The organism is Streptomyces sp. NPDC037288 (assembly GCF_055603265.1).
Genome location: NZ_JBVJVY010000003.1, coordinates 130233 through 298048 on the forward strand (window position 1 = coordinate 130233; position 167816 = coordinate 298048).

At 71.9% G+C, this 167816-nt stretch carries 148 protein-coding genes, 5 tRNA genes, 1 other RNA gene and 2 pseudogenes; 62 read left to right on the top strand and 94 right to left on the bottom strand.

Annotated features, from left to right (window positions below; all coding sequences use genetic code 11):
- Positions 1-150: 150 nt before the first annotated feature.
- The 3 genes from ACZ7GZ_RS04700 to ACZ7GZ_RS04710 all read left to right on the top strand — a co-directional run bounded on the left by ACZ7GZ_RS04700 (position 151) and on the right by ACZ7GZ_RS04710 (position 3472).
- Positions 151-1044, top strand: a complete 894-nt coding sequence (locus ACZ7GZ_RS04700; protein ID WP_471021239.1) for a carbohydrate ABC transporter permease — start codon at positions 151-153, stop codon at positions 1042-1044.
- Positions 1041-1925, top strand: coding sequence for a carbohydrate ABC transporter permease (locus ACZ7GZ_RS04705; RefSeq protein WP_471020940.1), 885 nt, complete (start codon positions 1041-1043; stop codon positions 1923-1925). The genes ACZ7GZ_RS04700 and ACZ7GZ_RS04705 overlap by 4 nt, the downstream gene beginning before the upstream one ends.
- A gap of 116 nt (positions 1926-2041) precedes the next feature.
- Positions 2042-3472, top strand: coding sequence for a GH1 family beta-glucosidase (locus ACZ7GZ_RS04710; protein WP_471020941.1), 1431 nt, complete (start codon positions 2042-2044; stop codon positions 3470-3472).
- Between the two features lie 72 nt (positions 3473-3544).
- On the opposite strand, the gene ACZ7GZ_RS04715 is transcribed toward ACZ7GZ_RS04710, so the two are convergent.
- From ACZ7GZ_RS04715 to ACZ7GZ_RS04735, 5 genes are all read right to left on the bottom strand, one after another.
- Complete coding sequence (locus ACZ7GZ_RS04715; protein WP_471020942.1) at positions 3545-7699, bottom strand: trypsin-like peptidase domain-containing protein; 4155 nt, start codon at positions 7697-7699, stop codon at positions 3545-3547.
- Positions 7683-7994 (bottom strand): trypco2 family protein, encoded by a 312-nt coding sequence (locus ACZ7GZ_RS04720; protein WP_471020944.1) that lies wholly within the window; start codon positions 7992-7994, stop codon positions 7683-7685. The genes ACZ7GZ_RS04715 and ACZ7GZ_RS04720 overlap by 17 nt, the downstream gene beginning before the upstream one ends.
- Before the next feature lie 90 nt (positions 7995-8084).
- Positions 8085-9575: a glycoside hydrolase family 18 protein gene (locus ACZ7GZ_RS04725; protein WP_471020945.1), complete on the bottom strand. Its 1491-nt coding sequence runs from the start codon at positions 9573-9575 to the stop codon at positions 8085-8087.
- Between the two features lie 132 nt (positions 9576-9707).
- On the bottom strand, positions 9708-11090 hold the full coding sequence (locus ACZ7GZ_RS04730; protein WP_471020946.1) for a sensor histidine kinase: 1383 nt from the start codon (positions 11088-11090) through the stop codon (positions 9708-9710).
- Positions 11087-11806, bottom strand: coding sequence for a response regulator transcription factor (locus tag ACZ7GZ_RS04735; protein WP_471020948.1), 720 nt, complete (start codon positions 11804-11806; stop codon positions 11087-11089). Before ACZ7GZ_RS04735 ends, ACZ7GZ_RS04730 begins: the two co-directional genes overlap by 4 nt.
- Positions 11807-11905: 99 nt before the next feature.
- On the opposite strand from ACZ7GZ_RS04735, the gene ACZ7GZ_RS04740 reads away from it, so the two are divergent.
- Positions 11906-12406: a hypothetical protein gene (locus tag ACZ7GZ_RS04740; RefSeq protein ID WP_471020949.1), complete on the top strand. Its 501-nt coding sequence runs from the start codon at positions 11906-11908 to the stop codon at positions 12404-12406.
- A gap of 4 nt (positions 12407-12410) precedes the next feature.
- On the opposite strand, the gene ACZ7GZ_RS04745 is transcribed toward ACZ7GZ_RS04740, so the two are convergent.
- Both ACZ7GZ_RS04745 and ACZ7GZ_RS04750 read right to left on the bottom strand, forming a co-directional pair.
- Positions 12411-13298 carry a spermidine synthase gene (locus ACZ7GZ_RS04745; RefSeq protein WP_471020950.1) on the bottom strand — a complete coding sequence of 296 codons (888 nt, stop codon included), beginning with the start codon at positions 13296-13298 and terminating at the stop codon, positions 12411-12413.
- 34 nt (positions 13299-13332) lie between these two features.
- Positions 13333-13761: a hypothetical protein gene (locus ACZ7GZ_RS04750; RefSeq protein ID WP_471021241.1), complete on the bottom strand. Its 429-nt coding sequence runs from the start codon at positions 13759-13761 to the stop codon at positions 13333-13335.
- 252 nt (positions 13762-14013) lie between these two features.
- On the opposite strand from ACZ7GZ_RS04750, the gene ACZ7GZ_RS04755 reads away from it, so the two are divergent.
- Positions 14014-15483 (top strand): hypothetical protein, encoded by a 1470-nt coding sequence (locus ACZ7GZ_RS04755; protein ID WP_471020952.1) that lies wholly within the window; start codon positions 14014-14016, stop codon positions 15481-15483.
- 125 nt (positions 15484-15608) lie between these two features.
- Here ACZ7GZ_RS04755 and ACZ7GZ_RS04760 read toward each other — a convergent pair whose 3' ends face one another.
- Entirely contained in the window at positions 15609-16205 is a 597-nt protein-coding gene (locus tag ACZ7GZ_RS04760) for a histidine phosphatase family protein (protein WP_471020954.1), read from the bottom strand.
- 216 nt (positions 16206-16421) lie between these two features.
- Here ACZ7GZ_RS04760 and ACZ7GZ_RS04765 point away from each other — a divergent pair, with 216 nt between their 5' ends.
- The 7 genes from ACZ7GZ_RS04765 (at position 16422) to ACZ7GZ_RS04795 (ending at position 22702) form a co-directional block, all read left to right on the top strand.
- On the top strand, positions 16422-17375 hold the full coding sequence (locus tag ACZ7GZ_RS04765) for a phosphatase PAP2 family protein (protein ID WP_471020957.1): 954 nt from the start codon (positions 16422-16424) through the stop codon (positions 17373-17375).
- On the top strand, positions 17308-18465 hold the full coding sequence (locus ACZ7GZ_RS04770; RefSeq protein ID WP_471021242.1) for a hypothetical protein: 1158 nt from the start codon (positions 17308-17310) through the stop codon (positions 18463-18465). The genes ACZ7GZ_RS04765 and ACZ7GZ_RS04770 overlap by 68 nt, the downstream gene beginning before the upstream one ends.
- Positions 18456-20045 carry a hypothetical protein gene (locus ACZ7GZ_RS04775; protein WP_471020959.1) on the top strand — a complete coding sequence of 530 codons (1590 nt, stop codon included), beginning with the start codon at positions 18456-18458 and terminating at the stop codon, positions 20043-20045. Before ACZ7GZ_RS04770 ends, ACZ7GZ_RS04775 begins: the two co-directional genes overlap by 10 nt.
- A complete protein-coding gene (locus ACZ7GZ_RS04780) occupies positions 20042-21379 on the top strand; it encodes an AAA domain-containing protein (RefSeq protein ID WP_471020961.1) in 1338 nt (445 codons plus the stop codon). The genes ACZ7GZ_RS04775 and ACZ7GZ_RS04780 overlap by 4 nt, the downstream gene beginning before the upstream one ends.
- A 175-nt stretch (positions 21380-21554) precedes the next feature.
- Entirely contained in the window at positions 21555-21923 is a 369-nt protein-coding gene (locus ACZ7GZ_RS04785; RefSeq protein WP_471020963.1) for a hypothetical protein, read from the top strand.
- 145 nt (positions 21924-22068) lie between these two features.
- Positions 22069-22638, top strand: a complete 570-nt coding sequence (locus tag ACZ7GZ_RS04790; RefSeq protein ID WP_471020964.1) for a bifunctional DNA primase/polymerase — start codon at positions 22069-22071, stop codon at positions 22636-22638.
- Positions 22629-22702, top strand: a tRNA-Lys gene (locus ACZ7GZ_RS04795). The genes ACZ7GZ_RS04790 and ACZ7GZ_RS04795 overlap by 10 nt, the downstream gene beginning before the upstream one ends.
- 74 nt (positions 22703-22776) lie before the next feature.
- Here ACZ7GZ_RS04795 and ACZ7GZ_RS04800 read toward each other — a convergent pair.
- Complete coding sequence (locus ACZ7GZ_RS04800) at positions 22777-24036, bottom strand: M6 family metalloprotease domain-containing protein (protein ID WP_471020966.1); 1260 nt, start codon at positions 24034-24036, stop codon at positions 22777-22779.
- A gap of 321 nt (positions 24037-24357) precedes the next feature.
- On the opposite strand from ACZ7GZ_RS04800, the gene ACZ7GZ_RS04805 reads away from it, so the two are divergent.
- Positions 24358-26157: a putative bifunctional diguanylate cyclase/phosphodiesterase gene (locus ACZ7GZ_RS04805; protein WP_471020968.1), complete on the top strand. Its 1800-nt coding sequence runs from the start codon at positions 24358-24360 to the stop codon at positions 26155-26157.
- A 16-nt stretch (positions 26158-26173) separates the two neighbouring features.
- Here ACZ7GZ_RS04805 and ACZ7GZ_RS04810 read toward each other — a convergent pair whose 3' ends face one another.
- The 3 genes from ACZ7GZ_RS04810 to ACZ7GZ_RS04820 all read right to left on the bottom strand — a co-directional run bounded on the left by ACZ7GZ_RS04810 (position 26174) and on the right by ACZ7GZ_RS04820 (position 28871).
- Complete coding sequence (locus tag ACZ7GZ_RS04810) at positions 26174-27262, bottom strand: LLM class flavin-dependent oxidoreductase (protein ID WP_471020970.1); 1089 nt, start codon at positions 27260-27262, stop codon at positions 26174-26176.
- 86 nt (positions 27263-27348) lie between these two features.
- Positions 27349-28083 carry a maleate cis-trans isomerase family protein gene (locus ACZ7GZ_RS04815; RefSeq protein ID WP_471020972.1) on the bottom strand — a complete coding sequence of 245 codons (735 nt, stop codon included), beginning with the start codon at positions 28081-28083 and terminating at the stop codon, positions 27349-27351.
- Entirely contained in the window at positions 28080-28871 is a 792-nt protein-coding gene (locus ACZ7GZ_RS04820; protein ID WP_471021244.1) for a maleate cis-trans isomerase family protein, read from the bottom strand. The genes ACZ7GZ_RS04815 and ACZ7GZ_RS04820 overlap by 4 nt, the downstream gene beginning before the upstream one ends.
- Positions 28872-29022: 151 nt before the next feature.
- On the opposite strand from ACZ7GZ_RS04820, the gene ACZ7GZ_RS04825 reads away from it, so the two are divergent.
- Positions 29023-29973, top strand: coding sequence for a D-2-hydroxyacid dehydrogenase (locus ACZ7GZ_RS04825; RefSeq protein ID WP_471020974.1), 951 nt, complete (start codon positions 29023-29025; stop codon positions 29971-29973).
- A gap of 15 nt (positions 29974-29988) precedes the next feature.
- A complete protein-coding gene (locus ACZ7GZ_RS04830; RefSeq protein WP_471020977.1) occupies positions 29989-31395 on the top strand; it encodes an amidase in 1407 nt (468 codons plus the stop codon).
- On the opposite strand, the gene ACZ7GZ_RS04835 is transcribed toward ACZ7GZ_RS04830, so the two are convergent.
- Both ACZ7GZ_RS04835 and ACZ7GZ_RS04840 read right to left on the bottom strand, forming a co-directional pair.
- The gene (locus ACZ7GZ_RS04835) at positions 31392-32714 is read right to left on the bottom strand and encodes a hypothetical protein (protein WP_471020979.1); all 1323 of its coding nucleotides are present in this window, start codon (positions 32712-32714) and stop codon (positions 31392-31394) included. The two genes, ACZ7GZ_RS04830 and ACZ7GZ_RS04835, sit on opposite strands and share 4 nt — an antisense overlap.
- A 100-nt stretch (positions 32715-32814) precedes the next feature.
- Complete coding sequence (locus ACZ7GZ_RS04840) at positions 32815-33309, bottom strand: DUF3830 family protein (protein WP_471020981.1); 495 nt, start codon at positions 33307-33309, stop codon at positions 32815-32817.
- A 46-nt stretch (positions 33310-33355) separates the two neighbouring features.
- Here ACZ7GZ_RS04840 and ehuB point away from each other — a divergent pair, with 46 nt between their 5' ends.
- The 6 genes from ehuB to ACZ7GZ_RS04870 all read left to right on the top strand — a co-directional run bounded on the left by ehuB (position 33356) and on the right by ACZ7GZ_RS04870 (position 37575).
- Positions 33356-34273, top strand: coding sequence for an ectoine/hydroxyectoine ABC transporter substrate-binding protein EhuB (gene ehuB, locus ACZ7GZ_RS04845; RefSeq protein WP_471020983.1), 918 nt, complete (start codon positions 33356-33358; stop codon positions 34271-34273).
- Entirely contained in the window at positions 34270-35013 is a 744-nt protein-coding gene (ehuC, locus tag ACZ7GZ_RS04850) for an ectoine/hydroxyectoine ABC transporter permease subunit EhuC (RefSeq protein ID WP_471020985.1), read from the top strand. Before ehuB ends, ehuC begins: the two co-directional genes overlap by 4 nt.
- Entirely contained in the window at positions 35010-35660 is a 651-nt protein-coding gene (gene ehuD, locus ACZ7GZ_RS04855) for an ectoine/hydroxyectoine ABC transporter permease subunit EhuD (RefSeq protein ID WP_471020987.1), read from the top strand. Before ehuC ends, ehuD begins: the two co-directional genes overlap by 4 nt.
- A complete protein-coding gene (ehuA, locus tag ACZ7GZ_RS04860) occupies positions 35650-36432 on the top strand; it encodes an ectoine/hydroxyectoine ABC transporter ATP-binding protein EhuA (RefSeq protein WP_471020990.1) in 783 nt (260 codons plus the stop codon). Before ehuD ends, ehuA begins: the two co-directional genes overlap by 11 nt.
- 211 nt (positions 36433-36643) lie before the next feature.
- A complete protein-coding gene (locus ACZ7GZ_RS04865) occupies positions 36644-37402 on the top strand; it encodes an IclR family transcriptional regulator (protein ID WP_471020992.1) in 759 nt (252 codons plus the stop codon).
- A 99-nt stretch (positions 37403-37501) separates the two neighbouring features.
- A tRNA-Lys gene (locus ACZ7GZ_RS04870) sits at positions 37502-37575 on the top strand.
- Here the strand turns inward: ACZ7GZ_RS04870 and ACZ7GZ_RS04875 are convergent.
- The 5 genes from ACZ7GZ_RS04875 to ACZ7GZ_RS04895 all read right to left on the bottom strand — a co-directional run bounded on the left by ACZ7GZ_RS04875 (position 37541) and on the right by ACZ7GZ_RS04895 (position 42834).
- A complete protein-coding gene (locus ACZ7GZ_RS04875; RefSeq protein WP_471020993.1) occupies positions 37541-39208 on the bottom strand; it encodes an AMP-binding protein in 1668 nt (555 codons plus the stop codon). The genes ACZ7GZ_RS04870 and ACZ7GZ_RS04875 overlap by 35 nt on opposite strands.
- Before the next feature lie 39 nt (positions 39209-39247).
- Positions 39248-39712, bottom strand: a complete 465-nt coding sequence (locus ACZ7GZ_RS04880) for a DUF3592 domain-containing protein (protein WP_471020996.1) — start codon at positions 39710-39712, stop codon at positions 39248-39250.
- Positions 39713-39832: 120 nt separating this feature from the next.
- Entirely contained in the window at positions 39833-40438 is a 606-nt protein-coding gene (locus ACZ7GZ_RS04885; RefSeq protein ID WP_471020997.1) for a lytic polysaccharide monooxygenase auxiliary activity family 9 protein, read from the bottom strand.
- A gap of 126 nt (positions 40439-40564) precedes the next feature.
- A complete protein-coding gene (locus tag ACZ7GZ_RS04890; protein WP_471020998.1) occupies positions 40565-41707 on the bottom strand; it encodes an SPFH domain-containing protein in 1143 nt (380 codons plus the stop codon).
- Positions 41708-41769: 62 nt separating this feature from the next.
- Positions 41770-42834, bottom strand: a complete 1065-nt coding sequence (locus ACZ7GZ_RS04895; protein ID WP_471020999.1) for a peptidoglycan-binding protein — start codon at positions 42832-42834, stop codon at positions 41770-41772.
- 185 nt (positions 42835-43019) lie between these two features.
- On the opposite strand from ACZ7GZ_RS04895, the gene ACZ7GZ_RS04900 reads away from it, so the two are divergent.
- The 4 genes from ACZ7GZ_RS04900 to glxA all read left to right on the top strand — a co-directional run bounded on the left by ACZ7GZ_RS04900 (position 43020) and on the right by glxA (position 48149).
- Positions 43020-43093, top strand: a tRNA-Lys gene (locus tag ACZ7GZ_RS04900).
- A 70-nt stretch (positions 43094-43163) separates the two neighbouring features.
- On the top strand, positions 43164-43913 hold the full coding sequence (locus ACZ7GZ_RS04905; protein WP_471021000.1) for a FadR/GntR family transcriptional regulator: 750 nt from the start codon (positions 43164-43166) through the stop codon (positions 43911-43913).
- A gap of 313 nt (positions 43914-44226) precedes the next feature.
- Positions 44227-46215: a glycosyltransferase family 2 protein gene (locus tag ACZ7GZ_RS04910; RefSeq protein ID WP_471021002.1), complete on the top strand. Its 1989-nt coding sequence runs from the start codon at positions 44227-44229 to the stop codon at positions 46213-46215.
- Positions 46212-48149, top strand: coding sequence for a radical copper oxidase GlxA (gene glxA / locus ACZ7GZ_RS04915; RefSeq protein ID WP_471021003.1), 1938 nt, complete (start codon positions 46212-46214; stop codon positions 48147-48149). The genes ACZ7GZ_RS04910 and glxA overlap by 4 nt, the downstream gene beginning before the upstream one ends.
- Here the strand turns inward: glxA and ACZ7GZ_RS04920 are convergent, their stop codons facing one another.
- The 11 genes from ACZ7GZ_RS04920 to ACZ7GZ_RS04970 form a co-directional block, all read right to left on the bottom strand.
- Positions 48150-49172 carry a glycoside hydrolase family 6 protein gene (locus ACZ7GZ_RS04920; protein WP_471021006.1) on the bottom strand — a complete coding sequence of 341 codons (1023 nt, stop codon included), beginning with the start codon at positions 49170-49172 and terminating at the stop codon, positions 48150-48152.
- A gap of 97 nt (positions 49173-49269) precedes the next feature.
- Positions 49270-49938, bottom strand: coding sequence for a class F sortase (locus ACZ7GZ_RS04925; protein WP_471021007.1), 669 nt, complete (start codon positions 49936-49938; stop codon positions 49270-49272).
- 8 nt (positions 49939-49946) lie between these two features.
- Entirely contained in the window at positions 49947-50495 is a 549-nt protein-coding gene (locus tag ACZ7GZ_RS04930; RefSeq protein WP_471021008.1) for a hypothetical protein, read from the bottom strand.
- Between the two features lie 105 nt (positions 50496-50600).
- Positions 50601-51380, bottom strand: a complete 780-nt coding sequence (locus ACZ7GZ_RS04935) for an HAD-IIA family hydrolase (RefSeq protein WP_471021010.1) — start codon at positions 51378-51380, stop codon at positions 50601-50603.
- Positions 51381-51638: 258 nt separating this feature from the next.
- Positions 51639-52343 (bottom strand): phosphonatase-like hydrolase, encoded by a 705-nt coding sequence (locus ACZ7GZ_RS04940; protein WP_471021012.1) that lies wholly within the window; start codon positions 52341-52343, stop codon positions 51639-51641.
- Complete coding sequence (locus ACZ7GZ_RS04945; protein ID WP_471021015.1) at positions 52340-53464, bottom strand: TIGR03364 family FAD-dependent oxidoreductase; 1125 nt, start codon at positions 53462-53464, stop codon at positions 52340-52342. The genes ACZ7GZ_RS04940 and ACZ7GZ_RS04945 overlap by 4 nt, the downstream gene beginning before the upstream one ends.
- Positions 53465-53591: 127 nt before the next feature.
- Positions 53592-54347, bottom strand: a complete 756-nt coding sequence (locus tag ACZ7GZ_RS04950) for a GntR family transcriptional regulator (protein ID WP_471021017.1) — start codon at positions 54345-54347, stop codon at positions 53592-53594.
- 55 nt (positions 54348-54402) lie between these two features.
- Positions 54403-55332 (bottom strand): hypothetical protein, encoded by a 930-nt coding sequence (locus ACZ7GZ_RS04955; protein ID WP_471021018.1) that lies wholly within the window; start codon positions 55330-55332, stop codon positions 54403-54405.
- 94 nt (positions 55333-55426) lie between these two features.
- Complete coding sequence (locus ACZ7GZ_RS04960) at positions 55427-55711, bottom strand: hypothetical protein (protein ID WP_471021020.1); 285 nt, start codon at positions 55709-55711, stop codon at positions 55427-55429.
- 25 nt (positions 55712-55736) lie between these two features.
- The gene (locus ACZ7GZ_RS04965) at positions 55737-56093 is read right to left on the bottom strand and encodes a hypothetical protein (RefSeq protein ID WP_471021022.1); all 357 of its coding nucleotides are present in this window, start codon (positions 56091-56093) and stop codon (positions 55737-55739) included.
- A 217-nt stretch (positions 56094-56310) separates the two neighbouring features.
- Entirely contained in the window at positions 56311-57501 is a 1191-nt protein-coding gene (locus tag ACZ7GZ_RS04970; RefSeq protein ID WP_471021023.1) for an ROK family transcriptional regulator, read from the bottom strand.
- Positions 57502-57549: 48 nt separating this feature from the next.
- Between ACZ7GZ_RS04970 and ACZ7GZ_RS04975 the strand changes: the two genes are divergently transcribed.
- The 3 genes from ACZ7GZ_RS04975 (at position 57550) to ACZ7GZ_RS04985 (ending at position 60111) form a co-directional block, all read left to right on the top strand.
- Positions 57550-58629, top strand: a complete 1080-nt coding sequence (locus ACZ7GZ_RS04975) for a Gfo/Idh/MocA family protein (protein ID WP_471021024.1) — start codon at positions 57550-57552, stop codon at positions 58627-58629.
- Positions 58629-59159, top strand: coding sequence for a heme-degrading domain-containing protein (locus ACZ7GZ_RS04980; RefSeq protein ID WP_471021026.1), 531 nt, complete (start codon positions 58629-58631; stop codon positions 59157-59159). The genes ACZ7GZ_RS04975 and ACZ7GZ_RS04980 overlap by 1 nt, the downstream gene beginning before the upstream one ends.
- 88 nt (positions 59160-59247) lie before the next feature.
- The gene (locus ACZ7GZ_RS04985; protein WP_471021027.1) at positions 59248-60111 is read left to right on the top strand and encodes an LLM class F420-dependent oxidoreductase; all 864 of its coding nucleotides are present in this window, start codon (positions 59248-59250) and stop codon (positions 60109-60111) included.
- Positions 60112-60214: 103 nt separating this feature from the next.
- Here the strand turns inward: ACZ7GZ_RS04985 and ACZ7GZ_RS04990 are convergent, their stop codons facing one another.
- From ACZ7GZ_RS04990 to ACZ7GZ_RS05000, 3 genes are all read right to left on the bottom strand, one after another.
- Entirely contained in the window at positions 60215-61072 is an 858-nt protein-coding gene (locus ACZ7GZ_RS04990) for a fumarylacetoacetate hydrolase family protein (protein ID WP_471021029.1), read from the bottom strand.
- Positions 61073-61199: 127 nt separating this feature from the next.
- Positions 61200-61925 carry a YidC/Oxa1 family membrane protein insertase gene (locus ACZ7GZ_RS04995; protein WP_471021030.1) on the bottom strand — a complete coding sequence of 242 codons (726 nt, stop codon included), beginning with the start codon at positions 61923-61925 and terminating at the stop codon, positions 61200-61202.
- A gap of 100 nt (positions 61926-62025) precedes the next feature.
- The gene (locus ACZ7GZ_RS05000; protein ID WP_471021031.1) at positions 62026-62337 is read right to left on the bottom strand and encodes a DUF6412 domain-containing protein; all 312 of its coding nucleotides are present in this window, start codon (positions 62335-62337) and stop codon (positions 62026-62028) included.
- A gap of 187 nt (positions 62338-62524) precedes the next feature.
- Between ACZ7GZ_RS05000 and ACZ7GZ_RS05005 the strand changes: the two genes are divergently transcribed.
- A complete protein-coding gene (locus tag ACZ7GZ_RS05005; protein ID WP_471021032.1) occupies positions 62525-63361 on the top strand; it encodes a serine hydrolase domain-containing protein in 837 nt (278 codons plus the stop codon).
- 262 nt (positions 63362-63623) lie between these two features.
- Here the strand turns inward: ACZ7GZ_RS05005 and ACZ7GZ_RS05010 are convergent, their stop codons facing one another.
- Positions 63624-64427, bottom strand: coding sequence for a class E sortase (locus tag ACZ7GZ_RS05010; RefSeq protein ID WP_471021034.1), 804 nt, complete (start codon positions 64425-64427; stop codon positions 63624-63626).
- A gap of 378 nt (positions 64428-64805) precedes the next feature.
- On the opposite strand from ACZ7GZ_RS05010, the gene ACZ7GZ_RS05015 reads away from it, so the two are divergent.
- Both ACZ7GZ_RS05015 and ACZ7GZ_RS05020 read left to right on the top strand, forming a co-directional pair.
- Positions 64806-65822 (top strand): hypothetical protein, encoded by a 1017-nt coding sequence (locus ACZ7GZ_RS05015; RefSeq protein ID WP_471021036.1) that lies wholly within the window; start codon positions 64806-64808, stop codon positions 65820-65822.
- Between the two features lie 197 nt (positions 65823-66019).
- Positions 66020-69163: a DEAD/DEAH box helicase gene (locus ACZ7GZ_RS05020; RefSeq protein ID WP_471021037.1), complete on the top strand. Its 3144-nt coding sequence runs from the start codon at positions 66020-66022 to the stop codon at positions 69161-69163.
- A 149-nt stretch (positions 69164-69312) separates the two neighbouring features.
- Here ACZ7GZ_RS05020 and ACZ7GZ_RS05025 read toward each other — a convergent pair whose 3' ends face one another.
- The 3 genes from ACZ7GZ_RS05025 to ACZ7GZ_RS05035 form a co-directional block, all read right to left on the bottom strand.
- The gene (locus ACZ7GZ_RS05025) at positions 69313-70773 is read right to left on the bottom strand and encodes an FG-GAP-like repeat-containing protein (protein WP_471021039.1); all 1461 of its coding nucleotides are present in this window, start codon (positions 70771-70773) and stop codon (positions 69313-69315) included.
- A 172-nt stretch (positions 70774-70945) separates the two neighbouring features.
- Positions 70946-71425 carry a DUF2267 domain-containing protein gene (locus ACZ7GZ_RS05030; protein WP_471021041.1) on the bottom strand — a complete coding sequence of 160 codons (480 nt, stop codon included), beginning with the start codon at positions 71423-71425 and terminating at the stop codon, positions 70946-70948.
- Positions 71426-71603: 178 nt separating this feature from the next.
- Entirely contained in the window at positions 71604-72032 is a 429-nt protein-coding gene (locus tag ACZ7GZ_RS05035; protein ID WP_471021042.1) for an Hsp20/alpha crystallin family protein, read from the bottom strand.
- 185 nt (positions 72033-72217) lie between these two features.
- Here ACZ7GZ_RS05035 and ACZ7GZ_RS05040 point away from each other — a divergent pair, with 185 nt between their 5' ends.
- A complete protein-coding gene (locus ACZ7GZ_RS05040; RefSeq protein ID WP_471021043.1) occupies positions 72218-72520 on the top strand; it encodes a hypothetical protein in 303 nt (100 codons plus the stop codon).
- Positions 72521-72571: 51 nt separating this feature from the next.
- Here the strand turns inward: ACZ7GZ_RS05040 and ACZ7GZ_RS05045 are convergent.
- Positions 72572-72844 (bottom strand): annotated as a pseudogene (locus ACZ7GZ_RS05045) (helix-turn-helix domain-containing protein); the annotation flags it as partial.
- Positions 72845-72847: 3 nt separating this feature from the next.
- Here ACZ7GZ_RS05045 and ACZ7GZ_RS05050 point away from each other — a divergent pair.
- On the top strand, positions 72848-73006 hold the full coding sequence (locus tag ACZ7GZ_RS05050) for a hypothetical protein (protein ID WP_471021258.1): 159 nt from the start codon (positions 72848-72850) through the stop codon (positions 73004-73006).
- A gap of 6 nt (positions 73007-73012) precedes the next feature.
- Here the strand turns inward: ACZ7GZ_RS05050 and ACZ7GZ_RS05055 are convergent, their stop codons facing one another.
- Both ACZ7GZ_RS05055 and ACZ7GZ_RS05060 read right to left on the bottom strand, forming a co-directional pair.
- Positions 73013-74536 (bottom strand): MFS transporter, encoded by a 1524-nt coding sequence (locus ACZ7GZ_RS05055; RefSeq protein ID WP_471021045.1) that lies wholly within the window; start codon positions 74534-74536, stop codon positions 73013-73015.
- Between the two features lie 95 nt (positions 74537-74631).
- The gene (locus ACZ7GZ_RS05060) at positions 74632-75948 is read right to left on the bottom strand and encodes a DUF445 domain-containing protein (RefSeq protein WP_471021046.1); all 1317 of its coding nucleotides are present in this window, start codon (positions 75946-75948) and stop codon (positions 74632-74634) included.
- Between the two features lie 206 nt (positions 75949-76154).
- Between ACZ7GZ_RS05060 and ACZ7GZ_RS05065 the strand changes: the two genes are divergently transcribed.
- Together ACZ7GZ_RS05065 and rdgB are read left to right on the top strand one after the other, a co-directional pair.
- The gene (locus ACZ7GZ_RS05065) at positions 76155-77489 is read left to right on the top strand and encodes an SGNH/GDSL hydrolase family protein (protein WP_471021048.1); all 1335 of its coding nucleotides are present in this window, start codon (positions 76155-76157) and stop codon (positions 77487-77489) included.
- A gap of 25 nt (positions 77490-77514) precedes the next feature.
- Entirely contained in the window at positions 77515-78117 is a 603-nt protein-coding gene (gene rdgB, locus ACZ7GZ_RS05070; protein WP_471021050.1) for an RdgB/HAM1 family non-canonical purine NTP pyrophosphatase, read from the top strand.
- Between the two features lie 51 nt (positions 78118-78168).
- Here rdgB and ACZ7GZ_RS05075 read toward each other — a convergent pair.
- Together ACZ7GZ_RS05075 and bcp are read right to left on the bottom strand one after the other, a co-directional pair.
- Positions 78169-78252, bottom strand: a tRNA-Leu gene (locus ACZ7GZ_RS05075).
- A 124-nt stretch (positions 78253-78376) separates the two neighbouring features.
- Positions 78377-78844: a thioredoxin-dependent thiol peroxidase gene (gene bcp, locus ACZ7GZ_RS05080; protein ID WP_471021052.1), complete on the bottom strand. Its 468-nt coding sequence runs from the start codon at positions 78842-78844 to the stop codon at positions 78377-78379.
- Positions 78845-78937: 93 nt separating this feature from the next.
- On the opposite strand from bcp, the gene ACZ7GZ_RS05085 reads away from it, so the two are divergent.
- The 3 genes and pseudogenes from ACZ7GZ_RS05085 to ACZ7GZ_RS05095 all read left to right on the top strand — a co-directional run.
- Positions 78938-79267, top strand: a complete 330-nt coding sequence (locus ACZ7GZ_RS05085) for a DUF3618 domain-containing protein (protein WP_471021053.1) — start codon at positions 78938-78940, stop codon at positions 79265-79267.
- Positions 79268-79310: 43 nt separating this feature from the next.
- Positions 79311-79670: a GroES family chaperonin gene (locus ACZ7GZ_RS05090; protein WP_031159553.1), complete on the top strand. Its 360-nt coding sequence runs from the start codon at positions 79311-79313 to the stop codon at positions 79668-79670.
- 59 nt (positions 79671-79729) lie between these two features.
- Positions 79730-79858, top strand: a pseudogene (locus ACZ7GZ_RS05095) (SMR family transporter); the annotation flags it as partial.
- Between the two features lie 46 nt (positions 79859-79904).
- Here the strand turns inward: ACZ7GZ_RS05095 and ACZ7GZ_RS05100 are convergent.
- Positions 79905-82778: a transglycosylase domain-containing protein gene (locus ACZ7GZ_RS05100; protein ID WP_471021245.1), complete on the bottom strand. Its 2874-nt coding sequence runs from the start codon at positions 82776-82778 to the stop codon at positions 79905-79907.
- 1169 nt (positions 82779-83947) lie between these two features.
- Here ACZ7GZ_RS05100 and ACZ7GZ_RS05105 point away from each other — a divergent pair.
- From ACZ7GZ_RS05105 to ACZ7GZ_RS05120, 4 genes are read left to right on the top strand one after another with little or no spacing between them, the layout of a single operon-like run.
- Positions 83948-84748, top strand: coding sequence for an ABC transporter permease (locus tag ACZ7GZ_RS05105; RefSeq protein ID WP_471021055.1), 801 nt, complete (start codon positions 83948-83950; stop codon positions 84746-84748).
- Between the two features lie 43 nt (positions 84749-84791).
- Positions 84792-85568: an ABC transporter permease gene (locus ACZ7GZ_RS05110; RefSeq protein WP_471021247.1), complete on the top strand. Its 777-nt coding sequence runs from the start codon at positions 84792-84794 to the stop codon at positions 85566-85568.
- 1 nt (position 85569) lies between these two features.
- Positions 85570-86532 carry an ABC transporter ATP-binding protein gene (locus ACZ7GZ_RS05115; protein ID WP_471021057.1) on the top strand — a complete coding sequence of 321 codons (963 nt, stop codon included), beginning with the start codon at positions 85570-85572 and terminating at the stop codon, positions 86530-86532.
- 9 nt (positions 86533-86541) lie between these two features.
- Positions 86542-87243, top strand: a complete 702-nt coding sequence (locus ACZ7GZ_RS05120; RefSeq protein ID WP_471021059.1) for a DUF1707 SHOCT-like domain-containing protein — start codon at positions 86542-86544, stop codon at positions 87241-87243.
- Between the two features lie 52 nt (positions 87244-87295).
- On the opposite strand, the gene ACZ7GZ_RS05125 is transcribed toward ACZ7GZ_RS05120, so the two are convergent.
- From ACZ7GZ_RS05125 to ACZ7GZ_RS05135, 3 genes are all read right to left on the bottom strand, one after another.
- Entirely contained in the window at positions 87296-87688 is a 393-nt protein-coding gene (locus tag ACZ7GZ_RS05125; RefSeq protein WP_471021061.1) for a hypothetical protein, read from the bottom strand.
- A 130-nt stretch (positions 87689-87818) separates the two neighbouring features.
- Positions 87819-88556 carry a ribonuclease PH gene (gene rph, locus ACZ7GZ_RS05130; RefSeq protein ID WP_471021064.1) on the bottom strand — a complete coding sequence of 246 codons (738 nt, stop codon included), beginning with the start codon at positions 88554-88556 and terminating at the stop codon, positions 87819-87821.
- A 77-nt stretch (positions 88557-88633) separates the two neighbouring features.
- On the bottom strand, positions 88634-88867 hold the full coding sequence (locus ACZ7GZ_RS05135; RefSeq protein ID WP_471021067.1) for a PTS sugar transporter subunit IIB: 234 nt from the start codon (positions 88865-88867) through the stop codon (positions 88634-88636).
- Between the two features lie 184 nt (positions 88868-89051).
- Between ACZ7GZ_RS05135 and ACZ7GZ_RS05140 the strand changes: the two genes are divergently transcribed.
- On the top strand, positions 89052-90371 hold the full coding sequence (locus ACZ7GZ_RS05140; protein ID WP_471021068.1) for a PTS transporter subunit EIIC: 1320 nt from the start codon (positions 89052-89054) through the stop codon (positions 90369-90371).
- 132 nt (positions 90372-90503) lie between these two features.
- A complete protein-coding gene (locus ACZ7GZ_RS05145) occupies positions 90504-91754 on the top strand; it encodes a PTS transporter subunit EIIC (protein ID WP_471021075.1) in 1251 nt (416 codons plus the stop codon).
- 77 nt (positions 91755-91831) lie between these two features.
- Here the strand turns inward: ACZ7GZ_RS05145 and ACZ7GZ_RS05150 are convergent, their stop codons facing one another.
- Entirely contained in the window at positions 91832-92584 is a 753-nt protein-coding gene (locus ACZ7GZ_RS05150; protein ID WP_471021076.1) for an MBL fold metallo-hydrolase, read from the bottom strand.
- Positions 92585-92798: 214 nt separating this feature from the next.
- Here ACZ7GZ_RS05150 and ACZ7GZ_RS05155 point away from each other — a divergent pair, with 214 nt between their 5' ends.
- On the top strand, positions 92799-93257 hold the full coding sequence (locus tag ACZ7GZ_RS05155) for a type II toxin-antitoxin system PemK/MazF family toxin (RefSeq protein ID WP_471021079.1): 459 nt from the start codon (positions 92799-92801) through the stop codon (positions 93255-93257).
- 30 nt (positions 93258-93287) lie between these two features.
- Here the strand turns inward: ACZ7GZ_RS05155 and ACZ7GZ_RS05160 are convergent, their stop codons facing one another.
- The 9 genes from ACZ7GZ_RS05160 to clpS all read right to left on the bottom strand — a co-directional run bounded on the left by ACZ7GZ_RS05160 (position 93288) and on the right by clpS (position 100959).
- Positions 93288-93743: a hypothetical protein gene (locus tag ACZ7GZ_RS05160; protein WP_471021081.1), complete on the bottom strand. Its 456-nt coding sequence runs from the start codon at positions 93741-93743 to the stop codon at positions 93288-93290.
- Between the two features lie 130 nt (positions 93744-93873).
- Entirely contained in the window at positions 93874-95940 is a 2067-nt protein-coding gene (locus tag ACZ7GZ_RS05165; protein WP_471021083.1) for a putative Ig domain-containing protein, read from the bottom strand.
- A 216-nt stretch (positions 95941-96156) separates the two neighbouring features.
- A complete protein-coding gene (locus ACZ7GZ_RS05170) occupies positions 96157-97107 on the bottom strand; it encodes a PLP-dependent cysteine synthase family protein (protein ID WP_471021085.1) in 951 nt (316 codons plus the stop codon).
- Positions 97108-97124: 17 nt separating this feature from the next.
- Positions 97125-97403, bottom strand: a complete 279-nt coding sequence (locus ACZ7GZ_RS05175) for a MoaD/ThiS family protein (protein WP_471021088.1) — start codon at positions 97401-97403, stop codon at positions 97125-97127.
- Positions 97404-97491: 88 nt separating this feature from the next.
- Complete coding sequence (locus ACZ7GZ_RS05180; protein WP_309550412.1) at positions 97492-97587, bottom strand: putative leader peptide; 96 nt, start codon at positions 97585-97587, stop codon at positions 97492-97494.
- 90 nt (positions 97588-97677) lie between these two features.
- On the bottom strand, positions 97678-98100 hold the full coding sequence (locus ACZ7GZ_RS05185) for a M67 family metallopeptidase (RefSeq protein WP_471021090.1): 423 nt from the start codon (positions 98098-98100) through the stop codon (positions 97678-97680).
- 157 nt (positions 98101-98257) lie between these two features.
- A complete protein-coding gene (locus ACZ7GZ_RS05190) occupies positions 98258-99694 on the bottom strand; it encodes an amino acid permease (RefSeq protein WP_471021092.1) in 1437 nt (478 codons plus the stop codon).
- Positions 99695-100022: 328 nt separating this feature from the next.
- Positions 100023-100628: a DUF2017 domain-containing protein gene (locus ACZ7GZ_RS05195; RefSeq protein ID WP_471021094.1), complete on the bottom strand. Its 606-nt coding sequence runs from the start codon at positions 100626-100628 to the stop codon at positions 100023-100025.
- Positions 100629-100641: 13 nt separating this feature from the next.
- Positions 100642-100959: an ATP-dependent Clp protease adapter ClpS gene (clpS, locus tag ACZ7GZ_RS05200; protein ID WP_069780588.1), complete on the bottom strand. Its 318-nt coding sequence runs from the start codon at positions 100957-100959 to the stop codon at positions 100642-100644.
- Positions 100960-101016: 57 nt separating this feature from the next.
- Here clpS and ACZ7GZ_RS05205 point away from each other — a divergent pair, with 57 nt between their 5' ends.
- Positions 101017-102363: a nicotinate phosphoribosyltransferase gene (locus ACZ7GZ_RS05205; protein WP_471021095.1), complete on the top strand. Its 1347-nt coding sequence runs from the start codon at positions 101017-101019 to the stop codon at positions 102361-102363.
- Between the two features lie 95 nt (positions 102364-102458).
- Positions 102459-103052, top strand: coding sequence for an isochorismatase family protein (locus ACZ7GZ_RS05210; RefSeq protein ID WP_471021096.1), 594 nt, complete (start codon positions 102459-102461; stop codon positions 103050-103052).
- A 3-nt stretch (positions 103053-103055) separates the two neighbouring features.
- Here the strand turns inward: ACZ7GZ_RS05210 and ACZ7GZ_RS05215 are convergent, their stop codons facing one another.
- Both ACZ7GZ_RS05215 and ACZ7GZ_RS05220 read right to left on the bottom strand, forming a co-directional pair.
- Positions 103056-103376 carry a hypothetical protein gene (locus tag ACZ7GZ_RS05215; RefSeq protein WP_363213913.1) on the bottom strand — a complete coding sequence of 107 codons (321 nt, stop codon included), beginning with the start codon at positions 103374-103376 and terminating at the stop codon, positions 103056-103058.
- 121 nt (positions 103377-103497) lie between these two features.
- Entirely contained in the window at positions 103498-105852 is a 2355-nt protein-coding gene (locus ACZ7GZ_RS05220) for an immune inhibitor A domain-containing protein (protein WP_471021099.1), read from the bottom strand.
- 343 nt (positions 105853-106195) lie between these two features.
- Here ACZ7GZ_RS05220 and ACZ7GZ_RS05225 point away from each other — a divergent pair, with 343 nt between their 5' ends.
- The gene (locus ACZ7GZ_RS05225) at positions 106196-106441 is read left to right on the top strand and encodes a hypothetical protein (RefSeq protein ID WP_471021102.1); all 246 of its coding nucleotides are present in this window, start codon (positions 106196-106198) and stop codon (positions 106439-106441) included.
- 97 nt (positions 106442-106538) lie between these two features.
- On the opposite strand, the gene ACZ7GZ_RS05230 is transcribed toward ACZ7GZ_RS05225, so the two are convergent.
- Together ACZ7GZ_RS05230 and ACZ7GZ_RS05235 are read right to left on the bottom strand one after the other, a co-directional pair.
- Positions 106539-107327 carry an RDD family protein gene (locus tag ACZ7GZ_RS05230; RefSeq protein ID WP_471021103.1) on the bottom strand — a complete coding sequence of 263 codons (789 nt, stop codon included), beginning with the start codon at positions 107325-107327 and terminating at the stop codon, positions 106539-106541.
- A gap of 86 nt (positions 107328-107413) precedes the next feature.
- On the bottom strand, positions 107414-109393 hold the full coding sequence (locus ACZ7GZ_RS05235; RefSeq protein WP_471021105.1) for an RDD family protein: 1980 nt from the start codon (positions 109391-109393) through the stop codon (positions 107414-107416).
- A gap of 245 nt (positions 109394-109638) precedes the next feature.
- Here ACZ7GZ_RS05235 and ACZ7GZ_RS05240 point away from each other — a divergent pair, with 245 nt between their 5' ends.
- Entirely contained in the window at positions 109639-110052 is a 414-nt protein-coding gene (locus ACZ7GZ_RS05240) for an SsgA family sporulation/cell division regulator (protein WP_471021108.1), read from the top strand.
- Positions 110053-110081: 29 nt separating this feature from the next.
- Here ACZ7GZ_RS05240 and ACZ7GZ_RS05245 read toward each other — a convergent pair whose 3' ends face one another.
- Positions 110082-111497 (bottom strand): FAD-binding oxidoreductase, encoded by a 1416-nt coding sequence (locus tag ACZ7GZ_RS05245; protein WP_471021110.1) that lies wholly within the window; start codon positions 111495-111497, stop codon positions 110082-110084.
- A 92-nt stretch (positions 111498-111589) separates the two neighbouring features.
- On the opposite strand from ACZ7GZ_RS05245, the gene ACZ7GZ_RS05250 reads away from it, so the two are divergent.
- A complete protein-coding gene (locus ACZ7GZ_RS05250) occupies positions 111590-113059 on the top strand; it encodes a tetratricopeptide repeat protein (RefSeq protein ID WP_471021113.1) in 1470 nt (489 codons plus the stop codon).
- Between the two features lie 24 nt (positions 113060-113083).
- Here ACZ7GZ_RS05250 and hppD read toward each other — a convergent pair whose 3' ends face one another.
- On the bottom strand, positions 113084-114229 hold the full coding sequence (gene hppD, locus ACZ7GZ_RS05255) for a 4-hydroxyphenylpyruvate dioxygenase (RefSeq protein WP_471021114.1): 1146 nt from the start codon (positions 114227-114229) through the stop codon (positions 113084-113086).
- Positions 114230-114351: 122 nt separating this feature from the next.
- On the opposite strand from hppD, the gene ACZ7GZ_RS05260 reads away from it, so the two are divergent.
- Positions 114352-114834 (top strand): Lrp/AsnC family transcriptional regulator, encoded by a 483-nt coding sequence (locus ACZ7GZ_RS05260; protein ID WP_471021249.1) that lies wholly within the window; start codon positions 114352-114354, stop codon positions 114832-114834.
- On the opposite strand, the gene ACZ7GZ_RS05265 is transcribed toward ACZ7GZ_RS05260, so the two are convergent.
- From ACZ7GZ_RS05265 to ACZ7GZ_RS05275, 3 genes are read right to left on the bottom strand one after another with little or no spacing between them, the layout of a single operon-like run.
- Positions 114831-115622: a S16 family serine protease gene (locus tag ACZ7GZ_RS05265; RefSeq protein WP_471021116.1), complete on the bottom strand. Its 792-nt coding sequence runs from the start codon at positions 115620-115622 to the stop codon at positions 114831-114833. The two genes, ACZ7GZ_RS05260 and ACZ7GZ_RS05265, sit on opposite strands and share 4 nt — an antisense overlap.
- A gap of 56 nt (positions 115623-115678) precedes the next feature.
- Positions 115679-116788: an o-succinylbenzoate synthase gene (menC, locus tag ACZ7GZ_RS05270; RefSeq protein WP_471021119.1), complete on the bottom strand. Its 1110-nt coding sequence runs from the start codon at positions 116786-116788 to the stop codon at positions 115679-115681.
- Positions 116785-117540, bottom strand: coding sequence for a chorismate synthase (locus ACZ7GZ_RS05275; RefSeq protein ID WP_471021121.1), 756 nt, complete (start codon positions 117538-117540; stop codon positions 116785-116787). Before ACZ7GZ_RS05275 ends, menC begins: the two co-directional genes overlap by 4 nt.
- A gap of 103 nt (positions 117541-117643) precedes the next feature.
- On the opposite strand from ACZ7GZ_RS05275, the gene ACZ7GZ_RS05280 reads away from it, so the two are divergent.
- Positions 117644-119206 (top strand): PucR family transcriptional regulator, encoded by a 1563-nt coding sequence (locus tag ACZ7GZ_RS05280; protein WP_471021124.1) that lies wholly within the window; start codon positions 117644-117646, stop codon positions 119204-119206.
- On the opposite strand, the gene dapE is transcribed toward ACZ7GZ_RS05280, so the two are convergent.
- From dapE to ACZ7GZ_RS05300, 4 genes are all read right to left on the bottom strand, one after another.
- Positions 119187-120242, bottom strand: a complete 1056-nt coding sequence (gene dapE / locus ACZ7GZ_RS05285) for a succinyl-diaminopimelate desuccinylase (RefSeq protein WP_471021127.1) — start codon at positions 120240-120242, stop codon at positions 119187-119189. The two genes, ACZ7GZ_RS05280 and dapE, sit on opposite strands and share 20 nt — an antisense overlap.
- Entirely contained in the window at positions 120239-121690 is a 1452-nt protein-coding gene (locus ACZ7GZ_RS05290) for an amino acid permease (protein ID WP_471021129.1), read from the bottom strand. The genes dapE and ACZ7GZ_RS05290 overlap by 4 nt, the downstream gene beginning before the upstream one ends.
- Before the next feature lie 296 nt (positions 121691-121986).
- On the bottom strand, positions 121987-122628 hold the full coding sequence (locus ACZ7GZ_RS05295) for an IclR family transcriptional regulator (protein ID WP_360096040.1): 642 nt from the start codon (positions 122626-122628) through the stop codon (positions 121987-121989).
- Positions 122629-122965: 337 nt separating this feature from the next.
- Positions 122966-124765: a DEAD/DEAH box helicase gene (locus tag ACZ7GZ_RS05300; RefSeq protein ID WP_471021132.1), complete on the bottom strand. Its 1800-nt coding sequence runs from the start codon at positions 124763-124765 to the stop codon at positions 122966-122968.
- A 335-nt stretch (positions 124766-125100) separates the two neighbouring features.
- On the opposite strand from ACZ7GZ_RS05300, the gene ACZ7GZ_RS05305 reads away from it, so the two are divergent.
- Positions 125101-125172: transfer RNA gene (locus ACZ7GZ_RS05305), tRNA-Cys, on the top strand.
- Between the two features lie 714 nt (positions 125173-125886).
- On the opposite strand, the gene ACZ7GZ_RS05310 is transcribed toward ACZ7GZ_RS05305, so the two are convergent.
- From ACZ7GZ_RS05310 to ACZ7GZ_RS05345, 8 genes are all read right to left on the bottom strand, one after another.
- Complete coding sequence (locus ACZ7GZ_RS05310; RefSeq protein WP_471021134.1) at positions 125887-127047, bottom strand: SUKH-4 family immunity protein; 1161 nt, start codon at positions 127045-127047, stop codon at positions 125887-125889.
- A 136-nt stretch (positions 127048-127183) separates the two neighbouring features.
- Positions 127184-127315: a hypothetical protein gene (locus ACZ7GZ_RS05315; RefSeq protein ID WP_450800222.1), complete on the bottom strand. Its 132-nt coding sequence runs from the start codon at positions 127313-127315 to the stop codon at positions 127184-127186.
- On the bottom strand, positions 127312-129621 hold the full coding sequence (locus tag ACZ7GZ_RS05320; protein WP_471021136.1) for a xanthine dehydrogenase family protein molybdopterin-binding subunit: 2310 nt from the start codon (positions 129619-129621) through the stop codon (positions 127312-127314). Before ACZ7GZ_RS05320 ends, ACZ7GZ_RS05315 begins: the two co-directional genes overlap by 4 nt.
- Positions 129618-131633, bottom strand: coding sequence for a (2Fe-2S)-binding protein (locus ACZ7GZ_RS05325; protein WP_471021138.1), 2016 nt, complete (start codon positions 131631-131633; stop codon positions 129618-129620). Before ACZ7GZ_RS05325 ends, ACZ7GZ_RS05320 begins: the two co-directional genes overlap by 4 nt.
- On the bottom strand, positions 131630-132523 hold the full coding sequence (locus ACZ7GZ_RS05330; protein WP_471021140.1) for an FAD binding domain-containing protein: 894 nt from the start codon (positions 132521-132523) through the stop codon (positions 131630-131632). Before ACZ7GZ_RS05330 ends, ACZ7GZ_RS05325 begins: the two co-directional genes overlap by 4 nt.
- A 257-nt stretch (positions 132524-132780) precedes the next feature.
- Entirely contained in the window at positions 132781-134403 is a 1623-nt protein-coding gene (locus ACZ7GZ_RS05335; RefSeq protein WP_471021142.1) for a beta-N-acetylhexosaminidase, read from the bottom strand.
- A 160-nt stretch (positions 134404-134563) separates the two neighbouring features.
- Positions 134564-134854, bottom strand: a complete 291-nt coding sequence (locus tag ACZ7GZ_RS05340) for a DUF3039 domain-containing protein (protein WP_225822918.1) — start codon at positions 134852-134854, stop codon at positions 134564-134566.
- A 29-nt stretch (positions 134855-134883) separates the two neighbouring features.
- Entirely contained in the window at positions 134884-135456 is a 573-nt protein-coding gene (locus ACZ7GZ_RS05345; RefSeq protein ID WP_471021145.1) for a YqgE/AlgH family protein, read from the bottom strand.
- Positions 135457-135730: 274 nt separating this feature from the next.
- On the opposite strand from ACZ7GZ_RS05345, the gene murA reads away from it, so the two are divergent.
- Complete coding sequence (murA, locus tag ACZ7GZ_RS05350; RefSeq protein WP_471021147.1) at positions 135731-137071, top strand: UDP-N-acetylglucosamine 1-carboxyvinyltransferase; 1341 nt, start codon at positions 135731-135733, stop codon at positions 137069-137071.
- Between the two features lie 189 nt (positions 137072-137260).
- Here the strand turns inward: murA and ACZ7GZ_RS05355 are convergent, their stop codons facing one another.
- The 6 genes from ACZ7GZ_RS05355 to ACZ7GZ_RS05380 all read right to left on the bottom strand — a co-directional run bounded on the left by ACZ7GZ_RS05355 (position 137261) and on the right by ACZ7GZ_RS05380 (position 144395).
- A complete protein-coding gene (locus ACZ7GZ_RS05355; protein WP_023550134.1) occupies positions 137261-137542 on the bottom strand; it encodes an HU family DNA-binding protein in 282 nt (93 codons plus the stop codon).
- 398 nt (positions 137543-137940) lie between these two features.
- Positions 137941-139356, bottom strand: a complete 1416-nt coding sequence (locus ACZ7GZ_RS05360) for an NAD-dependent malic enzyme (RefSeq protein WP_471021149.1) — start codon at positions 139354-139356, stop codon at positions 137941-137943.
- A gap of 388 nt (positions 139357-139744) precedes the next feature.
- A complete protein-coding gene (locus ACZ7GZ_RS05365) occupies positions 139745-142096 on the bottom strand; it encodes a HelD family protein (protein ID WP_471021150.1) in 2352 nt (783 codons plus the stop codon).
- A 60-nt stretch (positions 142097-142156) separates the two neighbouring features.
- Positions 142157-142939, bottom strand: a complete 783-nt coding sequence (locus ACZ7GZ_RS05370) for an anti-sigma factor family protein (protein WP_471021153.1) — start codon at positions 142937-142939, stop codon at positions 142157-142159.
- Positions 142940-142989: 50 nt separating this feature from the next.
- Positions 142990-143574: a sigma-70 family RNA polymerase sigma factor gene (locus ACZ7GZ_RS05375; RefSeq protein ID WP_030167252.1), complete on the bottom strand. Its 585-nt coding sequence runs from the start codon at positions 143572-143574 to the stop codon at positions 142990-142992.
- A gap of 218 nt (positions 143575-143792) precedes the next feature.
- Positions 143793-144395 (bottom strand): CGNR zinc finger domain-containing protein, encoded by a 603-nt coding sequence (locus tag ACZ7GZ_RS05380; protein ID WP_471021154.1) that lies wholly within the window; start codon positions 144393-144395, stop codon positions 143793-143795.
- Between the two features lie 161 nt (positions 144396-144556).
- Here ACZ7GZ_RS05380 and ACZ7GZ_RS05385 point away from each other — a divergent pair, with 161 nt between their 5' ends.
- On the top strand, positions 144557-145081 hold the full coding sequence (locus tag ACZ7GZ_RS05385; protein WP_471021156.1) for an anthrone oxygenase family protein: 525 nt from the start codon (positions 144557-144559) through the stop codon (positions 145079-145081).
- Positions 145082-145094: 13 nt separating this feature from the next.
- Positions 145095-145601, top strand: coding sequence for a GNAT family N-acetyltransferase (locus ACZ7GZ_RS05390; protein WP_471021158.1), 507 nt, complete (start codon positions 145095-145097; stop codon positions 145599-145601).
- A gap of 10 nt (positions 145602-145611) precedes the next feature.
- Here ACZ7GZ_RS05390 and ACZ7GZ_RS05395 read toward each other — a convergent pair whose 3' ends face one another.
- The 7 genes from ACZ7GZ_RS05395 to ftsE form a co-directional block, all read right to left on the bottom strand.
- Positions 145612-146772, bottom strand: a complete 1161-nt coding sequence (locus ACZ7GZ_RS05395) for a uroporphyrinogen-III synthase (protein WP_471021160.1) — start codon at positions 146770-146772, stop codon at positions 145612-145614.
- An 86-nt stretch (positions 146773-146858) separates the two neighbouring features.
- Positions 146859-148250, bottom strand: coding sequence for a nitrate/nitrite transporter (locus tag ACZ7GZ_RS05400; protein ID WP_471021162.1), 1392 nt, complete (start codon positions 148248-148250; stop codon positions 146859-146861).
- Positions 148251-148577: 327 nt separating this feature from the next.
- Positions 148578-148946, bottom strand: a transfer-messenger RNA (tmRNA) gene (gene ssrA / locus ACZ7GZ_RS05405).
- 111 nt (positions 148947-149057) lie between these two features.
- The gene (gene smpB / locus ACZ7GZ_RS05410) at positions 149058-149600 is read right to left on the bottom strand and encodes an SsrA-binding protein SmpB (protein WP_471021251.1); all 543 of its coding nucleotides are present in this window, start codon (positions 149598-149600) and stop codon (positions 149058-149060) included.
- Between the two features lie 69 nt (positions 149601-149669).
- Entirely contained in the window at positions 149670-150842 is a 1173-nt protein-coding gene (locus ACZ7GZ_RS05415; RefSeq protein WP_471021164.1) for a S41 family peptidase, read from the bottom strand.
- Positions 150843-150909: 67 nt separating this feature from the next.
- On the bottom strand, positions 150910-151830 hold the full coding sequence (ftsX, locus tag ACZ7GZ_RS05420; protein WP_471021165.1) for a permease-like cell division protein FtsX: 921 nt from the start codon (positions 151828-151830) through the stop codon (positions 150910-150912).
- Positions 151831-151864: 34 nt separating this feature from the next.
- Complete coding sequence (gene ftsE / locus ACZ7GZ_RS05425; protein WP_031159396.1) at positions 151865-152554, bottom strand: cell division ATP-binding protein FtsE; 690 nt, start codon at positions 152552-152554, stop codon at positions 151865-151867.
- A gap of 236 nt (positions 152555-152790) precedes the next feature.
- On the opposite strand from ftsE, the gene ACZ7GZ_RS05430 reads away from it, so the two are divergent.
- A complete protein-coding gene (locus tag ACZ7GZ_RS05430) occupies positions 152791-152982 on the top strand; it encodes a hypothetical protein (protein ID WP_369389574.1) in 192 nt (63 codons plus the stop codon).
- A gap of 120 nt (positions 152983-153102) precedes the next feature.
- Here the strand turns inward: ACZ7GZ_RS05430 and ACZ7GZ_RS05435 are convergent, their stop codons facing one another.
- From ACZ7GZ_RS05435 to ACZ7GZ_RS05450, 4 genes are all read right to left on the bottom strand, one after another.
- On the bottom strand, positions 153103-154056 hold the full coding sequence (locus tag ACZ7GZ_RS05435) for a hypothetical protein (protein WP_471021168.1): 954 nt from the start codon (positions 154054-154056) through the stop codon (positions 153103-153105).
- Between the two features lie 305 nt (positions 154057-154361).
- The gene (gene prfB / locus ACZ7GZ_RS05440; protein WP_471021170.1) at positions 154362-155468 is read right to left on the bottom strand and encodes a peptide chain release factor 2; all 1107 of its coding nucleotides are present in this window, start codon (positions 155466-155468) and stop codon (positions 154362-154364) included.
- 112 nt (positions 155469-155580) lie between these two features.
- Positions 155581-156804: a serine/threonine-protein kinase gene (locus tag ACZ7GZ_RS05445; RefSeq protein WP_471021172.1), complete on the bottom strand. Its 1224-nt coding sequence runs from the start codon at positions 156802-156804 to the stop codon at positions 155581-155583.
- A 111-nt stretch (positions 156805-156915) separates the two neighbouring features.
- Positions 156916-158580, bottom strand: coding sequence for a serine/threonine-protein kinase (locus ACZ7GZ_RS05450; RefSeq protein ID WP_471021173.1), 1665 nt, complete (start codon positions 158578-158580; stop codon positions 156916-156918).
- Between the two features lie 310 nt (positions 158581-158890).
- Between ACZ7GZ_RS05450 and ACZ7GZ_RS05455 the strand changes: the two genes are divergently transcribed.
- From ACZ7GZ_RS05455 to ACZ7GZ_RS05475, 5 genes are all read left to right on the top strand, one after another.
- Positions 158891-163045, top strand: coding sequence for an FtsK/SpoIIIE domain-containing protein (locus ACZ7GZ_RS05455; protein ID WP_471021174.1), 4155 nt, complete (start codon positions 158891-158893; stop codon positions 163043-163045).
- Between the two features lie 165 nt (positions 163046-163210).
- On the top strand, positions 163211-164590 hold the full coding sequence (locus tag ACZ7GZ_RS05460) for an ABC transporter substrate-binding protein (RefSeq protein WP_471021175.1): 1380 nt from the start codon (positions 163211-163213) through the stop codon (positions 164588-164590).
- Between the two features lie 7 nt (positions 164591-164597).
- A complete protein-coding gene (locus ACZ7GZ_RS05465; protein WP_471021176.1) occupies positions 164598-165944 on the top strand; it encodes a carbohydrate ABC transporter permease in 1347 nt (448 codons plus the stop codon).
- Entirely contained in the window at positions 165941-166780 is an 840-nt protein-coding gene (locus tag ACZ7GZ_RS05470) for a carbohydrate ABC transporter permease (RefSeq protein ID WP_471021177.1), read from the top strand. The genes ACZ7GZ_RS05465 and ACZ7GZ_RS05470 overlap by 4 nt, the downstream gene beginning before the upstream one ends.
- Positions 166781-166936: 156 nt before the next feature.
- Positions 166937-167816 (top strand): glycosyltransferase family 2 protein (locus ACZ7GZ_RS05475; protein ID WP_471021179.1); only part of this gene is annotated, 880 nt, incomplete at its 3' end.

A 167816-nucleotide genomic window follows, 5' to 3' on the forward strand; every position in this document is an offset into this window, starting at 1 on the left:
ACGCCCCCCCCCCCCCCCCCCCCCCCCCCCCCCCCCCCCCCCCCCCCCCCCCCCCCCCCCCCCCCCCCCCCCCCCCCCCCCCCCCCCCCCCCGGCCCGGGGCGCTCACGGTCGCGGTACGCCGGCGGGCACCGACTCATGGCGCAGCCGGCTGTACCGCTGGGACATGAAGGCGTCGCCGTACGCGTTCGTATCTCCGTTCTTCGTCCTGTTCGCGGCGTTCACGCTGGTCCCGCTGCTCTACACGGCCTGGTACTCGCTGCACCACGTGCAGCTGTCCGCGCTGGACCACCAGACCTGGGCGGGCCTGGACAACTACACGAACCTGTGGTCCTCGGACTTCTTCTGGAACGCCCTGAAGAACACCCTGACCATCGGTGTCATCTCGACCGTGCCGCAGCTGCTGGCCGCGATCGGCCTGGCCCACCTGCTGAACTACCGGCTGCGCGGCTCGACCGTCTGGCGCGTGGTGATGCTGACCCCGTACGCCACCTCGGTGGCCGCGGCGACCCTGGTGTTCACGCTGCTGTACTCGTGGGACGGCGGCATGGTCAACTGGCTCCTGCACTTCCTCGGGGTGGGCCCGGTCAACTGGCGTGAGTCCGACTGGGGTTCGCAGTTCGCGGTGTCGTCGATCGTGATCTGGCGGTGGACCGGGTACAACGCGCTGATCTATCTGGCGGCCATGCAGGCGATCCCCACCGACCTGTACGAGTCGGCCGCGATCGACGGCGCCAGCCGCTGGCAGCAGTTCCGGCATGTGACGATCCCGCAGCTGCGCCCGACGATCCTGTTCACGGTCGTCGTCTCGACCATCGGCGCGACCCAGCTGTTCGGCGAGCCGCTGCTGTTCGGCGGTGTCAGCGGGTCCAAGGGCGGCTCCGAGCACCAGTACCAGACGCTCGGCCTGTACATGTACGACCAGGGCTGGATCATCGGCAACCTCGGCAAGGCGTCCGCGATCGCCTGGTCGATGTTCCTGATCCTGCTGGTCGTCGCCGCGGTCAATCTGCTGCTCACCCGACGGCTGAGGAAGTCCCGATGACGACCACTGAACTGACGCTTCCCCGGAAGGCGGTCCGGCGCCGGGGACGGATGGGTGCGGGCAAGCAACTGCACGCGGGCCCGGTGACGTACGTCGTGCTCACCGTCTTCGCGCTGGTCTCCCTCGCCCCGCTGGTGTGGACGGCGATCGCCGCCTCCCGCACCGCCCACCGGCTGGCCGAGACCCCGCCGCCGCTGTGGTTCGGCGGCAACCTGTTCAGGAACCTTCAGACGGCCTGGGACCAGGCGGGGCTCGGGACCGCGATGTTCAACTCGGTGATCGTGGCGGGCACGATCACGGTGAGCACGGTGCTGTTCTCCACGCTGGCCGGCTTCGCCTTCGCCAAGCTGCGGTTCCGCTTCTCCGGCCTGCTGTTGCTGCTGACCATCGGTACGATGATGATCCCGCCGCAGCTCGCCGTCGTACCGCTGTACTTGTGGATGTCGGATCTCGGCTGGTCGAACCAGCTGCAGACGGTGGTCCTGCCGAGCCTGGTGACGGCGTTCGGTACGTTCTTCATGCGGCAGTACCTGGTGCAGGCGCTGCCGACGGAGCTGATCGAGGCGGCCCGGGTGGACGGTGCGAGCAGCGTGCGGATCGTCTGGCACGTGGTGTTCCCGGCGGCGCGTCCGGCCATGGCCGTACTCGGCCTGCTGACGTTCGTGTTCGCCTGGAACGACTTCCTGTGGCCGATCATCGCCCTGAACCAGCAGAACCCGACCGTGCAGGTGGCCCTGAACTCGCTCGGCACCGGCTATGTCCCGGACCAGGCGGTGATCATGGCGGGCGCGCTGCTCGGCACCCTGCCGCTGCTGATCGCGTTCGTCCTGTTCGGCAAGCAGATCGTGGGCGGGATCATGCAGGGCGCGATCAAGGGCTGACGGTCTCCCCCCGGGGGCCGGGCCACCGCCGCCCGGCCCCTCTGCGCCTCTCTCCCTCTCCCTCTCCCTCCCCCACTACGCCAGGTCTCCTACGACCCCCCAATGGGAGCGTTTCCATGCCTGAGCCCGATCCCTCCGTGACCTTTCCCTCCGCCTTCCTCTGGGGTGCCGCGACCTCGGCGTACCAGATCGAGGGGGCGGTGCGGGAGGACGGCCGCACCCCCTCGATCTGGGACACCTTCAGCCATACGCCGGGCAGGACGGCCGGCGGTGAGACCGGTGACATCGCTGTCGACCACTACCACCGCTACCGCGACGACGTGGCGCTGATGGCGGAGCTGGGCCTGACCGCGTACCGCTTCTCGGTCTCCTGGTCCCGGGTGCAGCCGACGGGCCGGGGCCCCGCGGTCCAGCGCGGCCTGGACTTCTACCGCCGCCTGGTGGACGAGCTCCTCGCCCATGGCATCAGGCCGGCGCTCACCCTCTACCACTGGGACCTGCCGCAGGAGCTGGAGGACGCGGGCGGGTGGCCGCAGCGGGACACCGCGTTCCGGTTCGCCGAGTACGCCCGGCTGGTCGGCGAGGCGCTGGGCGACCGGGTGGAGCAGTGGATCACCCTCAACGAGCCCTGGTGCAGCGCCTTTCTGGGTTACGGCTCCGGTGTGCACGCCCCGGGCCGCACCGACCCGGTGGCCTCCCTGCGCGCCGCCCACCACCTGAACCTCGCGCACGGCCTGGCGGCTTCGGCCCTGCGCTCGGTGATGCCGGCCCGCAACGAGATCGCGATCAGCCTCAACTCGTCCGTGGTACGGCCGCTTTCCCAGGACCCCGCCGACGTCGCGGCGGCCCGCAGGATCGACGACCTGGCCAACGGCGTCTTCCACGGCCCGATGCTGCACGGCGCGTACCCGTCGTCGCTTCTCGACGCGACGTCCTCGATCACCGACTGGTCGTACGTCCACGGCGGTGACACACACACGATCAACGTCCCGCTGGACGCGCTGGGCCTGAACTACTACACCCCGGCCCTGGTCTCGGCCGCGTCCGGCGCGGCCCGGGGTCCCCGGGCGGACGGCCACGGCGCCAGCGAGCACTCCCCCTGGCCGGGCGCCGACGACGTCCTCTTCCACCAGACCCCGGGCGAACGCACCGAGATGGGCTGGACGATCGACCCGACGGGCCTGTACGACCTGCTCCTGCGCTACACGCGCGAGGCGCCGGGTCTGCCCCTGTACGTGACGGAGAACGGCGCCGCCTACGACGACAAGCCCGATGCCGACGGCCGCGTGCACGACCCCGAGCGCATCGCCTACCTGCACGACCACCTCGCGGCGGTCCGCCGGGCCCTCACCGACGGCGCCGACGTCCGCGGCTACTACCTGTGGTCGCTGCTGGACAACTTCGAGTGGGCGTACGGCTACGGCAAGCGGTTCGGCGCGGTGTACGTGGACTACGGGACGCTGGAGCGCACGCCGAAGTCGAGCGCGCGGTGGTACGGGGAGGCGGCGCGGACGGGGGTGCTGCCGGGGGTGGAGCCGCGGGTCTGAGCATTCCGGAACGGGGTGTGGCAGTGCCTGGAGTGCCGCACCCCGCGCCTGCCGGGCCCGGTCCTCGGTGAGCTAGGCGTCGAGGCCGAGGTGCGCGAAGACGGCGTCCCGGACGCAGCGCAGGGCGCCGGGGTCGACCGTGGCCAGGACGGGAACGGCGTGGTGCCAGCCCTCCGGGGTGAGTGCTTCAGCGAGGAGAGACCGCGCCCGAGCGAGGTCCGGGCCGCCGGGGAGGGGGTGGAGATGCGCGGCGATGCGGCGGGCGAGCGAGGCGCGGATGCCACCGCCACCGCCGATCAGACCGCCGGGGTCGACGGGAGCGCAGGCGGCGTGACCGGCGAGGGCGGAGAGGGCGGCCGACGCGAGCTCCTCATCGCGCCCGAAGCCCTGGACTACGGCCCTGGCCTGCGCGTGGTCCCCCAACGCGGTGTGCGCGAAGGCCTCCGCGACCGCCGCCCGGAGATCCTGCACCGCTCTGCCCGCCCGCGCCAGTCGGTTGAGCCGGACCCTGGTCGTCTCCGGATCGATCGTGGCGGTCGCCAGAACGATCAGGGCCGTCTCCCCGTATTCGCCTTCCGTCGGATCGTCCACGTCGACCCCCCACAGCAGTTCCTGGACACGGGCGGCGCGCTCGGCGTCGTGGGGAGCCGTCGCGGCCAGCAGCCCGAGGAGGGCGGGCACGGATGCAGGGCGCGTGTCCCGGTGCTCCCGGAACAGGGCGTCGGCCAGGTGCTCCGCCCTGTCCGGATCGTGCGGCCACAGAGATGTCACCACGATCGCACGAGCCTGATCGGCGAAGAAGAACTCAGTCCGGCCCCTTCCGAGCTGTCGCACCAGCTTCGTGGCCCGCTCCACCGCTCCCGTGCTCGCCAGTGCCTGGACGACGGCGGTCAGCACGCCGGCCCGCACGACCTCGTCCCAGCCGCCGCCGAGCTCGGCCGTACGGGCCGCCCGCTCCGCCAGAGACGTTGCTCGAGGAGCGTCCACGTCCGCGAGGGCCACCGCCGCGGCGGCGTACGCGAAGGCGCGCATGTCGGGTGTGCGGATCGCCTCGACAAGACACTCGGCGTCGTCCGGTGAGCCCGTGGCGGCGAGTGCTCCCGCGAGCGCGGCGAGGCGCTCGTCCTGGCGGGAGGCGTCGATCCAGCTGTAGGTCTCGTCCGTCCCGCCCCTGAGCTGGTTGCCACGCTCCGCCTGGCGGAGCAGTCGCAACGCCCGGGCGGGGTCGGTGCCGGCGAAGTGGTCCGCGAGCGCGGCGAGTGCTCCGGCGACCCCGCGCCACCACCAGGTGTCCGTCCCGGTGAGCAGCAGGGTCTCCAGCTCGTCGGCGGCTCCTGCGGTGGCGAGCAGTCCGACGACCCGGGCGACGGAATCGTCCTCGTCGTGGGGGTCGTGAAGCTCCCAGAAGTCCTCGAGTTCCTCCCACGCCTGCGATACGCGCCCCTCCCGGGCCCACCCCACGGCCATCGCGGGCCCCACACTCCGCGACGGATAGGCCCACCGCAGCAACACCCCCCGGAGTTCGTCGGCCTCGGCCGTGCGACGGGTCTCGGCGAGCGCGGACACCGTGTCGTAGGCGTCTTCCTCATTGCCGGGCGCCATCAGCCCTCCTCGCCCGTGAGCTTCGAGGGCGAGCCGGATCATGCGCTCCGCCTGGGGCGGGTTCACGGTGTGCAGGATCCGTGCGGCGGCCGCGGGGACATTTCCTGACGCGTAGGCGTGCTCCTCGGCGAGGGCGGCCACCTCGTCGTACAGACGTGCGGCACGGCTCGGCTCTGCACGTGCCGTCCACGCTTCGGCGGTGGCACCCAGCGCACGGACGCGGTCGGGCAGGAACGTGATCCCTCGCGCCAGTTCCTCCGTGCGGTGCAACAGGTCGGCCGCGCACCGCGGGTCCTTGGCGGCGCGGGCGACCATGGCCAGGCCCTCGACGCCCCGCCGCTTGCTCGGCGGTCGCGACTGGCCGAGCCGGCGCAGTGCCTCACCCTCCTCCCCGGTCGCCATCAAGACGGCGGCCAGCTCCCGCAGCGCGTCGTCGACGATCCCGTCGCCGTGGGACCGCTGGTGCTCGCCCACCGTCTTCCGCGTCAGTTCCAGCGCCTCCTCGGCCAGCCCCACGGCCCGCCGGTCCCCCGCCTCGGCCAGCACGCGTGCCACCCCGGCCAGTGCGCGTGCGCTGTGGAACGGGTCGAAGACACTGCGGGCGAGCCCGATCGCATGGCGCACGCGGCCCAGGCGGGCGTAGACCGCGGGGATGTCCGGGTGCAGGGACTCGTTGCGCCGGGCGAGCAGATCCGCTACGGCTGCCAGGGCTGCGAGATTCCCCAAGTCATCAGGGGCGGTGCTGCGTACAACCTGTCGTGCCGCCTCGATCTCCGCGAGGCACGCCGCGTCGCTGCCGGTGACCTCCCGCAGCCGGTCGCGTCGGCGAGCGTCCTTGGCGAGGGCACGGCTGCGGCGTGTGTCCTGGAGCTGTGTGAGCAGACGGCCGTACGGCTGGAGCAGGTACAGCGGGGTGTCGGCGGGCCAGCCCTTGCGGGCGTAGGCCTCCGCCCAGCTGTGCAGACGCCCGGCGTAGGTGTCCAGGTCCGGCCCGAGTTCGTCCTGGGCCGCGGTGAGAAGGGTCTCGTGGGCGAAGAGATAGCCGCGGCCCGTCACGTACAGGGTCACGTCTCCGCCGCTGTCCACGCCGGTTCCGCGCTCGCGCAGGATCCGGCCGAAGGCGCTGCCGAGCCGTCCGGTCAGCTCGTGGTGCCGCGCGCCGGTCAGTTCGCGCAGGTCCTCGGCCGTGAGAGTGCCGCGTGCCGCGGCGAGCAGTCCGACCAGGTCGACCTGCAACCGGTCCCCGGACAAAGCCCGCCGCAGGTCGAGCCGGGCCCTGTACTCGGTGTGCCGTGCCTTTGCCGTCGCGGTGAGTTCGAGGACCCGGCAGTGACGCAGAGGATGGTCGTCCTTCACGTCCAGGGGGAGGTCGGGGCTCGGCCGGCCGGTCACCAGGACGCGGACGTTCGGGGGCGGTCGCCGCGGCAGCAGCGAGGCGATGCTCGGGCCGGTTCCGCCCGGTGCGAGGGACTGGTCCTCGTCGAGTCCGTCCACCACGAGGAGCAGGGTGCCGCCGTGCTGTGCGACGCGTTCGGCGGCCTTGCGCAGGAGCAGGCCGCGCAGCCCGTCGCGGGCGCCCGGCGAGAGGTGGCCGGACGGTACCTGTCCGGCGAGGGCGGCGAGCTGGTCGATGAGGGCGCCGGTGAAGGCGTCGCTGTCCGACTGGCGCGCGTTGCGCGAGGTGATGAAGAACCACACCGGGACGACTCCGCGGGGCGGGTGCAGTGCGAACCACGCGGCCAGCGCCGTCTTTCCGGACCAGGGCCGTCCCTGAAGCCGCAGATACGGTCCGGGGCCGCTGCAGAAGGCGACGAGGTCGCGAAGCTCGGGCTCCCGGTCCCGGAGTTCTTCGGGGGCGAAGTCCTCGGCGAGCTGGGTGCGGTAGGCCTCCTGGATCAGGTCGAACGTGGGGGCGGGTATCACGTCGGGGAGCGCGCCGGGGGCCAGCGCACAGCCCAATGCCTGTTCCAGTGCGGCGAGTTCCCCGTCGGCGAGTGCCTCGGCCCAGCGGTCGACCCGGAGCGCGGCGACCCGGCCGGGGCCGTCGCCGCGGTGCCGGCGGGCGACGATGCCGATGAGCCGCCCGTTGCCGAAGACGGCCGCGCCGGACATGCCTTCCCAGACGTCATGGCCGGTTTCCGAGGCGCCGGTGGGCGGCGCGGTGACGGTGAGGTCGAGGGTGCCTTCGCGCCGGTTGGAGAGCACCGCGCAGCTCGTGTGGATATGCTCCGCGTCACGGAAGCACGCACCCTTTTCGTCCGTACGGAGCTTGAAGCGCGGAAAGCCCATGGCGGTGCAGAGGAGCACCGCGTCCTGGTCGCCGACCCTGCCGAACGCGGCGGGCGCGATGTCGGTGACCGGCTCGGCCGTGAGGGCGAGTACCGCGACGTCGACGGCGTCGTTCCGGTACAGCACGTCGGCCGTGACGGTCCGCTCACCCGGCCGGTCGGCCTGGAAGCGGACACGCACGTCGTGCGCGCCGTCGACGACATGGGCGGCGGTGAGCACCCTGCCGGGTGCGAACAGATAGCCCGTGCCGCGTTTCCCCCCGGCACGGTCCGACGGCGCTGCGATGATCTCGGCGACCTGCGCCGGCCGCAGCCCCTGGTCAGCGCTCGCCCTCAACCTCGCCGCCTGCGATCAGGATCGGCCGGACCGGGCTGCCGTCCGCCGGGACGGCTTTCGGGGTCAGGGTGACCTTGATCCGCTGCGTCTGCGCCCGGGAGTACTTGCCGTTCGCGCCCGCGTCGACGACCCAGAGCCTCACCTTGGCGTCCGCGCCCGCCTCACGGGTGACGGCGACCGTGGCCTCGACCTCCACCGGTCCCAGCTCGAACCGTACGAGCTGCCCGTCCCCGTCTGCCAGGGCCGACGTCAGCTGCCCCCTCAACTCGCGGATCACGTCGGACAGTTCGATCACTGCGCCCCCCCCTCGGCCACCGGATGCCCCGATGGTACCGGGGGGCGCGGCACCCCTCCGTCGTGCCGCGCCCCGCGGGAGGGGGGTGGGTCAGTGGAAGGCGCCGAACGCCTTCGAGAAGGCGTTCTTGTCCTGGGTGATCGAGCTGCAGGTGGCGTCGGCGGTGGGCTTGGTGCCACCGGCGCACTGCTTGTCGCGGGTGGCGGACCACATCGACAGGCCGCCGAGACCCTTGGACTTGGCGAAGTTCACCAGCTGGGTGGCGTCGTCCACCTTGAAGACCTCGGAGGAGACGTCGTTGACGCCGATCATCGGGGTGACCGCGACCGTCTTCCAGGCGGCGGAGTCGGACAGGCCGAGCACGCCCTTGACCTGGGCCTGGGTGGCGGTTGCGGCCTCTTCGGCCAGGTCGCCCATGTCCCCGCTGAACGAGGGACCGTAGTCCATCGCCATGATGTTGACGGTGCCGATCTTCACGCCGTTGGACTTGGCGTCGGACAGAAGGTTCACGCCGTCCTGGGTGAGGCCCTGCGGCAGCACGGGGAGGGTGAAGGAGACGTCCAGGCCCGGGTGCCGGGCCTGGAGCTTGGCGATGGCCTGGGCGCGGCGGGTGTTGGCGGCCGTGTTCGGCAGCGCGCCGCCCTCGACGTCGAAGTCGACCTTGGTGAGCTTGAACGCGTCGACCGCCTTGCCGTACGCCGCCGCCAGCGCGTCGGCGGAGGAGCAGGTGGTGGCCAGTTCGGAGCCGGAGGCACCGCCGAAGGAGACCCGGACGTCACCGCCCTCGGCCCGCAGGGAACCGATCTGCGCGGCGACGCCGTCGCTGGTCAGGTCGGTCACTCCGCCCCACTTGGGGGTGCAGCCGCCGCCGTCGGTGACGAAGGCGAGGTTGTAGTTCTTCACGCCGGTCGCGTCGGCCGCGCCGACCAGGTCGAACGCCGGGTAGAGGGAGGTGTCGACGTACGGGGCGAAGCCGGCGGAGGCGGTGGTGCCGGATCCGGTGCCGGTGGTCGGGGAGGCGGTCGGGGCGGGGGGTGTGGTCTTGGTCGGGCCCGGGGTGGCCGTCCTGGTGGGGGTGGCCGTCCTGGTGGGCGCGGCGGTCGGAGCCGGCGAGCCGGTCCCGGTGGGGCGGCCGCTCGGCTCGGGGATGGGGCCCGCGTCCGCGGAACACTGGACGTCGTCGATACGACAGCCCGTCGGGGCACCGCTGCCGTCGACCACGAAGCCGACGGTCACCGACTTGCCGGGGGCGAGGCCCTCGGTGTCCCACGTGGCCGGCTTCACGGTGACGTGCGAACCGCTGACGCTCGACTCACCGTTCCACAGGGAGCTGAGCCTGGCGCCCGCCGGGAGATCGAACTCCAGCGTCCAGGTCTTCTCCCGCTGGCCGCTGTTGTTGGTGACGACGTACTGGGCGGTGTAGCCGGTCGACCAGTCGCTGGTCCTGGTGTACGCGGCGTTCACGCCGGCCGCGTTGGCGGTGCCGGTGAGCAGGACCGCGCCGCCACCGACGACGGCCGCGGCCACGAGACCGCCTATCGCCTTGTTCCTGCCACTGATCCTGCGCCGGTGCGTGCTCATGCGCGTGCCTGCCTTCGCTGTTCACGGGGGTGTGGTGCGGCAGCACGCTAGCGATGGGGAATCGGACAAACGGCTTGATCGGGACGGCCGTTGCAGACCTTAGGGTTCGCTTAAGGAAGGGATCGGGGACGATTAATGGTCGAGACCAGTCGGGACCGGTTTGCCTGATCGGCGTCTTCGCGCACGGCCCCGCGCCACCGGCCCCCGCCCGTCCAGCTGGAACCAGATCCGCACCTCGGTGCCGCCCAGCACCGAGGAACCGATCCGGACGTCTCCGCCGGTGGCCTCGGCGAGCCGGCGCACGATGTCGAGGCCGAGACCGGTCGAGCCGGTGTTCCCGGAGCCGCGGCCACGGGCCATCGCGGCATCCGGGTCGGGTATGCCGGGGCCCGCGTCGGAGACCAGCACGATCACCGCGTCCTCGGCGTTGTGCACGTCGACCGCGAAGGCGGTGCCCTCGGCGGTGTGCCGGAAGACATTGCCGAGCAGGGCGTCCAGGGCCGCGGCCAGGTCGGCGCGGGCCACGGGTATGCGCACCGGCCGCTCGACGCCGGCCACCCGCCACTTGCGGTCCTCGTCCTCGGCGAGCGCGGACCAGAACTCCATGCGCTCGCGCACCACTTCGGCCGCGTCGCATCCGGCGCCGGGCCCGGCCGCGACCGTCTGCGGCTTGGCTTCCCGGGCCGTACGGATGATGGTGTCGACCTCGCGCTCCAGCTGGGCGACGGCGGCCCGGGTCTGCTCGGCGGCCGGCCCCGCGCCCAGGGATGCCGTGTTGAGCCGCAGCACGGTGAGCGGGGTGCGCAGGCGGTGGGAGAGGTCGGCCGCCAGCTCCCGCTCGTTGGCGAGGAGTTGGACGACCTGGTCGGCCATGGAGTTGAACGCCACGGCGGCCAGCCGGAGTTCGGTCGGGCCGTCCTCCGGCACCCGGGCGCCCAGCCGGCCCTCGCCCAGTTCGTGCGCGCCCTCGACCAGCCGCTGGGCGGGCCGCACCATGCGCACCCCGAGCCGGTCGGCGACCGCGACCGAGCCGACGATCAGCGCGAGGCCGACGGCCGCGAGCACCGCCCAGGCCGTACCGACACCGTTGGTCACCTCGGACTCGGGGACGTAGACCTCGACGACGGCTATGGCGCCGGAGCCGAGCGCGACCGGCTGGAGCAGCGTGGAGCCGCCGGAGACGGAGGTGGTGGAGGCCCGGCCCAGTTTCCGCACCGCCTGGATGTCCCGGTCCGCGGCGCGCCGCTTGCCGAGGTCGAGCGCGGACCGGCCGTCGGTGGCGGGCAGATGCACCGCCATTCCCGAGTCGGCGCCGGCGGAGGCGACGACGCGCTCCAGTTTGTCCCGGTCGGTGGTGATGGACAGCGCGGGCGCCACTGCGGCGGCCTCCCGTTCGGCGTTGGAGAAGGCCCGGTCGCGGGCCATCTCCCTGACGACCAGGCCGAGCGGGACCGCGAAGGCGATCACGACCATCGTCGTGACCGCCAGGCAGACCTTGACCAGGGCCCACCTCATCGCACCGGCTCCCCGTCCGCAGCCGGCTCCACGGGGGGTTCGAGCTTCACGCCGACCCCCCGGAGCGTGTGCAGATAGCGGGGCCGGGCGGCCGTCTCCCCCAATTTCCGGCGCAACCAGGACAGATGTACGTCGATGGTCTGGTCGTCGCCGTAGGACTGCTGCCAGACCTCGGCGAGGAGTTCCTTGCGCGGGACGACGACACCGGGCCGCCCGGCGAGGAAGGCGAGCAGGTCGAACTCGCGGCGGGTGAGGTCGAGGCGGACCCCGTCCAGTTCGGCCTGGCGGCGCAGCGGGTCGACGGTCAGGCCGCCGACGCGGAGCACGGACGAGGGCGGGGCCTCCCCGCCGCCGGAGCGGGTCCGGCGCAGTACGGCCGCCATCCGGGCGGACAGGTGCTCGACGGAGAACGGCTTGGTCAGGTAGTCGTCCGCACCGGCATTGAGCAGCCGGACGATCTCCGTCTCGTCGTCCCGTGCGGTGGCGATGATGACGGGCACGTCGGTGATGCCGCGGAGCATCTTCAGCGCCTCGGAGCCGTCCAGGTCCGGCAGTCCGAGGTCGAGGATGACCACGTCGAAGCGGAAATGGGCGACCTCGCGCAGCGCCTCCAGTGCCGTGCCGACGCTGCGCACGGTGTGTGCGGCGTCGGCCAGGTGCCGGATGAGCGCCGAGCGTACGAACTGGTCGTCCTCGACCACGAGCACACTTGCCATGCGCCGCACCGTACGCCATGCGGACCACACCGGGCGGGCGCCTGTGGACAACTCGGAGCATGTGCGCACCGCGATCGCCCTGAGGCAGTATGGCCCGCGATGCGCAGAGGACTCGTACACGTACTGGCGTGGCTGCTCGCGACGGGAGCGGCGGCCACGCTGTCGTGGTGGGGTGTGCACACGGTGATGGAGGGGACGGCGTACGACCCGCCGCGCGCCCTGTCCGTCACGGACACCGACGCCACCGCGCGGGGCACCAAGGCCCTGCCCCCGCCGACGTACCGGCCGTCCCCGTCGAAGCGACCGCCGGCCACACCTTCGGCACCGGCCTCGGCGCCCACCCGCACGCCGGGTCACACCCCCACCGCGTCCGCGTCCGGGCGGGTCAGGTCCTACGACACCGACGGCGGCCGGGCGGTGTTCGAGTTGGGCGCGTCCAGCGCCACCCTCGTCTCGGCGACGCCGGGGACCGGCTGGTCGATGCAGGTGTGGAAGACGCAGACGTGGATCCGCGTGGAGTTCAGCAGGGGCACGGACCGGGTGTCGGTGTTCTGCACGTGGCACGACGGTCCGCCGCATGTCGAGGTCGGGACCTACTGAACCCTCACCGGAACACCGAAGGCGGCGGAGCCGGGGACGCCACGGCTGCCTCGTCCGTCACGGGAGTCGCGCCGCCCGTGAAGTCCGTCAAGGACTTGCCGCGTTCGACCCGGCCCGGGTGCGGGTCGGAGGCGGCGCGGCGGGTGAGGTCGGCGAGCGGGAGCGGGGCGTCGGAGGCGACCAGGACGGCGTTGCCGAAGCGCTTGCCGCGCAGGACGGCGGGGTCGGCGATCAGCGCGAGTTCGGCGAAGCGGGCGGCGGCGGTGGCGATCTGGCCGCGCAGATGGGCGAGCGGCGGGCCGTCGGCCAGGTTGGCGGCGTAGACCCCGGACGGCTTCAGGGTCCGGCGGACCTCGTCCAGGAACTGGGTGGAGGTGAGGTGGGCGGGGGTGCGGGCGCCGCTGAAGACGTCCGCGACGACCAGGTCCGCCCACCCGTCCGGGACCTTCGCCAGCCCCGCGCGGGCGTCCGCCGAGCGCACCCGGACCCGTGCGTTCGGATCCAACGGCAGTTCCCGGCGGACCAGTTGGACCAGGGCCGCGTCGCGTTCGACGACCTGCTGGGTGGACCGGGGGCGGGTCGCGGCGGTGTACCGGGCGAGGGTGAACGCGCCGCCGCCTAGGTGCACGGCGTGCACGGGCTTGCCGGGCGGGGCGAGAAGGTCGATGACATGGCCGAGGCGGCGCTGGTACTCGAAGGAGAGATACGCGGGGTCGTCCAGGTCGACGTGCGACTGGGGCGCGCCGTCGATCAGCAGCGTCCAGGCCCGGCGGCGGTCGGGATCGGGTACGAGCTGTGCGAGCCCGCCGTCGACCGCCTCCACGACGGCCTCGACGGCGGCCGGCCCGCGCCGCGTGCCCCGTGTCTGCCGTGTGCTCCTGGACCTGCCCATCGGACCATTTTCGCAGCCCGTCCGGGCGGGCGCCTCACCGGCAGCTGTCGGCCGCCTCGATCATCCGGGCCGCCTCCCCGAGGGCCCGGCGCAGCACCACCGGGTCGGTGGCGAGGTCGGCCTCGCCGGGCGGCAGCAGCCAGTCGGAGCCCTCGACCGGCGGCTCCGGGTTGAGCCTGAGTCCGCGCCCGTCCGTCTCCGTGCAGGTGCTGCCCGGCATGTCCCAGCAGGCCGCCGTGCCGGCCGGAACCAGGAAGCCGAGGGTGGCGCAGCCGCCGTCGTGCAGCACGGGTCCCACCGCGTCACCGGCGCCGCGCCGCAGGATGTCGACCGCCTCGAGGCCCTGCCGGGCCGGTACCGTCACCAGGTCGCAGGCCGCCGTGGCCGTCGCGGTCTGCACGGCCGACGACGGCGAGATACAAGGTTCGTTGCTCTGGCTGGTCTCCATGCCGGCCTCCACCACACAGCCCCTGTTGCGGTCCACGGGGTCCAACGCGTGAACGCGTCAACGGCTACGGCACAAGTGCGCCGCAAAGGATGGCACTTCATGGCAGATCGTGGATGAGATATCCGGTTTGTAGCCAAACACAGCGTGGCGGGTCCTTCACAGCAGGTACGTTCATGCCCGCCGGAACCAGGGCGTCACTCGGACAACTCGTCCCGAATCCGTCCCGGATCCGGCATGGTTCGACGGTTCGCACGAGAGGACCCGGCCATGGCGTCGTCAACCGAGACAGCGTCACAGCCCGAACGGCCACCCCGGCCGAACCTCGCCTTCCGGCACCTGCGCGGCAGTCGTTCACCGGCCGAGTTCGCGGCACTGGTACGCCGCGCCGCGCGCGAGATCGGTGAGCGGGTCAGCTGTGACGCGCGTTACGTCGGCAGGGTCGAGGCGGGCGAGATCCGCTGCCCGAACTACGCGTACGAACGGGTGTTCCTGCATATGTTCCCCGGCCGCACGCTCACCGACCTCGGCTTCGCGCCCCGCTCGTCCGTCCGCGGGCGCGCGGCGCGGCCGACGGCGGACACGCCCGAAGCACTCATCACCGGTGAGGGCCAGGGGGCCGGTGAGACGCCGGCGGCGTTCGAACCGTATGACACACAGGACCCGTACGGCCCGCACGAGCCGTACGCGAAAGACCATCTGAACCACGAGGAGAGCGACGTGCTGCGTCGCGCATTCATGACCGGCGGAGGCGCCACGGTGGCCGCCGCCACGCTGGGCCCGCTGGGGCTCACCACGGACGCCGCGGCCGCGGTCCGGACCGCGCGCCGGCCCGGAACTCCCGAGGCCGCCGCCCTGGAGGAGGCGGTCCGCCGTATCCGGCTACTCGACGACCGGCACGGCGCGGACGGCCTGTACCGGCGCGCGGCGGCTCCGCTGCGCGCCGCCTACGCGCTGCTGGACGCCGGCGCGACCCGGCAGACCACCGCCGACCGGCTGCACTCGGGCGCCGGTGAACTCGCCATCTCCGTGGGCTGGCTGGCGCACGACTCCGGCCGCTTCGACGACGCCCGCTCGCACTACGCGGAGGCGCTGGCCACGGCCCGGATGACCGGGGACCCGGCGCTGGAGGCACACGCCTTCTGCAACACCGCGTTCCTGGCGCGGGACGCCGGCCGGCCCCGGGAGGCGGTCCGTGCCGCGCAGGCCGCCCAGCGCGCGGCCGCTCCGCTGGGTTCGGCGCGCCTGATGTCCCTGCTCGCGCTGCGCGAAGCCGGCGGCTGGGCGGGGCTCGCCGACCGCACGGGCTGCGAACAGGCACTCGTCCGGGCCCAGACGCTCTTCGCCCGGGGCCGCTCGGACGCCGACCCGGAGTGGATGAGCTTCTACGGCGAGGCCGAACTGGAGGGCCTGGAGGCGCAGTGCTGGTCCATGCTGGGTGACTGGCGGCGCGCCTCCCGGCACGCGCGCCGGGCGGCGCATCTGCAGGATCCGCACTTCACGCGGAACATCGCCCTGTACATGGCCGAGCTGGCGGACGACCTGGCCCGCGAGGGTCGTCCCGACGAGGCGGCCGCGGCCGGGCTGCGGGTGCTGTCGCTGCTGGACCAGGTCCAGTCCTCCCGCATCCAGGGGATGCTGGCGGGGACGGCTCGGGTGCTGCTGCCTCACCGGCGGGCGTCGGGGGTGTCGGAGTTCCTGGACCGACACGCTTCCGTGCCGAGAACGGGGAGGGTCTGAGGGCCGTCGGCGGTCTGCGGTGCGTGGGGGTTGCTCGCGCAGTTCCCGCGCCCCTCACGGGGCGCCGGCGGCACCCCCTCCGGGGGAGGCACCCCGCACGCGCGGGCAGGCGGCCCCGCCCCCGCTCAGCCGGCCAGATGCCCCAGGTCGTTCCAGCTCTCGATCGCCGGCTCCCCGTAAGCCCAGCCGAGGACGGACAGCGAGGTCGGGTTCAGGCGTATCCGTGCCGCGAAGTCCAGCGGCAGGCCCAGCCACCGCGCCCCTATGGAGCGGAGGATGTGGCCGTGCGCGAAGACCAGGACGTCGCGGTCGGACGAGCGGGCCCAGGAGACCACCTCGTCCGCACGCGCGGTCACCTCGGCGAGGCTCTCGCCCTCCGGCACCCCGTCCCGCCAGATCAGCCACCCGGGGCGCACGGCCTGGATCTCGGCCGGCGTCATCCCCTCGTAGGCGCCGTAGTCCCACTCCATGAGCGTGTCCCACACGGTGGCCCGGTCCCCGAAGCCGGCCAGTTCGCACGTCTCACGCGCGCGTGCCAGCGGACTGGTGCGCACCTCCACGCCCGGCAGCCCGTCCAGCGGAGCGCGGTGCAGTCGCTCGCCGAGCAGCTTGGCTCCCCGCCGGCCCTCCTCCAGCAGCGGCACGTCGGTCCTGCCGGTGTGCTTGCCGGACAGTGACCATTCCGTCTGTCCGTGCCGGGCGAGCAGGATGCGCGGTGCCATGGGAGGCCTTTCCGGGAGGGGGACGCCACACGGACGCCGCGAGAACGACAAGAGAGGGCTTCTCCATCATCGCTCACCCCCGCTCGGGGCAACCCGGAGGGCGATCTCGACGTCTTTGTGGGCCGGAGCGCCCTCAACGGCGAGATACGGACACCGTAAGGTGGCACGGTCGCCCTCCGGGGGCGCGCCGCACTGCAGAAGGGGGAGGGCGATCGGATGCCGCAGACCGAGACACCGGGCACCGAGGTGACCCCGCGAACCCGGCTGCGCTGGTGGACCGAGCTGCCGCTGATCCTCCTGGTCTACGGCTGCTACTCGGCCGGCCGCCTCCTCGCCCGGGGTGACGTCTCCTCCGCCGTCGACCACGGCCTGGCGATCCTGCGCTTCGAGAAGGCCCTGCACCTCAACGCGGAGCACCCGCTCAACCGGCTGTTCACGCGCGAGCCCTGGCTCGGTGTGCCGGCGGACTTCTGGTACGCCTCGCTGCACTACCTGGTCACGCCGGCCCTCCTGATCTGGCTGTTCCGGGCCCACGCCGAGCACTACCGGCGGGCCCGCACCTGGCTGATGACGTCCACGTTCATCGGCCTGATCGGCTTCACGCTGCTGCCCACCTGCCCGCCCCGGCTGCTCTCCGCCGGCCACGGCTTCGTGGACACCATGGCGCACTACAGCTCGTACGGCTGGTGGGGCGGCGAGGCGAGCGCGCCGCGCGGCATGGGCGGCATGACCAACCAGTACGCGGCGATGCCGAGCCTGCACGTCGGCTGGGCGCTGTGGTGCGGGGTGATGCTGTGGCGCCACGGCCGAACCCGCCTCTCGAAGGTCCTCGCCGTCGGCTACCCGCTGGGGACCGCGCTGGTGGTCATGGGCACCGCCAACCACTACTTCCTCGACGCGGTCGCGGGTGTCGCCGTGATGGGCGCCGGCTTCCTGCTGGCGTCGCCCGTGATGCGGGCCCTGGATCTGCTCCGGTCCCGCCTGCCCCGGCTGTTCCCGCGCCGCACCCCGGTCACGGACGGCACGGGTTCCCCGATTGTCAGTGCCGGATGCCAGACTTCCGCGGGTGAGCGAATTCCACGGCAGCGCCAGGCGCGGCTCGATGCCGGGGCCGAACCGGACACCTCCTCCAGAGACGCGGGAGAACAGGCTCCGACACCGGCTCGCTGAGCTGCGCGGTCCCGACGTACCGGCCAAGGCCCTGGACGCGCGCGCCCTGGCGGCGCTCGCCGCGAACCCCGGGTGCGCCAGGCGGGCGATCCTGGACGGCGCCGGGGTGGACAAGGCGCGGCTGGCGGGCGCGCTGGGCGCGCCGTCCGCGTTCGGTCAGTCGCAGTTCGCGCTGACGCGCGGGAACGCGTTCGAGGCGAAGGTGAAGGCCGACGGCGGCGCCGAGTTGCTCCGGCTGGCGCACGCCCGCCTCGACCCGGACGCCGCGGCGCCGGAAGGGGCCGCCGTACCCGACCTGACCGCGCACGGCCCGCAGGGGCGTACGGCGCGTACGGCGCTGGCGCTGCGCGAGGCCACGCGCGCGGGCGGCTGGACGCTGCTGGACCATCCGATGCTGGCGCTGGACGTGGCCGGTTCGCTCGCCTTCCTGGAGCCCGACGCGGTCGTGGTGCACCCGGACGGCAGTTGGTCGGTGGTGGAGATCAAGTCCTTCCCCCTGCTGGACGGCTCGGCGGACCCGGCGAAGGTCGGCGCGGCGGCCCGGCAGGCGGCGGTGTACGTCCTGGCGCTGGAGGAGGTCGCCGCGCGCCTCGATCCCGTCCCGGTCGTACGGCACCGGGTCCTGCTCGTGTGTCCGAAGGACTTCTCGAACCTGCCCGCGGGCTCCGCCGTCGACGTCCGCAAGCAGCGCGCGGTCACCGCCCGTCAGCTGGCCCGGCTCACCCGGATCGAGGAGATCGCCACGGACCTGCCCGAGGGCCTGTGCTTCGCGCCCGACCGGGGCGCAGAGGAGCTCACGGCGGCCGTGGAGGCGGTCCCGGCGACGTACGCGCCCGAGTGCCTGTCCGCGTGCGAACTGGCCTTCCACTGCCGGGAACGCTCCCGCGCGGAGGGCGCCGTCACCCGTCTCGGCCGTCCCCTGCGTGCCGAACTGGGCGGTCTGACCACGGTCGAGGACGTCCTCGCGGCGGCCCGCGGCGAGACCGGCGACCCGGACGACCCCGCGGTCGCGGCGCTGCGCCGGGCGGCTGTCCTGCGCGCGGAGGCGCTGACGGACGCGGCCCACCGGGAGGTCGCCCCGTGTCCCTGATCACCACCCTCGCCCGGCTCGAGGCCGTCGCCACCGGCCGGGCCCAGCCCGCCGCGACCGTCCGGCACCGGCATCTGTCCCCGCGCCCCCTGGTGTTCGTGCCGCTCACCACCGCCGGTGAGGCCGGCGCCCCGCTCGGCGCGCTCGTCGGCACCGACCGGGACGCCCCGCGTCTGCTGGTCGTACCGCAGCCCCGCGACCGCGACCTGCGCTTCACGTTCCTCGCCGACCTGGCCGACGTCGTCCTGCCGTACGTCGACTCCTGCGCCCAGTCCGTGGAGGCGGCCGAACGCACGGAGACCGACCCGGAGACCGGCAAGCGGGTCAAGGTCGAGGTGGAGCTGTGCGCGGACGCGCCCCAGCTGATCGTGCCGAGCCGCGCGGGCCTGGACTTCGTACGGCTGCTGGGCCGCTCGATGCGGTTCCGCCGTACGGCCGAGCAGGACCCGGAGGCGCCCTACCCGGCGCCGCCCCGGGTGCCGCTGCTCGGCCGGTGGCTGACCCACTACGGCGAGCGGTCCCGGGTCCCCGGCTCCTCGCTCCTCCTGGCCCTGACCGATCTGCTGTCCCGGCACTGGGCGACCGGCCAGTCCGGTCTGGAGGACCAGCACCTGGGGGCGCTGCTCGCCTGGATCGACCCCCCGGAGGGCACCTCCGGCGCCGGGGCGGCACGCCGGGCCGAGCTGGCACGGGACGCGGCCGGCCAGCTGCTGTGCCCGCCCGCCGGTCCCGCCACCGACCCGGCGTTCGACAACAAGCTGCTGGCTCCGGCGATAGAGCGCTACGACCGCGCACGCGGGGCACTCGCCGCCGCCGAGGACGCCCTGACCGCCGACGACCGACTGGCCGCGCTGACGGCGGCCGAGCGGGAGATCCGCGACCTGGTGGCAAGCCGCACCCGGCCCACCTGGGACGCGGTGTGGCGGGGCCTGGACCTGCTGCGGGCGCTGCCGGAGGGTGCGCACGTCGAGGAGCGCTGGACCCGGGACCGCTGGTCCTTCACCGGCCACCGCGACCGGGTGCTGGCGGGCGAGCCCCCGCAGCCGCGCCGGGACGACGCGGTGACGGCGGCGAACAAGCTGGCCACGCGCGAGCGCGAGCAGGCCCGGCTGGAGGCGCAGGAGGCACTGGACGATCCGCTGGTGATGGCGGGGCGGCGGCTGGCCGGGGAGGCGTTCGCGGGCGAGGTGACCGATGTCGTGATGGCGTACAGCGAGGGCAGGCGGCCCGCCCCGCGCCCGCTGGTGACGGTCCGCACGGACGACCGGCCGCATCTCGCCGAACGCGCGAGGGTGTACCGCTCGCTGGGCGGCAAGCCGCAGTCGGCGGAGTTCGTCGGACACGACTCCGAGGACACCCTCGTGCTGCGGATCGTGGACAAGATGGGGCGCGGCAAGGAGCCCGAGCCCGGGTCCGTGCCGGAGAAGGGCGACCGGGTGTGCTTCACCCTCTTCGAGCACGAGCAGCGCGGTGGCGCGAAGCTGCCCGACCCGCAGGAGACCCCGTGGACACACGGCGGCCCGCCGGGTGAGGCCGTACCGGAGGCACCCGACACCGTGACCGCGGAGGACGTGCTGTGACGACCGTCGACTTCGATCCCGGGGCCGCCGCCGCCCGCGCCACCGACGCGATCCTCCACGACACCCTGCACGGCGGCGAGCGCGGTGTGGTCGTGGACTCCCCGCCCGGCGCGGGCAAGTCCACGCTGGTGGTCCGCGCGGCGCTGGAACTGGCCGGGGCGGGCCGCCCGTTGATGGTGGTGGCACAGACGAACGCCCAGGTGGACGATCTCGTTCTCCGGCTCGCCGAGAAGAACCCGGACCTGCCGGTCGGCCGGCTGCACAGCAGCGACACCGACGCCTATGACAAGGCGCTGGACGCTCTGCCGCAGGTGCGCACGTCCGCGAAGGCGGCCGACCTGAACGGCCTGCCGGTCGTGCTGTCCACGGCGGCGAAGTGGGCGCATGTGAAGGTCGACGAGCCATGGCGGCACGCGATCGTGGACGAGGCGTACCAGATGCGTTCGGACTCCCTGCTGGCCGTGGCGGGGCTCTTCGAGCGGGCGCTGTTCGTCGGCGACCCCGGCCAGCTGGACCCGTTCGCGATCGTCGGCAGCGAGCAGTGGGCGGGCCTGTCGTACGACCCCTCGGCGTCCGCCGTGACCACCCTCCTGGCCCACAACCCGGGCCTGCCGCAGCACCGCCTCCCGGTCTCCTGGCGCCTCCCTTCCTCCGCGGCCCCCCTGGTCTCGGACGCCTTCTACCCCTACACGCCCTTCCGCAGCGGCACCGATCACGGCGACCGCCGCCTCACCTTCGCCGTCGCCTCCGACGGCTCCGGCCCGGACCAGGTGATCGACGAGGCGGCGGAATCCGGCTGGGGCCTGCTGGAACTGCCCGCCCGGCACACGCCGCGCACGGACCCGGAGGCGGTGCATGCCGTGGCCACGGTCGTACGCCGCCTGCTGGACCGAGGCGGCGCGGCGATCTCCGAACGCTCGCCCTCCCCCACCCCCCTCACCGCCGACCGCGTCGCCGTCGGCACGGCTCACCGCGACCAGGCGGCGGCGGTCCGCACGGCCCTCGCCGAGCTGGGCGTGGCGGATGTCACCGTCGACACCGCGAACCGTCTCCAGGGCCGGGAGTACGACATCACGGTCGTCCTGCACCCGCTCTCCGGCCGCCCCGACGCCACGGCCTTCCACCTGGAGACCGGCCGCCTGTGCGTCCTGGCCTCCCGGCACCGCCACGCCTGCATCGTGGTCTGCCGCGCGGGCGTGAGCGACCTCCTGGACGACTATCCGTCCACGGAACCGGTCCAGCTGGGCACACTGGTGAAGTTTCCGGACGGCTGGGAGGCGAACCACGCGGTGCTGTCCCACCTGGCGGAACACCGCGTGACCTGGCGACCATGACCGAGCCCGGCCGCGCCGCCCCCCACCCCGGGAGGCGAACCACGCGGTGCTCTCCCACCTCGCGGAACACCGCGTGAACCGGCGGCCATGAGGGGCCCTTGCGCCCGCGCGGGACAATGGACGGTGGCCCGTCCGAAGGCGGTGCCCAGCGAACCGTACGAGGAGGAGACAAGACATGGCGGAGCCCACGCCGCGTCGTAACGAACCGCGGCTACGCCCCGCGCCTCTCATCTTCGAGCCCGCGGAGGCGGCCACCGATCCCGAGCACTTCTTCGACCTGGAGTCGATCGAGGATCCGCGGGCGCTGCTGGCCCGGGCCACGGAGCTGACCCAGGCGTTCCGCGCGGCTGCCGACCGGGCCGTGGAGTTCCAGGCCGTCGCGGCGGCCCAGCTCGCCGACCCGCGCCGGTTCGACCGGCTGACCCCGGCGGACATCGCCGCGCGCGCGGAGTGGACCGAGGACTACGCGAAGAAGATGGTCGAGTTCGGGCGGGATCTCCTGCGCGGCAACGCCGAGGGCCGGACCACCGCCGACCCGGTGTGACCCCGCGCCCGCGTCAACACGGAGCCCGCGAGTAACCCCATGTGGCATATGCCAGGGGGGCAAGATACTCCTCCCCCTCCGCCCCTGTCCCGAGTTTCGGCAACTCAGGAGAACGACCCGCTCACGCCGGGTACATCTGGGTGGCATGAGCAGCGCACCGAACGTCACCCGGGTCACCTCCGACGGAGTCGACTGGCTCGCCTCGGCGGCGACGTATCCACGCAGCACGCTCGCCCTCTGGGAGGAGAGCCCGGACGCCCCCGTCGTCCTGCCCTGCGGCACCGTCTTCGACGTGGTGAGCGCGCCGGCGATCTTCGGCCGCCGGATGCTGGACCGGCTCTGGGACGACGGCCCGGGCTCGGGGCCGGTCGCGGTGTTCCGGGGCCGTGTGCTGCTGTTCGCCGCACCGGGCACGGCCCAGCGGCTGCCCTCGCTGCTGGCGTGGGAGGAGTGGGGCTCGAACCGCACGGAGGCGGTGCCGCCGCTGCTGTGCCACGGCACCGGCGACGCGGTGACCGTCCCGGCCCCCACCGGGGACGACGGCGCCGGCACCGCCCGCTGGCTGGTCGCCCCGGACACGCGCCACCCCTGGCTGCCGGGCCCCGAGGTGGTGCTCTGGGCGGCCGTACGGGCGGCTCGCGCAGCCGTGCGGATTTCGATTTTTCCTCCCGCCGACCAGGATGCTAAGGTCTACGACGTCAGCAGGCGCCGCTAGCTCAGTTGGTTAGAGCAGCTGACTCTTAATCAGCGGGTCCGGGGTTCGAGTCCCTGGCGGCGCACGATGGCGAGTGGCGAGGCATGTCCACGGAAAGCGTGGACATGCCTCGCCATCGTCGTTTCCGGCCGGGAGAAGTCAGCCGGCGATGCGCGGTGTGATCCGTACCGTCCACGCCCCCGACGCCGTCCTCCCCTCCACCTCCACCTGTACACCCTGCCCGGGCACGGTGAAGCTTTCGCCGAGGGCGACCGGGGCGTCGGCGAGGGGCGGGTAGACCGAGTCCTCCCAGCAGCCCTCGCTGCGCGGGTGGGCGTCCACCACCTCCACCGGGCCGCCGCCGGACTCCGCTCCGCTTCTGATCCGGTACACGAGCACCCCCTGCCGGCAGCCGGCCCGGTCGTTGCCGGCCGGGCCGCGCGCCTCGAAGCCCAGGGCGCTGTCGGGCCCGGTGCGCACGATCGCCAGCTTCACCCCGTGCCCGAGTCCGAAGGCCGGGGCGCCCGCCGCGCCCTGCGCCGGGATCTCCGGGCCGGCCTCCAGCGGCTCCAGGGTCAGCCGGGTCGACCCCGCGCCGCGCACGCACACCACCTGGCGCGGATCCAGCCAGCCCAGCTTCCACTTGTGCCAGGCGAACAGGTCGGGTGAGAGCCCGAACTGGCTGCCCATCAGGTCCCAGTCGCCGACGTAGGTGTCCCAGTCGCCCTTGCCGTCGACGGGGCGGTGATAGAGGTCCGGCAGGTCGAACACGTGACCGGTCTCGTGGGCGAGGACGAGACGGTCCGGCGGGTGCTTCTCGAAGACCGTGACGACCCGGCGGATGTCCGTGCCGTCCACGTGCACGGGCGCGTCGAGGTTCACGACCTTCGTGGCGTCGGAGTCGACGCCGGGCGCGTCCGGATCCGCGACGAGGTAGACGACCCGGTAGCGGGAGAAGTCGACCTCCCGGTCGGCGACCGAGAACGCGTCGCGCAGATAGGCGGCCCGGTCCTCCACGCTCCAGTCCCGCCTTATGGCGTACGCCGTGGACGGCCGGGGCATGCGCAGCCAGTGCTTCAGCGGGTGCGGGCGGAGGGTGAACCTGCCGTAGGAGGCCTGCTCGAAGTAGCGGCTGGTGGCCGGGAAGTGGTCGGCGGTCAGCTGGGCGGGGGTGGTGCGCGGGGCGGCGTCCGGGAAGGACAGGAAGACCATCACGGCGTCGAGCACGCCGGTGGGGCGGGCGTAGTCGGGGTTCCAGGTGTCGACGCCCTCGGAGTGGTGGGCGTCGGTGCGGTGCAGGGCGCAGGGGGTGGTGGAGAAGGGCTCGGCGACCGACGGGCCGCTGAGGATCGACGTCGCGGCGAGCGCCGACAGCGTGGTGCACACGGCGGCGGTGCTGCGCAGCTTGGGCACGGACATGACCTCCGGACGCGGTTCGGCGGGACCCGCATCCAGATTGCTGTGATGTGTTGCGTTATGGCCTGTTTACCTGCACCACAAGGGTGAGTGCGCCCCCTGATGCTCCGGCGCGCTCCGGCGCCCGACACCCCGGAACACTCACGGAACGTCACAACTGGTCGAGGGCCTGAAGAACCCGTCCAGGCGCGGGCAGAAACGATCTGTCAGAACCTGTGTTCGGTCCGGGACACTGGACACCGGCTGGAAGGGCCCGGGGCCAGCCTCTATGATCGGCACACTTTCCGGCACGGACATCGATCGAGTGCACTGCGGGAGCGAGCGGTGAGCGGAACGTCCGAAGGGCCGACGCCCGCGGCAGACCTCGACCGGTCAGCCGTCACAGACAGTGACCACACCACCTACCACCGTGTCTTCGCGACGGCCCCGCTCGCCATGGCCGTCGTGGACCGCGCCGGGCTCGTCACCGGTGCGAACGCGGCCTTCGGCGAGCTGCTCGGCACCGATCCGGACACACTCACCGGGCGGGTCGCCGCCGATCTGGTGGACCTGGCCTCGGACACCCGGAGCTGGCACGCCTACCGCGAGGTGCTGCGCGGCCGGCAGGCGAAGCTGCGCTGCACCCGCCGGCTGAAACATCCCGAGGGGCACTCGGTGTGGGTGCAGGTGACCGTCGCCCCGTTGAACGGTGAGGCCGCGGTCCTGCTGTCCGTCGCCGACATCAGCGCCCGCCGCGAACTCCAGGCGCGGCTGCGGCACTTGCAGATGCACGACCCGGTGACCCGGCTGCCCAACCGCACGCTGTTCTTCGAGCGGCTTTCGGGCGCGCTGGAGGCGGAGTCGTACGAGCAGAGCGGCACCGGCCGGATCGGCCTGTGTTATCTGGACCTCGACGGCTTCAAGGCGGTCAACGACACCCTCGGCCACCGCGTCGGCGACCGGCTGCTCGCGGCCGTCGCCGAGCGCCTGACCCGGGTGGCCGACGAGGCCGGCTACGCCCGCGCCGTGACCCCGCTGGTGGCTCGCCTCGGCGGGGACGAGTTCGCCCTGCTCGTGGAGGACTCCACCGGCACCGAGCAGCTCGCCGAACTCGCCGAGGCGGCACTGAAGGCGCTGGAGGAACCCTTCGATCTGGCCGGTCAGCGGCTGTCGTTGACCGCCTCCATCGGTGTCGTCGAACGGCACGCGGCGGGGACGACGGCCACCGGCCTGATGCAGGCCGCGGATACGACGCTGTACTGGGCGAAGGCCGACGGCAAGGCCCGCTGGACCCTGTTCGACCCCGAGCGCAACGCGCACCGGATGACCCGTCAGGCCCTGTCGTCCACTCTGCGCCCCGCCATCGACCGCGGCGAATTCGCGCTCGAATACCAGCCGTTGGTCGGCATGGAGGACGGACGCCTCTCCGGGGTCGAGGCGTTGATCCGCTGGAATCATCCTCAGTTCGGCACACTGACGCCGAATCGGTTCATCGGACTGGCCGAGGAGGACGGCTCGATCGTGCAGCTCGGCCGCTGGGCGCTGAACACCGCCTGCCGCCAGGCCCGCCGCTGGCAGCTGGCCCACCCCGACGAGCCGCCCATCTTCGTCAGCGTCAACGTGGCCGTACGGCAGGTGTGGGACTCCGACCTGGTGGCCGACGTGGCGGAGGTCCTCACCGAGACCGGACTGGCCCCGCATCTGCTGCAGCTGGAGCTGACCGAGTCCGCGGTGATGGGCTCGGCCGGCCGCCCGCTGCAGGCCCTGCAGGCGCTCAGCGACATGGGCGTGCGCATCGCCATCGACGACTTCGGCACCGGCTACTCGAACCTCGCCTACCTCAGCCGGCTGCCGGTCTCGACACTGAAGCTGGACGGGTCCTTCGTGCGCGGGTTCCAGTACGAGGCCGACAAGAACCCCGCTATCACCGCCAACCCCGCCGACATGGTCATCGTCGAGGCGATGATCCAGCTGGCCCACCGGCTCGGCATCACCGTCACCGCCGAGTGCGTGGAGACCTCCGCCCAGGCCACCCGGCTGCGCCGCATCGGCTGCGACACCGGCCAGGGCTGGCTGTACTCCCGTCCGGTGCCGCCGGATCGTATCTCCGAGCTGCTGGGGGCTCAGGCCTGCACGCAGGCCTGAGCCTCGCGGGCCTCGCTCAGCGCGCCGGCAGCCCGTAGGCGTCCGCGATCAACTCGTAGGAGCGCAGGCGCAGTTCGCCGCGGTGGGCGTGGCTGACCAGCATCAGCTCGTCGGCACCCGTGCGCTTGTGCAGATCGTCCAGACCCGAGCGGACCTCGTCGGCGGTGCCGTGCACGATGTTGGCCGTCCAGGAGGTGATGAACTCCTCCTCCATCGGACTGAACCCGTGCTTCTCGGCCTCCTCCGGATCGGGGAACAGGCCCGGCCGGCCGGTGCGCAGCCGGAGCATGTTCAGGGCCACCGCCCGGGTCTGGCGGCGGGCCTCGCGCGCGTCGTCGGTGGCGAGGGCGGAGACGCCGATGAGGGCGTACGGCTCGTCGAGGACCGCGGAGGGGCGGAAGGTCTGCCGGTACAGGTCCAGGGCCGGGATGGTGTTCTGCGCCGAGAAGTGGTGCGCGAAGGCGAACGGCAGGCCCAGCATTCCGGCCAGGCGGGCGCTGAAGCCGGAGGAGCCGAGCAGCCAGACCGGCGGCCGGTGCGGGGACTGGACGCCGCCGGGGGCGCTGCCCTGGACCGGGCCGGGGATCGCGTGCACACGCCGGTACGGATGCCCGTCGGGGAAGTCGTCGTCCAGGAAGCGGGTGAGTTCCGCGAGCTGCTGCGGGAAGTCGTCGGCACCCTCGTCGAGCGTGTCGGTGCGGCGGAGCGCGGCGGCCGTGGCCCCGTCCGTGCCCGGCGCCCGGCCGAGGCCCAGGTCGATCCGCCCCGGCGCCATCGCCTCCAGCGTGCCGAACTGCTCGGCGATCACCAGTGGGGCGTGGTTGGGCAGCAGGACGCCGCCCGAGCCGAGCCGGATCCGGTCGGTGTGGGCGGCGAGGTGGGCGAGGATCACGGCGGGCGAGGAGGAGGCGACACCGGGCATGGAGTGGTGCTCGGCGACCCAGTACCGGTGGAAGCCGCGCGACTCCGTCAGCCGGGACAGCGCCACGCTGGTGCGCAGGGCGTCGGTGGCGGTACTGCCCGCGCCGACGGTCACCAGGTCCAGTACGGAGAGGGGGACGGGGGCGGTCCCGTACGTCGTGCCCCGGATCTCGTCTGCCGACACGGTGTGGGCCTCCTGTTTGTGGCGTGGCTGTCCTGGGGTGCCGTAACAGGAGGCAGTCTCCGGTTATTCCTCTTCCTGCTCGCCGGTCAACGGACCTGCACGATCGGCTCCCTCGTGAACAGCGTCCCCAGCGCCGGCGCGTTCACCCGGCGGTCGGCGAGCCGCAGCCCCTCCCACACCGTGACCTGGTTCGCCGTGAGCACCGGCTTGGACAGCGCCTTCTCCAGCAACGGCAGATGCGCGGCCGTGTGCAGGGCGGTGTCCGGGAGCAGTACCGCCTCCGCGTCCGGGACGTCCGCCGCCCGCGCCAGCGTCAGCACGTCCTCCTCGCCCCACGTGCCGACCTCCGCGGCCGTGACGATTCCGGACGACCGCATCCCGGTCACCTCCAGGCCCCCGACCCGCAGGAAGTCCGCGAACAGCGCGGCCACCTCGTCCGGATAGGTCGCCCCGACCGCGACCCGCCGCACCCCGAGCTCCCGGGCCGCGTGCACGAAGGCGAACGAGGTCGAGGACGCGGGCATCCCGGCCAGCCGGGCGAGCGTCCGTACCTGCTCCTGCGCGCCCTCCCAGCCGTGCACGAAGCCGCCGCTGGTGCAGGCCCACACCACCGTCTCGGCACCGGTCAGCCGCAGCCCCTGCATACCCGCCGCGAGCCGCTCGGCGGACCCCATCTCGCGCAGGGCCGCCACCCGGTGCGCGTCCTCGCCGATGTCGGTGTGGACCAGGTCCACCCGGATGTCGCTGCCCAGGAGCTGCTCGATGCGTGGATAGTCGTCCTCGGCGGAGTGGCCCGGGTAGAGGAATCCGAGTGCGGTCATGTCCAGCCTTCCTGCGTCTCTTCCGGCAGTACGGGGGGCCAGGCACGCGCGGCCTCGTCCAGCAGCGCCTGATAGGGCCCCACGGCTCGGGTACCCAGTCGGCGTAGCGCAGCCCACATCGTGACCTGGTTGGCGGAGAGGACCGGGATGCGCAGCTCGGCCTCCAGCTGGGGGATCACGTCGTACGTCGGCAGGTTGGTGCAGGAGATGAACAGCGCGTCGGCGGCGCCGGGGCCGACGACCGCCTGCCGCGCCATGGCGACGACGTCCCGGTACGGCACCCGCCAGATGTGCCGGGTCAGCCCCATGAAGGCACACCCGGTGACCCGCACGCCCGCCTCTGCGACGAACTCCTCCAGCGCCCGGGTCACGGACACCGTGTACGGCGTGACCAGCGCGACCCGTCGTATCCGCAGCTCGGCCAGCGCCTCCAGCAGCGCACCGGAGGTGGTCACGGAGGGGGGCGCGCCCGCCAGGCTCATCGCCGCGCGCATCGCCCGTTCCCCGGCGATCCCGCCGACGAAACTGCCGGAGGTGCAGGCGTAGGCGACGGCCTCGGGCGCGACGGCGGTCAGCGCGCGCACGGCGTCACCGAGTGTCTCGTGCTCGCTCACCAGCCGGGCCAGGTCCAGGCTCACCTCCACCGGCACGAACGGGGTCCGGGTCAGATGCAGCGACACCTCGTCCGGCACCCAGCGCCACAGCTCGCGGTCGAGGGCGAAGTCGAAGGGAGCCACCACGCCGACACCGCGCTGGGGGCGGGGGCCGCCGAGAAAGGAGACGTCCATGGCTGGCACCGGCCTCACGCTGGGAGACGAGTGGGCAACGGATCGCGAGTACGCCCGTGTTGACGAAGGTAGATTCGGGTGCGAGCGTGGTCAATCCGCGCATGTCACCCCGCATGCCACCGCATACGTCAGACGCCGGGAGCCGCCCCGTATGACGCCCCTGCCCACCGTCCTCGTCCTGGACGCCGAGCCGCCGCCCCGGCTCGGCCGGCTCACCGGCCGCGCCCGGATCGTGCACACCGACGCCGCGCACCTGGCCGAGCGGCTGCCGGCCGCGGACGTGCTCCTGGTCTGGGACTTCACCTCGCACGCGGTCCGCGAGGCCTGGCCGGGGGACGGGCCGAGGCCTGCCTGGGTGCACACGGCGAGCGCGGGCGTGGACCATCTGATGTGCCCGGAACTCGCCGCGTCCGGCACGGTGGTCACCAATGCGCGCGGGATCTTCGACCAGCCGATCGCCGAGTACGTGGCGGCCCTGGTCCTGGCGGTCGCCAAGGACCTGCCGCGCACGCTGGAGTACCAGCGGGAGCGGACCTGGCGGCACCGGGAGGGCCGGCGGGTGGCGGGCACGCGCGCGTGCGTGGTCGGCTCGGGCCCGATCGGCCGGGAGATCGTCCGCACCCTGAAGGCGCTGGGCGTGACGACGGCGCTGGTCGGGCGGGTGCCACGGACCGGCATCCACGGCCCGGCCGACCTGGACCGGCTGATCTCCCGCGCGGACTGGGTGATCGCGGCGGCGCCGCTCACCGAGGAGACGTACCGCATGTTCGACCGCCGCCGTTTCGGCGTGATGCAGCCGTCGGCGTTCTTCGTCAACGTCGGTCGGGGTGCTCTGGTGGACGAGGAGGCCCTCGCGCACGCCCTGACCCGGCGCTGGATCGCGGGCGCCGCACTGGACGTGTTCACCACCGAACCCCTGCCCGACGACAGCCCGTTGTGGACCCTGCCGGGGCTGGTCGTCTCCCCGCACATGAGCGGCGACACGGTCGGCTGGCGGGACGAACTGGGTGCGCAGTTCGTCGAGTTGTACGACCGCTGGGCGGCGGGCAGATCACTGGTGAACGTGGTCGACAAACAGCGTGGTTACGTGCCCGGTCACTGACCTCTTGGAGGGTGCATGCAGCTCACCGACCTCACCGCCGCACAGCTCATCGACGGTTACCGCAAGGGTGAGTTCAGTCCCGTGGAGGCGACCGGGCAGGCCCTGGAACGGGCGCGGCACAGCGGGCCGGAGGTGAACGCGTTCGTGCGGCTCACCGAGGAGGACGCGCTGGCACGGGCGCGGGAGTCGGAGGGGCGCTGGCGGCGCGGTGAGCCGGCCGGCCTGGTGGACGGCGTACCGGTGACGGTGAAGGACCTCCTGCTCCTGCGCGGCCACCCGACCCTGCGCGGCTCGAGGACGGTCTCCGAGCAGGGCACCTGGGACGAGGACGCCCCCTCGGTGGCACGGCTGCGGGAGCACGGCGCGGTGTTCCTGGGCAAGACGACGACCCCCGAGTTCGGCTGGAAGGGCGTGACCGACTCCCCGCTCACCGGGATCACCCGCAACCCGCACGACCACTCCCGCACGGCCGGCGGCTCCAGCGGGGGCAGCGCGGCGGCCGTGGCGCTCGGCGCGGGCCCGCTGTCGCTGGGCACGGACGGCGGCGGCAGCATCCGTATCCCGGCCGCGTTCTGCGGGATCTTCGGGCTGAAGCCGACGTACGGCCGGGTGCCGCTGTATCCGGCGAGCCCGTTCGGCACGCTGTCGCACGTGGGCCCGATGACCCGGGACGCGGCCGACGCGGCCCTGCTGCTGGACGTCATCGCCGGGGCCGACCCGCGCGACTGGTCCGGGCTGCCGCCCGCGCCGGGTCCCTTCACCGAGGCGCTGGATGGGGGCGTGCGGGGGCTGCGGGTGGCGTACTCGCCGTCGCTGGGCGGGCAGGTGGCGGTCCAGCCGGCGGTCGCTGCGGCCGTCCGGCGGGCGGTGGCGCGGCTCGCGGACCTCGGGGCGTACGTCGAGGAGGCCGATCCCGACTTCAGCGAGCCGCTGGAGGCGTTCCACGTCCTGTGGTTCAGCGGCGCGGCCCGGCTCACCGAGCGGTTCTCGCCGCGGCGCCGCCAGCTCATGGACCCGGGCCTGCGCGAGATCTGCGCGCAGGGCGCCCGGTACAGCGCGCTGGACTACCTGGCCGCGGTGGACGCCCGCATGGACCTGGGCCGCCGCATGGGCCGCTTCCACGAACGCTACGACCTGCTGGTGACGCCGACCGTGCCGGTGACGGCGTTCGAGGCGGGGGCGGAGGTGCCGGCCCGCTCCGCCTTCCGGCGCTGGACGGGCTGGACACCGTTCACCTACCCGTTCAACCTCACCCAGCAGCCCGCGGCGACCGTCCCGGTGGGCACGGACGCAGACGGCTTGCCGGTCGGCATGCAGCTCATCGCCGCCCGCCACCGGGACGACCTGGTGCTGCGGGCGGCGCACGCGCTGTACGAGGCGAAGGCGGCTTCAGCGACGCCGGTCACCGGCGTCCGGGCCTAGCCCTTGTGCCGGTAGACCACCAGGTACGGCACATTGCCCTCGTTGTGGACGAAGACACCGACCCCGGCGAAGTCGGCGATCGGTACCTCGGAGCCGCCGGGCAGTGCCTTCGGGGTACCCGTGGCCAGGGGGAGCTGGACGGGGGCCGTGGTCCCCGTCAGGCTGTCCTTGGTGAGCGAGGTGCCGTAGGCGGTGCCGTCGTCGGTGACGGAGACGAAGCTGAGGGGCTTGCTGTCGTCGGTCTCCTCGAAGCAGTACCCCTTCTTCGACTTGAGGTCGAAGGCGAGGTGCTCCGAGACGAGGTACCGGCCGTTCGGGGAGAGCGCGGGCCGGGGGTTGTCCGCCGTCGGGACGGACGGCTTGGCGCACAGCACGGACGCCTGGACCCGGCCGGTCCTGCTGTCCAGCACGGCCCACACGTTGTGGTCGCCGAAGTTCTTCTGCTCCCAGCGGGCGATGAGATACCCAGCGGTGCCGGGCCACACCTCACCGGTCGCGTGATCGGCCTCGGGGGGCGCGATCCGGTCGTCGTTCCAGGTGCCGGGTATGCCGAACGCGCCGGCCCCCTCGTTGGCCACCACCGGGTCCCGTTCCGTCAGGGCGGCGATGTCGTTGCCGATGTCGTCGGAACACGCCGGACAGGCGGGCGGCGTGAGGGAACCCGTGTCGTACGTGGTGGTGCGGCCCGTGGCCACGTCCACGGCGATCCTGCGCTTGTCCGCCACGGGCACCAGCAGGCGTTCCCCGCCGTCGGTGACGTCGTCCGCGTCGAACTCGGTCGCCGGAAGCTCGACATGGTGCGCGGGCGCGACCGCGTCGCCCGAGCCGTCGGCGGCGTAGATGTCCACGGCGTACACGTTCTTCGCCTTGGACAGGGCGTCCTCGCCCTGCTTCCCCCGGGACCAGGTCACCAGGTATTCCCTGCCGCCGGCCGTGGCGACGAACACGCGGGGCGCCTCGCCCTCGAACATGTTCTTGAACGGCTTGCCCGCCCAGCGGACCCGGCCCGTCACCGCGTCCCGCACGGTCACCCGGTAGGCGGATCCGTCGCCGGACCCCTCGGTGGTCATCGTGGCCACCGCGCCGGTCTTCGGCAGCATGACGTACGAACCGAGCTGCTTCTCCGAAAGCTGCCAGCCCCGTGAGGTGTCGTACCCGGCCGGGACGGCGAGCCTCGGCAAGGGCGCCGGTGCCGAGGCGTGCGCGGAGGGCTTCTTGTCGCCGCCGGCGGTCTTCGCCGTTCCCGATCCGCCGCCGCAGGCCGCGAGCGACCCGATGGCGATGACGGTGACGGACGCCTTGGCGAGTACCGATCTCATGCACTGCCCTTTCCCTCTGCGCGGAGGACAGCCCACGACCCGAACCGCCTCCCCCGATGGCGTGATCTTGACAAGAAGACTACCGCCGGGAGGCGCGCGCTCACGCCCGCCGGAAACCGAGCGTCTCCCCCGCCGCCCCCGTGCGCCACAGGTCGTTGCAGGCCTCGGCCATCGCCTCCAGCCCCTCCACCACCTGGCCCCACACGATCCCGGGCACCCAGCCCACGTCGCCGTTGAGCAGCAGGTTGTTGCGCTCGTAGAACAGGGCCAGGTCGACCACCGTGGTGCCGGGGCGGACCTCGCGGTCGTAGCCGTAGGCCTTGGTGCCGAGTTCGGCGCCCGCGAAGGAGAAGTAACAGAGGTCGCCGGGAATCGGGGTGACGGTCGGGTTCTCCAGTGGGGGTTCCGTGGAGGCGAACGGCGGGAAGAGGGCGTAGATCTCGTTGCGGGCGTACTTGGCGTGGTAGACGTCGCCGGACAGAGGGAGCGCATCCCATACCGCGGCGCAGGTCAGGGGCGCGCGGTCGTCCAGCAGTCGTGCCGTGCAGTGCGCGTCCCGCTTGTCGAGCGAGACGGTGACGAATCGATCGGCCATGAAACCAGAGTGCATAGCCGGAGAGCGCTTGGGTAGCCGCGCCGCCATGGCTCCACCACTTGGGAACGACGTACACACCATTCGGACGGAACACAGACACACCCGGCGGTCCGTGCTCGGCGGGCTCGCCGCCCTCGGTGCGCTGGGCGCGGCGGGCTGCACCCGGGTGGCCGAGGCATCGGGCAAGCCGGGCGGCGATCTGCTGGAGCGGCTGCGCGCGCAGGGCGTCGTGCGGCTGGGGATCGCCGGCGAGGTCCCGTTCGGGTACATCGACAAGGACGGCCATCTCACCGGTGAGGCACCCGAGCTGGCGAAGGTGATCTTCAAACGGCTCGGGGTCGGCAGGGTGCAGCCGGTGCCCACCGAGTTCGGTTCGCTGATTCCGGGGCTCAACTCGCAGCAGTTCGACGTCGTGGCCGCCGGGATGTACGTCAATCCGGAGCGCTGCCAGCAGGTGATCTTCGCCGATCCGGACTACCAGATGCTGGATTCGTTCATCGTGCGCAAGGGGAACCCGTTGGGGTTGCACTCCTACCGCGATGTCGTCGCGAAGAAGGCGAAGTTCGCCACCGGCACCGGGTACGCCGAGATCCAGTACGCGGTCGAGACCGGGTACCGGCAGGGCGACATCCTGATCGTCCCGGACCAGGTCGCCGGGCTGAACGCCGTCGAGGCGGGGCGCGTCGACGTCTTCGCCGGTACGGCGCTCACCACGCGGGAAGTGGTGCGCAAGTCGGGCAAGGCGGAGGCCACCGCGCCCTTCGCCCCGCTGGTCAAGGGCAAACCGCACGTCGACGGCGGCGCGTTCGCGTTCCGGCCGGCCGAGACGGGGCTGCGGGACGCCTTCAACGTGGAGCTGCGCAAGCTGAAGAAGAGCGGCGAACTGTTCCGGATCCTCAGGCCGTTCGGCTTCACCAGGGCCGAGCTGACCGACCTCACCGCGAAGGAGCTGTGCGGCGGATGACCTCGGGACTGTGGGAACTCGTACTCAGGGGCGTCTGGACCACGGTCCAGCTGCTGGTGTTCAGCGCGCTGCTCACCGTGGCGGTGTCCTTCGCCGTCGGCGTCGCGCGCACCCACCGGCTGTGGATCGTGCGTTTCGTCGCCGGTGTCTACACCGAGGTGTTCCGCGGTACCTCGGCACTGGTGATGATCTTCTGGGTGTACTTCGTGCTGCCGCTCGCTTTCGGCTGGCAGCTGGTGCCGATGTGGGCGGGCACGCTGGCGCTCGGCCTGACGTACGGCGCGTACGGCTCGGAGATCGTGCGCGGCGCGCTGAACGCGGTGGACCCGGCACAGAAGGAGGGCGGGGTCGCGCTCGGCTTCACGCCCTGGCAGCGGCTCAGGCTGATCGTGCTGCCGCAGGCGGTGCCGGAGATGATCCCGACCTTCTGCAACCTGCTGATCGAGCTGCTCAAGGGCACCGCGCTGGTGTCGGTCACCGGCATGGGCGATCTGACGTTCAGCGCGAACCTGGTGCGGCTGGCGTTGCAGCAGAGCGCGGAGATCTACACGTACATCCTGCTGATCTACTTCGCGATCGCCTTCGTGCTGACGCGGCTGATGCGCTCCCTGGAGAAGCGGCTGAAGGCCGGGGTCGGCAAGGATCCCGGGACCGAGCGGGCGGCGCGTGAGCTCAAGCGGGCCCAGACGACCGGAGTGGGCGCCGCGGGCGGCGTGGGTGTGGGCGGAGGTGCCGTATGAAGTGGGACTGGAACGCCGTCGGCGAGTTCATGCCGGCCTTCTGGCACGGCCTGCTGGTCACCCTGCAGGCCCTCGCGCTCGGTTCGCTGGTGTCCTTCACCCTCGGACTGGTGTGGACGCTGCTGATGCGGACGCCGGCCCGGTGGGTGCGCTGGCCGGTCGGGGTGGTCACGGAGTTCGTGCGCAACACCCCGCTACTGGTGCAGCTGTTCTTCCTGTTCTACGTGCTGCCCGAGTGGGGCCTGACCTTCTCGGCGCTGGCCACCGGTGTCGTCGCGATCGGCCTGCACTACTCGACCTACACCATGCAGGTCTACCGGGCCGGTATCGAGGCGGTCCCGGCCGGCCAGTGGGAGGCGGCGACCGCGCTGAACCTGCCCCGGCGGCGGACCTGGACCGCGGTGGTCCTGCCGCAGGCGATCCGCCGGGTGGTGCCCGCCCTCGGCAACTACGTGATCGCCATGCTCAAGGACACACCGACGCTGATGGTGATCACCGTGCCGGAGATGCTCCAGCGGGCCCGGCTCTTCTCCCAGGAGCACTTCCAGTTCACCGAGCCGATCACCGTGATCGGTGTCGCCTTCATCCTCATCTCCTACCTGGCCTCCCTTCTCCTGCGAGCCCTGGAGCGACGCCTTGTCCGTTGAGACCCGTCCGCAGCCGTCCCCGACCGACGCCCAGCCGGGCGAGCTGATCCGCCTCGCGAACATCACCAAGCGGTTCGGCGCGAACACCGTGCTCGACCACCTGGACTTCACCGTCGACCCGGGCAAGCACGTGACCCTGATCGGCCCCTCCGGATCCGGCAAGACCACGATCCTCAGACTCCTGATGACCCTGACCAAGCCGGACGAGGGCACGATCACCGTCGACGGGGAGCAGCTGTTCCCGGCGCCGGAGAAGCAGATCCGGGAGGTCCGCAAGAAGATCGGGATGGTGTTCCAGCAGTTCAACCTGTTCCCGAACATGAGCGTGCTGCGCAACATCACCGAGGCCCCGGTGCAGGTCCTCGGGATGTCCAGGGACGAGGCCGAGGAGCGGGCCCGGGAGCTGCTGGACCTGGTGGGGCTGGCCGACAAGTGCGACGCGAAGCCGACCCGGCTGTCCGGCGGGCAGCAGCAGCGGGTGGCGATCGCCCGGGCGCTGGCGATGCGGCCACGGGTGCTGCTGCTGGACGAGGTGACCTCGGCGCTCGACCCGGAGCTGGTCGCGGGCGTGCTCGATCTGCTCAGGGACATCGCCCGCAGCACGGACATCACGATGCTCTGTGTGACCCACGAGATGGGTTTCGCCCGCGACATCTCCGACCAGGTGCTGATGTTCGACGGGGGCCGGGTCATCGAGGCGGGCCCGCCGGAGAAGATCTTCACCGAACCGGAGCAGGACCGGACCCGGGAATTCCTGAGCGCGGTGCTGTGACCGCGGCGCGTCGATCCGGAAGATGCCGAGGTCCGGCCGCTGGGTCATGTCATCGGCATATGTCAGCGGATCTACGCCGCAGCTGGGAGGGGCGGGCGGGCGCGACAATCTCGCCAACCCCCTCTCCAGCCAGGGGGTTTGCCCGTTATCGTGGAAGCGATCCGCCAACCGGATCTCGCGGCCACCGACAGGCGAGCGCAGGGGGACCACCGTGGCGCTGATGCACGAGCCGACCGCCCCGTACCACTCCGCCCAGGACGCGCTGCGCGTGCTGGAGACCGTCGCCCGTCACTCCGCCGGCGTCACCGACACCGAGCTGGCCCGCCGCACCGGCCTCGGCTCCGAGCGGCTCACCGCCCTGTTGCGCATGCTGCGCCGCGAGGGCTACGTCGAGCAGATCACCGACGGGGCGTACGTCACGGGCGACACCCTGCGCCGCCTCACCTCCGCGCACGACCGCCAGCGGGCCCTGCGCGACAAGCTCCAGCACACCCTGGACCGGCTGCGCGACTCGGTCGGCGCGGCGGTCTACATGAGCCGGTACGTCGACGGCGAGGTCAAGGTCACCCAGTACGCCGCGGGGCCCACCACCCCCGCGGTCAACGAGTGGGTCGACTTCCGCTGCTCCGCCCACGCCACGGCGGTCGGCAAGAGCCTGCTGACCCAGCTGGACCACAACGCCCGCCGCGACCACCTCTCCCGGTACAAGATGGCGCGCCTCACCTCGCGCACCATCACCAACGACAGGCTGCTGCTGTCCCGCCTGGAGTCCCAGCCGCCGACGGTGCCGGTCCTGGACCTCCAGGAGTACGCGGTCGGCACGGTCTGCGCGGCGGTCCCGATCACGGCGGGTTCCTCGGTGGGCTGCCTGGCGCTGTCGCTTCCCGTGGAGCACGCCCACCGGCTGAAGCAGGCGGCTGACACGCTCAACCGCAGCGCGATACCGGTGCTGCTCTCGCTGACGATCTAGGGCCCGCTCGAGGGTGGTCACGAGCACCCCCGCGGACCAGGTAGTATTTTCTTCGTCGCCAGCCGCGGGGAGCAGGAATACGCGGTGGGCGGGAGTCATGCGCCGCTAGCTCAGTTGGTTAGAGCAGCTGACTCTTAATCAGCGGGTCCGGGGTTCGAGTCCCTGGCGGCGCACAGATGAAGGGCCCTTCGCGGAAGCGAGGGGCCCTTCGGCGTCCCCCTCCCCGAGCCTCCGGTACGACTCCTCCCCCGCCGGCCGCCACCACACCGGATCGGCACACGCGTACCCCTCCCGCCGCAGCAGTGCCCGGTGGATCTTGTTCGTCGCCGTCACCGGCATCCGCTCCACCACCCGCACGAACCGGGGCGCCATCTTCGTCCCCAGGTCGGGCTGGGCCGCCAGGAACCGCGCGAAGCCCTCCGGATCGAAGGTCCCGGCGATGGCCGCCATCACCTGGTCCCCGGTCACCGGGTCCGGCACCCCGTACACGGCGACGGCCGCCGCGCCCTCGTACCGGGCGACGATGTTCTCGATCACCGCGGCGGCCAGGTTCTCCCCGTCGACGCGGATGCGGTCATCGGTGCGCCCGGCGAAGTACAGGTATCCCGCCGCGTCCCGGTAGAAGAGGTCACCCGTCCAGTACGCCCCTCCCCGGCGCCGTTCGGCCTCCGCGGCCGGGTTGCGCCAGTAGCCCTCGAAGGGGTTGGGCCCCCGGTTCACCAGCTCCCCTATCGCCTCGGCCCCGTTGAGCAGGCGCCCGGCGGAGTCGAACACGGCAGGCGGGCACGCGCGGCCGGTGCCCGGGGCGAGGACCACCAGCCCCGGCCCGGCCGGTCCCACCGCCCCCTTCGGTGTGCCCGGCGCCCACTGGATCGCCGCACCGCCCTCGGAGGAGCCGTAGCCCTCGACCAGCCGCACCCCGAAGCGCCGCTCGAAGGCGACGGCGTCCACCGCACCGGCCTCGGTGCCGAAGCCCGTCCGCAGCGGATTGTCGCGGTCGTCCGCGCGCTCCTCGGTGGCGAGGATGTACTGGATGGCGCGCCCGACGTAGGTGAAGTAGGTCGCCCGGTAGCGGCGTACGTCGGGGAGGAACGCGGAGGCCGAGAACCGCCGCCGCAGCGCCACCCCCGCGCCGGCGGCCAGTGCGGGCGCCCAGTCGGCGATCACCGCGTTGCCGTGGAACATCGGCATGCAGATGTAGTGCACGTCGTCCGGGCGCACCCCGAACTGCCGGACCAGTGCCTGCCCGGCCGCCGCCAGCCGGCCCTGGGAGCAGAGTGCGGCCTTGGGGGCGCCGGTCGACCCGGAGGTGAAGTACAGCAGCAGCCGGTCGGCGGGTGTGGCGCGGGACGGGTCGGGTACGGCGCCGGCGTACGGGGCGAGGAGCTCGGCGTACTCCTCGCCGTACTCGTCCCCGTCCGTCACGAGGATCCGCACCCCGGGCAGTTCCAGGCCCGCCAGCAGGGGAAGGTGGGCCTGCTCGGTGACCAGCAGCGGGCACTCGGTGTGCAGGATGTCCCGGGCCAGCTCGGGGCCCCGGCGGGTGGGGTTGATCCCGGCGACGGCCGCTCCGGCGAGGGCGGCGGCACCGAGCCACAGCGGGAACTCCTCGGTGTTGTCGAGGAGCACGCCGACATGCGGTACGGCACCGGGTGGCAGCAGGTCGGCCAGCAGGGCGGCCCGCGCGGCGGCGCCGGCGGCCACCTCGTGCTGCGTCAGCAGCCGCGCCTCACACATCAGCCCCGGCCGGTGGTCCCCCCACCGGGCCGCGACCAGCTCCGCGACCGTGCGCGCCCTGGACTCCATGGGGCGCACGGTAGCTGACACGCCATCAGATGGGGATGGCTAGGGCAGGAAGTCGTCCGCCATCGAGAACACAGCGTGGGCGGCGACCATGAAGGTGACGCAGCCCCCGATGAACACGCCGAAGAACGCCACCAGGCAGCCGGATTCGGCGGCGAGCTTCCCGCGCGCCGGGGCGTGGGCCGTCGCCCGCTCGGGGCGCTCCGCCGTGTAGTGCACGGTGACGATGTCGCCCGCGATCGTCGTCCCCGGGCCGTTGGCCTCTTCGAAGCGGACGGCACGGCCCTCGCGGGTGGTGAACTCGTACACGTGGTGGAGCGTCGTGCTGACGGAGGTCTCACCGCCCCCGCTGGTCGTGGTGTACGTCCGCAGACAGCGCGCCTCGGCCGTCAGCCCGCCGTTCCAGGCCCTGCGCACCTCCCGCGACCGGCGGAGGAGCCCGACCAGGGCGAAGACCGCCCCGGCGATCATGAGGGCGGGCACGGCGTAGAAGAGCAACTCGAACATGTGGTTCCCCCGAGGGCCGGTGCGCCGTCCCCGCTCGGCCGGCGTGCGAGGAACGTACCCGCCGGTAGGGGCGGCTCGCCTCAGGGGAACCTCAGTTTCCGTGCTGTGGCAGAACGGTCCTCAGAAGGTGACGTCCGAGCAGGCGTAGAACGCGTTGCCCGTGTCGGCGATCGTCCACACCGCGAGGATGACGTGGTGCCCGCTCAGCCCGGTCGGCAGGGTGCCGCTGTGGGTGAGGGTCTGCGGCGGGCGCTGACCGTGGTACGGGACCGTCAGGAACGGGGTGAGGTTGAGGTCCGAGCGGGACAGGGGGTGGTTCTGGTTCCAGCCCTGCCTGGTGACGTAGTACGTGAAGTCCGTCGTGGCGTGCATGGCGGTGAACTGCCAGCGGAAGGTGTACGACTGACCGCCCGTCACCCTGGTCGTGGGCCAGGCTCCGCCGGACGGGGTGGTCGGCGAGCTGAGCTGGGCGAACCGGCTCAGGCCGCCGTTGCAGAGCTGGCCGTCGGCGGGCCCCGCGGCCGGGAAGCCCTTGGGGCCCTCGACGCTCTGCGGCTCGTACTGGATCTCGCCGCAGCCCGTCACGGTGCCGTTGGCGCAGAGCTTCTGCCTGCTGATGGGGAGGTCGGTGTAGCCGTGCCCGCTGGCGCCGCCGGTGGAGAGCGCGAACGCTCCGGCGGTCACCACGCCCAGCACGACCGCGGACAACCTGGTCCTGGTGTGCATACTGCCGCTCCTGGAGAACGTGGGGAGTTCGGTGAGCTGTGCAGGTAGGTCTAGACCAAGTGCCAGGTTATTGCCGGTAGTTGAATGTGTCCATACAAAAGACGTGGATACCGGCTGCGCCGCCCGCTACAACGGCTCCCCGCGGCCCGAGCAGAAGGCGACCGTCAGGTCCCGCACCAGCACCTTCCGCTCGTAGTCGTCCAGTTCCACCAGGCCCCGCACGGTCAGCCGGGTCACCGTGTCCTCCACCGAGTCCACCACCGAGCTGAGCATGCCGGCCCGCTGCCGGGCGTCCAGCGCGGCGATCCTGCGCCGGTGCATCGCGGCGGCGACCTCCGGGGCGTACTCCACCCGGATCGGCTGCACCGAGAACACCTGCACACCCACCGGCGCGGCCTCCTCCGCCACCAGCCGGGTCAGCGCGTCCCCGGCCGCCGTCACCCCGCCCCGCGTCCCGCCCGCCGGCTCCACCGGAACCCGGGCCAGCGCCGCCTCCACGCACTCGCGCAGATACTTCTCGTGGTCCTCGACGCCGAGCACGGCCCGCGCGGTGTCCCGCACCCGCCACACCACCAGCACCGCCACCCTGAGCGCCATCCCGTCGGGATCCGCCGCCGGCATCGCCTCACTGCGCCAGTGCCGCAGCCGCACATCGACCCGGCGGCGCGGCAGCAGCGGGTTGACCCAGACCAGCCCGGTGCGCCGGACCGTCCCCCGGTAGCCGCCGAACATCCCGAGGACCCAGGCCCGCCCGGACCGCCCCCGGGCCAGGCCGGCGAAGCCGAACATCGCGAGCGCCCCGGCCCCGGCGTACGCCGCCCACTGCGCCGGGCCGAGTCCCGCGCCCCCGCAGGCGGGCAGCCGCAGCGCCTCCACCACGGCCGGCGGAAGCAGCCCCGCCCACCAGGAGGTCGCCAGACACCCGGTGAAACCGCAGGCCCCGGCGAGCACCCCGGCCGCCCCCGGCAGGGCCCGCGCCGGACGCTCCACCAGCTCCGGGTCGACCTCCGGCAGCGGCCGGCGGCGCACCGGTGCCGGCCGCCCGAGGCGCGGCTGCTCGCCGGTGCCCTGCCGGCGGGCCACCACGGCGGGCTTGAGCGGGACCTTCACCGGGTTCACCGGGTCGGGGTCGTCGCGGAAGAGCAGATGGACGGGGATCTCGGTGGTCACCTCGTTCTGGATCAGCCGGGCCGGACGCCCGCCCGGCACCGGAGCGCCCTCCGGCTGCCCCTCGGACTCGGGCGGCGTGTGTGACGTGGTCGTACTCATGCGTTGCTCCAGCCTCCGCGCCAGATACGTCACGAACAGGGGGGATGGAAGGATCAGGCGGGTCACCGGCCGCTCTCGTGGCCGGGGTCCGCGTCCGCGAAGAGCCGCCGCCAGGTCTCCGGTCCCGGGTAGCCGTCCGCCGCGCCGCCGCGCCAGCCCTGAGCACGCTGGAAGGCCTCCACGGCACGCCGGTCCGCTTCGCTCCAGCGCGGACCGGGGCCGGTGGCGTAGAACCTGCCGAACCCTTTCTCCACCAGCCGGCGGCCCAGCTGCGCGACGTACGCGTTCTCCGCACCCGGACGGAAGAGGTTCCGGCCGGGGTAGCCGGGGACCCCGTGGGAGGCGGGCCGGCCCGGAACCCTCGCCTTGCCGTCGGTGCGCTGGGCGCCCGCCGCCTCCGCGGTCACGCCCTTGTAGCGGTAGGGGACGTACTTGTCGGCGTTGCTCCAGTAGGGGTAGGGGGTGGGCTGGCTGCGGGCGTGCGGGGGTGTCTGCTCGTAGACCGTGTAGGTGGTGTGCGCGGAGTCCGTCCAGCCACCGAAGATCACCACGTGGGAGCCCTTCTCGGGGTTGTCGGGGTTGTGGTACAGCAGGATGTCTCCGGGCTGCAGCTCCTCCTTGGTGATCTTCACGCCGAACTGGTCGAGGCTGCCCGTCCACTCGTTGCTCCCCAGGTTCCAGGCCATGGAGACATAGCCGGAGCAGTCCTGGCGATACCCGTCGGACCAGTAGTCCGACATGCTGTACGGCACCTGTGCGGCGACCCAGACCTTGGCGCGCTTGATGATGTCGGCCCGGGTGGTCGTGGGGATGGGGACAGCGGTGAGCTCGGCCGGCTTGCCCGCGGCGCCGTGCAGCGGGGACCTGCCGCCCTGGGGGGTCTCGGTCTCGCCGTCGGCGGGGACGTGGGGGCGCTGCCCGGCGGGCCGGCCGGGGGTGACGGCGGCGGCCGGGGTGACCGCGCCGAGGACGGCCGACGCGGCGGCCACGACGACGATTCCGCAGGCCGCCGGGCGGCCACCGGGTCGACCGGACGACGGACGGGGACTCGTCCGTCGCGCTTCGACGCAACCGGGGCAGTCGCAGTCCCTCGCGGGCTCGACTTCCTCGAACACCGGAGTGGTCATGCGATCTACCTCACATTCGGGGGTGTTTTGTCCACGCTCGTGCACGATGATCAGTTTCTCAACTGTCCATCGGACCGCCACTTTGACGGTCCGAACGATGTACACCGCCCCCGAGGTGGCCGTCCGGCCCCGACAGGTGGTCCGAGGCACCCCGAAAGGTCGGGTAGAGTTATCCGTGTCAGCAGGCGCCGCTAGCTCAGTTGGTTAGAGCAGCTGACTCTTAATCAGCGGGTCCGGGGTTCGAGTCCCTGGCGGCGCACCGACCGGAAGGCCCCTCGCGTATGCGGGGGGCTTTTCGCATGCCCCGATTGGCCGGATACCCTCTCGCCATGGCAGCCCGGGACCTTCAGGAGCGGATCAAGAAGCTGATCGTCGACCGGCGGCTGCCCTCGGGAGCCCCGCTGCCGACCGAGCCGGAGCTGATGGAGTACCTCGGCGCGAGCCGGAACTCGGTGCGCGAGGCCCTGAAGGCGCTGCAGGCGATGGGGATCGTGGAGATCCGGCACGGCTTCGGGACGTACGTCGGCTCGATGTCCTTCGCGCCCCTGATCGAGGGGCTGACCTTCCGCACCGTCGCCGGGCACTACCGGGGCGAGGACTCCCTGCTGCAGCTGCTGGAGCTGCGCGAGGCCGTGGAGACCGGGCTGGTCTCGCGGCTGGCCGGGCGACTGCCCGAGGCGGACCTCGTTGAACTGGACGCCCTCGTGGACCGTATGGAACAGGAGGCCGCGCAGGGAGCCGGCCTCGCCGAGACCGACCGCGCCTTTCACGCCACCCTCTACCGGGGACTGGACAACGTGCTGCTGAGCGAGGTGCTGGAGGCGTTCTGGGACGCCTTCCACCGGGTGCAGCGGGATCTGGTGGACGTGCCGCAGGACCCCAGGGTCACCTGCCGCCAGCACCGGGAGATCCTGGACGCGGTCCGGTCCGGCGACTCACCGCGGGCGGAGGAGGCCATAAGAGACCACTTCGGCAACATCCGTGTCCGCCTCTCCACCACCGGCGCGCCTGCGCCGCCGAAGACCACCGGCGCACCCCCGCCTCCGGACCCCCACACGCGCCACAATGAACGGGTTTGACCGGTAAACACCGTGTTTCGCGTCTTGCGATCATGCGGAGCACCGTAGAACCCTTGGATGTCCAAGCTGCCGCCGTTTGGCGGTAGTTGGGGGGAATCAAGCGGTTGCAGAACGGCGGGGAGGGGGCCCGCTCATGAATCGATGCCGAGGGGGGCATCATGCAACCGGAAGCTCGCCGTCCCATGTCTATAAGGTGAGGAAGACGTGGGGACTGCGAGCCACCACTGATCCGCGCGCGTGGGCTTAAGGGGAGCCGGCCGGGCGGAAAGAACCGACGAAACACGCGGTGACCTGCGTGTGGGGGGAATGACTCATGACGTCGACGCCGCCGGGCGCCGGACCGAGCCACGTTCACAACGACCCGTCACAGACCACACAGCTCAGGGCGGTCACACACCGGACCGGCCAGTTCCGCCGGATGAAGAAGAGCCTGCCGAGATACGACTACGAGCACTACAGCCGGCTCGCGGGCCCCCTCACCCAGCCCGACCCGACCAAGCCGTACCAGGTGCAGTACCGGTCGCTGCTCTCGCAGGAACCGCACCGCGTCCGCGCCGCGCTCATGCTGGGCGCGGCCCCCGTCCTCTCCCTGGTGCTGCTGTTCTGGCTGCTCCAGCCAGAACACTGGACCGAACGCGACTATCCCGCCCACGACTTCCTGCCGGCCCTCGACACCGTCATGCTCGTCTCGATCGGCCTGATCGAGTTCTTCCGCTGCATGAACGTGCTGTCCAACGCGCACGCCACCCTCGTCGCCCGCGACCCGATACCGGTCGTCCCCGAGACCGGCACCCGCGTCGCCTTCCTCACCTCCTTCGTGCCCGGCAAGGAGCCGCTGGAGATGGTGACGAAGACCCTGGAGGCGGCGGTGAAGCTGCGTCACCGGGGGCTGCTGCACGTGTGGTTGCTGGACGAGGGCGACGACCCGGCCGTCAAGGAGGTCTGCGCCCGGCTCGGTGTGCACCACTTCTCCCGCAAGGGCGTCGCGCAGTGGAACCGGCCCAAGGGCCCGCACCGGGCGAAGACCAAGCACGGCAACTACAACGCCTGGCTGGAGGCGCACGGCGACGACTACGACTTCTTCGCCTCCGTCGACACCGACCACGTGCCGCTGCCCAACTACCTGGAGCGGATGCTCGGTTACTTCCGCGACCCGGACGTCGGCTTCGTCATCGGCCCGCAGGTCTACGGCAACTACGACACGTTCGTCACCAAGGCAGCCGAGTCCCAGCAGTTCCTCTTCCACGCCCTGATCCAGCGCGCCGGCAACCGCTACGGCGCCCCGATGTTCGTCGGCACCTCCAACGCCGTACGGATCAAGGCGCTCAAGCAGATCGGCGGCCTGTACGACTCCATCACCGAGGACATGGCGACGGGCTTCGAGATGCACCGCGCCGAGAACCCGGCGACCGGGAGGAAGTGGAAGTCCGTCTACACCCCGGACGTGCTCGCCGTCGGCGAGGGCCCGAGCGCCTGGACCGACTTCTTCACCCAGCAGCTGCGCTGGTCCCGGGGCACGTACGAGACGATCCTCAAGCAGTACTGGAAGGGCCTGTTCACGCTGGGGCCGGGCAAGCTCTTCAACTACACGATGATGATCATCTTCTATCCGATGTCCGCCCTCAACTGGATCCTCGCCGCGCTGAGCTGCGCACTGTTCCTGGGCCTGGGCGCCTCGGGTGTGAACATCGACCCGACCGTGTGGCTGATGCTGTACGGCAACGCGTCCGCGCTGCAGATCGGCCTGTACGTCTGGAACCGGCGGCACAACGTCTCCCCGCACGAGCCGGAGGGCTCCGGTGGTGTCGCGGGCATGGTGATGTCCGCGCTGTCCGCGCCGATCTACGCGCGCTCCCTCATGGACGCCGTACTGCGCCGCAAGAGCAAGTTCGTGGTGACGCCCAAGGGCGAATCGGCGAGTCCCGACACGCTGTTCGGGACCTTCCGGATCCACTGGTTCTTCATCCTGGTCTTCGCCGGCTCCCTCGCGGCCGGCTTCGCGTTCGGGCACTCCCACCCCGCGATGATCACCTGGGCCTGCTTCGCCCTGCTGGTCACCGCCTCACCGATCTTCGCCTGGCGGTACACGCTGCGGCAGGAGAAGCGGAAGCCGAAGCCGGCGGCGGGGCCGGTCGCCGAACCGCAGGACGCGGTACCGGCGCCGTACGCGGCCAGCGCGCCGCATGTGCCACAGCAGCGGCCGACCTGGGCGACCGCCGGGCACGGCGACCGGAACCGGACCGGGGAGAACGAACAGACCATGCAGATCGCCCTTGGCGGACTTGGGGGACGTAAGGAATGAAGGACCAGGCAGGCCGCCGTCGCGCCCGTCGACTCGCGATCGGTACGGCGGTGGTACTCGCGCTGGCCGGGATGAACGGGCCGTGGGTGTACCGCTTCGGCACCGCGCAGTACCACCAGTACAAGATCAACAGACCCGAGTACAAGGCCGAGAACGGCCACTGGGACATCATCGAGTTCCCGCCGGAGTACCGCCAGGACACCATCCACGCGGCACTCCTGCACACCGGCAAGGTGCTGCTGGTCGCGGGCTCGGGCAACAACCAGGACAACTTCGACAAGAAGAAGTTCGACACCAGGATCTGGGACCCGGTCAAGGGCACGATCAAGAAGATCCCCACGCCCAACGACCTGTTCTGCACCGGCCACACCCAGCTCGCCAACGGCAACCTGCTGATCGCGGGCGGCACCAAGCGGTACGAGAAGCTCAAGGGCGACGTCACCAAGGCCGGCGGCCTGGTGATCGTCCACAACGAGAACCCGGACAAGCCGATCACGCTGCCCGCCGGCACGAAGTTCACCGGCAAGGCCAACGGCAAGACGTTCGTGTCCAAGGACCCGGTGCTCGTCCCGCGGGCGAAGAAGGTCTTCGACCCGAGGACCGGCGCGTTCCTGCGCAACGACCCCGGCCTGGGGCGGATCTACGTCGAGGCGCAGAAGAGCGGCACCCAGTACGAGACCGGCACCCAGGACAACTACCGGATCCAGGGTCTGACCGGCGTCGACGCGCGCAACACGTACGGCATCGCGCAGAAGCTCGCCCTCGACAAGAAGGACTTCCAGGGCATCCGCGACGCCTACGAGTTCGACCCGGTCGCCGAGCGGTACATCAAGGTCGACCCGATGAACGAGGCCCGCTGGTACCCGACGCTCACCACCCTGTCGGACGGCAGGATCCTCAGTGTCTCCGGCCTGGACGACATCGGTCAGCTGGTGCCGGGCAAGAACGAGATCTTCGACCCCAAGACCAGGAAGTGGACGTACACGAAGACGATCCGGCAGTTCCCGACGTATCCGGCGCTGTTCCTGATGCAGAACGGGAAGATCTTCTACTCGGGGTCGAACGCGGGGTACGGGCCGGACAACGTGGGCCGTGAGCCGGGGATCTGGGACGTGGGCACGAACAGGTTCACGAAGCTGCCCGGGCTCAGCGATCCGGACAGGATGGAGACCTCCGGGACCGTGCTGCTGCCTCCGGCGCAGAACGAGAAGTTCATGGTGATCGGGGGTGGCGGTGTCGGTGAGTCCAAGCTGTCGAGCAAGAAGACGCGGCTGATCGACCTGAAGGCCGGGAGTCCCAGGTTCGTGGACGGGCCCGAGCTGGAGAAGGGGACCCGGTATCCGCAGTCCTCGATCCTGCCCGACGACACGGTCCTGGTGTCCGGTGGCTCGGAGGACTACCGGGGGCGCAGCGACTCCGACATCCTCCAGGCGCGGCTGTACCACCCCGACAGCAACAGCTTCACGCAGGTCGCCGATCCGCTGGTGGGGCGGAACTACCACTCCGGGTCGATCCTGCTGCCGGACGGGCGGGTGATGTTCTTCGGATCCGACTCGCTGTACGGGGACAAGGCGAACACGAAGCCGGGGAAGTTCGAGCAGCGCATCGAGATCTACACGCCGCCCTATCTGTACCGGGATTCCCGGCCGTCCTTGAGCGGGGGGCCGCAGACGATCGCCCGCGGCGCTTCGGGGACGTTCACGTCGAACCACGCGGCCGGCATCAAGAAGGTGCGGCTGATCCGGCCCAGCGCCTCGACCCACGTGACCGATGTGGATCAGCGGTCGATCGCGCTGGACTTCAGGACGGCCGGGGACAAGATCACGGTGACCGTCCCCAAGAACCGCAATCTGGTGCAGTCGGGGTGGTACATGCTGTTCGTGGACGACGATCAGGGGACGCCGTCGAAGGCGCAGTGGGTGAAGGTGCCGTGATCACTTGCTGTTCTTCGCAAGGCCGAGTGCGTAACTCGCCCACCAGCCCCCCGCCTTCGGGCCCCCCTTGCACGTGCCGTCGGACTCCCCCGGGCGCTTGACCCACAGGTAGGCGTCCACCAGGGGGTCGGCCGTCTTCGTCGTCGGGGCTTCTCCCAGGGCCCGGTCCGGTGGGTTGCACCAGCGCTGGGCCGGGTCGCCGCCCGTGTAGGGGCCGTTGCCGTTGCGGCTGGTGTCGATGACGAAGTGCTTGTCGCCCACCTTGGCCGAGAGCTGCTTGCCGTAGGCGATGGAGTCCTGGGTGGAGTAGAAGTTGGAGACGTTGACGGAGAAGCCGTCGGCCCGGTCGGCGCCAGCCTGCCGGAGGGGCTGGTAGATCTGGTCGGGGCGGCCCCAGCCGGCGTTGCCCGCGTCCAGGTAGACCCTGGTGTTCTTCAGGGACTTCAGCTTGGCGATCGCGCCCCTGAGGAGGTCGAAGCGCTCCTCGTGGAACTGGGCCGGGGTGCAGCCGTCCACGAGGTGCAGGACGGCGTCGGGTTCGAGGACGACCATCGCGGAGCGGTCACCGATGCCACGGGCCACGCCGTCGATCCAGGCGCGGTAGGCGTTGCCGTCGGCGGCGCCGCCCTGGGAGTACTGGCCGCAGTCGCGGTGCGGGATGTTGTAGAGGACGAGCAGGGCCGTGCGGTCGGACCTCTGGGCGGCCTCGGTGAAGCCTCGGGCCTCCTTCTCCGGGTTCTCGGGGCCGATCCACTCCCCCACCGGCTGCTCGGCGATCTTTCTGATCTGCTCGGCCTCGGACTTCCTGCCGGACTTGGCGTAGGCGGCGAGCTGGCGGGCCGCGGTGCCGTCCGGGTTGACCCAGAACGGGTCGGCGGCCTTGGGCTGTTGGGTGATGCGGGCCGCCGGGTCCCCGTGCTCGTCCCCGCCCCCGGAGGAGCATCCGGCAAGCAGCAGTGCCGCCCCCAGCACCACCGCCGCCGACGCGCGCGCGGAAGAACGGGCCCCCCTGCTGTCGTACATACGAATCCCCCTGGCCCCCTGGGCGAACTGGTCAGGGTGCCAATCGTGGCATATCCGGCCGGTGCGAAACGAGGCCGTGTGGCGGGGCGTACGGGGGTCAGCGGGTGGTTTTGGTGAGGTACGCGGAGACCACCACGTTGGCCGTGTAGCTGTGGCCGGCGCGGTCGAAGGAGCCGCCGCAGGTGATCAGGCGCAGCTCGGCGCGGCCGGCCCGGTGGGGACCGTAGGCCTGGTCGGCGTCGAAGCCGGCGCGGGGCAGGACACGGACGTCGTCGATGGTGAACTCGGCGACCGTGCCGTCCGAGCGGACCACCCGGACCCGCTCGCCGGGCGTGAGCGTGCTGAGCCGGTAGAAGACCGCGGGCCGGGTGGCGGTGTCGACGTGTCCGACCAGGAGCGCCGCGCCCTTCGCACCCGGGGCGGTGCCGGCGCCGTACCAGCCGACCACACCGGGCTGGTCGAGGGGCGGCGGGTCGACGGCGCCCTGGGCGTCCAGGCCCCGGCTCACCACCGGTGCCTGCACCCGCAGCTGGGGGATGTCCACCCGCTGGGGTACGGCGTCCCCGAGCGGCGTGGCCGGGCGGGGCAGCCGGGCGGGGTCGGCGGGTTCGGCGGCGAACAGGTCACCCGTGGCGGGGCCGTCCGTGCCCTGCGGTACGCCGGTCAGCCCGCGCCCCCACAGCCACAGCCCGAGCAGCAGCAGGGCCCAGGTGAGGCCGGTGAGGAGCCACTCGGTGCCGGTGGCGCGCCCGCGGTCGTCGGACATGGGCCGCTTCAGCGCGTACGGCGGCTGCGGCGGGCGCCGAGCCCGACGGCGACGGCCGCGATCCCGGCCAGGACGAGTCCGGTCACCGACTGGACGGTGTCGGGTCCGGACTCACTGGTGGCCACCGTGGCGAAGTGCGCGGTGCCGCCGCCGCCCGCGTTGACGGGGGCGACGGGCGTGGCATCCCCGGTGGGCAGCCGGCCGGGCTCCGCGGACTGCCCGGCTCCCCCGCCGCCCACCGTGACCTTGCCGGTGATCACTGAGCCGGCGCAGGTGATCCTGACGTCGTAGACACCCGGTGCCAGGGAGGAGCGGACGCGTGTCTCGCCGGTCAGGGCGCCCTGGCCGCCGGTCAGCCGCGCGTCGGAGACGAACGCGGACGAGGTGGCGGTGCCCTGCTGCCCGGAGCAGCCGCGCACCCGCAAGGACACCTCCGAGCCGGGGCCGGGGAAGGCGGGGGTCACGGAGACCGAGGCTCCGTCGGCCGCGTGGGCGGCCGGGGCGAACGCGGCGACGGCCAGAATCCCTGTACACAACGTGAGGCGTAGTGAGCCCATCGTGAACCTCCAGTTATCAGGAGGCTCCCCCGGCCGGAGCGCCCCCGCATCCCAGGGGGCGCCCCGTTGCTCCGAACGGGTGGACCGGGGTTTGAAAACCCCGGTTCAGACCAGGTCGACCAGGTCCGCGATGGAGTCGACGACCCGCGAGGGACGGAAGGGGTAACGGTCGACGTCGTCGGGCTGGGTGACGCCGCTGAGCACCAGGAAGGTGCGCATACCGGCCTCCAGGCCCGCGAGGACGTCGGTGTCCATGCGGTCGCCGATCATCGCGGAGGTCTCGGAGTGCGCCCCGATGGCGTTGAGCCCGGCCCGCATCATCAGCGGGTTCGGCTTGCCCACGAAGTACGGCTTCTTGCCGGTCGCGGCGGTGATCAGGGCGGCGACCGAGCCGGTGGCGGGCAGGTCGCCCTCCGTGGACGGGCCGACGTTGTCGGGGTTGGTGGCGATGAACCGGGCGCCGTCGTTGATCAGCCGGACGGCCTTGGTGAGGGCCTCGAAGGAGTAGGTGCGGGTCTCGCCGAGGATCACGAAGTCGGGCTCGTGGTCGGTGAGGATGTAGCCGATGTCGTGCAGCGCGGTGGTCAGGCCCGCCTCGCCGATGACGTAGGCGCTGCCGCCGGGGCGCTGGTCGTCCAGGAACTGGGCGGTGGCCAGGGCGGAGGTCCAGATGTTCTCCACCGGCACGTCCAGGCCCATCCGGCGCAGTCGGGCGTGCAGGTCACGGGCGGTGTAGATCGAGTTGTTGGTCAGCACCAGGAAGGGCCGGCCGGACTCGCGCAACTTCTTCAGGAAGGCGTCGGCTCCGGGAATCGGGACGCCTTCGTGGATCAGGACACCGTCCATGTCGGTCAGCCACGACTCGATCGGCTTGCGGTCTGCCATGTTGTGCGTCTCCTGGCGTACGTACGGTCAAGAAAGCGGGGGCGCCGGAACCACGGCGTACCGACGCCCCCAGCCTAGTGAAAGTGGCCTGATCCTGACCCCGGTCGGCTGCTGCCCGCCCACGTCAGCTGCCGGTGGCCGACGGCCGAGCAGCGCCATGACCTCGGCGGGCTCGACGGTCAGGCCGAGGGTTCGAGGGCGAGGCTGTCGACGTGGGCGTCGTAGGCGACGGTGACGGAGTCGAAGCGGATGCTCATCTCACCGGGCCCCCAGGAGCAGGGCGGGCAGGCCTGCGACGGAGTCGAGGACGTGCGTGGCGCCGGCGGCGCGGAACTCCTCGTCCCCGTGGGCCCCGGTGCGCACCCCGGCGACCAGCCCGGCCCCGGCCCGCACCCCGCTGAGCACGTCGTACGAGGTGTCCCCGACGACGGCGACCTGCCGCACGTCCTCGGCGGCCCTGGTGCGCACGAAGGCCTCCAGGACCATGTCCGGGTAGGGCCGTCCGCGTCCGCCCGCGTCGGCCGGGCACAGGGTGAGCGGGACGAGGTCGCGCCAGCCGAGGGCGTCGAGGATCGCGTCCTGGGTGACGCGGGCGAAGCCGGTGGTCAGGACGACGGTACGACCGCTGGCGGCCAGCTCCTCGATGGCCTCGCGGGCGCCCGGCACCGGGGCGGTCAGGCCGGCGTCGACGAGTTCGCCGTACGCCTTCTCGAAGACGGTGTTGGCGCGCCGGGCGCGGTCCTCGGCGCCGAACAGGTGCCGGAAGACGGAGATCTTGGACTCGCCCATGGTGGCGCGGACGTAGGCGAGGTGGTCGGCGTGCTCGGCCGAGCCGGGTGTGACCCCGAGCTCTACGGCCGCCGCCTCGAAGGCGCGCTCGACCAGTCCGCCGTCGGCGACGGTCGTACCGGCCATGTCGAGGACGACGAGACGGATGTCGGTCGTGGTGTTCAACGTGCTCACCAGCCCAGTTCGTTCGCGGTGGTCTCGGCTATCGCGGGGGCGCAGGTCATGCCGCGCCCGCCGGGCCCGGTGACCAGCCACACCCCCTCGCGCACCTGCCGGCGGTGCACCACCCGGCCGGGTTCGGTGCACTGCGCGTACACGCCCGCCCAGCGGCGGCGGATGCGCGGCAGTGGCCGGCCGAGCAGGGACTCGACGACGCCGGTGAGGTGCTCGTACGGCTCCTCGACGGTGTCGAAGGCGAAGGGGTGCGCGTACTCGTGGGTGTCGCCGATGGTCAGGCCGCCGTCGGCGCGCTGCACCATGAGCAGCTGCATCCGGTGCGTGGCGGCGGTCTCCGGCTGCGGCTGTCCGGCGTTGAGCCGGTCCAGGGCCGGGGAGGCGTACGCCGGGTAGTAGCGGAAGCTGTCGGCGTCGGCGACGGAGGTGGTCAGCGGCTCGCCGAGCGGGTCGGTCTGCATCATCTGCAGGCGGACGCGGCGCACCGGCAGCCCGGGTCCGGCGAGTTCGCGGACCAGGCCGCCGAGCCAGGCACCGGTGCACAGGACGACCGCGTCGGCCCGGTGGACGTCCCCGTGGTCGTCCCGGACGGTCCCGGCGCCGGTCACCTCGCGCACCTCCCGGCCTGGCAGGAAGGTGTAGTCCGGGTGTGCCAGGAGCTCTGCCCGCAGGGCGAGTTGAGCCGTGCGGGGCTCCACGGCCGCGTCCCGCTCGCAGTGCAGGGCGGCGGTGAAGTCGCCGCGCAGGGCGGGGTTGAGGGCGCGGGCCTCGTCCGGGGTGAGGAGCTTGTAGCCGCGTGCGGCGGCGTCGGGGCGGGCCACGGCGGCCTCGGCGACGGCGAGTTCGAGGGGGCCGCGGACAGGGGTCAGGGACCCGTTGGCCCGGAAGCCCAGCGCCGGGACGCGGCTCCCGATCCCCTCCCACAGCTCCCGCGCCCGCAGCGCGGTCTCCAGCTCTTCTCCACCGGCGCGGCCACTGACCCAGATCTGCCCGAAGTTGCGCAGCGAGGCGCCGCGCGCCTCGGCCTCGCGCTCGATCTGGACGACCTGGTGGCCGCGCCGCACTGCGTGCCAGGCGTGCATGGTGCCCACCACGCCGGCTCCGACGACTGTCACTCTCACGGCTGCAACGCTCCTCGCGATCGGGGAACCGGAAGGGTCCGGCTGACAACGAGAGTGAACGACCCATCATGTTTGGGCTAGACCCGTTATCTTTTCGTGATCACGTCGGCTGCCGGCAGGGCGCTCCTCAGCCGTTGAGATGCGTGGTGAACGAGAACCGGTCACCCCGGTACAGCGACCGCACGCGCTCCAGGGGCCGTCCTTCCGTGTCCCGGGAGATCCGGTGGATCAGCAGCATGGGCAGGGCGGGCGGGGTGCCGATGAGCAGGGCTTCGCGGGGGGTGGCCAGCACGGTCTCGATCCGCTCGTCGGCGTCGCCGAAGGAGATGCCCTGGGTGGCGAGGTAGCCGTAGAAGGAGGAGTCGGGGTCGAAGTCACCGTCCAGCCGCGGCACCCGCTCGACGGCGACGTACGTGCTCTCCAGGCCGACCCGCTCCTCGTCGGCGAGCAGCACACGCTCCAGGTGCCAGACGGGTTCGCCCCGGGTGAGCCCGGTCTCGGCGGCGAGGGCGTCCGGGCAGGGGAAGCGGTCCAGCGTGACGAGGGTCCGTCCGGGCGTACGGCCCTGGCGGCGCACGCCCTCGGTGTAGCTGGCGAGGGACAGCGGCTGGGCGAGCTTGGGCCCGGCCACGACCGTCCCGCGGCCCCGGCGCCGCAGCCGCCCCTCCAGCACCAGCTCCCGTACGGCCTGCCGCACGGTCTCCCGGGCGACGTCGTACCGCTCGGCGAGGTCCCGCTCGGTGGGGATGACACCGTCCTCCCCGAGTTCCTCCAGCAGGGCGGCGATCCGTGCCTTCACCGCGTAGTACTTGGGGATGCGGCCGTGCTCGGGAATGCCGGAGCGGACGGGGGCGCCGGGAGCCTGGTCGTTCGGGTAGTCCACGCAGGGATCGTCGCAGACCGGACGTGTGGCGCCCCAGGGGACCCCGGTTCACGGCTCAGCGGCGTCTGCGGGCCAGCAGCAGGGCTCCGCCGCCGAACCCGAGGAGCGCGGCGGCGGCCATGAGCAGCGCGGCGGCGCGGCCGTGTCCGGTACGGGCCAGCTCGCGGGACCACTCCCGGGCCGCCTGCGCCCCCGCCTGCGCCCCCACCTGCTCCCTCGCCTGCGCCTGCGCCTCCGCCTCCGTCGCCGTCTCCTGGGTGAACGGCAGGGAGGGGCCGGGCGTGGCGCTGGGGGTACCGGTGCCGGGGGTGGCCTGCGGGGTGCCGGACGCACTGGGGACCACACCGCCGCCCTCCTGGGTGCCTTCCGGGGCCGGCGTCGGGTCCGGCGGCGGGTCCGGCGGCGGCTCCTCGCCGTCCCGGGCGACCCCGAACCGGTACGCGTTGGACTCCCCGACCCAGTCCCCGTCGTCCCCCCGGCGCTGGACCACGGCGGCGGTGGCGGTGACCCGGTCGGCCACGGCGTCGGAGCGGAGCGCCAGTCTGAGCTTGACGCTGACGGTCCCGCCGGGCGGTACGGCGAACCCGTCGAACCCCTCGCCGTCGAGCACACCGACCAGCTCCTGCTCGTCGGTGACCTCGAACGTCACCGGCCGGGCCCGGGGGCGGTCGTAGAACTCCAGCTCGATCCGGTCCGGCTTCAGGGCGCGCTTGTCGTCGACGAGGACGACCACCGGGTGGACCCCGGTGCAGGTCCGGCGGGTGGTGTTGGTGAGGTCGAGGTACCAGGTGCCGAATCCGCCGCCCGCCTCGTAGGAGTCCGGGCCGCCGCGGATCCGGGTGGTCAGCGGGAAGGAACGCGCATCGGCGCCGACGCAGGCGGGGGGTGTGTCGGCGAAGGCGGGTGCCGGCGACGACACGGGGACGACCACGGCGGCGGCTGCGGCCAGGCAGAGGGACAGGGACGTGCACAGTCGCATGAACACATGACCATGCCGGGTGGCGGGCGGGGACCGCGGACGCCACTCCGGGACCGGGCCGCAACTCCGCCCGGTCGGCGCAGGTCCGGTGGCCGGGGCGTCAGGTACCGCAGACGCGCTGGGCCTGGGAGGCCGCCGCGGCGCGCTGGGCGTCGGCGTCCTGGAGCGCCTGCAGCTCGGACTGGTCCGGGTGGCCTCCATCGGCGATCTGGCGCTGGATGCCGTTCTTCAGGGCTTCGTAGTCGTGTTCGGCGTTCGCGGCGGCTGCCACGGCCGTGTCGCACGCACTGTCCGGGCGCACGGACGACGCGGCACGGGCCGCCGGGGAGAGCGTGAGGAGCAGCACGGCACCGGCCGCAGCCGCCGACAGACGTGGGGACATCATGGGATGAGACCTCCGGGGTGCGGGATCAGGAGGACAGCAGGACCAGCCGGGTGTTGTCCTGCGTGTCGACGCATACCTGGTAGGGGTCGGGGTCGCCCTGGCGTTCCTGGCACTTCCACGTGGCCCCGGCCGCGCGCACCTCGACGGGCGCGCCCTTCGTGCCGTGCCAGACCTTGGTGTAGGCCGCCGCCGCCTGGAGCGCGGTGGCACAGGGCACGTTCCCGGTGGCCGACACACCGAGCCCGGAAGCCCGGTCCGTTCCGCAGTAGGGGGTGGGTTTCCGGTCCGTGCCGGTGTCGGTGAAGGCCTGGGCGGGCACCGCGAGGCAGAGCGCGGCGGCTCCCAGCAGACCGGCGACCGTTCTCGTCCTGGTCGTGTGCACGTGGCACCTCCTTGCCCGGGGAAAGCCCGGCGCACCGAGTACCCAGGACTGCCCCGCACGCCGGGAACCTCGCTTCCTTTTCTGCGGGTGCGCCGTTTCTGCGGGTGCGCCCTGGCGTCGGCTTCAGGCGATGCCGTAGCCGCGGCCGGGAGGGCACCCGGCCGGGCCGGCACCGGCAGGCGACCCCGCCCCGGGCGGCCACAGCGCAGGGCACCGCCTACGCGTCGCCGCGCCCGAACACCGGCGCCAGCAGCAACTGCGCGGCCCCCTCGGCCACCACCCGCTCCCCTCGCGGAGCGACCCGCACCGGCACCGGCTCCCCCCGCGTCCCCTCCCGCGCCGCCCGAGCCCGGAGCACCTCATCGACCCCCCGCACGAACACCCCCGGCGCCCCCGCGATCGTCCGCCCCCCGAGCAGCACCACGTCGATGTCCAGCAACCCGGCCAGATTCCCCGCCCCGACCCCCAGCGCCCGCGCCGCCTCCGCGGTCTCCCCGCGCCCCACCGCCGCCAGGCACAGCACCTCCACGCACCCCCGGTTCCCGCACTCGCACAGCGGCCCGTCCAGCTGGATCACCTGGTGCCCGAACTCCCCCGCCCCGGTCCGCGCCCCCCGATGCACGCGCCCGCCGATCACCAGCCCGGCGCCGAGCCCCGTACCGAGATGCAGATACGCGAAGGATCCCCCCTCACCCCCGACCGACAGCCCGAGCGCCGCCGCATTCGTGTCCTTGTCGACCACGACCGGCACTCCCAGCCGCTCCCCGAGGGCGTCGCGCAGCGGAAACCCGTCCCACTCGGGAAACCCGGTGACCCGGTGCAGCACACCCCGTGCATGGTCGAGCGGCCCCGGAAGCGCCACCCCCACCCCGAGGAGTGTCCCCGCACCGGCCGGCGACCCGGCCCCGGCGGCCCCCTCCGCGCCCCGGCCGAGCCCGTCCCGCACAACCCCCTCCACCGCGCCGACGACCGCCCCCAGGACAGCCTGCGCCCCCGCCCCCAGGTCCAGCCCGGCCCGCCGCTCCCCGACCACGGCCCCGTCCAGATCGGCCAGCACCACCCGCAGCTCGTCGCGGTCCAGATGCACTCCCACCGCATGCGCGGCCTCCGGCACGAGCCGTAGTACGGTGCGCGGCTTGCCGCCCGTCGACGCCCGCCGCCCGGCCTCCGCCGCGAGCCCCTCCTGCCGCAGCCGCGCGGTGATCTTGCTGACGGCCTGCGGGGTCAGACCGGTCCGCTCGGCCAGTTCGAGCCGGCTGATGCCCTCCGCCCCCGCATCCCGCAGCAGCCCGAGCACCAGCGCGGTGTTGTGACTGCGCACCACGCCGAGATTCGCCCCCACCGGCCCGGCGCCACCAGTCCCGCCGCCCGTCCTCGTCGCCGCCCTCGTGCTGTTCACGTCACCCATTGTCCCCACCGCTTGCACTTTGGCAACAGCGTTGCGAAAGTAGGGCCCATGACAGGACGCACGACTGCCACCCCCCTCCGCGTCGGCCTGATCGGCTACGGCCTCGCCGGCTCCGTCTTCCACGCCCCGCTGATCGCCGCCACCGAGGGCCTCGCCCTGGACACCGTGGTCACCTCCCACCCGGAGCGGCAGGAGCTGGCCCGCGCCGAGTTCCCGGACGTGACGCCCGTCGCCACGCACGAGGAGTTGTTCGACCGCGCGGACCGGCTGGACCTGGTCGTCATCGCCTCCCCGAACAAGACACACGTCCCGCTCGCCTCCGCCGCCCTCAAGGCGGGCCTGCCGGTCGTCGTCGACAAGCCGGTCGCCGGCACGGCGGCCGAGGCCCGCGACCTCGCCACCCTCGCCGAGGAGCGCGGCCTGCTCCTGTCCGTCTTCCAGAACCGCCGCTGGGACAACGACTTCCTGACGCTGCGCCGGCTGATCTCCCAGGGAGAGCTGGGCGACGTCCGGCGCTTCGAGTCCCGCTTCGAGCGCTGGCGCCCCGAGCCGAAGGGCGGCTGGCGCGAGTCCGGCGACCCGGCAGAGATCGGAGGTCTGCTGTACGACCTCGGCAGCCATGTCGTCGACCAGGCCCTGGTCCTCTTCGGCCCGGCGGCCGAGGTGTACGCCGAGACGGACATCCGCCGCCCCGGCGCCGAGACCGACGACGACACCTTCATCGCGCTCACCCACGCGAACGGCGTCCGCTCCCACCTCTACGTCTCCGCGACGACCGCCCAGCTCGGCCCCCGCTTCCGGGTCCTCGGCTCCCGCGCCGGCTATGTGAAGTACGGCCTCGACCCGCAGGAGGCGGCCCTGCGTGAGGGCCTGCGCCCGGGTCCGCGGTGGGGCGCGGAGCCCGAGTCCCGCTACGGTCGCATCGGCGCCGGAGAGTCCCCGGTGACCGGCGGCGGCACTCCCGTACCGACCCTCCCCGGCGACTACCCCGCCTACTACGCGGCCGTCGCGCGCGCCCTGACCGGCGCCGGCCCCAACCCGGTGACCGCCCTGGAGGCGGCCGACACCCTGGACGTCCTGGAAGCGGCCCGCAGGTCCGCCCGGGACAAGGTGACGGTGAACCTCTGATGCAGCACCCGCAGCACCAACAGCACCCTCAGCATCATCCGCAGATCACCCCGAGGACCACCCCGGAGCAGACCCCGTCCGTCGCGGAACTGGAGGCACAGGAACGCCGCCTGGTCTTCCGCCGGTTCACCCACGACGACGCCTGGGCCCTCGGCTCGCTCCTCGTCGAGCTGGCCCGGGAGCGCCGGGCCCCGGTCGCCGTCGACATCCACCGCGCCGGACAGCAGCTCTTCCACGCGGCCCTGCCGGGCTCCACCCCGGACAACGACGCCTGGATCGCCCGCAAGCGCCGCGTGGTGGAGCGCTACGGCGCCTCCTCCTACCTGGTCGGCGCGCGCTTCCGCGCCAAGGGCACGGCCTTCGAGGACTCCTCCCGCCTGGACCCCGACGTCTACGCGGCCCACGGCGGCTCGTTCCCGATCACCGTCGAGGACGTGGGCGTCATCGGCGCGGTCACCGTCTCCGGCCTTCCCCAGCTGCAGGACCACCGGTTCGTCGTAGCGGGGCTGGAGCAGTTCCTGAAGGTGTGACGCCCCCCGGGGATTACCCGAGGCATCCCTCCGGTTGGGGATGACTGCAGACGTTGACGATCACGGCCCCACCCGGAGGGATCGACCCATGAGCACCGTGAAGGACAGGATCGGCCGATACGGCATCTGGAGCGTCGGCCTGCGCGCGGAGGACCCGTCCCGGCGCGGCGAACTGGCGGAGGCGGCGGCCGAGTTGGAGAGCCTCGGGTACGGCGCCGCATGGCTGGGCGGCAGCAGCGCAGCCCGGCACGCCGTACCGCTCCTTGAGGCCACCACCACCCTCGCCGTCGGCACCAGCATCCAGAGCATCTGGCAGTACGACGCCGACGCGAGCGCGGCGGCCTTCGCCGCGGTGGACGCCGCCCACCCCGGCCGCTTCCTGCTCGGCCTCGGCGTGAGCCACGCCAAGCTCGCCGACCAGTACCGCCGCCCGTACTCGGCCCTGGTCTCCTACCTCGACGCCCTGGACGCGGCCGGGGTGCCCGCGGACCGCCGGGTGCTGGCCGCCCTCGGCCCCAAGACCCTCCAGCTGTCCGGCGAGCGGGCGGCGGGCGCGGTGCCGTATCTGGTCACCCCCGAGCACACCGCCCAGGCCCGCGAGATCCTCGGCGAGGGCCCGCTGCTCGCGCCGGAGCTGAAGGTCGTCCTGGAGACCGACCCGTCCCGCGCCCGCGCCCTGGCCCGCGGGACCCTGGCCATGTACCTCGCCCTGCCGAACTACACCGGCAACTTCCTGCGCCTCGGCTTCACCGAGGACGACCTGGCCGACGGCGGCAGCGACCGCCTGGTCGACGCGCTCTTCGCCTGGGGCGACGACCGGCGCGTCCGCGACCGCATCGACACCTTCCACCAGGCGGGCGCCGACCACGTGGCCCTCCAGCTGGTGACGGAGGGCGAGCGGGACGCCCTGCCCAGGCAGGAATGGCGCAGGCTCGCTTCTCTCCTGGGGTGATCCGAAGCGCCCCCAAAGGGGCGCGGGGAACTGCGCGACCAGCCACGAACCACCCGCAGCGGGCGACGAAACCGCAGTTCCCCGGCGCTCCCCGGCAAAGCGTCTACGCGTCCTTGAACTCCTGCCGCTGACGACCGAGGCCGGCGATCTCCAGCTCGACCACATCCCCGGCCCGCAGATACGGCTTCGGCTCGGGCTGCCCCATGGCCACCCCGGCCGGCGTCCCCGTGTTGATGACGTCCCCGGGGTACAGCGTCATGAACTGGCTGACGTACCGCACGACTTCACCCACGGGGAAGATCTGCTCGGCCGTCGTACCGTCCTGCTTCAACTCCCCGTTGACCCACAGCTTCAGCGACAGCTCCTGCGGATCCGGAACCTCGTCCGCCGTCACCAGCCACGGCCCCAGCGGATTGAACGTCTCGCAGTTCTTCCCCTTGTCCCAGGTCCCGCCGCGCTCGATCTGGAACTCCCGCTCGGACACGTCATGGGCCACCGCGTACCCCGCGACATGCCCGAGCGCCGCCTCGGCCGACTCGACATAGCGGGCCGTGCGCCCGATGACGACGGCCAGCTCGACCTCCCAGTCCGTCTTCACCGAACCGCGCGGCACCAGCACCGTGTCGTTCGGCCCGACCACCGTGTCCGGCGCCTTGAAGAAGACCACCGGCTCGGCGGGGGGCTCGGCGCCCGTCTCGCGGGCGTGGTCGTGGTAGTTGAGCCCGATGCACACGATCTTCCCGATGCGGCCGAGCGGCGGCCCGGTCCTGAGGCCCGTCGCGTCCAGCGCGGGCAGCTCGCCGGACTCGGCGGCGGCCCGCACCCGGCCGAGCGCGGCCTCGTCGGCGAGAAGCGCGCCGTCGATGTCCCCGACGATCCCCGACAGGTCCCTGAGGGTTCCCTCGGCGTCCAGCAGCGCGGGCCGCTCCGCCCCCGCCGTACCGACTCGCAGCAGCTTCATGGTCACAATCTCCCTCGATCGCGGGCGCCCGGCCGATGGGTGCAGCCATCGGAGGACTGGCTGATCCTCCAATCCCGCTGTCCACTCCGCAAGACCCTGTTCACGTACTGGACCGTAGCCACGGCTCCTACTGATAAAGGGCGGCCCGCTCCACCGCGCTCCAGGCCGTGCTGGTGACGACGTACAGCGCGGCGGCGAGCGGTACGACGGCCACGGTGACGAGCGTGCAGAAGGACATGAACGGCATGACCTTGTTGACCGCGCCGAGCCCCGGCACCTGCTCCCCGCCCCCGGCGCCCGCCGTGACGGGGCCGGCCGCCGTCATCCGCTTGGTACGCAGGCAGTTGAAGGTGGCGACGGCCGCGACGAGGACGAAGAGCCCGAGGTAGACCAGCCCGGCCGGGCCGAACACCCCGTCCCCGCCGAGCGCGTCGGACCATCGCCCGCCGAGCGGCGCCGCGAACAGCCGGTGGCTGAGCAGCCCGTTCCCCTCGCCGCCGATCGTGGCGCTGGAGAAGAGGTGGTAGAGCAGGAAGAAGGCGGGCAGCTGGAGCAGGCTGGGCAGGCAGCCGGACAGCGGCGAGACCTGTTCCTCGGCGTGCAGTTCCAGCACCGCCTTCTGCAGCCGCTGCGGGTCCTCGGCGTGCTTCTCGCGCAGCTCGGCGATTCGCGGCTGGAGTGCGGCACGGGCCCGCCGGCCGCGGGCGGCGGCGCGGGACAGGGGGTGGACGAGGAGTCGTACGAACGCGGTGAACAGGACGATCGCGGCGGCGGCCGCGGAGGCGTGGAAGAGCGGCTGGAGCAGGTCGGCGAGCTGCTCGACCAGGCGGGAGAAGAGGGAGAAGACGGACATGGGTGAGCCCTCCGGGGGTCTCGTCGTGCCGGAAGCGTGCTGGAGATGAGCAGAACGGCATGACGACCCGCGCGGGGTCACTCACGGAGGTGCGGGTGCCCTACGCGGCGGTCGCCGGAAAGGCGTGTCCGGGTGCCCTCGGCCGGCGCCGGCCGGGCGCGTCGGGATCGCGCTGCGGCAGGAAGGCCGTACGCCGGGCCCGGTCGCGTATCGCCGTACGCACCCGGGTGGGCGGGACGGGAGGTGCCGAACGGGCGGTGAGGAGGAAGCAGAGGGCGAGCGCGGAACCGGCGGCGGCGGTCGCGGCGAGGGCCACGGTCGCGGAGAGACTGCCGGTGTCGAGCAGCATGACCGGCAGCAGCAGAAGGAGCAGCGGGGCGAGCGAGCGCGACCGCGCGGGACTGCGGACCACTCGGCTGCCCTCCTCCCGGCCACAACTGCCCGTATCTTCCTGCCATTTATACCTGACCAGCGCGAACGGGGAGCGCAGTGGCCGGTGATGACGGAAAACACGCTCCCGCCGCCGAGGCCGCCGACGGACAATGAGCGGGGCCCACCGGCCCGACGACACCGCCCGCCACACCCCGAAGGACCCGCTCGTGCCCCGCACTCCCACGTGTGTCCTGAGCGACGCGTCTCCCGCACGGGCCCGTGACGGTCACGCGGTGGACCGGTTCGTCGAGATCGGCTCCTTCACCAAGGTCCTCACCGGTACGGCGCTGATGCGCATGGCCGCAGCCGGCCTGCTCGACGCCGACGACCCGGTCGAGCGCTGGTTTCCCGCCGCGCCCCGCACCGGGATCACGCTGCGGCACCTGGCCGAGCACACCTCCGGGCTGCCGCGCCTTCCGCCGGGCACCCGACACCGCGACCCGTACGCCGGGTTCGACGATGCCGCCCTGCACCGACTGCTCAACCGGCTGGACGAGGTCGTGGTCCGGCCGCCGGGACAGCGGGAGGAGTACTCCAACCTCGGGTACGCCGTCCTGGGCGCGGCGCTGGTGAGCGCGGCCGGTACGCCGTACGGGGAACTGCTCGCCGCACACGTCCTGCGGCCGGTGGACGTCGACGAGGTGAGCGTCCGGCCCGACCCCGGCCGGCGCCTGCTCGCCCCCGGGCCGTTCGGGAGGGAGCGCAGGCCCTGGACCACGGACGGGGCGATCCTCCCGGCGGGCGGCCTGTGGGCCACCCCGCGCGCAGTCGCCGATCTGCTGGTCCGGCTGGTGGTCGAGCGGCGGCTGGGAGATCCCGCTCCCTCCTGGCAGACGGCCGGCGGACTGCGCTGGCACAACGGCGCGACCCGGCACGCCTCGCTGTTCGCCGGAGCCGTGGCGGACGGCCGCTGGGTGGTGGTCCACCGGCTGGGCGGCCGTTCCGGCCGGACCGACCGGATGGGCGTCGACCTGCTCAGGGGCGGCGGCTCCGGGGGCTCCTGAGCCACGCCCGGGTGATCAGGCGGGCTCCGTCTCCAGCGGCTCCAGCAGCCGCTTCGGCTTCAGCAGCACCCGCCTGACCCGTCGGTGCGTTGTGCTCGTCGACGGCAACCTCAAGGCGTATATCGGGCATAAAGATCATTCCGGGGAACGGTGACAGGCGCCGCCCCGCACCCGGACAATGGACCTGTGCCCGGAGCCGGATCGCTGCGACGGTCACGGGGTTGTGGAAGCCGGAACGGTCACATGATCCGCCGGGCAGGGCCTAGCGGGGCCGCATGGACACCAGCTTTCCCCACACCACCATCCGGTAGCGGGAGGTGAACTCGGGGGTGCAGGTGGTCAGGGTGAGGTAGTAGCCGGGAGCGGAGTACCCGTAGGCGGGCCGGACGCGGGAGCGCGGAACCGGCCGGACGACCCCCGAGTCCGTGGCGGACGTCCGCGGCAGGATCTGGTCGACGTCGTACGTGTACGTCGCCGTCCGCGTCTCCACCTCGATGGCGTCCCCACGCCGCAGCCGGGGCAGGTACCGGAAGGGCTCGCCGTGCGTGTTCCGGTGCCCGGCGAGCGCGAAGTTCCCCGCCTGGCCCGGCTGCTGGGTCCCCCGGTAATGGCCGACGTACCCCTTGTTGAGGACGTCGGCCTTGCTCACACCCTCGGCGACGGGAACGCGCAGCCCCAGCCGGGGGACGGTGAGGACGGCGTACGCCTGGGACCGCCGGGGCGGGACGACGGGGACGTACGACCGCTGCGGCGGACGGGACCCGGGCGAGCCGGCGTCCGACGCGGGCGCGGCGGAGGCATCCGGCGGGACGGAGGCATCCGGGGGCGCGGACGCACGGCCGGTGTCCGTCCCGGGGCCCCACTCCCGCTCCAGCGCCTCCACCTGCCGCTCGGCCCCGCGCCGGGCCTCCCGGTTGGTCCACCACAACTGGTGCGCGACCAGCAGCATGAGCAGCACCCCGAGGGTGACGAGCGCCTCGCCCCCGCCCCACAGCACCCGCCGGCGCCGGGCACGCCTGCGCCGGTCGACGTGCCGTACGACCCGCACGCCCGACGCTGCCGGCATCCGCACCACCTCCATGGGCCTCCACGGGCCGCCAGGGGCCGCCAGGGGTCCCCACGGGCCTCCACGGGCCTTCGGGAGCCGCCCGCACGATAGGCGCACTGCGCACAACTGGCCATAGCCACAAGGGTCTGAGGCCTCACCCTCCGCCTTCCTCAACTGGATTTGGAAACCGCTGTCAGAACCGTGACGACGGGCGGCGCGGACCTGTACAAGCCCCACTCGGACACGTACGTGTCGGGGAAGACGGTGTCGGTCCGCTTCGCGGCGACGTCGGTCCAGACGCCGCAGGTGGACGGAGTGACGCCGTAGGGAGCCGGAGGGGAGCCGATGACCAGCACATAACCCCTTGCGTCCCTGCTCGGCAGTACGGTGTCCCCCATGCGCCCCGACACGCCTGCCGAGAACGTCGACCACACCGCCGAAGCGGCACGCCTGGAGCGGACCGCCGGACTGTATCCCGAGGACGCCGAGGCCCTGCTGCTGAGGGCGGCGGCCCACCTCGAGCTCTCCGGCGACCGCCCCGCGGCCACCGCGCTCTACGACCGCCTGCTCTCGTCCGCCGAAGGCCTGGAGAGCCCAGCCCTGGTAAGGGCCCTGAAGGCCTCCAATCTCTGGGAGTACGGCCACGAGGCCGAGGCGAGGGCGATCATCGAGGGACTGCGCACATCCGCCCCCCGCGACCCGGCCCCCTGGGTGATCATCGCGGAGTCCCTGGAGTCGCACGACGAGCTGGAGGCGGCGGAGGAGACCTTCACGGAGGCGGCGAACCTGTTCCTGCCGCAGGGGGAGGACACCGACCCGGCGCCCGCCACGCACCCCCTCCTCTACGGCCGCCACCGCGTCCGCCGCATGCGGGGCCTGCCGCACGACGTCTGGGACACCCTGGCCGACACACTCCACACGTCGCCGGTGTCGCTGGACGAACTCCATGACCCCAAACGCGTCTGGTCCCTGGGCTCCGACAACCCGGCGGAACTGGCCGCGGAAATCTCCCGCCTACGAGCCGAACTGGGTGCCTACCGCGAGGCCCTCTCCCGCCCCTTCCCGGTGGCGGTCCTGCACTGGCCGGCACCGGAACTGGCGGAGTTGCTGTCGGCGTATCCTCCCCTGTCCGCGGAGTACCCGTCCCACGAGACCCACCTGTCGACCATAGAGTCCTCCCTGCGCGAACTCTCCTCCTCGGGCACGGCCAACCTGGGCATCGTCACCGGCACGGTCCCGTCGTACGAGGCCTTCGCGGCATCGGAGGGCTCGTCCCCGGCAGACGCGACCCTGCTCCCGCAGTACGCGACGACACTGGCGGCCCGGGGGCGAGCGGCGGCTTGGCCGCCGCAGCGGGGGGCGGAGTGCTGGTGTGGGGCGGGGCAGGTCTACGCGAGCTGCCACGGCGCGTAAAAGCCAGGAACGAAGGAACCGCCCGCCCTCCCCCACCGCCAGTTGCACGGGCACGCCGCACAACCACCGCCCCGGCACGCTCATGGGCCGGGGCTGGCCTGTGTCTGAAAGCGATCAGATTCCGCTCATTGCCTTCGTCTGTCGGTGGCTGCTGTTACAACAGGTCCGTATCGACCCCAGAATTGGGAGGAGCGGACGTGACGGCACCGGGGGAGCTGAACCACGCAGGCGTTTACGAGAAGCTCGTCACCCAAGACCTGCACGACCGGATAGTCGGGCTCGAAGCCGCAGGGTGGAAAGCCGTCGACGCCGAGGTCAGCGCGGAGTCCGCACCGCACGTTCTGGCCCGCCACATCGGCGAGGCAGTGGCACGTCGGCTGGCCCGACTGCCGCGTGACAAGCAGGTGACCGCCGCCAACCAGATCATGCAGTCGCTGGCCGCCAGTGCACCCGATCCGGACGAGGACGAGATCGACGGGACCATCGCCGACGGACCACGCCAACTCCTCGCCCTCGCGGAGCGGGAAGCCCCCGGCGTATACGCGGTCCGCCCCCTGACGCCCCTCTCCGAGACCGGGTTGATCACCAACGCCCCGGACGACCCCAACCTTGGCGCTGAGCTACGGGCGGAGCTCGCCACGGCCGACCGCATCGACCTGCTGTGCGCCTTCGTGAAGTGGCATGGCATCCGGGTACTCGAGGACTCACTTCGCGCGGCGAAGAAGCGGGGAGTCCCTATCCGGGTCATCACAACCACCTACATCGGGGCCACCGACCGACACGCGCTGGACCGCCTCGTCCGCGAGTTCGATGCCGAGGTGAAGGTCAACTACGAGATACGGTCAACACGTCTGCATGCGAAGGCCTGGCTGTTCCGCCGCAGAAGCCGCTTCAACACGGCCTACGTGGGCAGCTCCAACCTCTCCAAGGCCGCGCTGCTCGATGGCCTGGAGTGGAACGTACGGCTGTCCTCGATCGCCACGCCTCACGTGCTCGACAAGTTCGAGGCGACCTTCGACGCCTACTGGAATGACCCCGCCTTCGAGGTGTACGACCCCGACGAGGACGGGAAGCGCCTCGACGAAGCGCTCGCCCAGGCAGGAGGTGATCGGGCCGGCGACGACCTCAAGATCAACCTCTCCGGTCTCGAAGTGCAGCCCTTCCCGCACCAGCGGGACATGCTCGAACGCCTCCGGGTCGAGCGCGAGATTCGCCACCACCACGACAACCTCTTGGTGGCAGCCACCGGCACCGGTAAGACAGTCATGGCCGCCCTGGACTACCGCGCCATGCGTGATCGGCGCGGCGGAGAGCTCCCTCGGCTGCTTTTCGTGGCGCACCGCAAGGAGATCCTGCGGCAATCTCTGCGCACCTACCAGGAGGTACTCGCCGACGCCTCCTTCGGTGAACTGCTCTACAACGGCCGGGAACCCCGCGACTGGACCCACGTCTTCGCGAGCGTCCAGTCCCTCGGCCTCCAACGGCTGGAACAGATCGATCCCGGCCATTTCGACGTCATCGTCATCGACGAGTTCCACCACGCCACGGCGAGCACCTACCGCCGTGTCCTCGACCACTTCAAGCCCACCGAACTACTTGGCCTAACCGCGACACCGGAGCGGATGGACGGGTTCAATGTTCAAGACGAGTTCTTCGGGGGGCGGATCGCTGCCGAAATGCGGCTGTGGGAGGCCCTTGAGGCCGATCTGCTGTGCCCTTTCCACTACTTCGGGATCCCGGACGGCACCGATCTCACACAGCTGAACTGGCGAAACGGCAACTACGACAGGGACGAACTCGGCGACCTCCTCACAGCGAGCCACGCACGAACTCTCATCGTCATCAAGCAGGTCAGGGACAAGATCTCCAATCCCTCCGTCATGCGCGCCTTGGGATTCTGTGTGACCAAGGCACACGCACACTTCATGGCCGACGAATTCCGCAAGGCGGGGCTTCGGGCCGCTGCCCTCGACAGCGACTCATCTCCCGCAGAGCGCGAGCAGACGCTCGATGCCCTCAAGGCCGGCCGAATCCAGGTGATCTTCTCTGTCGACCTGTTCAACGAGGGCCTCGACATCCCGGAGGTCGACACGCTACTGCTCCTGCGTCCCACGAACAGCGCGACCGTCTTCCTCCAGCAACTGGGGCGCGGCTTGCGCCGTACGCCGAACAAACCCGTGCTGACCGTTCTCGACTTCATCGGCCAGCACCGGGCGGAGTTCCGCTTCGAGGAGCAGTTCCGAGCACTGACGAACCTGTCCCGCAACCGCCTTGTCAACGGTATCGAACGTGGCTTCCCTCAGCTGCCCTCCGGCTGCCAGATCATTCTGGAGGGCAAGTCCAAGGACCTCGTCCTCGACAACATCCGCACCCAGCTGAACGCCACGATCAACACACTGGCGAAGGAGGTTCGGGACTACGGCACGCCCACGCTCGACGCCTACCTCCGAGAGAGCCGGAGGGACATCAAGGAGCTCTACAAGAACAAGAACTCGTGGACCACGATCCTGCGGAAGGCGGCGATCACCAAGGTAGCCGCGTTGCCCGGCGAGGAGGAGCTCCTCAAGCGCGTCCACGCCTTCCTTCACGTGGACGACCCCGAGCGGGCCCAGACGTATCTGCGCCTCCTCGCAGACGACGCCCCCGACTACCGCTCCCTCCCCCAAGCCGAGCAGGTGTACGCCCGCATGCTCTTCTTCAACCTGTGGGACAAGGCGGGCGGTTTCTCCAGCTACCGGGAGGGACTGGAATCCCTGCGTGCCCAGGAACGGGTCCGCGATGAACTACGGCAGGTGCTGACATATGTCCTCAACCGGACCGATCACTTCCCCATCTCACCGAGCGGCCCGCTCGGCCACATCCCGCTGAAGATCCACAGCTCCTACAACCGCTCCGAGATCCTCGCTGCACTGGGAGTGGCGCGGCTGGGAGGTCAGATGCCAGGCGTCTTCAGCCAGGGAGTGAGCTGGGTCGAGGACATCAAGACGGACGTTCTCTTCATCACCTCGGAGAAGAACGAACGAGACTTCTCCCCCACTGTCCGCTACAAGGACTACGCGATCAGCCCCACCCGGTACCACTGGGAGTCCCAGAACAACACGTCCGAGAGCTCGCGGACCGGCTTGCGCTACCAGCACCACATCGAACAGGGCAGCCACGTTCTGCTGTTCCTGCGCCGCTACAGCGAGAACAGTATCGGCAAGGCCGAGCCTTGGATGCTCCTCGGCCCGGCCACCTATGTGAAGCACAGCGGCAGCAAGCCCATGGCGATCACTTGGGACCTGGAGCATGAGCTCCCCGCGGATGTGTGGTCGTACTCCGCCGCGATCACCACCGGGTGAACTTCTCGGCTTCGACCTCGGCCTCGAAGTGCGTTGCCGCTTCCTCCGTCGCGGTCAGGGCCCAGGCATGTTGCGCCCCGGAGCCCATGCCGCCGGCGGGGCGAGCGATGGGCCCTGGGGACTTCGAGTGGCTGCGCGCAGAGGCGGGGTCAGCCGGTGAGTACGCCGAACTCGGCTCCGGGCCAGCGGACCTGGGGGTCGACCGGGGGCTTCACCACGCGGGTGGGTGTGGTTCCGGCGATCTTGCCGTCCTTCGTTCCGACCGACCAGACCTCCGACGTGTTCGCCCGGACCGGCAGGGCGATCTCGGGCTGCCCGTCGCCGTTCAGGTCTGTGGTCCTGAGCAGGTGGGGGATGCGGTAGACGCCTGCGGGGCGGGGCAGACCGGCCGTGTCGTAGCCGTAGAACGCGGCACCGGTGCCGGTCACCCCCTTGGTTGAGCCCTTGAGGACGTACATTCCGCCCCCGCTGATGTAGCAGTGTTCGCAGGTGGCGTGCCGCTCGCCGGGAGCGCCGACGATCAGGTCGGCGTAGCCGTCCCGGTTGAGGTCGCCCGCGGTGACGTCGGCGCCGAAGTTGTCCCCCGCCTCCATGCCGCCCGGGATGCCGGCGCTGTCCTCGGTGAACACCTTGGTGGCGCGGTTCTCGTCCACGCCGCCGGAGGCGCCGTAGCTGATCTGGACCCGGCCCGCGCGGCGCTCGGAGTCCGTCTCGTAGGCCGAGTCGCCCACCGCGACGTCGCCGTGTCCGTCCTTGTCGAAGTCGGCGATCACGACGCTGTCGCCGCCCCGGACGGTGGCCGGGGTCTGACGCAGCCCGGACGCACCGCCGAGCAGCACCCGGCCCCGCCTGCGGTTCTCGCCGAGCACCACGAGGTCGTCGGTGGCGCCCTTGTTGATCCGGCCCACGGCCAGCCGCTGCTGGGCGTCCGTGTAGGTGAACGCGGCGCCCACGTCCACCGGCTGGACCGAGGCAGGCGAGCCGTCCGCCTTGAAGGGCCCCCGGTACAGGCGGAGCGCCATGGTGTAGCCGACGATCAGGTCGGTCTTCCCGTCTCCGGTGAAGTCGCCGGCCTTCAGCACCGTGCCGAAACCGGGTCCGGCCTCACTGCCGGACACCCGGACGCCGCCCTTGAGACCGGTGGGGCTGCCCCAGAGCAGGGTGACCTCGTCGAGGCCGCCGGAGCGCGAGGCGACCGCGAGGTCCGCGTAGCCGTCGGCGTTGAAGTCGCCGTTGGCGAGCGTCCGGCCGAACCGCTGGTCCTGCCCCGCATCGCCCGGCACGCCGGGGCTGTTCTGGGTGACGGCCTTCAGGCCGGTCTGCTGGGCGCCGTACTTCGAGCCGTACGAGACGGTGACGTAGCCCGCGTTCACGGCCTGGACGGGGTTCCCGTCCGGACCGGGGACGTTCACCGCGCCGTCCGGTGCGCCGATGGCGAGGTCGTGGTACCCGTCACCGTTGAAGTCGTCGGTGTACCGGGTGGGCGCGGGTCCCGTGGTGGTGGCGGCCTGGCCCTGGGTAGCTGTGGAGACGAGCAGGGCCCCGGTGAGAGCCGTGGTCGTCGTGGCCGCTGCGGCGATCACGACTGCGTGACGGATGCGGCTGCGCACGTCCGTTCCCCCCATAAAGAACTCGATGTGCAAGATCTCGATCGATTGCACCTCCAAGACCCCCGAGGGGCGCGAACGGTTGTGCGGATCTCTGCATCCCGCTTCCCCGCGTACGACACCGGCGCACGCGGCGGGCGCCGCACAGGGGGTGTGCGGCGCCCGGTGCCGTGTCTCAGGTCGTCGGGGCCAGGTCCGCTCGGCCGAAGAGCAGGGCGTAGCCCGGGGGGAGTTGGGTCAAAAGGCGGGTGGTCAGGGGGGTGCCCACCCGGTTCGCCAGGACACTCAGGACCGAGCTGACGTCCCAGCGGGCCGTTGCCGGGGTCGCGCCCTCGATGCGGGTGGCTACCGAGTCGACGAACTCCCGGGCGGTGAGGGGGTGCGTCGCGGGGATCTGGGAAGCGATCACTCGGGCCGCCTCCCGGGGGAGGGCGTGGGCGAGGGCCACGCGTTCGTCGCCGGTCACGTGGGCGCCCAGGGCCGAGAGGACCGTGCGGGTCACGTGTTCCGCCTCCGCCCTCGTCGTGTACTGGCCCGCCTCCCGTACCGCCTCCGTCAGTTCCTCCCAGCGTGCGGTGTCGGCAGCAGGGTCACGGGGGAGGGGGGATGCGGCGGGGATGGTCGTTCTGGGCGGCGGGGGCGTCGTCACGGTCATCGTGCTGGCTCCTTCTCCGGGACACAGGTGGTCACTTCGACGGTTCGGGGTACCGGGGCAGTGCCCCGGTACCCCGTAATGCGAGCGGCATGGGCTGGAGTTCGGCCAATGTGTCGCTCGGGGCGGGTGGTGTCGGTCGTCGCCGACGTCTGGAGGCCGCCCGCCGGCGGACCTGCGGTCAGCCGCTGAGCTGCTTGCGGTCGCCGGTGTCGCCGCCGGTGATCTGGATGCGGCGTGGCTTGGCCTGTTCGGCCACCGGGATACGCAGGGTCAGGACGCCGGCCTCGTACGACGCGTCGATGCGGTCCGTGTCGAGGGTGTCGCCGAGGAACAGCTGGCGGCTGAAGGTGCCCGTGGGGCGCTCCGCCACGAGCAGCTCCGCGTCCTCGGGGGCCGGACTGCGGCGCTCGGCGCGGACGTTGAGGACGTTGCGCTCGACGTCCAGTTCGATCGTCTCGGGGTCGATGCCGGGCAGGTCGAAGTGGACGAGGAAGTCGTCCCCTGCCCGGTAGGCGTCCATCGGCATCGCGGCCGGGCGCGTCGCGTCTCCGAAGAGCTGTCGCGTGAGGCGGTCGAAATCACGGAAGGGGTCCGTGCGCATGAGCATCACAGGTCACTCCTCTCTTCAGGGTTCGGATGCGATGCCCTACGGCTTCTTATATAACTCTCCGCCTCAAACTTGACAAGCCTGGACTCAAGTTAAGGGAGTCCGGGCGCATGCGCGTTAGCCTCGGCCCGAGACATCAGGCAAACCCGAGATACAAGGCAGGAACCGAGCAGGAGGAGGCAGTCATGGCCGGGGTTCCCAGTGCGGTCGTCGCCGGTGCCGGACTCGTCGGCGGGTACGGCGTCGCCCGGTGGACCAAGAAGCGGCAGCTCGGCGGGGCCGTGCTGGCCGTCGCTGGGGCTGCCGCCGCTCAGCAGTGGCGCAAGCGGGCCGGCGGGAAGGCCGCTGGTGCGCTGACCGCCGCCTATGTCGCCGCGTTCGCCGGGTCCCACCCGCTGGCGAAGAAGGTCGGCGCCTGGCCGTCCGTCCTCGGCGTCGCCGGCGCCGTCGCCCTCGTCTCCTGGGCCGTCGCCGACCGCAAGGCCTAGAGACGCCGGCCGCAGGGCCCAGGGACATGGGCACCGCCGATACCGGCCCGGCTACGGCACCCCCGTCCGGAACGCCCTCCGGCACGCCTGCGGGCTCGTCCCCACCCCCCTCCGGAACCGTTCCCGGAAGGCCGCCGGTGAGCCGGAACCCGTCTGGACGGCGAGGCGTTCCACGGGGTGCGCCGTGGTCTCCGGCAGGTGCCGGGCCCGCCGTACCCGCGCCCGGTGCAGCCACTGCAGCGGCGTGGTGCCGGTCTGCTCGCGGAAGCGGCGGTTGAGGGTGCGGGTACTCATGCCCGCCTGCGCCGCGATCTCGTCGAGCGTGTCGTGCTCACCGCGCCGGCGCTGCCCGACCAGAGCGCGCTGCTGGAGGGCCGCAGCACGGATCCCGCACGGCTGGTCATGGCCACCGGTGTCTTCAACCTGCTGTGGGCCACCGTGACCGTCCTGGTGATCGTGTGGCCCGGCTCCACCACCGGCGCCTGACACCCGTTACGGCGTGCTCGGCGCCGACGGTGCCTGTGTACCCCGCGTCGCCGCCCTGGCCCGGCCCGCCACCGCCGTCAGCGGGCGGGCGATGTCCTCCAGGGAGCGGCGTTCGGCCCGTACGGCCAGGAAGGCGGCGACCAGGCCCGCCGCGCACATCAGGGCCGCGCCGATGGAGAACGCCAGGACCGTGTCGCCGGTCTTGCCGGTGCCGGTGAGGTCGGCGAAGAGCAGCGGGCCGCTGATGCCGCCGGCCGCGGTGCCGAGGGCGTAGAAGAAGGCGATGGACATCGCCCTCGTCTCCATCGGGAAGATCTCCGAGACGGTGAGGTAGGCGCTGGAGGCACCCGCCGAGGCGAAGAACAGCACCACGCACCAGCAGGCCGTCAGCGTGCCCGCGTCCAGCGCGCCCCGGCCGAACAGCCACGCCGTGCCGAACAGCAGCAGGCCCGAGAGCAGGTACGTCGAGGAGATCATCACCCGGCGCCCCACCGTGTCGAACAGCTTGCCCAGCAGCAGCGGACCGCAGAAGTTGCCGACGGCGATCACCGCGAAGTAGTAGCCGGTGCGGTCGGAGGGCACGTCGAAGAACCTGGTCAGGATGGCACCGAAGCCGAAGGTGATCGCGTTGTACAGGAACGCCTGGCCGATGAAGAGGGAGAAACCCAGCACCGCTCGCCTGCGGTACTGCCCGAAGACCGTGCGGGCGATCTCCAGGAACGTCACGCTCCTGCGCTGGTGGATCTCCAGCTCACCGTGCGGCTCGGGCAGTGTGACGCCCTTCTCCCGCTCCACCCGTCGCTCGACGCCCGAGACGATCTCCTCCGCCTCCCCGTCCCTGCCGTGGATCAGCAGCCAGCGCGGGCTCTCCGGGACGTGACGCCGTACCAGGAGGATGACCAGGGCGAGTACGGCGCCGAGGGCGAATGTCAGCCGCCAGCCGACGTTCCGGGCCAGCAGGTCGGTGTCGAGCGCGACGATCGACAGCAGCGAGCCGCCGACCGCGCCGAGCCAGAAGCTGCCGTTGATGACCAGGTCGACCCGGCCGCGGTAGTGCGCCGGGATCAGCTCGTCGATCGCGGAGTTGATCGCCGCGTACTCGCCGCCGATGCCGAAGCCGGTCAGGAAGCGGAAGAGGAAGAACCACCAGGCTTCCCAGGAGACCGCCGTCAGGGCCGTCGCCGCCAGGTACACCGCCAGCGTGATCATGAAGAGCTTCTTGCGGCCGAAGCGGTCGGTCAGCCGGCCCCAGAAGAGCGCGCCCGAGCAGGCACCCGCCACATACAGCGCGGCGGCCACACCGGTGATCTGGCCCGAGGTGATCGACACACCGCTGCCGGGCTCGGCCAGCCGGCCGGCGATGTTGCCGACGACCGTGACCTCCAGGCCGTCCAGGATCCAGACGGTGCCCAGGCCGATCACGATCGTCCAGTGCCAGCGGGACCAGGGCAGGCGGTCCAGCCGGGCGGGGATGTCGGTGGTGATGGTCCGGCCGGTCTGCGGCGACGGTGCCTCGGCTGCGGCGCTCATGGGCTCCCTCCTCGTCGAAGGACCCCCTGACCAGAGGGGGACACAGCAGGACGGGTGCCCGCACCCTGCGGAATCAGTCGGTACCGGCTGCGGGCTCAGGCGCCCAGCGTCCGCGTCACCGCGTAGATCAGCAGCCCCGCCAGCGACCCCACCACCGTGCCGTTGATCCGGATGAACTGCAGGTCGCGGCCGATGTGCGCCTCGATCTTCCGGGTGGTGTGTTCGGCGTCCCAGCCCGCCACGGTGTCCGTGATCAGCGAGGTGATCTCCGCGCGGTACGTCGTCACCACGTGCACCGCCGCCCCCTCGACCCACCTGTCGACCTTCTCCTGCACCTTCGGCTCGGTCGCCATCCGCGCACCCAGCGACAGCAGTGCCGCCCGCACCCGCATCCGCAGCTCACTGCGCTCGTCCTCGGCCGCCGCCACGATCATGGACCGTACGGCCGTCCAGACGGACGCGATCAGATCCTGCACCTCGCCCCGGCCCAGCACCTCGCCCTTGAGCCGCTCCACCCGCGCCCGGGTGTCCGTGTCGGACTGCAGGTCGGAGGCGAAGTCGGTGAGGAAACGGTCGAGCGCGCCGCGCGCCGGATGGGAGGGCATGTCCCGCATCTCGGTCACGAACCGCAGCAGCTCCTTGTAGACCCGCTCGCCGACCCTGCGGTCCACGAACCGCGGCGTCCAGCCGGGCGCGCCGCCCTCCACGGCCACCATCACATCGTCCCGGTGCAGCACCAGCCAGTCGTGCGCACGGCCCACCACCAGGTCCACCACCCGCCGGTGCCCGCCGTCGGCGACGATCCGCTCCAGCGTCTTGCCGATACCCGGCGCGATCTCCTGCGCGTTCGCCCGCCGGGTGATCGCCTCACCGACGACCGCCTGCACATCCGAGTCCCTGAGGACCGTCAGCGCACCCCGCAGCGCCGTGGCCAGCTCCGCCGTCACCCGGTCCGCGTGCTCCGGCTCGGCCAGCCACGCCCCGAGCCGGCTGCCGATGCCCACCGCGCGCAGCCGCTGCCGTACGACGTCCCCGGAGAGGAAGTTCTCGCCGACGAACTCGCCCAGCGAGACGCCCAGCTGGTCCTTCTTGGTCGGGATGATCGCGGTGTGCGGGATGGGCAGCCCCAGCGGGTGGCGGAAGAGCGCGGTGACCGCGAACCAGTCGGCCAGCGCGCCCACCATGCCGGCCTCGGCGGCGGCGGCCACATACTCCGCCCAGGGGCCCGCGCCCTCGTGCGCGGCGACCTTGGCCAGGACGTAGACCACCGCCACGAACAGCAGCATGGCCGTCGCCGTCAGCTTCATCCGCCGCACCCCGCGCCGACGCTCCTCGTCGGCCGGGGTGAAGGCCGTCATGGTCTTGTACGACACACCCCGCGCCGGCGCCGTTCCGGTCTCCGTAGGTCCCATCAGCTCCACCCGTCAGCTCCACCGGTCGGTGATCCCGCACACAATTGTCCCTTCCTGACCGACTCCCGGAACGGAACAGGAGTTCCCGGCGTCTGTCTGAGCGGGGGTTTAGGCAGGGCCCTGACAGCTCTGCCCGGCCCATGACGCATCATGGGCTCATCAAGATCGGAGCCCCGCGCTCCCATCCCGAGGAGAACAACACAAGCGTGACCAAGCGTCATGGTTATGCGGTACTGAGTGCGCTCGTCGCGCTCGTCCTGGCCGTCTCCGCCGCCATCTACCTCACCGTGGCGGCCGACGACGGCACCCCGCGCGGCCCTCTCGCCGACGACCGCCCCCACCACGGTTCCTCCGTCGCCCCCGCCTCCACCGGCACCTGGGTCGGCGCCTGGGCCACCGCCCCGGTCGGCGGCGAGCCCGGCACCGAGACCGCGGGCCTCGCGGGCCACTCGGTGCGCAACGTCGTCCACGCGAGCACCGGCGGTACGAGTGCCCGGATCACCCTGTCCAACCTCTACGGCCAGGCCCCGCTGACCCTCACCCACGCCTCGATCGCACTCTCCGCGGGCGACGCCACCGCCGCGGCCGACCCGGACTCGATGCGCCGCCTCACCTTCGACGGCGCCACCGGTGTCGTCATACCCGCCGGCGGACAGATCGTCAGCGACGCCGTACGCCTCACCGTCCCGCACGACAGCGACGTCCTGGTCACCACCTACTCCCCCACCCCGTCCGGACCGGTCACCTACCACCCGCACGCACGGCAGATCTCCTACGTCGCCGACGGCGACCGCACCGAGGACTCGACCGGCACCCCGTACACCGAACAGACGCCGTACTGGCGCTACCTGACCAGTCTGGACGTCCTCAGCAACGAGGCCGACGGCACGGTCGTCGTCTTCGGTGACTCCATCACCGACGGCATCACCTCCACCACCGGCGCCAACCACCGCTGGCCGGACATCCTCGCGGCCCGGCTGCGCACCGCGCTCGAGGGCGGGCGGCACCTGCCGCGCTACAGCGTGGTGAACGAGGGCATCAGCGGCAACCAGGTCCTGGCCGACGGCCTCGGCCGCCCTGCCGAGAACCAGGCCGGCCTCGACCGCTTCGGCCGCGACGCGCTCTCCCACCCGGGCGTCAAGGTCGCCGTCATCGACCTGGGCATCAACGACATCCTGCGCAACCCGAAACTCGCCGACCCGAACCGCATCCTCACCGGCCTGCGCACCCTGGTCCGCCAGGCCCACGCCCGCGGCCTGAAGGTCGTCGGCGCCACACTGATGCCCTTCGGCGGCCACCGCGGCTACACCCCGGCCCGCGAGGCGGTACGCCAGCAGATCAACGCGGAGATCCGGGCCGGCGGGGTGTACGACGCCGTCGTCGACTTCGACAAGGCGCTGCGCGACCCCTACGCCCCCCACCGCCTGCGCCCCGACTACGACTCCGGCGACCACCTGCACCCCAGCGACCTGGGCTTCAGCAGGATGGCCGCGATCTTCGACCTGAACACACTCGACGGCGCCGGCCAGGCGGAGCTGTGACCGCGGGCGAGGAATACTGGCGGGCATGACCCGCTTGATCCTCGCCACCCGCAACGCCGGAAAGATCACCGAGCTGAGGGCCATCCTGGCCGAAGCAGGCCTGCCGCACGAACTCGTCGGTGCGGATGCCTACCCGGACGTCCCCGACGTGAAGGAGACGGGCGTCACCTTCGCCGAGAACGCCCTGCTCAAGGCACACGCCCTCGCCCAGGCCACCGGTCTGCCCGCCGTCGCCGACGACTCGGGCCTCTGCGTCGACGTCCTGAACGGCGCCCCCGGCATCTTCTCCGCCCGCTGGTCCGGCCGCCACGGCGACGACAGGGCCAACCTGGAGCTTCTCCTGGCCCAGCTCGCCGACATCACGGACGAACACCGGGGCGCCCACTTCGCCTGCGCCGCCGCCCTGGCCCTGCCGGACGGCACGGAGCGGGTGGTCGAGGGCCGCCTCCGGGGCGCCCTACGGCACGCCCCGTCCGGCACGAACGGCTTCGGCTACGACCCGATCCTCCAGCCGGAGGGCGAGACGCGCACGTGTGCCGAGCTGAGCCCCGCGGAGAAGAACGCGATCAGCCACCGGGGGAAGGCGTTCCGGGCGCTGGTGCCGGTGGTGCGGGAGCTGCTCGCCTGAAGGCACGAAAACGGCCTACGAGTCGCGCTTGCGATTCGCAGGCCGTTCGGGTGCGGCGGAAGGGATTCGAACCCTCAAGCCCGGTCAGGGGCCACAGGACCTAAACCTGCTGCGTCGCCGTTGCGCCACCGCCGCGGGTCGCCTGTCATCGTACCGGGAGTGGTCCGTCGTCTTCTGCCTCCCCTGCACCAGGTGCTGGTGATCGCATGGCAATCGGGGCAGGACAGCCGGTGCGAGCCGCCAGCGGCGAACAGGGGCCTCAGATACCCAGATCCTTGATGATCTTCGCCACGTGGCCGGTGGCGCGGACGTTGTACAGGGCGCGTTCGACCCTGCCCTCCTCGTCCACGATGACCGTGGAGCGGATGACGCCCATGTAGGTCTTGCCGTAGTTCTTCTTCTCGCCGTACGCGCCGTAGGCCTCGGTGACCTTCTTCTCCGGGTCGGCCAGCAGCGTGACCTTGAGGGACTCCTTCTCGCGGAACGTGGCCAGCTTCTCCGGCTTGTCGGGCGAGATGCCGATGACGTCGTAGCCGGCGCCGGCCAGGACCTCCAGGTTGTCCGTGAAGTCGCAGGCCTGCTTGGTGCAGCCGGGGGTCAGGGCGGCCGGGTAGAAGTAGACGATGACCTTGCGGCCCTTGTGGGACGCGAGGGATACGTCGTTGCCGTCGGCATCCGGGAGGGTGAAGGCGGGGGCCACGTCCCCCGGCTGGAGTCGCTCGCTCATCGGGCAAGGGTAACCGGGGGGCCTTGCGGTGCGCGGGGAGCAGAAGCTGACAGACTGTTCGGGACAGCATCAGAAGACTTCGGAGGCCGTACGGTGGCGGACACGTCGGACACCAGAACCCCGGCGCAGATCGAGGCGGACATCAAGCGCCGCCGTGAAGTGCTGGCCGAGACGCTCGACGAGATCGGGGTGCGGGTGCATCCGAAGACGATCGTCGGGGATGCGAAGGCGAAGGTCGTGGCCAACCTCGATCACACCGTTGGGCGGGCTTACGTCCAGGTCAATCGCGTGGTGAGCGAGGTGCGGGCGCAGTTCGTCGACACGGAGGGCGGGCTGCGGCTGGAGCGGGTCGTGCCGGTCGCGCTGCTGGCCGTCGGCGTCGTCGGGCTGCTCACGGTGGGCTCGCGGCGGCGCAAGGGCTGACCCGGGCGCGTACGAGCAGGGCGAGGACAGGTAGGTTCGAGGCGTGAGCGCCAACAGAAACCAGCACAGCACCCCTCATCACGACAAGCTCCCGATCCGGATGCTGCACGACCGGGTTCTGGTCAAGCAGGAGACCGGTGAGGGCGAGCGGCGGTCGGGTGGCGGCATTCTGATTCCCGCCACCGCGGCGGTCGGACGGCGGCTGGCCTGGGCCGAGGTCGTCGCGGTCGGGCAGAACGTACGGACCGTGGAGCCGGGTGACCGGGTCCTGTTCGATCCGGAGGACCGGGCCGAGGTCGAGGTGCGGGGGGTGGCGTACGTGCTCATGCGCGAGCGGGATCTGCACGCCGTGGCCGCGGACCGCTTCGAGGGGTCGGAGGACTCCACGGGTCTGTACCTGTAACCGGGTCCCACGGTAACCCGGCGGCACAAAGGGGCCGGTGACGATGGTCACCGGCCCCTTTGTGCTGTTCTTGCTGGGTTCTGTTGGTCGTCGCCGGTCTGCTGGAAGTGGGCTGGTCGATCGGGATGAAGTACACCGAGGGCTTCACCCGGCTGGTGCCCAGTGTGTGCACCGGCGCCGGGATCGTCGTGGTGGGGATGAAGGCGACCAGCGGTCACTGGGAGCGGTCGGACGTCAGGTGACGGGGCCGCCCCCGGGGCCGGCGGCCGTGCCGGTCGTACCGCCGCCGTCCGTGCCGCCGCCCGCGTCCGTACCGCCCGCGGCGGTGTCACCGCCCGTGGCGTCGCCACCGGTGGTGTCACCGCCCGTGGCGTCGCCACCGGTGGTGTCACCGCCGGTGGTGGGGGTACCGGTGGTGGTGCCGCCGGTGGTGTCACCGCCCGTGGTGTCGCCGCCGGTGGTCGCACCGCCGGTGGTGGGGGTACCGGTGGCGGTGCCGCCGCCGGTCGGGCTCGCGGTCGCACCGCCGTTGCCCTGGCCGCCGCCGGTGGTCGCACCGCCGTTGTCCTGGTTGCCGGTGGTGCCCGGCTGGGGGGAGGAACCGGTGCTGGGCGGCTGGGGCTGGTCGGCGCCCTGCTGCAGCTGCAGGTCGAAGTCGCTCGCCGGGGTGCCCTTGAGAGCCGTGCGCGTGTACTGGGCCCAGATCTGGGTGGGCGGGCCGCCGCCGTTCATACGGGGCTGGCCGAGGGTGCCGTACAGCGGCATGTGCTTGGCGGTCACCGGGTCCTGGCCCATGACGGAGACGACCGTGGCCAGGTCGGGGGTGTAGCCCGCGAACCAGGCGGCGGTGTCGTTCTCGGCGGTGCCGGTCTTGCCGGCCGCCGGGCGCCCCGCGTCCTGCGCGGCGAGGGCGGTGCCGTTGTCGACGACGCTCTGCAGGACCGACGTGGTGGTGTCGGCGGCCTCCCGGCTGACGGCCTGCTTGACCGGCTGGTCGGGCAGCGACACGTCCTTGGTGCCGTCCTTGGTGATCTTCTCGATCAGGGTGTACGTGCCGTGCTTGCCGTGGTTGGCGATCGTCGCGTACGCCTCCGTCATGTCCAGGACACTGGCGGTGGCGGTGCCGAGCGCCATCGACGGGGACGGGTACAGGTCCGGGGTGTCGGCCGGGATACCGAGGTCGATCGCGGTCTGCTTGACCTTGGACGGGCCGACGTCGGCGGCCATCTGGGCGTAGACGGAGTTCACGGACAGGTCCGTCGCCTTGGTCACGGTGATCGGGCCGTACGACTTCTGGTCCTCGTTCTCCGGGTTGTAGGGCGTGCCGCTCCAGCCCTCGACGAGCCGCTTGTTGGTGCCGTCGTACATGGTGTTCGGGGTGATGGTGCGGCCGTCCTGGGTGGTCGAGCCGTTCTGCACCGCCGAGGTGAACACCAGGGGCTTGAAGGTGGAGCCGACCTGGAAGTCACCGCGGGTCGCGCCGTTGGTGTACTGCTTCACGTAGTCGATGCCGCCGTACATGGCGACGACCTTGCCGGTCTTGGGGTCGATGGAGGCGCCGCCCGCGCGGACGTACTTGTCCCTCGGGTTGTTCTTCTTGTCCAGCTTGGACATCAGCTGGTCGTCCACCGCCTTGACGAAGGCGTCCTGCTTGTTCTTCTGGATGGTGGTGGTGATGCGGTAGCCGCCGGCGGCGAGCTGGTCGGCGTCGAGGATGTTGTTCGCGGCCAGGTAGTGCTTGATCGCGTCCACCAGGTAACCGCGCTGGCCGGACAGGCCGGTGGAGACCGTCTGTTCCTTCGGCATGGGGAACTTCATGCCGGCGCGCTCGGACTCGCTGAGCCAGCCCTTCTTGACCATGCCGTCCAGGACGTAGTTCCAGCGGGCGACGGCTGCGGCCTTGTTCTCCGGGTGGGCGACGACGTCGTACTCGCTGGGCGCGTTGACGAGCGCGGCGAGGTAGGCGGCGCGGGCCGGGTCGAGGTCCCTGGCGTCGGCGCCGAAGTAGGCCTGGGCGGCGGCCTGGATGCCGTAGGCACCGCGGCCGAAGTAGCTGGTGTTGAGGTAGCCCTCCAGGATCTGGTCCTTGGACTTGGTGCGGTCCAGCTTGATCGAGATGAAGAACTCCCTGGCCTTGCGGGTGAGCGTCTGCTCCTGGGCCAGGTAGTAGTTCTTCACGTACTGCTGGGTGATCGTGGAGCCGGACTGCTTGCCCTTGCCGGTGGCGGTGTTCCAGGCGGCGCGGAGCATGGCCTTGGGGTCGACGGCGGACTCGGTGTAGAAGTCGCGGTCCTCGGCGGCCAGTACGGCGTGCTGGGCGTCCTTGGAGACCTCGGCGAGGCCGACGTTCTCGCGGTTGACCTGGCTGTCGCGTGTGTCGCGGGCGATCTGGGAGCCGTCGGCGTAGAAGTAGACGTTGGCCTGCTTGGTGGCGAGGGCGTTGGCGGGCGGGATCTTCACGAGGGAGTAGCCGAGGAAGAAGAGCCCGACGAGGAGAAGGATGCCGATGACGAAGGTGCCGAGCACCATGCGCCAGGTGGGGATGATCCGCCGCCACCCGGTCCGCTTGGGTCGCTTGGGCTTCTTCCCCTTGCCCTTGCCGTCGCCTCCGGCGGGCTGACCGTCACCGGGGGTGGCGGCGAGGGCGGTGGTGTCCTGGCCTGGGGCGGTGCCGGCTTTGGCGCCGGTGGTGTTCCCGCCGGTGGTCGGCTGGGGGCCGGCGCGGCGGTCGCGGGCGGCCGCTCCGGCCGCGCCGAGCGCGCCTGCGGGGCCGGCCTGGGCTGCTTGGCCTGCGGCGCCCGCGGCACCGGCCGCGGCGGCGCCGGCCGCTCCGGCCGCCTGGGCGGCACGGTTCGTACGAGGGGTGCGGCCGGTGGCGCCGGGGCCGGTGGCCCGGGTCGTAGGGCCGGCAGGGTTCGGCTCTCCGGCCGGGGAGGCGGCCGCCGGCTTGGCGGGGTCACCCGGCTCGGCCGCTCGGGGCACGCCGACGCGCCGGAGGACCTGGGTGGTCTCGGGCGCCCGCGTCTCACCGGCGCCCTGAGCCGCACCGGCCTCCTTGCCGGACTGGTCGTCCTGGGAGCCTCGGGGCGCCGTGACCCGCCGGAGCACCTGGGTGCTCTCGGCCGGCTGTGCCGAGTCACCACGCCGCCGGGCGGACACGTCGGACGCCTGCGAGGCCTGCGCCCCCGTGGCCCCACCGGACTCCGCGCCCTCACCGGCCACCGAGCCCCCGCGAGCCGCCGGCCCCGTGCCGGAGCCGGAACCCCGGGGGGCCCCCGACGCACCACCAGCAGCCCCACCGCCGCGAGCCGCCGGACCCCCCTGGGAGCCCGAGCCCCCGCGAGCGGCCGGACCTGTGCCCGATGCCGGACCCGAGCCGTCGCGAGCCGTCGGCACACCACCAGCAGCCTCACCGGAAGCCGCGCCGCCGCGAGCCACCGGACCGCCCTCGGCGCCCGACCCCCCGCGAGCCGCCGGACGCCTGCCCGAAGCCGAAGCCGAACCCGCACGTGCCGCCGGACCGTCGCCGGACTCCGCGCCCTCACCGGCCACCGAGCCCCCGCGAGCCACCGGACCGCCCTCGGCGCCCGAGCCCCCGCGAGCGGCCGGACCTGTGCCCGATGCCGGACCCGAGCCGTCGCGAGCCGTCGGCACACCACCAGCAGCCTCACCGGAAGCCGTGTCGCCGCCCTGCGCGGGCGTCGCCCGGTCCGTGCGGCTGCCTCGGGCCGCCTGGCGGGCCCGGGCCATGGAGGCGGTCCGGTCCTGGGCCGGACGGTCCGCCGGAGCCGGGCGGTCCTGGGTCGGCGTACCGTCACCCGTCCGGCCCAGCCCGGGCTGCCGGGCCCGGCCGCGCTGCTCCGCCCGCCCGGCCCCCTGCGCCCGGTTGCCGGTGGCCTCCTCGGGGTCCGCCGGGGCGGTGGTCTCATGGGGTGGTGTCGGCTTGCCGGTCCCCGTGACCCTGTCGGCGGCCGGCGCGTCGCGGCCCCCGGGGTCACCGGGCCCTTCAGCCGGCAGCGGCTTCTTCGGCGGCACGCCTTCGTTCGGCTGCTGCGGCTGCGGCTCGTCGCTCATGTCGTGCACGGACTCCTGTTTCGCGTCGTACGTTCCCGTACGTCTCGTACGCTTCTGCGCCCCCGGTTGGAAGACTCTCGCACCTGGCGTTCCGTTCCCGGATCCCGGCACGCTTCGGGCACGAATATTGCGTGGCCGGCGTCCGGGCCCCTGGACTAGGCTCCTGCGCTTCGGTGTCGAGCGGTCCCAGGAGGTGGACTGGCGTGGGCGCGGGACGGTTGTACGTGGCCGTCGCGGCGGGGGGATTCAGACGGTACGCGACGTATCGGGCCGCCACTGCGGCAGGGGTGTTCACCAACACCGTCTTCGGGCTGATCCTTGTCTCCACCTATCGCGCGCTGTGGGACGAGCGGCCGCACCTGGGCGGGTGGGACCAGGCGCAGGTCGTGACGTACGTGTGGCTGGGGCAGGCGTTGCTCGCGGCGCTCGCGATCGGGGGCGGCGGCGTCGAGAACGAGTTGATGGAACGCATCCGTACGGGGGACGTGGCGATCGACCTGTACCGGCCCGCCGACCTGCAACTGTGGTGGCTGGCCACGGATCTGGGCCGGGCGTGCTTCCAGTTGCTGGGGCGGGGGCTCGTTCCCTTCGTCTTCGGCGCCCTGTGCTTCCCGGTGTACCTGCCGACGGACGTGGGCACCTGGGCCGCCTTCCTGGTCGCCGTGCTGCTGGCGATGCTCGTCGGGTTCGGCATCCGGTACCTGGTGGCGCTCAGCGCGTTCTGGCTGCTGGACGGCCAGGGTGTGACGCAGATGTCCTGGCTCGCCGGGTTCTTCTGCTCGGGCATGCTGCTGCCGCTGAACGTCTTCCCGGGGGCGCTCGGCGAGGTCGTACGGGTTCTGCCGTGGTCCTCGCTGCTCCAGGCGCCGGCGCAGATCCTGCTCGGGCACGGGGACCCGCTGGGTACGTATCTGTTCCAGGGGGCGTGGGCGGTGGTGCTGCTGGGTGCCGGGCGGCTGGTGCAGTCGGCGGCGACGCGGCGGGTGGTGGTCCAGGGTGGGTGAGACCGGCACCGGCCGGGTGCGGGAGGGGCTGCGGGCCTATCTGATGATCGCCGGGATGTGGATCAGGTCCACCATGGCCTACCGCGCCTCCTTCGCGATGACCACGTTCGGGAACTTCTCGGCGACCTTCTTCGACTTCGTCGCGATCCTGCTGATGTTCTCGCGGGTGGACGCTCTCGGCGGCTGGTCGCTGCCCGAGGTGGCGTTCCTGTACGGCCTGTCCGGTACGGCCTTCGGGCTGGCCGATCTGGTGATCGGGTCGATGGAGCGGCTGGGGCGGCGGGTGCGCGACGGCACGCTGGACACGCTGCTGGTGCGCCCGGCGCCGGTGCTGGCGCAGGTGGCGGCCGACCAGTTCGCGCTGCGGCGGCTGGGCCGGGTGACGCAGGGCCTGCTGGTGCTGGGATGGGCCCTCGTCCGGCTGGATGTCGACTGGACGCCGCTGAAGCTGCTGCTGATGCCGGTGATGGTGGTGAGCGGCTGCGGGATCTTCTGCGCGGTGTTCGTGGCGGGGGCGGCCTTCCAGTTCCTGGCACAGGACGCCTCGGAGGTGCAGAACGCCTTCACCTACGGCGGTACGACGCTGCTGCAGTATCCGCCGACGGTGTTCGCGAAGGACCTGGTGCGCGGCGTGACGTTCGTACTGCCGCTGGCCTTCGTCAACTGGCTGCCCGCGGCCTATGTGCTGGGGCGGCCGTATCCGCTGCGGCTGCCGCAGTGGACGGCGTTCACACCGCCGCTGGTGGCGGTGGCGTGTGGTGCGCTGGCGGGGCTGGCCTGGCGGGCGGGACTTCGTTCGTACCGGAGCACAGGGAGCTAGCGTGAGCGATTTCATCGCCCTCGAGAAGGTCGAGAAGGTCTTCGAGGTCCGCAAGAAGACCGGGTTCCTGAAACGGGAGCGGCGCGAGGTACGGGCGGTCGACTCGATCTCGTTCACCGTGGCGCGCGGGGAGATGGTCGGGTACATCGGGCCGAACGGCGCCGGGAAGTCGACGACGATCAAGATGCTGACCGGCATCCTGACGCCGAGCGCGGGACGGCTGCGGGTGGCGGGCATCGACCCGTCGAGCGAGCGCAGGCGGCTGGCGCACCGGATCGGGGTGGTGTTCGGTCAGCGTACGACCCTGTGGTGGGACCTGCCGCTGATCGACTCCTACCGGCTGGCGCACCGCATGTACCGGATCCCGGACGCCCGTTACCGGGAGAACCTGGACCGGTTGGTGGAACTCCTGGACCTGGGGGTCCTGTTGGACGTGCCGGTACGGCAGCTCTCGCTCGGGCAGCGGATGCGCGGGGACATCGCGGCGGCGCTGCTGCACGACCCGGAGGTGCTGTACCTGGACGAGCCGACGATCGGCCTGGACGTCGTGTCGAAGGCCAGGGTCCGGGAGTTCCTGCGGGAGTCGAACGCCGAGCGGGGCACGACGGTGCTGCTGACCACGCACGACCTGCAGGACATCGAGCAGTTGTGCTCGCGGGTGATGGTGATCGACCACGGGCGGCTGATGTACGACGGTCCGCTCGCGGGGCTGCACGAGGCCGGGGAGAGCGAGCGGACGCTGGTGGTGGACCTGGAGCGGGAGCTGCCGCCGGTTCGGGTGCCGTCGGCGCGGGTGGTGCGGGTCGAGGGGCCGCGGCAGTGGCTGGCGTTCCCGGCGGGGCAGTCGGCGGCGCCGCTCGTCGCGCATCTGGCGGCGGAGTATCCGCTGGTGGACCTGTCGGTGCGGGAGCCGGACATCGAGGCGGTCATCGCGAAGATGTACGCGGAGAAGGCGGTCTCGTAGGCTTCTGTCATGACCGACGACGCAAGTCCGGACCTCCGGGCGTCCGACAGCGACCGTGACCGGGTCGCGGAGGTCCTGCGGGACGCTCTGGCCGAGGGCCGGCTCGACATGGCGGAGTTCGAGGATCGGCTGGAGGCGGCGTACAAGGCGCGTACCTACGGCGAGCTGGCGCCGCTCACCCGCGACCTGCCGGCGGCCGGCGCGGTGACGCCCATGCCCGTGTCGTTGACCAAGGAGCCCGCGGAGGGCGGGAGTTGGGCGTCGCGGATCGTCGGGGGCGCGGGTTCCTCGGCGGGCGCGGTCGCCATCATGTCGGGGTTCCAGCGCAAGGGCCGCTGGACGGTGCCGAAGCTGTTCAACTGCTTCGCGTTCTGGGGCGGCGGCGAGATCGACCTGCGGGAGGCGAACTTCGCGGACCGCGAGGTCCAGATCAACTGCGTGGCGATCATGGGCGGCGTCCAGGTCACCGTGGAGCCGGGGGTCGAGGTCGTCGTCCGCGGCATCGGCGTCATGGGCGGCTTCGACCACCCGAGGGAGGACGGCCCGCCGGAGCCGGGCGCTCCGCGCGTGATCATCGGCGGGTTCGCCTTCTGGGGCGGGGTCGGTGTGGAGCGCAAGGTCACGCGGGCCGAGCAGAAACGCCTGAAGGAACAGCGCCGTCAGGACAGGCTGGAGCGCCGCGAGGAGCGGGAGCTGCGTCGGGGGCGCTGAGCGGCGTCGTCCACTGCGGGTGCACGGTGGTTGCCCGCGCCCCTTCGGGGCGTTACTTCGTGCACACCTTGGTCAGTTCGCCGGCCGCGTCCGTGACCGGGCCCACGTCCGGTGTCTTGTCGCCGTTCCTGATGGCGGTCCGCACGTTGCCCACCGCCCTGTTCACGTCGTCCACCGCCTTGTTGAGGTCGGCGTTGTCCGTCCTGTCGCCGATCTTCTTCAGATTCTTCTCGATGGCGTCGAGGGAGGCGTCGGCCCGGCCGGGATCGTTGGCGGCGTTCTCCACGGCCTGCTGCAGGTCGGTGACGCTGTCGGCTATGGAGTCGGCGGTCTGTACGCAGTCCAGTGCCTTGTCGACGGCGTCGCAGCCGGTGGTGAGACCGGCCGTGAGCGCGGCGAGCGCCACGGCGGCGACGGCGGTGAGACGGCGTCGGCTGACGGCCATGGTGGTGTTCCCCTCCCCTGGTAAGGCTGTCCGTAGCTAGGACGACGGGGAGGGCGCGCGGGTTGCCCGCGCGCACCCGTTTCGTTGGTCTGCCCTTTACTTCCGTCCGTGTTCCGCCCTTGTTCCGCCCTCAGTTTCCGAGCGTGGCCTCGAGAGCCGCACGCTGGTGGGCGGCGAGTTCGGCGCAGCCGGTGACGGCGAGGTCGAGCAGGGCGTTGAGTTCCTCGCGGGCGAACGGCTCGGCCTCGGCGGTGCCCTGGACCTCGACGAAGCGGCCGTCGCCGGTGCAGACGACGTTCATGTCGGTGTCGGCGCGCACGTCCTCCTCGTAGCAGAGGTCGAGCAGTGGAACGCCGCCGACGATGCCCACGGAGACCGCGCTCACGGTGCCGGTGAGCGGCTGCCGGCCGGCCTTGATCAGCTTCTTGCCCTGTGCCCAGGCGACGGCGTCGGCCAGCGCCACATACGCGCCGGTGATCGCCGCCGTACGCGTGCCGCCGTCGGCCTGGAGGACGTCGCAGTCGAGGACGACGGTGTTCTCGCCGAGCGCCTTGTAGTCGATGACGGCGCGCAGGGAGCGGCCGATGAGCCGGGAGATCTCGTGGGTACGGCCGCCGATCCTGCCCTTGACGGACTCGCGGTCGCCGCGGGTGTTGGTGGCGCGGGGCAGCATGGCGTACTCCGCGGTGACCCAGCCCTCACCGCTGCCCTTGCGCCAGCGCGGGACGCCTTCGGTCACGGAGGCGGTGCAGAACACCTTGGTGTCGCCGAAGGAGACGAGGACGGAGCCCTCGGCGTGCTTGCTCCATCCCCGCTGGATGGTGACCGGGCGGAGCTGTTCGGGGGTACGGCCGTCGATACGAGACATGCCGTCGAGCCTAGCCGTACCTGCGAAAGGGGCTCCTCCCGCGTCGGGAAGAGCCCCTTTCAGGTGAACCCTTCGGCTCACATCATGTCTTCGATCTCCGCGGCGATCGGGTCGGCGTCGGTGCCGATGACGACCTGGATGGCGGTGCCCATCTTGACGACGCCGTGGGCGCCGGCGGCCTTCAGGGCGGCCTCGTCGACCAGGGAGGCGTTGGACACCTCGGTGCGCAGCCGGGTGATGCAGCCCTCGATCTCCTCGATGTTGTCGATGCCGCCGAGGGCGGCGACGATCTTCTCAGCCTTGCTGGCCATGTTCCCTCTCCCTGATCCGAACCGCTTTGTCGCAGTAACCCACAGTTGGCCCATCTTCGCGAGCGGTCATGCCGTACGTGCCGAATGATGGCGATCACGACAGCGGAACCGTCCGCGAACTGGTCTACACCACACGGGGGACGGTCGCCAAACCGTGCCCGAGTCGAGTGGCCGGGAGGACGCCATGAGCGCGGAGAGCGCCAGCAACCGGCAGGACACGGTGGGCCCCGCACGCGAACGCTGGAACCGGCTGTTCCAGGGCCTGCAGAAGATGGGCCGCAGCCTGCAGCTGCCGATCGCGGTCCTGCCGGCCGCGGGCATCCTCAACCGGCTGGGCCAGCCGGACGTGTTCGGGGACCAGGGCCTGGGCTGGACGGACGTGTCCAAGGTGATGAAGGGCGCGGGCGGCGCGCTGCTCGACGGCTCTCTCGGCCTGCCCCTGCTGTTCTGCGTCGGCGTCGCGATCGGCATGGCGAGGAAGGCGGACGGCTCGACCGCGCTCGCCGCGGTCGCGGGCTTCCTCGTCTACTACGGCGTCCTGCACCAGTTCCCCGAGCGGTGCCCGGGCGGTTCCAAGGCGCTGCCGGACATCGGCTGCCAGGTCGTTGTCGGGGCGGGGGCCGCCCCGGTGACGCCGTTCACCTTCCAGAACCCCGGTGTCTTCGGCGGCATCACCATGGGCCTGCTGGCGGCCTTCTTCTGGGCCCGCTTCCACCGCACCCGGCTGGTGGACTGGCTGGGCTTCTTCAACGGCCGCCGGCTCGTCCCGATCATCATGGCGTTCGTCGCCATCGCCTTCGCGGCGCTGTGCCTGTGGATCTGGCCGCCGATCGGCGACGCCCTGGAGAGCTTCAGCCACTGGCTGCGGGACGCGGGCTCCTGGGGCGCCGGCATCTTCGGGGTCGCCAACCGCGCCCTGCTCGTCATCGGCCTGCACCAGTTCCTGAACGTGCCCATCTGGTTCCAGTTCGGCACCTACACGCCGCCGGGCGGCAAGCCGGTGCACGGCGACATCAACATGTTCCTCGCGGGCGATCCGCACGCGGGCCAGTTCACCTCGGGGTTCTTCCCGATCATGATGTTCGCGCTGCCGGCGGCGGCACTGGCCATGACCCACTGCGCGAAGCCGCACCGCCGCAAGGAGGTCGGCGGCCTGATGCTGTCGGTGGCGCTGACGTCGTTCGTGACCGGCATCACCGAGCCGATCGAGTACTCGTTCATGTTCATCGCCCCCCTGCTGTACGCCGTCCACGCCGTGCTCACCGGCGTCTCGATGGCGGTGACCTGGGCGCTCGGGGTGCACGACGGCTTCAGCTTCTCGGCCGGCCTGATCGACTACGTGATCAACTGGAACCTGGCGACGAGACCGTGGGCGATCGTCCCGATCGGTCTGTGCTTCGCGGTCGTGTACTACGCCGTCTTCCGGTTCGCGATCACCAGGTTCGACCTGAGGACTCCGGGCCGCGAGCCGGAGGAGGACGTCGAGGACACCACCAAGGCGTGACCTCTTATCACACCGGCACGCCGCGTAGCGTGCCGGTAGCGGATTTCGTTGTTCCTTATCCCGCCTTCATCGTGCTACAACAGGTCTACACCACTGAGTGGTGTAGACCACCACCGATGGAGGCAACCAACCATGAGCACCGCCACCGCCACGGCGGCTCCCGCGAAGAAGCGGGGATCCGGCCTGTTCCAGGGCCTGCAGAAGGTCGGCCGCAGCCTGCAGCTCCCGATCGCCGTGCTGCCGGCGGCGGGCATCCTGCTGCGTCTCGGTCAGGACGACGTGTTCGGCAAGGACGGCCTCGGCTGGAACAAGGTCGCGGCCGTGTTCGCCACCGCCGGCGACGCCGTCTTCAGCAACCTGCCGCTGCTGTTCTGCGTGGGCATCGCCATCGGCTTCGCCAAGAAGGCCGACGGCTCCACGGCGCTGGCGGCGCTGGTCGGCTTCCTGGTGTACAAGAACGTGCTGACCGCGTTCCCGATCACCGAGGCCAGGATAACCAAGGGCGCGGACATCCCCGCCACTTACAACGACCCCAAGGTGCTCGGCGGCATCGTCATGGGCCTCATCGCCGCCGTCGTCTGGCAGCGCTTCCACCGCACCAAGCTGCCGGACTGGCTGGGCTTCTTCAACGGCCGCCGGCTGGTCCCCATCCTGATGGCCTTCATCGGCACCGGCATCGGTGTGCTCTTCGGCCTGATCTGGGAGCCCATCGGCAACGTCATCACCGACTTCGGCAAGTGGATGACCGGCCTCGGCGCGGTCGGCGCGGGCCTGTTCGGCCTCATCAACCGCGGTCTGCTGCCCATCGGCATGCACCAGTTCGTGAACACGGTGGCCTGGCAGGAGATCGGCAGCTACAAGGACTCCGCCGGCGCCTTGTGGCACGGTGACCTGCCCCGCTTCTTCCACGGCGACCCGACCGCCGGCCAGTTCATGACCGGCTTCTTCCCGATCATGATGTTCGCCCTCCCGGCCGCCGCCCTGGCGATCACCCACTGTGCCCGCCCGGAGCGCCGCAAGGCCGTCGGCGGCATGATGCTGTCCCTCGCCCTGACCTCGTTCGTCACCGGTATCACCGAACCGATCGAGTTCGCGTTCATGTTCATCGCCCCGCTGCTCTACGCGATCCACGCGGTCCTCACCGCGGTGTCGATGGCGGTGACCTGGTCGCTGGGCGTGCACCACGGCTTCAGCTTCTCGGCCGGCGCGATCGACTACGTCCTCAACTGGGGTCTGGCGACCAGGCCCTGGATGATCATCCCCATCGGTCTGGTCTTCGCGGTGATCTACTACGTGGTCTTCCGCTTCGCGATCATCAGGTTCAACCTCCCGACCCCGGGCCGCGAGCCCGAGGAGGAGATCGAGGACCTCACGAAGGCGTGAGGCCGGCCGCGACGGCATGAAGAAGGCCCCGGAACCGATCCCGACCGGTTCCGGGGCCTTTTCGCATGCGGGGAAGCTCAGATCTCGTACGTCAGCCGCGGTGCGGCCAGTTCCACCGGGCCGGGGAACGCCTCGCGGGCGTCGCGGAGGTTGACCTGCGGGTCGGTCCACGGCGGGATGTGGGTGAGGACCAGGCGGCGGGCGCCCGCACGGGCCGCCGACTCGCCCGCCTCACGGCCGTTGAGGTGCAGGTCGGGGACGCTCTCCTTGCCGTGCGTGAACGCCGCCTCGCACAGGAACAGGTCGGTGTCCCGGGCCAGCTCGTCCAGTGCCTCGCTGACCCCCGTGTCGCCGGAGTACGTCAGCGACCGCCCGCCGTGCTCGACGCGGATGGCGTACGCCTCCACGGGATGGCGGACCCGCTCGGTGTGCACCGTGAACGGGCCGATCTCGAACGTGGACGGCTTCACGGTGTGGAAGTCGAAGACCTCGCTCATGGAGGAGGCGGAGGGGGTGTCGGCGTAGGCCGTGGTCAGGCGGTGTTCGGTGCCCTCGGGGCCGTAGACCGGGATCGGGGCGCAGCGGCCGCCGTCGTGGCGGTAGTAGCGTGCGACGAAGTAGGCGAGCATGTCGATGCAGTGATCGGCGTGCAGATGGCTCAGGAAGATCGCGTCGAGGTCGTAGAGACCGCAGTGGCGCTGCAGCTCGCCCAGGGCGCCGTTGCCCATGTCGAGAAGCAACCGGAAGCCGTCGGCCTCGACGAGGTAGCTCGAGCAGGCCGATTCCGCGGACGGGAACGACCCCGAGCAGCCGACGACGGTGAGCTTCATGAAGCAGAAACCTCCGTTGGCGGAAAGATCAAAAGGGCAGGAAACGGGGGTCGTGCGGTGCGTCGAGCGTAAGGCGCGAAAGCGCGGGTCGCTCCTCCGCCAGGGGCCGTTGTGGGCGAACTCACCTGTGCTGTCACCGGTTCGGCTGGACCCGGGGCGCAGAAGGATACGCAGAGGGCGCGCGATCCTCGGCGCGCGCCGGTAACGTCGTCGTATGGACACGTCCTGGTGGCTGGCGCTCGCGGCGGTGGTACTGCTCGCCCTGGTCGCCACGCTCATCGACGGCTGGGGAGTCGGTCGCCGGCCCGGCGGGCGACGTCTGAGGCCGCCCGGCCGCCCGGGCACCCGCCCGGCGCGGGCCGCCCGGCCGGCCCCCGGGGACATCTGGTGGGCGGACGTCCCCTACGAGGACCGCGCCGACGCCAAGGACCGGCCGTGTCTGGTGCTGGCCGTACGCGGGAACCGGGCCATGGTCGCGAAGATCACCAGTAAGTACCACGACGAACGTGCCGGGGTGATCCCGCTGCCCCCGGGCGCGGTCGGCGACGCCCGGGGGCGCCCCAGCTTCCTGGAGACCGACGAACTCCGGGAGGTGCCGGTCGGAGACTTCCGGCGCCGGGTCGGTGTGGTCGACCCGGTTTTGTGGGATCAGGTACGGCACCTCGCCCATTAGACGCCGTCGGTCGTCCGCGGGCGCGTTCACTCACCGCACGTCGACAGTCACCGTCCACTCCTGGATTCCCTTGCAGGAGACCTGGCCCGGGGCCGTCGGCTCGGCGCACAGCGGCCGGGAGGACGTCAGTTTCACGGTTCCGTCGGCCACCGCCTGGTAGGCGGCCGTGGCCTGGCCCGGCTGGATGACGAAGCCCGCGTTGATGCCCTTCAGCACGGTGCCGCTCGCCGCGACCGGCTTCCACGGGCGGGACTTGGTGCCGTCCAGAGTGACCCGGACCTCGCCGCCCTTGGTCACGCAGACGGTACGGCCGCTGTCGGCGGCCTTCAGCTGGACGAGGGGGGCGCAGCCGCCGGTGCCGGGGGCGTGGGACGCCGGCGGTGACGCCTTGCCGGCGCTTGTGCCGTCCGTGCCGCTCTGCGAGCCGCATCCGGCCAGGAGCAGCGCTGTCGCCGCGAGGGCGAGGGATGTCGTCGTACGGCGCATGGGGGTTCGCCTTTCTGCCGTGGCCGCACGGGGTCGGCCGCCTGGTGCAGATGTGACGCACCAGCACGACGAAAGGATCCCGCACGCGGAGGGTTTCCGCGTGCGGGATCGCTCCGTTCGGGTGCGGGGATCAGCCGGTCGTCAGGGCGGTGTCGTCCACGACGAAGCTGGTCTGCAGCGAGGAGTCCTCCACGCCGTTGAACTTCAGGGTGACCGTCTGGCCCGCCAGCGAGGACAGGTCGAAGGTCTTCTGCGCGTATCCGGAGGCGGCGTTGAGGTTCGAGTACGTCGCCAGGGTGGTCGAACCGGCGGTGACCGTCAGCTTGTCGTACGCGGTGCTGCCGGTCTCGGCGGTGTCGATGTGCAGGGAGAAGGTCAGCGTGGCCTTGCAGCCGGCCGGGATCGTCACCGACTGGGACAGGGTGTCGGTGTGCGAGGAGCCGTAGCCGTCGAGCCAGGCGTAGTACGAGCCGCCGTGGGCCGCCTCACCGGAGTCGTTGGTGATGACCCCGCTGGACGCGGTCCAGGTGGTGCTGCCGGACTCGAAGCCCGGGTTGGCCAGCAGCTGGGCGGAGGAGCAGGTGCCCCCGGAGGAGCCGACGGTCCAGGTGAAGGAGGCCGAGCCGGAGGCGCCGGTGGAGTCCTTCGCGGTGACCGTGACCTGGTAGGTGCCCGCGGTGGAGGCCGTACCGGAGACCAGGCCGGTGGAGCTGTTGACGGACAGGCCGGTGGGCAGGCCGGAGGCGCTGTAGGTGAGGGCCGCGCCCGCGCTGTCGCTGGCGTGGATCTGCAGGCTGACCGAGCTTCCGGTGGTGGTGGACTGGCTGCCGGGGTTGGTGACGGTCACCGTGTTGCCGCTGCTGGAGCCGGCGGTGAAGGCGGCCGTGCCGTTCGGGGTGCCCCAGCCGGTCGGGCCGTCGTAGCCGGTGCCCGCGGTGCAGAAGTACGAGGTGGAGCAGGAGCCGTTGCTGCCGCTGGTCACGTCGTACAGGTTGCCCGTGTGCTGGTAGGGGTACTTCGCCGGGTAGTCGCCGGAGCCCGGGGTGCCCGCGAGGGCGTAGACGCCGGCGACGATCGGGGCGGAGGCGCTGGTGCCGCCGTAGACCGCCCAGCCGGAACCGCCGTAGGTGTCGTAGACCGCCACGCCGGTGGCCGGGTCGGCGACCGCGGAGACGTCGGCCTCCATGCGCTTGGAGCAGCCGGTGTCGGTCTGCCAGGTCGGCTTCGGGTCGTAGGCCGAGCAGCCGGAGCCGGTGCCCTCGGTGGAGTTGGTGTGCCAGACCGACTCGCTCCAGCCGCGGGAGTTGGCGGCGGTGGTGAGCGCGGTGCCGCCGACGGCGGTCACGTACTGGGAGGTCGCCGGGTACTCGGCACCGTAGGCGGAGTCACCGGAGGAGACGGTGATCGCGACGCCGGGGTGCTTGAAGTACTGGGTGTCCTCGGTGGTCTGGGAGGAGGACTCGGAGCCGCCCCAGCTGTTGGAGACGACCTTGGCGCCGAGCGTGACGGCCTCGTTCTCGGCGGTGCCGAGGTCGGAGTCATTCGCGGAGTTCGCCTCGACCAGGACGATGCTGCAGTTCGGGCAGACCGCGCTGACCATGTCGAGGTCGAGGGCCTCTTCACCGGCCCAGCCGCTGTCGTTGGTCGGCAGCGAGGTGGTGGAACCGGTCTGGCTGACCTGCTTGAAGCAGCCGTTGGCCTTGGTGCAGGCGGACAGGCCGTAGGTGGAGCGGTAGGTGGCCAGGTCCGACTCGGCGTTGGGGTCGTTGTAGGCGTCGACGATGGCGACCGTCATGCCGGAGCCGCCCGTGGTGGGCAGGTTGTAGGCGCTGTGCAGGTTGGCCGGGGAGAGGCCGGAGGGTGCCGCGGCGGCGAGCGCCGAGGCGAGGCGCTGCTTGATGTCGGTGCGGCGCTGGGCGAAGCAGGACGCGTGGCCCGGCTCGGCGGTGGCGCACAGGTGCTGGGTCGGCACCTTCTGGCCGGCCCTGCCGGTGGAGTGGTAGGTCTGCCGCCCGGGGGCGGTCAGCGCCTTGTTGTTCTGCGTGACCTTGGAGGTGTGGGGGTGCGCCGCTGCGGGCTGGGCGCCGGCCGTCGGTGCCGCGGCGAGTCCGGCGACGGTGAGGGCGAGGGCGGGGAAGGCGACGGCGACGAGTCTTCGCAGACTCCGTCTGGGCCGACTCGGACGTGACTCACGCATGGGGGTACTGCCTCCGTTGACGTGGGGTTTCGCACTGGATGGGGCAGGCCCGTGACGCGCGAGCGGCGGCGAGCGCGCAGCCATGAGCATGACACTGCGCGAGGAAACGTAGACCCGGCCCAGGAATCACCGGCAGTACCGAAAGGAATTCTTTGCTTGGCTATAGGAACGACTTAGCCCCCTCATAAGAGGGGGCTGACACGCGCTTGAGGCAAGCTACGCCCAGAGCTGGCCCTGCAGCGTCTCGATCGCTTCCTCGGTGGTGGCCGCCGTGTAGACGCCGGTGGACAGGTACTTCCAGCCGCCGTCGGCCACGACGAAGACGATGTCGGCGGACTCGCCCGCCTTGACGGCCTTCCTGCCCACACCGATCGCCGCGTGCAGGGCGGCGCCCGTGGAGACGCCCGCGAAGATGCCCTCCTGCTGCAGGAGTTCACGGGTGCGGGTGACCGCGTCGGCCGAACCGACCGAGAAGCGGCTGGTGAGGACGGAGGCGTCGTACAGCTCGGGTACGAAGCCCTCGTCGAGGTTGCGCAGGCCGTACACCAGGTCGTCGTAGCGCGGTTCGGCGGCCACGATCTGGATGCCCGGCCGGTGCTCGCGCAGGTAGCGGCCGACGCCCATCAGGGTGCCGGTGGTGCCGAGGCCCGCGACGAAGTGGGTGATCGAGGGGAGGTCCGCCAGGATCTCGGGCCCGGTCGTGGCGTAGTGGGCGCCCGCGTTGTCCGGGTTGCCGTACTGGTAGAGCATCACCCAGTCGGGGTGCTCGGCGGCCATCTCCTTGGCCACGCGCACCGCGGTGTTGGAGCCGCCCGCCGCCGGGGAGGAGATGATCTCGGCACCCCACATGCCGAGCAGGTCCCGGCGCTCCTGCGAGGTGTTCTCCGGCATCACGCACACCATGCGGTAGCCCTTGAGCTTGGCCGCCATGGCGAGGGAGATGCCGGTGTTGCCGCTGGTCGGCTCCAGGATCGTGCAGCCCGGGGTGAGCCGGCCGTCCTTCTCCGCCTGCTCGATCATGTGCAGGGCGGGGCGGTCCTTGACCGAGCCCGTGGGGTTGCGGTCCTCCAGCTTGGCCCAGATACGGACGTCGGGGGACGGCGACAGCCGCGGCAGGCGCACCAGGGGGGTGTTGCCCACCGCGGCCAGCGGGGAGTCGTAGCGCATCGCTGCTCAGCGGCCGATCAGCGCATGCCGCCGGCGACGGCCGGCAGGATCGTGACGTTGTCGCCGTCGGACAGCTTGGTGTTGATGCCGTCCAGGAAGCGGACGTCCTCGTCGTTCAGGTAGACGTTCACGAACCGGCGCAGCTGGTCGCCGTCCACGATGCGGGCCTGGATTCCCACGTGCCGGGTCTCGAGGTCGGCGAACAGCTCGGCGAGGGTCTCACCGCTGCCCTCCACCGCCTTCTGACCGTCGGTGTACGTGCGGAGGATGGTGGGGATGCGGACCTCGATGGCCATGGCTTCAGGGCTCCTGTCGGAAGGGTTCGTCGGGTGGTGTGCTCGCGGCGGCGCGCCGCGGCTCACGGCCGTACGGCGGCAGGGAACGTCAACAGATGGCGCTGTTCAGCCTGCACAGGTCGACGTGCAGCCGCGCCACGAGCAGCGTGCCCGGCGCCTTCTCGCTCACGTCGTTCAGAACCATGCGCTCATCGTATCGATTCCCGGTCCTGGTCCCGGAGTGTGATTCCGTATGCCGGACGGTTTCCGTCCGGTGGTCGAGACCGGTCAGGCCTCAGTAAGCCTCCACCACGGCGACGTCCTCCTCGGTGACCTCGCCGTCCACGATCCGGAAGGAGCGGAACTGGAACTCGCCGAGGCCGTCGGTGTCGGCGGTGGAGACCAGGACGTAGTGGGCGCCGGGCTCGTTGGCGTAGGAGATGTCGGTGCGGGAGGGGTGGGCCTCGGTGGCGGTGTGGGAGTGGTAGATGACCACCGGCTCCTCGTCGCGGTCGTCCATCTCCCGGTAGAGCTTGAGCAGGTCGCCCGAGTCGAACTCGTAGAACGTCGGCGACATCGCCGCGTTCAGCATGGGGATGAACCGCTCGGGGCGGTCGGAGCCCGCCGGGCCCGCCACGACGCCGCACGCCTCGTCGGGGTGGTCCTTGCGCGCGTGGGCGACGATCTGGTCGTACAGGGCCTGGGTGATGGTCAGCATGACGGTCAGGATAAGCAGAAGGGCCGTCCCGTACCGAGGGGTGGTACGGGACGGCCCATATGGTGGACGCCCTGAGCGGCGGCCGACGGGGGCGCCACGAGTGCTCCCGACGGCCGGACGTCCGTTTCCGGTGGCTTTCCGGTCGCCTGCGCCAGGGTCAGCGCTTGCGGAAGGCCGCGGCCTCCGGGTTGCGGCGCTTGAGCACCCAGTAGGAGACGCTGAGGATCGCGGCCCACAGCGGAGCACAGTAAAGCGACACCCGGGCGTCCTTGTCGATGCCCATGAGCACGATCACCATGAAGATGAACGCGAGCGCGAAGTAGCTCGTGTACGGCGCGCCCGGCGCGCGGAACTCGCTCTGCGGCAGCAGCCCGCGGTTCGCCCTGGCCCGGTAGCGGATCTGGCAGAGCAGGATGACGATCCAGGCCCACATGCCGGAGATGGTCGCGAAGGACACGACGTAGTCGAACGCCTTGCCCGGCCACTGGTAGTTGATCCAGACGCCGACCAGCATCAGCGCGGCGGAGAACGTGGTGCCGACGAGCGGCGTGCCGCTGCGCGTCAGCTTGGTGAAGAACTTCGGGCCCTGGCTGTTGAGCGCGAGGTCGCGCAGCATGCGGCCGGTGGAGTACATGCCGGAGTTGCAGGAGGACAGCGCGGCCGTGAGGACGACGAAGTTGACGATGCCGGCACCCGCGGCCAGGCCCATCTTCTGGAAGGCGGCGACGAACGGGCTCACACCCGGGTGGAAGTTCGTCCACGGCACGACCGACAGGATCATGATCAGCGCGCCGACGTAGAAGACGGCGATGCGCCACGGCACGGTGTTGATCGCCTTGGGCAGCACCTTCTTGGGGTCCTTGGACTCGCCCGCGGTGACACCGACCAGCTCGACGGCGAGGAAGGCGAACATGACCATCTGCAGGGTCATCAGGGTGCTGCCGACACCGTGCGGGAAGAAGCCGCCGTCGTTCCACAGGTGGGCGACGGAGGCGGTGTCGCCGGCGTCGGAGAAGCCGATCGTCAGGATGCCGGCGCAGATCAGGATCATGCCGATGATCGCGGTGACCTTGACCATGGAGAACCAGAACTCCAGCTCACCGAAGAGCTTCACGGAGATCAGGTTGGCGCCGTACAGGATGACCGTGAAGATCAGAGCCGAGACCCACTGCGGGATGTCGAACCAGTACGTCATGTAGGCCGCCGCGGCCGTGACCTCGGTGATGCCGGTGACCACCCAGAACAGCCAGTACGTCCAGCCGGTCACGAATCCCGCGAACGGGCCGATGAACTCGCGCGCGTACTCCGCGAACGAACCGGACACCGGGCGGTACATCAGCAGCTCACCGAGCGCCCGCATGATCAGGAAGATGACGACGCCCGCGATGGCGTACGCCAGGATCAGGCTGGGGCCGGCCTTGGAAATGCCCTTGCCCGCGCCGAGGAACAGACCGGTGCCGATGGCACCGCCGATGGCGATCATCTGGATCTGCCGGGACCCGAGCCCGCGCTGATACCCCTCGCCGCCCTCGCCGTCGTCGGCCCGCACGGCCTCATTGCCGTCGCGATGCTGGTCGACCTGCACTGAGGTCATGTGTGGTGCGCCTTTCTCCATGCCGACCCGGGCCTTTCGTCGGCCGCGGATCGGGTTTCGATCCCCCCGGATTGCTGGAGCTGTTGCCTGGCCGACGGTCGTCGGCTCGGTGGCGCACCCGGCCGAACATGGGTGGTGTGGGCCGGGCGGTCGTGAAGATTTATCACGGCCGCAATATTGATCACGGAGTGGCACTGTGACGCATCGCACAGGGAAAAGCGGACAAACAGCGCCCGAATGCGGCAAACCTGGCCGCAACGGTGACGGGATCGTTATCCGGATTTGAGTGTCCGCTGAGCGAACACTCGTGCACCGTGAAACGCCTCACTCACGACATAAGGGTCGTCACCAGGGTCTCCTGGAGGCCGCCGAGCCACAGATAGGCCATCACCATCGGCTTGCGCGGGTCCTCGTCCGGGAGCCCGTAGAGCAGATCGGCGTCGTCCTCGTCGGCGATCTCCAGCCGGGCGCCGATCGCGAGCCGCAGGTCGTTGAGGGCGCCGAGCCACTGCCGGGACTCCTCCGGCGCCAGCTTCAGCACGGCACCGCCCGTGTCCACCGGCGCGAGCGCGTCCAGGGCGCGGATCACCGCGAGCGCGTTCTCCCGCTTGCCGGCGCGCAGGTCGTTCTCGGTGTAGCGGCGGAACTCGGCGGAGTGGGCCCGGCGCTCCTCGGCCTCGGCGGGCGAGCCGGGGGCCTGCTCCGGGTCGCTGTAGGCGTCGGGGAAGAGCCTTCGGAGCACCGGGTCGGCCGGCGGCTCGCTCGGGCCCTCGGCGAACAGCTCGGCGAGGGGGTCCTTGGCGGTGTCCGCCCCGGGACCGGGGCCGATGAGCTCCAGGAGCTGGACGGCCAGCGACCGGATGATGGAGATCTCGACGTCGTCGAGCGCGACGGCCGCGCCGCCGCCGGGAAGCGGTTCGAAATGTCCGGGCATGTAAATGGATTCGCTACTTCCGGTCCTGCTGCAGGGTGGCCCACAGACCGTAACCGTGCATCGCCTGCACGTCGCGCTCCATCTCCTCGCGACTGCCGCTGGAGACGACCGCCCGGCCCTTGTGGTGGACGTCGAGCATGAGCTTGGTCGCCTTGTCCTTGGTGTACCCGAAGTACGTCTGGAAGACGTAGGTCACATAGCTCATGAGGTTGACCGGGTCGTTGTGCACGATGGTGACCCAGGGGACGTCGGGCTCGGGTACGGCGAAGACCTCCTCCGCCGACTCGGTGCGTTCGATCTCTACGGGCGCGGGTGACGTCACAGTGCCCATGCTGCCACGGCCATCGAAAATCGTCACACTGACGAAATGGGGGTAGCATCTGTCGTCATGAACACAGCGGACCTTGGGCTGCCGGTGGATGTTCCCTCGACGGCGCTCTTCACGGACCAGTACGAGCTGACGATGCTGCGGGCCGCCCTGAAGGCCGGTACGGCCGAACGGCGGAGCGTGTTCGAGGTCTTCACCCGGCGGCTGCCGGACGGGCGCCGCTACGGCGTGGTGGCGGGCACCGGACGCGTCCTGGACGCGGTGGAGAACTTCCGCTTCGACGCGGGCGTCCTCGGCTTCCTGGGCGAGCGGAAGATCGTGGACGAGGACACCCTGAGGTGGCTGGCCGGCTACCGCTTCAGCGGGGACGTCTGGGGCTACCCCGAGGGCGAGGTGTACTTCCCCGGCTCGCCGATCATGCGCGTCGAGGGCACCTTCGCCGAGTGCGTACTCCTGGAGACGGTCATCCTCTCCATCCTCAACCACGACTCCGCTATCGCCGCCGCCGCCTCCCGGATGGCCTCCGCCGCCGGGGAGCGCCCGCTGATCGAGATGGGCGCGCGCCGCACCCACGAACTGGCGGCCGTCGCCGCGGCACGGGCGGCCTACGTCGGCGGCTTCGCGACCACCTCCGACCTCGCGGCCGGCTTCCGCTACGGCATCCCGACCGTCGGCACCTCCGCCCACGCCTTCACCCTCCTCCACGACCGCGAGCGGGACGCCTTCCAAGCCCAGGTCGACACCCTCGGCCGGGGCACCACCCTGCTCGTGGACACCTACGACGTCGCCGAGGCCGTCCGCACGGCGGTGGAGGTGGCCGGGCCCGAGCTGGGCGCGGTGCGCATCGACTCCGGCGACCTGCTGCTGGTGGCCCACCGGGTGCGGCAGCAGCTGGACGAGCTGGGTGCGACGGACACGAAGATCATCGTGACGTCGGACCTGGACGAGTACGCGATCGCCTCGCTGGCCGCCGCCCCCGTGGACGCCTACGGCGTCGGCACCCAGCTGGTGACCGGCTCCGGGCACCCGACCGCCTCCATGGTCTACAAGCTGGTCGCCCGCGCCGAGACCGCCGACCCGAAGGCCCCGCTGGTGCCGGTCGCGAAGAAGTCCAGCGGCGGCAAGACCTCCGTCGGGGGCCGCAAGTGGGCGGCGCGCCGGATGGACGAGGACGGGGTGGCGGAGGCCGAGGTCGTGGGCACCGGCCCGGTGCCGGCGGACCTCGCCGACCGGCAGTTGCTGGTCGAGCTGATCAAGGGCGGGGACGTGGTCGCCCGCGAACCCCTGGACGTACCCAGGGACCGCCACATCGCCGCGCGGGCGAACCTCCCCCTCTCCGCCACCCAGCTGTCCCGGGGGGAACCCGTCATTCCGACGGAGTACGTCCACGGGCGCTCGGGTAGCTAGAGCGGGACCGTCGTCCGCCTCTGGAACGCCCCCTCCCGCAGGGGCCCGGAAGTCTCTAGGCTCAGTTACTTAACCCTTAGTCGAAGGACACCACCATGCGCCGCGCCTTGATCGTCGTAGATGTGCAGAACGACTTCTGCGAGGGGGGCAGCCTCGCGGTGGCCGGGGGCGCGGACGTGGCCGCCGCCATCACGGAACTGGTCGGCCAGGCGGCCGGCACCGGGTACCGGCACGTGGTGGCCACCCGCGACCACCACATCGCGCCCGGCGGCCACTTCGCCGACGACCCCGACTACGTGCACTCCTGGCCCGCGCACTGTGTCGCGGGCACGGAGGGCGTCGGCTTCCACCCGAACTTCGCCCCCGCCGTCGCCTCCGGCGCGGTCGACGCGGTCTTCGACAAGGGCGCCTACTCGGCGGCCTACAGCGGCTTCGAGGGCACCGACGAGAACGGCGTCCCCCTCGCCGACTGGCTCCGCACCCGCCACATCGACGAGATCGACGTCGTCGGCATAGCCACGGACCACTGTGTACGGGCCACCGCCCTGGACGCCGCGAGGGAGGGCTTCCGCACCCAGGTGCTGCTGGACCTCACGGCGGGGGTGGCCCCGGAGACGACGGAACGGGCCCTGGAGGAGTTGCGTGAGGCGGGAGTGGAACTCACCGGTAAGCCCGTGGTCAGCGGCTAGGAGTCACTGGACCACCGCCGACCTGCGAAGCAGCGCCCGGATCGGATGCCACAGCTCGTTCACCATGACACCGTTGTCGGCCGGTGCCGTGCGCCATATCAGGCCGTCCGGGTGGTGCAGGACTGCCGTGATCTCGTCCGGGGTCGGAGGCGCGGCGTTCCCCCGGAGGTAGATCGCACGCAGGCCCAGGTTACGGAGCCTGGTCAGGGCCCTGGCCCGGTTCTGGGCGTGCACCAGAACCCGGACCCCGGCGGTGCCGTAGGGCAGGTTCAGTGCCACCACGACCGTGCCGTTCGGCAGCTTGCAGAAGCCTCCAGCGGCCATGCGGTCACATCCCCGTTTCGGTCGGTGTCAATAAGCGGTCCATAGGACGCACCTAAACACGATCGACGGCAACCCGCCAAGGGGTTGCCGCCGATACGCTTCTGACCTGCGGTAACGCGGACTACTTCACCGCGGGGCCGACCTTGAGCAAGATCGTCGAGCCGTCCTTGGCCTCCTTGACGATCGTGATCTTGGTGTTGGTGTCAGTGACCTTCACGCCCCCGGTCGGGTTCGCCGGGTCGTAGTACGTGCTGGTGTGGTCGTTGAAGACCGGAACACCCTTCGACGCCCTGACCGTCGTCGCGACGTCCGCCTTGTGCAGCGTGATCCCGTCGGTGCCGTACAGGCTGAACGGGGAGTCGTAGGCCTGCATGCGGTTGCGCATCAGCGTGCCGTCGGACCACTTCATCGCCGTCGGGTGCGAGTCGACCGGCAGGATCAGACCGGTGCCCGGGTGGTCCTTGGCGTTGGTGTTGTTGTCCGCCTGGGAGGTGTCCCACTTCCAGATCAACAGGCCGTTCTGGTACGGGTAGTGCTCCACCCAGCCGGGGCGCTTGGTCGAACCGAAGTTGTACGGACCGGTCTTCAGGGTCTTGTCGTACGACACGTACTGCCGGTTCTCGGCGACGTAGTACTGCTGGTAGTCCTTGGTGAAGGACGCGCCGATGCGGTTGAAGCCGTTCGACGTCCAAGCGGCGTCCTGTGTCTCGGCGTTGTCCGAGAAGAGCGCGGTGCCGTCGGCGGTCACGCTGATCTGGTCGGCCGTGAAGCCGTTCTCCGCGACACCGCCGTCGGTGGCGTAGCGGAAGCGCACGTCGATCTTCTTGCCCGCGTAGGCGTCGAGGGGGAACGACAGCTTCTTGTGCGTCTGCGAGAAGCCGGTCAGCGCCGGCTTGCCGCCGGCGTCACGCGGGATGGCCTGGCCGTCCGCCGTGCCGTCCAGGGCGGTCCAGTTGGCGCCGCCGTCGGTCGACACCTCGGTGTAGACGTAGTCGAAGCCGTCCTCGGTCGCCCACCAGCCGTCCAGGTCCAGCTTCGCCGACGACTTGCCGGTGAGGTCCACGGACCGGGTCAGCGTGTTGTTCAGGTCGTTGCCGCTGCCGCTCCACCACTGGGTCTTGCCCTCGGCCGGCTCGGTGATCGTGGTGGTGACCGCCTTGTCGGGCAGGTTGACCACGAGGGCCTGCTTGTTCCAGGTGTTGTACTCGGCGACGCCCAGCTTGTGGGTGGACTGCGTGCCGGCCTTGGCGGTGTCGTAGTTCAGCCAGCCCAGCTGCAGCTTGTCCCAGGCGTTCATGTCGCCCGGCAGGTTGCCGATGGACTCCTTGCCGGTGCCGAGCCAGGAGCCGGAGGACATCAGGGTCCAGAAGCCGGTGGAGTTGTCGCCGCCGTCGGTGTCGTACTCGTCCGGCAGGCCGAGGTCGTGGCCGTACTCGTGGGCGAAGACGCCCAGGCCGCCGTTCTCCGGCTGGATGGTGTAGTCGCCGACCCAGACGCCGGTGGTGCCGACCTGTGCGCCGCCGAGCTTGTTGTACTCGGGGCCGGTGGCGCCCTTGTCGGTGCCGAAGGCGTACCAGCGGTGGGCCCAGATCGCGTCCTTGCCCTGGGCGCCGCCGCCCGCGGACTCGTCCTCACCGGCGTGCACGATCTGGAAGTGGTCGACGTAGCCGTCGGGCTCGTTGAAGTTGCCGTCGTGGTCGTAGTCGTAGCGGTCCCACTGGTCGTACCGGGCGAGGTCCTTCTTGATGTCGGCGTCGGTCCTGCCGGCCGCCTTCTGCTGGGCCACCCAGGCGTTCAGGCCGTCGCTGACCACGTTCCACACGCTCGGGCAGTTGGTCTGGCCGCAGGCGTTGTTGCCGTAGCGGGCCTCGTTGTAGGGCACCTTGACCCAGTCCGAGACCTCGCCGTCGACCGAGTAGCGGCCCGAGGACTGCTTCTCGTAGTACTTCCTCAGCGACTCGGTCTTCTTGCCGGTGCCGAAGTAGAGGTCCTGGTAGTGCTTCCGGTTGTAGTCCTTCTGCCAGGCCGTGGAGTTGTCCTGCTTGCGGTCCGGCGCGGCGATCCGGTTGTGCAGCGGGCCGGGCGTGCCGCCGGACTTGGGGTCGGTCTTGTCCCCGAACTCCACCAGGATCGTGAAGATCTTGTCGGTCTTCTCACGGCTGAGCTCGACGTACTTGCTCTTGCCCTTGCGGCTCCTGAGCGCCACGACCTTGGAGCCGTTGCGGTCCTGCGCCTTGGCCTTGCCCGACACGAGCTGGTTCAGCGCCTCCTGGCGCTGGGCTTCCTGGGTCTTGCTCAGCGGACCGTCCAGGTCGTGCGCCCGCTGCTTCACCGGGGCCGGGTCGTGCCGGTTGGCGGCAGCGGACCGGGTCTGGGTGCTCGCCTCCGCGACGGCGAAGGTGGCGAACGTGGCGGAGGCCGCCGCGAGCGTCACCCCGATCGCGGCAGCTCTGAACGTCCAGGATCTGCTGGTCACTTGAGTTCCTCCCCCGCGCCGCGCACACGGACAGGGGGTTCCGGGTCATGGAGGGATCCGTGCGCGCAAGATCAACGCGTGTAATCAAGTGCCGTAATTTGACTAGAGGTTTAGAAGAAAAGACAGTCCTTGACTTGTGCAGGCCAAGTGCACTATGCGGATGTGGTGTTCGCTTTGCGAACCTGCTCGCGGCCTATGCCTCCACCCCATGACTCCGTGCGCCCCCCGTGCACCCCGTACCGTGGGTTAGGTCACGCTTACCAGGCGCCCCGTTCGGGCATGCACGCGAAGAGAGTCGAACGGCACGCCTCAGCCCCCGAAGTCTTCCTAGGACACGATTGCCATGCCTCGTCCGACTGCCGCACAGCTCGTTTACGGTGCCTGCACCGTGGTCTTCTCGACGCTCGCCATGCTGCTGCTGTCCCAGACGGGTTCGGGCCTCGGGATCACCGTCATCGCCCTCGCGGCGCTGGCCCTCGGGCTGCTCGTGGCGATGACGGTGCCGCTGCCGCCGGTCCGTACGACCGAGGCGGCGGCCGGATCCGCCGAGCCCGCACCCCAGGAACAGCCGGTGTCCACAGGACTGTGAACGGCGGCGCACACGAAAGCGGCGGGCCCGTGTTCCCACGGACCCGCCGCTTTCGTATGGCCGTCCATAACACCTTCGGCCGCCCCTGACACTTCGCTCAACGGGCGCTGACCACCACCGTCTTGGCCGCCTTGTCGTGCAGACCCTGTTTGTACGGTTTGTCGAAGAAGCTCCAGCCGCCGCAGATCGCCGTCCAGATACAGGCGCAGCAGAAGGCGAACGGCAGCCACAGCACCAGGGCGCGGATCAGGTTGGTCTGCACCGAAGGGGTGGCGCCGTCGTCCAGGTTCGCCACCCGCATGCCCAGCCACTGCTTGCCGAGGGTCTGGCCGTACTTGGCCATCATGAACGTGTCGTAGGCGACGTACAGGACGGCCGCGACGACGGACTGCGCGGCGGACCGGCCGACCTCGATGTGATCGCCGTTGACCTGGTACTCGCGCACACCGAACGCCCAGGTCAGCAGCCAGACGACGATTCCCACGAGGATCATGTCGACGATCCGTGCCAGCGTCCGCCTGCCGCTGTCGGCGAGCGGGGGCATACCGGCCAGCGGGTCGGCGGGGTAACCGCCGGCCCCGTACCCCCCTAGAGGACCGGCGCCTCCGTACGGACCGCCGCCGTGGGGAGGGGGCTGGGCACCGTCGTACGGGGGCGGCGGCTGGCTGCCGTACGGGGGCGGGGGCTCGCCGCTTCCGTACGGGGGTGGCTGACCGCCGCCCGGGGGCTGCCCGCCGCCGACCGGGGGCGGGGGCGGCTGGGCGCCGCCGTACGGGGTGTCGTACGGCGAGCCCGGCCCCTGCCCCTGGTCCGACGGGGGCCGCTTCCTGAACGGGTCGTCCTCGGGGGGCTGCTCTCCGGAGTCGGGGGGCGGTGCGCTGCTCATGGCCCGAGTGGACCGCGAAAGCGCCGGTTCCGCATCCGGCGGGCGGCCGTACGGGGGAGGCGCTGCCGGCTACCGGCGCCGTTCCGTCAGCCGGCGACGAAGGTGTGGGCCGCCTTGTCGTGCCAGCACTGGTGCCAGGGCCGGTCGAACAGGCACCACAGCACGCCCACGATCCCGATGCCGAGCAGCCCGGGGACGCTGTAGACCAGCCAGCGGCGCAGGGCCCGGCCGAAGGCCGGGGGCTCGTGCGCCTCGATGTCCCGCACCTCGATGCCCAGCAGCTTCTTGCCGAGGGTGCGGCCCCACTTGGCGGTCGGCAGCACCTCGTACACCACACCGAAGACCAGCAGGACGCCGAGGACGATGCCGAGGCTGGTGGCGGTCGTGCCGTCGAGCAGCCAGACGGTGACCTCGTGGCCGGACAGCCTGGCCGCGTCGATCTTCTCCTGGACGTGGTCGGCGGCCCGGGTGCCCAGCGGTACGGCAGCGGCGGCCGTCACCGCGCCCAGTACCAGGGTGTCGATCAGCCGCGCGGCGAACCGCTTGCCGAGTCCGGCGGGGCGGGCGGCGGCCTGACGGCGCGCGGCCGCCTGGAAGGGGTCCTCCACCGGCGGCTTCCACGGCGCCACCGGCTGCTCGTCACCGCCCCCGGCCAGCTGGTGCACCTGCTGTGCCCAGGACGCCTGACCGCCACCGGGCCCGCTGGTCAGCGGGGTGGCCGGGGCGCCGCCCTGTGCCGGCACCGAGGGCGCCACGGCCGCCTGGGCGGGCTGGACTTGCGGTGCCGGCGCGGCGGCGGCACGCGCGGCGGCGGCCTTGCCGGCCCCGAAGCCGGGGCCTGCGGCCGGGGAGGCGGGGTTCGGGGAGGATGCGGCGGAGGGCGGGGTGGGCGTGCCGACGGGGCCCTGCGGGCCGAAGCCGCCGGACACACCGGGCGTACCGCCAGCCGCGCCGGGCCCGGCCGAACCGGCGCCCGGTCCCGCCGCTGCGGACCCGCCGGACCCCGCGCCCGAGGAGGCCTGCCCGCCGATGCCGGGGCCCTGGCCCGGATGGGCCGGCCCCGGTGCGCCGAAGCCGGAACCCGGTCCGGCCCCGGCACCGGAGGCGGGGGCGCCGAAAGCCGCGCCCTGAGCCGGAACGTGCGGGCCGGCGTCACCGGGCGCCGCGGAGGAACCCGCCGCACCCGCGTCATGGCCGCCCGCGCCCGCACCGGAGCCCGCCGGCCCCGCACCGGACCCGTCGGCGGCTGCCGCTCCCGAGCCGGACGCGGGCGCGCCGAAGCCGGGGCCCCGGGCCGCGCCGTGCGGCCCGAAGCCGGAGCCCGCGCCGGCTTCCGGGCCGGAGGCCTGTGGGCCGGACGCGGGCTGCGTGCCCCGCCGCCCCTGACCGGGTACCGGACGGAACGTCATCGTGCCGTCGTCCCTGACGGCCGCGGGCCCCGGGACCGGCCGGCGGAAGATGAAGGTGCCGCCGGGGTCCTGGCCGTCGCCCTCCCCCGGCGGGATCGAGGCCGTGCCGTCGGGGCGGCCGGCCTGGCCGGCCGGCCGGGCCGGGCCCTCCGCGGGCACCCTCGGGTCGGCGCCCCAGGCGGTACGCCCGTCGCCGTCCCCCGCGGAACCGAACGGACCCGCGGACCGGCCGGCGCCGCCGGCACCGGGCTGCCCGGCAGCCTGGCCGCCGGCCCCCGTCCGGCCGCCCGCGCCCGCCTGCCCCGCCGCGCCCTGTTCGCCGTACCCGGCGGGGCCCGTGCCGCCGGGGCCGTCGGCGCTCCAGGCACCGGCCCCGCTCCGGCCGCCGGCCGCCCACGCGCCGGCCCCGTCCTGCCCGGCGGGAGTCGGCTCCGGGTCCTCGTCGAAGAAGTGCGGGCCCGTCTCCTCCACCGCCGCGGGCGCGGCGCGGACGCCGGGCGGCGGGGTGAGCGGTTCGCCGTCCTTCGGCGCCGGCCGGCTGGTGCCGGGCACCCAGGAGGCGCCGTTCCAGTACCGGACGTATCCGGGGATGGACGGGTCCGGGTAGTAGCCCTCGCGGGGCCTGTCGTCACCTGGGGCCGGGGTTGGGGCGCTCATGTCCTTCGTCCCGTATCTGCTCGGGGGTGGGATGGGGGCCTCCACATCTATCAGACCGGGGCAGCCCTCAGCGCCAGTCCCGCCGGACCCACTCCTTTCCGGGCAACGCCGTACCGGACTCTCACAGGTCCGCGAAAAAATTTTCCCCGTACCCGCGTAATGGCCCGACCCCGGCCCCCTCTCCCCTGGTACGGGCCCGTCCCGAGCGGTCCCGGCAGGCGCAGACGAGGAAAGGAACGCAGGTCATGGAGCACATCGTGGTGGAGCGGGAGCTGGAGCTGAGGCTCATCCTGTCGCCGGAGCGCAGCGTCCCGGTGCCGGCCCGGCTGGGCTACCGCTCCGGGGATCCGTACGCCGTCCGCATCGCCTTCCACATCAACTCCGACTGCCCCGTCAACTGGACGTTCGCCCGCGAGCTGCTGGTGGAGGGGGTGTTCCGGCCGTGCGGGCAGGGGGACGTGCGGGTGTGGCCGACGAAGGTCGACGGACGCAGTGTCGTGCTGATGGCGCTCAGCTCGCCGGACGGGGACGCGCTGCTGGAGGCGCCCGTCGCGCAGGTGTCGGCCTGGCTGGAGCGGACGCTGCGGGCGGTGCCGCCGGGGACGGAGGGCGGGCAGCTGGGCATCGACGACGCGCTCGACCAGCTGCTCGCCCAGTGAGCCGTCGTACAGGACGTGCGGCGGCGGGCTCAGAGGACCTTGCCCGGGTTGAGGATGCCCAGGGGGTCGAAGGCGTGCTTCACGGCGCGCTGCATCTCGACCCCGACCGGGCCGATCTCCCGGGCCAGCCACTCCTTCTTCAGCACGCCGACGCCGTGTTCGCCGGTGATGGTGCCGCCCAGCTCCAGGCCGAGGGCCATGATCTCGTCGAAGGACTCGCGGGCCCGCCGGGACTCGTCGGCGTCCTGGGCGTCGAAGCAGACGGTCGGATGGGTGTTGCCGTCGCCGGCGTGCGCGCAGACGCCGATGGTCAGGTCGTACTTGGCGGCGATCCGCTCGACGCCCTCGAGCATCGCGCCGAGCTGCGAGCGGGGCACGCACACGTCGTCGATCATCGTCGTGCCCTTGACCGCCTCCAGCGCGGTCAGCGAGAGCCGCCGGGCCTGCAGCAGCAGCTCGGACTCGGCCGCGTCCTCGGCGGGGACGACCTCGGTGGCGCCCGCGGCCTCGCACAGCGCGCCGACGGCGGCGAGGTCGGCGGCGGGGTGCGGGGTGTCGAAGGCGGCCAGCAGCAGCGCCTCGGTGGTCTCCGGGAGGCCCATGTGGGCGAGGTCGTTGACGGCCTTGACGGTCGTACGGTCCATCAGTTCGAGGAGGGAGGGCACGTGACCGCCCGCCATGATCCGGCAGACCGCGTCGCACGCGGCGGTCGCGGAGGGGAACTCGGCGGCCAGTACCAGCTGCTGCGGCGGCTTGGGCCGCAGGGCGAGGACCGCGCGGACGACGATGCCGAGCGAGCCCTCGGAGCCGACGAACAGGCGGGTGAGGTCGTAGCCCGCCACGCCCTTCGCCGTACGGCGGCCCGTGGTCATCAGGCGCCCGTCGGCGAGGACGACGTCCAGGCCGAGGACGTATTCGGCGGTCACGCCGTACTTGACGCAGCACAGGCCGCCCGAGCCCGTGCCGATGTTGCCGCCGATGGTGCACATCTCCCAGCTGGAGGGGTCCGGCGGGTAGTACAGGCCGAGGTCCTCGACCGCGCGGGACAGGGTCGCGTTGATCACGCCCGGTTCGACGACGGCGATCCGGTCGACGGGGCTGATCTCCAGGATGCGGTTCATCCGGGTGAGGGACAGCACGATGCAGCCGTCGGTGGCGTTGGCCGCGCCGGACAGGCCGGAGCGGGCGCCCTGCGGGACCACCGGGACGCGCAGCTCGGTCGCGGTGCGCATGACGTGCTGGACCTGTTCGACGGTGCGCGGCAGCACGACGACGGCCGGGGCGCCGGCCGGGCAGAAACTCGCCATGTCGTTGGCGTAGGAGGCGGTGACGTCGGAGTCGGTCAGGACGGCTTCGGGTGGCAGGCCGGCCAGGAGCCGGTCGGTGAGGTCGCTGGTTGCGACGGAGTCCTCATCGCGACGCGCTTCGATACGGCTCATGATCAAAGGGTCGCACTCACGGCCATCGGTGTGAACCCCGGCCGCCCTCCGGTTGGTCCACTCGGATGTGATCGTCGTATTGACGCACAGTGAGCGCCATGGACAACCGAGTGTGCGTGCCGGGTACGTCCCTGCCGGCCGGTCCGCCGCCGCGCCGCTCCCGGCGGTGGCGGCGCCGGGTGCTGGTCACCGCGCTGGCGGGCGGGGTCGCCGTGGGGGCGGTGCTGACGCTGCCGTCCGGGGAGCGGCCGGCCGGGGCGGGCCGGGCGCCCGCCGCCGGTCCGCAGGCCCAGGCGCGGGCGGCGCAGGCACTGACGGCGGTGACCTCGGGGCTGCCGGCCGCGCTGCCGCAGCTGGGGGCGCTCATCGGGCAGCAGGAGCAGCGGGTGCGCGCGCAGCCCCGGGACGCCCGGGCCTGGGCCGTGCTGGGGGCCGCGTATGTGGCACGGGCGCGCCGGACGGCCGACCCGGCGGACTACCCGCGGGCCGAGCAGGCGCTGCAGACGTCCCTGCGGGTGCGGGCGGCGCCGAACACCGAGGCCCTGGACGGGCTGGCCGCGCTGGCGCTGGCGCGCCGGGACTTTCCGGCGGCGAAACGGTACGGCGAGCAGGCGCTGAAGGCGGCGCCGAAGCGGTGGTCGGCGTATCCGCCGCTGATCGACGCCTACACCGGGCTCGGCGACTACAAGAACGCCCGCGCGACGCTGGACAGGCTGCTGGGGCTGCGCACCGGCGCGGCGGCCCGGCCCGCGGTGATGGCGCGGGCCTCGGCGGTGTACCGGGACCGGGGGTGGCGCGAGGACGCGGTGGCCCAGCTGACCGACGCGGCATCCGCCGCGGGCACCCCCGCCGAGCAGGCCGCCTATCTGACCGGGCTGGGGCAGCTGGCCTGGGAGCGCGGTGACCTGCCGGACGCGCTGCGGCACTTCGAGGCGGCCGTACACCTCGATCCCGACCAGGGGCCGGCGCTGACCGGGCGGGGCCGGGTGCTGGCGGCGCTGGGCCGCACCACCGAGGCGTACGCGGCGTACCGGACGGCGCTCGACCGGCATCCGAGTCCGCAGGACGCCTGTGAGCTGGGCGAGCTGTACGAGGCGCACGGTATGGCGGCGCAGGCCCGGCAGGAGTACGACCGGGTGAAGGAGCTGGTACGGCGCCAGATGGCGGCCGGGGTCGACGAGGAGCTGCTGATCGGGCAGTTCGAGGCGGACCACGGGGACCCGCAGGAGGCCGTGGAACGGTTGCAGGCGGAGTGGGAACGCCAGCCGGGGATCGAGGTGGCCGACGCGCTCGGCTGGGCGCTGCACGAGGCCGGCGACGACGAGGAGGCGCTGACCTACGCCACCACCGCGACGGACCCGACGAAGGGCGGCGGGGTGCGCAGCGCGCTGTACGCCTTCCACCGGGGACTGATCGAGCTGGAGCTGGACGAGCGGGCTCTCGCGCGCCGGCACCTGCAGGAGGCGCTGCGGTTCAACCCGTACTTCTCCCCGCTGCGGGTTCCGGTGGCGCAGGAGGCGCTGCGGGCGCTGGGCGACGTACCGGACGAGCCGCCGCCCAGCGCCTAGGGTCTGCCGGTGCGGGCCCTGCCGTTACAGGTTGCCCCGCTTGGCCTGCTCGCGTTCGATCGCCTCGAACAGGGCCTTGAAGTTGCCCTTGCCGAAGCCCATCGAGCCGTGCCGTTCGATGATCTCGAAGAAGACGGTCGGCCGGTCCTGGACCGGCTTGGTGAAGATCTGCAGCAGGTAGCCGTCCTCGTCGCGGTCGGCGAGGATCTTCAGCTCGCGCAGGGTCTCGATGGGCACGCGGGTGTCGCCGACCCACTCACCGAGGGTGTCGTAGTAGGAGTCGGGGGTGTCGAGGAACTCGACGCCGCCCGCGCGCATGGTGCGGACCGTCTGCACGATGTCGTTGGTGTTCAGCGCGATGTGCTGGACGCCGGCGCCGCCGTAGAACTCCAGGTACTCGTCGATCTGGGACTTCTTCTTGGCGATCGCGGGCTCGTTGATCGGGAACTTCACCTTCAGGGTGCCGTCCGCGACGACCTTCGACATCAGCGCGCTGTACTCGGTGGCGATGTCGTCGCCCACGAACTCCTTCATGTTCGTGAAGCCCATGACCTTGTTGTAGAAGCCCACCCACTCGTTCATCCTGCCGAGTTCGACGTTGCCGACGCAGTGGTCGATGGCCTGGAAGGTGCGCTGGGCGGGCGGTTCGACCATCGGCCTGGCGGCGACGTAACCGGGCAGGTAGGGGCCGTCGTAGCCGGAGCGGTCGACCAGGGTGTGGCGGGTCTCGCCGTAGGTGGCGATGGCGGCGAGGACGACGGTGCCGTTCTCGTCCTTCACCTCGTACGGCTCGGTGACGCCCCTCGCGCCGTGCTCGACGGCGTAGGCGTAGGCGGCGCGGGCGTCCGGGACCTCGATGGCCAGGTCGATGACGCCGTCGCCGTGCTCGGCCACGTGCCGGGCGAGGAAGCGGCCCCAGTCGGTGCCCGGCTTGATCACCGAGGTGAACACGAAGCGGGCGGAGCCGTTCTCGAGGACGTAACTGGCGGTCTCGCGGCTGCCGTTCTCCGGTCCGGAGTACGCGACCAGCTTCATGCCGAAGGCGGTGGAGTAGTAGTGCGCCGCCTGCTTGGCGTTGCCCACGGCGAAGACGACCGCGTCCATTCCCTTGACCGGGAAGGGGTCGGCCTGCCGTGCGGTGTCGGGGGTGTGGTGTGTGGTCTGCGTCATGCGGGAAGGGTGGCCCCGCTCTGCAAGGTGCGCAATAGTTGGCGTATTCGCTGGACAATCTGCCCAGCGATAGGGCCGTGTCGGCGGACTTTCTGTGCAGGATGACCATCTCTGGGGATGCCGTGGCGATCGATCATCTGGACGGGCGGATCATCGTGCTCCTCGCCCGGGAGCCGCGCATCGGCGTGCTGGAGATGTCCCGGCGGCTGGGGGTCGCGCGCGGGACCGTGCAGGCCCGCCTTGACCGGCTCCAGTCGACCGGGGTCATCCGGGGGTTCGGTCCGCAGGTGGACCCGACGGCCCTCGGCTACCCGGTGACGGCGTTCGCCACGCTGCAGATCCGGCAGGGCCAGGGGCCCGACGTGCGCGCGCACCTGGCGACCGTGCCGGAGGTGCTGGAGCTGCTGACGACCACCGGCAGCGGGGACATGCTGTGCCGGCTGGTGGCCCGCTCGAACGCCGATCTGCAACGGGTCATCGACCGGGTCGTCGGCTTCGACGGCATCGTCCGCGCCTCCACGACGATCGTCATGGAGAACCCCGTTCCGCTGCGGATCATCCCCCTGGTGGAACAGGCCGCGGCGGAGGGCCGGGACAGGCACTAGCAGCTGGGGACCGAGTCCCTGGCCTTCTCCAGGGACACCAGGGAGTTCACCGCGCCCTTCAGCGTGGTGACCGGGACCAGCCTGAGGCCCTTGGGCAGTTCCGCCTTGGCGTCGGCGCACTCGTCCTTCGGCACCAGGAAGACGGTCGCCCCGTCCCGCCGGGCGGCCTGCATCTTCAGGGCCACCCCGCCGACCGCGCCGACCCTGCCGGCGGCGTCGATCGTGCCCGTACCGGCGACGGTGCGGCCACCCGTGAGGTCGCCGCCGCTGCCGTCGCCGTCCAGCTTGTCGATGATCCCCAGGGTGAACAGCAGTCCCGCGCTCGGACCGCCCACGTCGGCGAGCCTCAGCGTGACCTTGACCTTGTCGGCGCTCAGCCCGAGGTACCTCAGCGCCGCCGCGGTCGCCGCGTCCTGGGACTGCCGCATCTGCGCCTCGTTGTGCTGCTGGATCTCCTTGACCGTGTCGCCGCTCGGGTAGACGGCGTCGTGCGGCATGACGGCCCGGTCGGTGCGGAACCAGTTGCCGACCACATCACCGAGGGTCACCGTGGTGTCGGGGCCGGTCGCCACGATCGTCACCATCCGCAGCTGCCCGCCGGTCTTGCGGACCGGTGTGCCGGAGACGGTGATCACCTCCGTGCCCTTGTTCTCGCCGAGCACGTTCGCCGTCATCCCGGGCTGCGCCACCGCGAACGGCAGCGGCGCGAACGCCGCCGCGGCCAGCAGGGCCACGACGGGCAGCGCGCAGACGGCTACGGCCTGGGGACGCGTGAGACGAGAGAGCACGGGATCAATCTAACGCGACCACCGCCGGTGCCTTGTGCCGCGTACAGGTCCCGCCGCTATGCCGCGTACAGGTCCCGCCGCGCCACGGTGCAGCGGCGCAGCGCCTCCGGGAGGGGCTCGATGCCGATCCCGGGGGTGGCCGGCACCGGGAGGTGGCCGTCCTTGAGGACGAACGGCTCGGTGACGTCCTCGGCGAAGTATCGGGAGGAGGCGGAGGTGTCCCCGGGGAGGGTGAAGCCGGGGAGGGCGGCCAGGGCCAGGTTCGGGGCCCGGCCGATGCCCGTCTCCAGCATGCCGCCGCACCACACCGGGACCCCGTGCGCGTGCGCCACGTCGTGGACCCGGCGGGCCTCCAGATAGCCGCCGACCCGGGCGGGCTTGACGTTCACCACCCGGCAGGCCTCCAGTGCGAGCGCGGACGCGGTGTCGCGCGCGCCGTGCAGGGACTCGTCCAGGCAGACCGGCGTCCGCAGGCGCTGCTGGAGCCGGGCGTGGGCGTGCAGGTTGTTCTCCTCCAGGGGTTCCTCGATCAGCAGCAGCCCGAACTCGTCCAGCCGCCGCAGATGCTCGGCGTCCGCGAGGGTGTACGCGGTGTTCGCGTCGACCTGGAGGGGGAGCGCGTCGCCGAAGCGGTCGCGGACCGCGCGGACCGGCTCGACGTCCCAGCCGGGCTCGATCTTCAGCTTGATGCGGACGTAGCCCTCGGCGAGGTAGCGCTCGACGTCGTCCAGCAGCTCCGGGACCGAGTCCTTGATGCCGACGGAGACCCCGGCGGGGACCCGGTCCCGCACCGCCCCGAGGTAGGTCGCGAGCGGCATGCCGTACGACCGCAGCTCGGCGTCCAGGAGAGCCGTCTCCAGGGCGGCCTTCGCCAGCTCGTGGCCCTTGATCTTCGCCAGGGCGGGGGCGAGCGCGGCGGTGGTGAGGTGCGGGAGGGCGGCCACGCGCGGGACCAGGAAGTCGCGCAGCACGATCTCGGCGCCGGCCACGAACTCGGAGCAGTACAGCGGTTCCGGGTCGGCGGCGAACTCGGACCAGCCCTCGGCCGCGTCCGTGATCACGCGCAGGAGAAAGGTGTCCTTCGTCGTCATCGTCCCGAAGGACGTACGGAAGGGCGTGACCAGCGGGATCGCCACGTGCACGATCTCGACGCGTTCGAGTTTCATGCGCCGGCCCCTTCCCGGCTGAGGGTGTACCAGCCGTCGCGGGACATGCCGGTGGCCCGGAACCCCTCCGTGAAGGCGTCCAGGAACACGTCACGCACCGCGTGCCGCCAGCGCAGCGCCAGCGCCGGGTCGGCGGCGCGCAGTTTCACGATGTCGTCCGGCACCCGGCACCAGACGTGCCGGCCGGCGGGATCCCGGCGGGCGAGGGGGCCGCCGTCGGGGGCCGTCCGGATGACCGGACCGTGGGCCTCCACCTCGTACGGGGCACCGGGCACCGTCAGGTCCCAGGTCACCGTCAGCCGGTCGCTCTCGTCGCCGTCGTTCACGCCGTCGGTCATGGGGCCGTAGAAGTCGACCAGGTACTCCGTGCCGACGGCGCCCAGCTTGACCAGGTTGAAGCGGGCGTTGCGGCCGACCAGCGGGTCGAAGGTCCAGCGCATGGTGCGCGCCCCGAGCCCGGCCGCCCAGTCGCGCTGGGCCAGCTTCACGGCGTGCCCGAGCCCCCGGTCGGCGGCGGCCACCAGCGAGTACGTGCTGTGCCCGGGGCCGAGGACGGCGACGGACGCCCCGGCGAGCCGCTGCCCGTCGTAGGCGGCGTGCACCGCGCCGCCGGCGTGCACCAGGCTGTGCAGGACCTCGGCCGGGTAGGGCGGTGCGGTGCGGGGTGTCTGCCAGACGTCGCTGAAGTAGTCGGCCACGGCCGCGAGACGGCCGACGTCCTGGACGGTGCGGATGGTGACTCCTGCTGTCATGGCATCGAGTCTCGAAGGAGCCGGCCGCGCATGTGTTGTGCGGGCGGCCAAGGGATGCCTATGTTCGTTTCACCATCCGCCAACAGCCTGCTGGGGACCCCTCATGGACGTCTGCACCCTCGGTGATCTCCTGGATGTCGTCGGTGGGCCCGCCCTGTGTCTGCACACCGCACCCGCCGGGCAGGCCGTGCCGGTCACGGAGGCGGTGCTCTACGACGGCCGCACCCCGCTCCCCCCGCTGCCCGGCGCGCTCCTGCTGGCGGTCGGCGTGCCGGCGGACCGGGCGGGGCCGCTGCTGCGGGCGGCGGCGGAGGCCGGCCTGACCGGTGTGGTGGTGCGCGGCGCGGACGTGCCGGTCGCACAGGCGCAGGCGCACGGCGTGGCGCTGCTGTCCGTCGCCGAGGACGCCGCCTGGCACCACGTGCATCTGCTGCTGGCCTCGGCCATCGCCGCCCGGCCCACCGCCGTCGCCCCCGACAGCGGCCTCGGGGACCTGTTCGCGCTGGCCGACGCGATCGCGACGGCGACCGGCGGGGCCACCGCGATCGAGGACCCCCGGCAGCGGATCCTCGCCTACTCCACCGTCCCCGGCCAGCCGATCGACGAGGACCGCCGGCAGGGCATCCTCGGCCGTCAGGTGCCGACCGACAGCTCGGAGAACACCGAGCAGTACCGGCGGCTGTTCGCCGCCGACCGCCCTCTCAGGCTGCCCGCGCTGGCCGACGGCGACCTGCCGCGGCTGGCGATGCCGGTGCGGGCCGGCGGGGAGACGCTCGGCTCGGTGTGGGTGGTCGACGGCGGCGCTCTCGCCGCGGACGCCGAGGACACCCTCGCCCAGGGCGCCTCGACGGCCGCCCTGCTCCTGCTGCGGGCCCGCGCGGCCCGGGAGCTGGCCCGGCACCGGGGCGGCGAGCTGCTGCGCCGGCTGCTGGACGGCACGGCGGCGGACGCGACGACGGCCGCCGAACGGCTGGGCATCGCCGGCCCGGCCAGGGTGGCGGCCTTCGTCCTGGGGCCGGACTCCGCCGGGAGCGTCCCGGACACCGAGCGCACGGCCTCGCGTCTGCTGGACCTCGTACGGCTGCAGTGCGAGGCGCGTTACGGGCGGCACGCGGGTGTGCTGGTGGACGGGGTGGTGTACGCGGTGCTGCCCGGTCCCGGGGAGCGGCACAGGCGGCTCGCCGAGGACATCGTGGCGCGGGCCGGGCAGGCGCTGCGGGTGCCGGTGCGGGCGGCGCTCGGCGAGGTCGCGGCGGACGCGGAGGGGCTCGCTCACTCGCGGGCGGACGCGGATCTGGTGCTGCGGGTGCTGGACGCACGGCTGCCGGTGGCCACGGTGGACGAGGTCCGGGCCCGGGTGGTCCTGCTGCGGCTGGCCGAAGTGATGGGCGAACGGCGGGAGTTGACTGCGGGCGCGTGGCGGCGGGTGCTGGCGTACGACGCCGGGCACGGCACCGAGTACGCGCGCACGCTGGTGTGCTGGTTCGACGCGGGCTGCGACATGGCGGGCGCGGCGAAACTCCTCGCCGTGCACCCCAACACCTGCCGCTACCGCCTCAGACAGCTCCAGCAGCACGCCGGGGTCGATCTGGACGACCCCGACGAACGGCTGGTGCTGTGGCTTCAGTTGCGGGCGCTGGGCGGGCTCAGCTCAGCCACGCCCTGAGCCGGTCCTCGCAGGTGCGCAGGTGCTCGACGGGGACGTACTCGCCCGCCGTGTGGGCGAGGGACGGGTCCCCGGGGCCGTAGTTGAGCGCGGGCACGCCCAGCGCGGCGAACCGGGCGACGTCCGTCCAGCCGAGCTTGGGCCTCGGCTCGGCGCCGAGTGCGGCGACGACGGCGCCGACCCGGTCCAGGCGCGGCAGGGCGCCCGCGACGACCTCGGTGACGCGCACCTCGTACTCCGGGAAGAGCCCGCGCACGTACGCCTCCGCCTCGGCCGCCGAACGACTGGGCGCGAAGCGGCAGTTGACGGTGACGACACACTCGTCGGGTACGACGTTCCCGGCGACCCCGGCCCGTACGGCGACGGCGCCGAGCCCCTCCCGGTACTCCAGCCCGTCGATCACGACCCGCTGCGGCCGGTGCGCGTCGAGCCGCCGGAGGACCTCGCCGGCCCTGTGCGCGGCGTTGACGCCCTGCCAGGCGCGGGCGGTGTGGGCGCGGGCACCCTTGACCACGACGTCGGCGGTGAGGATCCCCTGGCAGCCGGCCTCGACGCCCGCGTCGGAGGGCTCCATGAGGATCGCCAGGCCGGCGTCGGCGAGCAGCTCCGGCCGCTCGGCACCGATGCGGGCGAGCCCGTTGCGTTCGCTTTCGATCTCCTCGCACGCGTAGAAGACGAAGGTGAGGTCGCGGACGGGCGTGGGAAGGGTGGCGGCCAGCCGCAGGGCCACCGCCACCCCGCCCTTCATGTCGCAGGCACCGAGCCCGTGCACACGGCCGTCGGCGAGCCGGGAGGGCAGGTTACCGGCGGCCGGGACGGTGTCCAGGTGCCCGGCGATCAGGGCGCGTTCGGGGCGGCCGAGGCCGGTGCGGGCGACGACGGAGTCGCCGACCCGGTCGACGGTGAGGTGGGGCAGGCCGCGCAGGGCGCCTTCGACGGCGTCCGCGATGCGCGCCTCCTCACCGCTCTCGGAGGGCAGGTCGACGAGGGCGCGGGTGAGGGTGACGACGTCGGCGGCGGGGTCGAGCGTGCTCATACGAGGTCCTGGGGCTGGTTGAGCGTGGAGTGGCGGATGCCGTAGAGGCCGTAGACGACGAGTCCGGCCGCCATCCAGGCGCCGAACGCGATCCAGGTGTCGGCGCCCAGGCTGCCCAGCATGTAGACGCAGAAGCCGACGCCGAGCAGGGGCGTGAGGGGCGAGAACGGCACCCGGAAGGAGCGCGGGATGTCGGGGCTGCGCCGGCGCAGCAGCACGACCGCCAGGTTGACCAGCATGAACGCGAAGAGGGTGCCGATGCTGGTGGCGTCGGCGAGGCTGCCGAGCGGGACGAGGGCGGCGAGGACGGCGATGAAGCCGGACACGATCACGGTGTTGGCGCGGGGTACGCCGGTACGGGGATGCACCTTGGCGAACAAGGGCGGCACGAGCCCGTCCCGGGCCATGGCGAACAGGATGCGGATCTGCCCGTACTGCACGGTGAGCACCACGCTGGTGGTGGCGACGACCGCGCCGACGGACAGCAGGACCGGCCAGAGGCTGCCGCCACCCACGGACCGCACGAGCACCTCGCTGAGCGTGGCCTCGGTCCCGGCGAACTGCTTCCACGGCATGGCGCCGAGCGCGGCGACCGCCACGAGCACGTACAGGGCGGTGACCAGGACGAGGGACGCGATGATGGCGCGCGGCAGGTCCTTTTGGGGGTCGCGTGCCTCCTCACCTGCGGTGGAGGCGGCGTCGAACCCGATGTAGGAGAAGAAGAGCGAGGCCGCTCCGGCGCTCATGCCGGCGGCGCCGAGGGGGAAGAGGGGGTGGAAGTTCCCGGCGCGGAAGGCGGTGAAGGCGACGGCGCAGAACAGCACGAGGGCCGCGATCTTGACGGCGACCATGACGGTGTTGGCGACGGCGCTCTCCTTGGCGCCGCGCAGCAGGACGGCCATGGCGAGGACGACGATGAGGGCGGCGGGGATGTTCAGGGTGCCACCGGCGCCCGGCGGCGCGCTGAGCGAGTCGGGGAGGGAGACGCCGAAGGTGAGCTCCAGCAGCTCGTTGACGTACTGCCCCCATCCCACGGCGACGGCCGCCACGGAGACCCCGTACTCCAGGATCAGGCACCATCCGCACACCCAGGCGACCAGCTCGCCGAGGGTGGCGTAGGCGTAGCTGTAGGAGGATCCCGAGCCGGGGATCATGCCGGCCAGCTCGGCGTACGACAGCGCGGAGAACAGGGCGGTGACGCCGGCCAGCACGAAGGAGACGACGACGGCGGGCCCGGCCTCGGGGACGGCCTGGCCCAGGACCACGAAGATCCCCGTGCCGAGGGTGGCTCCCACGCTGAGCAACGTCAGCTGGGCCACCCCCATGGTCCGCTTGAGGGGGCTGCCGGCGGCTTCACCGAGGAGGCGTCGCACTGGCCGGCGCCGGGTGAGTCTGCGTATATGGGTTCTCGGTGCTGTGGCCTGCGGCCGGGTGTCCACTGTGTCCACCGCGCTGTTCCCTCCGCCTCGGGGCTGTATGGGCCTTGATGATGCGGAGGGAGGTGGGGTGAGGTGGTGTGCGGATCGTCCAAAGGTGCGGGGTCGTGATTGGCCGGATAGTCAAAGGGGGGTTCGTTGCCGGGTGCAGATCGTCGTGGCCGCTCGCGCGGTTCTCCGCACCCCTGGGGAGCCGCAGCACCGCCGGCTCCGAGGGCACCGGCGCCGGGGAGCGCACCAGCCCCCGGCGCAGCCGCGGCACAGGGCAACCGTTCGCGCCGCTCGGTGCGCCCGGCGCCGGACGCGCGTCAGCGCAGCGCTTCGGCGACCTCCCGCGCCGCCTCCACCACCCTCGGCCCCACCCGCTCCGGCACGGAGTCCGCCAGCATCACGACACCCACACTGCCCTCGACCCCCGTTACCCCGACCAGCGGCGCCGCGGCCCCGCTCGCCCCGGCCTCCAGCTCACCGTGCGTGAGGGTGTACCCGGGGTCCACGGACGGCGACTGCCGAGCCGACAGGATCGCCCTGCCCGCCGCCCCCCGGTCCAGCGGATGCCGGAACCCGGCCCGGTACGCCACGTGATAGTCGGTCCACGTCGGTTCGACCACGGCGACGGCCAGCGCCTCCGTCCCGTCCACCAGCGTCAGGTGCGCCGTCGCGCCTATGTCCTCCGCCAGCGCCCGCAGCGCGGGCAGCGCGGCCTCCCGCACCAGCGGATGCACCTGCCGGCCGAGCCGCAGCACCCCGAGGCCCACCCGGGCCCGGCCGCCCAAGTCACGCCGTACGAGCGCGTGTTGTTCCAGCGTGGCGAGCAACCGGTACACCACGGTACGGTTCACGCCCAGTTTCGTGGACAGTTCGGTGACGGTCAGCCCGTGGTCGGTGTCGGCCAGCAGCTTGAGGACGCGCAGTCCCCGGTCGAGCGTCTGAGAGGTCTCCGCGGTCACGACGCCCACTCCTTCGGTGGTGAGGCCGGCGGTCCCCTGAGCGGCGGATGCGTCACCGAGTCCCGTCGGCGACGCGCCTCAGAGGCCGCCGATCGGCAGGACAGTCCGGCGGCTCCGGGCCATGTCGCTTCACGGCTGCGCTCCGCGGCGGCGCTGCCACGGGGCGTGTGCGTAGCGGGACAGTAGCGAAGCAGGTTCGCTGAGCGGAAGTCTCAGTCCAGAATCCGGTCAAGCCCAGATCCGGCCTGCCGCCATTCGTCCGGAAACGCACAGGCCCCAGGAACTGACACGCGCCAGTCCCTGGGGGTCCGGGCGACGCCCCGAACCCGGCGGCGCGTCACCTCATCCGGGTCGCCCACTCCTGCACCTTGGCGATCCGCTGCCGCAGCTGCCCCGCCGTGGCCTCGGCACTGGGCGGCCCCCCGCACACCCTGCGCAGCTCGGTGTGGATCACACCGTGCGGCTTCCCACTCTGGTGCACATACGCGCCGACCATCGTGTTCAGCTGCTTGCGCAGCTCCATCATCTCCTTGTGCGTGACCACCGGCCGCCGCTCGGCGGGCAGCTCCAGCAGGTCGGCCTCGGTGTCCGGCTTCTTCCGGCTGTGCGCGATCTGCCGGGCCTGCCGCTTCTGCAGCAGCAACTGCACCTGCTCGGGTTCGAGGAGCCCCGGGATACCGAGGTAGTCCTGCTCCTCCTCGCTCCCCGGGTGCGCCTGCATGCCGAACTCGGCGCCGTCGTACAGCACCCGGTCGAAGACGGCGTCGGACTCCAGCGCCTCGAAGGGCAGCATGTCCTGCTCGCCGGTGTCCTCGTCCTGCTGCTTGTTCGCCTCCTCCATCTCCTTCTCGGATTCGGCGTACGGGTCCTCCTCGCCCTCCTTCTTGGGCTTGTCGAGGGCGTGGTCGCGCTCCTTCTCCATCTCGCCTGCGAAGGTCAGCAGGTCGGGCACGGTCGGCAGGAACACGGACGCGGTCTCGCCGCGCCGCCGGGACCGTACGAAACGGCCGACGGCCTGCGCGAAGAAGAGCGGGGTCGAGATCGTCGTCGCGTACACGCCCACCGCGAGCCGGGGCACGTCGACGCCCTCGGACACCATGCGCACCGCGACCATCCACCGGTCGTCGCTCTCGCTGAACTCGTCGATCCGCTTCGAGGCGCCGGCGTCGTCGGACAGTACGAGCGTCGCCTTCGTCCCCGTGATCTCGCGGATGAGCTTGGCGTAGGCGCGGGCGGAGTCCTGGTCGGAGGCGATGACGAGGGCCCCGGCGTCCGGGATGGCCTTGCGGACCTCGGTCAGCCGCTGGTCGGCGGCGCGCAGCACGCTCGGCATCCACTCGCCGCGCGGGTCGAGCGCCGTGCGCCAGGCCTGGCTGACCGCGTCCTTGGTCATCGGCTCGCCGAGCCGGGCGGCGACCTCGTCACCGGCCTTGGTGCGCCAGCGCATGTTGCCGCTGTAGGAGAGGAAGATGACCGGCCGGACGACGTGGTCGGCGAGGGCGTTGCCGTACCCGTACGTGTAGTCGGCGGCGGAGCGCCGGATGCCGGCGTTGTCCTCCTCGTACGTCACGAAGGGGATGGGGTTGGTGTCGGAGCGGAACGGCGTACCGGTCAGCGCGAGCCGGCGCGTGGCGGGCTCGAACGCCTCCAGGCAGGCCTCGCCCCAGGACTTGGAGTCACCGGCGTGGTGGATCTCGTCGAGGATGACGAGCGTCTTGCGCTGCTCGACCCGGTTGCGGTGCAGCATCGGCCGCACGCCGACACCGGCGTAGGTGACCGCGACGCCGTCGTACTCCCTGCCGAGCGGGCCCGCGCTGTACTCGGGGTCGAGCTTGATCCCTATCCGGCCCGCCGCCTCGGCCCACTGCTTCTTCAGGTGCTCGGTCGGCGCGACCACGGTCACCTGCTGCACGACGTGGTGGTGCAGCAGCCAGGAGGCGAGCGTCAGCGCGAAGGTGGTCTTGCCGGCGCCGGGCGTGGCGACGGCGAGGAAGTCACGCGGCTGCTCCTGGATGTACTTCTCCATCGCCCCCTGCTGCCAGGCACGCAGCTTGCTGGCGGTACCCCAGGGCGCGCGGCCCGGGAAGGCGGGCGAGAGGTGGTGGGAGTGAGCGGAGGAAGCGGCGGTGGTAGTCACGGTCTCCGTATGTCTTGGGGTCGGGCGGCTCGGCTACGTATGACAACCGGGCCACCCTACCGGCGCCGCCCTTGCGCCCACGCCCGGACGAGCCCGGGTCGCCCACGGGTGGGACCGAGGTCACAGCCGCCGCAGCGGGCACCTCGGGCCCCCACGGCACCGTCGCTCCCGGGGACCTCGTCCACAACGGCGGCGCCCGGGGGCTCCAGGGCGCTCGTCCTCGCCGGCGTAGGGTCCTCAGCGGCTTCATGAACGGCGTGTGGCAGTCCCGTTGCAGCACCCGGGTGCCCCTTGAACGGCCCCTCGGCCGCGTCCTACCGTCATTCCACGAACACGGCCGTGTGCCCGAGTGGTTGAGGGGCTCGCCTGCAAAGCGAGTTACGTGGGTTCGAATCCCGCCACGGCCTCTACTGTCCGACCAGGAAAATCGGATTTCGGGACTACCAGAGCTCCCTGCACCTTTACGAATTCGACGACAGGCTCACCGTCGTAATCCAGCAGGATTTCCCCGTCACCTCTGCGTCATTCGCGGCCGAGGGCAGAATGGTCCCGTTGCTTTCCAGCAGCTGCGTTGATATTGCCGCAGGAAGCGGCAACCGATGCATGCGGGGCCAAAGGGGCGTAGCCCACTGTCCTCATGTGCCTCCTGCTGGCCGGAGCTTGGCGCGTGGGGGGGTTGAGGCGGTTCATGGGGTAGGTCGGTCTGATCACCGAATAGGGCCGGTGGACAGGCTTGTCGGTGAAGGACGGACTCAGTGGCGTGGAATAGTCGTCGAACTGGGTGAGCGGGCCGATTCCGGTGAACAGTCCGATCGTCCGGACCATGGAGGCGGTGCTGTAGAAGGTCGAGTCGACCTTTCCCGTCTGGGTGTACGGGCTTATCGCCAGGGCGAACGTCCGGTGGGCATCGATGTGGTCGGGCCCGTCCTGGGCCTCGTCCTCGGTCCGGCCATTGTCTTCTCCCCTGGTCCGCGAGGCGGTGTGACGTGGGTTCGGAGCTGAGACGATTGTCTACGCCGACGCCGGGCCACTCTCGCCGCGACGGGCATTCAGGTGAGTCAGCGGACCACCCGGTCAGCCGCTGCCTGGGGCCGACTGCGCCACCCGTACGCGGGATCGCGTCAGAGCGCCCAGCCCGCTTCGTCCTGGAAGACCTCTGTCCAGTAGTGCCAGTCCCTGTCGGGCGACACGCCTGTGGGGTCGATCGCCGACAGGGTGTGGATCATGGCGGCGGCGAGCTGGTCGTAGGCGTCTGTGGTCAGTTCGTTGCCCAGGTGCTCGTCGATGGTGCGCTCGTGGTGCAGGAGCCAGAGCGTGAAGGCGAGGGTGGAGACGTCGGTGTTGAGCGGGTGGAGCGTCGTATCCGTCTCGCTGTAGGTCAGGACCGCACCCGTTCTGCCGTCGACCACCAGGCTGTGGTCCCCGGCCAGGCGGCCGAGGTGGACCAAGTGGTCGGCGTGGGCCGGGAGTTCGCCCAGGAGGCAGTCGCCCGGGTACTCCTCGGTGACGTACTCCCTGAGCGTGGGCAGCGGGACGTCCGTGTCGGCGTGGAAGAGGACCGCCTCCTCCGGCAGCCCGGTCTCACGCAGGAAGCGCCGGGTCGGCTCGTGCGTGAGTGTCACGGGGAAGTCGACCTCCTCGAAGCGCACCACCCTGCCGTGCCCGAACTCCTGGTCCAGCAGGCGGGCGGGGGCGTCCAGGGTGAGCCCGGAGGCCGTGCCGGGGCCCGCGGCGAGGGCGAGGGGGCGGATCAGGGCCGCCGCCTTCCAGTACGGCGGGACCTCGCCGCCCGCGCCCTCCTGGAAGAGGGTGAGCAGCCGGCGGGTCGCCTCGGCCGCCGTACCGGGGCCGTACTGGCCCGCCAGGGAGGCGAAACGGCCGCGCAGGCCGGCCAGTTCCTCCGTGACCGCGGCGAAGCGCAGCAGGGTGGCGAGGGAGGGCGCGAAGGGGCGCGGGGCGGGCGGGTCGAAGAGGTACGCCGTCGTCAGCTCGCCGGTGCCGCCGTCGAGCAGGATGGACTCGCGCTCCATGCCCGCCGGGTTGAGCAGTTCGCCTATCACCAGCCGGTCGCGCAGCTCGTCCGCCACACGGAACGGGCCCTCCGCGGCGTCGGCGAGCGTGCGCAGGCCGTGCGTGCGCAGCGGGGAGAAGGTCAGCAGGTCGGTGTCCGCGGGCAGGCCGGTGCCGCTGAGCAGGCCGCGCGTCGGCGCGTGGGTGACATAGCGGTCCAGCTCCGCCTCGGTCAGCGTGATCGCCGTGGTCCCGGCGTCGGTCGTGCCCATCGCTCCCCCGCGATCTTCCCCGTACGGTGCACCGTGAGTCCGTGAGTGCCGTTGCCCCCACCGCTCAGCACACTACGCCGCCCCACTGACAACGGCCCTCACCAGGAAGGACGTCGGGCGACCCGGGTCCGTTGCGTCACGTGAAGTAGATGCCGCCCAGGACCACGGCCAGCGCCGCGACGAGGAACAGCAGGATCCACAGGAACAACTTGCCGACGCTCGGCGGGGGTTCGTAGCGGGGCTCGTCGGGGGTCTCCGGGGTGCTCACTGGGTCGTCACCACCGCTGCCTGCGGGCGGATCGGGAGGCGGTTGACCGGGCGGCCGGTGGCCGCGCGGACGGCGGAGGCGATCGCGGCCGGTGCCGTCACGACCGGGACCGCGCTGACGGACTTGGCTCCGAAGGGGGCGACCACGTCCCGCTCCTCGACCAGTTTGACGATCTGGATGTCCGGTGCGTCCAGGGCGGTCGGAAGGGCGTATCCGGTCAGGTCGGGGTGGCGGATCAGACCGCGGGGCGTACGGAGGTTCTCCGTGAGCGCGATGCCCACGCCCTGGGTGACGCCCGCCTCGATCCGGGCGGCCAGCTGCGTCGGGTTGAGGATCCGGCCCACGTCCTGGGCGACCGCCAGCTCCACCACGCGGACCGAGCCGAGCTCGATATCGACGTCCACCACCGCGCGGATCGCGCAGAACGCGAGGCCCACGAAGGCGTCGCCCTGCCCGGAGGCGTTCAGCGGCTCGGTGGGGTGCGGGCGGCACTGGGCGGTGGCCCACAGCTCCTTGCCGTCCATCGCCTCGGTGACGGTCGTCGAGAGCACGCCGTCGTACGAGGTGATCTTGCCGTCGGTGATCTGCAGCAGTTCGGTGGACATGCCGAACTTGTGCGCGAGGGGTTGCAGCAGCTGCGTGCGGACCATCTTCGCCGCCCGCTCCACCGCGCCGCCCGACACCCAGGTGTGCCGGCCCCGGCAGCCCGCGCCGGCCGGCGGCTGGTCGGTGTCGACCGGCGCCACGTGGACCTCCTCGATGCCGAGGGTCTCCTGGACGATCTGCCGGGCGAGCGTGGTGAAGCCCTGGCCCGTCTCGACGGCGGCGCAGAGGACGGTCGCCACGCCGTCGTGGACCTTGACCGTCGCCGTGGACACCTCGTCGGCGCCCTCCGCGCCGAGCATGTGCACCATGCCCAGGCCGTAGCCGACGCCCCGGCGCACCGCGCCCGGTTCACCCGCGCCCTCGGGGCCGCCGGGCAGCAGCCACTCCTCCTCGGGACTGTCCTTGGGCAGGGCGGGCAGCGGGAAGTCCCGGACCGCCTGCAGGAGTTCGGCCACCGGGGCGGGGCAGGTCACCGTCTGGCCGATCGGGAGGACGTCCCCCGTCGCCAGGACGTTGCGCAGGCGCAGCTCGGCCGGGTCCAGACCCAGCTTCTTGGCCAGCTTGTCCATCTGCGCCTCGTAGGCGGCGCACACCTGCATCGCGCCCTCGCCGCGCACATGGCCGGAGGGCGGGTTGTTGGTGCGTACGGCCCAGCCCTCGATGAAGGCGTTCGGGACGACGTACGGGCCGCACGCGAAGGAGACGGCGGCGGCCAGCGCGTCGGAGGAGGTGTCGGCGTACGCGCCGCCGTCCAGCAGGATCTGCGCCTCCACCTTCACCAGCCTGCCCTCGGCGTCCGCGTGGTGGCGGTACCGGAGCAGCGTCGGATGGCGGTGGGCGTGGCCGAGGAAGGACTCCTCGCGGGTCGCCGTGAGCTTCACCGGGCAGCCGGTCTTCAGGGCGAGCAGACCGAGTGGGAGCTGGAAGCCCTGGTCCTCGCGGTCGGCGGTGGCGCCCGGCACCCCGGTGACGACGATCTTCACCCGATCCGGGGACAGGCCGTAGCAGGCCGCGGCGGTGTTGCGGTCGGCGTGCGGGTCGGTGGAGGCCAGGTACAGCTCCACGCCGCCGTCGGGCCGCGGCACGGCGAGGCCGGCCTCGGCGCCGATCGGGGCCGGGTCCTGGCGCCCTATGCGGTACTGGCCCTCCACGACGACCTCGCCGACGGCCGACGGGTCGCCGTGGTGCAGCGGGATGTGCCGGATCAGATTGCCGTCGGGGTGCAGCGGCTCGGCCTCGAAGGCCTGCTCGGGGTCGGTGACCGGGTCGAGTACTTCGTACTCGACGATGACGGCGGCGGCGGCCATCCGCGCGGTGTCCGGGTGGTCGGCGGCCACGGCCGCGATGGGTTCGCCGTGGTGCCGCACGACCTCGGAGGCGAACACCGGCCGGTCGGGCGTGCCCCGGCCGTGCCGGGGGGTTCCGGGCACGTCCTCGTGGGTGACGACGGCCCGGACGCCGGGCATCTCGCGCGCGTGGCTGGTGTCGATGGACACGATGCGCGCGTGCGCGTGCGGGGAGCGCAGGACGGCCGCCCACAGCAGGCCTTCGGCCCACAGGTCGGCCGCGTACGGGAACGTGCCCTCGGTCTTGGCGCGGGCGTCGGCGTGCGGCAGGGAGGCGCCGATGCCGTGCGGCCACGACTCGGCCTCGGAGGCCGCTTCCGCGGCGGTGGTCGCCGTGGCGGCTTCGTTGCTCACGCCTGGCCTCCGTCCTGGCCGTAGTGCTGGTCGTGCGGGCCCGGCGTGCCGTGCGGCGGCGTGCCGTACGGGTCCGGGGCGCCGTACGGATCCGGGGCGTCGTACGGATCCGGTGCGTCGCCGTAGCCGCCGGGAGCGGCGTGCGGCGTGTCGAACGCGCCCGGCGCCTCGAACGCCGACGGGTTGACACCGCCGGCACCGGGGCCCGCCTGATGGGGGATACGGGCCTCGCCCGCGTTCGTCTCGGCGTCGGCGGCGTGCGACGCCTCGCGTTCGGCGACGACCTCCTCGACGGCCTGGAGGACGCCCCGGTAGCCGGAGCAGCGGCACAGGTTGCCGCACAGCGCCTGCCGGGTCTCCAGCTCGGTCGGCGCGGGGTTGCCCTCCAGCAGGTCGTGCAGGGTCATCGCCATGCCGGGCACGCAGAAGCCGCACTGCACGGCGCCGCACCGGGCGAGCGCGCGCTGTACGTCGGAGGGCTGTCCGTCGACGGCGAGGCCCTCGACCGTGCGCACCTCGCTGCCGGCCGCGGTGACCGCCGGGACCAGGCAGGAGGCCACCAGCCGGCCGTCGACCTGCAGGTTGCAGGCCCCGCACTCGCCCTGCGAGCAGCCGTCCTTGGCGCCGGCGAGACCGAGCCGCTCCCGCAGGACGTACAGCAGCGACTCGCCGATCCAGGCGTCGGTGACGGGACGGTCGGCGCCGTTGACGCGCAGGACGTAGGAGGCGAGCGGGTGGTCGTCGTTCGGCGGGAGGGGCGGCGCGTGTTCCTCGGTCTCGGGGGCCGGGTCGTCACCGGTGGCCTCTACGGCGCCTTCGGGCGTGTCGTCGGCTTCCGGTACCGCCGGTTCGGTTGCCACGGCTGCCTCGCCGGGGGTCTCCGGGGCCGCCGGGTCGGCGGTCGCCGGGGCGTCCGGCGTGGCGGGCGTGACGGGGGCCGTGGCGGCCTGCGGGGCGTCGGCCGGAGCCGAGGTCGGGTCGTGGCCCGCGGGGCCGCCAGCGGGGCGCTCAGGGGTCTCCTCGGGGGCCTGTCCGTCCGTGCCCGGCACCGTCTGCGCAGCGGCAGGCTGTTCCGAGGGCGGGGCGGGCTCGGCGAACCCGCCGGGGCGACCGGACTCGCCAGGCGCCGGGAACTCACCGGAGTGACCGGCGCGGAGCTGCCGGGCGACGTCACCCGGGTGGCCGGCCCCGGCGTGCTGCTGGGCCCCCTCCACGGGCCCGGTGCCCGTCCGGGCGGCCTGCTCGTGTCCGGCGCCGGGCTGGGCGTCCGGCCGGCCGGACGCTGCCCGTCCGGCCTCCTCGTGGCCGGCCGGGCCGTGCCCGTAGCGCCCGTCGGGCGCGTACGCCTGCTCGTCCGGCGCGTACCCCTGCGCCGGCGCGCCGCCCGGTGCGGGCTCGGCCGGAGCGCCCGCGGGATGTGCGTCGGTGTGGTCGGGCAGGTCGGTGTGGCCGGTGTCCGCGGGCCGGTCCCAGGGGCGGCCCGTGTCCTGCGTCGCCCACGGCGCGGGCGCGCCGCCGGGCAGCGTGGCCGGCGGGGTGCCGCCCCACTGCTCGACCAGGGCGGACGTGGTGAACTCCCCCGACTCGTCCGGAAGATCCCCGCCGGCCACCGGGATGGACCACTGTCCGGTGACGTCGTGGCCGGGCGCGGCCGGGGCCGCGGACTCGTCGAAGGTCCAGTGCTGGGTCGCGCCGGGCTGGTAGGAGAACCGGTCGTCCGCGGCGGGCACCTGGGGCGTGGCGTTCGGGTCGGGCCACTCGGCACCGCCCGCGGGGGCGGTCCAGGGGCCGGCCGCGCCGGGGTCCCCGGTGCCGGGGGCGACCGTTATCCGCGGCGGCACATAGCCGTGGCCGGGCGCGGCCAGCGGGCTGTCGCCGGACAGCAGGGCGTCGATGCCGCCCTCGGGGAGTTTGACGAAGGCGGTGGCGCCGTCGTCGTAGTCGCCCTGGGGCAGCGGGTCCCACCGTCCGCCGCCCTGGTGCGTGCCCTCTCCGTGCTGGTCGTCGGTCACGACAGCGCCCTCCCCAGTGCTCGTCGGGCCAGTGCGGCGACGGTGCGCCGCAGGTGCAGTACGGCGGGCGGAAGCGGGGCGACCGAGCCGTCCGGCTCCGGTGCCGGGTCCGGGATGCAGGCCGCGGCGACGTACTCGCCGAAGGCGTTCAGGGCCTCCGGGACGAGCGCGCGGTCGTTGTCCCAGTCGATCAGCTGGGCGACCCACTGCTCGGCCTCCAGGGGCCGCAGCGGCATCGGCGCTATGGCACCGACGGCGCACCGCACTCCGCGCCGGGCGGGGTCGAGGACGAGGGCCACGGAAGCCAGCGCGCGGCCCGGGCCGGTGCGTCCGGTGGCCTTCAGGAAGACCTGCGGGGCGTGCAGCAGCGGCACGCGCACGTAGCCGATGAGTTCGCCGCCGCGCAGCATCTCCATGCCGGCCAGCAGGTGCGACACCGGGATCTCCCGGCGGGCTCCGCCCGGGCCCGCGATGATCAGTGTCGCTTCCAGGGCGGCGAGGACCGGCAGCGCGTCCCCGGTGGGTGCGGCCGAGGCGATGTTGCCGCCGAGGGTGCCCGCGTTGCGGATGTGCGGCGGGCCCGCGGCGCGCGCGGCGGCGGCGAGCGCCGGGATCAGGGCCGCGAAGTCGGGTCGGCCCATACGTGCGTGGGTGAGGCCAGCGCCGAGCAGCGCGTGGCCGTCCAGGTACTGCCAGCCGCGGATCTCGCTGATCCGCCCGAGACCCACCAGGGCGGCGGGCCTGAGCTGACCGGAGTTGACGGCGGCCATGAGATCGGTGCCGCCCGCGACGGGGACCGCGGTGGGCATCTCGGCGAGGGCCGCCACCGCCTCGTCCAGCGTCGTGGGCAGCGTGACGGCCTGCGCCGCCTGCGGTGCGTGCGTGGTCAAACCGGCTGCCCCTTCCCGCTGCCCCACTGGTCCCACCTGTGTGGCCGTACGGTACGTGCTCACAGGGCGGACGTGGCAACTCTGGCACATCTTCGCAACAGCCGAACGCGGGGGTCCGCTAGGAGGCATTCGCCCACCTCACCACGGAGATGGTCCGTTTTCGCACGGCATCACCGGTGCGCACCGATTGACACTCTTCGGTGACTCTTGACGTGGTTTTCCATTCCTTGTTCGCAACGGTCACGTGTTCGGGGTGGTCACATGTTCGGCGGCGGCCCCTCTTTCGGGCGACCCGGGACGCCGGGGCGTTTCTGCCACGGCCGGGGCCCGGCGGGCGGCCGATAAGCGACCCCGAGGGCGTCGAGCCGCGCGTAATGGGCGGCCATCCGGCGTTCGAAGCCGGCGAAGTCCCGTTCCGCGGGGGCCGGCAGCCGGCTCCAGGCCACCTCGGCGAAGGCCGCGAGCCGGGGAAACGTCTGGTAGTCCACGCGCGCGACGTCCTCCATCACCTCGGTCCAGACGTTGGCCTGAGTGCCCAGCACATGCCGGGCCTCCTCCTCGGTGAGCCCGGGCGGAACGGGTTCGAACCGGTAGACGTCCTCCAGGGTGCGCACGTACCCGATCGGCACCGGCTCGTCCTCGCCCGGGGCCTGACGGTGGTCCAGATACACGTACTGCTCCGGGCACATGACGACGTCGTGGCCGGCCCGCGCGGCCGCGATCCCGCCGCCGTAACCGCGCCAGGACGACACCGCGGCCCCCTTGGCGAGCCCGCCCTCCAGGATCTCGTCCCAGCCGATGAGCCGGCGCCCGCGCGCGGACAGCCACGCGTCGAAGTGCCCGATGAACCACGACTGCAGCTCGTCCTCGCCGCCGAGACCGAGGTCCGCGATCCGGCTCCTGGCCGTCACCGACTCGCTCCACTGTTCCTTTCGGCACTCGTCCCCGCCGACGTGGACGAACTGCGAAGGGAACAGTTCCAGGACCTCCTCGAACACTCCCTCGTAGAAACGCAGGGTGTTGTCAGTGGGGGCCAGTACGTTGGAGGAGATCCCCCAGGTGTCCCACACGGAGAGGGCGGTGGTGTCGATGACGTCGGTGTTGCCGAGTTCCGGGTACGCGGCGACGGCGGCCTGCGAGTGGCCCGGTACGTCGATTTCCGGGACGACGGTGATATGCCGCTCGGTGGCGTAGGCGACGATCTCCCGGATGTCGTCCTGGGTGTAGTAGCCCCCGTGCGGCTTCTCCTCCCACAGCGGCGAGGCCAGGTGGCCGAATTTCGTCCGCGACCGCCACGAGGCGATCTCCGTCAGCCTCGGGTGGCGCCTGATCTCCAGCCGCCAGCCCTGGTCGTCCGTCAGGTGGAAGTGGAAGACGTTGAGTTTGTGCGCGGCCATCAGGTCCAGATAGCGCAGCACGCCTTCCTTGGGCATGAAGTGCCGGGCCACGTCGAGGAGGAGGCCGCGCCAGCGGAAACGGGGCCCGTCCTCGATGGTCTGGTGGGGGACGCCGACCGTGCGGCCGGGGCGTACGGGGGCGCGCCGGAAGGCCTCGGGGCCGAGGAGCTGACGCAGGGTCTGCGCACCCCAGAAGACGCCGGCCGCATCACCGCCGCGGATCTCCACGCCCCGGCCGGCGACCACGCTCAGGCGGTAGGCCTCCGCCTCCAGCGAGTCGTCCAGGAGCAGCCGTACACAGCCACGGGCGTTCTCGGGGCCGGGCCGCAGCGGCAGCCCCAGAGCGGCACCGAGCGTGGTGCGCAGCCAGCGCTCCGTGGTCTCCGTGCCCGGGGCCGCCCACAGCGTGGTGTCGTCGTCCAGCGGGACGCCGCAGCCCATCGGTCCCTCGATGGCGCGCGGCGCCGGAATCACATCCGTCATGTTCAGTCCTTTACCGCTCCGCCCCGTACCGAGGCCAGACGTCGGCGTGGTCTGAACCACTTCGTGACCGGACAACACGAAGACCCCCGGGGTGCGCGTGTCGCACGCGCGCCCCGGGGGCCCCGCGAAAACTCAGCCGGCGGGCAGACCGCCAGGCGGGCTACTTCTTGTCGCCGCCCTTGCCGCCCTTGTCCTCGCCGCCGCTGCCCATGGACTCGTAGATCTCCTTGCACATGGGGCACACGGGGTACTTCTTCGGGTCGCGGCCCGGCACCCAGACCTTGCCGCACAGCGCCACGACGGGGGTGCCGTCGAGGGCGCTCGCCATGATCTTGTCCTTCTGGACGTAGTGGGCGAAGCGCTCGTGGTCGCCGTCGCCGTGGGACACCTGTGGCGTCGGCTCTACGAGGGTCCCCGTACCAGTCCCGCGCTCGGGCTCAAGAGTGCTCATATCGCCAAGGGTACTGAAGCTCACACGCATCAGTTGAGCGAAGGGTCGTCCGGGTACGTCGCCACCATCGCCAGCTCGTTGCGCTGGCGGCGCAGGACCTCGCGCCAGAGCCTTTCCGGGGCCGGAGAGGAGACGTCCCCGGGCTCCGACTCGACCACGTACCAGGCGCCCTCGACCAGCTCGTCCTCCAGCTGACCGGGGCCCCAGCCGGAGTATCCGGCGAAGATCCTCAGGGAGCCGAGGGCCGCGGCGAGCAGCTCGGGCGGGGCCTCCAGGTCGACCAGGCCGATCGCGCCGTGCACCCGGCGCCAGCCGAGCGGGGCCAGGTCGACGTTCGCACCGCCCGGGATGACCGCGACGCCGAGTGCCGAGTCGAGCGAGACGGGGCCGCCCTGGAAGACGACACCGGGCTCGCCGGCGAGGTCGGCCCAGCCCTCCAGGATGTCACCCACGTCCACCGGGGTGGGGCGGTTGAGGACGACGCCGAGGGAACCCTCCTCGTCGTGGTCGAGAAGGAGCACCACCGCGCGGTCGAAGTTCGGGTCCGCCAGGGCGGGTGTGGCCACGAGCAGCCGCCCTGTGAGCGAGGACACCTCGGTCATGCCAGACATGATCCCGCATCTTCCCCTTCGGTGGGGAGCCAATCGGGGTCCGGGAGTGAACGCAGCTCAGGGAGCACGGAAGCGCCCCGGGCGCACACCCGGGCGGTGACCCCATGTGCCCGAAAGGGAACGGTTCGTGTTGTGACACAGCTATGACGTGCCTGGGTGGTACTCGGACTTACGGGAGGGGGGTAATCGGCGATTACCCTGTCTTCCCGGCCTCTGCGCACAGTGATCGGCCGGCCCCTGCCCAACTCATCGGAACGCGAGATACATGACCGTCAACGACGATGTCCTCCTTGTCCACGGCGGAACCCCGCTGGAGGGCGAGATCCGTGTCCGCGGTGCGAAGAACCTCGTACCGAAGGCCATGGTCGCCGCCCTGCTGGGCAGCGCACCGAGCCGACTGCGCAACGTTCCCGACATCCGTGACGTGCGGGTCGTCCGCGGTCTGCTCCAGCTGCACGGGGTGACGGTCCGTCCGGGTGACGAGCCCGGCGAGCTGGTGCTCGACCCGACGCACGTCGAGAGCGCCAACGTGGCTGACATCGATGCCCACGCGGGGTCGAGCCGTATCCCGATCCTCTTCTGCGGCCCTCTCCTGCACCGTCTCGGCCACGCCTTCATCCCGGGCCTCGGCGGCTGTGACATCGGCGGCCGGCCCATCGACTTCCACTTCGACGTGCTGCGGCAGTTCGGCGCGACCATCGAGAAGCGCGCGGACGGGCAGTACCTGGAGGCCCCGCAGCGGCTGCGCGGCACGAAGATCCGGCTGCCGTACCCGTCCGTCGGCGCGACCGAGCAGGTGCTGCTGACGGCCGTACTCGCCGAGGGCGTAACCGAGTTGTCCAACGCGGCCGTCGAGCCGGAGATCGAGGACCTCATCTGCGTGCTGCAGAAGATGGGCGCGATCATCGCGATGGACACCGACCGCACGATCCGCATCACCGGTGTGGACAAGCTCGGCGGCTACACCCACCGCGCCCTGTCGGACCGCCTGGAGGCCGCTTCCTGGGCGTCCGCGGCCCTCGCGACCAACGGCAACATCTACGTCCGCGGCGCCCAGCAGCGCTCGATGATGACGTTCCTGAACACCTACCGGAAGGTGGGCGGTGCCTTCGAGATCGACGACGAGGGCATCCGTTTCTGGCATCCCGGCGGCCAGTTGAAGTCCATCGCGCTGGAGACGGACGTGCACCCCGGTTTCCAGACCGACTGGCAGCAGCCGCTGGTGGTGGCCCTCACGCAGGCCACGGGCCTGTCCATCATCCACGAGACGGTCTACGAGTCCCGCCTCGGCTTCACCTCCGCCCTCAACCAGATGGGCGCGCACATCCAGCTCTACCGCGAGTGCCTGGGCGGTTCCGACTGCCGCTTCGGCCAGCGCAACTTCCTGCACTCCGCGGTCGTCTCCGGCCCCACCCGGCTCCAGGGCGCCGACCTGGTCATCCCCGACCTGCGCGGCGGCTTCTCGTACCTGATCGCGGCCCTGGCCGCCGAGGGCACGTCCCGCGTCCACGGCATCGAGCTCATCAACCGCGGCTACGAGAACTTCATGGAGAAGCTCGTGGAGCTCGGCGCGAAGGTGGAGTTGCCGGGCAAGGCGCTCGGCTAGGCGTCACGAACGGCAAATGGGCGGTCCCCCGTCGAAAGGGGGACCGCCCGTTTGGCGTCTTCAGCTGAAAGCGCCCCGAACGGGGCGCGGGGAACTGCGCGGCCAGCCACAATCCGGCCCGCAGTCACCCACGGCACTCCCGTCGAACGGCGCTCCGGTGGACCGGCGCTCGGAGCCGGGCGCTTCCGCCTACTTGCCCTTGGCCGCTTCCTTGAGCTTGGAGCCCGCGGTGACCTTCACGCTGTAGCCGGCGGGGATGTTGATGGGCTCGCCGGTCTGCGGGTTGCGCGCGGTGCGAGCGGCACGGTGGGTGCGCTCGAAGGTCAGGAAGCCCGGGATGGTGACCTTCTCGTCGCCCTTGGCGACGATCTCGCCGACGGTCTCGGCGAACGCGGCCAGCACGGCGTCGGCGTCCTTGCGGGTCACCTCGGCGCGGTCGGCCAGCGCGGCCACCAGCTCACTGCGGTTCATGTTGTTACTCCCGTGTTTTTCTTGCCGTTGGGGTGTGCCACGCGGCGGATCCGCCCGAGGCACTGCGATGCCGATGCGCTCGCGCCCAGTGGGGGTGCCCCCGGGGACGGAGTCCCTGGGGGAGCATCCTGCCCCTACCTGCGGCGGTAAAGCCAATCCGGCACCCGTAGGAGTCGTGAGAACACCCTGGGGAGTCACACGAAAGGCGCCCGCTCGGCGTCACCCTAGAGCGCGCCCGGCATCAGCTGGTTCCACGACGCGCCGGTGCACGGGCCGCCGTGGTGATCCTCACAGCCCTTGCACAGTACGGTACGCCGTCACCGAGGCGACGCCCGGCCGCCTCCTTCCCTTCACCGGGCCGGGCGCGAGGGCGCCCGGCCGGAGCCAGGTGCGGGCGGCTAGACCGTCGCCCCGGCCGCCTTCGCGGCCTCGCGGACGGCTCCGGCGACCGCACCCGCGACCTTGTCGTTGAAGACGCTGGGGATGATGTAGTTCGGGTTCAGCTCGTCCTCGGTCACCACGTCGGCCAGGGCCTTCGCGGCGGCGAGCATCATCTCGGTGTTGACGGTGCGGGACTGGGCGTCCAGCAGACCGCGGAAGACGCCCGGGAAGACCAGCACGTTGTTGATCTGGTTCGGGAAGTCGGAGCGGCCGGTGGCCACAACGGCCGCCGTCTGCCGGGCGATTGCCGGGTCCACCTCGGGGTCGGGGTTCGCGAGCGCGAACACGATCGCACCGTCGGCCATGGCGGCCACGTCGTCGCCGTCCAGCACGTTGGGAGCCGAGACACCGATGAACACGTCGGCGCCGCGCACGGCTTCCTTCAGGGTGCCGGTCAGGCCCTCGGGGTTGGTGTTGTCGGCGATCCAGCGCAGCGGCGAGTCGGCGGGGGCGTCCACCAGGTCCTCGCGGCCGGAGTGGACGACACCGTGGATGTCGGCGACGACGGCGTTCTTCAGGCCCGCCGCGAGCAGCAGCCTGAGGATGGCCGTACCGGCCGCGCCGGCGCCGGACATGACGACCCGGATGTTCTCGATGGCCTTGTCCGTGACGCGCAGGGCGTTGGTCAGGGCGGCGAGGACGACGATGGCGGTGCCGTGCTGGTCGTCGTGGAAGACGGGGATGTCGAGGGCCTCGCGCAGCCGGGCCTCGATCTCGAAGCAGCGGGGCGCGGAGATGTCCTCGAGGTTGATGCCGGCGAACCCGGGGGCGATCGCCTTGACGATCTCCACGATCGCGTCGCTGTCCTGGGTGTCCAGGCAGATCGGCCAGGCGTCGATGCCGGCGAAGCGCTTGAACAGGGCCGCCTTGCCCTCCATGACGGGCAGCGCGGCCTTGGGGCCGATGTTGCCGAGGCCGAGCACGGCGGAACCGTCCGTCACGACCGCAACGGAGTTGCGCTTGATGGTCAGACGCCGGGCGTCCTCGGGGTTCTCGGCGATGGCCATGCAGACGCGGGCCACACCGGGCGTGTAGACCATGGAGAGGTCGTCACGGTTGCGGATGGGGTGTTTCGACGCCATCTCGATCTTGCCGCCGAGGTGCATCAGGAACGTACGGTCGGAGACCTTGCCCAGCGTGACGCCCTCGATGCCGCGGAGCTTCTCGACGATCTCCTCGGCGTGCGCGGTCGAGGTGGCCGCGATGGTGACGTCGATCCGGAGCTTCTCGTGTCCGGACGCGGTGACGTCGAGGCCGGTCACCGAGCCTCCGGAGGACTCCACGGCGGTGGTGAGCTGCGAGACGGCGGTTCCGCTCGCGGGCACCTCCAGCCGGATGGTCATCGAGTAGGAGACGCTGGGCGCCGTTGCCATGGCCGACTTCCTCTGCTTTCACCGTGTCGCGAGTTGTGCCGTCCGATCGTCGCACCTACCCGTGAGTACGTGATAGTCGCCCGCCATTGCGGACGTTTTGTTCACAGCAGGCGCACGGTCAGTCGCGCAGTTTCGGAAAATCACTTCCACCATACGAGAAACGATCAGACAGTGAAAGGGTCAGGTGCGGCAAAGAAGGAGGCCCACGTCACATTCGTGACGTGGGCCTCCCACGCTTATGACACCGACCCGCCATGCTCGCCTCGCGGCAAGTGGTCCCTCGCAGGGACGAAGGTTGGGCCCGGGGGCTTGGATCGAGCCGGTGCCGCATCCAGGCTAACAAACGGATGCCGAGGACCATTCCTCCCGCGGGGAGTTCACAGGAAACTCAGTCTCTCAGCAGATCCGGCACCCCGGCCGCGTCCGGCTCGTCCCGCTCCCCCGACACCACCGTCAGCTGCTGGGTGGCCCGGGTCAGCGCCACGTACAGCACCCGCAGGCCGGCCGGGGACTCGTCGGCGATCTCCGCCGGGGACACGACCACGGTCGCGTCGTACTCCAGCCCCTTGGCCTCCAGGCTGCCGAGCGCCACCACCCGGTCGCCGAGCCCGGCCAGCCAGCGCCGGGCCTCCTCGCGCCGGTTCATGGCGACGACCACGCCGACCGTGCCGTCCACCAGGTCCAGCAGCCGCTCGGCCTCGGCGCGCACCGTGGCCGCCAAGGACCGGCGTACGACCGTGAAGCACGGCCTGACCCCGGTGGACCGCACCGCGCTGGGCGCCTCGGAGCCGGGCATGGCGAGCGCGAGCACCTTGGCGGCCAGCTCGGCGATCTCGGCCGGGTTGCGGTAGTTCACGGTGAGCTGGAAGCGGCGCCGCGGGCGGGTGCCGAGGGCCTCGTCGCGGGCCTCGGCCGCCTCGTCGGGGTCGGACCAGGAGGACTGGGCCGGGTCGCCGACGACCGTCCAGGTGGCGTGCCGGCCGCGGCGGCCGACCATGCGCCACTGCATCGGCGTGAGGTCCTGCGCCTCGTCCACGATGACGTGCGCGTACTCGGTGCGCTCCTGCGCGAGCCGCTCGGCCCGCTCCCGCTGGGTCTCCTCGCGCACCGGCATCAGCTCCTCCAGGCCGGTGAGCTGGTCCAGCGGGTCCAGCTCGCGCCGCTTCCTCGGGCGGGCCGGGGCGCCGAGGACCGCCTGCAGCTCGTCCAGCAGGGCGATGTCGTGCACCGAGAGGCCGTCCCGCTGGAGCGACCGGGCCACCTTGCGGATCTCGCCAGGGTTGAGGATGCGGCGGGCCCAGCGGCCGAGCCGCTTCTCGTCGGCCATCGCGGCGAGCACCGCCTTCGGCGTCAGCTCCGGCCACCAGGCGTCGAGGAACGCGATGAAGGAGTCCTCGCTCGTGACGTCCTCGTCGAAGGAGGAGCGCAGCTCGGCGGCCAGCTCGGGGTCGGTGTGCCGGGAGGCCCCGCCGGACTTGGCCCACAGGGCGTCCAGGAGCAGCTTGCGGGCGCGCGGGCGGAGCAGGTTGACGGGCGCGGTGCCGCCGAGCGCGGTACGGCGGACCCGTTCCAGCTCGGCCGCCTCCAGCTCCAGACGGCGCCCGAAGGCGACGACGCGGAGGCGGGCCGGCGACCCGGTGACCGTCTGCGGCTCGGTGTCCTCGTCCTGCACCGGAGCGGTGGGCCCGAGCTCCAGCGCGCCCCGGGCGGCCTTCCGCAGCACCTTCAGCATGCGGTACGAGCCCTTGGCGCGGGCCACGGACGGGGAGTCGTACACGGTGGCCTCGGCACCGTCGACGAGTGAGCCGATCGCGCGGATCGCGACCTGGCCCTCCTCGCCGAGCGAGGGCAGCACGCCCTCGGTGTAGGCCACCAGCAGCGGGGTCGGCGAGACGATCAGGATGCCGCCCGCGTAGCGTCTGCGGTCCTGGTAGAGCAGGTAGGCGGCGCGGTGCAGGGCGACGGCGGTCTTGCCGGTGCCCGGACCGCCCTCCACGTAGGTGACGGAGGCGGCGGGAGCGCGGATCACGAGGTCCTGCTCGGCCTGGATGGAGGAGACGATGTCCCGCATGGTGTGGCTGCGGGCCTGGCCGAGGGCGGCCATGAGGGCGCCGTCACCGATGACGGGCAGCTCGCGGCCTTCGAGGTAGGCGGTCAGCTCGGGCCGCATCAGGTCGTCCTCGACACCGAGGACCCGGCGCCCCTTGGAGCGGATGACCCGGCGTCGTACCACCCGTCCGGGCTCGACCGGGGTGGCGCGGTAGAAGGGCGCGGCGGCGGGCGCCCGCCAGTCGATGACCAGCGGCGCGTAGTCCTGGTCGAGGACGCCGATGCGCCCGATGTGCAGGGTCTCGGCGATGTCGGCGGTGTTGTCCTCCCGCACGGCGCCTTCGGCGGGTTCCACGGCGGTGTAGGCCCCGTCGGGCCCCTTCTTCCCGTCCTTGCCGGGCAGCAGATCGATCCGCCCGAAGAGGAAGTCCTCGAACTCGTTGTTGAGCCGGTTCAGGTGGACGCCGGCCCGGAAGACCTGCGCGTCCCGCTCGGCCAGCGCACCCGGGGTGCCGACCTGACCGCGCTTGGCCGCGTCGTTCATCAGGAACTCGGCCTCGTGGATCTTCTCTTCCAGCCGCCGGTACACCCGGTCCAGGTGTTCCTGTTCGACGCTGATCTCCCGGTCACGGACGGAATCGTGTGCGTCCTGTACCGAGCCGACCGCGGACTGCTGAACCTGAGCGGCCACCGGGCCCCCTTCTGACGTGCTGGGCAGCCGTCAACCGTACGCGAAGGGGGCCCGTCGAAGCTACGAGTCCACTTGCACCAGCTTCTTGCCCGCGAAGGTCACGACCTCGAAGTGGTCGATCTCGTTCGGCTTGAAGGCCGCCGCACCGCCGATGTAGAGCGGCTTCCTGGACTCCGGGGTCTTCCCGTTCGGGATGCCGTAGCCCCAGTTCGGCACCGACCACGACGACATGGTCACGCGCTGCCCGTTCTTCGCCACGAGCACCAGGGAGCACTTCAGCGGTCCCGTGGCGTTCTTCAGCTCCAGGACGGCCTGGGTACCCCAGTCCTTCTGTTGCATCCCGACGGTCGCGCTGACGTGGGACGACGGGTCCGTGGCCGACTTCTTGTCCGGCATGGACCGGAAGGTGGTCTGCGCGGCGGAGGCGGTGACCTGCCCCCCGTCACCGCCCGATCCGCTGTTCACGGCGACCGCCGCCAGCGGACCGGCGATGATCAGGGCGGCCGCGGCCGCGATCATGTAGAAGCTGCGCCGGCGCTTCTGGGCGCGCTTCTCGGCGACCTCGTCGACCAGCTTGTCCACCAGCCGCGGACTGGGCTTGGCGGACAGCGAGTCGCCGATCGCGGGGGTACTGCCGGAGCCCGGCAGGTCCGCGAGCGCGGCCAGCATCGGCTCCATCCCGGCCAGCTCGTCCAGCTGCTGAGCGCACCATTCACAGCCGGCGAGGTGCGCTTCGAAAGCGGTTGCCTCGGCGTCGTCGAGGATCCCGAGGGCGTAGGCGCCGACGGTCTCGTGTTCGTTCGGCACCGAAGATCCCGATGGGGGGCTCATAGGCCCAGACATACCCGGACCACCTGCCCCGAATCCCTGCATCCCCCCGTATCCGCTGCTCATCACGCCGTCACCCCCCGCTCCTCAAGTGCCAGCTTCATCGATCGCAGGGCGTAGAACACCCGGGACCGCACCGTTCCGCTGGGAATGCCCAGCGTCTCGGCCGCCTCATTGACCGTACGCCCCTTGAAGTACGTCTCGACGAGTACCTCCCGGTGGGCCGGGGTCAGGTCGTCGAGCGCGTCCGACAGCGTCATCAGCCACAGCGCCTTGTCGATCTCGTCCTCCGCGGGGATGACCTCCAGCGGCGACGGATCGACCTCCTGCGGCCGGGCCTGCCGGCTGCGGTGGCCGTCGATGACGATGCGGCGCGCGACCGTCACCAGCCAGGGGCGTACCGAACCGGTCGCCCGATTGAGCTGACCGGCGTTCTTCCAGGCACGGATGAGCGTTTCCTGTACGACGTCCTCGGCGCGCTGTCGGTCACCGGCGACGAGGCGCAGGACATACGCGAGCAAGGGTCCGGCGTGCTCTCGATACAGGGCACGCATCAACTCCTCGTCAGGTTCCGAGGGCTGTGAGGACATGCGATGTCGGGCCCTCGATCCACGTTCATTGGCCACGGCCGCATCCTTGCGCACGCCCACCTCCGGTGTCCGGGGGTTCCCCCAGTCGGTCGCTCGCCCACCCGTACGGAAGGGAGCGGCCCGGCGTTCAAACGGAGGTGACAGTTTTCTTCCGGATGACGTGACGAGCGGGACATGCGCACACATTCCCACCGGCTGATCTTTACATTTCCGACACATCGCCGGGGGCTGAGGGAACATTCCCGTGTAGCGAGCACCGAAACCCGGTGTTACGGAAATCACGCCCGCGCGAGCGCGGCCCGCCGCCGGTGCCGGGCCACCCGCTCCCGGTTCCCGCAGACCTCACTGGAGCACCACCGCCGGCGCCGCCCCCGGGAGGTGTCCAGGTACACGAGCGGGCAGTTGTCCCCCTCGCACTCCCGCACGGCCGCCCGCGCGACGGGATCGGTGAGCAGTTCCACGGCGTCCCGCGCGACGAGCGCGAGCAGCCCCGCACAGGTCGGCGGATCGGCCAACTCCCGGATGAGACCGCCCGCTCCATCGCATACGGCACGCAGGGCGGGGGGCGCGGCACGGGCGGCTTCGTTGACCCGTCCGAGCGCCCGCGCACACGACGTGTCCGGCACGCGGGAGCCGCCGTAGGGGCTTCGCACCAACAACCCGATGTGCGCGCGCAGTTCGCGGAACCCGACGAGCCAGGAGGCATCGACGTGATCGAGCGCCGCCCCCTTCGGCACCAGCCCGGCCCCGCCGATCCACGCGCACAACGCCTCCACGCCGTCCAGCCGTTCGGCCGGGTGCGTGGTCGCGAGGAGATCGAGACAGATCCGTCCGGCGTCGAACCGCAGCTCGTACGGGGGCGTGGCCGTACCCAGTGCCATGTGCCTGTCACCGCCTAGGCAGGAAGCGGGGGTCTCCTCTTCACAGTGCCCGCCCCGGGCTCCGGCCGGAACCCCTCGTACCGGCTGGCCTGGACGCATACGCATGCGGGCGCGCGCCTCGGCCATGTCCGGGAGCGGGGGTGCCCCGGTTGGCTGGACCCATGACGAACACGATGCATACCGGGACGAACACGAGTCATCCAGGGACGACAAGGACAGGGGCCGCCGTCCTGATCGCGGCCACGGTCACCATGGGCCTGAGCGCCGGGGTCTTCTACGTCTTCGCCTGCGCGGTGATGCCGGCGCTGGCCCGCAGCGACGACCGGACGTACGTCGAGGTCATGCGGAACATCAACAGCGTGATCCAGAACCCGGTGTTCTTCGTGAGTTTCATGGGGGCGCTGTCGCTGACGGCTCTGTCGGCGTGGCAGCTCAGGGGGACGGCGTGCGCCCGCTGGCTGTGGGCCGCCCTGCTGTCGTACGCCCTGGTCTTCCTGATCACGATGGTTTTCAACGTCCCCCTGAACAACGCCCTGGCGGCGAAGGGCGCCCCGGCTGCCCTGCGCGAGCACTTCGAGGGACCCTGGGTGGCGTGGAACGTGGTGCGGGCACTGGGCTCGACACTGGCACTGGGCCTCCTGACCCGGGCACTGACGCTGTACGGCCGCGCCCGCCCCTCCGTGTGAGTACAGTCGGGCGATGCCCGAGCTGCAGCGGCTGCACGCCGACCACGCCCCGGCGGTCCTGGCCTTCGAGCTGGCGAACCGCGCCTACTTCGCCGCGTCGGTCTCCGACCGGGGCGACGCGTACTTCGAGCAGTTCACCGACCGGTACGACGCCCTGCTGGCCGAGCAGGAGGCCGGCGTCTGCGCGTTCTACGTGCTCGTCGCCGAGGACGGCTCGGTGCTCGGCAGGTTCAACCTGGTCGACATCACCGACGGCACGGCGGAACTCGGCTACCGGGTCGCCCGGCACGTCGCCGGCCGCGGGGTGGCGACGGCGACCGTGCGGGAGCTGTGCCGACGGGCGGCGGAACACCATGGACTGCACACGGTCAGGGCGGCCACGACCCTGGAGAACACCGCGTCCCAGAGGGTCCTGACGAAAGCGGGCTTCACCCCGACCGGCCCGGCCGACCCGTCCGACGTCGGGGGCAGGCCGGGTATCTGGTACCAGCTCAGCGCGGGGGGAGCCGAGGCGAGCTGATACGCCGCCGCTACGCGTCCGCGTACTTCGCGTCCGTCGCCGGGTCCAGGGCCAGGCGGTAGCCCCGCTTCACCACCGTCTGGATCAGCTTCGGTGCGCCGAGGGCCGTGCGGAGGCGGGCCATCGCCGTCTCCACGGCGTGTTCGTCGCGGCCCGCGCCCGGCAGGGCGCGCAGGAGGTCCGCCCGGGGGACGACCCAGCCGGGGCGACGGGACAGGGCCCGCAGCAGCGACATGCCTGCCGGGGGGACCGGCTTGAGCGCGCCGTCCACCAGGACCGCGTGGCCGCGGATCTCCACCCGGTGCCCGGCGATCGGCAGGGCGCGGGCGCGGGCCGGGAGCTCCTGGCAGAGGAGCTGGACGAGGGGGCCCAGGCGGAAGCGTTGCGGCTGGATCGTGTCCACACCGTGTGCCTGGAGGGGGAGGGCGGTCACCGGGCCCACACAGGCCGGCAGGACGTCGTGGGCGAGCGCCGACAGCAGGTCCGGCAGCAGGCCCCGGGCCTCCGCCCGCTCCAGCAGGGACACCGCCGCGGGGGCGCTCGTGAACGTGAGCGTGTCCAGGGACCGGGAGACGGTCGCGTCCAGGAGGCGGTCCAGCGGCGTGATGTCCTCCGGGGGCATCCAGCGGTACACCGGGACCGGGACCACCTCCGCTCCCCCGGCCCGCAGGGACTCGACAAAGCCCGGGAGCGGCTCACCGTGCAGCTGTACGGCTATACGGCGGCCGTCGACACCCTCCGCCAGGAGGCGGTCCAGGACCTCGGCCAGGGATTCCGAGCAGGGGGACCACTCCTCGGTGAGGCCGACCGCGCGGATCGCTCCCTTGACCTTGGGGCCCCGGGCCAGCAGCTCCGCGCCGCGCAGCCGCCCGAGCAGCTGCTCGCCGAGGCCCCAGCCGTCGGCGGCCTCGATCCAGCCCCGGAAGCCGATCGCCGTGGTGGCCACGACCACGTCCGGCACCTGGTCGATGATCTCCTTCGTGGCGGCGAGGAGTTCCCCGTCGTCGGCGAGCGGCACGATGCGCAGGGCGGGGGCGTGCAGGACGGCGGCACCGCGCCGCTGGAGCAGGGCGCCCAGCTCGTCGGCCCGGCGCGCGGCGGTGACACCCACGGTGAATCCCGCGAGCGGACCGTGCTCAAGGGCTCCGGGATGCTGCTCTTCGTCGTACATGGGCTCTCCTAGCTGACCGGCACGCGAATCGAGCCTGTCAACGGCGCGTGACAGGCTCGGTTCGGCTTGATGTCACCGGTGTTACTTCACACTTCCACGTAGCTGAGCTGCGGCTTTGTGTCCGCCGTCGTCTCCGTCACAGCCTGCCCGGCCGGGCGGCGAAGGTATACGGCCCACGTCACCGCGAAGCAGGCGCCGTAGAAGGCGAGGAAGGCGACGAACGCGCCGGTGCCGGAACCGTAGGACAGGAAGGACTGGCGGAAGGCGAGGTTGATGCCGACTCCGCCGAGCGCGCCGACCGCGCCGATGAGGCCCATGGAGGCGCCGGACAGGCGCCGGCCGTGGGCCGCGGCGGCCTCCCCTTCCAGCCCCTTGGCCAGGGCCTTTGCCTGGAAGATGCCGGGGATCATCTTGTACGTCGAGCCGTTGCCGAGGCCGCTCAGCACGAACAGGACGACGAAGACGGACACGAACAGCGGCAGTGACTTCCGGGTGCTCGCGACGATCAGGACGGCGGTCGCGGTGGCCATGCCGACGTAGTTCCACAGGGTGATGCGGGCGCCGCCGTAACGGTCGGCGAGCCGGCCGCCGAGGGGGCGGATCAGGGAGCCGAGCAGCGGGCCGATGAAGGTGAGGTAGGCCGCCTGGAGCGGGGTGCGGCCGAACTGGATCGTCAGGACCTGGCCGAAGGCGAAGCTGTAGCCGATGAAGGAGCCGAAGGTGCCGACGTAGAGGAAGGCCATGATCCAGGTGTGGGCGTCCTTCGCGGCGTCCTTGGCCGCGCCGGTGTCGTTCTTGACCGTCGCCAGGTTGTCCATGAAGGAGGCGGCGCACACGGCGGCCACGACGATCAGCGGGATGTAGATGCCCAGCAGCACGCGCGGACCGCCGCTCGCGCCGATCACGGCGAGGGCGGCGAGCTGGATGACCGGCACGCCGATGTTGCCGCCGCCCGCGTTGAGGCCGAGTGCCCAGCCCTTCTTCTTCAGCGGGAAGAAGGCGTTGATGTTGGTCATGGAGGAGGCGAAGTTGCCGCCGCCGATGCCGGCCAGCAGGCCGACGAGGAGGAAGGTGGTGAAGGACGTCCCCGGCTCCATCACCGCGAAGGCGGCCACGGTCGGGATGAGCAGCAGGCTCGCCGAGACGATCGTCCAGTTGCGGCCGCCGAAGACGGCCACGGCGAAGGTGTAGGGCACGCGGACGACGGCGCCGACGAGCGTGACCATCGAGGTCAGCAGGAACTTGTCGGCGGGGGTCAGACCGTACTCGGGGCCCATGAAGAGGACGAGGACGGACCACAGGGTCCAGACCGAGAAGCCGATGTGCTCGGAGAGGACGGAGAACCAGAGGTTCCGGTTGGCGATCCGCTCCCCGGTCGCCTCCCAGAAACCCTCGTCCTCCGGGTCCCAGCGCTCGATCCAGCGGCCACTGCGACGGGTTGGGGCTGAGGGGGCTGGTGTTGGGGCTGGGGCTGTCATCGCGCCTCCACGGGGGCTACGGCTGCTCGGTCTGCCGTCGACCTGCCATCGACTGGCTCAGCCCGAAGGTAGGGAGGGCGCGTTTCCTGCCTGTGCCTGTGAGTGACCGCGAGGGAACTTTGCTCTCACTCACCGCCCCTGTGCCCGGTGAGGGTCCGTCCCGCCGCGCGCATGGCCTCCACATCGTCGGCCGGCATCCGTCCCCCGGCGGGCCGCCGCAGCCACCCCTCCGGCCCGCCGCAGCGAGCATCGAACCGGAGAAACAAAAAGCCCCGTCGCTCGAAGCGACGGGGCCTGTTGCACATGGGGTGCGCCCCCGGAGGGGCATGGTGGAGATGGCGGGAATCGAACCCGCGTCCAACGGTGCGGAATCAGGGCTTCTCCGTGTGCAGTCCGCTTCGCTTTTCTCAGCCCCGGAGATCACGCGGACAAGTCTCCGACGGGCTCAGTCACTGTTTGGTTTCCCTCTTCACCCCGTGACCGGGATCAAGGTTTAGTTCCCTAGCTGATGCCAGGATCCGGGTCGGGAACAGCCCCGGGCTGACACTTCGCAAGTCGCTACTTAGGCAGCGAGGGCGAAGGAATCGCGCTTGGTGTTGGCGATTATTTTTTGCGACATATGGTTTACGAGATCATTGCCGCTTCCTCGACACGCTTCCCCTGCTTCGACAGCCGCTGTCGAAACCGATCATCCCCATGTTGATTTTTCAACCCCTCCGTGGAGGGCTCGCACTCTCCGTGGAGTGCACTGCCATCGTACGTGACCAACGCACGACGATGCCAGCCTATTCCCCGGCGGCCGGCCGGCTAGACGCCGCGCTGCCTGCGCTTCGCCGCCGCGATCGCCCGGTCCGACTCCCGCCGGTCCTGCTTCTCCCGCAGCGTCTGCCGCTTGTCGTACTCCTTCTTGCCCCGTGCGAGAGCGATCTCGGCCTTCGCCCGGCCGTCCTTGAAGTAGATGGCGAGGGGCACGATCGTGTGACCCGTCTCCTGGGACTTCGACTCCAGCTTGTCGATCTCCTCGCGGTGCAGGAGCAGCTTGCGCTTGCGGCGCGCGGAGTGGTTGGTCCAGCTGCCCTGGTGGTACTCGGGGACGTGGGCGTTGTGCAGCCACGCCTCACCCCGGTCGATCTGGACGAAGCCGTCGGTCAGCGAGGTCCGCCCCTCGCGCAGCGACTTGACCTCGGTGCCGGTGAGCACGAGCCCGGCCTCGTAGGTGTCGATGATCGCGTAGTCGTGCCGGGCCTTCTTGTTCTGGGCGACGATCTTGCGCTTGCCGCCCTTCTCGCCGTCCCTGGCCTTCGCGGCCCCGCCGCCCTGCTTGGGCTGGGACTCCTTCGGTACGTACATTCCCTTGCTCATAGTGCCGACCATTTTCGCACCACGGAGGGGGCATGCGTACAGCCGATTAACACGAGGCTACGACGGGTTGCCCAGGCCCGTGAGGACCGTCTCCGCGCGCGGCAGGGACTGGGCCGGCCCCGCCTCCAGGTCCGGGGTGATGCCCCGGCCGTCGACGGTGTGGCCGGAGGGGGTGCGGTAGTGGCCGACGGTCAGCTCGGCCACCGAGCCGTCGGGGAGCTTCGTCGGCATCTGGATGGAGCCCTTGCCGAAGGTGCGCGAGCCGATCACCACCGCGCGGCCCCGGTCCTGCAGGGCCCCGGTGAGCAGCTCGGCCGCGCTCATCGTGCCGCCGTCGACCAGGGTGACCAGCGGCCGGGCGGTGTCGCCGCCCGGCTCGGCGTGCAGGGAGCGCTGGGCGCCGTCGACGTCGTAGGTGGCGACCAGGCCGCCGTCGAGGAAGGCGGAGGAGGTCTCCACCGCCTCGGTGACCAGGCCGCCGGAGTTGCCGCGCAGGTCGAGGACGATCCCGCCGTCGGCCGCGACCTGCCGTACCGCGGCGTGGACGGCGTCCCCGGTGCCCTTGGTGAACGCGGCGATCTTGATGACGGTGACCCCGCCGGGCAGCCTGCTCACCGTCACGGAGTGGGTGGACAGGCTGGCCCGGCGCAGTTTCTCGGTCCACGCGCGCGTGCCGCGTTCCAGGCCCAGGGTGACGGTCGTACCGGCGGCCGCGTCGTCGGCGTCGCCGCGCAGCAGCGAGACGACCTCGGTGACCGGCCGGCCGTCGACCTTGCGGCCGTCGACGCTGCGCAGCCGGTCGCCCGTGCGGATCCCCGCCTCGGCGGCGGGCGAGCCGGGCTGCACCCTGGTCACCTCGATCCGGCCGCCCCGGCCGCCGCGCGCCCACAGTCCGACGCCGGTGTAACGGCCGTCCAGGGCGTCCTGGAACTCCTGGTACTCGCCTTCGGAGTAGACGGCTCCCCAGCGGTCCCCGCTGCGGCTGACGGCCCGCTCGGCGGCCTCCATCGGGGACTTGCCGTCGGCCATCGCCTCGGCCGCGGCCTTCTGCACGTCCTCCTGCCGGGTGGCCGAGGGGACGGGCCCTGAGGCGGGCTTGCGCGCGGAGGTACCGGTCTCCGGGAAGGAGCCGGTGGCGGCGCCGGCGACCAGGACGCCGGCGAAGACCAATGTCAGGGCGGCCCCGCGGCGGATGCGACGGGGCTCACAGAACAGGTCACGGCCTGACATGGCGGTGAGTCTAGGACAACGCGAAGGACCGTACGGCCGGATGCCCGTACGGTCCTCTTGGCATGCGTCACACCTTCAGGTACTTGCGCAGTGCGAAGAACGCCGCCAGCGACGGCATCACCACGCTCGTGGCGAGGATCAGCGGCAGCTTGGCCAATACCGCGTCCCAGCCGACGAAGTTGATGAGCTGCAGCTTGTGGGACAGGGCCATGCCGTGGTCGATGGTGAAGTACCGGCCGACCACCAGGGCCACACAGGCGAGTCCGCCGCCGATGAGTCCGGCGACCGCAGCCTCGGCGATGAACGGCGCCTGGATGTAGAAGCCCGAGGCACCGACCAGCCGCATGATCCCGGTCTCACGCCGGCGGCTGAACGCCGAGACACGCACGGTGTTGACGATCAGCAGCAGCGCGACGATCAGCATCATCGCCATCACGCCGAGCGCGCCCCGGTTCATCAGGTTCAGCAGCTGGAAGAGGTTGTCCAGGATCCCCTTCTGGTCCTGCACGGACTGCACACCGGCGCGTCCGTTGAAGGCCGACGCGATGACCTGGTACTTCTGCGGGTCCTTGAGCTTGATCCGGTACGACTCCTGCATCTGGTCCGGCGTGAGCGAACCGGCCAGCGGGGAGTTGCCGAACTGCTCCTTGTAGTGCTTGTAGGCCTGGTCCTGCGACTCGTAGGAGACCTTCTCGACGACCGACGTCATCTTGTCCAGGTCACCGAGGATCTGCTTCTTCTGGTCCTCCGTGACCGCGCCCTTGGCGCAGTTGACGTCCGATTCGGCGTCGTGCTTGTTGCACAGGAAGATCGAGACGTTGACCTTGTCGTACCAGTAGCCCTTCATGGTGCTCACCTGGTCGCTCATCAGCAGCGAGCCGCCGAAGAGGGCCAGGGACAGGGCGACGGAGACGATGACGGCGAAGGTCATCGTCAGATTGCGGCGGAGACCGACACCGATCTCCGACAGGACGAACTGGGCGCGCATGGCGTCTGGTCGAGCCTTTCCGTCGTGAACTTGCTTAGTGCTGGTAGCCGTAGACGCCGCGGGCCTGGTCGCGGACGAGGCGGCCCTTCTCCAGCTCGATGACGCGCTTGCGCATCTGGTCCACGATGTTCTGATCGTGTGTCGCCATGATGACCGTGGTGCCCGTCCGGTTGATGCGGTCGAGCAGCTTCATGATGCCGACGGAGGTCTGCGGGTCGAGGTTGCCGGTGGGCTCGTCGGCGATCAGCAGCTTGGGCCGGTTGACGAAGGCCCGCGCGATGGCCACGCGCTGCTGCTCACCACCGGACAGCTCGCCCGGCATCCGGTCCTCCTTGCCGCCGAGCCCGACGAGATCGAGCACCTGCGGCACGGACTTGCGGATCTCGCCGCGGGACTTGCCGATGACCTCCTGGGCGAAGGCCACGTTCTCGGCGACGGTCTTGTTCGGCAGGAGCCGGAAGTCCTGGAACACCGTCCCCAGCTGGCGGCGCATCTGCGGCACCTTCCAGTTGGAGAGGCGCGCGAGGTCCTTGCCCAGGACGTGCACCTGGCCGTGGCTGCACCGCTCCTCGCGGAGGACGAGCCGCAGGAAGGTGGACTTTCCGGAGCCGGAGGACCCCACGAGGAACACGAACTCGCCCTTCTCCACCTCCAGGGAGACATCCCTGAGTGCGGGGCGGGTCTGCTTGGGGTAGACCTTGGAGACGTTGTCGAATCGGATCACGGATGCACCACGGGTCGCCGGGGGTAGATGAGCGTGACCATACGCGAACCGGGTGTGCAAGTGCAGTCGCAGGACGAGGTTGGGTAAGGCTTGTGCGGTTTTGTACCGGACCCTGCCCTTGCCCGGCTCTCCCAGGCCCCGCGCACGCACTCCGCGAACCTGGCACAGTGGAGGGGGAACGTTCTGGTTCCCGTGAGCGTTGTACGAGCGATGGCCGGTGCAAGGAGGGCGAGCGCATGACGTACGACCGGTTGGTGTGCGCGAACTGCGCGGCGCCCGTGAGCGAGGGCCGGTGCCCGGTGTGCCGTGTCAACCGCGAGCGACTGCAGCAAGAGGGTTTTCTGGGCGGGGTGAACCCGATGGCGCTGATCGCGCTGCTGGCGGTGCTGATCGCCGCGGTGGCGCTGCTGGCGCACCAGACCGCGTGACCGAGCGCGGTCGGAATCACCGGGTGAGAAAACCCTGAGAAACGCGTCAGGGCCCGGAGCGCCGAGCTCCGGGCCCTTCGGCATGCGCGATGCGCGCGCAGCGTGACCGTGGGGTTACGGTCAGGCCGCAGCGCCGCCGCGGCCGTTCGCCAGACGCGGCAGGACGCGGAAGCCGACGCCACCGGCGATCATCGTCGCGGCGCCGATGACCAGGAACGCGGTCTGGCCGGCACCGGTCTCGGCGAGCTGCTTGCCGCTGCCCTTGCCCTGGGCCTGGGTGTCGGAGCCGGTGTCGGTGAGCTCCGAGGAGCCCTCCTCCTGCGAGGCGTTGTTGTTGCCGCCTTGCGGGGTGTCGTGGTTGCCGCCGGTGCTGGAGCCGCCACCGGTGCTGGAGCCGCCACCGGTGCCGTGGCCACCCGTGCTGCCGCCGCCGGAGGTGCCGGAGCCGCCGGTCGTGCCACCGTTCGTGGTGCCGCCGTTCGTCGTGCCACCGTCCGTGGTCCCGCCGTCGGTCGTCCCACCGTTAGTGGTCCCGTTAGTGGTCCCACCGTCCGTGGTGCCGCCGTCGGTCGTCCCACCGTTAGTGGTCCCACCGTCGGTCGTCCCACCGTTAGTGGTCCCACCGTCGGTCGTCCCACCGTTAGTGGTCCCACCGTCGGTCGTCCCACCGTTAGTGGTCCCACCGTCGGTCGTCCCACCGTCCGTGGTCCCACCGTCGGTCGTGCCACCGTCCGTGGTCCCGCCAATGGTGACGGTGCCGCCGTCGGTCGTCCCACCGTCCGTGGTCCCGCCGTCGGTCGTCCCACCGTCGGTCGTGCCGCCGTCCGTGGTCCCGCCGTCGGTCGTCCCACCGTCCGTGGTGCAGACGGCGATCGGGCAGCCGCCGTCGGTGGTGCCACCGTCGGTACCGCCGTCGTCACCCCCGGTGTTCGTGTGGGCACCCAGGCTGATCGGGCCCGCCTGGACGTCGAGGTCCAGGGCGGACGCCGCACCGGCTGCGGTCAGGGACGCACCGGCCGCGATCACGGCGCCCGCGGCTATCCGCGCGACCCGGATCCGCGTCTTCTTCGTCATGTGGTTGCTACCCCCAGTAGCTGTTCGTCAATGAGGCGGCGCGTGGGGCGTGCCGTGATCGACGGAGGCAGCTGGCGACGAAGTACGCGTCTCAATCCCCCGGTTCACATGCGCCCCAGCGGTACGCATGCCGCGCCTCACCCTTCCGATTTTTCAATGCAACGTCAAGGGCGTTGCGGGCGTGATGTCCGTTGGGGTGACGTTTGAGGCGAGTTGAAACCTGTGAGTGTGATGTAAAACCCAGACAAAAGACAACTGCCGCCTCTCGGGCGGCAGTTGTCAGGCCGGTTGCCTTGTCGACAAACCTACTTCTCCTGCTGCTTGCGCCAGCGAATACCGGCCTCCAGGAAGCCGTCGATCTCACCGTTGAACACGGCCTCGGGGTTGCCGACTTCGAACTCGGTCCGCAGGTCCTTGACCATCTGGTACGGGTGCAGCACGTACGACCGCATCTGGTTGCCCCAGGAGTTGCCGCCGTCGCCCTTGAGGGCGTCCATCTTGGCCTGCTCCTCCTGCCGGCGGCGCTCCAGCAGCTTGGCCTGGAGGACGTTCATCGCCGTGGCCTTGTTCTGGATCTGCGAGCGCTCGTTCTGACACGAGACGACGATGCCGGTGGGGAGGTGGGTGATGCGCACCGCCGAGTCGGTGGTGTTCACGCCCTGGCCGCCGGGCCCGGAGGAGCGGTACACGTCGATCCGGAGCTCGCTCTCGTCGATCTCGACGTGGTCGGACTGCTCGACGACGGGCAGCACCTCGACACCCGCGAAGGAGGTCTGGCGGCGGCCCTGGTTGTCGAAGGGCGAGATGCGCACCAGGCGGTGCGTGCCCTGCTCGACGGAGAGGGTGCCGTAGGCGTAGGGCGCCTGCACGGAGAAGGTGGTCGACTTGATGCCGGCCTCTTCGGCGTACGACGTCTCGATGAGCTCGGTCTTGTAGCCGCGCTGCTCGGCCCAGCGCAGGTACATGCGCTGCAGCTTCTCGGCGAAGTCGGCGGCGTCGACGCCACCGGCCTCGGCGCGGATGTTGACGAGCGCCTCACGGGCGTCGTACTCGCCGGACAGGAGGGTGCGGACCTCCATCTCGTCCAGCGACTTCTTCACCGCGGCCAGCTCGGACTCGGCCTCGGCGCGGGTGTCCGGGTCGTCCTCCTCCTCGGCCATCTCGAAGAGGACGGCGAGATCGTCGATCCGGCCGCGCAGCGCCTCCGCCTTCCTGACCTCGGCCTGGAGGTGGGAGAGCTTGCTGGTGATCTTCTGCGCCTCGTCCGGGTTGTCCCAGAGGGACGGCGCGGCCGCCTGCTCCTCGAGCACGGCGATGTCTGCCCTCAGCCTGTCGAGGTCCAGGACGGCCTCGATCGACTCCATGGTCGAGGAGAGGGACTTCAGCTCTTCGGATACATCGACGACTGCCACGCATCCAGCGTAACGGCTCCGCCGAGCGCCGGGGGTCGGGTGTGTTCCAGCCGACGGGGTGCCCGGCGCCGCACCCGCCGTTCAGGGGGTGGAGCTCCCCGGGCCGGGCGGGTCAGGGGGCCGACGTGCTGTGGGTGTTCCGCGGCGCGTCCGAGTCCCCGTCGCCGGACGCCAGCCACGCGCCGACGCCCACGACAGCGGCCAAGGCCACGCCGGCCACCCCCAGCGTCACCCTGCGCCGTCGTACCGTGGCACGGTGGCGGGCCGAGCCCGGCCTGGGCGTACCGGACGCGCGAGGAGCGCGAGCCGTACCGTGCGCGCCCCCCGCCAGCTCGTCCGGCGCCGGCACCCTCATCGACGTGTGCGTGTCCCGGTTGGAGTCCGGCTTGGCCCCGGGGACGAGGGACACGGCCCCCCGCCGCCGTGCCGGCTCGCCCGGCGGAGCCGACGGCAGGGGCTCCTCGGCGGCCTCCTCGGAGAGGTCCGGCTCGTCCACGTCCAGCGGCGGCATCCCCGCCAGCGTGGGCAGCTGCTCGCGCAGCCGCGCCGCCAGCTCCGAGGCGCGCAGCCGGGACGCGGGCGCCTTGGCCAGGCACTGCACGATCAGCTGCCACAGCTCTTCGGGGATCCCGGGCAGCGGTACGACGGTCTCGGTGACGTGGCGTCGCAGCACCGCGCCGGGGTGACCGCCGCCGAAGGGGGTGAACCCGGCCAGCAGCTCGTACAGGACGGTCGCGAGGGCGTAGATGTCCACGGCCGCGCGCGGCGGCAGGCCCTCGACGATCTCCGGGGCCAGGTAGTCCGGCGTACCGATGATCTTCGTGGCGCGGGTCCGCTTCGGCGAGTCGATCAGCTTGGCGACGCCGAAGTCGGTGAGCAGCGCCGGGTGGGCGCCACCCGGGCCGAGCGGGCCCTGCATGTCCAGCAGGACGTTCTCGGGCTTCACGTCCCGGTGCACGACCCCGGCCGCGTGGGCCGCCGCCAGCGCGTCGGCGATGTCGACGACGATCGCCACGGCCGCCTCGGGGGCGAGCCGTCGCTCGCGCTCCAGGCGGGTGCGCAGGTCGGTGCCGCGCACGAGGTCCATGACCAGGGCCAGGTCGTTGCCGTCGACCACCAGGTCGCGCACGGTGACAATGTGCGGGTGCTCCAGACCCAGCAGCGCGGTGCGCTCGTGGACGAAGCGTCCGACGAGCTCCTGGTCGGAGGCGAGGTCCTCACGCAGCAGCTTGACGGCGACGGGGCCCTCCGGCCCCTCGCCCAGCCACACCGTGCCGGCGCTGCCCCGCCCCAGGATCTGGTTCGCGGTGTACCGGCTGCCGATCTTCCGTGCCAAGACTGCTCCTACAGACGCGTGTTGTCGTTAAAACTACGCGTCCGATGAGCCAACCTTCACCGCGGAGACGGAAATCACCCGTCAGATGTCGACAAATCCACAAGCCGGTGATCAGTTGCCGCTGCCGGACGAACCGCCCAGGTCCTTGACCCAGCGGCTCGCCTGGCCGACCCAGTGGGTCACCTCGTGCCAGTAGCTCCTGCCCTGACCGACCCATGTGTGCAGCGGGGTCAGCTCGTAGATCAGCCAGCTCGCCACGACCAGGATGACGATCGTGAACAGGCAGCCCTTCAGGCAGCCGAGCCCGGGAATCTTCATCGGGTTGGCACTGCGCTGCCGCGGCGCGCGGGGCTCGCGCGCGGGCCGCTGCGGCTCCGGCGCGGGCGGCGCGTACCGCTGCGGCTGCTGCGGCGGCGCGTACTGCTGGGGCTGCTGGGGCGCGTACCCCTGCTGGTACCCCTGCTGCCGGCCGCGCTGCTGCGGCTGCTGCGGGCGGCCCTGCGGGGCCGGGCGCGGCTGCTGCTGGGGCCGGGCGACCTGCCGCTGGGGCCGGTGGCGCAGCGGGTCGTCCTCCGGGGCCAGGTACTGGATCTGCGTCTGCTCGTTGCGGTCGCGGGCGGCGCGCAGCTGGCTCTGCCAGGGGTGCGGCTGCTCGGGCTGCTGCCCCTGCGGGCCGGTGTTCGGCAGCAGCGCCGTCGGGTCCGCCGCGCCGGTGTTCGGCAGCACGGCGGTGGGGTCGGCGGCGCCGGCGGGGCCGCCGGTGTGCGGCAGCACGCTGGTCGCCCCGTTCGGGTCGTACGCGCCCGCGGGGCCGGTGTGCGGCAGCACCTGGGTGGGGTCGGCGGCGCCGGGGACGGCGGTCGGGGCCGGGTCGGGGGCCAGCAGCGCGCCCACGCCCTCGGCCGCGGCGATCTGCGCGGCGTTCGCGTGCACACCGATGCCCTCGGCGACGACCCTGAGGCCGCGCGCGAGGTTCTCGGCGCTCGGCCGGTCGTCGGGGTTCTTGCGCAGGCAGCGCTCTATGACCGTCCACAGCGGGTCGGGGACGGTGGAGGGGCGTCGCGGCTCGGCGCTCAGGTGCTGGTGCAGGACCTCCAGGGCGGTGCCGCCGGAGAACGGCGGGCGCCCGGTGACCAGCTCGTACAGCAGGATGCCGGCGCCGTAGACGTCCACGGCGGAGGTCTGCGGGCGGCCCTCGGCGGACTCCGGTGCGACGTACGCGGGCGTGCCGACGAATTCCTGGGTGCGGGTCAGGCCCGGGGAGTCGGCGAGGCGGGCGATGCCGAAGTCGGTCAGCATCGGGTGCATCTGGCCCTCGTGCTGCATCAGCAGGACGTTGGCGGGCTTCAGGTCGCGGTGGACGACGCCGTCGGCGTGGCTCGCGGCGAGCGCGTCGGCGATCTGCGCGGTCATCAGAGCGGCGGCGACCGGTGTGAGGGCGCCGTTCTCGCGCAGGTAGCGGTGCAGGTCGGGGCCGTCGACGAGGTCCATGACCAGCGCCAGCAGATCGCCCTCGACGACCAGGTCACGGACCCGGACGACGTTCGGGTGGGTGAGGCGGAGCAGGACGGAGCGCTCACGCAGGAAGCGCATCACGATGTCCGGATCGCTCGCCAGCTCCTCCTTGAGGACCTTGATCGCGACCGTCTCGCCGGGCTGCCCTGGCACGGCCGCCTCGGCGCCCGCGGTCTCGCGCTGGCGGGCACGCCAGACGGTGCCTGTGGCGCCGCGTCCGAGCGGCTCCTCAAGCAGGTACTTGCTGCCGACTGGCCGCACGTCACGCGCTCCCTGCTGCTTGCTGATGCTTGCTTGCCTGCATTCCGGTTGTCATTCCGGTTGTCCGACCCACTGTAGTGCCGCCCTTGGGGGCGCCAGGGGCTCGACGGAAAGACGCATGTCCCGGTCCACCGGTTGCCGGAAACGGACGTGACCGATCTCAAGTGATCGCCCGCACCCTCATGGTCAGGCACTTTTGAGGGCAGAGCCGACCATTCAAGATCACTTGTTACCGGGTGCCGGGCGGGCTGTCAGTGGCAGGTGCGAGGATGCCTTCCAGTACTGGCCGACGTGCTCGTGTGGGGTGGGGATGCAGATCCGGCTGACCGTCGTAGACCCGCTGGGCGCGGCCCCGCAGCGGGGCCGCGCCGCGAGCCGCGACGTGCTGGTCACGGCGCCCACGGGCACGGACCTGGCCGCGGTCGCCTCGGCGCTGGCCGGCGCGGTCACCGGGGAGAGCCGCGACGCCTCCAACGCCGCCGTCGTGCTGTACGCCGGTACGGAGCGGCTCGACCCGCGCCGCCGCATCCTCGGCGAGCCTCCGCTGGTCGACGGCGCCGTGCTGTCCCTGGGCGCCCCGGCGGTCGCCGAACCGCATCCGGAGCCGGCCGACGCGCCGACCCAGCTGCATGTCGTCGCCGGCCCCGACGCGGGCGGGGTCCATCTGCTGCACGGCGGCCGGATCACCGTGGGCCGCTCGGCCGACGCGGACGTACCGCTGGACGACCCCGACGTGTCCCGGCTGCACTGCGCGGTCACCGTCGGCGCGGACGGACGCGTCTCGGTCGCCGACCTCGGCTCCACGAACGGTACGGCGCTGGACGGGGCGCGGGTGGACTCGCATCCGGTGCGGTTCCCCGCCGGGGGCCTGCTGCGGATCGGGGAGTCGGCGCTGCGGGTTGCTCCGTCCGGGGGAGCCGGCGTCCCGGTCGTACCGGACGGGGAGGGGTGCGTCCGGGTCGTGCAAGACACGTTGCCGGGTGCGTCGGGGTCCGGGTTCCCGCCCGCACCGCCGTTGCGGGTTGCGTCGCCGGGGGCGGGGGGCCCCGGTGGGGCACAAGCACCGTCGGCGACCGCGGGCGGGGCCGGGGCGTCCGGCGGGCCCGTCGGGCCGGCTCAGCACGGTTACGGCTCCGCCGGGTGGGGCGCCTCCGGCGGCGGGGGGCTGGAGCATCGGCGGCGGGAGTCGGGGGTGGTGCCGGGGCAGGGCGGGGCGCCGGGGATCGAGAACCGCAGCGGCGGGGACACGCACGCCGGCCGTTTCGGTGCCGGCGGACCGAGCCCGGCGGCCGGAGAGCCGTACGCCGGTGCGGCGGGACGCGGACCCGGCGGCCGTGACGCGGGACCCGTCGAGGACCCGCGCGCGCAGGGCCGTGGAGGCGCCCCTGCCAGGGGCGCCGGCGTCCCCCAGGGCGGTCGGCGGCGCGGGCTCGGTGCCTGGGCGCGCAAGCTGGCCGGCGGCCGTGGGGAGCAGCCCGCCGGCCACGAGACATACGACGGCACCGCCCTCCGCGCCGACGCCGTCCCGGCGGATCCCGCACCGCAGCAGCCGGAGGCCTGGCCGGATCCCGCCGCGCTGCTGCTGACGGCGCTCGGCCCCGGGCCCCGGCTGTGGGAGCGCGGGCCGGACCACGCGGAGGCGCTGACCGTGCGGCTCGGCACGGCCGACCGCAGCGCGCCGGACGGCTCCGGGCTGCTGCCCGCGGTGCCCGTGACGGCGGCGCTGCGCGAGGCGGGCGCGCTGGGCCTGGCCGGACCGCGGCCCCGGCTGTCCGGGCTGGCCCGCGCGGTGCTGGCGCAGCTGGCCGCGCTGCACTCCCCCGACCTGCTGGAGATCGTGCTGATCAGCGCCGACCGGGCCCGTCCCGTGGAGGAGCGCACGGCCGAGTGGTCCTGGCTGGGCTGGCTCCCGCACGTCCGGCCGGGCCACGGCCAGGACTGCCGGCTGCTGCTCGCCTACGACCGCGAACAGGCGGCGGCCCGCGCGGAGGAACTGCTGCGCCGGGTGGAGGACCACGCGGCGACCGGCAGGAGCGCGGCCCACCCCGCTTCCGCTTCCGCCCGCGTCCCGGCCCCCGGCGCGGCGCCGGGCACCCTCACCCCCGACGAGCCCGTCGGCCCGGCCACGCCCGGCCCCCGCCCGGCTGCCGCCGCCCAGAACACCCACGCCCCCATGCTGGGCACCCACCCGCAGACCCTCGGCGCCCACCCCCCGGCCACCGACGCCCGCGGCAACGCCGCACACGGCGACCCGTCCGGCGCGTCCGCCCCCGGCCCGGCTGCCGCCGCCCGGAACACCCACCCCCACACCCCCACCACGGGCGCCCAGCCCCCGGCCACCGACGCCCGCGGCACCACCGGCAACACCGCACACGGCGACCCGTCCGGCGCGTCCGGGCCCGGACCCGGTACGGGTGCCGTCCCAGCGGCCGGCCCCGGCAGCACGCCGGCCCAGGGCAGCCACCCGCACCAGCCCGTTCCCGGCCGCCCGGACACCGCCGCCGCACACCCCGGTACGCCGGCCGCCCCCGCCCAGGGGCTCGCCTCCGGCGGCCCCGGCGGCACAGCCCGCCCCTTCGGCGGCCCGCTCCCCGAAGCCGCCCCCGGCCACCCGGGAACCCCGGCCCCGGGGCCCCTTTCCCACGCCCCCGGCACCACCGCCCACCGCTCCGCAGCCCCCGGCGACCCCGCCCAGGCGAGCATCCCCGGGCACCCCGGCAACCCCACGCCCGCCTCCACGTCCCCGGGCGCCCCGTCCCCCGCCCCGGGCCACCCCGGCCCCCGGGCCGACTCCACCCCCGGCCACGGCCCCGCCACTCCCGCCTCCCACCACTCCGCGCCCCCCACCGGAACCGCCACCGCCACCGACGGCGCCCGTCGCCCGTCCTGGGCCAAGGGCGACGGGGAGGTCGGCGGGATCAGCGGGTTCCCCGGGCCGTACACCGTCGTCGTCGTGGACGGAGACCCCGGAGGGGCCGCGCTGCGGGAGGCCGTGGCGCGGCTGGCCGTGGCCGGGCCGCGGGCCGGGATCCATGTGGTGTGTCTCGCGGAGACCGACCCCGCCTCGCCCGCCTCCCCCGTGACGCTGACGTACGAGGCCGCGTGCGCGGTGACGCCGACGTTCCGGCACTGCGGTGCCGTGGCACTGCTCAGCGGTGATGTCGCCACGGCGCTGCAGCTGATGCGGGTGGCGCCGAGCGGGCCCGTCGGACCGGGCTCGCCGGCCGTCGTCGACGCCGTCTCCCCCGCCTGGGCGGAGCGGTTCGCGCGGGCGCTGGCACCGCTGCGGCCGGACGGCGGCCCGGCCGGCGAGCGGGACACCCGCGTGGCCACGCCGCTGCCGCAGTCGGCGCGGCTGCTGGACGAGCTGGGGCTGGCCCGGGCCACTCCGGCGTCACTGATGGCGCGCTGGGCCGACGCGGCCGACGACACCCAGGCGCTGGGCGGACGGGCGCGAGCCGTGCTGGGTGCCGGGACGCGCGGGCCGGTCACCGTCGACCTCGTCGCCGACGGGCCGCATCTGCTGGTCGAGGGACCGGCCGGCAGCGGTCGCACGGAAACGCTGCGGGCCGCGGTGGCCTCGCTGGCCGCCGCCGAGCGGCCGGACCGGCTGAGCGTGGTGCTGATCGACGGGCGGGACGGGGTCGGGGCGGGCGCAGGGCGGGGTGAGGGGCTGCGGGTGTGCACCGACATACCGCATGTCACCACGCACCTCATCGCCAACGACCCCGTGCGGATGCGGGAGTTCGCCCAGTCGCTGACCGCCGAGCTGAAGCGGCGGGCGGAGCTGCTGGGCCGGACCGACTTCGCGCAGTGGCACACGGGCCGTGCGGTGTCGGGCCGGATCGTGGCGCAGCGCACGCCCCCGAACGGTGACATAGAGGCGCCGCCCAGCTCCACCCTGCGGCTGCGGCCGGGCGCTGCCGCGCGGCAGCAGGCCGAGGCCGCACCGCCGCTGCCGCGGCTCGTGGTCGTCGTCGACGACCTGGACGCGCTGGTCTCGCCCCCGCTCGGCTCGCCGGGCCGGCCCGCCGCCGGGTCGGTGCTGCGCGCGCTGGAGGCGGTGGCCCGGGACGGCGAGCGGCTGGGGGTGCACCTGGTGGCGGCGGCCGGGACGGGGGGCCGTACGGCGGAGTCCGAGCCCGCGCGCAGGGCCACCTTGCGGGTCGTGCTGGACACCCCGAACCAGGGGCCGGACGAACCGGCGCCGGGACGCGGGCGGTTGGCGTACGCCGACGGGCGGATCGTCGGTTTCCAGGGCGGCCGGGTGACGGGCCGTATCCCGCGTACCGCGACCCAGCGGCCCACGGTCGTCCCGCTGGACTGGCAGCGCATGGGCGACCCGCCGGCCCGCCGGCCCGTGCGGGAGCTGGGCAACGGCCCCACCGACCTGGCCCTGCTGGCGAGCGCGGTGCAGCGGGCGGCACGCGAGGTGTCCGCGGCCCAGGTGCCCTCGCTGCTCTGACCGCAACCGGCCGGAGGCGGATGCGCATACCTCCCCGATCACGAGCCGGTCACGATGAGCCGCCGGACGGCGCAGGCGCTCTTGCCGCCCTTGTGCGGCGCGGCGTACACCGGAGCGCACGGACAGAGTTCTGACGTTCAACGAAGAACGACGAACGGGGAAGTGATGCGCAGCATGAGCAGCACCATCCGGACCCACAGGACCGTCACCACACTCGCCGCGCTGCTGGCGGGAGCCCTCGCCCTCAGCGCCTGCTCCAGCAGTGACCACGACAGGAAGGGCAGCGGGGAGCAGACCGGCGCCGCCACCGGCTCCGCCGTCGGCCTGCCGAAGCTCAACGGCGCCAGCCTGGAGATCGCCGCCGTCTGGACCGGCCAGGAGCAGAAGAACTTCAAGCAGGTCCTGGCCGAGTTCGAGAAGCGCACCGGCGCGAAGGTCACCTTCGTGCCCGCCCAGGACCCGATCATCAACTTCCTCGGCTCGAAGATCGCGGGTGGCCAGCCGCCGGACGTGGCGATGCTGCCGCAGCCCGGCGCCATCAAGCAGGCCGTGCAGCGGGGGTGGGCCAAGCCGCTCGGGCCGGAGGCCCTGAAGGAGCTGCGGAAGAACTACTCGCAGGGCTGGCAGGACATCGGCAAGGTCGGCGGCAAGCAGTACGGCGTCTACTACAAGGCCGCCAACAAGTCGCTGATCTGGTACAACGCCAAGGTCTTCGAGAACGCGAACGCCAAGGAGCCGAAGACCTGGAAGGACCTGCTGGGCGCCGCGCAGGCGGTGTACGACTCCGGTGTCACGCCGTTCTCGGTGGCGGGCGCGGACGGCTGGCCGCTGACGGACTGGTTCGAGAACGTCTATCTGTCCCAGGCGGGCCCCGAGAAGTACGACCAGCTCGCCCAGCACAAGATCAAGTGGACGGATCCCTCGGTCAGGCAGGCGCTGACGACGCTGGCACAGGTCTGGGGGAAGAAGGACTACCTGGCCGGCGGCCAGGACGGCGCGCTGCAGACGGAGTTCCCGGCCTCGGTCACCCAGACCTTCACCGGCGGCGACCAGCCGAAGTCCGCGATGGTCTACGAGGGTGACTTCGTGCAGGTCAACATCGGGGAGACCAAGGCGAAGGTGGGCACGGACGCGAAGGTGTTCCCGTTCCCGGCCGTCGGCTCCACCGCGCCCGTGGTCTCCGGTGGTGACGCGGCGGTGGTCCTGAAGGACTCCAAGGCCGCCCAGGCCCTGGTCACCTTCCTCGCCTCCCCGGAGGCGGCGACCATCCAGGCGAAGCTCGGCGGCTATCTCTCGCCGAACAGGAACGTCGAGATCTCGGCGTACCCGAACGCGGTGCAGCAGAAGATCGCCAAGGCGCTGATCGCGTCCGGTGACGACTTCCGCTTCGACATGTCCGACCAGGCCCCGCAGGCCTTCGGCGGCACCCCGGGCAAGGGTGAGTGGAAGGACCTGCAGGACTTCCTGAAGAACCCGGCGGACGTGGCGGGCGCCCAGGCGAAGCTGGAGAAGGACGCGGCGGCCGCGTACGGAAGCGGGAGCTGAGCCGGCGATGGCGTCGGCGGCAACGGCGGCGGGAGCCTCACCGGGTCCCGCCGCCCCCCGCAGCCGTAGGAGCGTGACCGGCACCCGCAGGACCGTCGCAGCCCTGTTCCTGCTGCCCGCCCTGGTGCTGCTCGGCGCGCTCGTGGTCTACCCGATCGGGTACTCGGTCATCCGCAGCTTCTCCACCGCCTCCGGCGACGGTTTCGCCGGCGTCGACAACTACAGGACGCTCTTCACCGACGACGGCATCCGCACCGCCCTGAAGAACAACGTGATCTGGGTGGTGTTCGCGCCCACGGTCTCCACGGCGCTCGGTCTGGTCTTCGCGGTGCTGACCGAACGGGTGCGCTGGGGGACGGCGTTCAAGCTGGTCGTCTTCATGCCGATGGCGATCTCGATGCTGGCGGCCGGGATCATCTTCCGGCTGGTGTACGACCAGGATCCGCACAAGGGGGTCGCGAACGCGGTGTGGGTGGGTGTCCACGACACCTTCGCGCAGTCGTCGGCGTTCCCGAAGGCGCACCCGGGCCGCGAGTCGCCGCTCGTGGCCCGGCAAGGCGGCTTCCTCACCAAGGCCACCGTCCACACCGGCCAGGTGGTGCCGCTGCCCCTCGTCGGCGTCGCCCCGGACCAGATGCCGGACAACGCGAAGAAGGCCGTCGCCGCCCGGCCGCAGCCGGGCAGGATCACCGGCACCACCTGGCAGGACTTCACACGCGGCAAGGGCGTGGGACGGCTCGGCGCACCCGACCCGTCCGAGCTGGGATATGCCGGGATGCGGATCGAGGCGGTGAAGGACGGCACGGTCGTCGCCTCCGCCAAGGCGGCCGGCGACGGCACCTTCACACTGCCGGCCTCCGCCGACGGCGCGCGGCTGCGGCTTCCCGCGAGCAACTTCCGGGAGCCGTACAACGGTGTGGAGTGGCTCGGCCCGGCACTGGTCACCCCCGCGGTCATCGGGGCGTACGTGTGGATGTGGGCGGGCTTCGCGATGGTGCTGATCGCGGCGGGGCTCGCGGGCGTGCCCCGGGAGCTGCTGGAGGCGGCGCGGGTGGACGGTGCCACCGAGTGGCAGGTGTTCCGCAAGGTCACCGTGCCGCTGCTCGCGCCGGTCCTCGCGGTCGTCACCGTCACGCTGATGATCAACGTGCTGAAGGTGTTCGACCTCGTGTACATCATCGCGCCGGGCTCGTCCCAGGACGACGCCAACGTGCTCGCCCTGGAGCTGTACCGCAAGGGCTTCGCGGAGAACCAGCCGGGCGTCGCGAGCGCGATCGCGGTGCTGCTGCTGGTGCTGGTGATCCCGGTGATGGCGTTCAACATCCGGCGGCTGCGGCGGGAGGTGCGGCGATGACCTGGCTGCTGCAGAAGATCAACGGCGGTGTGGTCCGGGTGTTCCTGATCGTCGTGGGCCTGTTCTGGCTGGTGCCGACGATCGGGCTGCTCGTCTCCTCGCTGCGGGCGCCCGAGGACATGAGCGCGAGCGGCTGGTGGACGGTGTTCTCCAAGCCGTCCCAGCTCACCTTCGACAGCTACCAGAAGCTGCTGGAGAACGGCGACATCACCAGCTCCCTGCTGAACACCGTACTGATCACGGTCCCGGCGACGGTCCTGGTCGTCGTGGTCGGCTCCCTCGCGGGCTACGCGTTCGCGTGGATGGAGTTCCCTGGCCGGGACTGGTGGTTCCTGGGCGTGGTGAGTCTGCTGGTGGTGCCGGTGCAGGTGGCACTGATCCCGATCGCGGAACTGTTCGGGAGGATCGGCCTGTTCGGGTCGATCCTCGGGGTGATCCTGTTCCACACCGGCTTCGGTCTGCCGTTCGCGGTGTTCCTGCTGCGGAACTTCTTCGCGGAGATCCCGCGCGAGCTGCTGGAGGCGGCCCGGCTGGACGGCGCCGGTGAACTGAGGCTGTTCGCGCGGGTGGTGTTGCCGCTCGGCGGGCCGGCGATCGCGAGCCTCGGCATCTTCCAGTTCCTGTGGGTGTGGAACGACATGCTGGTCGCGCTGGTGTTCACCAAGTCGGGCACCCAGCCGATCACGGTGGCGCTGCAGACGCAGGTACGGCAGTTCGGCAACAACATCGACGTGCTGGCGCCGGGCGCGTTCATCTCCATGGTGATCCCGCTGGCCGTGTTCTTCGCGTTCCAGCGGCAGTTCGTGTCCGGGGTGATGGCAGGCGCGGTCAAGTAGTAACAAAAGCGACACTCTTCGGGGGCGGGCCTTAAGCGGCCCGCCCCTCCCCGTTCACCACATGTCCCCCACATGCCGTACGAACCGTAACCAATTCACTCCATCGGCCGTTCCCGGTCAGAACCCCCGCGCCGACCGACGACCCTTGGATGTCCCTTGCCCAGGTTCAGTGTCATTGTCCCCGCGTACAAGGTCCAGGCGTATCTCTCCGAGTGCCTGGACTCGGTGCTCTCGCAGTCGTACCCCGATCTGGAACTGATCGCCGTGGACGACTGCTCGCCGGACGCCTGCGGGGCGATCATCGACGAGTACGCGGCCCGCGACGCCCGTGTGCGGCCCGTGCACATGGCCGAGAACCAGGGGCTCGGACGCGCCCGGAACGTGGGGATGGCCGAGGCGAGCGGCGACTACCTGGTCTTCCTGGACAGCGACGACACCCTCACCCCGGACGCGCTGCGCGCGATCGCCGACCGGATCAAGGAGTCGGGCGAGCCGGACGTCCTGGTGTACGACTACGCGCGCACGTACTGGGACGGCCGGACGGTCCGCAACCAGCTCACCGCCCCGCTCACCGAGCAGGGCCCGGCGCCGTTCCGGCTGGAGGACCGGCCGGGGCTGCTCAGGGTGCTGATGGTGGCCTGGAACAAGGCCTACCGGCGGGAGTTCGTCGAGGACAACGGCTTCGCGTTCCCGCCGGGCTACTACGAGGACACCCCCTGGACCTTCCCGGTGCTGATGGCGGCGGAGTCGATCGCCACACTCGACCGGGTGTGCGTGCGTTACCGGCAGCGCCGGCAGGGCAGCATCCTCGGCACCACCAGCCGCAAGCACTTCGACCTGTTCGAGCAGTACGACCGGGTGTTCGCCTACGTCGAGGAGCGGCCGGAACTCACCCGGTGGCGGCCGGAGTTGTTCCGCCGCATGATCGACCACTACGCGACGGTGTTCACCAAGCGGGGCCGGGGGGGGGGGGGGGGGGACGGGGGGGGGGGGGGGGGGGGGGGGCTCCCATGCCCCCGCTCCCGGATCCCCCGCC

Excerpts from the sequence above, each read along its gene's own strand:
- ACZ7GZ_RS04980 (WP_471021026.1), top strand. The coding sequence starts at position 58,629 with ATGCAGCACCCGCAGCACCAACAGCACCCTCAGCATCATCCGCAGATC.
- glxA (WP_471021003.1), top strand. The coding sequence starts at position 46,212 with ATGAAGGACCAGGCAGGCCGCCGTCGCGCCCGTCGACTCGCGATCGGT.
- ACZ7GZ_RS05190 (WP_471021092.1), bottom strand. The coding sequence starts at position 99,694 with ATGACCTCAGTGCAGGTCGACCAGCATCGCGACGGCAATGAGGCCGTG.
- ACZ7GZ_RS04905 (WP_471021000.1), top strand. The coding sequence starts at position 43,164 with ATGGCAGCCCGGGACCTTCAGGAGCGGATCAAGAAGCTGATCGTCGAC.
- ACZ7GZ_RS05015 (WP_471021036.1), top strand. The coding sequence starts at position 64,806 with ATGCGCCCCGACACGCCTGCCGAGAACGTCGACCACACCGCCGAAGCG.
- ACZ7GZ_RS05395 (WP_471021160.1), bottom strand. The coding sequence starts at position 146,772 with ATGTACGACGAAGAGCAGCATCCCGGAGCCCTTGAGCACGGTCCGCTC.
- ACZ7GZ_RS05035 (WP_471021042.1), bottom strand. The coding sequence starts at position 72,032 with ATGCTCATGCGCACGGACCCCTTCCGTGATTTCGACCGCCTCACGCGA.
- ACZ7GZ_RS04765 (WP_471020957.1), top strand. The coding sequence starts at position 16,422 with ATGCCGCAGACCGAGACACCGGGCACCGAGGTGACCCCGCGAACCCGG.
- ACZ7GZ_RS04885 (WP_471020997.1), bottom strand. The coding sequence starts at position 40,438 with ATGCACACCAGGACCAGGTTGTCCGCGGTCGTGCTGGGCGTGGTGACC.
- ACZ7GZ_RS05230 (WP_471021103.1), bottom strand. The coding sequence starts at position 107,327 with ATGAGCAGCGCACCGCCCCCCGACTCCGGAGAGCAGCCCCCCGAGGAC.
- ACZ7GZ_RS05205 (WP_471021095.1), top strand. The coding sequence starts at position 101,017 with ATGAACACAGCGGACCTTGGGCTGCCGGTGGATGTTCCCTCGACGGCG.
- ACZ7GZ_RS05415 (WP_471021164.1), bottom strand. The coding sequence starts at position 150,842 with ATGTCAGGCCGTGACCTGTTCTGTGAGCCCCGTCGCATCCGCCGCGGG.
- ACZ7GZ_RS04995 (WP_471021030.1), bottom strand. The coding sequence starts at position 61,925 with ATGTCCGTCTTCTCCCTCTTCTCCCGCCTGGTCGAGCAGCTCGCCGAC.
- ACZ7GZ_RS05340 (WP_225822918.1), bottom strand. The coding sequence starts at position 134,854 with ATGAGCACTCTTGAGCCCGAGCGCGGGACTGGTACGGGGACCCTCGTA.
- ACZ7GZ_RS05125 (WP_471021061.1), bottom strand. The coding sequence starts at position 87,688 with ATGGCCGTCAGCCGACGCCGTCTCACCGCCGTCGCCGCCGTGGCGCTC.
- ACZ7GZ_RS05165 (WP_471021083.1), bottom strand. The coding sequence starts at position 95,940 with ATGCGTGAGTCACGTCCGAGTCGGCCCAGACGGAGTCTGCGAAGACTC.
- bcp (WP_471021052.1), bottom strand. The coding sequence starts at position 78,844 with ATGAGCGAGCGACTCCAGCCGGGGGACGTGGCCCCCGCCTTCACCCTC.
- ACZ7GZ_RS04975 (WP_471021024.1), top strand. The coding sequence starts at position 57,550 with ATGACAGGACGCACGACTGCCACCCCCCTCCGCGTCGGCCTGATCGGC.
- rph (WP_471021064.1), bottom strand. The coding sequence starts at position 88,556 with ATGTCTCGTATCGACGGCCGTACCCCCGAACAGCTCCGCCCGGTCACC.
- ACZ7GZ_RS05250 (WP_471021113.1), top strand. The coding sequence starts at position 111,590 with ATGGACAACCGAGTGTGCGTGCCGGGTACGTCCCTGCCGGCCGGTCCG.
- ACZ7GZ_RS05120 (WP_471021059.1), top strand. The coding sequence starts at position 86,542 with ATGACCGACGACGCAAGTCCGGACCTCCGGGCGTCCGACAGCGACCGT.
- ACZ7GZ_RS04815 (WP_471020972.1), bottom strand. The coding sequence starts at position 28,083 with ATGACCGCACTCGGATTCCTCTACCCGGGCCACTCCGCCGAGGACGAC.
- ACZ7GZ_RS04800 (WP_471020966.1), bottom strand. The coding sequence starts at position 24,036 with ATGTCCGTGCCCAAGCTGCGCAGCACCGCCGCCGTGTGCACCACGCTG.
- ACZ7GZ_RS04880 (WP_471020996.1), bottom strand. The coding sequence starts at position 39,712 with ATGTTCGAGTTGCTCTTCTACGCCGTGCCCGCCCTCATGATCGCCGGG.
- ACZ7GZ_RS04970 (WP_471021023.1), bottom strand. The coding sequence starts at position 57,501 with ATGGGTGACGTGAACAGCACGAGGGCGGCGACGAGGACGGGCGGCGGG.
- ACZ7GZ_RS05460 (WP_471021175.1), top strand. The coding sequence starts at position 163,211 with ATGCGCAGCATGAGCAGCACCATCCGGACCCACAGGACCGTCACCACA.
- ACZ7GZ_RS05110 (WP_471021247.1), top strand. The coding sequence starts at position 84,792 with ATGATCGCCGGGATGTGGATCAGGTCCACCATGGCCTACCGCGCCTCC.
- ACZ7GZ_RS05310 (WP_471021134.1), bottom strand. The coding sequence starts at position 127,047 with ATGGGCACGACCGACGCCGGGACCACGGCGATCACGCTGACCGAGGCG.
- ACZ7GZ_RS04740 (WP_471020949.1), top strand. The coding sequence starts at position 11,906 with ATGCGCAGAGGACTCGTACACGTACTGGCGTGGCTGCTCGCGACGGGA.
- dapE (WP_471021127.1), bottom strand. The coding sequence starts at position 120,242 with ATGAGCACGCTCGACCCCGCCGCCGACGTCGTCACCCTCACCCGCGCC.
- ehuC (WP_471020985.1), top strand. The coding sequence starts at position 34,270 with ATGACCTCGGGACTGTGGGAACTCGTACTCAGGGGCGTCTGGACCACG.
- ACZ7GZ_RS04705 (WP_471020940.1), top strand. The coding sequence starts at position 1,041 with ATGACGACCACTGAACTGACGCTTCCCCGGAAGGCGGTCCGGCGCCGG.
- ACZ7GZ_RS04875 (WP_471020993.1), bottom strand. The coding sequence starts at position 39,208 with ATGGAGTCCAGGGCGCGCACGGTCGCGGAGCTGGTCGCGGCCCGGTGG.
- ACZ7GZ_RS05455 (WP_471021174.1), top strand. The coding sequence starts at position 158,891 with ATGCAGATCCGGCTGACCGTCGTAGACCCGCTGGGCGCGGCCCCGCAG.
- ACZ7GZ_RS04790 (WP_471020964.1), top strand. The coding sequence starts at position 22,069 with ATGAGCAGCGCACCGAACGTCACCCGGGTCACCTCCGACGGAGTCGAC.
- ACZ7GZ_RS04770 (WP_471021242.1), top strand. The coding sequence starts at position 17,308 with ATGCCGGGGCCGAACCGGACACCTCCTCCAGAGACGCGGGAGAACAGG.
- ACZ7GZ_RS04785 (WP_471020963.1), top strand. The coding sequence starts at position 21,555 with ATGGCGGAGCCCACGCCGCGTCGTAACGAACCGCGGCTACGCCCCGCG.
- ACZ7GZ_RS04960 (WP_471021020.1), bottom strand. The coding sequence starts at position 55,711 with ATGATGTCCCCACGTCTGTCGGCGGCTGCGGCCGGTGCCGTGCTGCTC.
- ACZ7GZ_RS04820 (WP_471021244.1), bottom strand. The coding sequence starts at position 28,871 with ATGGACGTCTCCTTTCTCGGCGGCCCCCGCCCCCAGCGCGGTGTCGGC.
- ACZ7GZ_RS05185 (WP_471021090.1), bottom strand. The coding sequence starts at position 98,100 with ATGCTGACCATCACCCAGGCCCTGTACGACCAGATCGTCGCCCACGCG.
- ACZ7GZ_RS05195 (WP_471021094.1), bottom strand. The coding sequence starts at position 100,628 with ATGCCCGGACATTTCGAACCGCTTCCCGGCGGCGGCGCGGCCGTCGCG.
- ACZ7GZ_RS04835 (WP_471020979.1), bottom strand. The coding sequence starts at position 32,714 with ATGAGATCGGTACTCGCCAAGGCGTCCGTCACCGTCATCGCCATCGGG.
- ACZ7GZ_RS04725 (WP_471020945.1), bottom strand. The coding sequence starts at position 9,575 with ATGAGCACGCACCGGCGCAGGATCAGTGGCAGGAACAAGGCGATAGGC.
- ACZ7GZ_RS04825 (WP_471020974.1), top strand. The coding sequence starts at position 29,023 with ATGACGCCCCTGCCCACCGTCCTCGTCCTGGACGCCGAGCCGCCGCCC.
- ACZ7GZ_RS05430 (WP_369389574.1), top strand. The coding sequence starts at position 152,791 with ATGACGTACGACCGGTTGGTGTGCGCGAACTGCGCGGCGCCCGTGAGC.
- ACZ7GZ_RS05470 (WP_471021177.1), top strand. The coding sequence starts at position 165,941 with ATGACCTGGCTGCTGCAGAAGATCAACGGCGGTGTGGTCCGGGTGTTC.
- ACZ7GZ_RS05335 (WP_471021142.1), bottom strand. The coding sequence starts at position 134,403 with ATGACGGATGTGATTCCGGCGCCGCGCGCCATCGAGGGACCGATGGGC.
- ACZ7GZ_RS04935 (WP_471021010.1), bottom strand. The coding sequence starts at position 51,380 with ATGGCAGACCGCAAGCCGATCGAGTCGTGGCTGACCGACATGGACGGT.
- ACZ7GZ_RS05275 (WP_471021121.1), bottom strand. The coding sequence starts at position 117,540 with ATGACAGCAGGAGTCACCATCCGCACCGTCCAGGACGTCGGCCGTCTC.
- ehuD (WP_471020987.1), top strand. The coding sequence starts at position 35,010 with ATGAAGTGGGACTGGAACGCCGTCGGCGAGTTCATGCCGGCCTTCTGG.
- ACZ7GZ_RS05150 (WP_471021076.1), bottom strand. The coding sequence starts at position 92,584 with ATGAAGCTCACCGTCGTCGGCTGCTCGGGGTCGTTCCCGTCCGCGGAA.
- ACZ7GZ_RS05225 (WP_471021102.1), top strand. The coding sequence starts at position 106,196 with ATGCCTCGTCCGACTGCCGCACAGCTCGTTTACGGTGCCTGCACCGTG.
- ACZ7GZ_RS05140 (WP_471021068.1), top strand. The coding sequence starts at position 89,052 with ATGAGCGCGGAGAGCGCCAGCAACCGGCAGGACACGGTGGGCCCCGCA.
- ehuB (WP_471020983.1), top strand. The coding sequence starts at position 33,356 with ATGGCTCCACCACTTGGGAACGACGTACACACCATTCGGACGGAACAC.
- ACZ7GZ_RS05390 (WP_471021158.1), top strand. The coding sequence starts at position 145,095 with ATGCCCGAGCTGCAGCGGCTGCACGCCGACCACGCCCCGGCGGTCCTG.
- ACZ7GZ_RS04925 (WP_471021007.1), bottom strand. The coding sequence starts at position 49,938 with ATGTCCGACGACCGCGGGCGCGCCACCGGCACCGAGTGGCTCCTCACC.
- ACZ7GZ_RS04930 (WP_471021008.1), bottom strand. The coding sequence starts at position 50,495 with ATGGGCTCACTACGCCTCACGTTGTGTACAGGGATTCTGGCCGTCGCC.
- ACZ7GZ_RS05010 (WP_471021034.1), bottom strand. The coding sequence starts at position 64,427 with ATGCCGGCAGCGTCGGGCGTGCGGGTCGTACGGCACGTCGACCGGCGC.
- ACZ7GZ_RS05160 (WP_471021081.1), bottom strand. The coding sequence starts at position 93,743 with ATGCGCCGTACGACGACATCCCTCGCCCTCGCGGCGACAGCGCTGCTC.
- ACZ7GZ_RS05370 (WP_471021153.1), bottom strand. The coding sequence starts at position 142,939 with ATGTCTGGGCCTATGAGCCCCCCATCGGGATCTTCGGTGCCGAACGAA.
- ACZ7GZ_RS04890 (WP_471020998.1), bottom strand. The coding sequence starts at position 41,707 with ATGAGTACGACCACGTCACACACGCCGCCCGAGTCCGAGGGGCAGCCG.
- ACZ7GZ_RS04910 (WP_471021002.1), top strand. The coding sequence starts at position 44,227 with ATGACGTCGACGCCGCCGGGCGCCGGACCGAGCCACGTTCACAACGAC.
- ACZ7GZ_RS05380 (WP_471021154.1), bottom strand. The coding sequence starts at position 144,395 with ATGGCACTGGGTACGGCCACGCCCCCGTACGAGCTGCGGTTCGACGCC.
- ACZ7GZ_RS04735 (WP_471020948.1), bottom strand. The coding sequence starts at position 11,806 with ATGGCAAGTGTGCTCGTGGTCGAGGACGACCAGTTCGTACGCTCGGCG.
- ACZ7GZ_RS04920 (WP_471021006.1), bottom strand. The coding sequence starts at position 49,172 with ATGTACGACAGCAGGGGGGCCCGTTCTTCCGCGCGCGCGTCGGCGGCG.
- ACZ7GZ_RS05360 (WP_471021149.1), bottom strand. The coding sequence starts at position 139,356 with ATGGCAACGGCGCCCAGCGTCTCCTACTCGATGACCATCCGGCTGGAG.
- hppD (WP_471021114.1), bottom strand. The coding sequence starts at position 114,229 with ATGACGCAGACCACACACCACACCCCCGACACCGCACGGCAGGCCGAC.
- ACZ7GZ_RS05240 (WP_471021108.1), top strand. The coding sequence starts at position 109,639 with ATGGAGCACATCGTGGTGGAGCGGGAGCTGGAGCTGAGGCTCATCCTG.
- ACZ7GZ_RS04745 (WP_471020950.1), bottom strand. The coding sequence starts at position 13,298 with ATGGGCAGGTCCAGGAGCACACGGCAGACACGGGGCACGCGGCGCGGG.
- ACZ7GZ_RS05155 (WP_471021079.1), top strand. The coding sequence starts at position 92,799 with ATGGACACGTCCTGGTGGCTGGCGCTCGCGGCGGTGGTACTGCTCGCC.
- ACZ7GZ_RS04895 (WP_471020999.1), bottom strand. The coding sequence starts at position 42,834 with ATGACCACTCCGGTGTTCGAGGAAGTCGAGCCCGCGAGGGACTGCGAC.
- smpB (WP_471021251.1), bottom strand. The coding sequence starts at position 149,600 with ATGTACGTACCGAAGGAGTCCCAGCCCAAGCAGGGCGGCGGGGCCGCG.
- ACZ7GZ_RS05055 (WP_471021045.1), bottom strand. The coding sequence starts at position 74,536 with ATGAGCGCCGCAGCCGAGGCACCGTCGCCGCAGACCGGCCGGACCATC.
- ACZ7GZ_RS04730 (WP_471020946.1), bottom strand. The coding sequence starts at position 11,090 with ATGAGGTGGGCCCTGGTCAAGGTCTGCCTGGCGGTCACGACGATGGTC.
- ftsX (WP_471021165.1), bottom strand. The coding sequence starts at position 151,830 with ATGCGCGCCCAGTTCGTCCTGTCGGAGATCGGTGTCGGTCTCCGCCGC.
- ACZ7GZ_RS05235 (WP_471021105.1), bottom strand. The coding sequence starts at position 109,393 with ATGAGCGCCCCAACCCCGGCCCCAGGTGACGACAGGCCCCGCGAGGGC.
- ACZ7GZ_RS05175 (WP_471021088.1), bottom strand. The coding sequence starts at position 97,403 with ATGGCCATCGAGGTCCGCATCCCCACCATCCTCCGCACGTACACCGAC.
- ACZ7GZ_RS04840 (WP_471020981.1), bottom strand. The coding sequence starts at position 33,309 with ATGGCCGATCGATTCGTCACCGTCTCGCTCGACAAGCGGGACGCGCAC.
- ACZ7GZ_RS05215 (WP_363213913.1), bottom strand. The coding sequence starts at position 103,376 with ATGGCCGCTGGAGGCTTCTGCAAGCTGCCGAACGGCACGGTCGTGGTG.
- murA (WP_471021147.1), top strand. The coding sequence starts at position 135,731 with ATGACCGTCAACGACGATGTCCTCCTTGTCCACGGCGGAACCCCGCTG.
- ACZ7GZ_RS05385 (WP_471021156.1), top strand. The coding sequence starts at position 144,557 with ATGACGAACACGATGCATACCGGGACGAACACGAGTCATCCAGGGACG.
- ACZ7GZ_RS05465 (WP_471021176.1), top strand. The coding sequence starts at position 164,598 with ATGGCGTCGGCGGCAACGGCGGCGGGAGCCTCACCGGGTCCCGCCGCC.
- ACZ7GZ_RS04830 (WP_471020977.1), top strand. The coding sequence starts at position 29,989 with ATGCAGCTCACCGACCTCACCGCCGCACAGCTCATCGACGGTTACCGC.
- ACZ7GZ_RS05060 (WP_471021046.1), bottom strand. The coding sequence starts at position 75,948 with ATGGGACCTACGGAGACCGGAACGGCGCCGGCGCGGGGTGTGTCGTAC.
- ACZ7GZ_RS05355 (WP_023550134.1), bottom strand. The coding sequence starts at position 137,542 with ATGAACCGCAGTGAGCTGGTGGCCGCGCTGGCCGACCGCGCCGAGGTG.
- ACZ7GZ_RS04990 (WP_471021029.1), bottom strand. The coding sequence starts at position 61,072 with ATGAAGCTGCTGCGAGTCGGTACGGCGGGGGCGGAGCGGCCCGCGCTG.
- ACZ7GZ_RS05170 (WP_471021085.1), bottom strand. The coding sequence starts at position 97,107 with ATGCGCTACGACTCCCCGCTGGCCGCGGTGGGCAACACCCCCCTGGTG.
- ACZ7GZ_RS04710 (WP_471020941.1), top strand. The coding sequence starts at position 2,042 with ATGCCTGAGCCCGATCCCTCCGTGACCTTTCCCTCCGCCTTCCTCTGG.
- ACZ7GZ_RS05145 (WP_471021075.1), top strand. The coding sequence starts at position 90,504 with ATGAGCACCGCCACCGCCACGGCGGCTCCCGCGAAGAAGCGGGGATCC.
- ACZ7GZ_RS04985 (WP_471021027.1), top strand. The coding sequence starts at position 59,248 with ATGAGCACCGTGAAGGACAGGATCGGCCGATACGGCATCTGGAGCGTC.
- ACZ7GZ_RS05210 (WP_471021096.1), top strand. The coding sequence starts at position 102,459 with ATGCGCCGCGCCTTGATCGTCGTAGATGTGCAGAACGACTTCTGCGAG.
- ACZ7GZ_RS04760 (WP_471020954.1), bottom strand. The coding sequence starts at position 16,205 with ATGGCACCGCGCATCCTGCTCGCCCGGCACGGACAGACGGAATGGTCA.
- clpS (WP_069780588.1), bottom strand. The coding sequence starts at position 100,959 with ATGGGCACTGTGACGTCACCCGCGCCCGTAGAGATCGAACGCACCGAG.
- ACZ7GZ_RS04755 (WP_471020952.1), top strand. The coding sequence starts at position 14,014 with ATGGCGTCGTCAACCGAGACAGCGTCACAGCCCGAACGGCCACCCCGG.
- ACZ7GZ_RS05030 (WP_471021041.1), bottom strand. The coding sequence starts at position 71,425 with ATGACCGTGACGACGCCCCCGCCGCCCAGAACGACCATCCCCGCCGCA.
- ACZ7GZ_RS05040 (WP_471021043.1), top strand. The coding sequence starts at position 72,218 with ATGGCCGGGGTTCCCAGTGCGGTCGTCGCCGGTGCCGGACTCGTCGGC.
- ACZ7GZ_RS05180 (WP_309550412.1), bottom strand. The coding sequence starts at position 97,587 with ATGGTTCTGAACGACGTGAGCGAGAAGGCGCCGGGCACGCTGCTCGTG.
- ACZ7GZ_RS05435 (WP_471021168.1), bottom strand. The coding sequence starts at position 154,056 with ATGACGAAGAAGACGCGGATCCGGGTCGCGCGGATAGCCGCGGGCGCC.
- ACZ7GZ_RS05135 (WP_471021067.1), bottom strand. The coding sequence starts at position 88,867 with ATGGCCAGCAAGGCTGAGAAGATCGTCGCCGCCCTCGGCGGCATCGAC.
- ACZ7GZ_RS05400 (WP_471021162.1), bottom strand. The coding sequence starts at position 148,250 with ATGACAGCCCCAGCCCCAACACCAGCCCCCTCAGCCCCAACCCGTCGC.
- ACZ7GZ_RS05345 (WP_471021145.1), bottom strand. The coding sequence starts at position 135,456 with ATGACCGAGGTGTCCTCGCTCACAGGGCGGCTGCTCGTGGCCACACCC.
- menC (WP_471021119.1), bottom strand. The coding sequence starts at position 116,788 with ATGAAACTCGAACGCGTCGAGATCGTGCACGTGGCGATCCCGCTGGTC.
- ACZ7GZ_RS05280 (WP_471021124.1), top strand. The coding sequence starts at position 117,644 with ATGGACGTCTGCACCCTCGGTGATCTCCTGGATGTCGTCGGTGGGCCC.
- rdgB (WP_471021050.1), top strand. The coding sequence starts at position 77,515 with ATGACCCGCTTGATCCTCGCCACCCGCAACGCCGGAAAGATCACCGAG.